The sequence below is a fragment of the Vibrio sp. Isolate23 genome, from assembly GCF_022398095.1.
In the GTDB taxonomy this organism is placed as follows: domain Bacteria; phylum Pseudomonadota; class Gammaproteobacteria; order Enterobacterales; family Vibrionaceae; genus Vibrio; species Vibrio coralliilyticus_A.
The window spans coordinates 1-214195 of sequence record NZ_JAKEUV010000008.1 but is presented as its reverse complement, the minus strand read 5'-3'; the positions used below and the strand labels follow the sequence as shown (position 1 = coordinate 214195).

The following is a 214195-nucleotide window of genomic DNA, read 5'->3' as shown; positions in this document are numbered from 1 at the left end:
TCAACAGGCTCGTTGATGTTGCGGCGAAGGTGGTTAACATCTGCGATGGTTAAGCCGCGGCAGTCGAGTAAAGTGATGGTAGGGGTATCTTTGCACAGTTCCGCTGGTGTCAGTGCTGTTTGTTTATTCATGGTTATGTCACATTAATACTGAGTTGGCCATATATGGCGTCGTTTATCTTCAAGTTGATTTTATTAACAACGCCACATCAAATTAGCGTCGCTCCGACAAGCATCGTTCTCTTATCATCTAAACAAGTAATTACCAAATACAGGGTTTTTAGATTTATCGTAGCTTCTTGATAATTTCTCCATTGGAATTGCATCAAGATATACAAAGGTGATGTTTTCATTCCCTCCTTGCTCCCTTGTTATAGTTTTATTTTTTATTGCACGAACCTTCAATCCTTGTGAAGGCTCTATCAAAACATGGTCCGCCACAATATTTGTTGATGCATTTCTTTTTGTTACAGACGGTGAATATACAAGGTGCACTGTTTCATTCCGTTCAATACCGGAATTGCCATTCGACCAAGTTAACCATGAGCGGGCAAATTCAGGAAAGGTAGAGGCAGAAGCGATTCCTAAATCCATGACGGTATCTCCTGTTTTTATTTCTCGTCCGTACACGCTGGGTGGGGTTTTAATAATGCGATAAGCATATGCGTTTTCAACCTCATTGAGCATTGTAATATCGGATAGTATTTCTTGCGTTATCTCGGATAAACCTTCATTAGGAAGGCTGCTTCTTAGCTCGGTATTAATTTGAGCATAGGCTCCATTACCACCTTCGGCATATTCCAGTATTGATTGAAAATCTTCCGCATTGCTGTGTGTGATAAGCTGCTCCAACCCACTCGAGATAAGTTCTCGTCGCTCTTCACTAGCCGATTCTGGGCTTGTGAAAAAACGATGACTATCATCTAAAGTCTTTCTAGCCATTGCCGCTTTTTTTGATTCTTTTGAAAAAGGGTTGTATAATGCAAAGTTGGGGGATTGGCCGTGAGGATCATTAAATAGAATAGGATTATTCCTCACCATCCTAAACAGGTTAAGTCCATCTACAGTTCCCGCAGGGTCGGGGTTTAGCCAACGTCCTGCCCACGACTGATAATACCGGTGCCCGTAGTAATACAATCCCGTTGCATCACGCTCTTTACCTGAGTATTTAATGGTTTTGTATTTGGCTTCGGTGGTACTTTTCGCTGACCACACAGCTGTGCCGCCAAACGGGTAGTATTCCTCGCGCGTCAATACATCTGCATCCTGATTTAACTCTAGATAGCTACTGCCTAAGTGGTTGTCCAGACTGTATCTGAGCTGGTCGTTCGGCATTTCGCCTTCATTTACGGGCTTGCCGCTTTCCCAGTGCATCACCCGAACCTGCGCTCGCCCCGCTTGGCCGACAGTGAGCACGTGCAGATCCTCCGTTAATGTGTGGGCTGACTGATTGGTGCTGTAGTTGCGCCGTATCTCCAGTCCATGGTGGTAAACCACCTGTTGGTGCTGGGTGTTAGCGCAGTCCTGCAGTGTTTTCCTTATACGCTGCCCCTGGACACTGTATTGGTAATGCTCCTGCTGCTGGTTGGTGATATCTACCCGCTTGAGCTGGTCGCTCCGGCCCCAGGTTAATGCTTTGCTGTGCTCCAGCTTCTGGAGGTTACCGTTATTATCAAAGTGTTTATCAACCTGGTCCGGGGTGATTTGCGGCTCTGAATTGCTGCGTTGTTGCACCGCCCGGTTGGTTTTGTCCGATACCACTATGATATGGGTGTACCGGCTGGCACCGTTATGTTGAATTTGGGTCAGGTTGCCGCTACGATCATAGCGGTAGCTGCGGGTATAGTTGGTGTATTGACTGCTGTCGCTGGGAATAGGGATCTTAGGTGTCGGTAAAGATGCACTTTGCTGGTTATTACTGTCATTTTCTCTGCCTTTGGCCTTAGTTAACTGGTACAGGGCATCATATTCATAGTGGTTTTCCGCTGACACCTGCTGGTTCTTATAAAACCGGGGAGCAACGGACTTATCTTGTATTTTTAGGATATTACCCACCGGGTCATAGCGGTAGCGCAGGTCTTGTAACAAGATAGTACGGCTGGCTTTGGCCGGGCGGGTCGTTTTCACTTGGCTCAGGTGTAGAGTTTTGTCATCGTAACTGTATTCGCTAACCACCCCGTTCCCGGCTACTTCCCTGAGCTTCTGACCATGGGCGCCATACTCCATACCAGAAACGATGGTCAGCTCGTCCCGACTTTCCCCTGCTTGCGTCAAATAACTAGCTTGCAGGCGGCCGGAGACATAATAAGTCATCCGTTGTCGATTACCTTTAGCATCGGTTTGCTGCAATACCTCCCCCAGGGCATTGTACAACTGACTTGTGGTGTAACGTTTGTCGGCGACATCGGGTTCGAGATGCTTTTCCCATTCGATTTCATGCCCTCCTTGCCAGTCACTTTCACCGGTGTCCGATAACAGTAAACGCCGGGTTTCGGATAACGGCTGGTTGGTTAGGCTGATACTGTTTATTTCCCGTAATCCGGCGTTGTCGTAATGACGCACCAACTGGCCGTTGAGGTTGTTGTCTGATGCATTGGGCTCACTGTCACCATAAACAAAGCGTTCGGTGACCTGCTCACCCCCGTTATTAATGGCATCATTCTGCTCAATCACTGTGGTAGGGCGATGCAGGGCATCATTGTATTCGAACCGGCGGGTGGTACCACGTTCATCCCACTCCAGCATCGGGGCCCCGCTGACGTCGGTTAGGGTAATACGCGAGCCAGCATCAATACTGTCGGTACGCAACTGCTGGCCAGGCAAGTTGGTAATATAGCTGAAATTCCGCGGTATCTGCTCTTTCTCCTCGGGTGTAGTGGCTTCTTCCAACTGTGCAAAGAAGCGCGGGTCGATACTGGTTTGCAGGTGACCAGCGGCATTGTAGCTGTGGCGGGTTATCCGGATGTCCAAGTCACCAATAACACCATTATTCCAAGTACGGTTAAACAGCATTTCCCGGGCGGTCAGGCCGCGGTTATCTAATACAGTGATGGTCGGTGTGCTCTGGCACATCTGACCGATGTCGTGTTCATTCATCAAAGCATGTCCTTTGGTTAGAGGTTGAATTGCGTGATGTTATAGCCACGCAGAGTGTAATAAGGGGACAATGAAAACCAATACTACTGGTTAAATTCAGACCCTTATTTTCTTGTTGTCACTGACATCCATTTACACAGCTCTGGTCGAGTTTAGAAAAAAAAGCATCAATGGGTTAAGCTTGATTGTTGAGCAACATATGCACCTTAACCCATTCTCTGAAGCACTGTTGTAATCGTCCGCGCGACAAGCTAAGAGCACGCTACTGGCGGTTCGCTTAGATGAACTCTCAGATATGTAGCCAAAACTAGCTGGTTCTGAATTCTGAACGCCCTCGCAATGAGCACTTCAACAAAGCCCGTTTTTATAGAACAGAGCAGGAATTACTTTTAGTTGTTTTTGGGGAGGTTAATAGCTCTTTTCTTCTTTGAATAAAAGCGCTTCTGGCTGCCACTTCTTTTTCTCTTAATGTCTTCAATGCCGCTACATTTCTTTCTCCTCTGTCGTACCAGGATGGTTTATTGATAAAAGTCAGATCATCTTGTCCAAATGGTTCAACGGAAGTGGCTGTGCTAAATCGACTTTTTGCTTGTTGGGATGAAGGAAAATCTCTATATCCAATAGCTTTAGTAGTATTTAGGTTAGAAAAGTCAACAGACCAGTCATGCTCTGTTGATACTCTAGAAGGCGAGAAAGCAGAAAATTGCGCTATCGTTGGATCAATCACTATTCTATCACCCCCTACACTTGCAATTGTTGCAAAGTGATTCATTGGCATATCATCGTTTGCTTTTGCCCACATATACATACCTCGAACTTGATGTGTTATTTTGTTATCTCTTAATATCTGTGAAACATGACTTGCTGCAGCTTCACATTTTTCAGATGGTTCGCTGATAAACGATTGGATAATGGAATCGCTTTCAATGAGGTTGCTAATCGTTAAAATATTACGTGCGGTTGTGTCAGAATTTTCGTCTGAGTTATGAACAGGTTAAGCCCGTCCACGGTTCCCGCCGGGTCTGGGTTCAGCCATCGGCACAACCATGGCGCATAATAGCGATAACCATAATAAGACAGCCCTGTTGTATCCCGCTCCTTACCCGAGTAACGTATCGTTTTGTATTTTGCTTCTGTCTGGCTTTTCGCTGACCAGACGGCAGTACCGCCAAATGGGTAGTACTCCTCGTGGCTGAGTATCTCTGCGTGCTCATTCAGCTCCAGATGGGCACTGCTAAGGTGGTTGTCAAGTTGATAACGATACAGTTTGCTGGATTTGATGGCGTCAGGAGTGCCGAGCAACCACAAGTGGTAGCGCATAGAGTCCAAAGTAGCGACATGGCGCTCCTCCTTTTTTGTGATGGTTTGCCCTAGCCGTTGGTAACCCCGACGAATTTCCACACCAGGCAGGTAAATGACTTCTTGCACACTCCACAAGGCGTCACTTTGTCTCACGTTACCCAAACGAGACTTCGCTCGAACCCTACCACTTGCAGAGGGCATGTCTTCGACATCACTCATAATGAGTCGATGGGTGCGTTTCACCAGTCGATGACCCATAGTGCTGTATTGGTAGTGTTCGGTGTCTGAGTACTGCTCACGTTTTAGTAGGGTGGCCTCGGTCAATTGCTTTTCGCTGCTCCAGCGTAGGGTTTTACCTGGGCTCAACTCGCAGAGGTTGCCGTGTTTATCAAACAGTTTGGCCTTGACCTGTTCGGCAGAGATATGGGGATAAAGAGAGGCATCGACACTGTGGTTGCTGTGTGTTGAGACGGTCAATTGGCGAGTGTAGGAATGCTCCCCCTGATGTTGCATTTTGGTGAGGTTACCCGCGGAGTCATAGTGGTATTGCCGGGTATAGTCAGAATGAGCTAGCGGGTCGCTGCTGAGTTGAGGGAGCAAGTGATTTTGCGGTAGATTGTTGGCATTTTCTCGGCCCTTGGCTTCAATCAGTTGGTATAACGAGTCATAGCGGTATTGGCTTTTCCCGGACACGCGCTGGTTTTTGTAATATTTGACCGAAACAGTTTTGTCATCAATGGTGAGGATATTGCCGACAGGGTCATACTCATAGTGCATGTCTTGCAACAAGGTCGACATTGTTTGTTGTTGGGGGCGCTCACTGTGCATCCGCATTAAGCGGCGAGTCAAGGGGTGGTACTCATAATGGCGAGTGACACCATTGCCATGCTGTTCGATGAAGGGCAGACCATCGGCGCTGTAGTCAATATAGCGTCGGACAAGCTGAGGGTGAGAGTGTCCCATTGGCGTAAAGTAAGTCGCGGCTTGTTGCCCGAGTCGATTGTAGTGGGTGTCGTGATGGTTACCCGCCGCATCGGTCAGTCGTGTCTGCTCCCTGAGGGCGTTTTGTTGCCAATAGGTGTCAAAGGGTTCGTCACAGAGCGCGCGTTGCCAGGCGGATTCATGCTCGCCAACCCAGAGGGCATCGTCGTAACTGTTTAATAAGCGTCGCTGCTCATGCAGCGGGCCTCCCTGTAAGCTAAAGGCTGGCATTTCGTTCAGACCGCCGAGGTCATAATGGCGAATGCATTGCCCGTTGAGATTGCGAGCAGAGGCTTCGGGGGCGCCTTCGCCGTAGACCCAGCGTTCTCGAACGTGGCCAGTGGTGGTATCAAGGGGGCGCTCTTCACGGTGAGTGGGGCGGCTGAGCACATCATAATGAACTTGATGGTGCGCCGAGCCATCACCGCTTAGCCAGGGGCGGCCCTTCGCATCACCGAGTTGCCAGGTGGTGCCGGCATCGACACTGTCGGTGATGAGCGGGGCGCCAGACAGACTGTTGAGGTAAGTAAAGTTGTGTAGCCCGGCATCGTTAAGCCTAGGGTCTGCGCTAAGTGTCAGGAACCCGGCGGCACTAAAGCAATGTTGGGTAGTGAGGACTTCAACAGGCTCGTTGATGTTGCGGCGAAGGTGGTTAACATCTGCGATGGTTAAGCCGCGGCAGTCGAGTAAAGTGATGGTAGGGGTATCTTTGCACAGTTCCGCTGGTGTCAGTGCTGTTTGTTTATTCATGGTTATGTCACATTAATANTCAACAGGCTCGTTGATGTTGCGGCGAAGGTGGTTAACATCTGCGATGGTTAAGCCGCGGCAGTCGAGTAAAGTGATGGTAGGGGTATCTTTGCACAGTTCCGCTGGTGTCAGTGCTGTTTGTTTATTCATGGTTATGTCACATTAATAGTTTTAAAGGTTTATAAAATTTCAGTGTAACTCGGATTGTTACACTGAATTATTTGCATTTTTACCTGCACATTGCGTCAATGATGGATTGTTACAGCGTCCATTAGTTTGCTGGCAATCTCTCGCTGAGCTCTTTTTCTATATGTGGGGTTTTGGCTTGCTTGTTGGGACATGTGTTCAATCAGCGAGAGCTCAGTACTGCCTTTAGATGAAAAAAGCCTATTTGCCACACGTTCAAACGTGACTTGGCCATCTCCTATGTATAGCATGCCATCCTGCTTCTCGTTTGAAATCATGAGCCGAATATTTCTTAATTCATCTGCATTCCCGCTCGCTTCACCTTTTGCCTCACCCCTAGCATTCCCTGCAACGCGAGCTATAGATTTTGCTAAGCCAACTGAGGCCTTTCCAACTGTGCCGGGAGTTGTACCCAGTATGGGCTCTGGGGTGGGGAGTCCTGTTCTTATTCCCAAGTTGACAGCTCCAGAGAAAAGCGCCTTGACGCTATTACCCACAGGGTTTAAGTAAGTTGCGCCGTTTTGGTATTCACTCAATTCTTCTAGGCGTGCGTAGATAGCCCTGGAAGGGGGGGCTGTGCCATTTATTGAAGTGTTAACAAAAGAGTCCACCGTATTTATAATGGTTTCATTTCTGTGTGTGTCCGTTATCTGATGGTAAATTTGGGCGATATTTCCCTCTAAACCTATTGGGTGGACACCAGATCCTTTGTCACTGAGCTCGAAAAGTCCACTGTTGTTTTTTTTCGCGAGGTATGACTGTTTTTCGAATTTGACCCCTCCCATACTCCCGAACGTAGTTTGTGTTCCAGGGTAACGCCTTAGAGGTGCTCTTCCATCACCATCGTGCAGTGTTGTCGGATTATTCCTGACCATTCTAAACAGGTTAAGTCCATCCACGGTTCCCGCCGGGTCAGGGTTTAGCCAGCGTCCTGCCCAAGGCTGATAATACCGGTACCCGTAATAATACAACCCCGTCGCGTCACGCTCTTTGCCTGAGTAACGCGCCGTCCTGTACTTCGCCTCTGTCTGGTTTTTTGCCGACCACACAGCTGTCCCACCATATGGGTAATACTCCTCCTGCGTCAAAATATCGGCCTCTTGGTTGAACTCCAGCGCGCTGCTGCCTAAGTGGCTGTCCACTCTGTAACGCAACACATCATTCTCTATGGTTGCCGGCTTACCTTGCGCCCAATGCAACATCCTCGCCGTCCCCGCACCACTCTGTCCGATGACTAGTACGTGTAAGTCTTCTGTCAGCGTCGCACTGCGAAAAAAGGACCGGCTCCCTTTCCGCTCCCAGCGTTGTCGCAACTCCAGCCCAGGCAGGTAAATTACCGTCTCTCGCTTAACCCGTTGACTGGCTACATCAATGACCGTCTCCGTGGTCTTGCTCAACCTCACCCCCTGCGTGCTGTAGCGATAGCGCTCGATATCACTACCGGTTTCACGGGTCACTAAGGTCGCGTCCCGCAACTGACTCTGCCCGTCCCAACTGAGTGGCTGACCGGTTGCAAGCGCCTTCAAATTGCCCACTTCATCGAAATACTCTTCCACATCCTCAGGGTGTAAAGGCGCGCCTGCCACTTGCGCAATGGCGCGGTTACTGCGGTTTGATATCACCATTTCTCGGGTATAGCCGTGACCTGACGCCGGATGATGGGTAATGCGCAGTAAATTACCGCCTCGGTCATAGCGGTAGGTCCGAGTATAGTTACGCAATTGCTGAGTGTCCGCCAGAGCAGGTATAAGAGTCTCAGGCAAGCAACCGCTCTGCGGGAGAATGTGGTCATTCTCGCGGCCAGTGGCTTGGGTGAGTTGGTAGAGCGAGTCGTATTGGTACTGGTTACTGGCTGATACCCGCTGATTCTTGTAAAAACGCGTCGCGGTGGAAGTATCCTTAATGCTGAGTACATTACCCACTGGGTCATGGCGATAACGTAGGTCTTGCAGCACAGAGTGGCGGCCGGTTTGGGTGGGGCGAATCACTTGCGTCCGAGACAGCTGCAAGCTGTTGGCATCATAGGTATACACTGTCGATACCCCGTTACCGGCGGTCTCTTTAAGTTTTAACCCAGCGGCGTTGTATTCTAACTCATGGGTTATTACCCGTTCAGCCTGCCCATTTGGGGTGAGGTAGTTCCCTTTGCGTTGTCCGGTTGACAGATAAGAATAGCGTTGTCTGTTTCCCATTGCGTCGGTCTGAGTGAGTGTCTCTCCAAGTGCACTATAGGTCCACTGGGTGATGTAGGCATTGTCCTCTCCAGGCAGTAGCAAGTATTGCCAGTCGCTCTCTGCGTTGCCTCGCCAGTCGTTCTCGATATTTTCCACCACCAGCAACCGGCGTGATTCCGTCAATGGAGACCCCAGCAGGCTGAACGAGGTGAGGGCACGCAAGCCCCCCAGGTCATAATGACGGAGCAATTGGCCTTTGAGGTTATGAGGCTGCGCCTCTGCATTTGGCAGGGCGTCGCCATAGACCATGCGCTCGGTCACCCGAGGCTGGTTGCTGCTGTCCAGTGTGCTCTCGTAAATGGCGACAGGTCGGTCTAAGTCGTCATAGGTAAATGTGTGCACCGTGCCCGCTTGATTTGCTTGGTACAGAGGGCGCTCAGCCATATCGCGCAGCTGCACCTGCCAACCCGCGTCGACGCTTTGCGTGAGCAACGGGTGACCACTCAGGGAGGTCAGGTACGTAAAGTTGGGATTAACTTCGGGGTTTTGCTCACGCAGTGTCGCTAGCCGCGGGTCAATGCTGGCAATGAGGTGCCCGGCCTTGTTGTAGGTATGGCAGGTAGGGCGGGCATCAATGACCTCGTCGGGCGTTGCTCGGTGAAGCTGTAGCTCCCGGATGGTCAAACTCCGGTTATCAAGCACTTGAATGTCAGGCGTATCTCGGCATACTTGAGCGATGCGCTTGTCAAGTGATTTCATAGTGGTACCTCTCCAGTTACGGGGGTGAAAATGAACTCCCTCACCTGGAGCGGCAAGGGAGATGGGTTATCAACGGGCCCAGTCTGGTAGCGCATTGTTTGAGCGGTAGCCGTGCTCATCAAAGCCGTCGGTGTTTTTGGTTAGACTGTAGCACCTAGCCTCTGAGTGGGTGTCATCGAGCCAGAAGATGCGGAAGGCATTTTTTTTGTCCCCAATAGCTTCAACGGCACTGATGCGCTTACCGCTTGGAATGCGATAGAGTTTGTTGGGGGAAAAGCCTGTATCCTGACCATAAAACTCCCAATAGTTCCCAAGAGGAATGTAGGTAGAGTGGGTGCCGTCATGCCAAAAAAACAGTAGACTTTGCCAAGTCTTGGCAACTCCTACAAGCTGCTTGTTCGACCAGTCAGGCTGAGGCTTGCCTTTCCCTAGCTCAGAGAGTGGCAGTGGGTCTTGTGTGAGGTCGAGCACAAAGTTTCCGCTCTCATCTAGAAAGTAGTGAAAGGTTTTATTGTCCCAAAACAGCATTCGCCCTTCTGCGCCGGCCAGTTGGCGGTCGGTTGGCCAACTTCCCGTAGCGTATGAGTCGCTTGGCCTAAAGCCTTGCGCATCAAAGCCATTCAGGTTTCGAAAAAACGCATTATGGTAATGTGAAAATTGGCTCTGGGTACCATCAGACCAATAGTACGAGGTGATGTCAGAGTTAAAATCCACAACCGCGATGGGGGTGGTGGGTGGTGGTGGTGGTGGGGTGGGGGTGGGCCAGTCTGGCAGCGCCTTGTTTGAGCGGTAGCCGTGCTCATCAAAGCCGTCGGTGTTTTTGGTTAGATTGCTGCCCCTGCTCTCTGAGTGGGTGCCATCGAACCAGAAGATGCGGAACTGATTTTTTTTGTCCTCTATCGCCTCAACGGCACTGATGCGCTTATCGTTTGGGATGTCATAGGTTGCGTTGGAGCGAAAGCCTGTACTCAAGCCTTCACTACCGCGAAAATCCCAATAGTCGTTTGCAATATGGTAKAGAGAGTGGGTGCCGTCATGCCAGAAAAAAGCCCTCCATTCCCAAGCCTCGGCAACCCCTACAAGCCGCTTGTTCGACCAGTCAGGTTGATTCCCGCCTTTCCCTAGCTCGGAGAGTGACAGTGGGTCTTGTGTGAGGTCGAGCACAAAGTTTCCGGCCCCATCTGTAAAGTATTGGAAGGTTTTATTGTCCCAAAACAGCATTAGACCTTCTGCGCCGGCCAGTTGGCGGTCGGTTGGCCAACTCCCCGTAGCACCGGCGTCGCTTGACCTAAAGCCCTGCTCATCGAATTCGTGAACGCCTCGAAAAAACGCATTATCGTCATGTGAAAACCCGCTCTGGGTACCATCAGACCAATAGTACATGGTGGTATCAGGGCTCCAATCCACAACCGCAACGGGGGTGCCGGCAGGGGTGGGAGGGGTGGTTTTAGTGATTTGCACCGATTTTTCGCCGATATCCACGTTGTCGGTGCATGAGTTGTGCCACCCATTTTGAGTGTCCCTTATCCAAACACATAGCGTTGCTGTTGTTGGTGCCTGTGACCTGACTCGAAGCGTGAGTGTGTTACCGGCTTGGGCCGGGAGCACCTCAAATGCCCATTTATTCGGGGCCGCCGTGTTTTGTTTTGGTAGTCGTTCGTCACTCCCTTTAAAGGTTAGATAGGTGTGCTGCTCGATGATGGCGGCAGGGATGGTCACCGGTTCAAGGGCGGTATTATCATAGCCATCGGCTGTGACGGTGATATCAACGTAGTCATGCTCTCCATGGTCGATGACGGCCTTTGCTGGGGATACGTCGATGTTGTCAACGAGGTAGCGTTCACTGATATGGAAGCCGTCCTGGTCGACAATGCGCTCGGAAGCGCCCGATACGCAGCTAGACAGCAGAAGGATGGTGCTAACCCAACCTTTTACTGTTCTGTTAAAAAAAACTGTCATGTCGTTTCTCTCAAATAGTACTACTGACGTCGATGTGAGGCGCCAAATTCAAACTCAAAGGCGGCGCTAATGCTTCGCACAAACATGCCGCCAATACCAATTAAAAAACCAGATACCTCCTTTGGAAATTGTTCATCATTAGAAAACAACACCAGTACGCACACGATGGTAATCACGCCTAAGAAGGCCAGAATAAACATCATGCTAGCGCGCCGGTTGCTTCTGCCTTGCTGTGCCAGTGATACGTCTCGCGCCCTCGCGTCTTGTTTGTCATTCAAGTAGGCTTGCGCCGTACGATACTCCAAGATGGCCAGTGCTCTTTGGATGTCTGCTCGTAATGTCGCGTTTTCTTGTAGGGCGGCCTGCAGCTCGGTCACGTCTTTTGGGACATGCAAAGGTTGGCCTGTTACATCTTCAATAGCGGACTTAATCTGTGAAACGGCTTGTTTGTTCTTCTCTTCATCATTACCAATGATGCGTGAGATGAGTGAAGGGGCTATCTCTGTGAGTAGTGGTAACAACACTGACACAAATCCAGGTGACATGGCGCTCTCTCTTTCAGTGGTTTTGTTTGATTGGTGATTATCTTTTTAAAATCAAGCGATTACAATCTGGTTGTGACGTTTTGTGGTTTCTTTTAGGTAATTTTATATTTCTGTTTGGGCATGTGAGTGATGGTGTGGCTATGTGTTGGGGAGGTGGGTATTTAAGCAATGGTTGGGTTGGTGTGTTTGTGTTTGTGTTAAAGCGTTTGGTTCTTTGTTTGGAGTAAGCCATTACAGTGGTGGGTGCCTCTAGGGTGTCCCTATGCAGGCGGACGGGGCTGACTCAAGAGCTTGAAGCGATTGAATGCGGGTTTCGTTGTGTGTCCACCATTTTTAGATTTGAGAGTTAGATATGTCTAACAAACGTATTTTAGAAACCCAAACTGAGCCCTGCGCTCGGGCTGTTGGGGTGTTTCATAGCGGTGACAAGCAGGTTGTTTCATCACCATTAGAGGATAGGCAGTATGTTCACCCAGACAGTTTATCATCAACAATGTCACCTGCTGCGTATTTAGCGGAGTTGTATGAAATGGTTGGAGGTAATAGCGGAGCGTTGGGTCAGCGTCGGCCTGACTTAGCCAGCTTGCCTCTCACCCACACCTCTTTAAACGAGGAAGTCATGACGTTGTCCATAGCTAATGAGGCATTGTCAGAGCAAATCGTGAATCATCATGACGATATTTCTGACCAAGCTGAGTTAACCACCAAGATGGATAGCGCGAATACGCCACTGCTGTCTATTTTTGAGCGCGACCATCATTTTGTTCGCCTTGGGTTAGAAGCGCTTAATGGAAGCTATCAAGAGGTTATGCAGGTTTTTCAGCCGCTGTATCCGTTAGAGAGCAATGGTAACCAGTTAATACCCCCTTCATCGCTGAGCTTGTCACCAAAACAGTGGGAGGCTCTGGCGCGGATGTTATTCGTCCCGCTCACCCCCACCCCCATCGCGGTTGTGGAAGTGAATTCTAACATCCTTTACTTTTGGTCTGATGGTACCGAGAGTGAGTTTTCACCTAGCAATAAGACGTTTTATCGAGGCGTTCACGAATTCGATGAGCAGGGCTTTAGGTCAAGCGACAAATTCGCTACGGGGAGCTGGCCAACCGACCGCCAACTGGCCGGCGCAGAAGGTCNGTCTGATGGTACCGAGAGTGAGTTTTCACCTAGCAATAAGACGTTTTATCGAGGCGTTCACGAATTCGATGAGCAGGGCTTTAGGTCAAGCGACAAATTCGCTACGGGGAGCTGGCCAACCGACCGCCAACTGGCCGGCGCAGAAGGTCTAATGCTGTTTTGGGACAATAAAACCTTCCAATACTTTACAGATGGGGCCGGAAACTTTGTGCTCGACCTCACACAAGACCCACTGTCACTCTCCGAGCTAGGGAAAGGCAAGCCTCAGCCTGACTGGTCGAACAAGCGGCTTGTAGGGGTTGCCGAGGCTTGGGAATGGAGGGCTTTTTTCTGGCATGACGGCACCCACTCTCTATACCNGCTCGACCTCACACAAGACCCACTGTCACTCTCCGAGCTAGGGAAAGGCAAGCCTCAGCCTGACTGGTCGAACAAGCGGCTTGTAGGGGTTGCCGAGGCTTGGGAATGGAGGGCTTTTTTCTGGCATGACGGCACCCACTCTCTATACCATATTGCAAACGACTATTGGGATTTTCGCGGTAGTGAAGGCTTTAGTACAGGCTTTCGCTCCAACGCAGCCTATGGCATCCCAAACGATAAGCGCATCAGTGCCGTTGAGGCGATAGAGGACAAAAAAAATCAGTTCCGCATCTTCTGGGTCGATGGTACGCACTCAGAGAGTAAGGGTGGCAATCTAACCAAAAACACCGACGGCTTTGATGAGCGAGGCTACCGCTCAAATCAAGCGCTGCCAGACTGGTTGAGTCCTAGTCAAAGCATGACCAACGTTTCTATTGCAAATTCAAGTGCAAATTCAAGGCCGATTAAAAATAACGATAAAGCACAAAGAAGCCTGCATGCATTGCCAGCCCTTCGTTACGACTGGCCCTTGAGGGATTCGTTGTATGAAGCAGGGGGAGAACTGTGTTTGCGTTCGGTGTCTAAACAGGCTCTCTTACCTGATTTTGTGCGGGTCTCGCCTCTGAAAAAAGAAAAGGCCCTACTTATCAATGAAAGTGCCTTCTTCTTTATGGATGAGTTATTCCTTAACAAACGAGGGGCTTTGGTGTTACTTGTTCGCCCGGGAAGCGACGGAGAATTTTTGACCATTCAGTCGCTCGTTGCTCCTCACTGTTATATGTCGTTGGCTTTTGACCTTAAGTTGTCGCTGATTAATGTGCTCGGTCGTCATGAGCAAGCCATGCCTTTGCCTGAAAGTGTTAAAGGGTGGTATCGCATTGTATTGAACTTGGAAGAAAATTTTGTTGAATTGAACATTAACGGCACTCGACTTCCCTTGAACGATGATGCAGCACCACTTGTTGGTCAACTTATTCTATGTTTAGGCAGCGAGCGGTGGCGTGGTGAAGTCTCAACGCTACGTATTTTTGATGCCTTACTCACTGAGGAGCAAGTGAATATTTTGCCTTTGCAGCCAACCCATCAATCTGACTCAGAGGAGTGCCAAACGCATGACAACTAATCAACCCAATGTCGATATTTTCTCGATCACAAAACGATTAGCCATCTCCCAAAATGAGCTCGATGATTTATTGCAGGAGTCTGTTTTATCGGCGACTACGATGGGGGTAGATGTTGGGTATGCGCTTAACTTTGGTTACTCAGCACCTGTCAGAAAATACAAGCCAACAGAAGACTCCTTGCAGTGGCGGCTTACTCGAAATAAAGTCGATATCGATGAAGCTACTGTGCAACGTATGGAGTGTTTGCTGTTATTGCACCGTCAAACAAAACTGAGTTACAGAGAGTTAGATGATTTATTTGCTATTGGTACTCAGTTACCCGTTGACTCTGAGGGGGAACTGGGTAGCCTCGCATACCTTTATTCGTGGCAGAAAGCCGGAGTGAGTTACACAAACTGGTTTAATTTAGTCCAGGGCGGCATGAAAGCGACTCATGCGACCCTTTTGGAGCATGCTATTGCCCCATGCTTTCAGGTGGATTTTACTCAGCTCATTGTGCTGCTCTCTGCTGCTGGCATACCTCTAACGTCTTTTAATAGGCTGAATCGTGTTGTTTTATTCTTGGAGTGGGTAAGAGAGCAAGGCATCTCTTTGTCATGGTTAATTATGGTTGTGACGCCCGGAGAGTCTCTGCCGTTAGAGTTAACCGAAGAGCTGAAATCGAAAATTCTCGATTGGCGTCGAGCGATGGATAGCGCGCTTGTTGAAGAATCCGAATTGCGTTCAGTGAGTGACCGCGAGAATGAAAGGCTCCTCCAGCAACTTGATAAGCAGTTAGCGCCACTTGATTGGTCAAGCGCCTGCAGAGAGCAAAATTGGATCGATGAGCATGGATTGGTCGCCCTGCCTATGTCTGAGATCTCTGAAGCATCTTTATCTGATTACTACCAAAACCATGCCACGGTGAAAGCACTAAAGGCGCTCAAGGCTGACAGTGAGCTGGCGCAAGAGTTGCTGGAACGGATATGGATAGAAATGCAAGCGGCGGAATCCTATGTCAAAGGGCAGGCGAGTAAGCAGCAACAAAATTTGGATCACTTTATTCTGAATGGTGAGCTGCTCGAGGATGCGTCTCCGTTATTGCTTGCCTGGATTGGTCTGGAGAGCTATGGACTGATGTGTGACTTGTTGCAACTTCCCTTGGAAAGTGATGATGCATTTGCCGGCTCAGGGAAGAGCATGAGCCCCGATATTGACGGAGCGAAAGTGCAGCAAACACTCCTAGCTCACCTTTACGATATACATAGACATATGGAGTTGCTTAAACGCTGCGCAGCACCGTTATCTTTTATGAAGCCTATCATTGCATCGCCACAAAAATTGCATCCGTCATTAACGAGTAAGCTATCTCTTGAGTGGGTTTTTTACCTGTTGTCACTTGAGGCTATTTTCATGAGTAGTAGCAATTCGCAGGTCGAACTATGGACGACGGCTATCGAGAAAAGCTTCCCCAAAGAATTACTTGCTCATCTCATGAGTTGTGAAGAGAGCACCCTCAATGTACTTATAGAGCAGTTAAGCAGTCATACTGAAAGCACGACCAGTATGGTTCAGTGTATCCAGATTAGCCAAGTGATCAATTTGGCTAAATCCTTGCAAATTCCAGTTGCACGGCTTGTTGACATATACACAGCTCGAAATGGTCAAGCTCAGGATGTGGCTAATCAATTACGCCAAGACATTATGAAAATAGGGCAGTAAATTATGACGAAAATGTTAGAGAACGTAGAAGGGAACCTCGCTGAGGTTAATAGCGCTGCTTTGAGACACTATTATCTGAACAACCATTGCCCTGAGGGCATGACGACTCCAGATGATATTTATCAACACCTTTTACTTGATGTGAACGCTTCTCCGAAAATAAAAACGACTCGATTATTGGAAGCAATAGGCTCCCTTCAACTGTACATCAATCGTATACTCACCAATCAAGAGGTCGATCCTCACATCGGTAATCTAGGGAATTTGAAAACATATTGGGAGACAGGGAAGTACTACCGGTACTGGGAAGCCAACAAAATGATTGAAGCTTACCCCTCTCGATATATTGAGCCTGGTGTTTTTTCTGGTGCATCTGATGCTTATCAACTTTTTGAAACTGCCCTAGCGAAAGGAGAGTTAACGGAAAAGACGCTGCAGAATGCTTTGAACACCTACATAACAAATTTTTATGAAGCGCTTGATATTGAAACTATCTGGGTGACAACTGAATCGGATAGCCTCGGGAGTATTGGCTCAGAATTTAAACCGAGTTACTCCTACCACCTTGGATGCAAACGAGGGCAAGCTGAAACTCTTTACCTCCGAAAAGTCAAACACAGTGATTCAGTCGGGACCCCTATAGACTATGGAGCCTGGCATAAAATAGACATAACGTTGACCACATCGCCCTCTGATTTGCTCGGTGCCTCTGTGTTTAAGGTATCAAGAAGGTTGTATTTATTTACATTTGAAAAAGAGAAAATTTACAAGAAAAAATCTGGCTCTGATGAGCTAATTGAGTCGGATGAATATAATTTGATTATTAAATATTCGAGCGAAGATGCCCAGGGGAATTGGAGCGAAATGTATCCTGTTGAACGGTTCCCTTGGCGAGGCCCAGCAATAGACTCGAGAGGTAGACCAAAAGAAGAAGCCGATCTTGACTTTCGCTTACTGGGGGCCATTGCTCAGGCAAGTAATGAGGACTTGGGAGGGATTCTTTTCAAGTTACGAGAAAGTGATGAATGTCCGCAAGTTTTAACCATTAAAAAAAATGAACCGTTTGTCAGTGTGCTCAGGCAAGGAGACTGGAACGAAGCTTATCCTGGTGTTGAGGAAGCGGTATGTGAGTTTACTCCTCGTGTAATAGGTGGTGGTACCCGAGAGCTTTTTCAGGCCATTTACAAAAAAGGGCAGTTAAATAAAAACCGTAGTGAGAACGAAATCAGTCAGTACCTTGTCTGTAGAGACCATTCGGATAGCTCAAATGATTGGGTCGCTGAAGCGGTTTATGTGCCGAGTTTGAGAGACTCTGTTCTATACGCACGCTACAAAGAAATAGCAGCCATTCAGCAATATGATTTACCCGCCTGCCATGTGGAGGGAGCTACGTTAGGTAAAACAACGTTCTCAAATGTGAAATACTCGCAAAAGACCTCTGACAAATTTAGAGGATCTTTTGGGCGATATTTTTGGGAGCTATTCTTTTATATTCCACTCACAGTGGCAACTCGTTATCAGCAAGCAGGACAGTTCGAAGAAGCCACTATTTGGTTTGGTTATTTATACGACCCTTTTTATGAAAAAGGGGATGACAAGCAATGGCCAGTATTAGCATTGAAGGGGGAGGATGATTTTTCAATGTCCACTCGGTCGATCGTTGATCCTGATGAGATGGCTAGAGAACATCCTTTTTACTACAAAAAACTCGTGTTTCGCTTATACATCCAAACATTAATCGAGCGTGGTGATGGCTTATATCGACAGTTAAGTCGAGAGAGCCTACGAGAGGCAAAAGTGTGGTACATGATGGCTAAGAATATCATGGGCACTAAGCCTGTAGTGAGCATTGCTCAGACCTCACCCCTACCAAATTTGGGTGAGGTGGGAGAGGGTGATACCGAGTTTCTCGCTCCGGTTGATAAGAGCTTTCTTGAACTGTGGGATCTGATTTCCACGCGGCTTGATTGTTTGAGAAAAAACCTGTCTTTAGAAGGGAAGCCATTAGATCTGCCGCTCTTATCAACACGTGTTGATCCAAGGAAGCTAACCGCTTCTGTCAGGGATTCTAGAGGGACAGTGCGTTCAGCCTTGACGCAGGTGAAGACATACCCGCACTATCGTTATGCCGTATTAAGGGATATTACCAATGGGTATTTAAGCCAGCTTATGAACTTAGGCCAACGATTGCAGAATGCCCTAGAGCAGTATGATAGCGCTAAACTCATTCAGCAACAGACTAACCACCACAGAGAACTTGCGAGTTTGGCAACGAGTATTCAGGTGGAGCAGTATAATCTACAAAAAAAGAATATTGAAACGTGGGATACACAACGTGAAGGTATCGAACAACGTATAAGCTACTATGGTGATTTACTTGAGGCTGGGTTATCAGATCTTGAGAAAACGTCCATCGGATTGAATATCGCATCTGGTGCGTTGGGATCTGCGTCATCCTATGTTGCTGCAGTCGGAAGTGCGCTTACCTTGGCCCCCAACGTATTTGGATTAGCGGTAGGGGGGATGAACTACGCTGCTCTGCCTTACGCTCTGAGTGGCGTTCTTGGTGCGGTTGCGAATGCAACAGGCACTGCATCATCAGTTACTGGGCTATATGCTGGTTACGAAAGGCGTGCGCAAGAATGGTTACAGCAAAAAGAGCAAGCTCAATATGAGTTGGTTTTATTAGATAAAAATGAAGCTTCAGCACAAGAACAATTGAACATTGCTGATAAAGAGCTTGAACGTCAGAAAACACAGATAGCGTTTTTAGACATGGAAATTCGGATGTTGGAGAATCGATTTACTACCCCTCAAATGTATAACTGGCTGTCAGGTAGACTAAAGCAAATGTTCTATCAGGTGTACGGCAATGTTTTAAGTCTTTGTGTACAAACGGAAGCTGCATTTCAATTGGAGACAGGGGCGTTTCAAACCCAATTTATCGGGCGCACTCACTGGAATAGCGCGTCAAGTGGATTATTGTGTGCAGAAGCTTTACAAGCCGATATGCAGAGAATGGACACTTGGTATCTCACACGGAAACAGCGTGACTTGGAAATACATAAAACGTTCTCACTTAAGCAATTGAATGCCGACATTATAAAGGAATTAAAGGACTTGGGGCGATGTACATTCAACCTTTCCGAAGATGATTTTGACTCGGATTACCCAAGTCACTATATGCGACAAATTAAAACGGTCAGTCTTTCATTTCCAGCCGTGTTACAGCCTTACCAGAACATAGGTGCGACACTGACACAGCTAAGAAACTGCTTATACACAGACAAATCCAAAGCTAAAGGTATTGAAAATATCCGCAGTAGTCAGCAGATCGCCGTTTCTCAGGGGTTAGACGATTCGGGCTTGTTCCAGCTAGATTTTAACGACCAGCGCTATCTACCCTTCGAAGGCACCGGTGTAGAGTCTAGCTGGGAGCTAGAATTCCCTGCTCTAAGTGGTGAAGGTCGCGGTAACAGTAATGTGCAACATCTACTTGAAAATTTGACTGACGTAATTGTGCATATCCGTTATACAGCGAAGCATTAACAGATAAAGCCCCCCTTTTTTGCTTTGCATTAAGGAAGTTTACATGACTCGACGCCTCAGTGTTTTTTGAGTTGAACGATTTAGCAATTTTCAAGGTTATAAAAGAGGTTGATAGCATGCCTTTAAGTATGGGATGTCTAATAAAGTTAAGGTCACTCAATCTTGTGCTTTGAGCATTCTCTATTTCGAACCGCTTTTAAAAATTAATGGACCCCTCTCTTAACAGAGAGGGGGGAGATTATTAATGAAAGAAAAACAAATATCCGAAGCCCCCCTTATTGATGTGATAAGCCCCTCTCTTCCCAAAGGGGGGGGGAGTGTTCAAGGAATGACTGGCACATTTGAACAGTTCGCGAGCACGGGGGAAGCGGCGATAACCATCCCGCTGCCTACTAACTCAATACGAAAGGGGCACCAACTAGCGGTAACGCTTAGCTCTCACCAAAAAAATGGTCTATTTGGTTTAGGCGGAGAGCTCACTCTGCCATTCATTCAGCGAAATACACAGCGCCACCGCCCTACCTATACCAAAACAGATACCTTCACGATTTCGTCAATAGGAGAAATAGTTCCTCAGGGGGCGGTCGTAGAAAAAGAAAAACATGGACAGAAATGGCAGGTGCAATGCTTCAAGCCCAGGAACGATACGAGCAATGCTCGTATTGAACAGTGGGAGCGAGAGGGACATCAATTCTGGCAGGTTATTGAGGCTGACGGCACGATATCTATTTATGGAGTGAGTGAGTCAGCGCGTATTGTCGATCCTGTTGATGAATTGAGAGAGTTTGCGTGGTACTTGGAAGAGCAAGTCTCTCTTAAAGGTGAACATGTTCAGTATTGCTATGTTCGTGATGCTGAAGCCAATAGTTCCACCTCTGTCCCTTACCTAAAGCGGGTCAGGTGGGGAAATAATATCCCGGATACTCAACCTTGGGTAGGGCGGGAAGGCCAGCCAGACAACATTGAATGGTACTTTGAGCTGGTTATGGACTACGGTGAACATGACAATCTTAGTAATGGTACGCCTGCGTATGAGGGCACTCTTATCTTGGAGGAGCGTAAAGATAAGACGTTTCAGTACCGGGCGGGATTTGAAATAGTTACTTCGCGTCTGTGTCGTCGCGCAATTCTCTTCCATCATGTCAACGCTCAGATAGTCCCGGTGAGTGCCGTGCGTTTTGAGTATGATTTATCTCCTTATGCTGCACAGGTTTCTTCGGTTACTACGGTCTATTATCGTAAAGACGGAGAACGCTATCATATTGGTTCATTGCCGCCGTTGGAGGTGTCATGGGAGGCTTTTCCACTCCACTCTGCCGTTTTTTTAGAGCTGGACTTCGGGGGGCAAGGGTTAAACAGCGACCAGTATCAGCTCGTCGATCTGTATGGTGACGGTATTTCTGGAGTGTTAACTCGGGAAGGAGGGGTTTACCACTATCGAAGGGTGGCATCAATAAGGAAAACAGACAATAGTTATAACGTGTCCTATGAAGAGCCGACTCCGGTAATGGGGGCAAATGGTGGTGTACTGAAAGACATCGACGGAGATGGTTTTCTCGAGTATGAGATACCGGATGGACCAGCCAAAGGCTTTTTTCACCAGGGAGAGCTTGGCAAGTGGTCCGGTTTTGTACCCTACAACGCATTGCCGGCTGAGTACAGCAATAAACACGCGCTTTACATTGACGCAACAGGCTCTGGGCGACCTGATCTTATGATGCTGGGACCTCGAAGTATTCGAGTTTTTCCATCACTTGGCGCTGAAGGGTATGGTGAGCCGATAATGGCGAGTGGTCTTAGCGAGCTGCCATCTTTTAGCTACTCGCCGACAGATCTCGTCGCATTTAGTGATGTAATCGGCTCTGGGGATCAACATATCGTTAGAGTGGCATATGGACGCGTTCACTGTTGGCCCAACCTTGGATATGGTCGATGGGGGAGTTGTAAAACATGGCCACTTGATATGCCATCAGAGATTTCCAGTGAAGATTTCAACTCGCAGTACCTTTACCTCGCGGACTTAGATGGCCTTGGGGCGGCTGATATTATTTACGCTGCGCCTCAAGGGCTCTATATTTGGCGCAACCGCACTGGAAATGGTTTTGATGCTCCTCAGTGCTTTAGCTGGCCAGAGGGGTTTCAATGGGATCAGCTTTGCCAACTTAGCCTGAGCGATCTATTTGGCACGGGTACTACCTGTTTGTTGTTAAGTCAACGTTCTCCGTCATTGAGGCATTGGGTGATGGACTTCTGTCAAGGCCGCAAGCCGCACTTGATGACCGGTATGAACAATAACACGGGATCTGATACCAAATTGGAATATGGTAGCTCAGTACATGAGTGGCTTAACCAGCAGCTCAACAAGGACAAACGGAATGAATTACCATTCCCTGTTATCGTTTTGAAAAAATCAACCGTAACGGATGAAGTGACCAGTAATCGGGTGGTTCAAACGTGGCGTTACTTTAATGGACGTTATGATCATCGTGAGAAACGCGTCATGGGCTTTGGCCGTGTCGAGATAACAAACAGTGAACAGGGAGCAAACGTGGTTCCCCTTAAGCAAGTTCAGTGGTTTCACACTGGCAAAGAAGAAGATGACACCTTATTGGGGACGTATGATGGAGACAATAAAGCCAGTCATTTATCTGGGACGCTGTTGACCACAAAGCGAGGTCAGTTACCAGCAGATAAGCATGAACAGTATATTTGCATAGCTGGGCGGTTGTTGAGAAGTGAGTCCTATTCTTTGGTGAATGGAGAGCAGTCATTACATCCACTGTTGGTGGTGCAGAGTCGATATCAGGTAAAACGCCTATATGCTGGCTCAAGCTACTCGATGAACCGAGTGGACATGATTGAACAGGTTACATGGAGATATGAGGAAGACCCATGCGACCCGCAATGCCAACACTTACTGCATAGTAACATTGATGACTACGGATTTGTCGGTAAGGAACTTGATATTCGTTACCCAAGAAGGCAGGGTAATTCTATGTATTATGATAGAGCCCAAGACATCTTACATGCAGTGATGCAAGATAAACATTGGCAGCACTTCGATAGTAATGGTCACTGGCGGCTAGGTGTGCCTATTAGTGAGGCCAGTTATAGCGTAACAGGAATGGCGGAAAAAGAGGATGGGCATTTATATTGCCATGAAGAATTCGAGATTGGCGCGATTGATAGGACGTTGATTGGGTGGCGTAAGTACTGTTATGCGTCATCTCAGGATGGGGAGTCACCGTTGCCTGAAGGTGCAGCAGACCCTCAGTCTCTGCTGAGACAAGTGTTAGACGCGGAGTTGACTGAGGAGATGGTCAGTCAACTGGCGAATAAAATGCCACAAACTATCAGCGAACTTAAGGCATTGCTGACTACCACTGGCGGGTTTCTGTATGCGGATAATCTTTACTGGAAACAAAGCACAGTTGCAGTTTATAGCGGAGAAAGTCATTGGTATCGGTTGTGTCGCCATATCTCTCCATTTGGAGGGGGGACTCAATATGACTACGATGCTCGCAACTTGTTTATTACAAAGGTCTCGGATGCGGTGGGAAATGTCACTAAAGTGGAATATGATGAAATAACACTGGAACCGAGGCTCATTGAGGATTGTAACAGCAATATTCATGAAGTAGCATTTGATGTTTTTGGGGCTCCAAGAGCCACGTCTTTCCGTGGCACCGAGTATGGAAAGGCAGTTGGTTTCGGAGACATCGCTGCTCACGAACCAGTATCGCTCGAAAAAGCGCTATCCGAGCCTGAGTATGCTATTGGTTCTGTCGCGCAAGTGAATGTGACTGACCATCATAGTTGGATGGGGCTCCTTCATCGCAACACACTTATAGAACAAGGGGTTACAGACCAAAGCTGGAACCAGCTTGTTTCTAAAAGAATAGTTACAACAGATGGATATGTTCGTTTGGCTGGGCGGAAGGTCACTTCTCTTGCTGATCTCCCTATTCCGAACGAGGAGGGGGCAAAGGTGCTCTCGGCTTTACAAGCCGTGAAACGTCAGCCAATCCATACTCTCAACCTTACAGCGACAGAGTACCCTAAAGCGGGTACTCAGTGTCAGATTCGGCAGACACTGGCTTACTTTGATGGTTTTGGGAGAGAGGTTCAAAAGAAACTACGGGCAGAAGAGGGAAAGAGTTGGCAATTTAGTAATGGCTGGATGGTGACAGATGAAGAGGGTAAGCCAGTAGAAGTCAATTCTGAGGTTAGGTGGCTGACTTCTGGATGGGTGGAATACAATAGTCAAGGAGACCCCTTCCGCGTTTATTCTCCATTCTATCTTGATAGTGTTGCTTTTATCAGACCAGGAGCAAGAGAGTTTCCAGGACCTTCAACACTCCACTATTACGATTCTGTCGGTCGGGAGACAAAGGTTGTGTTGCCTGCAGGGTATGAAAGAAGAACGAGCTACTACCCTTGGTATATACAAAAGGAAGATGAAAATGACACTTACCATGAAGTTTTAAATCGTCAAAGTTAATTCTGAACCACTTTCATAGACGTAAGGCCACTCGCTTAAGAACGGGTGGCCTTTTTATTGGTTCATCGCGGCTTTCCGGGGAAGGCCGCTTTGATTTTTAAAAAGAGGTAGCCCGTATCTCTGTAGCCATACCCCATTCGTTTGATAAGCTTTATTTTGTTATTGTAATTCCATGAAGATAGGGTTTCAGTTTTCTAGCAAAGTTTATGAGCGGTTTGATCCCACTTTCATGGACCTGTTGCTTAGGGTTTAAGTTCTCTTGATTTTTCAATAGCACCCAATGGGAGCGTTTGATCCAACGCCGAGCATTTTTGTCATCTTTCAATTGATTCGCTTGATCAACTCGGACTCTATCCATCACTTCTCGACGGCATGAAAGAGATCATAAACGATACGTGCATTCGGGCAATGAGCTTGGACTTCTAGGTCAAAAGCTGTGTTCATATCCATTGCCACAACTTCAATATTTTGAGCGTGTTCTCCAAGAGTTTCAAAGAAGGGACGTATGTCCTTGCGTGCTCTACCTAGACCAATCCAGAGCACTTGGTGCGTTTGTGCATCTGCGATAACCGTGGCATAACGATGCCCCTCAAATGTGGCAAATTCGTCCATGATGAGTTGACGCAACTTACTCCATGGAACGTCAGGAACCACGCGCTTTAAGCGTTGCTTATCCACCTCTTTATGGTATGCCAGTGCACTCCAGTAAGCTCAGAAATATGCTTGATGGGTAAAAGTGGTAGTAGCTTTTCAATATATTCAATCAGTCGGTTGGTAAGGCGAGAGTATGGCTTAACCCAAGAGATAGCTTCAGTTTTAATGCCACAGCTAGAGCATTTGATACGTCGAGTCTGGACGAGCAACTCTTCAGGTGTGCCCAGCATCATAGCTTCTTCACGTGTTCGCCACTGAGTATCGTGGATAGACTCAGAGGTTCTACCGCAAGAGCAGGTTCTATCCATCTTAGTGGATAATAGAACCGAACCGTGTAGCTTCTGAAAATTCTTCAGCATTGAGAGCATAGTCATCCGCATATTTACCCTGAGATTCAATGGCCTCATTGGGAGTGCTTGCGCAACCAGATATCGCTAAAGTTAGAGTTGAAATAACGACGAATTGTTTCATAAAACTATTTTTTGGCAAGTCTTATAACATTATATTTTCTTCATTTATCAATAACTAAAGTTATGCTGTTGATAAGCTTGAACACGAATAAATGAAGTCAAATCAATCTCGCAACCTTCATTTCTAAATGAACTGAATTGCAACTCCCATGACGATAAAAATTGCAGACAGTTTTATCGCAATGACTATAGGTACCCTCTTATAGGTTTGATAAATTACCTCATAAAGTTCGTCCTGATCTCTCTGCATACTCTTTTCTTGAGACAATAAGACGCCATCACGTACCTTTTGAGCAATTCCTAGTTTCCACAGTTCGTACAGTTTTAGTCTTTCTGGAGAAGGAAATTCATCAACGTAATTTCTGCCCCAGATAGAAGCGAGAATCTGCTCTACGGTTCCGATCTTTCTTTGAAACACCCTCATTTGTCCCGTAAAATGTTATCAGACAAATTTGGCGTATAACCTTAGAATCTGGGCGAGTAATTCACTCGTTACTCCTTTTCCAAATTCTGAACGTAAGTGACGTTCCGGATAGTGTTGTAATAGTTCTTCAGATCCAATTTCGCCGCAGGCGTACCATTGGGCATTCAATCCATGTGCGTGGGCTATCATCCGACGCACAGGGTCGTTGTCGTCCATTTGCATCCTGAAGGGTAATTCTGTATTAGGCGCTAATTCATCAGTGGAAAACACACCATGTTCAATAAGGTATGAACGATTATAAAAAGTCCCTAATGGGTAAAGTAGTAGCCCCGCTTCTGACGCTGCATTTTTTAGCTTTTCGATAGCTTGAAAATCCGGTTCCACCATTTCTAACAGTGTCTTTGTACGAGTATGGAACCATTCTTTATACTTGGTGTGCACACTTGCATTACGTTGAAAATACTCATTCGAATAAAGTAAACTAAGCGTATCAAAATATAAAATCTTCACTGAAACCACCTAGTCCGTATTAGGCATAGTTAAAATGGTGCTTCATGAAAAAATCCAGATGACATCCTCTTTCTAACGCTCTTTCCTCAATTTGCTTCCATAAGAGTGGTAAATGGGTTTTCAGATCTTCCGCTTCCGATTGATGATATTCATCCTCACAGTCCCCTGCAGCAGCTTTTAGCCACTCTGAAGGGGTTAAAATAGTGAGCCCAAGATGAAAATACTCTGGAATGGCTGCCCGTATTGATTCTTCGCTACCGCTAGCAACATACATTGTGAGGCCTTCACCTGTTGCGTAATAATGGCTAACACCGATGTAGAACATACCAACTCCTTAGAAGTGTATTGCTTGATGGAATATCATCGCCGTCTATAAAAATGCTGAAACTACACGTTCACGAAATCGTCCTAACCAGATTTCATCGAAAATATCGTCAGAACCCCGACCAGATGAGGAATGTTTAGATTGATTTCCCCAATCTAACTGGCTATATCCTTTGATGGCTTTTTTTGATGCAGATTCGGCTTCACCGTTTTGATTAGTTGCTTGCAGCTCTGGGACGAACTCTTCTTTACCGATTTTGGCAAAGAGACAGGTTTCAGGAATGTCATGTTCTATACGTTCCGCGTAGTCAATTAAATTTTGCTCGGCAAACGTATAAAGCCAGGCTTGTTGATTTGAACTGTCGTTGACTCGTAATATCCGACCAAGTACTTGTCTAAAGTAAAGCTCTGTTTTTACAGAGCTGATATGACAACACACCTGTAAACGGGGAATATCGGTACCTTCGCTTATCATGCCGACACTCACAATCCATTGCGTCGTTCCGGTTTGATAAGCTTTAATTTCAGATTGAGGATCGTCATGATGATAGGTCACCAATGTTGTCGACTGAGCAAATTTTTTAACCAATATTTTTTGTACTTGTTTGGCATGCATCACTGATGAGGCAACGACGAGACCGCCGGCATTAAAAGATTCTTTGCGGATTTCACTGAGTTTCTGACACCCCAAACCGAGGATATATTCCATCGCTTGAGTATTATGAATTACATCCTGATAAGATGTTTTCGATTGCCTAAGGAGCTCAAGAATAGAAGCAAATGATCTCGTCTCGGAACCTTTTGAAATCGTTAAGTGTTCATTATCAACTAAAACTATTTTAGGCTTACGACAGACATTGTCCGTTATAGCTTGGGCTAAACCATACTGATAATCACAAAATAGCTTACCTTCCGGATCACTATATTCAGCCAAGACGATCGGAAATTTATCTGAGCGCCAAGGAGTACCCGACAAAGCTAAAGTATAGGTGGCAACACCTTGTATACGGGCTAATATCTGCTGCCCCCAAATGTTGGCTCTGTCTGGCTCATCACCAGAACAGTGATGTATTTCATCAAATACGACAAGCAGCCGATATTTTTTAATAGTTAGCCAAAAGTCGTCACCTAAATACTGAATTGACTGATAAGTAAGCGACTGACCAATAGAGCCTAGACTTCCGTTAAATGGACAATTGAAGGTTGTCGAGAACGTAGCCCTCATGCCATCAGCTACAGCAACTGAAGGTGAAAAACAAAGAATGAGGTCAATCATACCTTTATTAAGCAGTGTATTAGCCAGTGTAGCTGCCATGATGCTTTTTCCGGCTCCAGGTGTCGCCTGACAGAAAAAATGATTAAAACCGGACTTGTACTTTTCCATAGCGTGAGTGACGCATTCTGCTTGCCATTTTCTTAACATACTACGCTCTCTCGTGTGGCAACGAATTCAGCATATTCGTAATAGCGTTGATATTGCCCATAAACAAAGCTGCCTTTTCGTTAGCGGCGACATGCAGACGTTCAAGGAGCTGAAATTGCTCGGGATATTGTTCTTTTAACGTTTTGTACTTGTCTATCTCACCAAAAGTAACTTCCAGCTCTCCCTTTAACCGGTTGCGCTCAATCATTAGTTCTGAGTAATCGCTATTAGTTTTATTCGTAACTGACACTTTAGGGATGATCTTTTTTACACGTGATTTAGGTTTACGAGGTTCAAAAGAGAGCGATTTAAACTCGTCCGTTTTGAAGTAACGTTTTTCTCTACCAGAACCTTCACAGCGCAACCATCCATATTCTATGCACTTTAATAGTTGTCGATAAACAATCTTGCGGAGTTCATTGATATCTTTAGGGCTTTCGGGGAACATACGGGCGATATCTCTAGCCTCAACAACTGAGAATCCATCCATCTTCTTTTCTATCAACAACTTATAAACATATACGTTTATCTTTTGAGAACGTTTCATTTACTACTCGAACAACACAAACACTAAGTATTGCTTAGTATACATAAATAAGTAAAACTAAGACAATCTTAGTCTTAATGAGTAACGCAAGTATGAAGCATAAGTGTCAACAGACAACCCCATCCCAAAGCTCCTCAAAGAAGCCCGTAAGAAAATGAAAATCTCTCAAAAATCACTGGGGATTTACATTGGCATGGATGAAGGGGTAGCAAGTGCACGCATGAATCAGTATGAGAGAGGAGTGCATACTCCCGATGTTCGGACGCTAAAGCTGTTGGCTAAAGAGCTAGGGGTACCTTTGAACTATTTCTTCTGCGAAGATGCTGAATCAGCAGAGTTAGCAACTGAGATTTCAAAACTATCTATAGAGCAAAGAAACCAAGTGCTTAATTTTATTCATAGTCTTCAAAAAGGAGATGAGTTCGAAGATTAACATTATGAAATATAAGTAAATGTGAAAATGAGTGCTCGCTAGAACAAAGTCATTTGGTCACTGTCCTTCTCTGTGTTCAGACTAACAGAGATACCGATCAACCTGATGCCTCGATTTTGTTGCCTTCCTAACCCTTCTTTCAATAATTCTAAGAAGAAATCTTTATTTAACTGCAATTTTTTGTGTTCGACAGTGGTTTGCTTGAAGTCCTGAAACTTTAGCTTTAACCCTTGCTTGATGATGTCGTTATCATGTGAGGCTTTTTGTAGCCTTTCAACGAGCTTTGGATAAAGCATATCAATCGCTTCGATGCATTCTTGTTCCGAATAAATGTCAGTTTGAAAAGTTCTTTCTACACCGACGGACTTCCGAATCCTGCTTGTTTCAACTTTACGGTTATCGATGCCATGGCACCTTTCCCACAAGACTTGGCCGAATTTACCAAAATTATTTAAAAGAACATGATGGTCACATTCTTTGATGTCTTTACCATTATAAAGATCAAGCTTATGTAATTTATCTAAAGTTACCTTGCCGACACCTGATATTTTTCCTAATTCAAGTTGTTCAATAAAGCTGTTTACTTGATGCGGCGGAATAACGCAGATACCGTTGGGTTTATTAACATCCGATGCCACTTTAGCAACAAACTTCAACGGAGCGACTCCTGCGCTTGCGGTCAGATTTAACTCACTCCAGATTGCTTTTCTGATATCTTCAGCAATCAAAGTAGCGGACCCATGAAAAAGCGGGGAGTCTGTGACATCAAGATAGGCTTCATCTAATGAAAGTGGCTCGATAAGATCAGTGTATCTCGAAAAAATCTCATGGATCTGTTTTGAAACTGCTTTGTATTTATCCATGTTGCCGGGTACAACGGTTAACTGGGGGCATAGTTTTAGAGCTTTGGCTGTAGGCATGGCAGAATGCAGACCAAATTGCCGGGCTTCATAGTTGCTTGTTGAAAGAACCCCACGTCCATACTGAGAACCACCAATTGCGATAGGGATTCCTCGTAGTTCGGGGTTGTCTCTCGCTTCAACGGCTGCGTAGTAACAGTCAAGATCTATGTGGATGATTTTCTGCACCAAAACGGTTAACCTAATAGATTAAAAATATAATCACCAAAACTGCTTTACAGACGTTGAAAAATCAATTGGGTGTTTTGGTTGAGGTATGGTTAAACCTAAATTATATGCCATACCTGTTTTAATATACAGTGTTTTGAGGTTTGCTCATTTTTCATCTGCATGGGGATGTATAATCAAAGTTATGTATTCACGCATCTATCTATATCACGCTCAAAGCTATTAAGCATTTCATCTAAACGAAAATCGTACTCAACGCGTGTTAGCTCTTTGCTTTGGTACATGCTTCTAATATCGGAAAGTTGACGTTTCATAAGCGCCACACTGTTTTTTAATGAAACGGCATTATACGTTTCTGTGTAACCGTTAATCTCTTCAAATACTAAGTCGATATAGGTATCCAATGAACTTAGCATTTTGTGACCAGTCCATTGCTTTAGCTGTTGTTTGAATGCTTTTGTGTGAAGTAAGTGCTTACGAAAATCATCCTTGTTGTTTATCTCATTATGAGTAAGGATCATGTCTTTCAACTTGTTGGTAATAAATGCATGTCTCCAAAGGTGGGCATGTAATTCACCGTCTATACCTATCACTCTTTTCCATTCATTTAAGTAAGTCCCCCAACTATCTGCAGAAAGTGATAGCCCATTGTTTAAGTTAATGAAAAGCATGTCATGCTTTACTTTTTTCTTTTTCATCACTCTTTTTCTAACTTTGACATACTGAGAAATGTAATCCAGGACGATTTTTGGCACGGGAATATAGCGAGTCGTTTTATCATCCCTTCGTTTTAATGTATGTACCTTAATGTTGCCAGTTCTCTTGGCTTCTTCATAATCAGAGAGTGTGATCATGTGAAACTCTGTAATTCTGGCACCGAGCTGTTCCATTGTTACGTACATCGCTTTATCCCGAGTACGTTTGTCCCTTCCTACTGGTTGAGACATAAGGTATTCCCATAGTTTTAACGCATCATCAGAGGACACTGGATGCCTTGACTTGATAGCATCCTTGGACGGTATGCAAGGATGAGAAGTTTTGATACCTTCTTTATATCCCTTTTGTCCTTCAATTTTTATTTTGTATGGTTTTTCTACCGTTTGTATAGCGTTGGCTTTATCACTTCCGATAAAGTTAGTCAGATCATGGAACTCCTGTACAAATTTGAGGAAGTCCAGGCATCTTTCAGCAATATCAATGACTCGATTATTAGATCTCTTTAGCTCGCCTAGTGGTTCTCTTTGGGTCTGTAAATTCTGAACAAAAAGCCTAAACAAAGCATCGGTAAGTTGGCTAAATGAGCTAATTGATGGTTGATTCTCGACAAAACGAATAAGATGGATGATTAACCCTGCTTCTTGTTTCAATGTCGAATTTGCAACGTTGTCTAATAGTCGCTTGTGAACATACATATTTGCTTCATAGCATGGAACGTGGTTACTCCATGTAAAAAATTGTATATCTTTGGGTTTATTTAAAACCAATTTATTATCGAGAGGACTAACATAGCTCCAGAATTCAAAGTCTTTTAACTTACGATAGGGCATGTTAAAGCTCCCCATCAAGCGTGTAATCTAGTTTCGTCTGTACTTCTTTGTTGAATCTACGATAAAGTTCTTTTCTGTCTTCTACAGAACCATCATCTTCTGCGAGTTGTTTAAGTTTAGATCGAAGATCGCTGATTATAGTTGTAAGTAAGAAATTACTACGGGTAGTAATATCTAATTCATCCTTTAACTCATTTACTGTGTTTTTTAGCCCCGTTTTGGTTTGTTTGTTGGACTTATTGCTTTCAATCGCTCCCTCAATCGCAGATTTTGCATTTAAACGTAATTCATTGAGTTCAAGGAAGCCTCGTTCTAAAAGTGCTTCAGATGTAGTTTTGAGGGTATTTAAAGAGCATGAGGTAATTTCTTCTTCCTCATTTTCATATTTAGCTATGCCGCCTTGAGAGTTGAGTGCTTTAATAAGCACGTTATTACCCTTGAAATTATCTGGTTCGGTAATGACTTTTTTTAAAAATTCTGCGGTGTTTAGCACTTTTAATTGATTGATTTCTTTAGCTTCCATTGTGGTCCGCCTTAATTTTTCTCATTGAATGTCAGTACTAAATTGAATGTTTTTTCTGTACTTCCCTCTGAATTTGTCACACTAAAAAATTCAGGCTCAAGGGAGATAGTTTCATCATCTAGTAATTGGAGAATTTCATTTTCTATTACTTGCTGTTTTTCAATTTGACTAATGTGAGGAACGGTCTCGTAATCATCTTCGTAAAAGTCATCAGCTGTATTGCTGAGAGAGTTGATCATCACTTCAGCGTTTTCATTACCAGTTAAACGGGTAGCGAGGAGTTTACGAAGTGTTCTGAGCTGTTCGGTATCGAGCTCATTAGCTGTTTTGTCGATAACGCTACTAGCGAGAACACTGGCTTTTGCACCATTTAGTACCGCACCGGTTTCTGACTCTGAAATATAGTGGTAGAGGTGTTCCATATCTGTGTGACCCAACATCCAACGAAGTGCATCCAGGCTTTCTTTTTTCTTTGACCAAAAGAAAACCAGTGCGAAGAAGCGCCTGAGTTGGTGTTGACGGATGTAATTCCGGCGGTATTCGCCATTGTCCATTAACACTAAATCCGTTTCTAGGTAATCACAAAGGGCATTATAGTGTCCATCGAAGCTTATTGGGATTACTTTGGAGAGAGAGCAAGATTTGGACTGGAGGTAGTTAAAAAGTGATAGCTTACCTTTGTTTAGTCCAGAATCTTCAGCCTTTCTATTAAATTCTTCCAGTTTCCAAATAAATTTTGCAATAGAGGTAGGAATAGGGCGAGTAATGGTTTGATTTTCCCCTTTATTACCTGATTTTTTTAATTTGAATTGTAAGCTGTACTTGGGGGCGATTAATCCATCTTCCCCTTTTTCAACAATGCATTCCTTTTCACCACTAGTAAAAGGATTTTTGTTGGGTACCAAGTTTCCATATGGTTTGAGATCAATCAATTCATCTTGTCGTCTAGCCATAATTGCACCAACCAAAAATTGAATAGAGCCTTGTAATACGCAGAACAAATCAAAAAGGCTCTCATTGTTTCTAATACGTTGATGGCGGTTAGGAGTATTGAGTTCAAAAGCATTAACTTGTTTGATCCCTTTTTTTAACCACTCACTGCTGACGCAATTAATTGCATCCGTATCGAACCAATGGTTACGCTCAGATGAAGACATTTCTCCATGGATCTTTTCATTGTATGATTTCTGATGACGTTGAGGCTTGAGTTTATTGCTATCTGAATCTGAAGATTTACCTTTACCTTCAATCAAGGCTGTTAAGCATTGTTCCAATATTTCATCTTGGTTTTCTTTCGTAAATGTATAGCTCTGGTCAATTAGATTAAAAACAAATGAAGGAGATAAAGTTCGAGTACGTTTTGTTTTTTTTAGTCTCACGCCTTTAATATCATTAATGGTTTCAACCGTGAGCGTGTCTGGAATAATATTCGGGGTGCAGGCATCTTGACGGTCTAGGTTGGTATGTATCAGTTTAAGAACTGAAATATACTGTCTTAAACCAGAAGAATTCATACCACGACTATTGTCTTTATTGTTAATAGGTTTATATTCGGTTGTTATACTTTGTGGTTTTAGATGGAATTCAACAAAGTTAGATATTCTGATGTCATCAGATAAACATTTTTCACCTAAAACAAGGCTACCTAATACTGCTCCATTGCCATTATATTTGGGTATGTTTTGATAAGTGCGGTAATACCCTTGCTTAAATAACCATGCACTTGCTTTTTGCCTATTATTGGGGTTGATATAAATATCTTCGGATGCCAGCGTGGAAGTTAGGTAAGGGTATTGTGCAACGAATTTTTCGCATTCTTCGTCGCTGATTGTTTTTGTGCCATTGTCGACTAGTTTTTTGATCCTTTCTTCAAATCTATAAACTCCTTCTGTTGCACCATAAGTAGCCATTTGAGTGAAAATAGTCAGCCAAAAATTTGTATCCACAAACGATAGTTGATATTTTGCTAATAGAAGTTCTTTCGCATTCAGCAAAATAGCATTGATTAATCTGATAACATAGTAAACTTTTGTTAATATTGTTTTGGAAGCCAACTCGACTTTACCGCTGTTTTCCAATGGGTTAGCTGTGGCAGTTATCCAATACTTAAAGGCGTTAAGAAGCTTGGCGTGTTTGGGAGCTGTGAGTTTTTCTCCATCATCAAGAATAACAGTATTCCATCGAATGAATTTTGGAGTGTCTAAGAGGGTTAATTTCCAAATCGGCGCTTCGAATTCTGAATCTAGCCATGAAGGTACGCGGTCATCGTAGTCATAGATGCCAGTATTGTGGTTTGTGATCATTCTAAACACTGTGAAATCATTACTAGCTAGAGATGCTTCGTAAACGCTTTCAAATTCTTTTTTTGAAAGGGAGCTTAATGAACGTTCTTCTGATTTGATATCTTCAATCAGTTTTAGATGAGACTTTAGCATGTTAACGCCCTCATGATTATACTGCTATCAATTGGATTAGCTTTAGCGTCTTCTAACATCTGTTTGTAGTCTTCTTCTTCCTTGTACATGTCGGTTTCAAGAGATAAGAGGATGAATAATGCACATTGATACCAATGCTCGACAACTTCTTTTAATTGGGTTTTTGTGTCTACAGTCTCCACTATCGCTTTTATAGTAATCAGAAGTTGCAGTAATGCTGTACTGATGGTGAAAACCATCCCATCAAATGCACTAATAACATCTTTTACTTGTGATTGATTTTTCACTTCGTGACCTAAGTGAAATGGAATGTCACTAATACCGTGATTCTCAAGGAATTCAGCTATATTTTTTTCTGAGATATCAATGGCATCCAAAAGATATTGAGAGTCCTTCATTGCCTCGGATAAAATAGCATTCTGAAATTGCCGTATAACTCGATCAACAAAAAAGTCCATAAGGGGCTTGGGAAGATAGCTGCCTTCTAACAACTTTAAATTAATTTCTTTATGCCCTAAGGCTCTGGCGACAGCACTCATGGATTTCGTTTCCAGATAGATTTGTAACCCTCTGTGCCGACGTAGTGAACGAAGTGAGAATATATCAGAGATAACATTGATATCATCCTGATTAATAAGTGCACTGTTTTTTGGTAAATAGTCGTTGTTCTTTAATTCTTGGTAAAATCCCGAGTCTATACTTAACGAGTTGTTTAAATTTGAGTACACGATTGCTTTATTATGTGTGGCAATAATGATCATCTTTCGCCAGTTTTTATCGCCAAGTGACTTCAGGCGTGCTCTGGCTATAGTTGTGTGCTCAATTAAAAAGTCTACTATAGCCTTCGTTTCTTCATTGAGAATCACCTCTTGTTGAGCAAGTGTTACACCTCTTCGCTTTTTGAGTGATACCGCTATCCACTGATTGCCAACTTGCTTAAAACCAACTTGACGGCCTTTTTTATCAAATAATTCCCACTCTTGAAGCCAACTTGGAGTAATTTTAGGGTGGGACAATATTAGTAGTGACAAGATAGCATTCATTGTCGTCCTAGTAGGAAGAGCTAATTCTTTAGCAAGTGTTGGTGCTAGACAATCGAATCCTAAAAAACCTGCATAATTAGAATGTTCCGCTCCAATACCATGATGGTAAAAAGTAGCAATGGTGTTTTCAAGGTTTTTTGGGCCAATAGGGTATTGAGAATTACGTGATGGATTTTTTAAGGGTTTAATATCACCATTTTGAACATAACTTGCATTACGAGCATGAATGGCTTTTGTTTGTTCAAAAATATGAGTGCATACGGTTTTTATGTGGTTTAAGTCTTGATTTAGCCGTAAGTGAATGGTCTTAACTGCTTCTTCATCTTTAATATGCAGGTCAATGTCTTCAAACCAACGTTGAGATTCTTTCGCTGTTGCGTTACCGCCAATACTGAATGATAAGTCGTCATTGACAGGCTCTTTCCATGTTGGAGTTAAGAACGGCTTTAATGGGGCATCAAAAATCCCTGTTTGTATAAAACATTGAGAATAAGTGTTAACAGCCTCCAGCCACTTTGAATAGAACGTTTTTTCATCGTTACCTTGAATTTTTACCTTGGCGAACTGGATATCCATTATTTCAGCGAAGTATTTTTGTGCATTCTTAGCTGATAATTTGACTTTTAGTTCTTCAAGTGTCTGGGCTCTATGCAGGGTAAATCCATTCAAGACACAGGAACAAAGGAAAGACATTTTAGTCTTTAATGTAGTTAATATTGTAGTTAACCCATAGTTCTTTAATGCAATGTGAATTTTTTTAGTAAAATCGTCACCATATCTACAATAAATGGGATCGAGATTGACCTGAAGGTCCTTTCCCTCTTTTGATTTTATTGTCCAGCCATTTAGATAATTTAATCTTTTATTATCGAGAGCAAGATGACGATATAAATCAATGCATTGTTGGACATCATCTGTGATTCTTTTCGTGTTTAAGTCGATTTTTTGGAAACTAATATCTATGGATTGAGCCATATGACTAAAGATCTTATTGGCATACATAGCTCTGCGATAAGAGGTTGCTAGAGATGCATCAGTTTCTGCGTAGATGAAACCCACGAAAGTTCGAATATGCTGACTAAACGATTGACTATTATTTAATATGTTTAAGCCGGAATATGTCTCTGGTTTAGACTCCGTTGCATAAATGTATGCCGCATAAATATTCAATATTTGGTTGCAATGAACCTCAAGTATATTAGCTTCTACAAAGGGAATCAGATACTGAACGTATTCATTAGAGCGAATAGTTTGTAATTTCGATAACGAGTTGAGAATTGAAGTCTCCATGTGTTTCCTAAAAATACTGTATATAAAAACATGGTATGGTTTTATTGATAGTTGTCAATTTATTTTTGTTATAAATATTTGCTATTATTCTTTATTAACAATTAGTTATTGGTTGTTGATAAGAAAATTGCATTGGGAATACCAACCGACCACGATTGAACATATTCATCCCGAGTTAGAGTTGAACTATTTCAAAGAGTTATTACGTGACATTCTTAAGCGCCAAAACGGTCGCGAGATTCGCTTACTGGGCTTAAACGTGATGCTTAAGCCCGAGGAACAGAGCAAACAGTTGAGTTTCTTCTGATGGTTATTTGTTATAGCTAGAGATTGCGTCCATGACCTGTTGATAAGGGTGAGAGGAAAGTTGACCAAACCCTTCCATACCGCGAGCTTTGATTTTTGTAAACCAAGGTGTGGCGATACCACATAGAAATTTCGCTTTGAGGTTATCAGATAATGTGGACGATGATTTTTGTTGTAAAGGCTTTAACCAGTTGGTGATGTCCTGACTTTTGATCTTAGGTCTAATACTGGCTGGCCATTCTTGGTGCTCTTTTCTGCATACGCTGCAATGCCCACACTTATGTGGAGCTTGATTATCAGAGAAATAACTGGCTAAAGCGTGACTTAAACAGGATTCAGATTTAAATAAACTTAACAGGTTATGGATACGTTCAACGTCACTGGTTTCTTTTGCTTTAAACAAATTGAAAAGCTGTTCACTTATTTGTTCTAACGACTGTTCGATCGAGTTGACACGATAAACTTCCGTCATCAATTTACTTTCAAGCTCAATCCATCCGTTTTGGTGGAAATAATCCAATGCGGCGACTGCACGAGCGCGTTCTCCATTGTAGCTTTGCCATAATGCTTCAAAGTCGACTTGGCACCAAGTTCTCGCTTGAATTGAGCAGTTGAACAAAGCCTCGGTAAACTGGCGTCTCTCTCCCTCAAAACGAGCAATGATGTCTTGCTTGGTCATAAGGAATTTAAAGCGATAGTCGGCAAAATAACTGTATTGTGCCGTGATGATCTTTGCCATTTCCATATACACCAGCAAGGTTTTTAGTGGTAGTTGGCGAATGTTGCTCTCTGAAGATAAGCGAGATATCACCACTTCCCAGTTCGGTGCGGACGAAATTGCTTGTTGGATGACGTTGTGGATCTCTGTGTGTTCTGGTGTGTCACCATAAACAAAGTTTTCCAGAGTCGACACGCCATCTTCATTGGCGAGGAGAATGCACTGTGAGGATTTCCCGTCTCGTCCTGCTCGCCCGATTTCTTGTGCATAGTTCTCTATTGATTTGGGTAGATCAAAGTGAATAACGCGGCGGATATCAGATTTATCTACCCCCATTCCAAATGCAATTGTGGCGGCAATACACTCTGTGTGGCCGGACATAAAGTCTTGCTGGATACGTTCTCTGCTATTACCGTCTAGCCCTGCATGGTACGCCATAGCCTTAATACCTTTCTCAGCGAGTAGGTTAGCAATACGCTCAGCACTATTTTGTTGAGTCACGTAGACGATGGTGGGTAAAGATTGTGCTTCGCAGAAAATGGATAGTAATGTTTGGTCTTTTTCTTCTTCACTACATGGGATAACAGAAATATCTAAGTTGGGGCGATAAAACCCTGTTACCGTAATATCCTCAGGTGCGATGTTGAATTTTTTACCCATGTCATCGAGTACAGCCTGCGTGGCTGTGGCGGTCAGAAGTAATACTTGAGGGATGGCTAGCTCTTTTTGAAATTGAGGTAACTTTAAGTAGTCAGGGCGAAAGTTGTGACCCCATTCTGAGATACAGTGCGCCTCATCGACCACCAATTGTGAAATGCTTAGCTGAGACAAAAAGTGACGAAATCGTTCGTTTTTTAGCCGCTCGACTGACACCATAAGGATCTTAATCTCCCCATTTCGCACTTTTGTCATGATACTCTGCGTTTCTTCTCGGCTTTGGTTTGAGTTAAGAGATGCCGCCGAGATCCCCTTGTTATGCAAAAATTCGAGTTGATCTTTCATTAGCGCTAACAGTGGAGAAATGACCAAAGTCAGGTGAGGTAAGCACAAGGCAGACAGCTGATAGCATAATGACTTTCCTGAACCTGTTGGGAAAATAGCCGCGCAGGATCGACCACTAAGGACTTTGTCTATCACGGTATATTGCCCATCTCTGAGCTGCTCAAAACCAAATGTGGAACGTAGAGTCGAATCAATGATTTCTTGGTTGCCTGATGTCTGCATTTGCCTGTTACCAGTATGACGAGAATGTCTGACGTAGTATTCTAGAGGCATTAGACTGGAAGGAACATGATTTTAGTATGAATAAATCGGAGCTACTGCAAACCATACGGCTTGCCATGCAACAATCCCTTGAAGTTGCTCAAAGCTCAACCCAGCGAGCGATAGAGTCAGCGACCGATGAAGAAACTGTGCCCGAGCATAAATACGATACGCTGGCATTAGAAGCGTCTTACCTCGCTCATGGACAGGCAATGCGTGTTCAGGAGTGTGAGCGAGAGTTGAGTGTGATGTCAGGTCTACAGTTACCAGTACAGCCGGAATATGTCGGGCTGGGGACGTTAGTCTGCCTTGTTGACCTAGATGATAACGGCCGTTGGTTCTTTGTTGTTCCATGCGCTGGGGGCTTGAAGGTAGAGCATCAACATCAGGAAGTCATGTTAGTAACTTTTGACTCTCCCCTAGGCCGAGCTCTAAAAGGAAAGTCGTTGGGCGATGATGTCGAGTATCAAGTGGGAAATACCACTTTTTGCTATGAGATAGAAACAATAATTTGACGCAACTAGGGTGAGTTTTTGTTAGGGTAACCTAGAGTCAATACGGTGAGACTAAAATGAAATACGGACTATTTACTATCTCGTTACTGGTGGCGAGTCAGGCGTATGCTGCTCAATGTAATGTCGATTTGAAGAATGATATTCGTCTTAATGACAAAACATTGGAAATCCACCAGAAAGGCGGTGATACGGCGATTGTCGATGCCGAAAACACCCTAACCATTCATGGTGAAGAGATCCCTCTTGATGCTTCTCAGCAGCAAGCTATTGCCGACTATCGCAGTAACTTGAACGATTATCTACCACGAGCAAAACAAATAGCTCAAGATGGTTTAGCGCTGGCTAATGATATTATTGATGATGTTGGTCAAAGCTTCGACGCCCCCGAGGCGTTTGATAGCGTCAAAGCTTCTATGCAGCAGTTTTACGCCGACATCGAAGCTCGTTATTACCAAAATGGCGATTTGGTTTTACCAGCGGACAGCTTTGGCTCACTGCGCGAAACGTGGGCGGAAGATTTTGAAAGCGCGAAGAAGTTGTTCAATGAAGAGTTCATCACCAGTGCATTCAATGCGATGTCGGAAAAAATGAAAGCGGAAGGTGGTCTGAATCTGACAGAGATGGCGGATACTATGAGTGAGCTGAAAGAGCGCATTGCGAAGAGACTGGAGGCGCACTCAGTGGATGTAGAGAAACAGAGCCAAGAGTTTTGTGATTCGCTTGACAGCATGGCTGAGCAAGAGCAGGAATTGCATAAGAAAATTCCACAGCTAAAAGATTATCAAGTCTTTACCATCTAACCCTCAGACAAGAGAAGAGCGCCAAATGGCGCTCTTGTCGTTACTGGCTATTATTCATCTGAGTGAGCTTATCTCCAACTGGGCCTGAGAAGATGTTACCATCGTGCTCATCCCAGTTGATAGACCAAGTCATCACGCCCGCAAAATTCGGATAATTAAAGGCAGGAATGACTGAGTCGCAGCTGGTGCCTTTAGTTAGGCAATCTAGCGCATCAAGAATATTTGGGGTTGGCGCTTGCCCAGAGTTTGCTGAGCTAGGACCTGATGGTAAACCAATCGCGACTTGATCATCTCGAAGCGGCGCAAACTGAGTGCCATCAGCTAACTCAAAGCCTTCAATTAGCATTTTGGATTGAGCCACCATCATATCAACGGAGCCTTCAGCGGCACTGCCTTGTGTGTAAGGATTGGGCAATCCGCCATTGTTATAGAGCTGAACGTGGAGCAGGTCTAGTGTACTGCGTGTGTCATTAATGACCGGAATGTACGCGCCCCAAATACCACTGTAAGCGACGAATCCGCCTTGAACATAAGGATGCTCTGGCGCCATAGTCAGGTACATATCCCCACCTATATTTTGCTCAATTTGCAGTAGTGCTCGGCCTAAACGAGCCTGAATTTGCGAGCCATGAACGAGATTTGAGCCACTCTCCAAGTCGACATCAAGACCATCGAAACCCCATTCCTTGATGATGTCAGTCAAGCTAGAGACAAAGTTGGCTTCATCCTGATCAGTATTTAGAGTAATTGTGCCCTCAGCTCCCCCAAGAGAGAGAACGAACTTTTTACCTTTGGCTTGCAGTGCTGCCATATCTTGCTTGAATTGAGTTGGATTAAGCGCGGCACAACTGCTGTGGATATCGCCTGAATATAGGTTAAAGTGCACAGTACCATCGCTGTTACGATCATTGTCAGCGAAGGCGATATCGATCACGTCCCAAGCATCTGACATATCTGCCAAACGCATAGGGCAACCTGCACCGTTGACGAAATTATGCCAGTAACCTATCAGTTTATGTGTTTTCTCTGTTTGCTCTACGACAGTAATCGTTGCTGCGTCAGATGTGACCTCGCTATTGGCCGAGTCTGTGGCTTTAGCCGCAACGGTATAGCTACCTACCGCACCTGCGGTCCAGTTATAGCTGTACGGTGCAGTGGTATCTGTACCGACAATCGCTCCGTTCACTAAGAAATCGACCTGCGATACGCTGGCAGACAGCGATGTTGCATCGGCAGCAAACTGGACCGATTTACCTAACCCGACGGTTTGACCCGGGGCTGGTGATGTCAGTGCAACTACTAAGTCTTGGTCACTGACTATTACCGAAACCGTCGCTTCGCCCGTGTTGTTTTCATTGTCTGTCGCGACGGCTTTGAGGCTATTTAGGCCAACCTGAGTCGCTGTCCAATTCACCGCGTAAGGTGGCTGTGTCACTACACCTAGGCTGTTACTGCCTACGAAGAATTCGACTTGGCTTACTGTTCCATCGGAGTCAGACGCGTCAGCAGCGAAACTGACTGTGCTGCCAGCAAGCAATATTTGATTGTCACTAGGGCTAGTGATGGTTACCACAGGTGGAGCGGCACAAGCGCCTAACCCCGTCCAGGCTTCATCCCAATAGTCTCCTTGTCCTGGCTCATAGGCCCAAGCTGAGGCTGAAGAACACCAACCAGCAATGTCACAACGGTATTTTTGATTATGGTTCTGTACCAGCTGACCTGCACTGTAGCTGGTACCTGCGGTATAAGTCGGTAGTCCTGCACAGCCACCTGATGCGTTGCTGTCTACAACCAGCGATACTTCTTGTGTTGAAGTTGTCTGGTTGTCGTTGTCTGTGGCTTTAGCCTTGAAGTTATGAGTGCCACTGACTGAGGTCCACGTGGTTTCGTAAGGTGCAGACGTATCGCTGGCAATCAATTGTCCATCGACAAAAAATTCAACCTTATCCACGCTGCCATCTGTGTCGGAGGCATTCGCGCTTAATGTGAGAAGGTCGCCTTCGGTCAATTGCTCGCTGCCTGAAGGGCTGGTTAAAGTGACAGAAGGAGGAATCGGTTCGCCAGCTAAGGTGACGCTGATTGCAATCTGCGTTTCTGATGTTGCGTTTTCATTGTCAGTGGCAATAACGAAAATGGTGGTTGCACCTGCGACCGCTGTCCAATCTGTTTGATAAGGTTCTTGTGTGACCGTCGCGATGTTCTGGCCATCAACCAGGAAGGCCACTTGAGCGATGTTGCCATCGCTATCACTGGCGGAAGCCTGTATCGTTGTGACTGTGCCTTCGGGGATCTCGGCGTTATTGACAGGAGAAGATATGGATATCTCTGGAGCTGCGTTACCGCCGCCAGTGTCACATTGCCCAAGGTCTTTCCATGCTTCCCAATCACCGGAGTTGCTGACGGGGTCATTGCCCTGTGTCCAATGACTGGCTTGATAAGCATGGTTGGATGTCTGAACTAGATCTCCGGATGTGTAGACCGCAGTGCTATCCCAAACCACCAAGCCAGCACAATCATAGGCGTGCGCATGGTAGCTTAGCCCTAGCGCCGCGATGATGGCGCCTCTGAGCAGATTTGAACCCATTTTCCTCTCCTTAATGGATTTAGTAAACCAACTCATAACCAATAGCGAAAATGCTGAGCTTTGCTCGCTAACTTAATGATTATTTGGGTTTTATTCGTCGGATATCACGGTGAAAATTAGTTGGAATCTTTCATTACATTGGTTGTTCGGCGCACTTCACGCTTCAAATTTTGCTTACTGGTTGGTTAAAAATTCTTTGTATGAATTAATTTACAGCTTAATTTCCTATTTATTTGCCTTAATCTGGTTGCTTAATAACCTCGTGGCTGGAGTGAATAAGAGCTTTGTAATATTGTACTAGTCAACTAGTTTATGGGGGCAAGTTAAGCGGTATGGCACAAGCAGACAATTTTCAAACACGTGAGCATTTTGGCTCTCGTTTAGGCTTTATTCTGGCGGCAGCTGGCGCTGCGGTTGGTTTAGGTAATATTTGGGGTTTCCCTACTCAAGCCGCCAGTAATGGTGGCGGGGCATTTTTGCTGGTTTATCTGGTGATGATTTTGGTGGTGGCGTTTCCAATGCTGGTGGTCGAAATGGCGATAGGTCGTCATGGTCAGGCTAACCCCGTGGATAGCATGCGCTCTCTAACCGTTAATCCTCTGGCGAAAAAGGTCGGTGGGCTTGTTGGATGGATAGGTTTAAGTGTGCCCAGCGCTGTGCTGGCGTTTTACAGTATTGTCGGTGGTTGGCTGATCTGCTTTTTGCTTGGTGCTGTGACTGATGTGGTGGGCATGCAAGCTGCAAGTGCTTGGTTTAAGGGATTCAGTGTTGAGCGTAACCTGTTTGGTACTGTTGTTTTCTACGTGCTGACGATTCTCATCGTGCAGGGCGGGGTTAAACAAGGCATCGAGAAGTGGTCAACGCGCCTGATGCCTGCTTTGTTCGTTCTATTTGGCTTGTTGTTCGTCTATATCATGACTCAATCCGGTGCGATGGAAGGGCTTAAGCATTATCTTGTTCCAGATTTTGACAAGGTGATGGACCGAAAATTAATTCTTGCTGCCATGGGGCAGGGGTTCTTTTCTCTGACCATAGGTGGCTGTTCTATGCTGATCTATGGCTCATACCTCAGTAAGAAAGAGAACCTGCCTAAAATGGCGATGAACGTCACTCTGGTTGATACCGCGGTTGCTTTTATTGCTGGTTTAGTGGTTATGCCTGCGATGTTTGTGGCGATGCAAAAAGGGGTGCAGATCTACGCTGAGGATGGCTCTCTGCTCAGCTCAGATACCTTGGTTTTCACCGTATTGCCTTTGATGTTTGATAGCCTTGGTTTATTAGGCCAGCTATTTGCGATTGTGTTCTTCCTACTGCTGACGATTGCGGCACTGACTTCTTCCATCTCTATGCTGGAGTGTCCGGTCGCGCTAGTTGGTGAACGATTTAACACTAAGCGCAGTACCACAAGCTGGGCTTTAGGCGGTTTGATCGCACTGTTTAGTGTTGTGATTGTGTTTAATTTTGGTGCTTTATTTGGCATGGTCGCGACAGTCGCGACTCAGTATTTACAACCTGCAGCAGCCTTGCTCTTCTGTTTGTTTGGTGGTTGGGTGTGGAGTCGTCACTCTAAAATCAAAGAACTCGAGCAAGGTTACCCAGAGTTTACTCAAGGATGGTTTGGAAAGCTTTGGCCTGTATACATAAAGTTTGTCTGTCCAGTATTGGTTGCCACAGTGATTTGGGCTTCATTCGGTTAACAGCCTGAACAAGACATTATTTGATGTAAAACCGCTGACCTCTTAAATGGGCAAGCGGTTTTTTGATTTATGCAGGAGAGTGGATTTGGCCTGTTGTGAGTGGCTCTAAATCCGAGTCGCTGATCTCTTCGATGAACTCTTCTACGACCTGTTCCACTTGCTGATCATCTTCGGCAAAATAAGCCAAATGAAACACGGCATCGCCTTCATTGACCAAGGGAAGTGTTTGCTGACCAATCACGATGCCCCCTTTATGGGCCTTGATTTCAATCTCACTGTGCCCTAGTGGTGCACTAATGAAGGCGAGAATTTGGCCCCTCACTACTTTTTCACCTAATGTCACAACGGTACGTAAAATGCCATCGCTTTCCGCTCTAATCCAACTGGTGGATTTGGCAATCACGGGCTCTGGCCGCTTTTTACGACTGGGCCTTAACATGCCAATGGCTTGCATCACACGTTTAACGCCAATGAATCCAGCATTAATACAAATGGGTTCAAATCGTAATGCCTCACCAGCCTCGTATGTCAACACTGGGATCCCGAGACGTTCGGCTTCACTGCGTAACGAACCATCCCGCAAAGGAGCGTCAACAATGACTGGCGTCGCAAAGGCTTGTGCAATACGCAACGTTTCTGGATTACTTAGGTCTGCCCGAATCTGAGGTAAGTTAGTACGATGAATCGCCCCCGTATGTAAATCAAGAATGTAGTCACAGCGTTTCGCGATCTGATTGAAGAAAGCGCTTGTCATTCGCGAAGCGAGTGAGCCTTTTTCACTGCCCGGAAAACAGCGGTTTAGGTCGCGTCTATCGGGTAAATAGCGTGATTTATGAATAAATCCGAACACGTTGACGATAGGTACAGCGATGACTGTACCTTTCAGTTTTTGTGCGTCAATGGTGTTGATGAGTTGCCGAACAATTTCTACGCCATTGAGCTCGTCGCCATGAATAGCCGCATTAACCATAAGAGTTGGCCCTGTGTACTTCCCGTTGATCACTTCAATTGGGATCGATAGGCGAGAATGGGTGTAGAGTTTGGCTGACTTGAGATCGAGCACTTTTCGTTGTCCCGGCAATACTTGCTCGCCGAGAATCTCAAACACGCGGTTGTTTTTAGCCTTTGCCACGAGTTCTGGTCCTTTTAGTCGGGGCATTCTTTTCGATAAACTCGACGATCATGCCTGCAATGTCTTTACCTGTCGCAGATTCAATGCCTTCTAGCCCTGGTGACGAGTTAACCTCCATCACTAAAGGCCCGCGTTCGGATCTTAGTAGATCGACACCCGCGACATTGAGCCCCATAATTTTGGCTGCGGCAATGGCGGTACGACGCTCTTCTGGCGTAATTTTTATCAGTGATGCACTGCCACCACGGTGCAGGTTAGAACGAAACTCACCCTCTGCCCCCTGACGTTTCATTGCGGCGATCACCTTGTCGCCAATGACAAAGCAGCGAATGTCTGCCCCACCAGCTTCTTTGATGTATTCCTGAACCATGATGTTGGCTTTCAAGCCCATGAAAGCTTCGACAACACTTTCGGCGGCTTTACGTGTTTCAGCCAGTACCACCCCAATGCCTTGAGTACCTTCCAACAATTTAATGACCACAGGAGCACCACCGACCATCTCGAGCAAGTCTTTAACATCATCGGGTTTGCTGGCAAAGCCCGTGATTGGCATACCTATCCCTTTACGTGACAACAACTGCATAGAGCGTAACTTGTCTCGTGAGCGAGTAATCGCAACAGACTCGTTGACTGGATAAACACCCATCATTTCAAATTGACGCAGTACGGCGGTGCCATAAAAGGTCACTGAAGCCCCAATACGTGGCACAATGGCATCAAATCCGGATAACTCTTCACCTTTAAAATGAATTTCAGGTTTATCGGAATTTATGTTCATATAGCAGCGTAGGGCGTCGATGACTTTGACTTGGTGCCCACGTTTCTGACACGCTTCAATCAAACGCTTAGTTGAGTACAAATTTGCGTTGCGAGACAGAATACCGATTTTCATTGTTGGTTTTCCTCGAAAGGGACTAAAAACGATTGAACAGGGTCGACAATCAAACGATGGTGCATTGCTGTTCGACCTAACAGCATGCGAAACGCCATATTTTCGCGATTGGTTAACGTTAACTCTGCTGGCCAGCTCTCCTGACCGAGTCGTATTTCCGATTCAATCACATAGCGTGTTTCTTCATGACCTCCGGAATCTCGAACAATTCGCTGGTCGATGACCTTAGCCTCGCACACTACTTCTTCAGTGGTATTACGCTGTTGTGGATGGATCCAAAACCTTACCCACAACTCTGTTCCTTTATTGAAGCTTTCAAGTTTAAAGGTATGCAGACAAGAAGTACGAGCACCGGTATCAATCTTGGCATTGATCTTCTCTATGCCTAACCCAGGAAGACTTAAGGTTTCTCGCCAGCCCACTAGCAGTTTTTCGTTCATGGCATTTCATTTATATTCAGAGAGTAATTAAGAGGCTCTGAGAACTGAGCATCTTGCGATATAACCAATAGCATGTATCGGTTACATAGGTTGAAGAGGGCAAGCTGGATTGCCTTAGGTGCTTCAACTGCGGCGACTGTATCAGCGAAGATGCGCTGGTGACTAACGAATAAATTTCACCGTAACGACAAAAATTAATTGTCGAACTAGGAAACAAAAAAGCCAGCAATGTCAGCTGGCTTTGGGGTATTTTGCGATGGGAAGAGCAGGTTAGGCTTTCTCTGGAATCGCTTCCAGTAGTGCCACCATTTGTTCCCAGAATAGTGCAACGGTATCGATTTTCACTTTCTCATCAGGCGAGTGTGGGAATTTGATCGTTGGGCCAAACGACACCATGTCCATATTCGGGTACGGCTCCTTAAACAAACCACATTCAAGGCCGGCATGGATAACCATAATGTTCGGCTTGTGGCCGTAAATGCCTTCATACATGTCACGGAAGATAGCCATGATCTCAGAGTCCGCATCCGGTTTCCAACCAGGGTATGCGCCTGAAAAAGCAATCTTCGCCCCCGCCAGTTCAGCCACCGATGTTAGGGTGCTTTCTACTTGGTGGCGACCTGAGTCAATCAATGAGCGAACTAGGCACAGAACGTTTATCTTATCGCTCTCTGTGGTAACGACACCCACATTCAGGGATGTTTCTACAACGCCTTCGATCTCATCACTCATGCGGATCACGCCGTTAGGACAAGCATTGAGTGCCGCAATAAAACGTTGCTGTTCAGCAATAGCTAGCGCTTGTTCGCTGGTTTCAATGGCTTCATTGAATGAAACGATGTCCGTTTCTACTTTGCCTAGCTCTTGCTTCAACAAGTCTGTGTAGAAGTTAAACAGTTCTGCCAGTTTAGCTTCGTTTTCGGCAGGGATAGCGACTGTCACGAAGGCTTCACGCGGAATTGCATTACGCAGGCTACCGCCACGGAATTCAATTAGGCGTAGATCCAATTCTTGTGCATGACCGGCTAGGAAGCGAGCAACGAGTTTGTTTGCGTTACCTCTGCCCGTATGGATATCACAACCAGAGTGACCACCCTTTAGGCCTTTCAAAATCAGTTGGCGAGTGACGTAACCTGCTGGGATTGCTTCACGTTTAATGTCGAACGTCATTTCTCCATCAATACCGCCCGCACAGCCCATGTAGACTTCACCTTCTTGCTCTGAGTCGGTATTGAGTAGAATTTCACCTTCAAGCCAGTCAGCTTCAAGACCAAAGGCTCCTGTCATTCCAGCTTCTTCATCAATAGTCAGAAGTACTTCAAGTGGGCCGTGTTTGATGTCTGTGGAGGCCAGTACCGCTAAGCATGATGCCATCCCCATACCGTTATCAGCGCCTAGTGTGGTGCCTTTGGCTGTGACCCATTCACCGTCTATGTATGGTTGGATAGGATCTTTAGTGAAGTCATGCTCCGTGTCTTCATTTTTTTGCGGCACCATATCAATATGAGCTTGAAGAACCACGCCTTTCTTATTTTCCATGCCAGGGGTTGCTGGCTTTTTAATGAAAACATTGCCCGTTGGGTCTCGACGCACATCGAGGCCTTGCTCCGTTGCCCAATTTACAATGTACTGAGCTAATGCTTCTTCATGTTTAGAAGGGTGTGGGATAGAGCAGATCTTATCGAAAAACTGCCATAAAGGTGCAGGTGATAAGTTGCTGATTTCAGAATGGAATTCAGACACGGATGACTCCTTGATGATAATAACGCCAGATCTTATTAGGTAATGTTGCTAAATGAGTAGCACAAAAATCTGGATCTGGCCTATTGAGTAGAGAGGCACAGAATAGCACTACGTGACACAAGGTAGTAGTCAAAGCGGAAACGAAATGTTTCGTTGTCATCACATAACGTGGATTCTGTTATTTATGTTTGTGAGACTCTATTCTTATTGAGCGTAATAAAATTAAAGATATTGCTGATATTTGTGTAATTAAATTACATAATGGGTTTGATATAAGTCATTTTTTGAATTTTATGTGACTTTAATCACTTTTGTTGTTGTAATTAATTTTCTTTGAGGTATATTAGTAACCAGCTTCGAAAGTGAAGAGAAAATGCTCAAAGGATGAGTCCGATTTGTCGCCTCCATGGAACTGAGAAATCAATATTTTTTATCTGTTTTAATTGATTTAGAAGGTGATAGTTATGAAAGGTTTACCAAGTGCAACATTCTGGCTAAACAGCTCTGTTTATACTGGCAATTTTGCATACCCAACAAGCTTCGGTTACTAATCGAGTTTGTGACTCTTGAACAAGTTTGTTCACCCCTATATTGGAATTTTATTACAGCGCCTAATTTGCTGAGATGATTCAACCGCCACTCAAATTGAGTGGCGTTTTTTTATCGTGAGAAAGCACATGGCCAATACTTCCATTTCCTCAACTTTATCCCGACGGATAAAACTCATCCTTATAATTGCCTATCCAGCATCCAATTCTTAAGCCTTAGCTCTATGTAACTTTACGACATGGTAGAAAAATCACCGTTTACAATATCTGGCATTAATTCTTATTACTTATTGAACTTAAAGTATTTTTAACCGGTGTTAATAAAATTAATTCTTCTAAAGCTAAATTTTACAGATAGAAATGTTTATTAGAGCCGTAATTCTATCTGGAATTTGATATTTGGAGACTCTATAATCCCGCCAATCGATTACGCAACCGTTTACTATTACTCCTTTGGAATTCGATTATGTTCGAAAAAATATTCAAGCTCAGTGAACACGGAACGAATGTAAAAACTGAGATCATTGCAGGTATCACGACTTTTCTGACCATGGCTTACATTATTTTTGTAAACCCAGCTATCTTGGCAGATGCAGGCATGGATCGTGGTGCTGTCTTTGTTGCTACCTGTCTGGCAGCGGCTATCGGCTGTTTTATCATGGGCTTTGTGGCGAACTACCCAATTGCTCAAGCACCAGGAATGGGGCTCAACGCCTTTTTCACCTACGCTGTTGTGTTAGGCATGGGGTATACATGGCAAGTGGCTCTAGCGGCAGTATTTGTATCTGGTGTGCTATTCATTCTATTGAGTGTGTTTAAGATCCGAGAGTGGATCATAAACTCCATCCCACTTTCTTTGCGCACGGGTATTTCGGCGGGTATTGGCTTGTTCTTAGCATTTATCGCGTTAAAGAATGCAGGTATTGTGGTTGATAACCCAGCGACACTGGTTTCTCTTGGCTCGATTACTTCATTACCTGCGGTATTAGCATCAATTGGCTTTTTCCTCACGATAGCTTTGGTGCATCGTGGTGTGAAAGGGGCGGTGATGATCGCTATTTTGGCGGTTACTGGCTTAGGTCTAGCGTTTGGTGATGTGCAATGGGGGGGCATCATGTCAACACCACCAAGCATTGCACCGACCTTCATGCAGTTGGATTTTTCAGCATTATTTGAGATCGGTATGATTTCAGTGGTTTTTGCTTTCCTTTTCGTCGACTTATTTGATACTGCTGGCACGCTAGTGGGTGTGTCTCAAAAAGCTGGTCTGATGGATAAAGATGGCAAAATTCCTCGCCTGAATAAAGCTCTTCTTGCTGACTCAACTGCTACTTCGGTAGGCGCTCTGTTGGGTACGTCAAACACGACTTCTTACATTGAGAGTGTATCCGGTGTTGCCGCTGGTGGTCGCACAGGTCTAACCGCTGTTGTGGTTGGTATTTTGTTCCTACTTGCTCTATTCTTCTCGCCATTGGCTGGTATGATCCCTGCGTATGCGACGGCTGGTGCGCTATTCTATGTGGCTATTCTGATGTTATCTGGTTTGGTGAGCATCGATTGGCGAGACTTAACCGAAGCTGCACCAGTGGTTGTGACTTGTTTGCTGATGCCGCTGACTTTCTCTATCGCAGAAGGGATCTCGTTGGGCTTCATTGCTTACGCAGCAATTAAATTATTCAGTGGTAAAGGTCGTGATGTTTCGCTCAGTGTATGGGTTATGTCAGCAATCTTTATCTTCAAGTACATTGTTGCTTAAAAAACTTCAATAAGGGCTTGTGAGATCAACCAAGAGTTGGCTCCACAGGCCCTCAACTTTTTATAATTAGGTTTATTACAATGAGTAAGAAATTCGTTATTACTTGGGATCAAATGCACGCTTATTGTCGTGAGCTGGCTGAGCAGCAAATGCCTGCTGAGCAGTGGAAAGGTATCTGGGCAGTGAGCCGTGGTGGTCTTGTTCCAGGTGCAATTCTGGCTCGTGAGTTAGGTATTCGTTACGTTGATACCATTTGTATTTCTAGCTACGATCACGATCATCAGCGTGATATGAGCGTGCTAAAAGCGCCAGAAGGTGATGGTGAAGGTTACCTGATCGTAGAGGATTTGGTAGATAGTGGTGATACTGCACGCAAACTTCGTGAACTTTACCCTAAAGCAAAATTGATTGCGGTATGTGCTAAGCCATCAGGTGCTGCGCTATTGGACGATTATGTTGTGGACATTGCTCAGGAAACTTGGATTGAGCAGCCATGGGATATGTCTATTCAGTACATTGAACCTATTAACCGCAAGCAAAAGTAATCTCTGTTTGTTGAGTTTAAAAATGGCCCTTATGGGTCATTTTTTGTTTATGCCTATTGATCCGCTTTACCTAGTTTACTTATGCTGGTTTTTTAATGACTTATTCGTCACTTTTTGCCAATTAATAGGTTGAACATTGATGAGTGCCTGCCTTTTGAGGCGACACGGGTATACAATATAGGAAATTATTTAAACTAGGCGTCATTATGTCTGAAGAAGTGAGCAAAAACCTGTCAGAAACACTGTTCACCAACCATAAGCAAGCGCGAGAAACGTCCTCATTAACTCAATACATGCCCAGTAGCCAAGAATTACTAGACAAGCGGCGTGAGGAAGAGGGCTTTAAATGGTACCGAAATCTGCGTCGTATGCAGTGGGTATGGCAGGGATTAGATCCTATTGAAATCGAAGCTGTTCTGGCAAAAATCGCCTCTTCTAAACATTCAAGGACTCACGATGAGTGGCTGGATACCGTCATGGGCTATCACAGCGGTAACTGGACTTATGAGTGGACCAAGCTGGGGATGCTGCATAACAAGCGCTCTCATGAACTCAAGGGTGAAGAAGCCGCGGATGAGCTGTTCAATGCGTCCTTGTGTTTTAGTATTGCCGGTTACCCCCATTTGAAAAACGATAACTTAGCTATACAGGCGCAAGTACTGGCTAGCAATGCTTATACAGAAGCGGCAAAGAAAACAAAATATATCGTTAAGCAAATTGAAATTCCTTATCAGAATAAGCGCATTATTGCTCATCTTCATCTAACGAAAACGGATAAGCCTCAGCCTGTCGTAATCGTCAGCGCAGGGTTAGACAGCTTGCAAACTGACTTGTGGACGTTATTTCGCGATCACTTAGCCAAGAAAGACATCGCGATGTTGACTGTTGATATGCCCTCGATTGGCCATAACAGTCACTGGACGCTCACAGAAGATACTTCGTGTCTGCATCAAGCGGTACTTAATGAGCTGTTTAATATTCCATGGGTAGATCATCACCGGGTCGGTTTGATTGGTTTCCGTTTTGGTGGCAATGCCATGGTTAGACTTTCATTCATGGAACCGGATAAGTTAAAAGCTTGTGTCAGCTTGGGTGCGCCGATTCACGATGTATTAGCGTCACCAAAGAAACTGAAAAAAATGCCGAAAATGTACCTCGATGTACTGGCTTCACGATTGGGTAAAAATGTTGTCGACGTCAACAGTTTGGCGGGTCAGTTGATGGCTTGGTCACTTAAAGTTCAAGGCATTTTATCTAACCGTAAAACTAAGGTCCCTATTCTGGCAATGAGTCTCGAAAACGATCCTGTTTCTCCTTACAGTGATAATCAGCTTGTTGCCTTGTTTAGTGACTATGGGAAAGCGAAGAAAATCAGTGCAAAAACAATTACACAAGGATATGAGCAATCCCTCGATTTGGCGATTAAGTGGTTGGAGGACGAGCTAATTAGATGACAAATCTAATAAATTAGGCAACACTCATATAAGGGCAATACCCAAACTATGCAGTCCTGTTTATTTGCTCGTCATAACTACAACGAATAATCACAACAGATTTTGAATATGGAGATTCATTATGTCTGAACAGCCAAAGAGTCCAACTCATTACCGTTTGTTGTCTACACTGAAGGCCATCGGCCCTTATCTGAGAGAGCCTCAATGTGAAGAAGGACGATACTTGTTCGATTGTCTTTCTGTGTGTGTGAATGACAAAAAGTCGCCGGAAGAAAGAGAGTTCTGGGGATGGTGGTTAGAACTTGAACAACAAGGGCAAACATTCGCAGCTCGTTACCGCACTGGCCTCTACGATGGAAAGGGTGATTGGGTAGACGAGAAATTGCCTAAAAAAGCCATTGAAGAAGTGTTTCGCACCCAAGAAGGTTTTCACCAAAAACTGCAGGAAACTCTAAAGACTCAATTCGGTATGAATGTCGATTTGCACAAGGAATCGGTTGAATTCGTCTAATTCTTTCCTCTTTATCATTTTCTCAAATAAAAAGGCGCTTAACGGCGCCTTTTCTGCTTGTGAATTTATGTTTTGATTGTTAAAACATCATGTCTAATAGCTAATTTGTCTCAGATTCTTGCGGTTATGCAGTCTGATGAGTAATTGGTGAACTCTTTATTTTCATAGCAGAAAGACAATGAATCAAAAATGCGGACAAGCAACACAGCGTCAAACTGTGGTTGTGAAACTGGGTACCAGTGTATTAACTGGTGGCACTTTGGCATTAGACAGAGCTCATATGGTTGAGCTAGCCCGCCAGTGTGCAGAGCTGAAAAAACTGGGCCATTCTGTGGTCATGGTATCGTCTGGCGCAATTGCTGCTGGGCGTGAGCACCTAGGTTACCCCGCATTGCCCAATTCCATGGCCAATAAACAATTGCTGGCGGCTGTTGGTCAAAGCCAGTTGATCCAAACTTGGGAAGCTTTGTTTGGTATTTACGGCATTAAGATTGGCCAGATGTTGTTGACGCGGGCAGATATGGAAGACCGTGAACGGTTTTTGAATGCTCGGGACACCATTAATGCCTTAGTGGATAACAATATTATCCCTATTGTTAATGAAAATGACGCAGTCGCGACCAGTGAGATCAAAGTCGGTGATAATGACAACTTATCTGCGCTGGTTGGTATCTTGTGTGGCGCTGATAAATTGCTGTTACTGACCGATCAGAAAGGACTTTTCACGGCGGATCCACGCAAGGAACCAAGTGCTGAGCTGATAAAAGAAGTGAAAACCATTGATGATACATTGCGTAAGATCGCTGGCGGGAGTGGCACGACTTTAGGTACTGGTGGTATGGCCACTAAGTTACAAGCTGCGGATATTGCTCGCAGGGCAGGCATAGAAGTCATTATTGCCGCAGGCAGTGCTCCCAATGTGGTGTTTGATTCATTGGGTGATGAGCCGCAAGGCACTCGCTTCCTGCCAATCGAAGAAGCATTGGAGAGCCGTAAGCGATGGATTTTGGCTGGACCAGCGGCATCTGGCGATATTGTGATTGATGATGGTGCGGTGAAGGCTGTGATTGATAAAGGCAGCAGCTTATTAGCGAAAGGTGTGACTCAGGTGAGTGGCACATTTGCTCGCGGTGAAGTTGTAAGAGTGACAGACCAAACAGGCAGCTTAGTTGCACGTGGGATTTCCAGTTACTCTAGCCAAGACATGGCAAAGATCATCGGTAAGCACAGTAAAGATATTTTGGGAATTTTGGGTTATGACTATGGCAGCGAAGTGCTGCATCGTGACGATATGGTTGTGATTCAGGAGTAATTGAGGAAAAAATTGTGGAACTGATTTCGATGGGGAAAGCGGCGAAAGAGGCGGCTTTTCAACTAGCGACCGCGTCAACGGCGCAAAAAAACCATGCATTGGCTATCATTGCTGATGAGCTTGAAGCCAATGCTGAGACAATTCTGGCGGCGAATACTAAAGATATTGAATTAGGCCGCAAAGCGGGGCTGACAGAGGCATTACTCGATCGCCTTTTGCTTAACGACACTCGCTTAGCGGGGATCGCCAACGATGTACGTAACGTCATTGGACTCAATGATCCTGTCGGCAGTGAAATAGACAGCAAAGTACTTGAAAATGGTATGTCTTTATCTCGTCGCCGAGTGCCTCTCGGTGTGGTCGGGGTCATTTATGAGGCGCGTCCAAATGTGACCATTGATATTGCTGCGTTGTGTCTGAAAACGGGGAACGCAAGCATTCTTCGTGGTGGTAAAGAAACCTTCTTCTCCAATATGGAACTGGTCAAGGTGATCCAATCGGCGCTTGCCAAAGCCGAATTGCCAGCGGCGGCAGTTCAATACATTGAAAAGCCAGACCGTGAACTGGTGTCTCAATTGCTAAAGCTGGATGACTACGTTGATATGATCATTCCACGAGGCGGGGCAGGGCTACACAAAATGTGTAAGGAAAACAGCACAATCCCTGTCATTATTGGTGGTTTCGGTATTAGCCATGTGTTTGTTGATGAAAGTGCTGATTTGGAAAAATCCCTTGAAGTGATAGAAAACGCGAAAGTGCAGCGTCCTTCTGCTTGTAATGCCTTAGACACCTTGCTAGTGCACCAAAATATTGCCTCAGAGTTTTTACCTATGCTCATCGCGAAAATGCAGGATAAGGTCACTTTTGTGGCAGAGCCTAAAGCAAAAGCATTGATGCAAGAAGCAAAAGACATTCGCGACAGTGCTGAGGGGGATTTCGATACCGAGTGGTTAAGTTACACATTGGGCGTCAAAGTGGTTGAAGATGTGAAACAGGCTATTGACCACATGCGGGTTCATAACGCGAGTCACTCCGATGCAATCATGACCAATAGCTTAGAAAACTCAGAGTTATTTATCAATTCTGCTGGATCGGCAGCGGTTTATGTTAATGCTTCTACTCGTTTTACTGATGGTGCTCAGTTCGGCTTAGGAGCGGAAGTGGCGGTATCGACTCAGAAGCTACATGCCCGTGGACCGATGGGATTAGAAGAGCTCACCAGCTATAAATGGGTAGGGAAAGCAAACTATCTACCGCGTAGTTAACAAAACTCAGTAATCTTGAAATGAAAAGGGGCGATTTCGCCCCTTTTGCTTTTCTTCGATTGAGCAAATCCGCTAAACTAGCAGCGATATACTCAAGTGACTTCGCTACGAGCTAACAGCTTATCCTGAAAGAGATTCTCATTCTTCTTGGTATTGAATTATGTGTTTTCATCCCTTGTAGTAATAAGATGAGGTAACGAGGTTTCTTGAGTATATGATGGAGGTGATATGCATTGTCCTTTTTGCTCTGAGAATGACACTAAAGTGATCGATTCTCGTCTGGTGGCTGACGGCCATCAGGTTCGCCGTCGCAGACAGTGTCTGGCTTGTAGCGAACGCTTTACTACATTTGAAACGGCTGAGTTAGTAATGCCTCGCGTAATTAAATCAAACGGAAACCGTGAGCCCTTCAATGAAGATAAGATGGTTGGTGGTTTGCAACGCGCCTTGGAAAAACGTCCAGTGAGTGCTGATTCTGTTGAACTGGCGATTAGTATGATTAAATCTCAGTTGCGCGCTACAGGTGAGCGTGAGGTACCAAGCGAAATGATTGGTAATTTGGTCATGGACCAGCTTAAAGAGTTAGACAAAGTAGCCTATATTCGTTTTGCATCTGTTTACCGCAGTTTCGAAGACATTCGTGAGTTTGGTGAAGAAATCGCCAAACTGGAAGATTAACGGTTAATTTGACCATGTCGGAATTCACTCCTCAAGATTACCAAATGATGTCGCGTGCTATTGAAATAGCCAAAGGCGGTATCTACACCACTGCACCTAATCCCAATGTTGGGTGTGTCATTACTCTTAATGGCCAGATTGTTGGTGAAGGCTTTCATTATCGGGCCGGAGAACCTCATGCTGAAGTGCATGCGCTGAGAATGGCGGGTGAACAGTCTGTTGGCGCGACAGCGTATGTCACGTTGGAGCCGTGTTCTCATTATGGGCGAACGCCTCCTTGTGCGGAAGGGTTGATTAAAGCCAAAGTGGTGAAAGTAATCTGTGCAATGGAAGACCCCAACCCTCAAGTTTCTGGACGTGGCATTAAAATGTTGCGAGAGGCGGGCATTGAGGTGCTGGTGGGGTTACTAGAAAGCGATGCGCACGCACTCAATCCTGCCTTCATTAAACGAATGCAAACTGGGATGCCATATGTACAGTTGAAAATGGCGGCGAGCCTAGATGGTCAAACGGCACTGAGTAATGGTCAGAGCCAGTGGATCACGTCTCCACAGGCAAGACAAGACGTGCAGAACTACCGTGCTCAAGCGGGAGCCATCTTATCGACCAGCAAAACCGTCATTGAGGATAATGCGTCATTGAATGTTCGTTGGTCTGAGTTACCTGAATCTGTGCAAGTTAAGTTGCCCGAGAGTGAAGTCCGTCAACCCGTGAAAGTGATCATGGATCGTCAAAACCAACTAACTGCGGATCTTAAGTTGTACTCGACTGATGGCAAAAGAATTGTTGTGTCTCAACAAGGTGATTTGGCACCTTTACTCAATGAGGCTAATCAGATCGATTTAACATCCACATTTGAAAAGTTAGCTGCTCACCACAATATTAATCATCTCTGGGTTGAAGCGGGGGCGACTTTAGCTAGCAGCCTAATCAATGAAGACTTAGTGGATGAACTTGTGCTCTACCTAGCACCTAAGATTATGGGTAGTGATGGCCGAGGTTTATTTGGTGAACTAGGGCTTGAGTCGATGGCGGAAGTCATCGATTTAGACATCCAAGATGTCAGGCAAGTCGGTGAGGATATCCGCATTGTCGCCCGCCCTAAAAAGAAAGAATCGTAATTATGTTTACAGGAATTATTGAAGCTGTTGGTACGCTGACAGCTATTACCCCTAAAGGTGAAGACATTAGTGTTACTGTTGATGTGGGTAAGCTGGATATGTCCGATGTTAAGTTGGGCGACAGTATCGCGACCAATGGTGTGTGTCTCACGGTCGTGGATTTTACCACGACTAGCTATAGTGCAGATTTGTCGCTCGAAACGCTGAGTAAAACCGGATTTACCGATTATCAGGTCGGAGGTAAGGTCAACCTTGAGAAAGCCATGCTGCCGACCACTCGATTTGGCGGACACATCGTTTCTGGTCATGTGGATGGCGTTGGTGAGATTATTGAACGCAATCAAGTAGGTCGAGCGATTGAGTTCTGGGTCTCCATGCCTGAAGAACTGTCAAAGTATGTGGCAGAGAAAGGTTCTGTCACCGTTGATGGTATCAGTTTGACGGTGAATGATCTGCGCAAGAATGCTTTCAAACTGACTATAGTGCCGCATACGGGTGAAGAAACGACCATCGCAGATTTTCACGTTGGACGAAAAGTGAATTTGGAAGTGGACGTATTAGCTCGTTATATGGAGCGTTTACTGACCAGCCAAAAAGAGCAGCCAGAATCGCGTTTGACTATGGAGTTTCTCCAGCAAAACGGTTTTGCATAAATTAACCGACGCCCAGCCTAAAACGCTGGGCGTTGACACAGAATAAAGTCGCCAAGAGCCCAGATAACAGGAACAGAGAAATGCCAATTAGTACGCCTCAAGAAATCATCGAAGACATTCGCTTAGGTAAAATGGTCATCCTGATGGATGATGAAGATCGTGAAAATGAAGGCGATCTGATCATGGCTGCCGAACATGTCACGCCGGAAGCGATTAACTTTATGGCGACTCATGGTCGTGGCCTGATTTGTTTGACCATGACTAAAGAGCGCTGTGAGCGACTTGGCTTACCTCCTATGGTTCAGGATAACAATGCTCAGTACACTACAAACTTCACTGTGTCTATTGAAGCGGCAGAAGGGGTTACCACGGGCATTTCTGCCGCTGATCGTGCTCGTACTGTACAAGCAGCGGTGGCCAAAGACGCTAAGGCTGCTGACTTAGTCCAGCCTGGGCATATTTTCCCGCTTGCCGCGCAGGAAGGTGGAGTGTTGACTCGCGCAGGCCATACCGAAGCGGGGTGTGATTTGGCGCGTTTAGCTGGTCTTGAACCTTCAGGTGTGATTGTTGAAATCCTCAATGATGACGGCACCATGGCTCGACGCCCAGATTTAGAAATCTTTGCTGAAAAACATGGCATTAAGTTGGGGACGATTGCTGATTTAATTGAGTACCGCAACAACACTGAAACCACTATTGAGCGTGTTGCACAGTGCAAGCTGCCAACAGAATATGGTGAATTTGAGTTGGTCACATTCCGTGACACGATTGATAATCAGATTCACTATGCCCTTTGCAAAGGAGAGGTTAACGGTCAAGTCCCATTGGTGCGAGTGCATTTGCAAGACACCTTTACGGATCTACTGCGCAGTGATCGCAATGCAGAACGAAGCTGGACGCTGGACAAAGCCATGAAACGCATTGGTGAAGAAGGTGGTGTTCTGGTGATCCTGGGGAATGAAGAGTCTACTGAATTGCTCATTCATCGCGTAAAAATGTTTGAAGCTCAGGATAAAGGCGAAGCGCCGACTTTGGCTAAGAAGCAGGGGACATCACGACGTGTAGGCGTAGGTTCTCAGATCCTAGCTGATTTGGGTGTGCATGACATGCGCCTGCTTTCGTCAACCAATAAGAAATACCACGCACTGGGTGGTTTTGGCCTCAATGTGGTCGAATACGTTTGCGAATAAGCAGGGCGAATATTTGTAGATAACTTCGGAGGCAGTAGGTTACGAACCTATTGCCTTCTGTGTTTTTTAGAGCCATTCAGCTAATTGAGTAATGCTAAATTTCCATTAGATATTGCTCACAGATTTGTGCTAGAATCCGGCGATTCTCACTTGATGAACATAGTTAAAGGAAGGCTTATGAAAGTGATCGAGGGTGGCTTCCCAGCGCCAAACGCAAAAATTGCTATCGTTATTTCTCGTTTCAACAGTTTTATTAACGAAAGTCTATTGTCTGGTGCAATCGATACTTTAAAGCGTCATGGACAAATCAGCGAAGATAACATCACTGTTGTTCGTTGTCCGGGTGCGGTTGAACTTCCATTGGTCGCTCAGCGCGTAGCAAAAACAGGCAAGTTTGATGCGATTGTATCATTGGGCACTGTTATTCGTGGCGGCACACCTCATTTTGACTATGTTTGTAGTGAATGTAACAAAGGCCTTGCGCAAGTGTCTCTGGAATACAGTCTTCCAGTGGCGTTTGGTGTATTGACCGTTGATACAATTGACCAAGCTATCGAGCGCGCAGGAACCAAGGCTGGTAATAAAGGTGCAGAGGCTGCACTAAGCGCACTTGAAATGATTAACGTTTTATCAGAAATCGATTCCTAATGGGGGCCAGTGTGAAACCAGCCGCACGTCGTAATGCACGTCGATTCGCTCTACAAGCGATCTACTCATGGCAAATTACTAAAGAGAATGTTGCCACTATTGAAGAGCAGTTTTTATCTGGTGGTAAGTATGATGAAGAAGAACATCATGCGGCAGAACCAGCGCTTGTTGCACCAGATACTGACGTTGCATACTTCCGTGACCTGCTAACAGGTGTTGTGCTAAGTCACACAGAGCTAGACAGCAAGATTCGTCCTTACACGGCACGTCCAATGCAAGATTTGGATATGATGGAGCTGGCTTTGCTTCGTCTTGCTATGTATGAAATGACACGTCGTGAAGATGTGCCATACAAAGTGGTGATCAACGAAGCTATCGAGCTAGCGAAAGTGTTCGCTGCGGAAGAGAGCCACAAGTTTGTCAATGGTGTGCTGGATAAAGCCGCACCGCACGTTCGCAAAAAATAAGCCGAATTGATAGAAAAAGGTCAGCACACGCTGACCTTTTTTATGCCTAACGTTACATTGAGTACTATGTCTGGTGAATTTAATTTAATAGAAAAGTATTTTGTCGGCCGTCAGCCTTCGCGTAAAGATGTCCTATTAGCCGCTGGGGATGATTGTGCTTTAGTCAAAGTGCCGGAAGGGCTGTCCGTTGCGATCAGTACGGACACCTTAGTTTCGGGGACGCATTTTCTCGCCGGTGCCAACCCGGCTTGGGTCGCGCACAAAGCACTGGCTTCCAATATTAGTGATTTAGCCGCAATGGGAGCCACACCAGCTTGGGTCTCGTTTGCATTGACGATGCCAGAAGCTGATGAAGCATGGTTAGCCCCTTTCTGTGAGGCGTTCTTTGAACTCGCAAACTATTATGGGATTCAACTGATAGGCGGTGATACGACTAAAGGGCCGTTGAGCTTAACACTGACGGTGCAAGGTTTGGTTGATCCTGATAAAGCTTTACGTCGTGATGGTGCTCAGGTCGGAGATTGGATTTACGTAACGGGAGATTTAGGGGATAGTAAAGCTGGGCTGGATGTGATTCTTGATGCGACACAGCGCACAAAGCCATTTGCGGAGGAGCTCGAGCGGCGCCATTACCTGTCTACACCTCGTGTTTTGGCTGGCCAGGCTTTGCTTAATTTAGCAAGTTCAGCGATTGATATTTCCGATGGCCTTATTTCTGATTTAAAACACATTCTCAAATGCTCTTCTGTTGGAGCAAGCCTTGACGTTGCTTTGTTACCTGTCTCTAATGAGTTGATTCAATTTTCTGGTTCATTAACCACAGCTCAGCAATATGCTTTGTCTAGTGGAGAAGAGTACGAATTGTGTTTTACTGTACCAGAGCAAAACAAAGGTTCAATTGACAGTGCGCTCTCGCACTGCGGAGCAAAAATCAGCTGTATCGGTCAGATTCGTCCGGAAGGGACGTTTGATCTGCATCATCAGGGACAGGTATTAGATTGGGCCCTACAAGGCTATGACCATTTCAACCACAATAAGTAATTTCATGACAAACCCACTATCATTTATTTCTCTTAAAAACCCTTGGCATCTGCTGGCAACAGGCTTTGGCAGTGGGTTATCTCCTATAATCCCTGGTACGATGGGGACTTTGGCTGCAATTCCATTTTACTTACTTTTGGTTCAGCTTCCCTTGCCTATGTATATTGTGGTGGTAATCGCCGCTTGTTTTATAGGTATCAAGGTATGCCAAGTGACATCGGATGACATGGGGGTTCATGACCATGGGGCCATTGTGTGGGATGAGTTTGCGGGCTTTTGGATCACTATGTTGGTCGTACCGTTGTTTCAACAGTCAAGCACCGATTGGAAATGGCTATTAACAGGGTTTGTTCTGTTTCGTTGCTTCGATATGATTAAGCCATGGCCTATCAGTTGGTTGGATGCTCGAGTACATGGTGGTTTCGGCATTATGCTCGATGATATTGTGGCTGGTGTGATGGCGGGGATCGCGCTTTACTTGGTCGGTAAGTACGCCGGCTGGCTAGTTTAGGAGCTATTTCTCATCCAAATCATGTTTTGACTATGAACATAAAAATTGAAAAGGGTTGGTATTTATACCAACCCTTTGAATCATTTAATCTACTTTAGCTTTTCTAGATCCGCTTCGATTTCTGTGATTTTGCTTGAGACCACTTTCTCTAAGTGGCGCAGGTCAGAAAGAATTTTCTGTTTTACATCCACTTCAGCCAGCTGCTCTGGTTTAGTCAGTTTATTCAGCTCATCAATCACCAAGGTTAGGTTACGATTGATTTCTGTCACTTCCTTGTATTTATGGCTGCCACCATCAACAAGAACGTTTTTAACCTGGCGAGGGTATTTGAACTTCACGCTCTTAGCGAACAGTTCCCCTTTCTGCTTGTGGAAATAGATCTTTAACACATCCTTGTGCGCTTCTTGGCGTAGTGAATAGCGCTCAATCTGTTTAGGATCTTGAATACCTAAACCAGTGAGGTGTGGAAACATAGGCTACCTCTTTGTGTTGATTCAAAATCACCCTGTGGACTTATGCTCAGGGTGTACAAATATTGTTAACATCAATAATGTAGCAGCCTAATCACGTTGTAGATAGCTGATTTTTAGAGCGCCTGTGCAACTTGTGGGCAAGATCGCTAAGGGGCGAGCTCTGCCACATTCGCGATTAGGCTTTCTCTCAATTGGGCTTCTTGCTCTTCAGTCAGTTTTCCGCCTTGTTCACTGGTAATAATAAATAAGTCTTCCGCTCGTTCGCCGATAGTCGTGATTTTGGCGGCGTGGAGGTGAAGGGAGAGGTCAGCAAAGGTCGCTCCTACCGTGGCGAGCAATCCGGGGGTATCTAAGGCGACAAACTCCATTAATGTGCGTTTTTTGCTTTTTGTTGGCAGAAAATCTACGCACGTTTTTACCTTAAAGTGCTGTAAGTTCCTTGGTACGCGGCGGGTTTTTATCTTGGTTGGGCGCCCGTCTTGCAGTACGTGCATTAAGTGCTTAATGACTGCTTTGTGTCGGTTCTCATCAATTACTTGTCCATGTTGGTCCAAGACCATAAAGGTGTCCAGAACATAGCCATCTTTACTGGTCATTACCTGTGCATCGTGCACATTAAAATTTCTCCTATCTAGCTCAGCGACCACGGTTGCAAACAGAGCATGTTGATCACGGCTGTAGACAAACACTTCTGTTCCCCCACGAGTGGCTTTCTTGGAAATCAGTATTAGAGGTTTGGAGTGGTCGTCATGGCGAAGTAGATGAGTACAGTGCCAAGCAATTTGCTTGTGGGTATGACGAAGGAAGTAATCCGCTTTGAAGCGTTGCCATAGCACTTCTATTTCACGTGCGTTAAAGCCTTCTTTGCGTAGCAAAGCGGAGGCCAGTTGCTGGTTATGGCGGATTCGTTCCCGAACGTCGACAGGGTTCTCTAGGCCTCTGCGAAGTGCTCTTTGCGTCGAATAAAACAGCTCAGCTAAAAGCGTTCGTTTCCAACTGTTCCACAATTCGGGGTTGGTTGCGCAAATATCGGCTACTGTTAAGCAAACCAAGTATTCAAGATACTCTTCGTCACGCACCTTTTTGGCAAAATCAGTAATGACTTCTGGATCATAAATATCACGGCGCTGTGCTGTCACTGACATCAATAGGTGATGTCTCACTAGCCAAGCAACTAACTTGGCTTCTGGTTTGGACAGGCCGTGCTCGATGCAGAAATCGTACGCTTCGCTTTCGCCTATAACTGAATGGTCACCACCACGCCCTTTACCGATATCATGAAAAATGGCGGCGATGATCAGTAGTTCTTTCTTCTGAATTCGTGGGTAGACTTCACAGCATATAGGGTGCTTATCGTAATTATCCGGGTTGGCAAAAGTGTTGATGTGTTTTAGTAGCCTCACACTGTGTTCATCAACGGTGTACACATGAAACAAATCAAACTGCATTTGACCGACGATCTGGCTCCATTGCGGGAGATAAGCGGCAAGAACCCCGAGCTTATGCATCAAGCTAAACGCTTTATGTAGCGCGTTTGGATGTCGACAAAGTTCAATAAAGGTTTCTCGTGCTTCTGGAATCGTATGGAGGAATTTATTGAGGCGTCGTCGTGCCGTACGCAATTGGCGAAGAGTCGGTGGAGCGACCCCTTCGATGCTTGAATCATTGGCAATGTGCAGGAACATATCAAGAATGGTTTCTGGGCGAGCTTGAAACAACGCGGGTTTGCGGGCTTCGATCAAGTGCCCGCGACGTTGAAAGTCATCGCTGAGAATTTCGGGTTCACTTTCGATGCCATTGTTGAGAATCGCTTGATCAAATAGCTTGAGTAGCATTTTATTCAGTTCTGCCACACGCCTCAGTGTGCGGTAGAACTCTTTCATCATCATTTCGACCCCGCGGTTTCCTTCGCCTTCAAAGCCAAGGCATTCCGCGACCTGAGCCTGATGAGCAAAAGTCAGCCGATTGTCATATCTTTTTAGCTGCAAATGGAGCGCAAAACGTACTCGCCATAAATAATCCTGACACTCGACGAGCTCTCGATATTCCGCATCGGTTAAAAAACCATATTTGCTCATTTCTAGCAAAGAGGTAGCACCGAAGTGGCGGCGTGCTACCCAGCTTAGTGTGTGAATATCTCTTAGCCCACCGGGTGTTGATTTGATATCCGGTTCAAGGTTATAAGTCGTGTCATGATATCGAGCATGGCGATCTCGCTGCTCCTGTACTTTGGCTTTATAGAATGTTTCGCTCGGCCAAAAGGAGTCAGAATGCATTTCCAGTTTTAGCTTTTGGAACGTCTCTTCACAGCCGCACAGCAGCCTTGCCTCCTGAAGGTTGGTCGCAACGGTGAGATCGTCCCGTCCAATGGCGGCACACTGCTCGACGGTTCGCACTGCGTGGCCGATTTCTAATTTTAAATCCCATAGTAGAGTAATGAACTCACTGACTTTACTGGCTAGAGCGTCAGACAGGGAGTGTCGAGACACGACTAAGATATCGATATCAGACAGAGGGTGAAGCTCTCCTCTTCCATAACCACCAACGGCAACCAAACTGATATGGGGCATTTCAGAGAAACCAAAGTGTTGCCAGAGTCGATTAAGGAGTAAGTCTATATAGTCAGAGCGACCTAAGACGAGATCCGTTACTGGATGGTGATTGAGAAACTCTTGTTTCTGGTAGAGGTAAAACTGCTCAAGTTGAGACTTGAGTTCATTAATTGAAATCTGCTCATCAGCAAATGTCAAAGGAGACTGAAAGGGCATACTGCAAATCCGTGCGAAACATCCATTAGATACCAATCTAACAAAATGAGGCAGATAAAAAAATATCCCCAATGATGTGGGGATATTTTATCGAACTCAGCGGGGTAAACTTAAACGTTGTTCATCATACGTGGAATTGTGTCATCACTGCGCAGCGTCATCACTTCACAGCCAGTTTTAGTCACTAAAATGGTGTGCTCGTACTGGGCTGATTTTTTACCGTCCCCAGTGTACACAGTCCAGTCATCCTCCGCATCAACCGTCACGCCAAACTTACCAGCGTTGATCATAGGTTCGATGGTGAAACACATCCCTTCTTTTAGTACGCGGCGATCGTTGTTTTTGTAATGAACTATCTGTGGCTCTTCATGGAACTCACTGCCAATACCGTGACCGCAGAAGTCTTTGACGATCGAGAACTTATTCCGTGGGTTCTTTTTGTTGTTTTCTTTAATGTATTTCTCTATCGCTGTACCGATATCACCAACCGTAGCCCCTGGCTTCACCTTACGCATACCGACATAGAGCGCTTCCTGAGTCACCATACACAAGCGCTTATCCGCTGGAGATACATCACCAACGAAGAACATTTTAGAAGTGTCGCCGTGATAACCTTGTGGGCGTACGCTGAGGTCGGCATTGTCATCATTAGGTATGATTACAGTGATATCGACGTTGATGATATCGCCGTTTTTAAGGACAGCAGGTTTGGGCTGGCCATTACTGCCAATTTCATCTTGCGATGCAGGGATACCATGACACACAATATGGTTGATAGATGTGCAAATTGACTTTGGGAATCCATGATAATCAAGTGGTGCGGAATAGGCGCCTTTTTCAATCCCGTAGTCGTGACAAATTTGGTTGAGCTCATCCGTTGTAACCCCTTCTTTAATATGGGGTTCGATCATTTCAAGGATCTCTGCGGCTAACGCGCCTGCGATACGCATACGTTCGATTTCTTCAGCGGTTTTAATCTTGATTGACATCGGCTTTCTCTATTTCATTCGGTAGCACTCTTTGGTGCGAATGGGCGCATTCTAGCAGGAACCGTACATAATGAGAATGATTCTTCATGTAACTCTATACGCAAGTAGGCACTGAGATAGCCAGTCTGTGTAATGAATAATCGTTTTTTACTAGCCATGAAGGGCAAAAATATGGTATAAAGCGCGCCGGAAATGTGGTCTGTTCTCTCTGCTTGGTGAAACCTCGCGGCGAAGCTGACGACTTCCAATTAACTTATATCTTTAAATCACACACATTCCGTCACATATTCCGGGGTGCTGGGCAGAAGCCTAGTCGGAGTTATGGGGGATGTGGAGGCCTAACCCCATAGAGGATTTTAAAATGGCAACTGTATCAATGCGCGATATGCTTAAAGCTGGTGTTCACTTCGGTCACCAGACTCGTTACTGGAACCCAAAAATGAAGCCATTCATCTTTGGTGCTCGTAACAAGGTTCATATCATCAACCTAGAAAAAACTGTACCAATGTTCAACGACGCTCTAGCTGAGCTAGCTAAAGTTGGCGAAAAGAAAGGTAAAGTTCTATTTGTAGGTACTAAGCGCGCTGCATCTGAAGCTGTTAAAGAAGCTGCTGTTGCAAGCAACCAGTTCTACGTTAACAACCGCTGGTTAGGCGGTATGCTAACAAACTACAAAACTGTTCGTCAGTCTATCAAGCGTCTAAAAGACCTAGAAGCACAGTCTCAAGACGGTACTTTTGACAAGCTAACTAAGAAAGAAGCTCTAATGCGTACTCGCGAAATGGAGAAGCTAGAGAAATCTCTTGGTGGTATCAAAGATATGGGCGGCCTACCAGACGCTCTATTCGTAATCGACGCTGATCACGAGCACATCGCAGTTAAAGAAGCAAACAACCTAGGTATCCCAGTTTACGCTGTAGTTGATACTAACTCTAACCCAGATGGCGTTGACTTCGTTATCCCTGGTAACGATGACGCAATCCGTGCGGTACAGCTATACCTAAACGCTGCTGCTTCTGCAGTAACTGAAGGTCGTAACAAAGATGTTACTGCAGCTGCTGAAAAAGACGGCTTCGTAGAAGCTGAATAATAGCGGCTCCGCGTCACACTTAGATTATGTGCAATCTAGTTGCAGCATAAACTGAGTTATAGTTATCAGCAGGGGCCGAAAATGTAGGCCCCTGTTTTTTACCAAATCCAGATTAAACTGAGGAATAGAGAATGGCTGTTACTGCTGCTCTAGTTAAAGAACTGCGCGATCGTACTGGCGCAGGCATGATGGAATGTAAGAAAGCGCTAGTTGAAACTAACGGCGACGTTGAACTAGCAATCGAAAACATGCGTAAATCAGGTGCTGCGAAAGCTGCTAAGAAAGCAGGTAACGTTGCGGCTGAAGGTGCAATCATCATCAAAGAAGACAACGGTGTATCAGTTCTTCTTGAAGTTAACTGCCAAACTGACTTCGTTGCTAAAGATGCTAACTTCACTGCATTCGCAGAGAAAGTTGCAGCAGATGCTCTAGCATCTAAAGCTTCTGTTGAAGAGCTAGTAGCTAAATTCGAAGAAGAGCGTGTTGCTCTTGTTGCTAAGATCGGCGAAAACATCAACATCCGTCGCGTTCAGTATGTTGAAGGTGCTGCAATCGCTTCTTACCGTCACGGTGAGAAAATCGGTGTAGTTGTTGCTGGTGAAGGCGACGCTGAAACTCTTAAGCACGTTGCAATGCACGTAGCTGCTTCTCGTCCAGAGTACGTAAACCCAGAAGACGTACCTGCTGACGTAGTAGAAAAAGAGAAAGCTGTTCAAGTAGAAATCGCTATGAACGAAGGTAAACCAGCTGAAATCGCAGAGAAAATGGTTGTTGGCCGCATGAAGAAATTCACAGGCGAAATCTCTCTGACTGGTCAAGCTTTCGTTATGGAACCTAAGAAGTCTGTAGGCGAAATCCTGAAAGAGCGTGGTGCTTCAGTAGCTACATTCGTTCGCCTAGAAGTAGGTGAAGGTATCGATAAAGGTGAAGAAATGAGCTTCGCTGACGAAGTAGCAGCAGCTCAAAAAGGTTAATCCTTAGAGAAGCGCACAAAGTTTAGACCGTAGCCAAGGCTGCGGTCTTTTTACGATTGGCGTCTAAATGATTAATCGTGATGAATGGGCAAGAGAACAGCGTTTTTCACAAAAATAGATGTTTGTCCATTCATGACTGTTAATCAACAACAACTCTCTTTTGGAAGGTAAACTCCATGACTACGAACCCTAAACCAGCGTATCAACGTATTCTGTTAAAACTGAGTGGTGAAGCACTTCAAGGCGAAGAAGGTTTTGGTATTGATCCAGCGATCTTGGATCGTATGGCTCAAGAAGTAAAAGAACTGGTTGAACTGGGCGTTCAGGTAGGTGTGGTTATCGGTGGTGGTAACCTATTCCGTGGTGCAGGACTGGCTGAAGCGGGGATGAACCGTGTTGTTGGTGACCACATGGGTATGTTAGCAACAGTAATGAATGGTTTAGCGATGCGTGATGCTTTGCACCGTGCATACGTAAATGCTCGTGTTATGTCTGCAATCCCACTGAAAGGTGTGTGTGACGATTACAACTGGGCAGATGCCATCCGCGAACTGCGCCAAGGCCGTGTTGTTATCTTCTCAGCAGGTACAGGTAACCCATTCTTCACGACAGATTCAGCTGCATGTCTACGCGGAATTGAAATTGAAGCTGACGTAGTTCTAAAAGCGACAAAAGTTGATGGTGTATTTACGGCTGACCCTGTAGCCAACCCTGACGCAGAGCTGTATGATAAGCTTTCTTACGCAGAAGTTCTTGATAAAGAACTAAAAGTGATGGATTTAGCAGCATTTACACTGGCTCGTGACCACAAAATGCCTATCCGCGTATTCAATATGAACAAACCAGGTGCACTGCGTCGCGTGGTGATGGGTGAAGCAGAAGGTACTCTGATTAGCACTGCTGAATAATTCATTCAACCGTAGTGTGACTAATTCATGCTGCGGCATTGCCTTTTGAAGAATCCTGATTAGGCTTTCTTCTGAAAGAATTGCACATTTAAGGTGATATTGTGATTAACGAAATCAAACAAGACGCTCAAGAGCGCATGGAAAAAAGCGTAGAAGCGCTTAAGAATAACCTTTCTAAAGTACGTACAGGTCGTGCTCACCCGAGTTTACTGTCTGGTATTTCGGTAGAGTACTATGGTGCACCAACGCCTCTGAATCAGGTCGCAAACGTCGTCGCTGAAGATGCTCGTACTTTGGCAATCACAGTATTTGATAAAGAGCTAACGCCTAAAGTGGAAAAAGCGATCATGATGTCTGACCTAGGATTAAACCCTATGTCTGCCGGCACTATTATTCGCGTTCCTCTACCACCGTTAACGGAAGAGCGTCGTAAAGACCTCGTTAAAATCGTTCGTGGTGAAGCTGAAGGTGGCCGTGTTGCGATTCGCAATATCCGTCGTGATGCGAATGGTGAACTTAAAGCACTACTAAAAGATAAAGAGATTTCTGAAGACGAAGATCGTAAAGGTCAGGAGGAGATTCAGAAAATCACTGACGCAGCTGTTAAGCAAGTCGATGAAGTATTAGCGGCAAAAGAAAAAGAGTTGATGGAAGTTTAATTCCATCCAGACTCTGGATACAGAGAACGCTGTGCTCGCAGCACAGCGTTTTTTTATGCTACTCTTTGTCCCCTGCTGGTAATCATAAATCCTTGTATGCAAAACTCTCAACTCTCACCAGAATCACTTCCTAAACACATTGCAATCATCATGGACGGCAACGGCCGATGGGCAAAAGCTCAGGGTAAACCGCGTGTCTTTGGTCATAAAAATGGTGTTGCTGCGGTTAGAAAAACCATTTCAACGTCTGCTAAATTGGGTATCAAGGCTGTCACTCTCTTTGCTTTTAGTAGTGAAAATTGGCGTCGACCTGAAGAGGAGGTTGGTGTTTTGATGGAGCTGTTCATTACGGTTCTATCGACAGAAGTGAAAAAGCTGCACAAAAACAATTTACGTTTACGTGTGATTGGCGACAAGAGCCGCTTTAATGAACGCCTACAGAAGAAGATAGCTCAAGCAGAAGCACTCACTGCCGGTAATAGTGGCATGGTGATCAATATTGCTGCGAACTACGGTGGCAAGTGGGACATTGTAGAGGCAACGAAAGAGATTGCTGCTAAAGTAGCCAACGGTGAGATCAGTGCAAATGAGGTGAATGAAGAGTTGGTTACTCAGCATTTAACGATGTCAGATTTGCCAGAAGTTGACTTGTTGATTAGAACCAGCGGTGAATGCCGTATTAGTAATTTTATGTTGTGGCAAATGGCTTATGCTGAAATGTACTTCACGCCAATTTACTGGCCTGAGTTCGATGAAAACAGCTTGATTGAAGCAGTGACTTGGTTTGTTAATCGAGAAAGACGATTTGGTTGCACCGGTGAACAAATCAAGGCATTGATGGAAAGCGATTAAAGGAATCAAGTTTGAAACAAAGAATTATAACCGCGCTTATCCTTGCTCCTTTAGTGATACTCGGCATTTTTGAATTATCGCTACCACTATTCATGCTCGCGATTGCTGCAGTGACAGCCATTGGTTATTGGGAATGGACTCAATTTGTCGAGTATAAAACACGTATAATGGCGTTAATTCCAAGCGTCGTAGTAAGTGTCGCCACTTTAATAGTGATTCCGTTTGATGCTCTAAGCTTAAATGCGGTAACGGAAAGCCACTTAATAGTGTTATTAATAGGCGGTTTATGGTGGGTTGCATCCAGCGGCTTAGCCATCACTTACCCCAATTCGGCCAAATTTTGGCAAAACTCGAACTTACTTCGCCATCTTTTTGGTATTTTGACACTACTGCCCTTTTTTTGGAGTGTATTGCTACTGCGTGCCGAAGGCATCCACCAAGATACATACCATGGCGCTAAGTTGGTTCTATTTGTGTGTTTTATTGTCTGGGCAGCAGATAGCGGTGCTTATTTCGCAGGAAAGAGCTTCGGCAAACGTAAAATGGCGCCTCATGTCAGCCCGAACAAGACCATTGAAGGTTTGGTTGGCGGTGTTGTGACCGCTATTATTGTTGCCTGGGCGACGGCTAACTGGTTTGAGATTGAATTTAGTAGCCCCATTGCGATGATTATGATCACCTTAGTGACGGTGGTGATCTCTGTGCTAGGTGATTTAGTGGAAAGTATGTTCAAGCGTGTTTCTGGCATTAAAGACAGCAGTAATATTATTCCAGGACACGGTGGTGTATTGGATCGCATTGACAGTTTGACCGCGGCTTTCCCGGTCTTTGCTCTTCTTTATTTTGTTTTCTAATTTTAGGCAGATTGAGATCTGCCTCCTTACTTTCACTGGTTTCTTGCTATGCGTAAGCTGACAATTTTAGGTGCAACTGGCTCTATTGGTGACAGCACTTTTAAAGTTATTGAACAGAACCCCGAACAGTTTTCGATTGTTGCGCTTGCAGCAGGGAATAATGTCGAGAAGATGCGCCAACTTTGCCAAAAGTGGCAACCTAAATATGCTGTGATGGCGAGCGATAGTGCGGCCATGAAGCTTAAAGGCCAACTGCAAGAGCTTAAACTTTCAACTGAAGTGTTAGCGGGCCAAGAAGCGATGATGCACATTTCGTCGTTTGATGAAGTCGACACGGTTATGGCCGCGATTGTCGGTGCGGCCGGGCTATTACCGACGATGGCGGCAGTGAAAGCGGGCAAACGCGTATTACTCGCTAACAAAGAAGCTTTGGTCATGTCTGGGCAGTTGTTCATCGATGCTGTAAACACTCATGGTGCTGAACTGATGCCAGTAGATAGTGAGCATAATGCGATTTTCCAGTGCCTCCCCGAGGCGATTCAAACAAATCTTGGCAGCTGTGATTTAGAAAAGCAGGGCATCCAGCATATTCTCTTGACTGGCTCTGGTGGTCCTTTTCGTTACAGTGATGTGAGTACCTTGTCATCTGTCACTCCAGAACAAGCTATCGCTCACCCTAATTGGTCAATGGGGCCAAAGATCTCCGTTGATTCTGCAACCATGATGAATAAAGGATTGGAGTATATTGAGGCGAAATGGCTGTTTAATGCCCGTCGTGAACAACTTAAAGTGTTGATTCATCCGCAATCTGTGATTCACTCTATGGTGCAATACAAAGATGGCTCTTTATTAGCTCAGATGGGTGAACCCGATATGGCCACACCTATTGCACTCACGTTGTCTTACCCTGAAAGGGTTTCCGCGGGTGTCGCGCCTTTGGACTTCACAAAAATTGCTGAGCTGACGTTTCTTGAGCCCGATTTTAGTCGTTATCCTTGCCTTAAACTTGCGATTGATGCTTGTTATGAAGGGCAGCATGCTACAACGGCTCTCAATGCTGCAAATGAAATTGCGGTAGAAGTTTTCCTTTCACACCATCTTAAATTCACCGATATTGCAGTGGTGAATGAACGAGTAGCAAATCACGTGTGCTCTAAGAATCGCCAATCTGATTGTGATAACTTGGAAAGCATCTTAGAGCTGGATAAAATGGCGCGAGATTTGGCTATTGAAACCATTAAAGAGCGTACACTATGACTGGGATTTTGTGGAACTTCGCCTCGTTTATCATTGCATTAGGCATTTTAGTTGCCGTGCATGAATTCGGCCATTTCTGGGTTGCACGTCGCTGTGGCGTTAAAGTAGAAAAGTTTTCTATTGGTTTCGGTAAGTCAATTTGGAGCAAGATTGGCAAAGACGGTACTGAGTATAGCATTTCAATTATTCCATTAGGCGGTTACGTCAAAATGCTTGATGGGCGAGTTGATGACGTGCCAGAAGGACAAAAAAAACAGGCGTTTGATACTCAGCCTTTGTGGAAGCGAACTTCTATCGTTGCTGCTGGACCAGCCTTTAACTTTTTCTTTGCCGTGTTTGCTTACTGGTTGGTCTTCATGATTGGTGTGCCGGCAGTTAAGCCTGTGGTTGGTCAGGTTGAGCCTCATTCCATCGCTGCCGAAGCGGGTTTAGAGTCTGGCATGGAACTAAAAGCAGTCTCTGGCGTCAAAACTCCGGATTGGGAATCGGTTAACATGGGATTAATTGCTCACATCGGTGATGAGCAATTAACGATGACAGTCACGCCAGCCGATGGTATTGGGGTTGAAGAAGTGCGGACCTTTGACCTATCTACTTGGAACTTTGATCCAGAAAACGAGTCTGCTATGTCAGCACTGGGTTTTAAGCCTTTTACTCCTGAAATCTCAACCACATTAGCGACGGTTTCTGAAGGGGGAGCAGGCGAAGTGGCAGGCTTACAAGCTGGAGATAAGTTGATTGCAGCTAACGGCAAACCAATCACCAGTTGGCAGCAAGTGGTTGATCTTATCCAAGGGCATCCGAATCAAGTGGTTGACTTGCAAATTGATCGAGCAGGTGTGACACAAAACCTGACTCTTATTCCTGATAGCCGTGAGCTTGCAGATAAGCGAGCGATAGGATTTGCAGGAATCGCTCCTGAAGTCGCAGAATGGCCTGAAAACTATCGCTTCGAACTTCAATTTGGTGTATTTGAGTCAATCGGCAAAGCGATTGAAAAAACCGGACAAATTATTGACCTAACAATCAGCATGTTGAAAAAACTGATTGTAGGGGATGTGGGATTAAACAACTTAAGTGGGCCGATCTCGATTGCAAAAGGCGCAGGAACTACAGCGGATTATGGTTTGGTGTATTTCCTTGGTTTCCTTGCGTTGATCAGTGTTAACTTAGGTATCATAAACCTTGTGCCATTACCTATGTTGGATGGTGGACATTTATTGTTTTTTGCTATTGAGGCAGTGATCAGACGCCCTGTACCTGAACGCATTCAGGAGATGGGGTACCGCGTAGGCGGGGCAATTATTTTCTCTCTAATGGCAGTGGCGATATTTAATGATTTTGCTCGTCTGTAGCTGGGCAAAGGTTGTAGTAAGGAATAACTAAAACAAACATGGCGATGAAAAAAATTCTATTTGCCACGCTACTGGCAACAAGCGTGAGTGCAAATGGTGCCGAAAACTTTGTTGTTGAAGACATTCAAATTGATGGGCTACAGCGTGTTGCACTGGGTGCGGCATTGCTTAAAATGCCAGTACGTATCGGTGATACGGTCGATAGTCAGGATGTATCCGAAATTATTAAGGCTTTGTACGCTTCAGGTAACTTTGAAGACATCAAGGTTTTGCGTGATGGCAATCAGCTGTTGGTTCAGGTCAAAGAGCGACCAACGATTGCAAATATCTCGTTTTCTGGCAATAAGGCGATTAAAGAAGAGCAGCTACAGCAAAACCTCGATGCGTCAGGTGTTCGAGTGGGCGAAGCTCTGGATCGCACCACGCTTTCGAATATTGAGAAAGGCCTCGAAGATTTCTATTACAGCGTTGGTAAGTACAACGCAACGGTAAAGGCGGTTGTCACTCCTCTTCCTCGTAATCGTTCAGACTTAAAGTTTGTTTTCTCTGAAGGTGTCTCGGCGAAAATTCAACAAATTAACTTTATCGGTAACGATGTGTTTACGGATGAAGAGCTACTGAGTCGCTTTAATTTGAATGTCGATGTGGCTTGGTGGAATTTCCTGTCTGATGATAAATACCAGAAGCAAGTCCTTGCTGGTGATATTGAGGCCCTCAAGTCCTATTATTTAGACCGTGGCTACCTTAAATTCAAAGTTGATTCGACACAGGTTGCGATTTCTCCAGACAAGAAAGGTGTTTATATCACCTTAGCCGTTGATGAAGGCCTTCCATACACGGTTAAGGATGTAAAATTCCGCGGTGAATTGATTGGTAAAGAGGCTGAATTTGAGGCTTTAGTACCGTTTGAAAATGGCGATGTTTATAACGGTTCTCAGGTGACGAGCTTAGAAGAGAGTGTGAAACGCGTGCTTGGTGAAGCTGGTTACGCCTATCCTCAAGTTCGTACTATCCCAGAATTCGATGATGAAACTCAGCAGGTTTCTTTAGTGGTTAATGTTGAGGCTGGCCAACGTATTTACGTCCGCGATATTCGCTTTGTCGGTAACAATGCGACTAAAGATGAAGTCTTACGTCGTGAAATGCGTCAAATGGAAGGCAGTTGGCTGAACTCAAAATCGATTGAAACGGGCAAGAATCGATTAAGTCGTCTTGGTTACTTTGAAACCGTCGATGTTCAGACTGTTCGTGTTCCAGGCAGTGAAGACCAAGTTGATCTTGTATACAACGTTAAGGAAGCTAACTCAGGAAGTGTAAACTTCGGTATTGGATACGGCACTGAGTCTGGTGTGAGTTTCCAAGTTGGTTTGCAGCAAGATAACTTCCTAGGCTCTGGCAACCGCGTTGGTATTAGCGCGATGATGAACGATTACCAAAAGAATGTCAGTTTGGATTATCGTGACCCATACTGGAACCTTGATGGTGTCAGCTTAGGTGGTAAGATTTTCTATAACACGTTTGAAGCTTCTGAAGCGGGGATCGTTGACTATACCAATGAAAGTTATGGTACTAGCCTGACGTGGGGTTTCCCGGTTGACGAGTTGAACAGCCTAGAGTTTGGTATTGGCTATACACACAATAAGATTGGTAATGTTCCAACTTATGATCAGGCCCAATTGTTTGCTCAGAGTATTGGCCAGCCAAATGGGGATATTATTACCAACGATTTTGATTTGAATGTTTCTTGGACACGCAATAATCTGAACCGTGGTTTCTTCCCAACGGCCGGTAACTATCAACGTGCATTTGCTAAAGCAACGATTCCAAGCTCTGATGCCCAGTACTTCAAAGTTCAGTATGACGTTCGTCAATATGTACCACTCACTAAAAAGCATGAGTTTACGTTATTGATGCGTGGACGTTTGGGCTACGGTAATGGCTATGGTCAAACGGATGGCAACGATAACTTATTCCCATTCTATGAAAACTACTATGCAGGGGGCTTCACCTCACTGCGTGGTTTCCGCTCTAATTCGGCGGGCCCAAAAGCGGTTTATACGAAGACTTCAGGATCTTGTGGTAACAATGGTTGTGTCGATGCAACAGATGACTCTGTTGGTGGTAATGCGGTTGCGTTAGCCAGTATGGAGCTTATCGTTCCTACGCCATTTGCCTCAGACGAAGCTCGCAGCCAGATTCGAACTAGTTTGTTTGTTGATGCTGCAAGCGTGTGGGATACCGAGTTTGTTTATCGTGAAGGGGTCAATGATCCTTATTACAATGATTACTCAGATCCAACCAACTATCGAGCGTCATACGGTGCTGCTTTGCAGTGGATGTCGCCAATGGGGCCTTTGGTCTTCTCAATAGCTAAACCAATTAAAATCTATGAAGGTGATGACGAAGAATTCTTCACTTTCACTATCGGCAGAACCTTCTAAACATATACAGAGGAATATACAGTGAACAAAATGATTAAAGCGGCTGGATTGAGCCTTGTAGTGATGTCATCTTCTTTCTTCGCGAATGCAGCAGAAGCGGCACAAAAAATTGGCTACATTAATACAGCACAAGTGTTTCAGGCGCTTCCTCAACGTGAAGTAGTACTGCAAAAAATGCAGCAAGAGTTCAAAGATAAAGCTGATGAGCTAAAATCTATCCAAGCTGAAGCGAAAACGAAAATTGAAAAGCTACAGCGTGATGGTGAACTACTTGGCCAAGATGAAGTAGAAAAACTACGTGTTGAAGTTGCTCAGCTTGATAGTAAATACAAAATCAAAGCACAGGCGCTTGAAAAGGCATCAGCACGCCGTGAGAACGAAGAAAAACAGAAGCTATTCAAAGTGATTCAGGATGCAGTAAAGAAAGTGGCTGAAAAAGAAGGCTACGATATCGTTGTTGATATTCAAACCATGCAATATGGCAAACCTGAATATAATATTTCTGAGAAAGTAATTAACGCACTTAAGTAATTGACTATGGCAGCACTCACTTTAGCCGATTTGGCAAACATTACCGGGGGTGAACTGCATGGTGACGCACAAGCTGAGGTCACTATGGTCGCTCCGATGGATAAGGCTCAGAAAGGTCATGTCACTTTTTTGTCTAATCCTAAATACGCCAAGCACCTAGCTGATTGTATGGCTACGGTGGTAATGGTGAAAGAAGCTCAACGTGAGTTATGCTCGGGTAACGTTTTGGTTGTCGATGATCCATATGTTGCTTTTGCGAAAGTGACTCAAGCATTAGATGTTACTCCTGCACCTGCAGAGGGGATATCGCCTTCTGCAGTAATTGCTGATGATGCAGTAATTGGTGTGAATGTCTCTGTTGGTGCTAATGCTGTGATTGAATCTGGTGTGCAGCTAGCCGATAACGTGGTGATTGGTGCCGGCTGTTTCATTGGTAAAAATGCCCAAATTGGCACCAATACTAAGCTTTGGTCAAATGTGAGTATTTATCATGAAGTTATTATTGGTTGTGATTGCTTAATTCAATCGAATACCGTGATTGGTTCTGATGGTTTTGGCTATGCCAACGAAAAAGGTGAATGGATCAAGATTCCACAACTTGGTACGGTTAGAATTGGTAATCGTGTTGAGATTGGCGCTTGTACCACGATCGATCGCGGAGCCTTGGATGATACCGTCATTGAAGATAATGTTATCATTGATAACCAAATACAGATCGCTCACAACGTACACATCGGATATGGTTCAGCTATGGCTGGTGGTACAGTAGTTGCAGGCAGTACTAAGATTGGGAAATATTGCATTATTGGTGGAGCGACTGTCATCAATGGCCATATCGAGATTGCCGATGGTGTGACCATTACCGGAATGGGAATGGTGATGCGAAGCATTGAAGAAAAAGGCATGTATTCTTCAGGTATTCCGCTACAACCGAATAAAGAATGGCGTAAAACTGCCGCGCGTGTTCATCGAATTGATGAGATGAACAAACGCCTCAAAGCAATTGAGAAACAGTTAGCGCAGGAAGACAACGAATAACCCAACTTTTATTAAAAAGACTCGCGATGTGCGGGTCTTTTTTTCTGACTCATTCCGTGGACTCAATAGAACAACGCCCGCTAGCGTGCTTAGCATATTGAGAGGACTTGGGTATAATGCCTGCCAGTTAATTTAGCATTCAATATAGGAATATGACTTTGACTACTGAAAACAAAACGATGAACATCACTGAAATCCAAGAGCTGTTACCGCATCGCTATCCATTTTTGTTGATTGATCGTGTGATTGATTTCCAAGAAGAAAAATACCTAACTGCGATCAAAAACGTTTCAGTGAATGAGCCTCAGTTTACAGGTCATTTCCCTCAACTTCCGGTATTCCCTGGTGTCTTGATCCTTGAGGCGATGGCACAAGCGACGGGGTTACTGGCGTTCAAATCGTTTGGTGCACCTTCTGAAAATGAACTGTATTACTTCGCGAGCGTGGATGGCGCAAAATTCCGCAAACCAGTGACACCAGGCGATCAACTCGTTATTGAAGTAGAATTCATTAAAGAGCGCCGTGGCATTGCTGCATTTAATGGTGTAGCAAAAGTAGACGGTGACGTTGTATGTTCAGCAGAACTTAAGTGTGCTCGTCGAGAGTTTTAATATGATTCATGAAACAGCTCAAGTCCATCCTTCCGCTGTCATTGAAGGTGATGTGCAAATCGCTGCCAACGTGACTGTGGGGCCGTTTACCTACATTTCTGGAAAGATTGAGATAGGTGAAGGCACAGAGGTCATGTCGCATGTGGTGATCAAAGGTCATACTACGATTGGCAAAGACAACCGTATCTTTCCACACGCCGTAATTGGTGAAGAAAACCAAGATAAGAAATATGGCGGTGAAGACACCACGGTGTTGATAGGCGATCGCAATGTGATTCGTGAAGCGGTTCAGATCCATCGTGGAACGGTGCAAGATAAAGCCACCACTGTGATTGGCGATGATAATCTTCTGTGTGTGAATGCACACATTGCTCATGATGTGATAGTCGGCAACCATACCCATGTTGGTAACAACGCCATCTTAGGTGGTCACGTGACTGTGGAAGATCACGCGGGTGTCATGGCGCTTTCGGCTATCCATCCATTCTGTAAAGTCGGTGCTTATAGCTACATTGGTGGCTGTTCTGCAGTAGTCAAAGATGTTCCGCCTTACGTATTGGCACAAGGTAACCATGCTACGCCGTTTGGCTTGAACTTAGTTGGTTTACAGCGTAATGGCTTCGAAAAAAGTGAATTGCGTGCTTTGCGTAACGCTTATAAAGAGTTTTATCGTGCGGGTAAAACTCAAGCTGAAGCGAAAGAAGTATTGTTGGAAATGGCACAGCAATGGCCATCTATCCAGCACTTTATCGACTTTGTTGAAAGTTCAGAGCGTGGTGTTATTCGCTAGGTGTCACTGAATTCAGTCAAAAGATCGCAGCCTTTGGTTGCGGTCTTTTTGTGTTTTTGAGGTTAGGGATATGGACAATAATAAGCCACTTCGAGTCGGAATCATTGCAGGGGAGCTCTCTGGAGATACGTTAGGCGAAGGCTTTATCAAAGCCGTTAAACAGCAATATCCTGATGCAGATTTTGTTGGTATTGGTGGGCCTAAGATGATCGCGCAAGGTTGTGAGTCTTTGTTCGATATGGAAGAGCTGGCGGTAATGGGGCTTGTGGAAGTCTTAGGTAGACTCCCTCGCTTATTGAAAGTCAAAGCCGAGTTGGTTCGTTATTTCACCGAAAACCCACCGGATGTGTTTATCGGTATTGATGCACCAGATTTCAATTTACGACTAGAACTTGACCTTAAAAATGCAGGCATTACAACCGTGCATTATGTCAGCCCGTCAGTATGGGCTTGGCGTCAGAAACGCATTTTTAAGATTGAAGCGGCCACCAATTTGGTGTTGGCTTTTCTGCCATTTGAAAAAGCGTTTTATGATAAATACCAAGTGCCTTGTGAATTTATCGGTCACACTTTGGCTGACGCGATTCCATTAGAGTCTCCCAAAGTACCTGCGCGGGAGTTGCTTGGACTTGAACAAGATAAAAAGTGGTTGGCGGTGTTGCCGGGTAGCCGTGGTAGTGAACTGAATATGTTGGCTGAGCCTTTCATCGAAGCTTGCAAGCGGCTACATCTGAAGCACCCTGAGTTGGGCTTTGTCGTTGCTTTGGTCAATGAAAAGCGTCGAGAACAATTTGAACAAGCATGGCAAACTTTCGCTCCTGAGCTGGATTTTAGATTGGTCAATGATACCGCTCGTAACGTGATAACGGCCTCTGACGCAGTGATGCTAGCTTCAGGGACGGTTGCGCTTGAGTGTATGTTGATCAAACGCCCCATGGTGGTTGGTTACCGTGTCAATGCATTTACCGCTTTTTTAGCACGTAGAATGCTCAAAACTCAATATGTGTCGTTACCGAATATTCTTGCTGATGAGCTGTTAGTCAAAGAGCTGCTACAAGAAGAATGTACGCCGGAAAACCTAGCATCAGAAGTTGAAAAACTGTTAGGTAATCAAGGTGAGTGTATGATCGAGAAATTTACCGAGATGCATCATTGGATTCGTAAAGGTGCCGATGCGCAAGCCGCTAGCGCCGTATTGAAACTAATAGGTAAGTAGTCCTAATGACAAAAGAAAAGAAAGAGTTACCGCCATTTGAGTGCCCTCCTGGGTATCGATTTATTGCAGGTGTAGATGAAGTTGGTCGTGGGCCTCTAGTGGGAGATGTCGTGACCGCCGCGGTTATCTTGGATCCTTTGAACCCGATTGAGGGATTGAATGATTCGAAAAAGTTGACGGAAAAAAAGCGCTTAGCTCTGTTACCCGAAATCAAAGAAAAAGCACTCGCTTGGGCGGTCGGTCGTTGCTCTCCAAGTGAAATCGATCAGCTCAACATTCTACAAGCGACGATGGTCGCAATGCAGAGAGCAATTGAAGGGCTGAATGTAACGCCTGACCTCGCTCTTATCGATGGTAACCGGGTGCCTAATTTGCCTATGGACGCGATTGCGGTGGTGAAAGGGGATATGCGTGTAGCTGAAATTAGCGCCGCTTCGATCATTGCCAAGGTGGTACGCGATCAGGAAATGGAAGACCTAGACAAATTGCATCCAGAATTTGGCTTCGCTAAGCATAAAGGTTATCCGACCAAAGCGCATTTTGAAGCGATTGAGCAATATGGTGTGATTGACCAGCATCGTAAAAGCTTTAAGCCAGTGAAAACGGCATTGGGTATAGATTAGAAACCCTTAGTGTCTGGGGTATATCTAAGTTTTTATATCACGTAAAATACCCCATTATCTCTCCAATTATCCACAATTGCGGAAGCATTCATGTCAGATCCTAAATTTATTCACTTAAAAGTTCACAGTGACTTTTCCATGGTTGACGGCCTATCTAAAGTGCCTCCTTTGGTTAAGAAAGTGGCGGAAATGGGAATGCCGGCCATGGCCCTGACCGATTTCACCAACTTATGTGGGCTAGTGAAGTTTTATGGTACTGCTCATAGTTGCGGGGTAAAGCCGATTATTGGTGCTGACTTCGCAATGCAATCTGCGGAATTTGGCGATGAGCTGACCAAGCTGACTGTCTTGGCAGCTGACAATGAAGGGTATAAAAACCTGACCTTGTTGATTTCTAAAGCTTACTTACGTGGTCATGTTCAGCATCAACCTGTGATTGATAAGCAATGGCTGGCCGAGCTATCCGCAGGGTTGATTGTTTTATCTGGGGGTAAAAATGGTGAGATAGGTAAAGCACTGCTGAAAGGTAATCAGACCATGGCTCATAGCTGTGCTAAGTTCTACCATCAGTATTTTGCTGATCGCTTTTTCCTTGAACTGACGCGAACGGGGCGCGCAGATGAAGAGACCTATCTACATTTTGCTTTAGATTTTGCAGAACAAGCGCAGCTACCTGTCGTGGCCACCAATGATGTCGTGATTCTTGATGAATCGACCTTTGATGCGCATGAAATTCGAGTGGCGATTCATGATGGTTATACATTAGAAGATCCACGCAGGCCGAAAAACTACAGTGCTCAGCAATATCTTCGCAGTGAACAAGAAATGTGTGAATTATTCGCAGATATTCCTGAAGCACTCGAGAACAGTGTTGAAATTGCTAAGCGTTGTAATGTGACCGTTCGACTCGGTGAGTATTTCTTGCCAGCGTTTCCGACAGAGGGAATGGAAGAAACCGAGTTTTTGATCAAAAAGTCACAAGAGGGCCTTGAAGAACGTCTTGAGTTTTTATTCCCAGATCCACAAGTGAGAGCCGAACGTCGCCCTGAGTACGATGAACGCCTTAAGGTTGAGCTGGAAGTCATCAATAATATGGGGTTCCCAGGTTACTTCCTGATCGTAATGGAGTTTATTCAGTGGTCTAAAGATAATGACATTCCCGTTGGTCCGGGGCGTGGTTCGGGTGCGGGTTCATTGGTTGCCTATGCTCTTAAGATCACCGATCTTGACCCTCTAGAATATGACCTTCTTTTCGAACGTTTTCTTAACCCAGAACGTGTTTCCATGCCCGATTTCGACGTCGACTTTTGTATGGATAAACGCGATCAGGTGATCGATCACGTCGCTGAAATGTATGGGCGTGATGCCGTTTCACAGATAATTACTTTTGGTACGATGGCGGCGAAAGCGGTTATTCGTGATGTTGGCCGAGTTCTCGGCCACCCGTTTGGTTTTGTTGACCGTATTTCAAAGCTGGTTCCACCTGATCCGGGAATGACATTAGAAAAGGCGTTTAAAGCAGAGCCGGCATTGGCGGAACTTTACGAAGCTGATGAAGAAGTCAAAGAGCTTATCGATATGTGTCGCATTCTTGAAGGATGTACACGTAATGCGGGTAAGCACGCAGGTGGCGTGGTTATCTCGCCAACTACTATCACTGACTTTGCGCCGATTTATGCCGATGCGGAAGGGCACTTTCCTGTCACCCAATTTGATAAAAATGACGTTGAAACTGCTGGTTTGGTTAAGTTTGACTTTCTTGGTCTTCGCACTCTTACCATCATCGACTGGGCTCTTGGCTTGATCAACCCGCGTCTTGAGAAACAAGGCCAAGCGCCTGTTCGGATTGAATCTATTCCTCTCGATGACGCTGCATCTTTCCGCCTTTTGCAAAACTCAGAGACCACTGCGGTGTTCCAGCTGGAATCTCGTGGGATGAAGGAACTGATCAAGCGCCTGCAACCAGACTGTTTTGAAGACATCATCGCACTGGTGGCATTGTTCCGACCGGGGCCGCTTCAGTCGGGCATGGTTGATAACTTCATCGACCGTAAGCACGGCCGCGAAGCGATTTCTTACCCCGATGAAACTTGGCAACATGAATCCCTCAAAGATACGTTAGATCCCACCTACGGCATCATCTTGTATCAAGAACAGGTGATGCAGATTGCTCAGATCCTCGCTGGCTATACGCTAGGTGGTGCGGACATGCTGCGCCGAGCGATGGGTAAGAAAAAACCTGAAGAAATGGCCAAGCAGCGTGCTGTATTTAAAGAAGGTGCGGTGAACAACGGCGTCGATGGCGAATTGGCGATGAAAATCTTCGATTTGGTGGAGAAGTTTGCTGGTTACGGCTTTAACAAATCTCACTCAGCCGCTTACGCTTTGGTGTCATATCAAACATTATGGCTTAAGACACATTACCCTGCGGAGTTTATGGCAGCCGTTATGACGGCTGATATGGACAACACCGAAAAAGTGGTCGGTTTGGTGGATGAATGTTTCCGCATGAAGCTGAAAGTGTTACCACCGGACATTAATGCGGGCCTTTATCGATTTAATGTCGATGAAAATGGCGCAATTGTTTACGGTATCGGGGCTATCAAAGGGGTCGGAGAAGGTCCAATTGAAGCGATTCTAGAAGCCCGTAACAAAGATGGTTACTTTAAAGACTTGTTTGATTTCTGTGCGCGAATTGATCTCAAAAAAGTCAACAAACGTGTGATCGAAAAATTGATTTACGCTGGCGCCCTTGATCGATTAGGCCCACATCGTGCAGCGATGATGGCATCTCTTGACGATGCCGTTAAAGCGGCCAGTCAATATCACCAAGCGGAGGCGTTTGGTCAAAGTGATTTGTTTGGTGTCTTGACGGAAGCGCCAGAAGAAGTTGAGCATAAATACACCAAGGTTCCCGCGTGGCCAGAAAAAGTTTGGCTGGAAGGAGAACGTGATACACTTGGCTTATATTTGACTGGACACCCAATAAATTCCTATATAAAGGAACTGGTTAAGTACACCAGTTGTCGATTAAAAGACGCGACACCGACAAGGCGCGATCAAAGTGTGACTATTGCTGGTCTGGTGATTGCTGCGCGAGTGATGACGACCAAGCGTGGAACGCGTATTGGTATCATGACACTCGACGATCGCAGCGGACGTATGGAAGTGATGTTGTTCTCTGACGCACTTGAAAGGTATGCTGAGCTGCTCGAACAAGACAAAATTTTGGTCGTTTCTGGACAGGTCAGCTTTGATGATTTCAATGGTGGTCTTAAAATGTCCGCGCGCGAGGTTATGGATCTCGGTACAGCACGTGAAAAATACGCACGTGGCTTATCAGTATCGATTGAAGAATCTCAAATCGACGAACAATTTTTTGAGCGCTTTAGTAAGATACTAGAGCCTTACAAAGCAGGAAGTGTTCCTGTCCACATATACTACCAGCGAAGTGATGCACGAGCGCGCTTAACGTTAGGTACGGAATGGCGTGTGACGCCTAGCGACGAATTAATAGACAATTTGAAACAGCTGCTTGGTAAGAGCCAAGTAGAACTCGAGTTTAACTAAGTTCGGCAGTCGAATGCCGAATCACAAAGGATCTATAGATGAGCCTGAACTTTTTAGAATTTGAAAAGCCTATTGCAGAACTTGAAGCTAAGATCGAAGCACTTCGTGGAGTTTCTCGTCACGGTGGTGATTCTGGCGTTGATCTGGAGAAAGAGATCGAACAGCTAGAAAAGAAAAGCTTGGAACTGAAAAAGAAAACCTTCAGTGACTTAGGCGCATGGGAAACAGCTCAAATGGCTCGTCACCCTTTGCGTCCTTATACACTGGATTATATAGAGCATGTTTTCACTGAGTTTGAAGAACTCGCGGGCGATCGTGCTTATGCTGATGATAAAGCGATTGTTGGGGGGATGGCTCGTCTTGATGGCCGTCCTGTGATGATCATTGGCCATCAAAAAGGCCGTGAAACCAAAGAAAAAGTAAAGCGCAATTTTGGAATGCCAAAACCTGAAGGTTACCGTAAAGCCCTGCGCTTAATGGAAACGGCTGAGCGCTTCAACATGCCAATCATCACTTTCATCGATACTGCAGGTGCATACCCAGGTGTTGGCGCTGAAGAACGTGGTCAGTCGGAAGCGATTGCGAAAAACCTTAAAGTAATGGCTGGTCTAAAAGTGCCTGTTATTTGTAACGTGGTAGGCGAAGGTGGTTCTGGTGGTGCACTAGCTATTGGCGTAGGCGACTACGTGAACATGCTGCAATACTCGACTTATTCTGTTATCTCACCTGAAGGTTGTGCTTCAATCCTTTGGCGTGATTCAGACAAAGCGCCACAAGCGGCAGAAGCAATGGGTCTGATTGCTCCGCGACTAAAAGAACTTGAGTTGATTGATGAAATCATCGAGGAACCGCTAGGTGGTGCGCACCGTGACCACATCCAAATGGCGGCGAACATGAAAGCAACGCTCATTAAGCAGTTGGATGAACTACAGCACTTTGATAATGATGCGCTACTTGAACGCCGTTATCAGCGTCTGATGAGTTACGGTTACTGCTAATTTTAGCAACCCAATAGAGAAAGGCTGAACTCAGGTTCAGCCTTTTTTATTTAGGATGATAGACTAACCTTATTCGCAGCGCTTTTCTTTGATTATGAATTTATATCAACACTTTTCTACGTTTATGGACCAATACCAGCATTCTAAAGGTAAGTTAGTGCTTGCTCTTAGTGGTGGCCTTGATTCGCGAGCCTTATTGGCACTAATGGCGAGGTATCGCCGTGAACATAATAAAACGTGTGTGGTTGTACATGTCCACCATGGTTTGAGTGCCAATGCGGATGAATGGGCGATGCGTTGTAAGCAATGGTGCTTAGAAGAAAAGATGCCTTTTTATATTGAGAAGGTAATACTGGAAAAGCAAGGGAAAAGCATAGAAGAAAGTGCGCGAGAAGCTCGATATCAGGCGTTACGCAAGTACATAGGCCAAGGGGATATATTGCTTACGGGGCAACATCAAGATGATCAGCTTGAGACTTTTTTACTTGCCTTAAAACGTGGTAGTGGGCCGAGAGGACTTTCGGCAATGGCACAAGTGATGCCTTTTGCTGAGGGAGAACTTCTTCGTCCGCTTCTCTCTGTTCGCCGGTCCGAAATCGAGGCTTTTGCTACTGAGCATAAACTGAGTTGGGTTGAGGATGAGAGCAATCAGGATACTCGATTTGACCGCAATTTCATCCGTCATCAAGTCTCTCCAGTTATGACTGAACGATGGCCTCATTTTCCCCAATCTGTGCAACGCAGTGCTGAACTTTGTTCTGAGCAGGAGCAACTACTGGATGAATTACTTGGTGAGCGGGTTGAGTATATAACCCATCAGGATGGGAGTTTATACATTCAAGCGTTATCTGAAATGAGTCCTCTAATGCGCAGTCGAATTGTTCGAATGTGGTTGTCTAAACATGAAGTGCGTATGCCGAGCCGAGAACAATTAAACAAAATCTGGTTAGAGGTAGCACTGTGCCGTCAAGATGCGAATCCAATTCTAGTGTTGAGCGATGGTCAGATTCGTCGTTTTGAACAGAGGTTATATGTTGTGAAGCAATGGCAAGAGCTATCTGGATGGCAGCAAGGCATTTCTCTCAATACATCTGTTTCTTTGCCCGATGATCTGGGAACGCTAATCTTATGTCCTAGTACGCGTGGTAAACTTTCTCTGAGTGCACTTCAAGACGAATCGTTGCAGATCACGTTTGAACCTCAAGGTTTGAATGCTCGTCCTGTTGGGCGTAACCACAGTCGAAAGTTGAAAAAGTTGTTTCAGGAGTATGGTGTGCCTAGTTGGTTGAGGCGTCGCTTACCCATTATTATGAGTGGGGAGCATGTCGTCGCCGTCGCAGATTTGTTTGTTGATCATCGCTTTGCAGGTCAAGATTGTGAACTTGTCTGGGACAAGTCAACACCAGTTGTGTCAAAATTGTATACATAAAAACGCACAACTAAAGTGGAATTATAAGGAAGAGCAATGAAAAGAATCGTGACTGGAATAGCCATTGGAATGAGTTTACTGGCAGGGCAAGTGATGGCGGCCGGTGATGTCGCTGCTGGACAAGCAAAAGCGGCCGTGTGCGCAGCTTGCCATGGTGCTGATGGCATTGCTGTGATCCCTGGTTACCCAAACCTGAAAGGACAAAATGAGCAGTATATCGTGTCCTCAATTAATGCGTATAAAAACAAAGAGAGAACTGGTGGACTGGCTGCAGTGATGCAAGCGCAAGCGTCCATGCTGAGCGATGCAGATATTGCTAACTTAGCCGCTTATTATGCAAGTTTGAAGTAATTGTAAATTCCAGATAAATAGCCCGAGCATCAAACGCTCGGGCTTTTTATTACTTGTTTATCATGGGATAATAAGAAAAATTGCTGAAGTTTAAGGGATGAACATGAAAAAAATCGAAGCCATTATTAAGCCATTTAAGCTAGATGATGTACGTGAAGCGCTGGCGGAAGTAGGCATCACGGGTATGACAGTATCGGAAGTCAAAGGTTTTGGTCGTCAAAAAGGTCACACGGAGTTGTACCGTGGTGCAGAATATATGGTGGATTTCCTGCCAAAAGTGAAACTTGAGATTGTGGTGACTGATGACGTTGCCGAGCAATGTGTTGATACTATTGTTGATACGGCTCACACCGGGAAAATAGGTGATGGTAAAATCTTCATTACAGACATTGAGCGAATTGTTCGCATTCGGACTGGTGAAGAAGACGAAGACGCGATTTAATTTGTTTTATCGAAAGAGCCGTGAGGCTCTTTTTTATTTGTGGTGATGTAAATGAAAAAAAAGCTTGTATTGCTGAGCCCGCTCATTGTGTTGGCCATGGTCGTGTTTGGGTTTCAAGTAGTGTTTTCCCTGCCGGATATACCTCAGCTTTCTACTATTTCTTCACAAGATAACGCTCTTTCATTGCAATGCTTTAATAGCACACATACCGATTACATTGATAAAGACCGTCAGTTAAAGGTGTTGGTATGGAATATATACAAACAAAACCGCAGTCATTGGCGCCAAGAACTCACTCAATACACGCAAGATAAACAGTTGGTATTGCTTCAAGAAGCCAGTATGAGCCCAGAGCTCAAAGGCTGGATACAAGAGTCAGGGTGGTATGGTAATCAGGTTGATGCATTCAAAGCGTTTAAGTACAGCGCAGGGGTACTCAATCTCTCGGCTCACCCGCCACTAAAAGCATGTGCTTATACAGAGTTGGAGCCATGGCTTCGCTTACCTAAGTCGGCGATTTACGCTACCTACCCCTTGTCAAACGGACAGCTGCTCGCAGTAGTGAACATTCATGCCGTTAACTTTACCTATGGTACAAAAGAATATCAGAATCAGCTAGGAACATTGGTCACTGAGTTAACCCAGCATACTGGTCCCATTGTGATTGGCGGTGATTTTAATAGTTGGAGTGAGCAGCGCTTGAAAGTGATGAAGCAAGTGCTGGATGCTCTCGAAATGGAAGAAGCCAGCTATGAGCCAGACAATCGCACCCAATTTATGACTGGTTTACCGCTGGACCATGTCTTTTATCGAGGTTTGACGCTAATAAAAGCAGAGGCGCCGGAATCCGACGCCTCTGACCATAATCCGATTGAAGTGACATTTCAGTTAACTGATGGCGATATATAGCGCCCAAATGAAATAGTATGCTACCCAAGGCAATGCTGAAATGACAAGTGCCTGACCGCGTTCAAATTCAGTCCAAGTCCCCACCGCAGCGTAACCTAAGGCAATGTACCATGGTAGAAGTAGTGGGAAGGAGCTAGCAAACTGAGACCATTGATTGGTTAGAGGCAGTTTTAACAAACCATTGAGGCTATTTAAATCTGCGGCGTAGACCATCACTTGACCGTGTTTGAGTAGCAAGCTCACATAACTTGCCAAATCACCAATAATAGCGGGAAAAACCACGACGGTACTCGCGGCAAACCAACGCCAGAATCCATGTTGGTGCTGGCTTGGTTTGGTTGCAAGATTGAACCAGAAGGCCAACATCACAATGGTCAGAGTTCGCCCTACAACGTCACTGATGATCTCACTGGCCATCAGGGTGTTGGCATCCAGTAACTCAAGTTGTTTTGGGTTTGTCTGAGCCAATTGAGCAGAGAGTCCCTGTTTTAGCCATTCGAAATCAACGATGTCGAAGTAAGCGCCCCAAAAAAGAAATGGGGTTAACATAAGAACAACGTATGTTTGCCAGCCCCAAGCGCCACGCTGATAAAGTGCAAGAAAACACGCGCTAGGTGAACGAAAGATATCCACCAGCATAATTAAAGGGTTCGAGGATGGCGTCATACACTCACCTTAGTGACATCGACATAGAGTTTGAGCTTTTGTCCCGGCTGCAGGTATTTCTTTTTGCTGAGCCCGTTCCATTTCACTATATCATTGGATTTAACTTTAAATTTGTTGGCAATACCGCTGATGGTGTCACCAGACTTCACACTATAAAAAACGGTGCGGATGATCGCGCCGTCTGAGCTGTTTTTCCAAATAACCAACTTTTGCCCAACGCGTAAAGTGTCTCTTGGTCCCATACCATTCCATTTAGCGAGAGACTGATGGGAAACTTTGTTCGCGCGCGCAATACTCCACAAGCTATCCCCTGATCGCACAGTATGAGTGAGCTTGTATTGACCGCGTGATTTAGCCTGAGTTTTAGCCAGCCGGTTGGTTGCACTGAGCGTATAGGCACGTTCATCTTTCGTAGAGGTCGGGATTATCAGGTGCTGTCCAACACGGATATTGTGCCCGTTAAGGTTATTCGCTTTTTGGATGACCTTAGTGGTAGTTTTGTATCGAGTGGCAAGTACACTCAAACTGTCGCCGGATTTCACTTTATAGCGAACGACCTTCATTCCTTTACCGCGGTTTTGAGCAACTTTAGTTTTAAAGGCAGCAATTTTTTCAATTGGTAGTAAGATCTGGTGTGGGCCGTCTGGTGCCGTTGCCCACTGGTTGTAGGCTGGATTGAGGCTTTGCAGTTGTTTGACAGTCATGCCTGCGTAGTTTGCTGCAATGGCCAGATCAAGTTGTTCTTTGGGGTCAACCAAGTCAACAACTGGTTTGTTGGCAATTGGCGGGATATCAATGCCGTACTTGTCCTGATTCGCGATGATATCTGCCAATGCAAGTAATTTGGGCACATAACCACTGGTTTCTTTCGGCAGATCAAGAGAGAAAAAATCCGTAGGCTTGCCTAGCCTAGTATTTTTTCTGATCGCACTGGAGACTCGTCCTCCTCCACTGTTGTAAGCCGCAATGGCATGGGTCCAGTCTCCTTTGAATCGCTTATTTAGTGCCACTAGATAAGCGAGCGCAGCGTCAGTCGATGCAGCGACATCGCGGCGGCCGTCATACCAGAAGTTTTGTTTAAGTCCGTAGTATTTACCCGTCCCCGGAACAAATTGCCATAAACCGGCTGCACTACCATGGGAGTAGGCAAAAGCATCAAAGGAACTTTCAACGATAGGTAAAAGCGCTAACTCTAAAGGCAGATCGCGTTGCTCAATTTTTTCGGTGATGAGATAGAGGAACGGCTGGGCACGCTCAGAAACGGTTTTGAGGTGGTTGGGGTGCTTTAGATACCAAGTGCGGTAATAATCGACCATTTTGTCATCAGGGATCGGAAACTCGAGCTGCATTGCGATACGCTGCCAGACGTCTTCCTGAGACTGGGGCGTCACGATGGGCTTAGAGGGGATAGCCGATTCTGAAGGTTGAGCAGCAGGTTTGCTTGACGCTACTGCTGGTGGGGTATTGGTCTCTGTAGAGGCGGATTTACCGCTCTCTGTCTGCTGGGTAAGCTGACATCCTGTTAGTAGTAGTGCTAATACCCAGCTGTGTTTTACTCGCATTGTACAGCCCTTTTTTTATTTGGCTGCTGATAATACTTGTCTAAATATGGAGGTGACAAGTTGCAAAACGTTAAAATTCGTTCTTCCACTCACGTAATGCCGTAAAAATGGAGAGTGAGTCCGTTTGTTGGGTCCGGTTGGCCACCGAGCGTATGATGCTTTGTTTCTCTGTTCTTAGGAATGGGTTGATCCATTTCTCTTTGCGAATAGTGGTGGGTAAGGTCGGTTGATTTTGCGCTCTGAGGCGGTTCACTTCATCACGGTATTGCTGAAGTAGCTCGTTATCGGGCTCAACGGCTAAAGCAAAGGCGACGTTGCTAGCGGTGTACTCATGAGCACAGTAAACCTCGGTCTCTTCGGGTAGAGCAACCAGTTTATTTAGTGAGGCATGCATTTGCTCCATGGTACCTTCGAATACCCGACCACAGCCTGCTGAGAAAAGAACATCGCCGCAGAACAGTTTTCCATCACCGACATAGCCGATGTGTCCGCAGGTATGGCCTTCTAATCCTAAAACAAAAAAGATTTCGCCAAATAGCTCAATTTGTTCACCGGCCTCGACAGCATGCGTCAAGGTTGGAACAGGTTCATTGGCTGGGCCCACTACGTCGATACCGGGAAATTGCCTGACTAACTCTGGGACACCACCGATATGATCATTATGGTGGTGAGTAATTAGGATCGCCTCTAAGCTTAACTCGTGCTGTTTAAGGTACTCAAGTACGGGAGTCGCGTCCCCAGGATCGACAACAGCACAACGCTGATCGCTATTTTGAATCAGCCAGATGTAATTATCATTAAATGCAGGTATGCTTTTGATATCTAACATAGTTGTCTCTCCGGTTACCAAGAGTGAAGCAGGTTAATTATGAAGCCAGCACGCAGTAATAAGAAGCTCGAAAAGCCTCATTCATGGTCTCAGCTTAAGAATGGCCTGTGGGTCAGTGAATCAATACAAACTCGTGTTGATGAATGGTGCCCAAAACTATTTGGCTATCATATGCTTAAGCTGGGAGGGCTGAGCTGCGAGTTAACCAGCTTTAATTGTAATATTCAACACCAAGTTAACCTTGATATCCAGAACCCTTTGCATAACGTGATTGCTGATGGCTACAACTTACCATTTCTTGAAAAAAGCTTTGACGTGATTGTGATGGCGCATCAGCTTGATTACTGCAATGACCCGCATCGAATGTTGAGAGAAGTCGATCGTGTGATGATCGATGATGGGTATTTGATCATTACTGGCTTTAATCCGATCAGCTTAACGGGCTTGTCGAGCTTGATGCCATGGCGCAAGAACAACTTGCCATGGAGTGGACGCATGTTTACTCCAAATCGTATTCGTGACTGGCTGAGTGTTTTGAATTATCAGGTGATTGAGTGTGACAGCTATGCCCTGTTTCCAATGCAGAAATACCGCACCATGTGGACTTGGCTGGAAAACAGTTTAGGCGATTGGGCATCTCCTATGGGTAGCCTATATTTTATTGTTGCTCGCAAACGCACTTACCCACTTAAACCGATCAAGCCACATTGGAAGCTAAAACGAAAATTGACGCCGATTGGCGTCAATTACAAGGTGTCGAGCAAAGTAAAGTCGCACTAGTTAGGTTGGTAACCTGTATCTTCTTCTGTTGGGTTTTCGGCAGCGGCTCTAGCTAATTCATCACACATTTCATTTTCTCTATGCCCTGCGTGACCTTTGACCCAGCGCCAGTCAATGGTGTGGCGTGCGGTTTCGGCATCAAGCGCTTTCCATAAATCGGCGTTTTTAACCGGCTTTTTATCAGCCGTCTTCCAATCACGTTTTTTCCAATTGTGAATCCACTGTGTAATACCTTGGCGAACGTACTGGCTGTCAGTGGTGAGTATGACTTCGCACGGTTCTTTCAGTGTTTGTAGTGCGACTATGGTTGCCATCATTTCCATGCGATTGTTGGTGGTTAGGGTGTAGCCTTTAGCCAGTGTTTTTTCGACCTGCTTATAGCGTAAAACGATACCGTAACCACCTGGCCCCGGATTACCTAAACAAGAACCATCTGTGAAAATTTCCACCTGTTTCGTCATGATTTGATACTATTGGGTTAAGCATATTATTGGCATAGTCTGACACACAATTTGTTATGAATACCAGCAACAATTCTAACCACAACCGCATCGTGGTACTCGATACCGAAACCACAGGTATGAACCGTGAAGGCGGTCCTCATTATCAGGGACACCGTATTATTGAAATCGGTGCTGTTGAAATTATCAACCGTAAATTAACGGGGCGTCACTTTCATGTTTACATCAAGCCTGATCGCGAAATTCAGCCAGACGCAGTGGAAGTCCATGGTATTACTGACGAGTTTCTTGTCGATAAACCTGAATATCAGGATGTACATAGCGAGTTTCTTGAGTTTATTAAAGGTGCCGAGCTTGTTGCCCACAACGCGCCCTTCGATACTGGCTTTATGGATCATGAGTTCAGTATGTTGGACCCAAGTATTGGCAAAACGGAAGACTACTGTAAGGTCACGGATACCCTTGCCATGGCGAAGAAGATCTTCCCTGGTAAACGTAACAACCTCGATGTGTTGTGTGACCGCTATGGTATAGATAACTCTCACCGTACGCTTCATGGAGCTTTGCTCGATGCGGAGATCTTGGCTGACGTCTATCTATTGATGACAGGTGGCCAGACCTCATTACAATTTAACCCTGGCAACGCAGAGGGCAATGTGGGAGGCGAGTCAATAAAACGTGTGGCTGGTGGACGAAAATCATTAAAGGTTATCCGTGCAACAGCCGATGAATTAGAAGCACATCAAAATAGATTGGACTTGGTGGAGAAAAGCGGAAGCTGTCTCTGGCGTCAGTAGGAGAAGGAATGTTGAGGATTTGGTTTGCCCTGTTGGGCTTGTTAGTCAGTACCTTTGGTTTTGCGGAAGAATCCTCAATGTCACTACTCGACAATCGTTTTCGAGTTGATCCCACCATCAAACAAATTACCTTTGTGATCTATCGCGCTGAACGCTCAAGGCCGGTAGTATTGGTCCGCCCTGACGGAAAAAAGTACTACGCTTGGCGTAGCCCAGATAACGTTCGTTGGTACCAAGAACCAACAATGGACATCATATCGATAGATAATCCCATGCCTGGCCCTTGGCAGGCTATCGGTAAAGTGACACCCAAGAACAAGATAATCCTTATTTCTCACCTTGAACTGTCCACCGAACAGATGCCAGCGCGCTTGTTCCAGAATGAACAGATAAAGTTTACAGCAAGGCTCACCTCTGATGGCAAACCTTTGGTATTGAGAGACTTCTTAGAGCGCGTCAATTTAATGGTGACCTTCACCAAATACGTTGAAAATGAAGAGGAATTGATTAAAGAGGCAAAACCGATCCCTTACACTATCGGTGAGTTTGCCGATGATGGCCGTGGTTTAGATGAAGTGGCAGGAGACGGTGTATTTACGGTATCACTGAATATTTCCCCAGAGCCGGGTAAATACCGTGTTCGTATTACGTCGGGCAATGGGGTCTTCCTCCGTGCGCAAGAGCAAGAGGTTTTGGTATACCCAATGCCTATCCAAGCGACCTTTATTCAAAGTCGAGAAGAAGGTGTGGAACACAAGGTTGTCGTCTCTGGTGAGCAAGGTATGGTTGAACCGGGGAGTTTGGCGGCGCAAATTGTGCACAAATCACCGGATAATAGTGAAGTGACGGTGGCTGAAAGTGCAGCGGAAACGTCAGAAAAAGTTGAACTAAAGATCCCATACAATGGCGAAATTGGTAACTATGCTTGGATGGGGCAAGTTTTTGCTACAGAAATGGGGTCGGGGCGCCCACTCGCTTTTCCGGTTCAAGAGCACACTTACAGTGTATTGGAAGAAGTCGACTTTTCCGAAACTCGTCGTTTACAGGAAGAGGAACGTATGCAGCAGTTGAAATTGATGGAAGAAATGCGCTTGATCCAGATGAGAGAAGAGAAACGCATGCGCACCTACATCATCATCGGAGTGGGTAATATCGTGATGATTATTCTTGGCTTAGTTGTTTGGTTTGTGATGCGTAAGCTCAGAGCTAAGAAAGAAATGATGCCAGAGATGCAGTTAGAGATGCCCAAGAAGTAGCACATTTAGGAAACTGAAAGTACAAAAAAGGGCTGCATTGCAGCCCTTTTGCGTTGATGTAGATTAAGCCACTTCATCCATCTGAGGGGTTAGCTCCAGTGGTTTGGCAGCTAAGTCCTTTGGGTCAAAATCATCCACATTAATCACGTACAGGCGATGTTCTTCTGCATTACGCAATAATTGTGCTTCGGCTGAGTCGATAATTCCCTTTTCCAAACCGATATCTGCGATTAAATCCAAACTAAGGAATGGACGGCGTTCGTTGATGGCTTTGCACACTTTAGTGAAGACAGGCTCTGCTTCAAGAATAATGTGCAGCGCTTCTTCAATCTTACCGGCAGGATTAAATTCACTGGCTTGGAAATACTGGTTGCGGCCTAAACGATCTCGGGTTGCAGACGGTGTCTGTAGGATCTGAGCTACTTGGCTGTCAATTTTGTCGTTTGGCGCTTTGCGTACACGACCAAATGGTAGGATCATGACACGTAAGGCTTTACCCAACCATTTATTAGGGAAGTTCGCTAAGAACTCGTCAATCGCTTCTTCGGTCTGTTTCAAACTGTCTTGAAGTCCCCAGTGCACCAATGGAAGATCAGCAGCAATACGACCATCATTCTCAAAGCGCTTCAAAGTTGCTGAGCTAAGGTAAAGTTGGCTTAAAATATCCCCTAAACGGGCTGATAAACGCTCTTTACGCTTCAATGAACCACCAAGAACAGCCATTGAAATATCTGATAAGAAAGCAATGTTTGCACTGTAGCGGTTGAGCTGCTGATAGTAGCGAGTGGTTGAGTCTTTTACTGGTGCTGAAGAGAATCGGCCGTCAGTTAGTCCAAGCCAGAAGCTGCGTACCAGGTTGCTCATGGTGAAGCTCACATGACCTGCAAGGGCTGAATCAAATTTCTCTAGGGCATCAGAAGAATCCGAGTAAGCGGCGTTCATCTCTTCTAGAACATAAGGATGGCAGCGAATAGCACCTTGACCGTAAATGATCATAGAACGAGTTAGGATGTTCGCACCCTCAACGGTTACCGCGATTGGTGCGCCTTGATAACCGCGAGCCAGGAAGTTAGAAGGCCCCAAGCAGATACCTTTGCCACCGACGATATCCATTGCATCAATAATGCTTTGTTGGCCACGATGAGTACAGTGGTACTTTACGATTGCTGAGATAACCGAAGGCTTCTCACCCAAATCAATACCGGCGACAGTCAGGTTACTGGCTGCGTCCATCACGTAAGCGTTACCGCCTAGACGCGCTAATGGCTCTTCGACCCCTTCCATCTGGCCGATGGGTTGTTTGAACTGGCGACGAATACGTGCATAAGCCCCTGTGGCTAGTGCTGCCGTTTTAATGCCACCAGTAGAGTTAGAAGGCAGTGTGATACCACGCCCAACGGATAGACATTCAACCAGCATACGCCAGCCTTGACCTGCCATCTTCGGACCGCCGATGATAAAATCGAGAGGTACAAATAGATCTTCACCACGAGTCGGACCATTCTGGAATGGTACGTTGAGTGGGAAATGACGGTTACCAATCTCAACACCTTTGAGGTGAGTTGGAATAAGAGCACAAGTAATACCTAAATCTTCTTGCTCTCCTAATAGACCTTCTGGGTCACGCAGTTTAAAAGCTAAGCCTAGTACAGTCGCCACTGGAGCCAAGGTAATATAGCGTTTGTTCCAAGTCAGGCGCATACCAAGTACGTCTTTGCCTTCCCACTTACCTTTACATACCACGCCAAAGTCAGGGATAGAACCCGCGTCAGAGCCAGCTTCTGGGCTAGTTAGAGCAAAACACGGAATTTCCTTACCTTCTGCAAGGCGCGGTAGGTAGTAGTCTTTTTGCTCAGTCGTACCATAATGCTGTAGAAGTTCACCTGGGCCCAGTGAGTTTGGGACGCCAACTGTAGAAGAAAGGACGCCAGAGACACCTGTCAACTTCTGAAGAACAAGAGACTGTGCATAGGCAGAAAACTCTAAGCCACCGTATTTTTTCTTGATGATCATGGCAAAGAATTTGTTGTCTTTGAGGTATTGCCAGACTTCTGGTGGTAGATCAGCCAGTTCATGCGTGACTTGGTAATCATTCACCATAGCGCACACTTCGTTCACAGGGCCATCTAAGAAAGCCTGTTCTTCAGCAGTTAATGTAGGTGATTGGATGTCATGCAGTTTTTTCCAGTCTGGCTTGCCTTTGAACAATTCAGCTTCCCACCATACGGTACCGGCATCGAGTGCTTCTTTTTCTGTTTGTGACATCGCAGGCAAGACTTTTTTGAACAAAGTCAGCGCCTTTTTACTGATCAAAGATTGACGTACTGAGGGAATAGCAACCACTGCTGTGGCGGCAATAAAAAGAATCCAGCTCAGTGATCCCGCAGCACTGAAGGCAGAGAGTATGGCCAGAGTGACTGTCAACGCGGTTACCGATTTCGCTAGGGAGGTACGATGATAGAGACAGACCGCTAGAACCGCAGCAAATCCGAGTATAGAGAGCAAAGTGTCCATAGTAATGTTCCTTGTTCGGCGTTTTTGAGCATTTTTACGCCGTTATTCATAAAGAGGTCCAACCAGTTAAAGTGTAATCAAAATATTAAAGAAATGTAAAACCTAAAATTACCCAAAAAGTGATCTGAGTAGAGTGAAAATTCCAAAAATGAAGAGGCGGACGGTTTTTGAAGAGGTCGAAACCGAATAAAGACGCAAATGTTTGCGGGCAGCTATCGACAGTGAGAATTGTTTGAGTAAACTCTGACTATAACTATGGCGACGTTAGGCGTCAGCCATTTCAAAACCAAATAATTTAGAGAAAAACCTATGTACCAGGATCTGATTAAAAAAGAACTTACCGAAGCTGCCGACGTACTTAATACATTTCTAAGCGATGAAAACAACATCGCGCAAATTGAAGCGGCTGCGAAGATGCTCGCTGACTCATTTAAACAAGGCGGTAAAGTTTTGTCTTGTGGTAACGGTGGCTCTCACTGTGATGCGATGCACTTTGCTGAAGAACTCACGGGGCGTTATCGTGAGAACCGCCCAGGTTTACCTGGTATCGCTATTTCAGACCCAAGTCATCTGTCTTGTGTGAGTAATGACTTTGGCTATGAGTACGTGTTCTCTCGCTATGTTGAAGCCGTCGGGGCTAAAGGGGATGTGCTATTCGGTCTATCCACGTCAGGGAACTCAGGCAATATTCTAAAAGCGATTGAAGCGGCTCAAGCCAAAGGAATGAAAACCATTGCTTTAACAGGTAAAGATGGCGGGAAGATGGCTGGTTTAGCGGATATTGAAATTCGAGTGCCTCACTTTGGCTACGCAGATCGTATCCAAGAAATCCATATTAAGATCATCCATATTGTGATTCAGTTGATCGAAAAAGAGATGGAAAAATAATTTCTGAGTGGTTTAAACAGTGCCAGTGTTTTGAACTGGTGCTGTTGTTTTAAGGGAGCTTCTTAAACCATGTGTGAATTGCTCGGAATGAGCGCTAATGTACCAACTGATATCTGTTTTAGCTTTACAGGGCTTATGCAGCGAGGGGGCAATACTGGTCCGCATCGTGATGGTTGGGGCATTACTTTTTATGAAGGTAAAGGCTTTCGTAACTTTAAAGATCCTACACCAAGTTGTGATTCTAAGATTGCTGAGCTGGTCCAAAATTACCCAATCAAAAGCTGCGCGGTAATTAGCCATATTCGTCAGGCGAATCGCGGAGCGGTGAATCTTGAAAACACACATCCGTTTACCCGAGAATTATGGGGGCGTTATTGGACCTTTGCTCACAATGGTCAGCTAACAGATTATCAAAGCTTAGTGACAGGAAGGCACCGCCCTGTTGGTCAAACCGATAGTGAGCTCTCTTTTTGTTGGCTATTAAAGCAAATGGAAGACACATTTCCTGAACCCCCACAGGACATGGTCGGTGTATTCCGCTTTGTCGCTAAGTGCTGTGATAAGTTACGCGAAAAAGGGGTGTTTAACATGTTGCTGTCTGACGGCGAGTACGTCATGACCTATTGCACTAACCATTTGTATTGGATTACGCGCCGCGCGCCGTTTGGAAAAGCAGCTTTACTTGATGAAGATGTGGAAATTAACTTCCAAGAAGAGACCACACCAAACGATATTGTTTCAGTGATTGCGACTCAGCCTCTCACTGGGAATGAAACTTGGCACCGTATGAAGCCGGGAGAGTTTGGTATTTTTCATTTAGGCGAGTTGGCGGATGGTAACGCTGCTGAGCTGGTGGATGTTCCTTTTGCGCCGAAAAAGGTAGAAAGTCAGGCGCCAACCGAACCTCTAGAGTGATATTTGACTGATTACTGACTGTCTGATAGATAAAAAGGCTGATGTTTTCACATCAGCCTTTTGCTCTCTAATGAGGTGATTTAAGCGATTTGCGCTTTAATATGCTCAACGATGTCTGCCATCGCGATAGCCGTTTTCTCACCAGAACGGCGGTTCTTGTACTCGAAGTTGCCTTCTTTCATTGAACGATCACCGATCACGATAGTGTGAGGAATACCGATAAGCTCCATGTCAGAGAACATGACACCCGGGCGCTCTTTACGGTCATCGAATAGCACTTCGATGCCCATAGCGGTCAGTTCAGCATACAGCTTCTCAGCCGCTTCTTTCACTTCTTCTGACTTGTGCATGTTCATTGGCACGATAGCCACTTGGAAAGGTGCAAGTGCGTCTGGCCAGATGATGCCGTATTTATCATGGTTCTGCTCAATGGCAGAAGCAACCACACGAGAAACACCGATACCGTAACAACCCATCTCTAAGATAACGTTTTTGCCATCAGGGCCAAGAACACCACAGTTCATTGCTTGCGAGTAAACATTACCCAGTTGGAAAATATGACCGACTTCAATACCACGCTTAAGCATAAGTGTCCCCTGACCACATGGGCTTGGGTCGCCTTCAACCACATTACGCAAGTCTTCAACTTGGTCTAGCTCAACATCACGACCCCAGTTGATACCGAAGTAGTGCTTGTCATCAACGTTAGCGCCTGCGCCAAAGTCACTCATAACAGCTACAGAGCGATCAACGATGAATGGCAGTTTTAGCCCTACTGGACCTAGCGAACCTGGGCCAGCCCCCACATGTGCGCGAATTTCTTCTTCTGTTGCCATCTCTAGAGGAGCTGCGACTTGAGGAAGGTTTTCCGCTTTCACTTCGTTCAGTTCGTGGTCGCCACGGATGATCAGTGCGATCAGGTCCGCTTCAACTTCATCAGACGCTTTAACGAATAGTGTTTTAACTGTTTTCTCGATTGGTAATTCGAACTGCTCAACAAGCTCAGCGATCGTTTTCGCATTTGGGGTATCTACCAGCGTCATCTCTTGAGTTGGTTGAGCGCGTTCAATAGCCGGTGCCGCAGCTTCTGCTTTTTCTATGTTTGCTGCGTAGTCAGACTCAGTCGAGAAGGCGATAAGGTCTTCGCCGCTTTCAGCTAGAACGTGGAATTCTTGAGAGCCACTGCCGCCGATTGCGCCAGAGTCAGCCAATACAGGACGGTATTCAAGGCCCATACGGTCGAAGGCTTTACAGTAAGCATCGTGCATTGCATCGTAAGACTTCTGTAGCCCATCTTTGTCGATATCAAAGCTGTATGCATCCATCATGCAGAATTCACGTGCGCGCATTACGCCGAAACGTGGGCGTCGCTCATCACGGAATTTAGTCTGAATTTGGTACAGGTTTAGTGGTAGCTGCTTGTAAGAGCTTACTTCATTGCGCACTAGGCTAGTGATCACTTCTTCAGCGGTAGGGCTGAGAACAAACGGACGAGTATGACGGTCAGTAAAGCGAAGCAGTTCAGGGCCCATCTTCTCGCTGCGGCCTGTTTCTTCCCAAAGTTCAAACGGCTGAACAACGGGCATCAAAGTTTCGACAGCACCTGCATTGTCGATTTCCTGACGAACGATGTTTTCGACTTTACGCAGTACACGTAGACCAGTAGGTAGCCAGGTGTATAAACCTGAAGCCAGCTTACGGATCATACCTGCACGTAGCATGAGCTGATGGCTCACTACTTCTGCGTCGTTTGGAGTCTCCTTCAGAGTTGAAAGAAGATAATTACTGGTACGCATTAAATTTATCCGTTTATTAAAGTTAGTGACTCAAGCCGGAATGGACATGAGTATAGAGTTTCCCAAAGGAAAAATAGTTAGCCGCTTATAATATCAGCCAATTGCCTTTGTCAAAAGTGTTCAATCGTTGTAACCGTTATTAAGTGATCACTGGCAACGAACTTAACATTCAAATCGAACAAATTTACCGCATATTCTTTGCTGTCTTGTTTGTTTTTCTTGTAAGCGGGGCGAGGATCTTGAGCCAGTACCTGCTCAATAATGGCTTTTTCATACTCAGCCTCTTTACGCTTATTAAGAAACTCTATTGCTGAAATCGAAAAGGTGACCAGTGACTTTTCCGGCTCTTGTTCTGCGTAGCTCCCTGTGGCTTCAGGAATTGAATCTGAGTAAGGGATGTAAGGTTTAATATCGACAACGGGAGTACCATCAACCAAGTCTACGTTACCAAGATCGAGATATATCTGTTCACCCTGTTTAGTCACTGCTTTGATTTCTACGGCAGACATGCCAATGCCATTGGGTCTAAAGGTCGATCGAGAAGCGAAGACGCCCACTCGTTCATTGCCACCCAATCGTGGGGGCCTTACTGTTGGTTTCCATCCGGCTGCCAAGTTTTGATCAAACAAAAATAGTAGCCAAGCGTGCGAGAATTGTTCAAGTCCTCTGACGGCTTCTGGACAGTTGGCTTCTCCGACCAATTTCACTCTGGCCCGAGCATTTGTGACTAACCTAGGCTGACGAGGGACTGCGAACTTCTCTTTATAAGGGGATTCAATGAAACCAATGGGCTCTAGGGAATACATTTGCTTTCTCTACAGATCGTAATGAAGGAAAAATATCACAAAAAGGGTAGCAAAACTTCTTGATAATAATTATCATTTATAATGTTATAACATAACAATTAAATGTTGAGGTAATTATGCAACCTAATATTCACCCTGAATACAGAACCGTTGTTTTTCATGACACTAGTATCGATGAGTACTTTTTGATTGGTTCAACGCTACAAACTGAGCGCACCATCGAGTGGAAAGATGACAAAACATATCCCTATTTCACTATTGAGGTGTCGTCGAAATCGCATCCTTTTTATACCGGTAAACAACGAGTGATCCATCAAGAAGGTCGCGTTGCGAACTTTAAGCGTCGATTTGGGCAATTCTCAAAGGGAGATAAGTAAGTGAAAGTCGTAAAGTCTCTTAAAAGTGCCAAAAGCCGTCACCCTGATTGCCAGATTGTAAAAAGAAGAGGACGCTTGTACGTCATATGTAAAACTAATCCCAGATTCAAAGCTGTTCAAAAATGATAGTGGTATAAAAAATACCAATGGATTAATGTAATTTATAATTCTAATGATTGTTATATATGTGGATGAAACTGCTGGTTTTTTGTTTTTTTAGCGTTAAATATAATGATCTGGATAACACTTTATTACATTTCCGATTTCTAATTGACCTCTTTGTCGAGTAACCTGCGCGAGTTTTGTGACACCTTGTCACAGGACGCGCAGGAATAACTACAAGGAGGGAACAGATGAGTTCATCTGCTTCGATTAAACAAAACTCGCCTAAGAAGCCGATATTTACGCGCTTCTTAGATACAGTCGAATATTTGGGGAACTTGTTACCCCACCCGATCACACTTTTTGCCATCTTCTGTGTTGCGATTTTAGTCGCATCAGGTATTGCTGGTTACTTTGAAGTGGCGGTGGCAGATCCTCGTCCGGAGGGCGCACCAGGCCGTGCCGCGGATGGCATGATTCAGGTTGTTAGCTTATTAAACGCGGACGGACTGGAATTAATTGTTACCAATCTGGTTAAGAACTTTGTCGGCTTTGCTCCACTGGGTACTGTTCTCGTTGCGCTACTAGGTGTTGCGGTTGCAGAGTACTCAGGCCTACTATCAGCAGCAATGCGTGGTTTGGTGATGGGTGCTTCAAAGCGCATGGTGACTGTGACCGTTGTGTTTGCTGGTATCATTTCTAATACAGCGTCAGAGCTAGGTTATGTGGTCCTTATCCCACTGGCTGCGATGTTGTTCCACTCTTTAGGTCGTCACCCTCTTGCTGGCTTAGCAGCGGCATTTGCTGGTGTTTCGGGCGGCTATTCAGCAAACCTACTCATCGGTACCGTTGATCCTCTGCTTTCAGGTATTACTGAAACAGCAGCGCAAATGATCGACCCAACTTATACTGTGGGCCCTGAAGTAAACTGGTACTTCATGTTCGTTTCTACTTTCTTTATCGCAGGTATGGGTGCCTTCGTTACAGAGAAAATCGTTGAACCTAAACTGGGTAAGTACAACGAGGAAGAAGCGTCAGAGGACTTGTCTAACGATTCGATGGGCAAACTAACAGACGTTGAAAAGAAAGGCTTGAAGATGGCTGGCCTTGCTGTTGTAGCCGTTTCAGCTTTGCTTGCTTGGACAATTGTTCCTGCTGATGGCATCCTTCGTTCTGATGCAGGTACGGTCGCAGGTTCTCCATTCCTGAAAAGTATCGTTGCATTCATCTTTGTCTTCTTCGCTATTCCGGGCTTAGTTTACGGTAAAGTTGTTGGCACAATGAAGAACGATCGCGACGTGATCGATGCGATGTCTAAGTCAATGTCTTCAATGGGCATGTACATTGTACTGGTATTCTTTGCCGCTCAGTTTGTGGCTTTCTTTAAGTGGACTAACTTTGGGCAAGTCTTTGCAGTTGCAGGGGCTAACTTCTTACAAGATATTGGCTTAACTGGTCCAATGCTGTTCTTTGCCTTCATTTTGATGTGTGGTTTTATCAACTTGATGATCGGTTCTGCCTCAGCACAGTGGGCCGTTACAGCGCCAATTTTCGTCCCTATGTTAATGCTTGTGGGCTACGCACCTGAGACGATTCAAGCGGCTTACCGTATCGGTGATTCAACGACTAACATCATTACCCCAATGATGAGCTACTTCGGTCTGATCCTTGCTGTAGCAACACGCTACATGAAGAACCTAGGTATCGGTACGCTGATTGCGACCATGCTGCCTTACTCAATCTGCTTTATTGTCGGTTGGAGTGTGCTGTTCTACCTATGGGTATTCGTATTTGGCTTGCCAGTAGGTCCTGGTGCTGCGACGTACTACGCACCATAACGTATTACCGAACGACAAAACCGGAGCCAAGTGCTCCGGTTTTTTTGTTTTTGGTATTGTGAGTAGAGATGAGATTGTAAAATTCACGATATCTAGTGAGTACGGTTAAGATATAACCAATGGAAGTGACAATTAGAGGAGTAAAAATCGAGGACACTGATGGCGTTCGTAGTGCATAAATCCAATCATTAAGCTTATTGATACTCGGTTTTCACTGGCCGAAGAGCAGGCTTTTATACGCCAGTTTCCTGAGCGAGGTGTCTTCAATGTTGCCGTATCCGAGAATCAACAGGTGCTAGGGTTTCAGAATGTAGAACCGTTTGCGTCCTATACTCAGGCCTCTGGCTATGTTGGAGTTATCGGACCCTATATGGATGAGCAGTTTCGAGGGACGAAGAATCAAAAAGAGTAAAGAAAAGGGCTGACGCAATAACGCCAGCCCTTGTTTAATTCAGCAAGTAAGTGATTACCAGCCTTTTACTACGCCACCTTTGAAGATATCGGAGGCTGCGTTGTACACTTCTTCAGTTTGGTAAGCTTTGACGAAGTTTGTGACGTTTTCTGCTTGTGCATTATCTTCACGCGCAACAATCAGGTTTACGTATGGAGACTCTTTGTCTTCAACAAATACGCCATCTTTTTGTGGTGTCAGGTCAATTGAGCTTGCGTAAGTGGTGTTGATGATAGACAGAGCCACATCGTCAAGAGAGCGCGGAAGCTGGGCAGCATCTAGCTCAACAATGGTGATGTTTTTTGGGTTCTCTGCGATATCACGCACAGTTGCCAGTAGGCCAACGCCATCACGTAGTTTAAGCAGGCCTTGTTGCTCAAGAAGCAGTAGAGAACGACCTAAGTTAGTTGGATCGTTTGGCACAGCGATACGTGCACCATCTTGAATTTCATCAACTGACTTCACTTGCTTAGAGTAACCCGCGATAGGGTACACAAACGTATTACCAGCAATCGTTAGCTTGTAACCACGGTCTGTCACTTGCTGATCTAGGTATGGTTTGTGCTGGAACGCGTTGATGTCGATAGAGCCATCATCCAGAGCTGCGTTTGGCGTTACGTAATCTGTGAAAGTGACCAGCTCTACATCCAGACCATATTTTTCTTTGGCAACTTTAGCTGCGACTTCTGCTACCTGAGCTTCAGCACCGGCCATAACACCAACTTTAATCTTGCTGGTATCTGCTTGCTTTTCACCACAACCTGATAGGACAAGTGCCGATGCTGCTGCTGCGATGGCGAGTAGACCTTTTAATCCAAATTTCATGACTTTCTCCTTATTCTGACTCTGTAAATTTATTATCTGTGATCGACGCGGCGCACGATGGCATCGCCGATAGACTGAATGATTTGTACCAAAACAATAAGCATTACCACGGTTACTGCCATGATAACTACATCATAGCGATGGAAGCCGTAACGAATGGCGACATCACCTAAGCCGCCACCACCAACCGTTCCGGCCATGGCTGAATAGCTGACTAAAGTGACCAACGTGATGGTGACTGAGTTGACTATGGTTGGCATTGCTTCAGGAAGCAGAACCTTGTTGATGATTTGCATCGGAGTCGCGCCCATCGATTGAGCCGCTTCCACTAAGCCTGTTGGTACTTCCAACAAAGCACCTTCAATAAGGCGAGCAACAAACGGGATGGCGCCGATCGTCAAGGGTACGATCGCTGCTGTAGTACCAATAAAAGTGCCGACCAGAATTTTAGTGACTGGAATGATGGCAACCATTAATACTAGGAATGGCACTGAGCGGCCAACGTTGACGACAGCGCCGAGAATGCTATTAAGCTTGGTGTTTTCAAGTAGGCCACCTTTCTTCGTTGTATGAAGAATAACGCCCAGTGGAATACCAACAGCAAAGCCAACAATACCTGCCACTGCGACCATGTAGATGGTTTCCCAAGTCGCACCGATTAAAAGGTTACTGTTAAGGCTCAGCCATTCAGAAATTGTGTTAAAGGACATAACCCAGTACCTCTACTTTTACATTGTGTTCACGGAGGAATTCGATTGCCGCGTTGTCATCTTGCTCGTTACCAAATAGCTCTGCGACCATCATGCCGAATTTAACGCCACCGGCGTAATCAAGATCAGAGCTTAGAATGCTGACATCAATATTAAATTTACGCGCGATCTGACTGACGAGTGGCGCGTCTACAGTTGCACCAGTAAACTCAAGTCGAACTAATGGGTAACTGCCTTCAACGCGGGTCTCTTGCAGGCGTGCTTGGTAATCATCCGGAATGGACAGATCAAGCGTAGAACGGATGAACTCATGTGCCAGTTCTGTTTTCGGGTGAGCAAAGATTTCACCTACTGTGCCTTTCTCAACCAGCTCCCCGCCACCAATAATTGCTACTTCATGACAGATACTCTTTACCACGTCCATTTCGTGGGTGATGAGCAGCATAGTGATATTCAGTTTACGGTTAATCTCTTTGAGCAGTTCGAGAATCGATTGTGTTGTCGCAGGATCCAAAGCGCTGGTTGCCTCGTCACACAGCAATACTTTTGGATCGGAAGCTAGAGCACGTGCGATAGCCACACGCTGCTTTTGACCCCCACTCAGGTTAGAAGGGTAGCTTTCGTGTTTATCAGAAAGGCCTACCAGTTTGAGCAGCTCGGTGACTTTCTCATTGATTTGAGTCTTATCTTTGCCTGCGAGCTCTAGCGGTAGAGCAACATTATCGAATACAGTACGTGACGATAGCAGGTTAAAATGCTGGAAGATCATGCCGATGTTACGGCGCGTTTCACTCAGTTCAGATTTGGACTGCTTGGTAAGATCAATGCCGTCAACAATGATCGAGCCAGATGTCGGTGCTTCCAACATATTGACACATCGAATTAGCGTACTTTTCCCTGCTCCGGATGAGCCAATTACACCGAATATCGTCCCCTGAGGGATATGAAGGTTGATGTTCTTCAGAGCATGTATTTCTTTGCTTCCTTGAAGAAATACTTTGTTTACTTGATTAATTTCTATCATCGAGAAATCCGCTATCAGACTGCTTTGGGAAAAAGTAGATAATTTTGAACTACCTCTCATTTAGTAGAGGATGCTATGGCTTTGCTTTAATTGTGTCAATAGATATTTTTACGGCTAGACGTCTAAACGTTCATTTCAATCAAACAGATTAGTAATTAGATAGTGATGAAAGAAATAAAGCGTGTAATAATTCCGGTAATATATAGTAGACAGAGAAGCAAATTTTGGCGAAACCAGCAGTCTTTTTGGATCGTGATGGCGTAATCAACGTCGATCACGGCTATGTTCATGACGAGCACGACTTTGAATTTATTGATGGCGTGTTTGAAGCGACGAAAAAGCTCCAAGAGATGGGCTATATGCTTGTATTGGTGACCAACCAGTCAGGGATTGCTCGTGGTAAATTCAGTGAAGATCGTTTCCTTTCACTAACGCAGTGGATGGATTGGAACTTTGTTGATCATGGCGTTGAATTTGATGGCTTCTACTATTGTCCACACCATGCGGAACATGGTCAGGGTAAATACAAAGAAGATTGCAATTGCCGCAAACCTAAACCTGGCATGTTCATTTCTGCTCGTGACTTTCTCAAAATCGATATGGCGAACTCTGTTATGGTCGGCGACAAGGCTGAGGATATGATGGCCGCAGAAGCCGCTGAAGTGGGTACGCGTATTTTAGTACGTACTGGCAAGCCTGTAACTGAAAAAGGTGAAGCGCTGGCAACGGCTGTGCTTGATAGTATCAAAGATGTGCCAGCCTACTTAACTAAGTAAAAAGCCGAGAAAAGAGGTCGCTTGAGGCGGCCTTTTTCTATTGGAGAGTATGGATGAAAATGAATGCCTTGTTAGCGTTTCTGGCTGGAACGACACTATTTGGTTGCAGCCATTTAGCGATTGAGCGCGAAGCAGATGACACGCATCAATTCGTGACCTACCAGTGTGAATCAAACAAGCAGTTTGAGGTCGCCTATCTGATTGAAGAGCAAGCGGCGCTTTTACGTTTGCCTAAACATGACTACCGCCTCACTCAGGTCCCATCTGGTTCTGGTGCAAAATACATCCTAGATAATGGAACAAAGCCGATTCTTAATCCGGTAACTTTACACACCAAAGGTGATGATGCGCGGTTAGAGTTAGGCAGAGTTGTTTACAAAAACTGTAAAACCCAATAGCGCTAACTCTCTATTAATCCAGCTTAAATTGACTGAAACCACTGCATTATGAATAAAAAACTGACCATTCTTGATATTGCGAAATTGTCTGGCGTTGGTAAGTCTACGGTTTCCCGTGTGTTAACCAATGACCCTAAAGTCAAACCGGAAACGCGTGCCAAAGTTGAGCGTGTAATTGAAGAGTCTGGCTATGTGCCTTCTAAGTCGGCGCAAGCGATGCGTGGAGGCAGTCAGAAAGTGGTTGGGGTTATCATTTCGCGTCTTGATTCACCATCGGAAAACAAAGCCGTCAGCAGCATGCTGCAAGTTCTCTACAGTAACGGCTATGACGCGGTGATCATGGAAAGCCAATTTGATCGCAAGATGACCAATGAGCATCTCGATGTCCTGCGCAGACGTAATGTTGATGGCGTGATTGTGTTTGGCTTTAGCGATTTCGATATTGAACGTCTGTCTAGTTGGCAACATCGCTCACTGGTAATTGCCATGGATACCGACGCCACCTCATCGATCAACTACGATAATACAGGCGTTATTCGTTGTGCATTGGAACACCTTCAGCGCCAATCAGTGAGTGAGATTGCTTTTATTGGTGTTGACCCTTCAGACCGAACTACTGGGCAGATTCGTCTCAATGCATACTTAGATTGGTGTTCAGAGCAGCGATTATCCCCTAACTACCAAACAGGTCACCTTCATCACGAAAGTGCTTATCAGCTGGTGGATAAAGTGTTGAATCAAACCACGCAGGCGATTGTGTGCGCCAGTGATACTTTGGCACTTGGTGTAATTAAGCGTCTTCAGGAGTTGGATAGGGAAGACGTGATGGTGACTGGTGTCGGTGGGAATGAGCTGTTGTCTTTTCTATTTCCGAGAGTATTCAGTATTGACCCGGGTTATGCTCAGGCTGGAGAAAGAGCTGCCAAGCTATTGATTTCTCAGTTTAATGGAGAGTCTCAACTGGTGCACCTCACTCAGGAACCAATCCTAAGTTAAGCCTTTCTTTTCTTTATGGTTTAAAATTATACTGTGATCTCATTCAATTAATGGGATTGTTCCCATTTATCTATTTCGATAGATTTGACAATATAATAAGCACAAATGGGAATGTTCCCAAATTAATTATAACTAACCTTTTGATCAGAGAGTTCTGATCTGAACGAGAAACCAATTTAGGGTGGACAAGGATATGAGTAAGATTGCGAAACACGAGGTTGAGCGTCTGATAGAACTGGTTGGCGGTCGCGATAACATCGCCAGTGTAAGCCACTGTCTGACACGTCTACGTTTTGTGTTAAATGACACCGATAAAGCCGATAGTAAAGCGCTAGAAGCTTTGCCACTAGTGAAAGGCTGTTTTACCAACGCAGGTCAGTTTCAAGTTGTTGTCGGTACTGAAGTTGATGAAGTGTATAAAGTTCTGATTGAACTGTCGGGTAAGTCTGAAGCGTCGAAAGATGAATCCAAACAGGCTGCACGTCAGAATATGAACATTTTGGAACGTGGTATCTCCCATCTTGCTGAAATCTTTGTACCACTATTGCCAGCCATCATTACAGGTGGTTTGATCTTGGGCTTCCGCAACGTGATTGGCGACATCAAGATGTTTGATGGTCAATCATTGACGGAAATCAGCCAATTCTGGGCGACTGTTCACAGCTTTCTATGGCTAATTGGTGAAGCCATTTTCTTCTTCTTGCCTGTCGGTGTGTGTTGGTCAACAGTGAAGAAACTCGGTGGTACACCGATCCTAGGTATTACGCTTGGTGTCACTTTGGTCTCTCCCCAGCTAATGAATGCGTACCTGATTGGTAAGCAAGTGCCAGAAGTGTGGGACTTTGGCTTATTTGCTATAGAGAAGGTGGGCTATCAGGCTCAGGTTATTCCAGCCATGTTAGCGGGTATCGCGTTGGCGTTCATCGAAACGAACCTTAAGCGCATTGTTCCTTCTTACCTATATCTGGTTGTTGTTCCTTTTGTTTCGATCATCGTCTCTGTTGTATTGGCGCACTCTCTGATTGGCCCGTTCGGTCGCGTATTGGGTGATGGTGTGGCGTTTGCCGCGAAAGCAGCAATGACGGGTGATTTCGCTGTGATTGGCTCAATGGTGTTTGGCTTCCTGTATGCACCTTTGGTAATCACCGGTATTCACCATACAACCAACGCTGTCGATCTACAGTTGATGCAAGACCTAGGTGGTACTCCAATCTGGCCTCTGATTGCGCTGTCTAACATTGCTCAGGCATCAGCGGTTGTTGGCATTATCATCATCAGTAAGAAACACGGTGAACGTGATATCTCAGTACCTGCGGCTATCTCTGCTTATCTAGGTGTCACCGAGCCAGCGATGTACGGTATTAACCTTAAATACAAATTCCCAATGCTGAGTGCGATGATCGGTAGTGCTATTGCAGCAGCGATCTGTGGTAGTGCCGGTGTGATGGCTAATGGTATCGGGGTGGGCGGTCTGCCGGGTATTCTGTCTATCCAACCACAATTCTGGGGCATCTACGCGATTGCAATGCTGGTGGCGATTGCACTTCCAGCAGTGTTGACCCTGTTCTTCTACAAGCGTGCACAAATGAAGGGCGAGCTAGAGCCTGCAAGCGCTTAAGCGCAAACAAAAAGGAGCGATCGCAATTCGGCGATCGCTTCTGCTATTTTTTCGATTTTTTATTTTTTGGTAAGTGAGTTTAGCAATGACAACAATCACAAATGATGCGAACTGGTGGAAAACGGCTTCGATATATCAGATTTACCCGAAGAGCTTCTGTGATAGCGGTAGTAAAGGAACAGGGGATATTAAGGGCATCATTTCTAAGCTCGATTACTTAAAATTGCTCGGTATTGATGCCATTTGGCTAACACCAGTCTATCAGTCTCCGATGATCGATAATGGTTACGACATCTCAGACTACTACGCCATTAACCCTCAATTTGGCAGCATGGACGATTTCGAATGTCTGCTTGATGAAGCACATCAGCGTGGTATTCGCATCATCATGGATATTGTCGTTAACCACACTTCTACCGAGCACGCTTGGTTCCAATCTGCGCTGGGGGATAAGAGCAGCCCATATCGTGATTACTACATTTGGAAAGATCCGGTAGAAGGTGACGTTCCAAACAACTGGCAGTCCAAGTTTGGTGGCAGTGCATGGGAAATGGATGAGCAAACAGGCCAGTATTTTCTGCACCTCTTTGCCAAAGAACAGGCGGATCTCAATTGGGAGAACCCGACAGTTCGTGAGGAAGTGAAAAAGGTCATCAGCTTCTGGGCAGAGAAAGGCGTGGATGGTTTCCGCCTTGATGTAATCAACCTGATTTCTAAGCAGCAAGACTTCCCGAATGATGATATCGGTGATGGTCGCCGCTTTTACACAGATGGCCCTCGTGTACATGAATACTTGCAGGAAATTAGCGAAGCTGTGTTCCAAAAATATGGCAGCGTTACGGTTGGCGAAATGTCGTCTACCACATTGGAACACTGCCAGCAGTATTCCTCTCTGGATAACAAAGAATTGTCGATGGTGTTTAATTTCCATCACCTCAAAGTGGATTACCCAAATGGTGAAAAGTGGACTAAAGCGCCCTTTGATTTTTTACAGCTAAAGCAAATCTTTAACCATTGGCAAACAGGATTGAACGGCAAAGGTTGGGGGGCACTGTTCTGGTGTAATCATGATCAGCCACGTGTCGTTAGCCGCTTAGGTGATGATAAAAACTATCGAGTGGAATCCGCCAAAATGTTGGGAGCCTCTGTCCATATGATGCAAGGCACACCATACATTTATCAAGGGGAAGAGATTGGGATGACCAATCCCGGCTATAGCTCGATAGAGCAATACCGTGATGTGGAAAGCACCAATATGTATGACATCATGGTCAACCAGCAAGGTGTCAGCAACGAAGAGATGATCGATATTCTGGCTCAGAAATCCCGTGACAACTCACGGACGCCAATGCAATGGAATGACGAGCAGTATGCTGGCTTCTCTCAGGTAGATCCTTGGTTGGCGGTGGCAGAAAATTATCCTCAAGTCAACGCAGCTAAAGCCGTTGATGACAGTGATTCGGTCTTTTACTTCTATCAGAAGTTAATTCAATTGCGCAAAGAGATTGAAGTGATCACGACAGGGGATTATCAAGATCTGTATCCGAATCATGAGCAGATCTTTGGCTATCAACGTAAGAGCGCCAAACAGACGCTGATTTGTCTCAACAACTATTACGGCGTGGAAGCGCAATGTGCACTGCCGGACTCTTTCAAGGTGGATTGTGCTAAGTATGTATTAGGCAACTACGTTTTACCTGAAGCTGTTTCTCGAAATCAGACCCTACGTCCTTACGAGACACGCATTATTTTAATTGAAGAGTAATCACCCCCTATAGTGTTTTCTTCATTGCCTCGCTTGTGCGGGGCATTTTTTATGCGTAATTGGAAAGCAGAAACGAAAAAAGCCAGCTCAATGAGCTGGCTTTTCGCTGATATGGTGGAGGGGGACGGATTCGAACCATCGAAGGCAGTGCCAGCAGATTTACAGTCTGATCCCTTTGGCCACTCGGGAACCCCTCCAGGGTGTTTTATCCTTAATTGATGTTTTCCCAACACAACAATCAAGCGTTTAATATGGTGGAGGGGGACGGATTCGAACCATCGAAGGCAGTGCCAGCAGATTTACAGTCTGATCCCTTTGGCCACTCGGGAACCCCTCCAGGGCTTTTTATCCTTAACTGACGTTTTCCCAACACATCAATCAAGCATTTAATATGGTGGAGGGGGACGGATTCGAACCATCGAAGGCAGTGCCAGCAGATTTACAGTCTGATCCCTTTGGCCACTCGGGAACCCCTCCAAGGTGTTTTTATACTTAAGAAATGATTTCCCAACCCATTACTCAAGTGCGGAGCGCATCATAGCAAACTCGCTAAACCTGTAAAGACTTTTCTTATGATTTTGAATTGAATGCTGGCTTTTTGGGCAAAGATGCCAGTAAGTAACCTAAAAGCTCAGGTAATCAAAGTCTAAACTTACAGTTTATTGCTCTCTCTTTACATTACTTGACGTTTCCCAAGTGGTTTAATGAGTACAATATGCCGAGTTTTTTGAGACAGAATTTCAATCATGAAAAATAAAATTATTCTGAGTATTTTTTCGTTGTCTATGATTGCGGCCACACCTACTGTTCAAGCTAAAAGGCAAGGGCCACAGACAGTAACAGTGGTGACAGAGCAGGTCCAGACACATCAAGTTTCACAGTCTTTATCTTTGGTAGGCAAAATTGAAGCAGAGCAATCGGTTGTGATCTCCTCTGAAGTGACAGGTCAAGTCGATGTCATTGCATTTAAAGCTAATCAAGAAGTAAAGAAAGGCCAGTTGCTGATTCAGCTTAATGATGACAAGGCAAAAGCCAGCGTTGCCGAAGCGAAAGCCTACCTGAGAGATGAAAAGCGCAAGCTCAAAGAATTTGAACGCTTGGTCAAGCGTAATGCGATCACTCAGACTGAAATTGATGCGCAGAAAGCCAGCGTAGAAATTGCTCAAGCACGTCTTGACGCGGCCAATGCGAATCTCAGTGATTTAAATATTACTGCGCCTTTTTCTGGTACTGTCGGCTTCGTCGATTTTAGCTTAGGTAAGTTGGTGAGTACGGGGGATGAGTTGGTTGCATTGGATGATTTATCTGTCATGCAGTTGGATTTACAAGTGCCTGAGCGTTATTTGTCTCAAATATCGAAAGGTATGAAGGTCACCGCAACGACGGCTGCATGGGATGGATGGATGTTTGAGGGGCAAGTGGTCGGTATCGACTCACGCATCAATGAAGAAACGCTCAATCTACGAGTACGAATTCATTTTGAAAACCCGGATAAAAAGTTAAAGCCAGGGATGTTAGTCGCGGCGGATATCGATTTCCCGCCAGTGGAAGCGCCGATTATTCCTGTTCAAGCACTCGAATATTCTGGCACCAAACGTTACGTCTACGTAGTTGGAGATGACAACAAAGCGGTTCGCACTGAAGTCTTCTTAGGCGCTCGTATCGGCAACCAGGTCGTGATTGAAAAAGGCTTGGATATCGGCCAGAAAATCGTTGTTCAAGGCATAGTGAATATGCGCGATGGCGTGGCCGTGAATGAACTGGGTGAAGATGGCAAACCACTGAGTAATAAGCAAGAAGGTAATAGCTAATGTGGTTATCTGATGCTTCAGTAAAACGACCTGTTGCGGCGGTTGTTCTCAGCTTGCTGCTGTGTGTATTTGGTATTGTCTCTTTCAGTAAACTGGCGGTACGCGAAATGCCGGATATTGAAAGTCCGGTTGTTTCAATCAGTACTCGTTATGAAGGCGCTTCAGCGACCATTATTGAAAGCCAAATTACGTCTGCACTGGAAGATCAGCTTTCTGGTATCAGCGGTATTGACGAAATTGAATCGACCACGCGTAATGGCAGTTCACGAATCACGATTACTTTTGAGCTCGGGTATGATCTCAATACTGGTGTCAGTGACGTTCGGGATGCGGTTGCACGTGCGCAGCGTTCCTTGCCTGATGAGGCGGATGATCCGATTGTTTATAAGAATAATGGCTCCGGTGAAGCGTCTCTCTACATCAATCTGAGTTCTTCAGAAATGGATCGGACTCAGCTGACGGATTATGTTGACCGAGTTCTGCTCGACAGGTTCAGTTTGATTTCAGGTGTAAGTTCGGTGGACGTGTCTGGTGGCTTGTACAAAGTCATGTACGTTAAGCTGAAACCTGCCCAGATGGCAGGGCGCGGAGTCACGACTTCTGACATTACAGCGGCACTCAACAATGAGAATATTGAAAGCCCGGGCGGCGAGGTACGTAACGATCAGATCGTAATGTCGGTTCGTACTGCTCGCAGCTACAACGTGGCTGAAGATTTTGAATATTTGGTGGTCAAGCGTGCCAGTGATAATACCCCCATCTATCTGAAAGATGTGGCTGATGTTTACATCGGCGCGGAGAACGAAAACTCGACCTTTAAGAGTGATGGTGTTCTTAATGTCAGCATGGGTATTGTGCCTCAATCAGACGCTAACCCGCTTGAAGTGGCGGACTTAGTGCATGATGAAGTGGAAAAAATCCAGCAGTTCCTTCCATTAGGAACTCGTCTTGCCATCGACTATGATTCAACCGTTTTTATTGAGCGTTCGATAGCAGAAGTGTATAGCACTCTGTTTATTACCGGTGGTCTGGTCATTCTCGTGCTGTACATATTCATTGGTCAGGCACGAGCCACGCTGATCCCAGCAGTAACGGTGCCTGTTTCTTTGATTTCATCCTTCATGGCCGCTTACTACTTCGGTTTTTCTATCAACCTTATCACGCTGATGGCGCTGATATTGTCGATTGGATTGGTGGTCGATGACGCCATCGTGGTGGTGGAGAACATCTTCCACCATATCGAGCGGGGTGAAAAACCACTATTGGCGGCATACAAAGGGACACGTGAAGTTGGCTTTGCCGTTGTGGCGACAACTCTGGTACTGGTCATGGTTTTCCTGCCCATCTCGTTTATGGATGGTATGGTCGGCCTGCTGTTTACCGAGTTTTCGGTACTGTTGGCGATGTCGGTGATTTTTTCATCACTGATTGCATTGACTCTGACTCCAGTATTGGGCAGCCAACTATTAAAGGCTAACGTGAAACCAAACCGCTTTAACCGTTTCATCGATCGCATGTTTGGTCGTTTGGAAAGCGGTTACCGTAAAGTATTGCGTGGAGCCTTGAAATGGAAATGGGCAGCGCCTCTGATCATTTTGACCTGTATCGGCGGAAGTTGGGGCTTGATGAAGCAAGTGCCTTCTCAGCTCACGCCATCTGAAGACCGCGGGGTGATCTTTGCCTTTGTTCGTGGCGCTGATGCTACCAGTTACAACCGCATGGCTGCGAACATGGATATCGTCGAGGAGCGCTTGTTGCCGCTACTGGGCGAAGGTTTCCTTAAGTCCTTCAGTATTCAATCGCCAGCCTTTGGCGGTAACGCCGGTGACCAGACGGGTTTTGTCATCATGATTCTGGATGACTGGAATGATCGTGATGTAACGGCTCAGCAGGCGCTAGGAGAAGTAAGAAAGGCGCTGGTTGGTATTCCTGATGTTCGTGTCTTCCCATTTATGCCAGGCTTCAGAGGCGGTTCTAGTGAGCCCGTCCAGTTCGTGTTAGGTGGTTCTGATTACCCTGAGCTGAAACAGTGGGCCGAAAAGCTTGAGCAGTTAGCGGAAGAGTCTCCGATCATGGAAGGGGCGGACATTAACTATTCTGAGCGAACCCCTGAGCTGGTGGTGACGGTTGATAAACAACGTGCGGCAGAGTTGGGTATCAGCGTATCAGAGATTTCTGAGACCTTAGAAATTATGCTTGGCGGTAAGAGTGAAACGACTTTTGTCGAGCGTGGTGAAGAATATGATGTTTATTTACGCGGTGATGAGAACAGCTTCAATAACGCGACGGATCTGAGCCAGATTTATCTGCGAACCAGCTCTGGCGAGTTGGTGACACTGGATGCGGTCACCAAGATTGAAGAAGTGGCTTCGTCGATTCGTTTGTCACACTACAACAAACAGAAATCGATTACCGTAACGGCTAACTTGTCTGACGGGTATACCTTAGGTCAGGCACTGGACTTCCTAGATCAACAAGCGGTGGATATTCTGCCGGGCGATATATCAGTCAGCTACTCTGGTGAATCGAAAGATTATAAAGAGAACCAATCCAGTATTCTGGTGGTGTTTGGCTTAGCACTGTTGGTCGCGTACCTGGTGTTGGCAGCGCAGTTTGAAAGCTTCATTAACCCACTAGTGGTGATGTTCACAGTTCCTATGGGGGTATTTGGCGGCTTCTTGGGCTTGTTCTTTATGAGTCAAGGGCTGAATATCTACAGCCAGATTGGCATGATCATGTTGATTGGTATGGTGACCAAGAACGGTATCCTGATCGTTGAGTTTGCGAACCAACTGCGTGATCGCGGCTTCGAATTTGAGAAAGCAATAGTCGATGCTGCGGCACGTCGCCTGCGCCCAATCATGATGACGGCATTCACTACGCTTGCAGGTGCAATTCCATTGATCCTATCGACAGGGGCAGGTTATGAAAGCCGAGTGGCGGTAGGTACGGTGATCTTCTTCGGTATGGGTTTCGCAACGCTGGTGACTTTGTTTGTTATCCCTGCGATGTACCGACTGATTTCAGCAGGTACGCAATCTCCAGGACATGTGGAAGCTGAACTGAACAAAGAGCTAAGTCACGATGTGAAGGCCAGAACCTCACACTAATCGCAGCAACCAATAACGCAAAAAGCCCGCAATCGCGGGCTTTTCTTCATCTAGTGGTTCTCAACCGTAGTTGACCGAATAACGGGTTGGCTTGTGGTTCATGGCTAACACGACATTGAGCAGGATAGCGCCCAGAATGGATAACCCGATCACTTCAGGAGAGACAAAAAAGAATGATGCGAACAAGATGCAACAATCAATAGCTAGTTGAGACTTGCCCACTGAAATGCCGAACTTATCCTGAATAAACAGGCAAAGTACGTTGAAACCGCCGAGACTTGAGCGATGCCGGAACAGGATAAGCATACCTAAGCCCATCAGTAATCCGCCGGCAACCGCGCAATACACAACGTTGACCGTTTCAAGGCTGACGACCAGATATAGGTGGTCTGCAAACACAGAGACTAATGCACCAGAAATAGCACTGTTAAAGGCAAATCGTGAGCCAAAACGCTTCCACGCGAGTATATAAAAAGGACTGTTGGCCAAAAAGTAAAGCGTACCGAAGGAAAGTGACACAAACTGGCTCATAAGCAGCGCTAAACCAGTGGTGCCTCCGGTTAACAGATCTGCAGATTGGAGGAAGAAAACGCCCTGAGCGACCAGAAATGTTCCGGTTAAAATAGCAATCCAATCTTCTTTGCGTGAGTGTTTTTCCATCAATTTTAAACTTTTACAGTGGATAATGGCGCGCATACTATTTAAAAAATGAGGTTTTCGGTAGCTTGAGAAGCAAATTTAAGGTAAACCTATGTAATTATCGTTTTACGGGGTGTAAAGGGAAAAATTGACACTTTTCATATTTATACGATTTAGAAAGGTGACAATATGACAATCCTTGTAGAACCACATGAAGAATCTGCATGAGAAAAAGTAAAACTTTCTCTTTATGGCCAAGATCAAATTATGTAGAATGCGCGCTATTAACGTGATGCAAACGTTTGCGTGAGTAAATTTGCGTAGATTAATAGGGTCATTAGTAGGTTTTTTGCAAATTTCAGTTTAAATCTGAGTCAGGAGATACAGATGCTAAAGCGTGATATGAATATCGCAGATTACGATGCGGAACTGTTCGCAGCAATCCAAGAAGAAACTCTTCGCCAGGAAGAACACATTGAACTAATCGCTTCTGAAAACTACACCAGTCCGCGTGTAATGGAAGCTCAAGGTTCTCAGCTAACAAACAAATACGCTGAAGGCTACCCTGGCAAGCGTTACTATGGCGGTTGTGAATACGTTGATAAAGCGGAAGCTTTGGCAATAGATCGTGCATGTCAGCTATTCGGCTGTGAGTACGCGAACGTTCAACCTCACTCGGGCTCACAAGCAAACAGTGCTGTTTACATGGCATTGCTAAATCCAGGTGATACTGTTCTAGGTATGAGCCTAGCGCATGGTGGTCACTTGACTCATGGCTCACCAGTAAACTTCTCTGGTAAACACTACAACGTGATTCCTTACGGTATCGACGAAGCGGGTCAAATTAACTACGACGAGATGGAGCAACTTGCTCTAGAGCACAAGCCTAAAATGATCATCGGCGGCTTCTCGGCTTACTCTCAAATCGTTGACTGGGCTCGCATGCGTGAAATCGCAGACAAAGCAGGCGCGTACCTGTTCGTAGATATGGCGCACGTTGCGGGTCTAATCGCAGCAGGCGAATACCCAACACCAGTTCCACATGCTCATGTTGTGACAACAACAACACACAAGACACTAGCGGGCCCACGTGGTGGTCTAATCCTGTCTAATGCTGGCGAAGAGATGTACAAGAAGTTGAACTCAGCGGTATTCCCTGGTGGTCAGGGTGGTCCTCTGATGCATGTTATCGCAGGTAAAGCGGTAGCGTTCAAAGAAGCAATGGAGCCAGAGTTCAAAGCGTACCAAGCTCGTGTAGTGAAGAACGCTAAAGCGATGGTTGCCCAGTTCCAAGAGCGTGGTTACAAGATCGTTTCTAACGGTACAGAGAACCACCTGTTCCTAGTTGACCTCATCGACAAAGACATCACAGGTAAAGATGCAGATGCAGCACTTGGTGCAGCAAACATCACGGTAAACAAGAACTCAGTGCCAAACGATCCACGTAGCCCGTTCGTGACTTCTGGTATCCGTGTAGGTTCTCCAGCCATCACTCGTCGTGGTTTCACTGAAGAAGATGCTAAAGAACTAGCGAACTGGATGTGTGACGTTCTTGATAACATCGGCAGCGAAGAGGTTATCCAAGCAACGAAAGCTAAAGTGCTGGAAATCTGTAAGCGCCTACCGGTTTACGCTTAATCTCACTGCACTAATCATTGCTATTTTTAAAACCTCCCGTAGGGAGGTTTTTTATTTTCTGATTCTTTCCCTAAGCAAACCAACTGGATAAACCAGTTACTCTTTCACTTCCCTTATCATACTGGTCACTCAATGAGTAATGATTAAAAACCGCAACATAATCACAATGTTTTATATCTGTTATTGATTGGTATTGAGTTTAAATCTATATACTTAGTTTTAATTGGCTATTCATAAGGAAGAGTTGAATGCGTCCAACGAAAGAAAACCTGACCGCTTTGGTCGGCAAAAATATTGAAATGGATATTCGTCTCACGTGTCAACCGGAAAACAGCGAGACTGGCTATTTGGAAAAGCAGTATGGTGTGACCTTAATTCAGCGTGATGGCAAAGTAGTTTTGACGCGAGATGATTCCTCCGTTGATGCTGGTGTTTGGGTACCATACGCTGAAACCAAAGCGGTGGTAGGGCGTTACACAGGCAGTGGCATAGGTTGGTTAGCGTCTGGGCCGTTTAGTGGTTGTGAAATGGCTGTTGGTGTAGATAAAGAGCAAAACCGAGTTTTTGCTGCGCATATTGCAAAGCAAAGCGGTTCAACGGCACCAGCGGACTATCGAAAATTCCGCACCGATGCGAAAGCGAGTGAGTTTTATTGGAACCGGATTCCGATGCCTTTCGAAGATAAGTTTTCCTGTGCGTATGTTTTTGTTATCTGTTCAACAGACGGCATTATTTCGATGAACTCGTTAGAAGTCGAAGTGACCAGCATGGGGGGAAGTAATGGTAAGGTGTTGTCGGTAAGAACATTCAAATAGTGGATCGCTTTCTGCTGAAATGAAAAAGGTTGATGAAAACAAATCATCAACCTTTTTTGATTCTAGCTTGAGCCTATTTTGAAATGCTCAGTAGCGTACCTGACTTACACTTGAATGAGTAGTACTTGCGGCTTTCGCTGAACTTACCGAGACCTTCACCATCACAGTAATCGATGTTGATGTCACGCATAGTCTCAAGCGTTGCTTCGCTGGTTAGAGCAAACTTAGATCCGTCAGCACATACGATACGTACACGGCCATCGTCACTGACAGAGTAAAGTTCAACCTCTGTATTACACAGCTCAAAAGAAGCTTCGCGGAAATTGTCCTGCTGTGTGTTAGACGCGCAACCTGCTGTTAGCGCGGCGAGAGCAACAGCAACAAAACCTAGTCTTTTCATAATAATTCCTTGGAGATGTACTTTTTTATGTCGTTAGGGCTAAGCCTATAGAAGAGTTGTGTCTCATTCAAGAAACGAAACAAAAAAGGGCTGACTTATTTTGCCAACCCTTACGACTAATTTAAGTGATATTTAGCTTACTTCGACACCTTGTGCTTGTAGGTCAGCATGGTATGAAGAGCGAACAAATGGGCCACATGCCGCGTGAGTGAAGCCCAGTTCCAGAGCAATTTCTTTTAGCTCATCAAATTCTGAAGGCGGCACATAACGTTCAACGGGGAGATGGTGACGACTTGGCGCTAAATACTGACCTAGAGTCAGCATAGTCACACCATGCTCGCGAAGATCTTTAAGAACTTCAACGATTTCTTCTTTAGTTTCACCTAGACCCATCATCAGGCCTGATTTAGTCGGTACATCTGGATGCTGTTCTTTGAATTTCTTAAGCAGCTGTAGCGACCATTTGTAATTGGCACCTGGACGAGCTTTGCGGTACAGACGAGGTGCCGTTTCCAAGTTATGGTTGAAGACATCTGGTGGGTTGTCTTTCATTAATTCAAGCGCGACATCCATACGGCCGCGGAAATCTGGGACTAGAGTCTCGATACGGATGTTTGGATTTTTGACACGTATCTCACGGTTACAATCAGCGAAGTGCTTTGCTCCACCGTCACGAAGATCATCACGGTCAACTGAGGTAATAACCACATATTTCAGTTTCATATCTGAAATGGTTTGCGCCAGTTTTTGCGGTTCATCGGCTTCAGGAGCAACTGGGCGTCCATGAGCGACATCACAGAAAGGGCAGCGACGAGTACAGATAGCACCAAGAATCATAAAAGTGGCGGTACCGTGGTTGAAGCACTCTGCTAAGTTAGGGCAAGACGCTTCCTCACACACCGAGTGGAGGTTATTCTTACGCATCGCTGACTTAATATCTTGGATACGTTGGCTATCAGCAGGTAGCTTGATCTTCATCCAATCAGGCTTACGCAGGATTTCTTTTTGCTCAGTTGGCATGTTCTTAACTGGGATCAGTGCCATCTTGTCGGCGTCGCGGTATTTAACGCCTTTTTCCATTTGGATTGGTTTACTCATGCTATCTTTACTTCTCTTTGCTTCTCATCGCGTAGGAGAGGCTTCTGTGCTGAATTCAACTTGCTCGTAACCAAGCAAAGCTACAAGTTCATCGACTAATGTCGCTTCAACCTGGGTAAGATCATCCGGTCCACCAAGCTGGCTCATTTGAACCATCTCCATTCCGGCATAGCCACATGGATTGATACGCAAAAACGGTGATAAATCCATATTTACGTTCAATGCTAAACCATGAAATGAGCATCCTTTACGGATTCTCAGCCCCAAAGAGCAGATCTTTTTACCATCAACATAGACGCCTGGTGCATCTGGTCGTGCCGCCGACTCTATATTGTAATTTTTAAGGGTGTTGATCACGAGGTTCTCTATATGAGTTACAAGCTCTCTGACCCCGATCTTTTTACGACGTAAATTTATCAGGAAGTAAGCCACCAATTGACCGGGACCGTGATAGGTCACCTGACCCCCTCTATCGCTTTGGACAACAGGGATATCACCGGTATTGATCAAATGCTCTTCTTTACCTGCTTGCCCTTGTGTAAAGACAGGGTTGTGCTCGACTAGCCATACTTCATCACAGGTTTCCTCAGTACGGTGATCTGTGAAGTCGTGCATGGCTTGCCAGATAGGTTCGTAATCTTGCCTACCCAGACGCTTCACAACAAGCTGGTTTTGCATTCCTGATCCTATAGTCAGTAAATAAAGTCTTGGGATTATAAACTGGTTCTGGTCATTGAACTATATACCAGTTACACATTTTTAACCCTTGGAAATATGCAGGATTATTATCTATATGATATTTAAAAAGAAAGCAGCTTTCGCTGCTTTCAAATTAATTTTATTTTATCAAATAAAATTATAGAACCATGCGTACAATGTCGATTTCACCCAGCTCTTTATACAGCGTTTCGACTTGTTCAATTGACGTCGCTGTAATGGTAATAGATACCGAATGGTAGTTGCCTTTGGCACTTGGTTTCACGCTAGGGCTATAGTCACCTGGAGCGTGGCGCTGGATCACTTCAAGAACCTTCTCTGGCAGTTCAGGCTTGGCGTAGCCCATTACCTTGTAGGTAAATGAACAAGGGAACTCAAGCAGGTCTTTCAGTTTTGCATCTGAGTTGATAGTCAACATTTTGAAACTCCAAGTTGAATGTCATGTAAGCAGCGCGGAATAGTACTGCCATTGAATCTAAATCTCAACATTCTCGCGATTTGAGCTAGCGAGAATAAAAAAAGCCGCGTGAAGCGGCTTTTGATGAATATGTGTTCTGGATTATAGGAAGCTCTTAATCAGCATCACAATATAATCCCACAGACGGCTGAATAGGCTACCTTCTTCTACGTCTTCAAGAGCAAGAAGTGGGTACTCAGCAACATCTTCGCCTTCTAGTTGATAGTATAGCTTACCAACTACGTCACCTTTTTTAATGGGGGCTTCAAGTTCTTTTTCAAGCACGAAGCTTGCTTGAAGATTCTTCGCTTCTCCGCGAGGAAGGGTAACATATGTGTCTTGGTCGAGGCCTAGCGCAACAGTGTCTTTGTCACCCATCCAGATTTTTTCTTCGACGAAGGTTTCACCGGCTTTGTGTGGGGCAACGGTTTCAAAGAATCGGAAACCGTAGCTTAGCAATTTCTTACTTTCAGATTTACGTGCATTGGCGCTTTTGGTTCCCATCACGACCGCAACAAGACGCATTTTACCTTCTGTCGCAGAGCTCACTAGGCTATATCCCGCATTACTTGTATGGCCGGTTTTTATACCATCAACGTTCATGCTCTTATCCCACAGTAAGCCATTACGATTATACTGTGTGATACCGTTGTAAGTGTATTTCTTCTCGGAGTAGATACGGTACTCATCAGGCACGTCACGGATCAAGGCTTGACCTAACAGTGCCATGTCATAAGGCGTTGAGTATAGGTTCGAGTTATCTAGGCCGTGGACGTTAGCAAAGTGCGTATCTTTCATACCTAGGGTATTAGCCCAAGCATTCATCAGATCTACGAAAGCGTCTTCTGAGCCAGCAATGTGCTCAGCCATCGCTACACAGGCGTCATTACCGGATTGAACAATGATACCTCGGTTGAGCTCTTCCACTTTGACTGTGGTGCCAACCTCAATAAACATTTTGGAAGAATCAGGGAAGTTCTTTGCCCATGCATTCTTACTGATCGTCACATCATCCTGAAGTGAAATATTACCGCGTTCCAATTCTTGACCAATGACATAACTGGTCATCATTTTGGTCAGACTGGCTGGAGACAATTTGGTGTTCATCTCTTTTTCAGCCAGGATCTTACCTGAATGATAATCCATCAAAACGTAGCCTTTTGCGGCGATTTGGGGGGCATCCGGTACAACAATCGGAGCGGCAAATGAAGTGGATGCGAAAGTTGCAGAAAGCGCAATAGAAGACGCAAAAACGGATTTAATTAGCGTTGTTTTTTTCATATTGACTACAGGTTTATATTAACTGTCCATATCTTAACAGAAACAATCGCTCAAACCAGTGTAAGGCTTGCCCCACACTGGATTGAGGACTACTGGGATTTTATAAAAGCACTTGAATAGCCCATCAGCTTGACTTGTTCTAATGCTTTTTGTGTCAGCATATAGTCATCAAATGGACCTAGAAACACTCGATGAATGTTTTTATCCGAATTGACATAACTTTTGACTGAAAGTGTTTGACTTAAATCTTGTGCTAAAGTTCGCACTCTGTCTTCGTGTTGTGATGAAGCCACCTGAACAACGAACTTAGGCAGTGCTTTTTGTTTGTGAGCTTCCGTGGGTTTACCTACTGAGATGACCTCGATGGCAACATTTGCGGTTCCCGTACGAATCACATCCAGCTTGGTCGCTGCGGCAAAACTGAGGTCTATGATTCGACCCTCATGAAAAGGTCCGCGATCATTGACGCGCACAATGGCCGTTTTACCATTGTCTTTGTTAGTGACTTTAACATAACTGGGAATAGGTAGGGTTTTGTGCGCCGCCGACATAGAATACATATCGTACACTTCGCCGTTAGACGTTAGGTGACCGTGAAATTTTTTGCCGTACCAAGATGCCATCCCTTCTTGGGTGAAGCCTTGAGGCTCTCTGATAATTTTGTATTTCTCTCCACGCAGTGTGTAGTCACTATTACCGCCCAAGCTATAAGGTTCGTACTGAGGATTAGCATCTTCTATGTGATCAACAGAAATCGGTGAATCTGGGGCGATATCGTCATCGATCGTGTATCGCTGAGAAGGCGTTGATGAGCAACCCGCTAACAGGATTACAGCGCATAGTATGCCAAGCAAAGGAGTATTTAGGGTCATTTAGGTTGCCTTCGAGAATGCATTTCTGTGAGTGTGAATCGACATAAGTATGCCAAAGCCGGCCATAAGAGTAACCATTGATGTTCCACCATAACTAATGAGGGGGAGTGGGACACCAACAACAGGCAGAATGCCACTAACCATGCCGATATTAACAAAAACGTAGACAAAGAAGCTTAGAACAATACTGCCAGCCATCATTCTGCCGAAAGCGGTTTGTGCTTTACTGGCTAACACTAACCCTCGACCAATAATAAACAGATACAGACTAAGTAAAATTAGGATACCAATTAATCCCCATTCTTCAGCGATCACAGCAAAAATAAAGTCAGTGTGGCGCTCTGGTAAAAACTCTAATTGGGATTGGGTACCTTGTAGCCAGCCTTTGCCTGATATGCCACCAGAGCCAATCGCTATTTTACTTTGAATAATGTGGTAACCAGCGCCAAGAGGATCTGACTCTGGGTTAAACAGCGTTCTTACTCTGACTTTCTGATACTCACGCATAAGGAAGAACCAGAGAATCGGTAAAAAAGCACCAAGGCCACACGCTGCGGCGAAGATGATTCTCCAGCTGATCCCTGCAAGAAAGATAACAAATATACCTGACGCTGCAATCAGAATCGAAGTGCCCAAATCTGGCTGTTTAGCAATGAGGATAGTGGGAACAAAGACCATGACTAAAGATAGAACGAGAGTCTGGAAGGTCGGTGGCAGTGAGCGTTTACCAATAAATCGGGCCACCATAAGAGGCACCGCGAGCTTAAGCAACTCGGAGGGTTGAAAGCGGACAAAGCCCAGATTGAGCCATCGCTGGGCACCTTTGGAAGCTTCACCAAAGAATAGTACGCCGAACAACAGTAAAACCCCGACTATAAACATAAGCGGTGCCAAAGTTTCGTATGTTCGAGGAGGAATTTGCGCAAGAATGACCATAACACCTAGGGATAAGCCCATTCGCATAGCTTGGCGGTCCATCATGGCCAGACTTTGACCACTCGCACTGTACATGACTACTAGGCCAAAGCCCATTAAGACAAGAATACCGAGTAACAGAGGCAAGTCGATATGAAAGCGCTCAAACAGCGCTCGGTTTTGCCCCGTAGCTGGATCAAAATCCATTATTGTTCTGCCTCTTTATCTTTTACTAATACATGGTCGAAGATACGTCTTGCGACTGGGCCGCCTTGTGATGATCCACCGCCGGCATTTTCTAATACCAGAGTCACAATTAGTTTTGGATCCTCGAGTGGCGCAAAGCCAGTAAATAGCGCATGGTCACGTAAGTGCTCTGCGATTTCATCTGCGTTGTACTCCTCGTCCTCAGCAAGACCGAATACTTGCGCTGTCCCAGATTTGCCTCCACTTACATATTTGGTGTTGTAGAATGCTCGGCGTACGGTTCCTTTCTTACCGTGGTTGACCAGTCTCATCCCCTCAATGGAGAGATCCCAGAATTTTTCTTTCACCCCAGTGATAGGAGGATATGTTTCAATCTCAGAGAGTACTTGTTTATCAAACTGCTGGCCATTTTCTATGGTTGAACGCAGTAAGTGAGGAGCGATAACTTTGCCTCGATTGACCAATACTGAAGTTGCCTTCGCTATTTGTATTGGTGTTGCGGTCCAATAGCCTTGTCCTATACCAACCGGAATCGTATCACCCTGATACCAAGGCTCACGGTGTCGAGCCATCTTCCATTCCCGAGTTGGCATGTTTGCTTTGCTTTCTTCGTATATATCGATTCCCGTCTTTTCACCAAAGCCAAACATCATCATCCAATTGGAGATGCGATCTATGCCCATATCGTAGGCTATTTGATAGAAGAAGGTGTCCACTGACTCTTCGATGGATTTAACGATGTTCACACGACCGTGTCCCCAGCGTAGCCAATCTCGGAAAGGCCTAGTTTTTGAGTTAGGAATTTTCCAATAGCCTGGATCGTTGCGTGTTGTGTACGGTGTTACAACGCCTTCTTGTAGAGCAGCAACAGCCATAAATGGTTTAATTGTCGAGGCGGGTGGATAAATACCCAGTGTTGCGCGGTTAACTAAAGGGCGGTTTTTATCATTGAGCAGAGCGCTATAGGCTTTTCCTGAAATACCATGGACGAAGGCGTTGGGATCATAGCTTGGGCTCGATACCATGGCCAAGACACCATTGTCGTTTGGATCGAGAACGACGACACTACCACGGCGCTCAGCCAGTAATTCATGAATATAAAGTTGTAGATCGATATCAAGGTTGAGAACAATATCTTTTCCCGGGACTGGAGGAATGTATTTTAGGGTACGGATTATCCGTCCGCGGCTGTTAACTTCAACTTCTTGATAGCCCGCAGTACCATGAAGAAGGTCTTCATAATAGCGTTCAATGCCGAGCTTACCGATATCGCGAGTGGCTTGGTAGTTCGCGTCTTTTTCTTCTCTTATCAGGCGCTGCATATCACGATCGTTTATGCGCGAGACGTAACCGATGACATGAGTCAGAACTTCACCATAAGGGTAGTGACGTTTTAAACTGGCGTTCACTGCTACGCCAGGAAACTTGTGCTGATTGACGGAAAACTTGGCGACTTGCTCTTGTGTGAGCTGGGTCAACAGTGGGACTGATTTAAAACGGCGAGTTTGGCGTCGCTCTCGCTCAAAACGTTCTATTTGTTCGGGTGTGATCTCAATGTATTTTTGAAGGCGAGCAATAGTCCCTTCCATGTCTTCGATTTTTTCTGGTGTGATCTCCAAGTTGAAAACCGGGCGGTTCTCGGCAAGCAGGGTACCGTTTCTGTCGTAAATCAATCCGCGGTTTGGGGCGATTGGAACCACTTTAATCCGGTTGTCATTTGAACGAGTTTTATAGTCCTGATATTGATTGATTTGGATGTTGTACAGGTTGGCGACTAATAGGCCAACCATAGCAACGATACCAATGAAAGCGACAATAGCACGACTTTTAAACAGCCGTGCCTCTTCTTGGTAATCCCTTATTCGGGTGCGCTTTCGTAACATGAATTGATTATTCTCGGTGGTATGGGTGGTTTGCAGTAATGCTCCAAGCTCGATACAGACTTTCTGCCATAACGATGCGAACCAGAGGATGTGGTAACGTTAAAGCGGATAGTGACCAACTTTGGTCAGCCACTGCTTTACAGGCTGGAGCCAGTCCTTCCGGACCACCGATTAAAACCGAAACATCACGACCATCAAGTTTCCAGTTCTCTAGCTGCTGAGCCAATTGTGGGGTATCCCACTTTTTGCCAGGAATATCTAGGGTAACAATTCGATTACCTTTTGGCACTGCAGCCAGCATAGCCTCGCCTTCTTTTTGCAAAATTCTTGCAATGTCGGCATTTTTTCCTCGTTTCCCGGCTGGAATTTCAACAAGCTCTAGTGGCATGTCATGAGGAAATCGGCGCTTGTATTCTTGGAAGCCTTCTTCCACCCACTTGGGCATTTTAGTGCCGACAGCGATCAACTGAAGCTTCATTAATTTAGCTCCAGAGTTTCTCTAGTTGATAAAGCTCACGTTGCTCTTCCTGCATAACATGAAGAATTGTTGTTCCCATGTCCAATACGACCCATTCACCTTCATCTTCGCCGTCAATGCCTAGAGGAACTATCCCAGCAAGCTTAGATTCTTTTGCCACATGTTCAGCAATTGACGCTACGTGACGTTTTGAAGTGCCTGTGCAGATTATCATGTAGTCCGTGATACTGGACTTGCCTTGAACATCAAGAGTTTTAATATCTTGTGCTTTCATATCATCGGCTTTATCTACTAGAAAATCGTTCAGTTCTTCAAGTTGCAAGGTTATCTCCTCATTATTTATTTTAGGCGCAAATCAAAGCGGCGTAGTATATCACGCTTTTTACAGCTTCACTTGCGGCAAGCACATCTCAGTACTTAACTGGTGTAATAGTGGCCAGCTGGAAGCGTCATATTGAGTTTTAGAAATTATTTCCGCTTTGGCAATTAACTGAATCAACTGGGATAGCTTGGCTTGAGTTAGCCGATTCAACGCCGCTGAGTACAGTGGTTTTTTGGATTGCCAAACTCTAAAGCGCTCAAAAACTTGCCCGATTGATTGAGACTTAAGGGCTTGTTGCATCGCCAAGAGTTGCGTGAGTTCTTTTTGGATAGTTCTGATTAAAATAACAGCTTCAGTACCCTCTGCTTCTAATTGACGAAGTACGCGCTGAGCACGGTTTGCTTTACCTGCGAGTAAAGCATCAGCCCAGTGGAAGGCAGTGAAATGATTGTGTCGGCTTAGAGATTCTTCCAACCGAATTAGGTTTAACTGACCATCTGGGTAGAGTAGAGCCAGTTTCTCTAAGCTTTGAGTTAAAGCGAATAAATTGCCTTCATGCCACTGAGCCAACATCTGAACTGCTTCAGCATCTGGGTTTAGGTTCAGTGCTCTGCAGCGTGACTGAACAAACTGGGGCAGACGGTTGAGGTCTGGGGTGAGGCAGTTTACCCAACAGCCGCGAGAGGACAGGGCTTTAAACCATTTAGCATTTTCCTGAGCTTTAGTGAGTTTAGTGCCAATCACGACTAATATGATGTCGTTGTGTAACATCTCTGAAATGCCTACTAGCTCTTTGGCAATCGCCGCGTTTACCCCCGATTCAGGAAGTTCTAGCTCAATCAATTGACGTGATGAAAACAGGCTTAATGCTTGGCAACTGGCATACACTAAGTTCCAATCAAAGCTATTGTCTACTGCGAACCGGTGTCGTTCTTCAAAGCCCTGAGTGTAAGCGGCTTTTTGAATGGACTGACGCGATTCTTGTAGTAGCAGAGGTTCATTACCAAATACAAGATAAGCTGGGTGGAGCTGCTTATTCAATTGCTCCACCAGTCGATCAGCGAAGATTCGCATTGGGTGCTCTACTGAAGGTTAGAGTTGTTGTCAGAAGGCGTTGCGAACTCATCTGAAAAGTAGGTCCTTACGCGGTATTGCTCTTCATCGGCCTTTAACTGAATGTCCTGTTCTTCCATTTCAAGCTCATTGGCTTCTATATCAGCTTTTAATCGTGCCATCTGACGAATAATTTGCGATGCGGCCAGTTTGCGCATTTCGTCTTCAATCATATCTCGTTCCACTGACTTTGCCAGAGCGGTGAGTGGGTTATCCAAGTAGCTGCGAGTAACGCTGGTAGAAAAGGTTTTTTCACCCAACTCTGGAATGGTTACACGGTAAGAAGCACGAAATGTTAGTTCTTTCTCGGCTGCACGCGTGTTTTGGTAAAGCGATAAAGTGCGCTCACCAACGCCTTCACTGATTAAATGGAGGTTGGGAATATTATCTGCTGGTGGAACGACTTCAATTTCACTCATGCGCAACTGACCTTTCATCATTCGAGTAAAGTTGCTGTATTGGTCATAACTAGTTAGCGACATGGTCTCAAGTTCATCTGGGATAGAGTAATCACCACGAAGGTGGAAACCACAGGCAGAAAGTAGGCTCGCAGTAAGAACAACACTGGCTAGCTTTAAAGTAGATATTGAAAATAGGCGCATTAGTGGATGTTTCTCGATTATTGGGATATTTATCTCAGGCTACTCATTGAATACACTGAGGTAAATAAAGCAGGGTACTATAATGAATACCCTGCTTAAGACTTACTTATTTGCGATTAGTTCGCAACACTTTCTTAGTTCGCAACAATGTTAAGAAGCTTACCTGGTACGTAGATAACTTTACGTACGGTTTTGCCTTCAGTGAACTTAGTCACGTTCTCATCGTTTAGACCAAGCGCTTCGATATCTTCTTTAGAGATGTCCGCTGGTACTGTTAGTTTCGCACGTAGCTTACCGTTAACCTGAACGATGATTAGCTTCTCGTCTTCAACCAGTGCTTTTTCATCAAAAGTTGGCCATGCTGCGTTGTCGATATCTTCTTGACCCAGAGCTGCCCACATTTCGAATGAGATGTGCGGAGTGATTGGGTAAAGCATTACAACAACAGCTTGTAGTGCTTCATCAAGGATGGCGCGATCTTGAGCTGATTCTTGAGGCGCTTTCGCTAGCTTGTTCATAAGTTCCATGATAGCTGCGATTGCTGTGTTGAACGTTTGACGACGAGCGATATCGTCAGTCACTTTGGCGATAGTTTTGTGTATGTCACGACGAAGTGCTTTCTGGTCGCTAGACAGTACAGATGTATCAACCGCTTCTGCAGCGCCTTTCGAAGCGTGCTCGTTAACGAGTTTCCAAACACGTTTCAGGAAACGGTTAGCACCTTCAACGCCAGACTCTTGCCACTCAAGTGTCATGTCTGCAGGAGACGCGAACATCATGAATAGACGTACTGTATCAGCACCGTACTTGTCTACCATCTCTTGTGGGTCGATACCGTTGTTCTTCGACTTAGACATTTTGATCATGCCCGAGTGTGTTACGTCACGACCTTCGCTGTCTTTAGCAGAAGTGATACGACCTTTACCGTCACGCTCTACAGCAACGTCAGTTGGAGCAACCCACTCTTTACCGCCTTTGTCGTTCTCGTGGTAGAACGCATCCGCTAGAACCATGCCTTGACACAGTAGTTGCTTAAACGGTTCGTCAGACGTTACGTAACCTGCATCACGTAGAAGCTTGTGGAAGAAGCGTGAGTACAGTAGGTGCATACAAGCGTGCTCGATACCACCGATGTACTGGTCTACTGGTAGCCAGTAGTTTGCTTTCTCTGGATTTAGGATGTCGTCAGCTTGTGGTGAACAGTAACGTGCGTAGTACCAGGAAGATTCCATGAAGGTATCGAACGTATCTGTTTCACGTAGAGCAGGTTCGCCGTTAAAGGTAGTCTTTGCCCACTCTTTGTCGGCTTTGATTGGGCTTGTTACGCCATCCATTACCACGTCTTCAGGAAGAATCACTGGTAGTTGGTCAGCTGGTACTGGGTGAACTTCACCATCTTCAGTGGTTACCATTGGGATTGGTGCGCCCCAGTAACGTTGACGAGATACACCCCAGTCACGTAGACGGAAGTTTACAGTCTTAGTACCTTTGCCTTCTGCTTCTAGCTTCGCCGCGATTGCATCGAATGCTGCTTGGAAATCAAGGTCATCGAACTCACCTGAATCGAATAGTACGCCTTTCTCAGTGTACGCTTCTTCAGAGATATTTAGCTCGCTGTCATCAGCAGGCTTGATCACAGGGATGATGTCTAGGCCGTATTTAGTCGCGAACTCAAAATCACGTTGGTCGTGTGCAGGTACTGCCATTACAGCACCAGTACCGTAGTCCATCAGTACGAAGTTAGCCACGTAAACTGGTACTTCACGACCGTTTAATGGGTGAATAGCAGTAAGGCCAGTTGCCATACCTTTCTTCTCCATTGTCGCAAGCTCAGCTTCCGCTACTTTGTTGTTCTTACACTCTTCGATAAATGCAGCAAGCTCAGGGTTGTTCTCAGCTGCGATTGCCGCTAGAGGGTGACCTGCTGCGATACCTACGTAAGTCACACCCATTAGTGTGTCTGGACGCGTTGTGTAAACTTCTAGATCTTGCTGACCCTTAACTTCAAACTTGAGTTCCACACCTTCAGAGCGACCGATCCAGTTACGCTGCATGGTCTTAACCATTTCAGGCCAACCTTCAAGTTTGTCTAGGTCGTCAAGCAGTTCTTGAGCGTACTCTGTGATCTTGATGAACCACTGAGGAATTTCTTTTTGCTCGACTGGAGTATCACAGCGCCAGCAGCAGCCGTCTTCAACCTGCTCGTTAGCAAGTACGGTTTGGTCGTTTGGACACCAGTTAACTGATGAAGTCTTCTTGTAAACTAGGCCTTTATTGTAGAGCTTAGTGAAGAATTCTTGTTCCCAACGGTAGTACTCAGGTGTACATGTTGCGAATTCACGGTTCCAGTCGTAACCAAAGCCAAGAAGCTTAAGCTGGTTTTTCATGTATTCGATGTTTTCGTACGTCCAAGGTGCGGGAGCTGTGTTGTTCTTAACAGCAGCGTTTTCCGCAGGTAGACCAAATGCATCCCAACCGATTGGCTGCATGACGTTTTTGCCTTGTAGGCGCTGGAAACGAGAGACTACATCACCGATAGTATAGTTACGCACGTGACCCATGTGCAGTCGACCACTTGGATAAGGGAACATAGAGAGACAGTAGAATTTTTCTTTGTTTGGGTCTTCACTTACAACAAAGGTTTTGTTGTCATCCCAGTGCTTTTGAACTTTTCGTTCAATATCTTGCGGGTTATATTGCTCTTGCATCGATGATATCCGGTTATCTTGGAAATTGTGAGTTCAGTTCGAACAGACATAAATAGATCGTCATAGAATACCTAAAGGAGAGGAGCACAACAATAGTCTACGGAGCTCAATTCTTCTGAGCGGTTAGAAGGAGGTTACTATGCCAAAACGTAAAGCAGGTTATGAGGAAATGTTTGATGATGTGGTGGAAGCACTCAAACACAGTCCCGATGAGGTCAAGCACGTTTTTGAAACCTCAGAAAAGGTGGTAGAAGCGGCCAATGATTTGACCAAGGATGAGCTGGCACTGGTGTCCGCCTACGTGAAATCAGATTTAAAGGAATTTGCGGATAGCTATGAAGAGTCTAAGAGCGGACCTTTTTATCTGATGGTCGCCGATTCTATTTGGCAAGGGTTATTGGAAATCACAGATCGTACTAAAGTTGAGTGGGTGGAGTTATTTGCTGATCTTGAGCATCAAGGACTTTATCAGGCTGGTGAAGTGATTGGTCTTGGCGTTCTAGTGTGTGACGATTGTGGGCATAAAACTCAATATAACCACCCGACGGTCATCATTCCTTGTACCAAATGTGGCAGCAAAGCATTTAGTCGCCAAGCTTTAAAACCCTAAGTCAGTGCTTAACAAAGCTATATGAGTGGAATGGCTTATCGAATGGATTAAGGGCTGGTCAATATGACCAGCCCTTAACGTTTTCTTGTTTAATCTTTCAATCGCCAACCTATTATTAAACTGAGCATTACCCAGATATACAAAGGCCAAGTACCAAATACTCGGTAGGGTGTCTGACCACTTGTCGAGATAACCTCTGTACGCAGTACCTCAGTATTGAATTGGGGGACTTGTGCTGTGATTCTACCTTTGTAGTCGGTCACTGCGGTCACTCCGTTGTTTGTTGAACGAATGACAGGTTTACCCAATTCAAGTGCTCTCATTCGAGCGATTTCCATGTGCTGCAGAGGACCGATTGATCTACCGAACCATGCATCATTAGATAAGGTTAAAATAAAGTCAGTATCCTCAGTGACATTTTCACGCACCTGTTCATTGAAAATAATCTCGTAACAGAGGGCGGGAGCCATCTGTTTGCCATTAGCATCTATATTTGGTTGGATGAAGTCTCCACGACTGAAAGAAGACATAGGTAAATTAAACAGCGGTGCTAATGGTCTGAGGATATCTTCAAAAGGTACAAACTCACCAAAAGGCAACAGGTGGTGCTTATGGTAGCGCTCAGTCATATCAAAGCTGTAGTCACCGTAAGGAGTTTGACCAACAGTGAGAATACTGTTGTAAAACTGGCGGTCTTCTCCTTGGTTCACCACTCCTGTAATAACGGCACTGTTATTCATTCTGGCTGCTGAATCTAAGTTGCTCAGGTACGAAGAAATTTCGAACTCAAAAGCCGGAATAGCCGCTTCTGGCCAGATGATGATATCTGCGTCCCAGTTTTCACGAGTGAGATCCGTATATTTCATAATGGTTGGCCAGCGTTCCTGAGGCAACCATTTTTTCGCTTGATCTACATTGCCTTGTATCAGTGCGATCTTAGTAGTGCTATCTGGATTGAGGGTGACCCAGTTTGCCGACTTTAGTCCGTAACCAGTCGCAAAAATGACTGCAGGGATAAGTAGATGTAGCCATTGTTTGTGATGAGCAGCATACACGATGCTACCAGCACTAATGACTAAGAGTATTGTTAGTAGTTCTACACCACCAATAGGAGCAAAGTTGGCTAATGGGCTGTCAATTTGACTGTAACCAAGCCAAAGCCATGGAAACCCTGTCATAACCCAGCCGCGCAGCCAGTCACAGATTAACCAAATCGCTGGGGCTGCGAGAAGAAATCGTGTTCGATTCGATTTGGGGAAAAATCGGTTCAGGCTCCAAGTAAACAGCCCTGAATAAAGTGACAGGTAGCCAATCAGGAGTGCCATTAAGAAAACGCTGGCTATCTTAGGCATGCCACCAAAGTTATCAATACTGATATGAACCCAACTGATACCGGTGGCAAATTGGCCGATTCCCCAAGCATAACCGACCCAAAGAGCACGCTTAGGTGATTGGTTATGAATTAAAGCTAATAATATTACAGGGCTTAGCAAGGCCAATGGCCACAATTGGTAAGGAGCAAAAGCCAAAGTGGTGAGAGCGCCAACAAAAACGGCCGCAAGCGGCCGTTTTAGGCGATGAAAAAGTGTTTTTATCATCGTAATACTTCTGAATACCCCAACTTGGGGAAATTAGCGTTACTCTTCAGCTGGTTCCGGAAGAGGCTCTTCATCAGGTATTGTCACTTGAAGTTGCAACACCCGGCGGTTATCCGCAGAGGTAACTTTAAAGCTATAGTTTTCGATCTCCACCACTTCACCACGTGAAGGGAGGTGGCCGAACGCTGTCATTACCATGCCGCCAACGGTATCCACTTCTTCATCACTGAAGGAGGTATGAAAGGTTTCGTTAAACTCTTCAATGGTTGTCAGGGCTTTTACTGCGTAGGTGTGTTTGCTGAGTTTACGGATATCGAGCTCTTCTTCATCATCGAACTCATCTTCGATGTCTCCAACGATTTCTTCGAGAATATCTTCGATAGTCACAAGACCAGAAACACCACCGAACTCATCTACGACAATCGACATGTGATAACGTTCCTCACGGAACTCTTTTAGTAGACGATCTACTCGTTTACTTTCAGGAACAACGACCGCAGGGCGAATCACTTGCTCAATATCAAATGGAGCGCTGTCTGAGCCTAAATATTTAAGTAAGTCCTTCGCTAACAGGATGCCTTCAACATGGTCTTTGTCTTCACTGATGACAGGGTAGCGCGAGTGTTGCGCATCAGTAATCAGGTTAACCAGAGCGTCTAAGTCGTCGCTACGATCAACGGTAACCATTTGAGAGCGTGGGATCATAATATCGCGCACGCGCATTTCTGCGATTTCCATAACGCCTTCAAGCATGTCTCGGGTGTCATGGTCTATCAGGTCATTTTCTTCTGAGTCGCGGAATACTTCCACAAGCTCCTGGCGATCTTTAGGTTCGCCTTGAAATAGTTGACCTAGGCGTCCGAAGAAGGACTTTCTACTCGGACCTTCAGATTTTTCTTTTTTACCTTCTAGAGAAGAGGGCGAATTGTCTTCGTTCATTGTTTCTCAATTAAGTAACGCTATCAGAAGTGTGATAGCTCACGTTGAGGATCTGAGAGAGGTAAATATGAACTCTCAAACCCTCACATGCGAGTGACCCTAAGGTGACTCTTTTTCAGCTATGTATGGGTCTTCAAACCCCATATCTAGCATGATTTCTGTTTCGAGGGACTCCATCTCTTCGGCTTCGTCATCCTCAATATGATCATAACCTAGCAGATGCAGGCTACCATGTACAACCATATGCGCCCAGTGTGCCATTAAGCGCTTAGATTGCTGAGCAGCTTCTTGCTCCACCACTTGTTTACAGATGATAAGATCACCCAGTAAGTCCATCTCAATACCCGGAGGGGCTTCAAATGGAAAAGACAACACATTGGTTGGCTTATCTTTACCACGATAATCATGGTTTAACTGGTGGCTTTCTTGCTCATCGACAATACGAACAGTGACTTCGGCTTGAGGCTGAAACTTTGCCACAGCAGAACTTAACCAGAGATGAACATCTTCAAAGCTTGGTAGGCCTTTTTCATCTTCGACTGCTAATTGAAGATCTAGTTCGATGCTCATGAAGGTTTCGTCTCCGGAGTGACAGTAGGCTGAGCCGTTGGCGCTTCCTGAAGTTTTGCTTCACGCTCTTCACGACGTCGCTTCTCATACTCTTTACGCTCTTTCTGATCTTGCGCTTCCCACTTCTCATAGGCATTGACGATACGTGCAACCACTGGGTGTCGAACGACATCGTCAGATTGGAAGAAATTAAAGCTTATTTCATCCACCTCGTTAAGCACTTCAATGGCGTGGCGAAGCCCGGATTTTGCTCCACGTGGCAAGTCGATTTGAGTGACGTCACCCGTAATGACTGCGCGTGAATTAAAACCGATACGAGTCAGGAACATCTTCATCTGTTCAACAGTAGTGTTCTGACTTTCATCGAGAATAATGAAAGCATCATTCAACGTACGACCGCGCATATAAGCCAGTGGCGCTACTTCAATGACATTGCGTTCAATCAACTTCTCGACTTTTTCAAAGCCGAGCATTTCGAATAGCGCATCATAGAGTGGGCGTAGATACGGATCGACTTTTTGGCTTAAGTCACCAGGGAGAAAACCCAGTTTTTCACCCGCTTCAACAGCAGGACGTGTTAGCAGAATACGACGAATCTCTTGACGCTCTAGAGCATCTACGGCTGCCGCAACCGCAAGATATGTCTTACCTGTACCGGCTGGGCCAATACCGAAAGAGATGTCATGCGTGACCATATTGACCAGATACTGAGCCTGGTTTGGTGTACGCGGTTTTATCACGCCTTTTTTGGTCTTGATAAAGACCTCTTTCCCATGCTCGATGTTAGATTCGGTATCTTGCTCGAGAACGCCAGTTTCTTTGATCGCCAGATGGATTTCTTCTGGCTCAATATCTGGAATATTACCGCGTACAGGTGCGGTGTTGACGTAAAGTGTTTTGATGATTTCAAGAGCAGCAGCAGCGGTATGAGGTTTACCTACAATGGTAAAGAAATTGCCTCGGTAGCTGATCTCAACACCTAAACGGCGTTCTAAGTGCTTGATATTGTCATCGAAAGGACCGCAAAGGCTAGCAAGGCGGCGGTTGTCTGAAGGTTCTAGATCGATCTCTAGAGTCACAATTTTATTGCTCAAAGTTGCCTCTCATTGTTTGTCACTCTAAAAAAGCCCGATTTAGACCGGGCTTTTAGTGACTTTATCTACCTTTCTCTAAGATGGTATCAGAGTCGGGTAAATTCAAGCTAATTTCAAACTTAAGGCGTAAAGGTTGCTACACCTAGCTCATCTTCGCGTTTGGTTTTCGCCATCATTTGAGTTGGAGAAATGACAGTTCGCAGATCCATGTCTTTCTCGGTGCGAACAATTTCACCACGCAGTGAGTTAGCAAAAACATCGGTAATTTTGACATCGACAAATTGCCCAATTAGGTCTGCGTTGCCTTCAAAGTTAACCACGCGGTTATTCTCTGTACGTGCTCGCAGCTCCATTAGGTTCTTTTTCGAAGGCCCTTCAACAAGAACGCGCTGCTCAGTACCTAGCATTAGACGAGAGTAACGCATTGCTTGTGCGTTGACGGTTTGTTGTAGCTCGTAAAGACGCTCTTTCTTGGCTTGCTCTGAAAGATCGCATGGGTAATCAGCTGCTGGTGTACCCGGGCGAGGAGAGAAGATAAAGCTAAAGCTCATGTCGAAATCGACGTCTTTGATGAGCTTCATCGTCGCTTGGTGATCCATGTCGGTTTCACCAGGGAAGCCAACAATAAAGTCCGAACTGATTTGGATATCTGGGCGTGCTTTACGAAGCTTGCGAATGATCGACTTGTATTCAATCGCGGTGTGTGGACGCTTCATCATGGTTAGAATGCGGTCACTACCACTTTGTACTGGTAGGTGCAGGAAGCTCACCAGCTCTGGTGTATCTTCGTAGACGGCGATGATGTCGTCAGTGAACTCTAGTGGGTGACTAGTCGTGAAGCGAATACGATCGATGCCATCAATAGAGGCAACAAGACGTAGCAACTCTGCGAAAGAGCAAATATCGCCTTCATGTGTTGGGCCACGGTATGCGTTTACGTTCTGACCTAATAGGTTTACTTCACGTACGCCTTGATCAGCAAGCTGCGCGATTTCGAAGAGTACATCATCCATTGGGCGACTGACTTCTTCACCACGCGTGTAGGGTACAACACAATAGGTACAGTACTTAGAGCAGCCTTCCATGATAGATACAAACGCTGTTGCACCTTCGGCTTTTGGCTCTGGTAAGCGGTCAAACTTTTCTATTTCAGGAAAAGAAATGTCCATGACGGGCGCTTCGTTGCTTTGCGATTGTTTGATCATTTCTGGCAAACGGTGCAAGGTCTGAGGGCCAAAGATCACGTCAACGTATGGAGCACGCTCGCGAATGTGATCGCCTTCTTGAGTGGCGACACAGCCACCCACACCGATGACTACGCCTTCTTTTTTGTCTTTCAGGGTTTTCCAACGACCTAGCTGGTGGAATACCTTCTCTTGCGCTTTTTCGCGGATAGAACAGGTATTCAGTAGTAGTACGTCTGCTTCTTCTGGTTCTTCTGTTAGCTCATAGCCGTTTGCCGCATTCAGTAGATCAGCCATCTTAGATGAATCGTATTCGTTCATCTGGCAGCCCCAGGTTTTAATTAGCAGTTTTTTACTCATGTTGTTCGCTCGATCGTTAGTTTAAATTAAGGGAGCAAATCGCCCAGTGTAACCATGCCAGCCACTCTTTAGCTTCAAGGTGGCTGACGATATTTTAGCCGCCCTCTCGGCGGTAAGCGGCGTATTGTACTGCTTTAAAAACTCACTGACTAGTGCTGTCACACATTCAGTTAAATCCTATGTTATGTAAGGGGTTTGACCTTATCTGTGCTGAGGTTTTTCGTTACATTTTGATAATGAAAAAGTACAATGAAAAACAGCCTGATAATCAACGAATAAAGTACAAGTTATGACCAGATATGATGTAGCCATCATCGGTGGAGGTATGGTTGGCGCTGCGATAGCTGTCGGTTTTGCAAAACAAGGACGACAAGTTGTTGTAGTTGAAGGCCGTGCTCCCCAGCCATTTGAACCTGAACAGCCGATGGATATCAGAGTATCTGCAATCTCGGAGCATTCTGTATCGATATTAGAAGAACTGGGTGCATGGCAGGCAATAGTACAGATGCGAGTATGTCCTTATCGTAGGCTGGAGACTTGGGAGCATCCGGAATGCAGAACCCGTTTTCATGCTGATGCGCTAAATATGGATCGACTTGGCTACATTGTCGAAAACCGCCTGATTCAGTTAGGGCTGTGGGGGGAATTTGAACGTTACTCTAATATTACGCTTTGCTGCCCAGACCGATTGGAGCATATTGAGTTTGGTCAACCTTGCTCTATTAGCTTAAATTCCGGTCTGTCTTTTCAGGCTGACTTAATTGTGGGGGCTGATGGAGCAAATTCTCAGGTCAGAACTCTGGCTGGGATTGGCGTGACGGCATGGGATTATCGTCAACATTGTATGTTGATCAATGTTGAGACAGAATTTCCACAGCAAGACATTACCTGGCAGCAATTTACACCATCAGGACCGCGTTCGTTTCTTCCGTTATGCGGTAATCAGGGTTCATTGGTCTGGTATGATTCTCCTCAGCGAATAAAACAGCTGTGCTCTATGACTAATGAGCAGCTAAGGCAAGAGGTTCTGAGTCATTTTCCTGCCGAATTAGGCGATATTAAAGTGCTCCAAGCTGGCTCATTTCCTCTAACTCGAAGACATGCTCAGTCCTATTCAGCCCTTGGTTGCGTGCTTGCTGGTGATTCCGCGCATACAATAAACCCGCTAGCAGGGCAGGGGGTGAATATTGGCTTTAAAGATGTTGAAGCGTTACTTGAAGTGACGGAAGGAAAAACACATTTTTCGCAGGAAGTGCTCAAGCTCTACGAACGTAAACGTCGCCCTGACAACCTGCTTATGCAATCGGGCATGGACTTTTTCTATAAGAGTTTTAGTAACGATCTGGCTCCACTGAAATTTGTCCGCAACGCCGCACTGAAAGTGGCTGAGAATGCTGGGCCGTTAAAAAGTCAGGTATTGAAGTATGCGTTGGGGCTAAAATAATCTAAGAGAAAGGCAATAAAAAACGCAGCTGAAGAGCTGCGTTTTTTGTGTTTGGCTAAGTGGTTATTACTTAGTTACACGTAAAACAGGTGTTTCACCAACAGATACTGAACCAGACAGTTTGTTCAACTCTTTGATTTCGTCCATGTTAGAGATAACAACAGGAGTCAGAGTTGATTTTGCTTTTTCTTCAAGAAGTGCAAGATCAAACTCAATGATAGTGTCACCAGCTTTAACAGACTGACCTTCTTCAGCAATACGCTTGAAGCCTTCGCCTTTTAGTTCAACCGTGTCGATACCGAAGTGAACGAATAGCTCTACACCGTCATCAGACTCAATTGAGAATGCATGGTTAGTTTCGAAGATCTTACCGATTGTACCGTTTACAGGAGCTACCATTTTGCTGCCAGCTGGTTTGATAGCAATACCGTCACCAACGATTTTCTCAGCAAAAACGACATCTGGCACATCTTCGATGTTTACGATTTCACCAGAAAGAGGCGCGATGATTTCAATTGCACCTGCGTCAGCGCTGTCGTCAGATACTAGCTTCTTAAGTTTGTCAAACAGACCCATTGTGTCATGCTCCTAACGTTTTATTTAATTCTGTCGAATTATAGTATACCAATCTCACAAGATAGACGACTATTTTTAGCCGCCTATCTTATTGGTATCAGTTAATTATTGAGTTTTCTCTGCGATGAATTTTTCTACAACCGCTTCAATTTCAGCCGCTGTTGGTAGAGAAAGTGCTTCTTCAGCCATTGCTTTTACTTCTGCGAAGTTAGAGTTACGGATAACTTTCTTCACTTTAGGGATAGAGATGCCGCTCATAGAGAACTCATCAAGTCCCATGCCCAGAAGTAGGAGCGTGGCACGTTCATCTCCTGCTAGCTCGCCACACATACCTGTCCACTTACCTTCAGCGTGAGAAGCGTCAATCACTTGCTTGATGACTGTCAGCACTGCTGGTGATAGAGGATTGTACAAGTGAGAAATCATCTCGTTACCACGGTCTACAGCTAGTGTGTACTGAGTAAGGTCGTTGGTACCGATAGAGAAGAATGCGACTTCTTTCGCTAGGTGGTGCGCGATTGCTGCAGCTGCTGGTGTTTCAACCATGACGCCGATTTCGATGTTCTCATCGAAGGCATGACCTTCAGCGCGGAGTTCTGCTTTGTACTCTTCGATGGCTGTCTTAAGCTCACGAATTTCTTCAACAGAGATGATCATAGGGAACATGATACGCAGTTTACCGTGTGCAGATGCACGCAGAATACCGCGTAGCTGGTCACGTAGAATTTCACGGCGATCCAAGCTGATACGTACAGCACGCCAGCCTAGAAACGGGTTCATTTCTTGTGGCAGGTCCATATATGGGAGATCTTTGTCACCGCCGATATCCATAGTACGGATTATCACCGCTTGACCATTCATAGCTTCTGCAACATCTTTGTATGCTTGGTACTGCTCTTCTTCCGTTGGTAGTGCGTCACGATCCATAAATAGGAATTCAGTGCGGTACAGGCCTACACCTTCACCACCATTGCGAATGATACCGTCACAGTCTTTAACGGTACCAATGTTACCGCATACTTCTACGCTGTGACCGTCAGTCGTTTCTGCATGGAGGTCTTTCAGTTTTGCTAGCTCTTCTTTTTCGGCAATGAATGCGGCTTTAACCGCTTTCGCTTCTGCTAGCTCAGCTTCAGATGGGTTGATAACGACTTTGTTGTTCATTGCGTCAAGAATCAACATGTCGCCGTTCTTAACTTGCTTAGTGATATCGTTAGTACCAACGATAGCAGGAAGTTCTAGTGAACGAGCCATGATTGAAGTGTGAGAAGTACGACCGCCGATGTCACAAGCAAAACCAAGTACGTAATCAAGGTTGATTTGTGCTGTTTCAGATGGTGTTAGGTCGTAAGCGACTAGGATCACTTCCTCATCAATGTCGCTGAGCGAAACAATGTTAATGCCCAGTGCATTTTTCACAAAGCGCGTGCCGATATCACGGATATCTGTTGCACGTTCTTTTAAGTATTCGTCGTCTAGAGACTCAAGAGCGGTTGCCTGTTCTTCGATAACTGTGTGGATCGCGTTATCAGCATGCATCTTGTCATTTTTGATCAGTGCTAGGATTTCTTCTTCTAGCTCTTCGTCTTCAAGAAGCATGATATGACCTTCGAAGATCGCTTCTTTCTCTTCACCGAAAGTTTCAAGCGCTTTTTGCTTGATGGTTTCAAGCTGAGCTGCTGATTTGTTACGCGCGTCAAAGAAACGTGCCACTTCAGCGTCGACTTGAGCGTCAGTAATCGAGTTAGTGTTTAGGACAATTTCATCTTCTTGAAGGAGTAGTGCTTTACCAATAGCAATACCTGGAGATGCTAGGATGCCTGAAATCATAGCCTTACCTTAAGTTGGTCAACTTTTAAAACGGGAGAAAATATGAGTGTGCTAACGATAATGTGTAGCTTATATCTTGGCCTATTTCCAACAAAGCCATTTTGCTTTCACAAAATGGCTTTAGAAATAGGAGACCGGATTAGTGTAGTTGATCCATTAGAGCAACTAGGTGGTCAACAGCTTGTTGAGCTTGAGGGCCCTCAGCTGAGATAGTAACTTGCGTACCTTTTACAAGGCCAAGAGTTTGCAGTTTGAATAGGCTCTTTGCGCTAGCGCTTTTACCGTTAGAAGTCACAGTGATGTCCGCATCAAAGCCTTTCGCTTCTTTAACGAACTGTGCAGCTGGACGAGTGTGAAGACCGTTTTCTGCAGTGATTTCTACTTGCTTCTCGTACATGTTATATACCCCAATTGATTTATATTTTGATAGTTTCTTAATCAGAATCAGCTTAACCCTTAACTCTGTAATGTGCCAAATACACACTATTCATTTCGTGTCATAACCGATACTGATTGCAAGTTTTCCGGTTATGATTCCAATCTGTGCTGGATATCATAACTGGCGTTAATTCTTACTTAGCTTTTATTTTGAAGCTAAAAATAAAACTGACCTGATTATTACCAAAGGTGAGGCAAGGATCAACAAAAAAGCCCCTGAAAGGGGCTTTTTTAGATGAAAAATTGATTTCGCTACGTATTATTGTTGGTTCTCTTTCTCGGTAAAGATACCAGCAAACAACGCAGAACTGAGGTAACGTTCACCGGAGCTTGGTAGAACGGTTACGATGGTTTTTCCTTCAAATTCAGGTAGTTCTGATAGTCTGTTCGCGGCTACAACGGCTGCGCCTGAAGAGATTCCAGCAAGAATTCCTTCCTCTTCCATTAGGCGGCGAGCCATTTCGATCGCTTCTTCAGAAGTGACGGACTCAACGCGGTCTAAAAGTTCTAAATCGAGGTTGCCTGGGATGAAGCCTGCACCAATACCTTGGATTTTGTGTGGTGCTGGTTGAATCTCTTCCCCTGCTAGCGCTTGTGCAATCACTGGAGACTCAGCTGGCTCTACTGCCACAGAAACAATGTTCTTGCCTTTCTCTTCTTTGATATATCGGCTTGTGCCTGTGATGGTACCACCCGTACCAACACCAGCAACGAAGACATCAATTTCACCATCAGTGGCTTCCCAAATTTCAGGGCCTGTGGTTTTTTCGTGGATTTGTGGGTTCGCTGGGTTGTTGAACTGTTGTAATAGTAGGTATTTGTCAGGGTTGCTTGCCACAATCTCTTCTGCTTTCGCGATTGCGCCTTTCATTCCTTTTGCTGCTTCTGTGAGCTCAAGGTTTGCACCTAATGCTTTAAGAAGCTTACGACGCTCAAGACTCATAGATTCTGGCATTGTCAGAGTAAGCTTGTAACCACGAGCGGCGGCAACGAAAGCCAGAGCAATACCTGTGTTACCACTGGTTGGCTCTACAAGCTCTACTCCCGGTTTTAGGGTACCTTCTTTTTCCGCTTCCCAGATCATGTTTGCGCCAATACGACATTTAACACTAAAGCTTGGGTTACGAGCTTCAACTTTTGCCAGTACTTTACCTTTACTGACTTTATTTAGACGTACTAGAGGAGTATTACCGATGGTAAGAGAGTTATCTTCGTAGATTTTGCTCATGTCGTGATCCTTCATCTGTTAAAAGCTTATCGACCATAGTATGAGGGCAATAGGCTGGTAATTTATTTGCTTAATATTAGAGTGCGTGGATAGAAGAGTAGGCTAGCTGAAAATAGTAGAGAAGGATTAAAAAGTTATAACTTATTAGAATGGGATGAAGTGCATGTTATTCAGCTAACATGCACTATTTACCTGTTAACGCTTGAACTCTGATACCCAAATCGCTGTCGCGCCACAAACAGCAACAGGCATAACAATCAGGTTTAAAATTGGGATTGTGGTAAAGATGGCGACTAAAGCGCCGAAGCTGTACGCCTTACCTTGTTTTTGTTTCAAACTGTTACGCATCTCATTAAACGGGACCTTATGGTTATCAAACGGATAATCACAGTATTGAATGGCAAGCATCCACGCTGTGAACCCAAACCAAAGAACTGGGCCTAGTGTTTGTCCTAAGGCGGGAATCAGCAATAAAATAAACAGACCGATAGCCTTTGGTAGAACATAAAGCAGTTTTCTCCATTCTCTGGCTAGAATTCTTGGGGTGTCTTTAACCACTGCCAATACGCCATCTTCATTGACCTTACTTCCTGTTAGGTATTCTTCCACTTTTTCTGCCAGTAACCCATTAAATGGGGCCGCGACAAAATTTGCTAATGTGCTAAAGAAATAAGAAAACGTCGCTAAAATTGTCACGACCAATAAAGGCCACAGCACATAGCTTAACCAAGAAAGAAACTCAGGTAGTTGTCCCATGAGCTGTTCAATCCAGATATCTAAATGAGAAAATAGGTAAAAAAGTGCCCCCCCAACAAGCAGAATATTGGCTAATAAAGGCAGTAGCACAAATTGACGAATACCGGGTTTGATCGCAAGCTCAAGGCCATAGAAGAAATAACCAAAACCGGAACGTTGATGTATTTTTGAATTCATAAGCACTGACTGAGTTATGGTGTAAAAACGAACGTATTTTATCTTAACAAGAAAAAAGCGTGTTCAAAATCACAACATTGCGTGAACTTCTCACATTAAGTTGTTCTAAAACAGGGGAGAGTTTTGGTAGAGTTAGTTATAGAAAGGTTTAACCAGATTCGATAAGTTGGTTTACGGGCTAGGTATATCGAATAATTTGAGAGCGAAAAATGCAGGAATTGCGATTTGTACTCATAATCGTCGGAGCTTTAGCAATAGCAGCGCTACTGTTTCACGGTTTATGGACAAGCAAAAAAGAAGGAAAAGCCAAGTTTGGCAGTAAGCCACTTCGCAAGTTAGACGTCGATAAAGAAGATGATTCTGAGCTCATGCCTGAGCGTGCGTTCGCGCCTGAGGATGATTTTGAAATTATTCGCAAAGAACGTAAAGAGCCGGATTTCACTGAAGGCAATATTACTGCAGATCCGCTGATTGATGGTTATTCCGAGGTTGAGCCTCCACAAACCGTAGCAGAGCAGAACATTGTCAACGAACCTGAACTCGATATGCCTTCTATTTCGACTCAAGTTCCGGATGAGGTTGAGCCCTCTATCGAGCCAGTGGCAGCCGTCGATGACATTAGCACTGAGGTCGTTGAAGCGAATGACGAAGAGCTGATCGCCTCAGAAACCGAAGAAGAACCCGAGATGCAGGTTATTGTTCTTAATGTCCACTGCGCGGGCTCTGAGCCATTTGTGGGTACAAAATTGTTCGATAGTATGCAGCAGAATGGTTTACTTTACGGTGAAATGGATATTTTCCATCGCCATGCAGATTTGTCGGGTACAGGTAAGGTTTTGTTTAGTGTGGCGAATATGATGCAACCAGGTACGCTTGAGCATACCGATCCGGCAGAATTTACCACTCAGGGTATTTCGTTCTTTATGACATTACCTTGTTATGGAGACCCTGAGCAGAACTTCAAACTGATGTTGAAAACCGCGCAACAGGTCGCGGATGACTTGGGAGCGAATGTTTTGGATGATGCTCGTAACCTGATGACGCCGAATCGTCTGGATGCGTATCGAGCTCAAATTCAGGATTTTAAAGCGGCGAAAAGCGCGTAATTCGCCAAGAACCTTATAAAGGCTCCGAATCCGGAGCCTTTATTTTTTGAGTATGGTTTGGTTAATAAGCCAGTAAAGCCTACTCATCCCCCTGTAAATCCTTTGCTGATATCTCGATGATATTGGTGATTAGAATGTTTAAGTACAGAGTTAGTTATGTCACAAGAGATTCAAGAAAAACTCAATCAGTTACGTGAAACCCTTCATTACCACGGTGTGAAGTACTACGTTGAAGACAACCCTGAGGTTCCTGATGCGGAATATGACCGCTTGATGCGAGAACTGTTAGCACTTGAAGCGGAACACCCTGAGCTGATCACTCTTGACTCTCCAAGCCAGCGTGTCGGAGGTCAGCCGCTTAGTGGTTTCGAATCGGTAGCGCATGAGATTCCGATGTTATCTTTGGATAATGCATTTGATGATAGTGAACTGGACAGTTTCTATAAACGCATGACAGTGCGTGCTCCCTCAGCTGATTTCAGTGCTTTTTGTTGCGAGCCGAAACTGGATGGCCTTGCGGTGAGCTTGTTGTATGAGAATGGAGTCTTAGTTCGGGCTGCCACTCGAGGTGATGGGGCTACGGGAGAAAATATTACCGAAAATGTACGCACCATCAAATCCATTCCTCTTAAACTTAGTGGTCAGGGTTGGCCGCAACGTATTGAAGTTCGCGGTGAAGTCTTTATGCCAAAGGCAGGTTTCGACAAGCTCAATCAACAGGCACTTAAAAAGGGCGAGAAAGTGTTTGTCAATCCACGTAATGCCGCTGCAGGCAGTCTGCGTCAGTTGGACTCCCGTATCACGGCGACTCGACCATTGAGCTTTTATGCGTACAGCGTTGGTGTGGTAGAAGGTGCCACATTGTCAAAGAGCCATTATGAGCGATTTTTGCAGTTAAAAGGTTGGGGAATGCCAATGTGTCCTGAGACTCGTCGAGTCTCCAATCTTGATGAAGTCAAAGCGTATTACCACGATATTTTAACGCGTCGAGATGCTCTTTCTTACGAGATTGATGGCGTGGTGATTAAAGTGGACGATATTGTACTGCAGGAACAACTGGGGTTTGTTGCGAGAGCTCCTCGATGGGCGATTGCCTACAAGTTTCCTGCACAAGAAGAGATTACCTTGCTTAATGGCGTTGAGTTTCAGGTAGGCCGAACAGGGGCGATTACTCCAGTGGCCAAGCTTGAACCGGTTTTTGTTGGTGGGGTTACTGTCAGCAACGCGACGTTGCACAATGCCGATGAGATTGAACGTTTGGGCGTCAAAGTGGGAGATAGTGTGATTGTCCGCCGTGCGGGGGACGTTATTCCACAAATCGTTTCAGTGATCAAAGAACGTAGGCCCGAATCTGCAAAAAATATTGTCTTTCCTGAGCAGTGTCCGGTGTGTAGCTCGGATATTGAACGTGTTGAAGGCGAAGCGGTGGCTAGATGCTCTGGAGGTCTGGTTTGTCAGGCGCAACGTAAAGAAGCACTCAAACATTTTGTCTCGCGTAAAGCTTTGGATGTTGATGGCTTAGGGGACAAGGTTATTGAACAATTGGTCGATCGTGAGATGGTCGAGACTCCGGCTGATTTGTTTAAACTGTCTGCTGGGGTAATAACGGTCCTAGATCGTATGGGCCCTAAATCAGCACAAAATATAGTGGATGCGCTCAATAAAGCGAAATCAACAACCTTACTGCGCTTTCTGTACTCTCTTGGTATTCGAGAGGTTGGTGAGGCGACCGCAGCGAATTTAGCTCAACATTTTAAAACCCTAGATGCGGTTAAAACGGCCACTCATGAGCAGCTAATTGAGGTGTCCGATATAGGAAATATTGTTGCTAGTCATGTGATTGCTTTCTTTGGTCAAGAGAAAAATCAACAAGTGATCGATGATCTCATCGAACAAGGCATAGTGTGGCCGGCAATCGAAGAGAAAAGCCAAGATATCCCTCAACCTTTAGCTGGGAAGACGGTGGTACTGACGGGATCGTTGTCTCAACTTTCTCGCAATGAAGCAAAAGCAGCCTTACAGGAATTAGGCGCAAAGGTGACCGGTAGTGTCAGTAAGAAAACGGATATCTTATTTGCTGGCGAAAATGCCGGTTCTAAACTGGCGAAGGCTCAAGAACTAGGGATAGAAATCAAAACAGAACAAGATCTCATCGATTTGATTTAAATTCGTTTTGCCTACAAAAAAATACCCTCAAACATACATGCTTGAGGGTATTTTCAATCCATCAAAGATGCTCTAAAGAGAACTTTCAAAGAACTTGGTTAGCCTTCTAACTCAGCTAAGCACATTTCTTCGTGAATTTGTTTACACCAGTTAGTTACGCGTTCATCAGTAAGTTCAGGCTGGCGATCTTCGTCAATGCATAGACCAACAAACTGGCTGTCATCACCTTCGACGAGTCCTTTAGAGGCTTCGAATTCGTAACCTTCCGTCGATGTGTAGCCTAGGATAGTTCCGCCTTTAGCTTCGACAATGTCACGCACAGTGCCCATCGCATCACAGAAGTACTCAGCGTAATCTTCTTGGTCACCACAGCCAAAGATAGCAACAAGCTTGGTAGAGAAGTCAATTTGCTCTAGCTCTGGGAAAAAATCATCCCAGTCACATTGCGCTTCACCATAGTACCAAGTTGGAATGCCGAGTAGCAGAAGATCGAAGTTATCGATATCCTCTTTGCTACTTTTCGCGATATCTTGAACGTGAATCAGTTGTTTACCTAGTTGCTTTTGAATCATCTTTGCAACAGCTTCAGTGTTACCTGTGTCGCTACCAAAGAAGATGCCTACACTTGCCATAGATTCGTTACCTTTACTAATTTCTGTTGTGGGTTCCGGTTGATATCAGCCGATACCGCCACCTTCCCAGCTAATCTGAATAATGCCTTTGGCGATAAATCCAGCACAACCAAGGAATAGGACTAACCATACAATGCGACGACCAAAAGGAGGAACATTCCCAGCCTTTAACACGTCTTTAATCGCCATACCAATCAGGAAAAAGATAGACGCGAAAAGAAGATCGAGACCAATGGACTCGAGCATGTTCATATAGTCGTAGAGCATGGGATCCCTTTATGCCAAATTACTTGCGCCGAACTATACCACTGTTAAAAGATAAAGTTAACGGGCTGGGCGCAACTGACCTCTCATTCTGTTTTTAAGCGATAAATTTGCGTATCGCACGCAAAACTTCTTGGGGTTTTTCTGCGTGTAACCAGTGACCAGTATTAGCAATAACATGCGCTTTTACGTTGGCGAATTGCTTTTGCACTTCACTTTGATGCTCAGTGGTGAGGTAGTCTGAGTCTCCACCTTTCACCATCAGAGTGGGAGTGGTGATTTTATCTATTGGATTCCAACCTAAAATCTGTGCGTAATTGTCCCAAAGGCTAGCAACATTGAAACGCCATTCTAAATGCTCACCTTTATTGTATAGCGACTTGCCAAGAAACTGCCTGACGCCTTCAATCTCTATGTGCTGAGCGAGAATATCGAGAGCTTGCTTACGTGAAGTTGGTTTCTGTTCCAGTACAGCTTTTAGGCCCGCAAAAACATTGTCGTGTCGACGTTGGCTGTAAGCAACCGGCGCCATATCTAAAACCAACAGCTTTTCAACTTGAGTTTGAGCAAGCTCTGCTAATTTCATTGCCACTTTACCGCCCATCGAGTGACCAATCAGTATGTAGCGTTCAAGCTCAAGGTGCTGCAGCGTATTTAATACATCTTCAGCCATCAACTCATAATTGTGTTGAGGGGATTGAAAAGACAAACCATGATTGCGCAGATCAATGCTGACCACCTGAAAATCTTGGCGTAAATCACGAGCGAGTAGACCCAGGTTATCTAGGTTGCCAAATAAGCCGTGGATCAAAACTATGGTGTGACCCTCACCTTCGATTTTATAGTTGAGCAGTTGTGACATTTTATTCTATTCGTGACTGGTTTAACGTAGCGCCTCATTCGGCCATGGATCTGCTTCAGTTAGCAAATCTGGAACTCGCATATTGAGGGGACTTGGGTATATAATCCCACAGAGTTTAAACATAGAGATTGTGAAAAGCGAATGAAAACAATTGAGGTTGATGAGGATCTATACCGTTACATCGCAGGTCAAACCCAACACATCGGTGAAAGTGCATCAGACATTTTACGTCGCCTTCTCGCGGTTGATGAGCAGAATCAAGCATCAGCACCAGTCGTGCAAGCCGCACAACCTAAAGGAATTGTGGTGAGTCGTGATGCTGCAAAAGAAGAGAAAGTAGATAGCGTAAAAGCAATGCGCTCATTGCTGATTTCTGATGAGTTTGCTGGTCTGAAAAAGGCCATTGATCGATTCATGCTGGTATTGTCGACTCTGAACCGCATTGACCCGCAGGGATTTTCAGAAGCAACTCAAGTCAAAGGTCGTAAGCGCGTGTATTTTGCTAATAATGAGCAAACGTTGCTAGAGAGCGGTAACACGACAAAACCAAAAGCGATTCCTGGCTCGCCTTTCTGGGTGATTACTAACAACAACACCAGTCGCAAGCGCCAAATGGTTGATCAGTTGATGGCGAGAATGAACTTCCCCGCTGATTTAATTGAGAAGGTCACGAACTCAATTTAAGAATTCTGATTTAAACCTCATAATGTTCAAATAGCTCTGAGTATTATGAGGTTTTTTTGTTTCTGATAATTTTTAAGAAAGGATGTCAAAATGGCTATGCACCCACGCGCGGGACAAAAAGCCCAACAGCAGGACCTGCATAATATTCCTGCACTTGTCGCGAACTATTTCCTACTTCAACCTGACTCTGCTAATCCACAACACAAGGTTGAATTCGGTACTTCTGGACACCGCGGTACTGCGGACAAATCTACCTTCAACGAAAATCATATCTTGGCGATCGCCCAAGCGATAGCCGAAGTGCGTGCTGAGAAAAAAACGACTGGGCCTCTATTTGTAGGCAAAGATACGCATGCTTTGTCAGAGCCTGCTTTTTCCAGTGTTGTTGAAGTATTGATTGCAAACGGAGTTCAAGTCGTTGTTCAGCAAGACAATGGTTACACGCCGACGCCAGGGGTGTCACACGCGATTTTGACTCATAACCTTAAACATCAAGATAGAGCTGATGGCATTGTCATCACGCCATCACACAACCCGCCGCAAGATGGTGGTATCAAGTACAACCCAACGCACGGTGGTCCGGCAGAAGGTGAGCTCACTCAGGCGATCCAAGATCGAGCTAATATGCTGATTGCTGAAGGCTTACAAGGTGTGAAGCGTATGCCGCTAGCTGAGGCAAAAGCATCAGCACTTTTCACAGAGAAAGACTTAGTTAAACCATACGTTGACGATCTGGTAAATGTGATTGATATGGAGGCCATCCAAAAAGCAAACCTCAAGATCGGGGTTGACCCGCTTGGCGGCAGTGGGATCGACTACTGGCGACAAATTGCCGCGGCGTATAACTTGGATCTTACTCTAGTCAGTGAAGCTATCGATCCTTCTTTCCAGTTTATGTCTTTGGATAAAGACGGTGTAGTTCGCATGGATTGTTCGTCACCTTACGCTATGGCTGGATTACTGGCGCTAAAAGACGAGTATGATTTAGCTTTTGGTAATGATCCCGATTACGACCGCCATGGTATCGTGACGCCTAAAGGCTTGATGAACCCGAACCACTTCTTAGCTGTGTGCATTGATTACCTGTATCGCCATCGCCAAGATTGGGGAAGTGAAGTTGCAGTGGGTAAAACGCTAGTTTCTAGTGCATTGATTGATCGTGTGGTCGCAGATTTAGGTCGTGAGCTGTGTGAAGTACCAGTTGGTTTCAAGTGGTTCGTTGATGGTTTATATCAAGGACAGTTCGGCTTTGGTGGTGAAGAAAGTGCAGGAGCTTCGTTCTTGCGTAAAGATGGTACTCCATGGTCAACAGACAAAGACGGTATTATCTTGTGTTTGCTAGCTGCTGAAATCACAGCGGTAACGGGCAAGAATCCACAAGAATATTATGAAGAGTTGGCAGCTAAGCATGGTGAGTCTCAATATAATCGCATTCAAGCAGTAGCAAGTGGGCCTCAAAAAGAGGTGTTGAAAAAGCTGTCTGCAGAAATGGTCAAAGCAGAGACGCTAGCGGGGGATAAGATTACCGCTCGTTTAACTCATGCTCCTGGTAACGGCGCTGCGATTGGTGGCCTTAAAGTAACAACTGATAATGGTTGGTTTGCGGCGCGCCCATCAGGAACAGAAGATATTTATAAGATTTACTGTGAAAGCTTTAAAGGTGCAGAGCATTTAAAGCACATTGAATCCGAAGCGCAAGAGATCGTGAACAAAGTGTTTGCCGACGCAGGCCTGTAAATTAAATACTTAAGCTAAAGAAAGGTTGACCTAGTGTCAGCCTTTTCTTTTTTAGGAGCTTTTAATGTGCAGAGAATTGCGTTTCATTGACTATCCGTGAGGCCAGTTGTCTGGGAGCACAAACCAAAATTGCCCTTGCTCAGTCTGAGCATGAACAAATCGGCCATCAGGTTTGTCAATTTGCTGCTCAAAGTCTTGTCTGCCGGTTGCCCAGAAAGGTTTGTCTAGTAGGTATAGAGGCTCGTCAATGAGCTCCCACTGACTTTCATAACACCAAAAACCCGATATTTGGGTTGTGTCGATTTCATAGCCTAAACAGTGTGTGGGAACGGTCTCGCTTGAAAATGGATTAATATAGAGCCGCCCCTGAAGCAGGAGATGCTCAGTTAAATTGTCTAATTCAGGGTACTGAGATGAAAATTGCGTTGAACTACTCATTTTTAATTGATGAGAGAGCATACGATTAAGTTTCTTATCCAGCTGGTCGTGGGCGTTAGGGCCGTACCAAACACCTTGGTGCAATAAATAGAATTTAATTGCCACTTCCCAGTGCTCTAATTGATTCGAGCTTTCATTTTTCAAAATCAGATCGATGGCCCCGAGTGTCTGGCCGTTTTCCCTATGGAGTTGAACTTCTTCTAGCTCGATAGAATATTGGCCACTGTTGACGAGAACCTGGGTACATAAATGTTGGTAGAGAAAACCGAGTCTAGGGTTGCCTTGGTAATGCAGGTCAGTTAGAGGGCTTTTTGGCAGAGTCTGCAGAGACTCGAATGGCGGAGTTAGTACGAATAGAGATGGTGAAGAGGCAATCCAGTTATAAAATCGTTGAAGTTGGTTCATCTCTGGTCCTTAAAAACAAAAGCTTAGCGCTATTGTAACCGCAACGGTTTGAAACTAGCATCCCTTATATAGTTACAATACACTTTGCACATAGTGAAGTCACTGGAAGTCAAAATGAAAAACATACAGTTGGAACAGATCCTCAATGACAAACTTTCTCCTCACTTGATTAAAGACTATGCGCCGAATGGGCTTCAAGTTGAGGGGAAATCAGAGATCAAGCGCATAATTACAGGCGTCACAGCATCCCAAGCGCTGATCAATAAAGCGATTGAGATGGAAGCCGATGCGGTGCTGGTTCATCATGGCTATTTTTGGAAAGGTGAACCTGAACCTATCCGAGGTATGAAAGGAAATCGTATTCGAAGCCTGATTAAAAATGACATTAACTTATTTGGCTATCATTTACCCTTGGACATTCACCCGGATTTAGGCAATAACGCAGAATTAGCTCGACTACTCGATATTGAAGTCGAAGGAGGATTAGAGGGGCACCCTCAGTCTGTTGCTATGTTTGGGCGGCTTAAACAGGCCATGTCGGGTACTGAGTTTGCTAATAAGATAAATCAGGTGCTTGAACGTGTACCACTTCATATTGCACCAGAAAATACCGATAAAATGATCGAAACTGTAGGCTGGTGCACGGGAGGAGGGCAGGACTTTATCGAGTTGGCCGTTCAGCATGGTTTAGATGCATTTATATCAGGTGAAGTATCTGAACGAACGACTTATACAGCAAGAGAAATGGATATCCATTACTTTGCAGCTGGACATCATGCAACAGAACGTTACGGGATAAAAGCGCTGGGTGAGTGGTTAGCCAAAGAGCATGGTATGGATGTCGAGTTTATTGATATCGACAATCCAGTGTAACGCACAGTGAATTATCAATCTAAAACAAAAAGGGCTGACAAATTGTCAGCCCTTTTGATGTTGAATCTACATTATTCACGCTCATGAAGAGGTGAGAATTCACGCTGTACTTCACCAGTGTAAAGCTGACGTGGACGACCGATACGGTTAAGTGGATCACTGTGCATTTCATTCCAGTGTGCAATCCAACCGATGGTACGTGAAAGTGCAAAGATTACCGTGAACATAGAAACCGGAATACCAATCGCTTTCAGAATGATACCTGAGTAAAAGTCTACATTCGGGTAGAGCTTCTTAGAGACGAAGTACTCATCGGACAGAGCAATACGCTCAAGTTCCATTGCAACATCTAGTAGTGGATCGTCAATGTTTAGTTCTTTCAGAACGTCATGACAGGTTTCACGCATCACGGTTGCGCGTGGGTCGTAGTTCTTATAGACGCGGTGACCAAAGCCCATTAGGCGGAATGGGTCATCCTTGTCTTTAGCACGATCAATGTACTCAGGAATGTTGTCGACACTGCCGATTTCTTCCAGCATCTTCAGACATGCTTCATTAGCACCGCCGTGTGCAGGTCCCCATAGTGATGCGATACCCGCGGCAATACATGCGAATGGGTTAGCACCCGAAGAACCAGCTAGACGCACTGTTGATGTCGAAGCGTTTTGCTCGTGATCTGCGTGAAGAGTAAAAATCTTGTCCATTGCACGTGCAACGACTGGGTTGACTTCATATTCTTCACATGGGTTAGCAAACATCATGTGCAAGAAGTTTTCAGCGTAGCTTAGGTCGTTACGTGGGTAGATAAATGGTTGACCGATAGAGTATTTATAACACATTGCCGCAAGAGTAGGCATCTTCGATAGAAGACGATAGGCCGTAATTTCACGGTGTGTGTCATTATTAATGTCTAGTGAGTCGTGGTAGAAGGCTGCGAGAGCGCCAACCACACCACACATAACTGCCATCGGGTGAGCATCTCGGCGGAAGCCGTGGAAAAAGCTCGCGATTTGCTCATGTACCATAGTATGGCGCGTGACAGTGACTTTAAATTGCTCGTATTGTTCTCGTGTAGGGGCTTCACCATAAAGAAGGATGTAACATACTTCTAAGTAATCAGCGTTATTTGCTAGCTGATCAATAGGATAACCGCGGTGTAAAAGAATGCCTTTGCCACCGTCGATGTAGGTGATTTGAGATTCACAGGATGCAGTGGCAAGAAAACCTGGGTCAAAAGTGAAATATCCATTTGCTCCAAGCTTACGAACGTCAATTACAGGAGTACCAAGGGCACCTTCCATAATTGGCAGTTCGATAGGCGCTTGACCTTCAACATGAAGGGTCGCTTTCTTATCTGCCATAACAATCTCCTTTGTTTATTATTTAATCCGTCCAGGATGTTTGTGTGACATTTTTGTACGTGTGTTCGTTATCAAAGTCAATTTTTCTCCTCCGACTTGTGCACTTGTTTTGATTTTTTATACGTATAAGGTTAAAAATCTGTTCTGTGTAGCAAAAATTGTTACATCAATTGTGCTAAAATGTTTCCAGCCGTATAGTGGCGCCGTAAATTTTGGTGGAAACCTTATAAATTCAAGGCTTGAAACAAATGTGAGGTGACGTTTCAAATCTTGTTGTTAACAAATATTTTACAAATTTACTCCGGTTTTTTGCCTGCTTGTTGTTAAATAGATGTTAACTTTTGTAGGTTTGCAATCAAATTTCGTTCATAACAATAAATGCTTCAATGGAGCTGAGTGAGCAAGCCCGTGAAAGAAAGAAAGTCAAGACCTGTTAATTTAGATTTGCAGACTATCAACTTTCCGATCACAGCAATCGCATCTATCCTGCACCGAGTTTCAGGTGTAATTACGTTTGTCGCGATCGGGATACTTCTTTGGTTACTATCCATTTCCCTGTCTTCCCCTGTAGGTTACGCACAAGCTGTCGATATTGTTGACGGTTTCTTTGTGAAATTTATTTTGTGGGGCATTTTGACGGCTTTGGCCTACCATATCGCTGGTGGTATCCGTCATTTGCTGATGGACCTAGGTCATTTTGAAGAGCTGGAATCTGGCGCTATGAGCGCTAAGGTTGCATTCGCAGCAACGGCCGTTCTGTCTGTACTTGCGGGGATTCTGGTATGGTAAAACACATCTCATCTTTTGGTCGTAATGGTGTGCATGATTTCCTACTGATCCGTGCGACAGCAATCATTATGACGCTTTATACTATCTATCTGGTGAGCTTTTGCGCGTTCTCAGATATTTCTTACGTATCCTGGACTCAGTTCTTCGGTGGCACTTTTACTAAAGTGTTCACTATGCTTGCGTTGGTATCGGTTCTTATCCACGCTTGGATTGGTCTATGGCAAGTTCTTACGGACTACATCAAATGCACGAAATTACGCGGATTCCTGCAATTAGGCATCATCGCAGTGCTATTTGGTTACTTCTTCTCTGGTCTATTTATTCTGTGGGGTGCGTAAGTGTCTATTCCAGTTCGCGAATTTGATGCCGTTGTAATCGGCGCAGGTGGTGCAGGCATGCGTGCTGCGCTACAAATTTCTGAGCAAGGCCTGACTTGTGCTTTGCTATCTAAAGTATTTCCTACTCGTTCTCATACTGTGTCTGCCCAAGGTGGTATTACTGTCGCACTAGGCAACTCACACAAAGATAACTGGCAATGGCACATGTACGACACTGTTAAAGGGTCGGACTACATTGGTGACCAAAATGCCATCGAGTATATGTGTAAGAACGGGCCTGAGTCTGTTATCGAACTGGAGAAAATGGGTTTGCCATTCTCTCGCTTTGATAATGGTACTATCTACCAGCGTCCTTTCGGTGGTCAGTCTAAAGAGTTTGGTGGTGAGCAGGCGGCTCGTACTGCTGCTGCTGCAGACCGTACCGGTCACGCACTGCTTCATACGCTTTACCAACAAAACGTTAAACACAAAACGACCATTTTCTCTGAGTGGTACGCACTAGACTTGGTGAAAAACCAAGACGGTGCGATCATGGGTTGTACAGCAATCTGTATGGAAACCGGTGAGATTTGTTACTTCAAGTCTAAAGCAACCATTCTTGCTACTGGTGGAGCAGGTCGTATTTATGCTTCTACGACGAATGCTCACATTAACACTGGTGATGGCGTTGGTATGGCGCTTCGTGCTGGTGTTCCGATGCAAGATATGGAAATGTGGCAGTTCCACCCAACCGGTATCGCTGGTGCGGGTGTGCTTGTGACCGAAGGTTGTCGTGGTGAAGGTGGTTATCTACTCAATAAAGACGGCGAGCGTTTCATGGAACGTTATGCACCTAACGCGAAAGACCTTGCTGGCCGTGACGTAGTTGCTCGTTCAATGATGATTGAGATCCGGGAAGGTCGCGGATGCGATGGTCCATGGGGTCCTCATATTAAGCTTAAATTGGACCACCTAGGTAAAGACGTTCTTGAGTCCCGTTTACCAGGTATCTGTGAGCTTTCGCGTACCTTTGCGCATGTTGACCCTGTGAAAGAACCAATCCCTGTTATTCCAACCTGTCACTACATGATGGGTGGCGTACCGACTCAAGTTTCTGGCCAAGCAATTAAGCAGTTGGCTGATGGCAGTGAAGCGGAAGTTCAAGGTCTATTTGCTTGTGGTGAGATTGCCTCAGTTTCTGTACACGGTGCGAACCGTTTAGGTGGTAACTCTCTACTTGATCTAGTGGTATTTGGCCGCGCGACAGGTCTACACCTTGGTGAAACTCTTGCTGCACAAGTAGAAGCTCGCCCTGCAACAGAGTCTGATATTGAAGAGTCACTGGCGCGCACTATGCGCTGGGAAAACAGCACTGGCGGTGAAGACCCAGTTCAAATCCGTAAGGACCTACAATCCTGCATGCAAAACAGCTTCTCGGTATTCCGTGAAGGTGACGCAATGGCAACGGGCCTTGAGGAACTGAAAGTCATTCGCGAGCGTCTGAAAGATGCGCACCTTGCAGATAAGTCATCTGAATTCAACACTCAGCGCATTGAATGTCTGGAGCTGGATAACCTGATGGAAACTGCTTTCTCAACGGCAGTAGCTGCAAACTACCGTACTGAAAGCCGTGGCGCTCATGCTCGCTTCGATTACCCCGAGCGTGATGACGAGAACTGGTTGTGCCACTCAATCTATAATCCGGAAACGGAAGCAATGACCAAGCGTGATGTCAACATGACGCCAGTTCATCGTGAAGCGTTCCCGCCAAAAGTACGTACATACTAAGGGAGGAATAAATTATGAAACTGAACTTCTCTTTGTATCGTTATAATCCTGATGTCGATAATAAGCCTTACATGAAGGACTACGTTCTTGAGGTTGATGAAGGCTCTGACATGATGGTATTGGATGCCTTGATTCTTTTGAAAGAGCAAGATCCAACAATTGCATTTCGTCGTTCTTGTCGTGAAGGTGTATGTGGTTCTGACGGCCTTAATATGAATGGTAAAAACGGTCTTGCATGTATTACCCCACTTTCTGCGTTAGCGGGTGATAAAATCGTTATTCGCCCGTTGCCTGGCTTGCCCGTGGTTCGTGACTTAATTGTTGATATGACCCAGTTTTATGACAATTACGCGAAAGTGAAGCCATTCTTGATTGATGATGATGCTTTACCGCCATCGCGTGAAAACTTGCAGTCTCCAGATGAGCGAGCTCACCTTGATGGACTTTACGAATGTATCATGTGTGCATGCTGTACGACGTCATGCCCATCATTCTGGTGGAACCCTGATAAGTTCATTGGTCCTGCTGGCTTGCTAGCTGCATATCGCTGGCTAATCGATAGTCGTGATACAGCGACAGATGAACGTCTGTCAAATCTTGATGATGCATTTAGCGTTTTCCGTTGCCATGGCATCATGAATTGTGTAAGTGTTTGTCCTAAGGGACTAAACCCAACGAAAGCCATCGGTCATATCAAAACTATGCTGGTTAACCGTTCGGTTTAAATTTATAAAAAATTGCCGGCCACCTTGGTGGCCGGCTCTTAATAGCTCGGCGTAGACCGAAGCAAACGTGAAAACTACTGGTTAAGGGAAAATATGCACAACGGCGTGATGAAGGCATGGCTCGAGTCTTCACACTTGGCTGGCGCCAATGCAACTTATGTAGAAGACCTCTACGAACTGTATCTAAGTGATCCCGATCTGGTAAGTGAGGAGTGGAAACGTGTGTTTGATGGCTTGCCTAAGCCTTCAGAAGAGGTTGCTGAACAGCCTCATTCACGTGTCCGTGACTACTTCCGACGACTCGCTCAAGAAACAAAGCATTACAATGTCCAAGTTAGTGATCCAGATGTCGACGCTAAGCAAGTAAAAGTTCTTCAACTTATTAACGCATACCGCTTCCGCGGTCATGAAGCTGCAGAACTAGACCCACTTGGTTTATGGCAACGCCCAACCGTGGCGGAGCTAGACCCAGCATTCCACAATCTCACCGAAGACGACTTTGAAGAATCATTCAATGTAGGTTCTTTTGCAATTGGTCAAGACACCATGTTGCTGAAAGATATCTACGCCTCTCTGAATAAAATCTATTGTGGTTCCATCGGTGCAGAATACATGCACATGACAAACACTGAACAAAAACGTTGGATCCAGCAACGTTTAGAGTCAGTTGTAGGTCAGCCTTCTTTTACTAAAGAAGAAAAACAAGAGTTCTTAGAAGAGCTCACTGCTGCTGAAGGATTGGAACGTTACCTCGGGGCTAAATTCCCTGGTGCGAAACGTTTCTCGCTTGAAGGTGGTGATGCGCTTATTCCAATGACAAAAGAACTGATTCGCCATGCTGGTAAAAACGGTATGCGTGAAGTGGTCATTGGTATGGCACACCGTGGGCGCTTAAATATGCTGGTCAATGTTCTAGGTAAAAAACCTCAGGACTTGTTTGACGAGTTTGCGGGTAAACATGATGAAACATGGGGTACGGGAGACGTTAAGTACCACCAAGGTTTCTCTGCTGATTTTGCAACGCCAGGTGGCGATGTTCACCTTGCGCTAGCGTTTAACCCTTCTCACCTTGAAATTGTCAATCCTGTTGTTATTGGCTCTGTCCGTGCTCGACAAGATCGCCTCGGTGATAATGAAGGCAATACGGTGTTACCTATCACGATTCATGGTGACTCAGCGGTAGCTGGTCAGGGTGTTGTTGCTGAAACCTTCAATATGTCCCAATCTCGAGGGTTCCGTGTTGGTGGTACAGTGCGCATTGTTGTCAACAACCAAGTAGGCTTCACGACTTCCAATCCGAATGATACTCGCTCGACCATGTACTGTACTGATATTGCAAAAATGGTACAGGCACCGATTTTCCACGTGAATGCAGACGATCCTGAAGCGGTGGCTTTCGTTACGCGTATTGCACTGGATTACCGAAATGAGTTCAAGAGCGATGTGGTCATTGACTTGGTTTGTTACCGTCGCCACGGTCATAACGAGGCGGATGAGCCAAATGCCACTCAGCCTTTGATGTATCAGAAGATCAAAAAGCATCCAACGCCTCGTAAGCTTTATGCTGACGTATTGATTGAGCGTGGTGATTTTGGCATTGATACTGCTACACAGTTAGTCAACGAATACCGTGATGCATTAGATCGTGGTGAAGTGGTCGTTAAAGAATGGCGTCCAATGGCATTGCATTCTGTAGACTGGTCTCCGTATTTAGGTCATGACTGGGATGTTAATTGGGATAGTATCTTCGATAAAGGCCGCTTGGTGGAGCTAGGGCAGCGAGTTTGTCAATATCCTGAAAGCCACAAACTACAAAGTCGTGTTAATAAGCTTTATAACGATCGTATGGCGATGGTTGCGGGTGAAAAAGCGATTGACTGGGGGATGGCTGAAACGTTGGCATATGCGACCTTGGTCGATGATGGTAAACGTATTCGTATTTCTGGTCAGGACTCCGGACGTGGTACTTTCTTCCATCGTCACTCCGTGCTTCATAACCAGACTGATGCCAGCACTTACGTTCCCTTAGCGAACATCCATGACAAACAAGGTCCTTTTGAAGTATACGACTCCGTATTGTCTGAAGAGGCTGTTCTGGCATTCGAATATGGTTATGCCACAGCAGAACCAAGTGGTTTGACTATTTGGGAAGCTCAGTTTGGTGATTTTGCTAACGGGGCTCAGGTGGTGATTGACCAGTTCATTTCCTCAGGTGAGCAAAAGTGGGCTCGTTTGTGTGGTTTGACTATGCTTCTTCCACATGGCTATGAAGGACAGGGCCCAGAGCACTCTTCTGCGCGTCTAGAACGTTACCTTCAGTTATGTGCTGAACAAAACATGCAGGTTGTTGTGCCATCGACTCCGGCTCAGGTGTACCACATGATTCGTCGTCAGGTTGTGCGACCTATGCGTCGACCTCTTATCGTTATGTCTCCTAAGTCATTACTTCGCCACCCTCTTTGCACTTCAACGCTTGAAGAGTTATCGGAAGGTACATTCCAGCCAGCGATTGCTGAGATTGACAAACTGGATCCTAAGAAGGTGAAACGAGTTGTTTTCTGTTCAGGTAAGGTTTACTTCGACCTACTGGAACAGCGTCGCAATAATGAGCAGGAAGACGTTGCGATTGTTCGTATTGAACAGCTTTACCCATTCCCATTGGATGAAGTCAAAGCGGCCATCGAACAATACACCAATGTAGAAGATTATGTCTGGTGTCAGGAAGAGCCTCAAAACCAAGGCGCTTGGTACTGTAGCCAACACAACTTCCGTGCTGCTATTCCGGCAGGTGCCGATCTTAAGTACGCTGGGCGCCCAGCATCGGCCTCACCTGCAGTCGGTTACATGTCAGTACATTTGAAACAACAGAAAGCGTTGGTCGAAGACGCCTTAACTGTTAATGAAAAGAACGTGAATACAAAAACTTCAGATTAAGAACTAGAAGTTAAAGGAAGAAACAGATATGACAATTGAAATTCTGGTTCCAGATTTACCTGAATCTGTTGCGGACGCGACAGTCGCAACATGGCACAAACAACCAGGTGACGCGGTCGAGCGTGATGAAGTTCTGGTTGACATTGAAACTGATAAGGTGGTTCTTGAAGTACCAGCTCCAGAGGCAGGCGTCTTAGAAGCCATCGTCGAAGAAGAAGGTGCAACAGTACTTTCAAAGCAACTCATCGCTAAGCTTAAGCCAGGTGCGGTTGCTGGTGAGCCAACGAAAGACACAACAGCAGAGTCTGAAGCCTCTCCTGATAAACGTCATAAGGCATCGCTGACAGAAGAAAGCAATGATGCACTTAGCCCGGCAGTTCGCCGTTTACTCGCTGAGCATGGTCTAGAAGCGAGCCAAGTGAAAGGCACTGGTGTTGGCGGTCGTATCACTCGTGAAGATATTGAAGCGCACCTTGCGAATGCCAAAGCTGCACCGAAAGCAGACGCTCCTGTAGCCGAAGCACCAGCGGCTGCTCGCAGCCAGAAACGCGTTCCTATGACGCGTCTGCGCAAAACTGTTGCAAATCGCCTGCTTGAAGCGAAAAACAACACGGCAATGCTGACTACGTTTAACGAAGTAAACATGAAGCCAATCATGGATCTTCGTAAGCAGTACAAAGATCAATTCGAAGAGCGCCACGGCATCCGTCTTGGTTTCATGTCTTTCTACGTAAAAGCGGTAACTGAAGCGCTAAAGCGTTACCCAGAAGTCAACGCTTCTATCGATGGTGATGACATTGTTTACCACAACTACTTCGACATCAGCATGGCGGTTTCTACGCCTCGTGGTTTAGTTACCCCAGTCCTCAAAGATTGCGATACGCTAGGTTTTGCTGATATCGAAAAAGGCATCAAAGAGTTGGCGATCAAAGGTCGTGATGGCAAGTTGACAGTAGATGAGCTAATGGGCGGTAACTTTACTATCACTAACGGTGGTGTGTTTGGTTCACTGATGTCTACGCCAATCATCAACCCGCCGCAATCAGCGATTCTTGGCATGCACAAGATCCAAGAACGCCCTATGGCGGTGGATGGCAAAGTAGAAATTCTACCTATGATGTATCTTGCTCTTTCTTACGATCACCGTTTGATTGATGGTCGTGAGTCAGTTGGCTTCTTGGTGACCATCAAAGAGCTACTGGAAGATCCAGCACGTCTACTTCTTGACGTGTAATTAACTCAAGCACCGGATTGATTTTGGTAATCTGGTGCCTAAAGTTTCTAAGGCTGAGCACGCTCAACGCTCAGCCTTCATTTGAAGCACTCGTTATTGAATTGGATAGCTAGTGGTTTATTTGAGAAGACCCTACAGACGTTAGGTCGTTTCGACCAAAGCGTCATGGACATAATAATCCCTCAAGGGAAAACAAACGGAATATCAAAATGAATTTGCATGAATACCAAGCCAAACAGCTGTTTGCAGAATTCGGTTTGCCTGTACCGGAAGGCTATGCGTGTGATACCCCTCAAGAAGCTTTCGAAGCTGCGGGACGCATTAGCACAGAGAAAAAAGTTGTTAAATGTCAGGTTCACGCTGGTGGTCGCGGTAAAGCGGGCGGCGTTGAACTCCATGACACGAAAGATGGCGTAAAAGAGTTTGCGCAAAAATGGCTAGGTAAGAACCTGGTAACTTACCAAACAGATGCAAATGGTCAGCCTGTTACAAAAATCCTTGTAGAAGAAGCGTCTAACATCGCTAACGAACTTTACCTAGGTGCGGTTGTTGACCGTGCAAGCCGTAAGATCGTTTTCATGGCTTCAACGGAAGGCGGTGTTGAGATTGAGAAAGTTGCGGAAGAAACGCCGGAGCTAATCCACAAAGCTGCGATTGACCCATTGGTTGGTCCTCAAGCTTATCAAGGTCGTGAACTTGCGTTCAAACTGGGCCTAGCGGGTGATCAAATCAAACAGTTCGTTAAGATCTTCATGGGTCTTGGCACTATGTTCGCTCAGTACGATCTAGCACTACTAGAAATTAACCCACTAGTCGTTACTGGTGAAGGTAACCTGCTTTGTCTAGATGGCAAGATTAACATCGATTCAAACGCAATGTACCGTCAGCCTAAGCTGCGTGAAATGCACGATCCTTCACAAGAAGATGAGCGTGAAGCACATGCTGCTCAGTGGGAGCTGAACTATGTCGCTCTAGATGGTAACGTTGGCTGTATGGTTAACGGTGCGGGTCTAGCAATGGGCACAATGGATATCGTAAACCTACACGGTGGCAAGCCAGCTAACTTCCTAGATGTAGGTGGCGGCGCGACTAAAGAACGTGTAGCAGAAGCATTTAAGATCATCTTATCTGATGACAATGTAAAAGCAGTACTAGTTAACATCTTCGGTGGTATCGTTCGCTGTGACATGATCGCTGAAGGTATTATCGGTGCCGTTAAAGAGGTAGGCGTAAGCGTACCAGTAGTTGTTCGTCTAGAAGGGACTAACGCAGACCTAGGTCGCGAAGTTCTTGCTAATTCTGATGTTGATATCATCGCTGCTGAGTCACTAACTGACGCAGCTCAGAAAGTTGTTGCTGCTGCGGAGGGCAAATAATGTCTGTACTAATTAATAAAGACACCAAAGTAATCTGTCAGGGTTTCACTGGTGGTCAAGGTACTTTCCACTCTGAGCAAGCTATCGCATACGGCACACAGATGGTTGGTGGTGTATCTCCAGGTAAAGGTGGTCAAACTCACCTAGGTCTTCCTGTATTCAACACTGTACGTGAAGCAGTAGAAGCAACTGGCGCAACTGCAACCGTTATCTACGTTCCAGCACCTTTCTGTAAAGATGCAATCCTAGAAGCGATTGATGCAGGTATCGAGCTTATCGTAACCATCACTGAAGGTATCCCAACGACAGATATGATCGACGTGAAAGTGAAGCTAGAAGAAACTGGCGTTCGCATGATCGGTCCTAACTGTCCAGGTCTAATCACTCCTGATGAGTGTAAGATTGGTATCATGCCTGGTCATATCCACAAGAAAGGTAAAGTAGGTATTGTTTCTCGCTCTGGTACTCTAACGTATGAAGCGGTTAAGCAGACTACAGATGAAGGCTTCGGTCAGTCTACTTGTGTTGGTATCGGTGGTGACCCAATCCCAGGTTCAAACTTCATTGATATCTTAAAGCTATTCCAAGAAGATCCAGAAACTGAAGCCATCGTAATGATCGGTGAGATCGGTGGTACAGCAGAAGAAGAAGCAGCAGCGTTTATCAAAGAGAACGTAACTAAACCTGTTGTTTCTTACATCGCTGGCGTTACAGCGCCTCCAGGCAAACGTATGGGCCACGCTGGTGCTATCATTTCTGGTGGTAAAGGTACAGCGGAAGACAAGTTTGCAGCTCTAGAAGCGGCAGGCGTTAAGACAGTGAAGTCTCTAGCTGATATCGGTAAAGGTCTACGCGAAGTGACTGGTTGGTAATACGGCACGTATAGACTAAAAAGGCTTGGCGCAATGCCAAGCCTTTTGTTTTATTCTGCTGTTCTTTACTTTAACTATTTCTGAGACTCAATTTTTGCTTCCAGTTTGATTAGCCTTTTGGTTAAATCTGCGACTTGTTTTTCCAGCTGCGCAATTCGATTACTTTCACCGTTTGCTTTGGAGGCAATTTCAACCTTCGGGACACGGTTAGCGCTTTTCCAGCTCTTAATTGTCGTTATCAGTGCTGGCATGGGAACGACAGTACTTAGGCGCGCTTTTACGAGAGCAACGGTAGGCTCTTTTCCCTCTTTTTGGAGCTGTTCTAAAACTTCCCTAAGCTCTTGGCTAACATCTTGAGTAAGCATACAAAACCTCCGTGAACTCACTTTATACAATCATACTCAACAGATGTATTGAATGCGAATGGAAAATACAGAGTACTAACGTGCGAGATCGCTTACATTACATGTAGGAAAAAACATCTAAACTTACTCTAAATAGGTGTTTTTTTTATTTTATATATATGATTCTTATACAAAAATATTAAACAACTTAATTAAAAACAGATAGATTGCTGTGTAGTAGATTGTATTCACGTTGGAATCCGATAATTTATTTACTGTCGGATGGAACTGATACGGAACATGAATATTCATGGGTCTGAGAGCACGAGAAGCATATCGTGGTTGAGTTGAATATAAAGTTCAAGGATTGATACAAATAAGACAGTAGCCTTGATTTCTGTAACGTCGAGGCATTTCTTTAACCTTAGACACCGCTCACACTAACAACGTCAAAAATAGCAACTTAGATCAATAACTAAGCTTATCTGTTGGTATAACTTTCGGCTTGTTTCCAACCAAGAAACAAAAGAATTTCCCCGTCATGAAAGGGGACGCTGTCTATAAGGATATGTTGTGACTATCGTAACTCGCCGAACATTACTGGTGCCATATAATGATACCCTGCAGTCTGACTTTCTGATGCTGAACTGCTGCGCTAAAAATAGAGCAGAAATGAACGGCCCTCATACTGTTTCGTCAGCTAAGCAACTTTTCCAGAAGGTGCTTCATGATCATACTATCCACGCTTTGGCTGTGTTAGATAGCCGCTCACGTGAATACATGGGTCATGTGTTTATCTATCATCTAGATACTTTGCCTGAACTTGGTTACCTATTTGATAAAGCATATTGGGGGCAGGGCTTTGCTAGTGAGGCTTTGAAGGCTTTTTTCCCCAAAGTAGTGCGTGATCTTAACTTAGAGAGAGTGGCGGCAACTGCGAATACTGACCATATACCGTCGATCCGAATTCTAGAAAAGCTAGGTTTTGAGCTATGTGCGCAAAAAACAGATATGTTTGGGCCATATAATGAGTATGTGTTCACATCCGATGGGGTGGTAGATCGACCTTCATCAATTGAAAGCCTTGCATAATTAGCCTTCCCTGATAGCAGTCGTCACCGAGTGACGAAAATTCAAACTGATATACAGAATGCCAACGCCAACGTCCATCTGGCGTTTTGAGCTTGTGACCTTTGAGCGCTACACTGACTAGCTGCAGATCCAACTGTTTACATTTGTTAATAGCAATAGTCTTGGCGAGCTCTGCTTGCCTGCGTTGCTGCCAAAACAAAAAACAGCCGAAAGCAAGGGCCAGAATCGCGAAAAGGTCACCTAACATTTCTTAACCTTTCGTTGCTTGTTGAAGACGAACTAGCGCTTGGGCAAGCTCTGGCGATGGTGCTGAGTGAAGCAACGGCAGTAAGACCATTCGTAGTTCAGGTAACATGACGAGATCAGCAAACAGCTGATTGAACAGTGCTTGATTACCTGTCTGAGCAAGACGAAGGAGAAATTGCTCTGCGTGTTTAGGTGTTGAAAGGAGATGCCAGCTCCGCCCAGCGACACCAATTAAAACTTCTTGATGGCTCAAGCGTGGTGAGGCTAGGATTTTCTCAAGTAAAGCAGTGGAATATTGGGGGCGAGCACCTGATAAGGCTCGAGCCAGCGCACCGATGAGGAAAATGTCAGGATCGTTGCTTTCGATTTGTTCCATGGCCAATTCTTGTAAACGCTCAGCCAGCTTATCCGGTAGAGAAATATGTTCCAATGCGCCCAGTAAAGCGTAAAGAGGCTCACTTGGAAGGTGTTTCAGTGCTTTGCGCAGGTTCACGCCATTTTGAGCTTGCCCTAGACGTGCACACATATCGGTCACGCCCTGTAAGCCCACTGTTTGCCATTTATCCCAGCCTAACCCTCCCGAGAAGTAGTGCTGAGCATGTTCATAGTATTGGCTACATGGTAAATCGAGTTGTGCTCTAATTTGGCTATGGAAAACGGCCATTTTATCTTCGGCAGGTTTGAAGGTGTATGGGTTGTTGGACAGCTTTTGTTGCTGCTCTTCACTCATCTCTTGGCTAAGGTGAGTGCCCATAGCTTCAACCACATACTTGATGAAATTGCCGACATCTGCCTGCTTAAGAAGCCCTCGTTCATCGAGTTCGAAATTTAGAAACCATATCCACGGTTGGTTGTGCTCGTTCCAGTAAGCAATCGCGAGATGTGCTTTACGCTGCAGAGGATAAGGGTAGGGTTGCAGGCCTTTTTCGACATCCGCGAAAACTTGGCTGTCAATAAGCTTGATACGACGTCCGAGATCGTAAACCTGATATTGACATTGGCTATTAACGAGTAACTGGGTGAGAGTATGAATAGTGTCCATGACAGAATAGTCCTAACTTTCTTTCCTCTATAAATGGTACCCTTAAGCCCAATTTCAAGGTTTTCCTCTAGTTTTATGACCAAAGAACAGCAATTAGTGCCACTTTTGGAGCAGTTACCTACTCTGATGCAAGAACTCACATTGTGGCAAACCCAAATGCCGGATACTAAGGCATTACAAAGCACGCAGCCCTTTGCGGTAGATACATTAAAACCCGAGCAATGGTTACAGTGGATATTTTTACCCAAAATGACGGTTTTGATTAAAGAGGGGGTGCCGTTACCTCAGGGATTTGCTATCGCTCCTTATTTTGAAGAGTCTTGGAAAGGAAGAAGAGAATATACCCCTTTGCTTGCTTTACTCAGAACGATCGATGAGGTTTGTGCTTGATGTTGGACATTGTTTTTAGAGATGAGTACTTTGTTGCTGTCAACAAACCCGCCGGGATGTTGGTTCACCGTAGTTGGTTAGATAAACACGAAACTCAGTTTGTGATGCAGACACTGCGTGACCAAATTGGTCAGCATGTTTTTCCACTGCATCGACTTGATAGGCCCACTTCTGGTGTGTTGATGTTTGCTCTGTCGAGTGAAGTGGCATCGCAAGTGATGCCTATGTTTGCCAACCACGAAATGGTCAAGACCTATCACGCCGTTGTGCGCGGTTGGATTGAAGAGGCGGGACGATTAGATTATGCATTAAAAGTTGAGTTGGATAAGATAGCCGATAAGCATGCCAGCCAAGATAAGGAAGCCCAGGAGGCGATCACCGATTATCACCCATTGGCTAAAACAGAGATCCCTTACTCTACAGGAAAGTTTCCCACGACTCGCTACTGTTTGATGGAATTAAAGCCACTAACAGGGCGTAAGCATCAGCTCAGACGCCATATGGCCCATCTTCGCCATCCTATCGTTGGTGATACGACTCATGGTGATGGTAAACACAATAAGCTGTTTAGAGAAGTGTATAAGTCCCATCGTTTGCTTCTGCATGCATCAAACCTTGAGTTTGTACATCCGTTTACTCATCAGACAGTCCTTATCAACGCCAAGGTTGATGACACATGGCAGAATATTTGTGATGAATTTTCTTGGCAGGTGCCGGATTAGAATTGAAAAAAAGCCCTCAATTTGATTGAGGGCCTTTTGTGAGTAGTAAAATTAAAATTCACATTAATGAATGTAAAGGAACGCTATTTACTCATATAGCTGCGAATGGATTGCTCGATACCTTGCGCATCCAACCCTAATTCTTCATGCAGCTCGTCTTGCGTACCCTGAGCAATGAATCTATCTGGCAAGCCTAGATTCAACACTGGTTTGAGCAATTTCTCTTGCATCATAAATTCAATGACACCTGCGCCAGCACCACCTGCAATGGCATTCTCTTCTAGTGTGACAATGACATCATGCTCTTTGACGAGTTGTTTGATGAGTTCTTCATCTAGCGGTTTGACAAAGCGCATGTCCGCGACAGTAGCATTAAGTTTTTCTGCCGCTTCGAGAGCATTACCTAAGAAAGTACCGAAGTTAAGAATCGCCACCTTTTCACCTTTACGGACGACTCGGCCTTTACCTATTACTAATGCAGTAAAATCTTGCTCAATTTCTGTTCCCATACCGCTTCCACGAGGGTAACGTACAGCACTTGGCCCAGTGTGCTTGTGGCCGGTGTAGAGCATTTGGCGGCATTCATTTTCGTCGCTAGGTGCCATAATAACCATGTTTGGTATACAGCGCATAAAGCTCAGGTCGAACGCCCCTTGATGGGTTTGACCATCGGCTCCCACTAATCCTGCACGATCTATAGCAAACATCACAGGTAGGTTCATTATCGCGACGTCATGAATAAGCTGATCATAGCCACGCTGTAGGAAAGTGGAATAAATTGCGACAATCGGGTGGTTACCAGCAATTGCCATTCCAGTCGCCAGTGTTACGGCATGTTGCTCAGCGATTGCCACATCGAAGTACTGCTGCGGATACTCCTTAGAAAAGCGAACCATACCCGAGCCTTCACGCATGGCTGGTGTAATGGCCATTAACTTAGGATCCTGAGCCGCCATATCACACAAGAAATCACCAAAAACTTTGGAGAATGTTGGCTTGTTTCCGTTACTTTTCGGGAGAGAGGTATGAGCGGGATCGAATTTCGGCACACCGTGATAACCAATAGGATCTTTCTCTGCAGGCTCGTAGCCTTTGCCCTTTTTGGTCATAATATGAAGGAATTGTGGACCTTTTAGCTCACGCATATTTTTCAGCGTTTTAACAAGCTCATTGACATCGTGACCGTCGACTGGGCCAATGTAGTTAAAACCAAGCTCCTCAAACAAAGTGCCAGGCACTACCATGCCTTTAAGGTGCTCTTCTGTACGACGAACCAGCTCTTTAATCGGAGGAACGCCAGATAAAACTTTCTTGCCCCCCTCACGAATTGAGGTGTATAGGCTGCCGGAAAGGACTTGAGCTAAATGATTGTTCAGGGCGCCGACGTTCTCTGAGATGGACATCTCGTTATCGTTCAGCACTACTAGCATATCTGAGTGTACATCGCCAGCATGGTTCATCGCCTCAAACGCCATGCCAGCAGTGATTGCGCCGTCACCAATGACGCTGACAATCTTGCGGTTCTCACCTTCTTTCTCTGCGCTTATTGCCATGCCGAGCGCAGCACTGATCGATGTTGAAGAATGCCCGACAGACAGCGTGTCGTACTCGCTCTCTTCTCGCCAAGGGAAAGGGTGAAGTCCGTCTTTCTGACGAATAGTAGGCAGTTGGTCGCGGCGGCCAGTCAAAATTTTATGTGGGTACGCTTGGTGGCCGACATCCCAGACTAGTTGGTCAAAAGGAGTGTTGTAGACATAGTGAAGCGCCACAGTGAGTTCCACTGTGCCTAAACCTGATGCTAGGTGGCCACTAGACTGGCTAACCGAGTTCAACAGATAAGTACGTAATTCGTCACATAGCTTAGGTAGTGCTTCTTTAGGAAGACTACGCAATTCGTCTGGGGTATTTGCCAGAGCCAGTGTTGGATATTTTGAAATATCAAGAGTCATATAAATGCGCGCTTTTAGTTTAGTTCTTGCGCTCGATGACGTATCGGGCGAACTCTTCGAGTAATTCTGTATTGTATGGGATAGCTTCTAAAGCTTGAAGAGCTTCCGTTAACAGAGTGTGAGCTTTGTTAATAGCACCTTCTAATCCTAGCAGAGCTGGGTAGGTGCTTTTATCTAATTCCTGATCAGAGCCCTGAGGTTTACCTAAGGTTTCTGTATCACTGATAATATCTAAAATGTCGTCTTGAACCTGAAACGCTAGGCCAATGGCATCAGCATAAATATCAAGCTGGGGTAATATATCGCTCCCTTTTGGGCCAGCGGCTAGTGCCCCGAGCCTGATAGCACACTTCATTAGTGCCCCTGTTTTGTTGCGATGAATTGTTTCCAGATCCGACAATGATACTTTTTGCCCCTCAGCAGCTAAATCCAACGCTTGGCCAAGGCACATACCGTTTGCACCGGAAGCTTCCGCCAGTGCTTTTATCATTTTGATACGGTTAGTTTCAGCTTCAGGGTTCAATTTTCCATCTGCGAGAATGGTAAATGCCATCGTTTGTAGCGCATCCCCTGTCAGGATGGCCGTTGCTTCGTCAAATTTAATGTGACAGGTGGGTTGGCCGCGACGTAATTCATCATCATCCATCGCTGGCAGATCATCATGAATGAGTGAATAAGCATGAATGCACTCAATCGCGGAAGCTGGTGTATCGAGCTCTTCCAGTTCACAACCCAGCATTTGACCTGTGATGTAAACAAGGAAAGGGCGTGCGCGTTTACCGCCTAGTAACAGGCCATAACGCATAGCTTCAATCAGAGGCTGTTCCTGATGAGGAAGGTGGTTAAGCCAGCGCTCTAATTGCTGATTATTTCTTTGTTGTAGAGAGGTTAACGCCTCAAGCATAGGAGCGATTCTTCTGTGATAATTATTCTGGCTGAGACGTGAACTCGGACAGTGGAGTTTCGTCATCATTTTGAAGCAAAATGCTGACACGCTGCTCAGCGTCGTGCAGCTTACTCTGGCCTTCTCGGGCGAGTGCGATGCCGCGTTCAAACTTTTTTAGTGCGTCATCAAGAGCCAGATCACCGTTTTCAAGGTGTTCAACAATGGAATCGAGTTCTTCAATTGCTGCCTCAAAGGACATGTTTTCAGGTTTCTTGCTCGCCATAATATTTCTACATTTGAAAAGATGCACGAAAGTTACCTTAGCAGGTAATGATGGTCAAATTTAACCGAGGAAAATTGACAGAAAAATCGAGCTCGCGCGGTCAATATTCTCTTTCGAGGTCACGTCATGGCTTTAGTCTAGTTTACTCTGTCGTCATAACATCTATATTTGTGTGAGTGCGATACCAATAAAACACTAAAGATCTGAAGGTGTTGCCGATATAATTTACCAGAAGCTTAAAAGATAGCATGAGGAGTGCTTTGTGGATTTAGCAACGCTAATAGGGCTCATTGGCGGCTTTGCTTTTGTCATCATGGCGATGATTTTGGGCGGAAGCATAATGATGTTCATCGATGTGACCTCCATTCTTATCGTCGTTGGCGGCTCAACCTTTGTTGTCCTAATGAAATTTACTATGGGGCAGTTTTTCGGTGCGGCTAAGATTGCGGGCAAAGCTTTCATGTTTAAAGTCGATGAACCGGAAGATCTGATTGCTAAAGTGGTCGAAATGGCAGATGCGGCACGTAAAGGTGGGTTTCTGGCACTTGAAGAAATGGAAATTACCAATAACTTCATGCAGAAAGGCATTGATTTGTTGGTCGACGGTCACGATGCCGATGTTGTACGTGCAGCACTACAGAAAGATATTGTCCTGACGGATGAGCGCCATGACTTTGGTGCGAGTGTTTTCCGCGCGTTTGGTGACGTTGCTCCTGCTATGGGCATGATAGGGACATTGGTTGGCCTAGTTGCCATGTTGTCGAATATGGATGACCCGAAAGCCATTGGCCCAGCAATGGCCGTCGCACTTTTGACGACGCTCTATGGTGCGATCTTATCTAACATGGTATTTTTCCCGATCGCAGATAAATTGTCACTGCGCCGTGATCAAGAAAAACTCAATCGTCGCTTAATCATGGATGGTGTACTGGCTATTCAGGATGGGCAAAACCCACGCGTTATCGACAGCTATCTGAAGAACTACCTCAATGAAGGTAAGCGCGCTCTTGACGTAGATAACGAGTAAGGTCGCAGGTATGGATGAAGAAGAACCAAAATGCCCGCCCCCCGGCTTACCGTTATGGATGGGAACATTTGCTGACTTAATGTCACTGTTGATGTGCTTCTTCGTACTTCTGTTGTCGTTTTCTGAGATGGACGTACTGAAGTTCAAGCAGATTGCGGGTTCAATGAAGTTCGCCTTTGGTGTCCAGAACCGATTGGAAGTCAAGGACATTCCTAAAGGGACCAGTATCATTGCTCAGGAATTTAGACCCGGGCGCCCTGAGCCTACGCCGATAGATGTCATCATGCAGCAAACCATAGATATCACACAGCAGACGTTAGAGTTTCACGAAGGGGAATCAGACCGTGCTGGTGGTACGCAGCGAGACAAAGGCAAGCAAACGGGTGGTAAATCGCCGGATACGTCTACCCAGGATAATCAGAACTCAGAGTCCGATCGTGAGCAGCAGCAATCTGCTGAGATGTCTGAAGAGCTCGAAACCTTAATGGAGAGCATTAAGAAAGCCTTGGAGCGAGAGATCGAACAAGGTGCGATTGAAGTTGAGAACTTGGGTCAGCAGATCGATATTCGTATTCGCGAGAAAGGAGCATTTCCAGAAGGCTCAGCCTTTTTACAGCCTAAGTTCCGTCCTCTGGTTCGTCAGATCGCTGATCTAGTGAAGGATATTCCGGGCATCGTGAGAGTCTCAGGCCACACAGATAACCAGAGAATTGATTCTGAACTTTACCGCTCCAATTGGGACTTATCGGCTCAGCGTGCGGTGTCCGTAGCACAAGAGATGGAAAAGGTGCGTGGGTTCTCTCATCAACGCCTACAAGTACGTGGAATGGCGGATACCCAGCCGTTAGGACCGAACATTACTGAAGCTCAGCGTTCGCGCAATAGACGCGTTGAAATCAGTATTATGCAGGGTGAACCTCTCTATAGTGATGAAGTACCGTCTCTACCCAATGCTAACTAATGAAAGAGGCGAGCAAAATGCTCGCCTTTTTTATGGTCTTTCATTCATGTATAATCTTGCGCCCTTAGACTGCAGAGCTCGTCAAAAAGTACGAAGCCATCTGGAATAGCTCCAATCTGCGAAACTGTTAACTTGTGAAGTGACTTATGAAATTTATCGTCAAGCCCCATCCAGAAATTTTTGTGAAAAGTGAATCGGTACGTAAACGCTTCACCAAGATTCTTGAGTGTAACATTCGCAATATTATCCAGAGTCGTACCGAATCGGTTGCTGTGTTTAACCGTCGTGACCATATTGAAGTTACTTCTGAATCAGATGCTTACTACAAAGAAACCGTCGAAGTGCTGACGCAAACGCCGGGCATTCATCATGTGCTGGAAGTGCAGCAATCAGAGTTTAAAGATTTACACGATATCTTCGAGCAAGTGCTTGAATTGAATCGCCCTAACCTAGAAGGCAAGACCTTTGTGGTGCGAGCAAAGCGTCGTGGTAAGCATGATTTCACGTCGATCGAGTTAGAACGTTACGTGGGTGGTGGCCTAAATCAAGCGATTGAAACAGCAAGTGTCAAACTACGCAACCCAGATGTAACGGTGAAAGTGGAAGTGGCAAATGACAAGCTAAACCAAGTGATCAAACGTCACAAAGGGCTTGGCGGCTTCCCTCTTGGTACGCAAGAGGATGTATTGAGCCTGATTTCTGGTGGCTTCGACTCTGGTGTATCCAGTTATCTGCACATCAAACGTGGTTCAAAAGTTCATTACTGTTTCTTCAACTTGGGCGGTCCTGCGCATGAGATTGGTGTTAAGCAGGTTTCTCATTATTTGTGGAATAAGTACGGATCGTCAGCAAAAGTACGCTTCATTTCTGTAGATTTTGAGCCGGTTGTGGCTGAAATTCTTGAGAAAGTAGATGATGGTCAGATGGGGGTGATCCTCAAGCGTATGTTTATGCGTGCCGCTGGGATGATAGCTGAGAAGTTTGGCATTCAGGCATTGGTGACGGGTGAAGCTTTAGGTCAGGTTTCAAGCCAGACTCTAACTAACCTGCGTCATATTGATAATGTGACGGATACTTTGATTCTGCGTCCACTGATTAACTGGGATAAAGAAGATATCATCAACCTTGCGCGAGATATTGGTACTGAAGACTTTGCGAAAACAATGCCGGAATATTGTGGTGTTATTTCTAAGAAGCCGACAGTGAAAGCGGTAAAAGCGAAGTTGGACGCTGAAGAAGAGAAGTTTGATTTTGATATTTTAGAGCAAGTGGTGCGTGATGCTCGTCAGATGGACATTCGTGATATTGCCAAAGAGTCTGAACAAGCCGCGCCAGAAGTTGAACAGGTTCAAGCTGTTGAACAGCACGCGATCGTATTGGATATCCGCAGCCCGGAAGAAGAGGAAGACAATCCACTTGAAATTGAAGGTGTGGATGTCAAACATATTCCTTTCTACAAACTAGGTACTCAGTTTGGCGATTTAGATCAGTCTAAAACGTATCTGCTCTATTGTGATCGTGGTGTGATGAGCCGATTACAGGCGTTGTACCTGCAAGAGCAAGGCTTTAATAACGTTAAAGTATATCGCCCTTAGAATAGGCAGAGAACATCATAAAAGCGCAAACCGTTAATTCGGCTTGCGCTTTTTTGTATGGCTCGATGATGATCTGACATGTTCTCTGAATTCAGCAGATAAAAAAACACCGCCAAAAGGCGGTGCTAAACAATTTGACAGACAGGTCAAAATAAATACAGGAAGTATGTGTTCCGCTCTAGCTAGAGAGGCGAAACGTGGTAGAAACCTACCTAACTCGAAATACGAGTTTGCAAACACAACATCGCAACAATATGCCAATTGATTCTGATAAAGAATCAAGCCGTTCTGGCTCTTGCTGCGTGGTGAAATATAGAATTTCTCTGGTCGTCAGGCAATGGACATTTTATAATGTTTCAGATTAAAAAAACTAATCCAATTTATGGAAGGACACTATGTCTAGAAGATTGCCACCTTTGAACTCTCTGAAAGTGTTTGAAGCCGCAGCGCGTCATTTGAGTTTTACTAGAGCAGCTGAGGAGTTATTTGTGACTCAGGCTGCAGTTAGCCATCAAATCAAGGCGTTAGAGGAGTTTCTTGGCTTGAAACTCTTCAGGCGACGTAACCGTTCTCTGCTGCTGACTGAGGAAGGCCAGAGCTACTTTTTGGACATTAAAGATATTTTCACCTCTCTTGCTGAAGCGACAGACAAAGTATTGGAGCGCAGCGAGAAAGGGGCGCTGACCATCAGTCTGCCGCCGAGCTTTGCGATTCAATGGCTAGTTCCACGCTTGGCGGACTTCAATCAGCAGGAACCTGACATTGATGTGCGTATCAAAGCGGTGGATATGGATGAAGGCTCATTGACTGACGATGTGGATGTGGCGATTTACTATGGGCGTGGTAATTGGCCGGGTTTACGTGCGGACAAATTGTATCAGGAATTTCTTATTCCACTCTGCTCGCCATCTTTATTACTGAGCAATAAACCATTAGAAACTCTAAGTGATCTTAAGCAACATACGTTACTTCACGATACTTCGCGAAAAGACTGGAAGCAGTTTTCGAAAGAACACGGTATTGAGGGGATTAACGTCAATCATGGGCCCATATTCAGCCACTCGACGATGGTGTTACAAGCTGCGGCACACGGACAGGGAGTCGCGTTAGGTAACAATGTGCTTGCTCAGCCAGAAATGGAAGCCGGTCGATTGATTGCGCCATTTGATGAAGTTCTTATCACTAAGAATGCTTTTTACGTGGTGTGCCATGATAAGCAGGCGGATATGGGGCGTATTGCCACATTCCGTGACTGGATGCTTGCCAAGGCACAAAGTGAGCAAGAGGAATTGTTGGATGACTGATTTCCTAATTGATGGTGAGCAAGGCAACCCTGTTTTTATTTTTGCTCACGGTGCGGGAGCCGGTATGGATCATGATTTTATGACGGCGGTAGCGAAAGGGTTAGCGAAGAAAGGGATTCAAGTTGTTCGTTTTAACTTCCCATATATGGTTAAACGTGCTGAAGATGGTAAACGCCGCCCGCCAGATCGAGCGCCTAAGCTTTTGGAAGCGTATCAGGCTGTGATTGCCAAGTTTTCTGATGTACCAGTTGTTATTGGTGGGAAATCCATGGGCGGGCGCATGGCCAGCTTGCTTGCTGAAGACGGTAATGTGGCAGCGATTGCCTGTTTAGGCTTTCCTTTTCATCCACCGGGTAAACCCGAAAAATACAAAGGTGAGCATCTGGCGGCGCTCAATAAGCCATGTTTAATCCTTCAAGGGGAGAGGGATACTTTTGGTAAGCAAGATGAGTTTAAAGGTTTCGCTCTCTCAGATGACATCAAGGTGAAATTTATCCCTGATGGCGATCATAGTTTCAAACCAAGAAAGAGCTCAGGTCATACTGAAGCGGGCAATATCGCTCTGGCGGTTGAGTATTTAGCTGATTTTATATTGGAGAGCTATGGTGAAAAGTAAGCAGTTACTTACCGTTGGTGGATTATTTGCCGGAGTAGGCGTTGCACTCGGCGCTTTTGCCGCTCACGGGTTAAAGCAATCACTATCACCTTATTTACTGGATGTCTTTAATACAGGCGTTCAGTATCAATTTATTCATGCTCTAGCGATTTTACTTTGTGGAGTCTTACTCAGGATAGGCATGGCTGAGAAAGCGCAAAAATATTTCGCCCTTGCCGCAAATTGCTTTATCATCGGCATCTTTTGTTTTAGTGGCAGCCTCTACGCCCTTGCATTAACCGGAATCAAATGGTTTGGACCTATTACTCCATTTGGTGGTTTAACCTTTATGCTTGGCTGGGGACTGTTTGTTTTCGCAGCGTTACAGATTAAAGAGGTGAATCAGTGAAACACTTAATGCTCTACTGCCGAGCTGGTTTTGAAAAAGAGTGTGCTGGAGAGATTCAGGATCGCGCTACCCAACTTGAAGTGTTTGGCTTCCCTCGTTTAAAGAACAATACTGGTTACGTATTATTTGAATGTTATCAGCTGGGTGATGCGGAGCGTCTGGTTAAAGAGCTCGACTTCAAGTCACTGATCTTTGCTCGTCAGATGTTTGCCGTTGCAGTGGAGATTAAAGACCTTCCTCGTGAAGATCGTATTTCTCCTATTTTAGAGGAGCTCAGTGAGGTTGAATCTTTCCCGCGCTGTGGCGATATCCGCATCGAAACACCAGATACCAACGAAGCGAAAGAGCTGCTTAAGTTTTGTCGTAAATTCACGGTTCCTATGCGCCAGGCCATGCGTGGCAAAGGCATTTTGCTGCCAAAAGATAGCCCGAAGAAGCCAGTGTTACACCTCTGTTTTGTTGCACCGGGGCATTGTTTTGTAGGCTACTCGTTGCCAAGCAATAACTCTCAGTTTTTTATGGGAATTCCTCGTCTAAAGTTCCCTGCGGATGCACCAAGCCGTTCGACACTTAAATTGGAAGAAGCTTTCCATGTTTTTATTCCGCGCGAGGAGTGGGATGAGCGCCTGGCTCCTGGTATGTGGGGAGTGGATCTGGGGGCGTGTCCTGGTGGATGGACATACCAATTAGTCAAACGTTCGATGTTCGTTCATGCAGTTGATAACGGCATGATGGCCGATACCCTGATGGAAACGGGGCAGGTTAAACATCATCAGGAAGACGGCTTTAAATTCGAGCCAGCACGTAAAAATGTCACTTGGCTTATCTGTGATATGGTCGAAAAACCATCACGCGTTGCGCAGTTGATGGGAGAGTGGATTATTAGTGGTTGGGCCAAAGAAGCCTTGTTCAATCTCAAACTGCCGATGAAGGGGCGTTATGACGAAGTATTAGAAGATATTGAAAATCTTAAGCTATTTCTGATTGAAAACAAAGTGAAGTTCAAACTGCAAGCTAAGCACCTTTATCACGATCGTGAAGAAATTACTGTCCACGTGCAGTGCCTATCAAACATTTCACCACGATAGAATACCCCGTAGTATCACGCCACTCGTTTAAAGAGTGGCGTTTCCAATCCCAAAGCGAATGAGATGTTCGATCGTATCCTTCGCTGCTCAATTCATCCCGTATAATTGAAAGGCACCGGATGATACTCCCAAAAACATGCTATTACTGATTTCCGGGGTAAGAGCGGTACTCAAACACCCGCCCACTGCCGTTAAAGGCATATACCGAATAGGCATCTTTTTCATTGCCGTATTCCATACCTGGAGAGCCCATCGGCATCCCCGGGACGGCCAAGCCTTTTGCATCTTTAGGTGGGTTTTCTAAAAAGGCTTTGATGTCTTGTGCTGGAACGTGACCTTCAAACACATAGCCGTTAATTTCCGCGGTATGGCAGGAGGTCAGTTGTGAGGTCACGCCCAGTTTCTGTTTTATGGGGTTCATATCATCGTGTAACTTTTCTTCAACGGTAAACCCTGCTTCCTGCATGTGTTTTGTCCATTCTGTGCAACAACCACAATATGGTGACTTATGGTTTAGCACGTCAGCGGCTAGCGCGTGACTAGATAAAAGAACAAGGGATGCAAAGGAGATAACTTTTGTTTTCATAAACACCTCTATGAGTGAAGAGAAGATTTAAAGAGTCTTAATCGGTTAGCATTGCTGACAACCGTGATTGATGACAGTGCCATAGCGGCGCCAGCCACGACTGGACTCAATAAGAACCCGAATGCGGGGTACAGTACCCCAGCCGCAACTGGAATACCTAAAGAGTTATAAATGAAGGCACCAAATAAATTCTGTTTCATATTTTTAATGGTTGCTTTGGAGAGTTCAATCGCTTTTACAACCGCCAAAGGAGATGAATTGAGCAATGTCATTTGCGCACTCTCAATGGCCACGTCACTTCCACTGCCCATCGCAATGCCAATGTCTGCAAGAGCAAGTGCAGGAGCGTCATTGACGCCGTCACCTATCATCGCAACCCGTTTTCTATTCGCTTGAAGCTGCGTTATGTGCCCAGCTTTTTCATCAGGCAATACTTGCGCGATAACCTTCTGAATACCTAACTGATTCGCAATTGCTTGAGCGACATGTTGGTTATCGCCCGTTAACATTACCGGTGTAATCTGCATCTTGATTAAGGCTTCAATGGCTTGCTTCGCGTCTTCTTTGATAGGGTCGGCGATGGCGATTAAACCTGTAGCTTTGCCTTGTTGAGTAACAATAACCGGTGTCCAAGCTTTGTTTACACACAGCTCAAGAGTTGCTTGTAGTTTATCGAGATTTATCTGCTGCTCCTGAGCGTAAGGAAGTGAAATCACAGCGACATCTTCATCTCGTATTTTTCCAGTGACGCCTTTCCCGCGCATGTTGTGAAAACCTTCAACTTCAGTCAGCTTAAGCTGAAGATCTTGAGCTTGTTTTACAATGGCTTTTGCCAATGGGTGCTCTGAGTATTGCTCTATGCTAGCGGCGTTCATCAGCAAGCGATTCTCGTCTTGGTTGAGTGAGTAGACATGGTGTACTTCGGGCTTACCTTGTGTCAGGGTTCCCGTTTTATCAAACACAACGGTATCGATCTGGCTTGCCGATTGCAGCACATCGGCATCTTTGATCAATATGCCCATTTCAGCGGCTTTACCAATACCAACGGTCACTGAAAGCGGCGTTGCTAATCCGAGCGCGCAAGGGCATGCGATAATGAGAACTGTGGTTGTGACAACCAACATATAGCTGGCTTTCGGCTCAGGTCCGATCATTAACCATATCAGTGCGGAGAAAAGAGCAATTGCAACAACGACGGGAACAAACACCGCTGAGATTTGATCCGCGAGCTTGGCGAGGGCAGGCTTACTGCTTTGTGCCTCTCGGACCATGGTAATGATGCGCGAAAGCATAGTATTGCTGCCGACACCGGTCGCTTCGATGACTAAACTACCATCTTGGTTTAATGTACCGGCAGAAATGGTATCGCCATTTTGTTTGTAAACGGGTATGGGCTCACCGGTCAGCATGGATTCATCTATGTACGATGTGCCGGACACGACTTGACCATCAATGGGGGCTTTTTCACCGGGTTTAATTCGGAGTTGCATACCTTCGGTGATCTGCTCGATGGCAATGATTTGATCCCCTGATTCTGTTATTAATGTGGCTTTATTTGGTTGAAGGTTGATCAAAGCTTGCAATGAGCGAGTTGTCTTGGCTTTCGCTTTTGCTTCAATGTAATGACCTAGGGATATAAGGCCTACAATCATCGCACTGGCTTCAAAATAGACGTGCCTCGAGGCAGCGGGAAACCACTGTGGAAGTAGCACGACAAGCATTGAAAATAACCAAGCGGCTCCTGTGCCAAGCGCGACTAAGGTATCCATGGTCGCTCGTTTGTGCACTAATGCTTGCCAGGCATTAGTGAAAAAGCTCCGCCCAGCCGTCGCAAGTAGCCAGAAACAGAGCGCTCCGATCCCGCCCCAAGCCAGTTGATCCTGATCGGTTCTAATCATCATGTTACCACCGAGTACCCCCCATAACATGAGTGGTACACCGAGCATAATGCCAGCCAAAGCACTTCTTTTATGGTGGGCCTGTAGCGCATTTTGCTGAGCTGCTTGCTTTTCTTGTTGAGTGCTTGGATCGTCGATGAGTTCCGCCTGATAACCCGCTTGTTGAACTGACTCGGCTAGTGCGCTGACCAGGATACGACTTTTGTCCTCTGTAAAGACCAGAGCACTTTGCTCAGCAAGATTAACTTGAGCCTTTATGACCCCAGGAACTTGGGCGAGTGCTTTTTCTACGGAAGACACACAGCTGGCGCAGGTCATCCCTGCAATTAACAGATGAATTGTTTGTGTACCTTCTGGCGTGTTAGAGGGAGTAGAGCGAGTTTGGCTTGGAACGTGTTCAATCTCACTTTCTTCCTCTACACCAGTGTATTCACTGGCTTGGTAGCCGAGAGATTCAACCAATGCCTGTACCTGTTGTCGGGTTAAAAGCGTCGATATCGAAAGTTGAGTTTTTGCAACATCAAACTGACCGACTAATTCATGCGCTTCAAGAGCCGCTTTAACCTTTGCCACACATCGACCACAGTTCAGTCCGGATAAATGAAACGTATATTGGAACCCAGCTTGGTAACCAAGTGAGCGAATAGAGCTCTCTAATTCGGCAAAAGGACAATTGCTCTCCAGGGTGATGTGCTTTGGTGTTAAATCATGAATCGTAACTTGATACTGGGAGGTAAGTTCATGTTCAACTTTTCGGGCGCACCCCATACAGCTTAACCCTGATAGTGGAATATCGAACTGACGCATAACATTACCCTCAACAAAGAACTGTTGCTGAGCATAAACCTTCCCTCAAGGGGAAGGTCAAGTGTCATTGATCGAGAAAGACTAAAACCTTAAATAGACGCTTTATTCAGGTTATGTAATTTAGTCTGTGAGACATTCCAAATGTTTAGCTGGAAATTGGTCATGCAAATAGACTTACTTTAAGTAAAACACCTCAGTGAATAATGAATTCTGTATAAGACGGATTGTAGATTTGCACATCAGTGCTAAAATACGCGCAATTTTGGCGCCATTCATCATCTCTATAGAGTGGTGCGGTCATTTCGACAATCAAGGTATTTTACATGACGGTTAAAACTCGTTTTGCTCCTAGCCCAACAGGCTACCTTCACGTGGGTGGTGCACGTACTGCACTTTACTCTTGGCTATACGCTAAAAACCAAGGCGGTGAATTTGTTCTGCGTATCGAAGATACTGACTTAGAACGTAACTCTCAAGAAGCAGTCGATGCCATCCTAGAAGGCATGCAGTGGATGGGGCTTGAGTGGAATGAAGGGCCTTACTTCCAGTCAAAGCGCTTCGATCGTTATAACGAGATGGTTGATAAACTCCTTACAGAAGACAAAGCGTACAAATGTTATGCTTCTAAAGAGCTTCTCGATGAAATCCGTGCGGAGCAAGAAGCCGCTAAAGAGATGCCGCGTTATGATGCGAACCACCCAAAAATCGTTGCGGCTAATGAAGCAGCTAAAGAAGGTGACCCGTGCGTTGTCCGTTTTCGTAATCCGAAGCAGGGCAGTGTCGTCTTTGAAGACCAAATTCGTGGCCGTATCGAGATTGCTAACGATCAACTCGATGACCTTATTATCCGTCGAACAGATGGGTCTCCTACGTACAACTTCGTTGTGGTCGTCGATGACTGGGATATGGGTATCACGCATGTCGTACGTGGTGAAGATCATATCAATAATACGCCTCGTCAAATCAACATTTACGAAGCATTAGGTGCCCCAGTTCCGACGTTTGCACACTGTGCAATGATCCTAGGTGATGATGGTGCGAAACTGTCTAAGCGTCACGGCGCTGTTTCAGTCATGCAATACCGTGATGAAGGTTACCTTCCAAATGCTCTAAACAACTACCTAGTGCGTCTTGGTTGGTCTCACGGTGACCAAGAAATTTTCTCTACTGAAGAGATGATCAATCTGTTCTCTCTAAATGCGGTTTCTAAGTCAGCGTCAGCATTCAATACTGAAAAGCTACTTTGGTTGAACAACCATTACATCAAGACATCGGCTCCTGAGTACGTTGCTGAGTACCTACAATGGCACTTAGACAACCAGAACCTAAACATTGAAAACGGCCCAGCAATCACTGAAGTGATCACACTTGTTGGCGAGCGTTGTAACACTCTAGTAGAACTCGCTGAGCAGATCCGCTACTTCTACGAAGACTTTTCCGAATTTGAAGCCGGCGCAGCTAAGAAACACTTACGTGGCGTCGCTAAAGGCCCACTAGAGTTGGCTCTTACAAAAGCAAAAGCGCTAGAAGAATGGACAACGGCCAATATTAAAGAGAGCGTCATTGCTGCCGTATGTGAAGAGTTAGAGATTGGCATGGGTAAAATCGGCATGCCACTTCGCGTTGCGGTTACCGGTGGCGGTCAGTCTCCATCCGTTGATGCGGTTATGGAGCTGGTGGGTAAAGAACGTGTGCTTGCTCGCATCAAGATGGCGATAGCGTTTATCGAAGAGCGTGAAGCTAACGCATAAAAAATGTACTTATTGCATATTAGCCGCAGCTTAATGCTGCGGTTTTTTTATATTTCTATTTTCTTAAGGATAAATAAATAGCTGTCAGTACTTTAATTGGTCTGTGATTATGGTTCCAGTTTCTTATCTTAGTTGAACCGCAATAACGCAAAGTTATCTAATTAGATGAAATTAAATAAAAATTCACAAAGTTAATTGTCATTTATCTCGTTAAGGTGTAGTGTCCGCACAATTGTACGGTAACACTCTATGTGTTTGTTTTTATGTGGCTTGTCTATAGCGTCGCAAATCTAACGCGTATTAATAAGGTATGAAAAATGAAAAAATTAGCAGCGGTAGTTTCTGGCACACTTCTTCTTGCTTCAGCATCAGTGAATGCGCAATTTTATCTTGGCGCAAAAGCGGGAGCGAGTTGGGTAGATGATTTGTGCACAACAGGTGAATGTGATGATAACTCTTGGGCGCTTGGTTCATTTGTTGGCTATGAGTTCAATGACTATTTAGCCCTAGAAGCGGGCCTAGATACATTAGGTGAAACAACGGGCTCTGGTTATAAAGATGCTGGTTTGGTTTCTTATTCATTGGCGCCGCGCTTCAGCTTGCCATTAACAGAGAATGTGGATGCCTTTGCCAAAGCGGGTGGGGCTTATGTGGAGTATGGTAACAAGAGCGATAGATCTTTCGTTGGTGGCGTTGGGCTAAGCTACAGTGTCCTGCCAAACATTGATATTCAAGTTGAGTATCAGCGCTTAACGGATATCGATATTGATACGCATGGTATTGCGGGTAATGCGGTGACACTAGGATTCACAACTAAATTTGGTGGTAGCGAACAACACACCGAGACACCCATACAAGAAGAAATGCAGGTGGAAGAAGTTGTCGAAGAAACGGTAGTGGTTCGGCCTATACTGCAAACGTTTGAATCGAAAGTGGTCTACTCGGTAAGCTTTAAATTTGATAGTGCAGAGCTGACTTCTGACAGTGAAATGGCGCTTAAAGAAGTGGCTGCTTTCATGAGCGAATATCCGCAAGCAACCGTGGATGTGGTGGGTTATGCTGACTCAGTTGGCCCAGCAGCATACAACCAAACTCTGTCTGAGCGGCGTGCTCAATCTGTAGCGGATATTATTGCAGATTATGGGGTAAACCAGTCACGTATTCACGTAGAAGGAGCGGGGGAATCCAAGCCTATCGCACCGAATGATACCCAAGAAGGGCGTATGCAGAACCGTCGTGCAGAAGTCACAATGAATGAGTTTGAATATCAAGTTCAGCCTTAAGCGCTCTGTTGATTGTAAAATTAAATCAAAGCCCTGTTTCGACAGGGCTTTGTCATATTTACGAGAAAGTAAGTCATTAGCATGCAAAAGGTGAAATTGGTCCATAAACCCATTTGTACATTTTATGAACTAAGGTGTACTGTTATTGCGACCATACTGTAACTTGATGATTGTTATTGTGTGGCGTGTTTGTTGTGGCACACAGTGCTGACAGTCATAAGGAAAAAACAATGAAAAAATTAGCAGCGGTAGTTTCCACCACACTTCTTCTCGCATCTACATCAGTAAGCGCTCAGTTTTATTTGGGTGCCAAAGCAGGAGCCTCTTGGCTCAATGAGTCATGTTCTACGGGGCCTTGTGATGATAATTCTTGGGCGTTGGGCTCCTTTGCCGGTTATGAGTTTAATGACATGATAAGCCTTGAGCTAGCACTGGATACATTAGGGGAGACCACTGGTTATGGCTATACAGATGCAGGTTTAAGTTCCTATTCTTTTGCGCCCCGATTCACTATGCCTTTGTCAGAAAAATTTGATGCATTTGCCAAGTTAGGTGGTGCGTATGTTGAGTATGGCAATAAAGACGATAGTTCTTTACTTGGTGCTTTGGGTGTGACGTATGCCTTCATGCCGACTATCGATTTTCAGTTGGAGTACCAACGTTTAACCGACATTAACATTGATACTCATCGTTTTAAAGGCAATGCCCTAACACTTGGTTTCATTGCGAAGTTTGGAGGTAGTGATGAACCAAACTCGTATCCAGCTGAAGAAGAAATGGTGGTTGAAGAAGTTATCGAAGAAGAGGTTGTGATTGAACCTATCGTCAAGACCTTTGAGACGAAAGTGGTTGATTCCAGTAGCTTTGCACTGAACAGTGCAGAATTGAAACCAGAGAGCAAAGCGATGCTGGCGGAATTAGTGACTTTTATGATGGAGTTTCCGCAGTCAACGGTCGAAGTTGTAGGTTACACGGACTCCAGCGGTGCAGCCTCGTACAACCAAGAATTATCTGAGAAGCGGGCTCAGTCCGTTGCTGAAGAGCTTGAAGAACAAGGTATCGATGCATCAAGAATCACAGCTCGTGGAGAGGGGGAGAGTAACCCGATCGCTTCTAATGAAACCAAAGAAGGACGAGCACAGAACCGACGGGTAGAAATTATGGTACCAGCTTTTGAGTATCAGGCTCAGTAAAAAACACTTTCCTAACGTCTAAGCACCTCGAATCAATGTTCGGGGTGCTTCTATTTGAGGTCGATACTATTGAGTCGCCCCATAAATTCGAGGATTTCTAGGTTATCTTTATTCGCTTCCAGCAAGGCTTTCTTTGTTTTTGTATAGGCAGCGAGCCGACCGTGCTTTTTGATTGAGCACACCACACTCTTATAAATCAATTTGCCGTTTTCATCATAATTCCGCCAAGCCGCAATATAGCACTCATCTTTGGCATCGGGTGCTGCTTTGGTTGGACGAGGTTTGAAAATAATTTTGGGTTCTAAGGAGTGAGGGAGTCGAGTCATAAGGTAGGGATCTTTGAGCAACTTGCGCCAGAATTTTCCCCACATTGCACTACCCAATTCATTACGAAGTTTGATGGCTTTTTTTAGCCCTTTCTTTTCACCAATTCTCACGTAGCCGACAGAGCGGTGAAGTACCGTATCATCGGGTGTATGAATGTGAATTTTAAATGCAGTTTTAGCTTTAGATATAAAGCGATGACCAGTGTTAGTGGTCAAGTTACTTTTCTTCATTAATTGCTTATGAATAGTTCTGTTAATAATTATTTTAGTTGAATGTCTTCAATTGTTGAAGCCTTGATTTACCGCTTGCGAATTGGTTTGGTGAGGTGCCGTGATTAGGTGTGACTCTTCATTGGCAGTGCAGCAGATGATCAGTTAAAGGAGAGGGGGGCTTACGAGTGAAGAGTTTGATGTCAACCATAGTATTAGCGGGATAACTCTGACGGTTTTAAGTATATGCATCTGTTATATGGTAAGTTTCTCCTTCTGTTGTCCTCAAAAGAGATCTCTATGCTATGAATTACAATAAAGAATACCATAGCAACGGCATAGTGCAGTTTGATGCTGCGAAAGAACTCATTCAGCTTTTACCAGACAAAGTGGATCGACTTCTTGATGTTGGCTGTGGTTCAGGAAAAGTCTCGCATTTAATACAGGAACACTCAGAACCGAAGACGATGGTGGCTATAGATGCATCTGCGGAAATGCTTGAGCAAGCGCATAGGCTTTACCCTGATAGCCGGATTCAATTCGAACACGCTGATATACGTCATTACACTACTGCTACAGGCTTTGATGTCATTACTTCAAACTCATCGTTTCAATGGTATCAAGATTATGATGCCGCACTTCTGGCAATCAGAAATGCGCTAAATGTGTACGGTACCTTTGCTATGCAAACGCCTTACAAACAGGAATGGTGTCCACTGGTTTCTGAGTTAATGACGGAGTTTTTTCGTGACTACTATCCACAACTTGGCCAGTGTTTTCGTATGCCGTGTATGCATTTAGAGAGTGCAGAACAATACAGAGAAATGTTTGAATCAAGAGGGTTCCATGTACTTTCGATAAAACCTAGGGAGTTTGTGTACTCCTTTGCAGGTGAAGAGTTCAAAAAGTTCTTCATGTCAGGGGCGTATAAAGTTTATACCTTAGATCAAAGCTACACGTTGCCGATTCCTTCAGCCTTTGCACGGGATTTGGAAAGTTTCATTGAAGAAGTGGCAAACAGCCGCTCGTGTTTCGATGTTAGTATCTTCAGGTTGTTAGCGTGCTTCGGACGGGCATAGTGAGTAGAGGTACTAACTATCCAGCATGAAGCTCGGCCATTTGTGGCCGAGCTTCTTTCTTTTGGTGGGATTATCTATGCGTAGTTGGAACTTTCATCTAGTTCAGAAGATTCATTTTGTTTCTTTGCTTTTAAAAAGTTATAGGCAAACACCAGGGCATAAAGAACAGGTATAAGAGCCACCGCGTAGCCAACCTTAAATAGATAATTGTCAGCAATTTTTTGTAGTAAGGCTAGGGATGTTGATGAATTAAAGAATAAGCCTATCCAAATTACAGTATATAGCGCTTGACCAATTGTGCTTGAAATAATAGAACGTGCCCAAATTGGAGCTTTATGTAGTTTCATACTGAGCTTTCTGAAAATAAAGTTATTGGCTTGGTCTGCTGATAATATACATAAACTATTTATTAGATATAAATATATAAGAGGCTCAAAAACTTCTTTATATGGAGGTTGAATATCAAAAGTGAAAAAAGTGATTGCTATTAATCCAGAAGCTAATGCACACATTCCAGCACCAAAATACGTTGTCGATTTGGCATACTCATACCTTAGAGTTGCGTTGATAGTATCAAGAACTAAGAATGTTAATGGAAAAATTAAAATACCTGCGGGTTGCCAAGTTCCAAATATCTCGACACTATGTGGTGACATAGGTATTGCGACTAACAACGAAGCGAGATAAAGCGCAGTCAGGAACCCATACCATTTAATATCAAATTTAGTAATAGGGTCCATTGCATGGATTAAATCGCGATGCTCCTTTTTGAAAAAGATAACAATCCCTTTGTTGATCAGCACTCTAGCTGATGAGCTCAACACGTAATCGTTGTCTTCGTTTGTGTAATATATTAAGCCATTTTCAACCTTCAACAAGTTTAAGCTTCTTGTCATTGATATGTTCCTTACATATTTTTGTTATTACCTTGCCTATTGGAATACAGTCTTTTTCAGGTTCATGAGGATACCATGATAAATTGATAAAGTTATCAACTCTAAATAGTTCGATAATATCCTCACCTTTTTGAAATAAATAAACTCCAGCACCTAATTTCTTGGTGCTGACTATATTTATCGACTCATCATTATAAATGATCTTGTGGAATTTAGATATTGGCATACCAGTTTCAAAAAAACCAATCTTTTGAAGCTTAGAGTCAACAATGCCTTCTACATCATAATCACGCTCGTAAGTTCCATTGCGATCGACACCGGTCATCAGCCATTCATAGGATACATTAAGTACTTTTGCTATTTGAGTCATATTCTTGTGAGGGGTCTTAATCTTGTTATTAAGAAGCTTGCTCATATAGCCTCTCTCTACGCCCACTTTCCTAGATAGCTCAGCTGCAGAAACACCTTTAACGAAAAGAATTTCTCTTAATCGCCCGCCGATGGTGCTGACATCTTTCAATATACTTCTCCGAATTGTGTTTTTATGAACTGTTACACAGTATAAGATTATTTTTTGTTGAAAAAAGTTTCCGGTTTGACAACAAATTGATGCATATAATACACTTTTTTCTATCAAGAAGTTCAAGTGTCAGTGAGCTCCTCTTGTAGGACAATATTTAGATTGCGATCTACACACGTGTAGCATGTTGCTTAGTTGTTGCCAGTGATGTTGATGCGCTCTGACAATTGTTCGCTTGCCACTTTAGCCTAGTGGTAGATTGGAAACCGCCTAATGAACATTCTGGTATGGAGCCAAGTTAATTATCCTTGTTTCAACACTCTTCTCGTTGCGACCTCTTCCTTAGATAGGAAGAGGTTTTTTTATTCATTTTGCAGAAAAGTAATCGAGATATAAGTAGAGCAGCGTGAAAGATATGAAAAGACCAGATCTATTGGGTTTAGATCTGGCCTTAATATGATATGGCGCTCCCGACAGGATTCGAACCTGTGACCTATCCCTTAGGAGGGGATCGCGCTATCCAGCTGTGCCACGGGAGCTTATTGCCATCATACTTAATTAAATCAAGTTGTTAAACCTTAGCTCACGGATTTATAGCATCTTGTGCATAACATCGCCAATTTGAATACTGCCTGCGAGTTCGGGCTGGTCTACCGTTAATTCCGCTTCGTTTTCATACACTCTGGATACTGTCAAAGTAATGTTTGACTCAGTGACTTTGTTTCTTGGTAAGCCGCGTTGATCAATGAAAGAGCCTGTGTGCCAAAGTTTGAGCTTATCGCCTAGCTGGACACCATGAATGCGTCCGAGATCCATGGTGAGAATGTTGTCCCATTTTGAAATGATCTCCGGGAGCGTGATTTTGCATGACACTTCGGATTCTAGATCCAACATGATATTACGACTGACGCGCAGCATCATATCACCGTAGGTTGATGCCCAGAAGCGAGCACTCTTAGTATCGACTTGGCTGGTTTTTGGAAATGGCCAGCGAGCGACTTCACGGTAGTTTCGGTTATAAACCTCATTTCCCGTCTTGCCATCAAACACTGTCATTTCAAGAGCAAACTGACGATTGATGATGTCATCTTTCAATAATTTCTGTTCTATAGTGGCGGTTAAATCGGTAATAACACCACCGATGATGTATTGTGCACCAGTATCTTGTGCAATCATTTTAAGTCGTTCTGGATAACGTTTACTGATTTGATAATCAGTTGTCCCCACAGAAACAAAGTTGGCTGATTGCTGATCAAGCTGGCGATTGATCACTGTAGCGAAGTCATCACCGACGCTATAAATCTGCCCCATCACCGCTTGTTGAGGTGAAGCAACATCTATGTTTCCGACTAGGAAGGTCTTTTTATACTGGCTGACATGGCAAGCTGTTGCCGATGGGTAAATATCAATGCGTGCTTTGACAAACATGACGCCATTACGCACCTTCTGCTCATCGACCACGATGTAGCGGACTTCCGTATTGCTGAACTGATACTCCTTGCGTTCGCTTTCTAGGAGTGGCCTCAAATTGGAGATGCTGCCGATATCTGCGCCAGAGAAGCTGATGGCCTTAAAAATGGCATCTTCCAAGGCATGAATACGTGCGACTTCTTCGGAGGAGACCACTGTAGCGGTACCCGTTACTTCATACCATCCGGCTGACACTATACTCGTGTACAGTGAGGCATAAATGGTTGAAATCATGATAAGAAGCATTTTTTTCATATTCATCTTCCAAGTTGGTTCATTTTTTGCTTTCTCTATCTTAGCTGGTTTAGGCATTGCCGTTCTGAATGGTTGCAGATTTAGAAAAGCAAAGAATGTTCCACTTTTTATGAGTGATAGAGAATGGGACAAATCAGTGCCTAATATATATCGGAGATTAGAGAATGAAAAAATGGCTAATGCTAGTGCCAGTGGTGTTTCTCACTGCTTGTGCCTATGCCCCAATATACAACGGTAAAGAACCGTATCCAGGTTCGCAGTTTATGCTGATGGAGAGTCCGCGTCATACTCTTGACTTCTTTATTGAAAGTATGACTGAAGAACTGGTGGTTTCGAACACCAGTGTGTCAGCGCGGACACCTATTGCCGTTACTTCTTTTGTTGATTTACAAAATATGGACGCAACGAATTGGTTAGGTAACTCTGTATCTGAAGGATTTATCCACCAATTCCAACGTCGCGGCTTTAAAGTCGTCGACTACAAAACGACGGGCTCTATTCAAGTCACTCAGCAAGGTGACTTTGCCTTCAGTCGCGATTGGAAAGATTTGTCGCAGGAGCAGGATATTCAATACGTCCTGACAGGAACCATGTTACGTCAGGAAGGCGGCGTCCTAGTCAATGCGCGAGTGGTTGGTATGCAGTCTCGTGTGGTTGTCGCCACAGCTCAAGGCTTCCTACCTGCTGATCGTATTGGTCGTGACTTAGACACACTTAACAGTATCCGAACTGAGGATGGTGTTTTGATTCGCTCTGACCCTACAATAAGACAACCGTATACGGTTATTCTGCGTCCATAGGGAGTTGAGATGAAGAAGTTACTTTTACTGGCTGTTGCACTAATCATGGTTGGCTGTCAGCCTTTGCAGACTATGCGCCCAGATGATTGGTTAACCGCGGTAGGCTATGCCAATATCAGTGAGCAAAAAGGTCGTACTGATGAAGAGCGTCAGGTTCGTGCGATGCGTGCTTCAAAAATAGATGCCTACCGTGAGCTTGCAGAGCAAGTGTATGGTATGCGAGTCAGTGGCCGTGCTGACCTTCAGGATCAACGTTTGGGGACAGAGTTGACATCAGGTGCTGTGGATGGGGTCATCCGAGGTGCTGAAGTGGTGCGTAGTTATAAAGTGGGTGACAGCTATGTGACTGAACTGCGATTGGACATCAAGAAGATGAACAAGCTGCGCGACTATGGTGAAGTTCAGGTCGTACCGGAAAAACGTCAGCAAACCCTTTTCTAATTCTTTCTAATCTTCGAGCAAAATAAAAGCGGCAATGTTTGCCGCTTTTTTAGATTCTGATACTAGGCTTTAATGTTTGTGCCGAGTGTTGTGACATTTTTGGTCTGTCCCTCAGCTGTGTAGGTCATGCCGAGTTTGCCTTGGCTTTGCTGCATTAGGTTATTAAGTTTATTAAAACTCAGCTGTGCTCTTTGCAGTGCTTCACCATTCACGGCATTAGCTTGTTGACAGTTATGAACGATAGTACGAATTTTATCAACCAGAGGGCTCAACTCTGGGTCGGTAGATAAAGTCGCAACATCTGGATGCTGGCTAATGCGCTGGTCGGTTTGCTGAAGTTGGTTAATCAGAGTCAGTTTTTCTTTAGCAACTTGCTCAATGTCTTTGGCGACTCGGCTGGTGATTGCCGCTTTTTCTTTCTCGAGCAACAGAGATAAGTCAGTGGCACTTTTAAGCTGAAATTCAATTAAGCTGCTTAGGGCTGCCATAATAGAAACTCGTTACTCGAAACCGCCAAGTTCTTTTTCGAACTTGATCATATTATCGGCTAGCTTTTGCGGATCTACGCTGTAGGAACCATTAGCAATAGCTTCTTTGATTGCAGCCACTTTTGCTTGATCAAAACTTGGCTGGCTAGCAAGTTGAGTGTGCATTTCACCGACTGCCTTACCTTGTTGGCTTAAGGATACTGAGTCTTTTGCCACATCTGACTTTTTTGCCGAGTCAGTGCTTGCCGAAGTGTTATTTTCATTACGCGCAGTGCTTCTTGTCGACGTGGTGAGCGACTGCCCAGAGCGTATGTTATCAATACCTGCCATGTGTGTGAGCCTTTCGTGTTTAGAATCTTATGTTGTCAATATCGACTAGAGTAGGGATTACTTTAGGCTTTTTTTGGATTGATCAGAAAATAACCGTTACTTCCGAGATCCCAGTGACTCTTCCTTCAATTATACGGTTGGATTTTGTATTTTTCACTCTTATCTGCTCACCATGTGATCCATCGGTCAGGGCTGTGCCTTTGGTTGTGATGGTCATGCCAGATTTTACCGCTTTGATTGTGACTGTTTCATTGCGGCAAACAACACATACATCATTGCTTTCAATGATTTCGCCAGCACGTAAGTTTTTCTTTGTTTTTGCTCCAATTATGTCATCAATGTTGGAAAAGCCTTGCCGCCTGAAGCGTTGCAAGTCTACCATATTAATAGTGACATCATTACGTGAGATGATTTGTCCCCGGCTTAGAGGACCTGTTAAGGTCACTTGAGGGCCAGTTCGGGTTAGTCTGACAGGAACATATAACTTCCAGTTATCTTCGCTACACTCTACTAACACGGTGATATTGCTGGCGTTAGGGTTGGTTGAAGATGAGGAGGTTTCAAGGTTACTTGGGCAGTCTGTGGCAAAGACACGGTTGTCAATATTTGCCGCTGTGGCATCTAAAGTGCCGTCTTCTGGCCATTCAATCGTCGAGAGAATGTACTCTTCTGCGGCTTGCTGGATAGCGATAATTTGCTCAGACGTGGCTGATGTTGCTGAAAAACTAAAGAAAAAGCATAAAAAGACGATAGACTTATAAAAGTTTTTATAGAAAGCTCTACAATTAGTTATGGAAAATGAGCATAAGTGTGATTTAAGGTATGTCATTCTTTTTCTCTAATAGTTTTACATGGCCGTTAGTAGACTACCATTTTTTTAGCATGAAAGTTTGAGATGGAGATGAGCTTATGACGGGTATTCTTGATTCGGTGAATCAGCGTACACAACTCGTCGGTCAAAACCGACTAGAACTCCTAACATTTCGCCTAATGGGGCGACAGCGTTACGGTATTAACGTATTTAAGGTAAAAGAAGTTCTTCAGTGCCCTAAGCTTACTTCAATGCCAAACTTACACCATCTCGTTAAAGGTGTGGCTCATATCCGTGGCCATACTGTTTCCGTTATTGATTTAAGTCTGGCTGTTGGTGGCAGGCCGACTACTGATGTGGACAAAGCCTTTGTTGTTATTGCTGAGTTTAACAGAACCATTCAGGCCTTTTTGGTTACTTCCGTTGAACGCATTATTAACATGCACTGGGAAGCGATTCTGCCACCGCCTGAAGGGGCTGGTAAATCCAACTATTTGACTGCCGTGACCAACATTGATAATGAACTGGTTGAAATTCTCGATGTAGAAAAAATCCTAGCAGAAATCGCGCCAGTCGATGAAACTATGGACTCAACCATTGGGGAAGAGATTGCCCAGGTTCAATCAGAGAAAGAGATTGTTCGTCGTATTTTGATTGCTGATGACTCAACGGTTGCCCGTAAGCAGGTTGAGCGTGCAATTACATCACTAGGTTTTGAAGCGGTGGCCGTAATTGATGGTAAACAAGCGTATGAAAAACTTGTTGAAATGGCGGCAGAAGGGAGTATTTACGATCAGATTTCTTTGGTTATCTCTGATATCGAGATGCCTGAAATGGATGGCTATACATTAACTGCCGAAATTAGGCGCAATCCTGATCTTAAAGATCTTTATGTAATTCTCCATTCATCACTCAGTGGTGTATTTAACCAAGCAATGGTTGAACGCGTGGGAGCCAACTCCTTTATTGCTAAATTCAATCCAGATGAGCTTGGTAATGCAGTGAAGACTGCGCTTACTGAATAAAGAGAAGTAAATGACAGCGATAACTATAAGCGATCAAGAATATCGTGATTTCAGCCGTTTCTTAGAATCTCAATGTGGCATCGTACTAGGTGACAGCAAGCAGTATTTGGTGAGGAGTCGCTTAAGTCCTCTGGTGACAAAGTTTAAGCTCAGCTCTTTGTCTGATCTATTACGAGATGTTGTCACTGGCCGTAACCGTGAACTACGAGTTGCCGCTGTTGATGCCATGACCACCAATGAAACCTTGTGGTTTCGTGATACTTATCCGTTTGAAGTCCTTGCTAACAAACTGTTGCCGGAAGCAGCGGCAAATAAACGGCCAATAAAAATTTGGTCAGCGGCAAGTTCTTCAGGTCAAGAGCCGTATTCGATGGCAATGACTATCTTGGAAACTCAGCAACGCAAACCAGGAATGTTGCCGAGCGTATCGGTAACGGCAACGGATATTTCAGCTAGTATGTTAGACATGTGTCGTGCTGGTGTTTATGACAATTTGGCTTTAGGACGTGGCCTATCGCCTGAGCGTCGTCGCAATTTCTTTGAAGATGCTGGTGATGGTCGAATGAAAGTCAAAGACAACGTAAAGCGATTAGTTAATTTTCGTCCACAAAACTTGATGGATAGTTATGCTTTACTGGGTAAGTTTGACATCATTTTCTGTCGTAATGTGTTGATTTATTTCTCTCCAGATATGAAGTCACAGGTTTTAAATCAGATGGCCAACAGTTTAAATCCAGGTGGATACCTACTACTTGGTGCGTCTGAATCTTTAACTGGGTTAACTGATCGTTTCGAGATGGTCCGCTGTAACCCTGGTATTATCTATAAACTTAAATAAGCCGAATACATTCCACTCAAGCCCAGCTACACGCTGGGCTTTTTCGTATTGGGATTATTTCTCTATACTTACAGTGACATTCCATTGCTCCACAATTCCACTCTTTGGCGTGGTAATTGCTGAGAAGCAAAGAGCAAAGAAATTACGAGTTAACTAAAGTTGGTACGCTAATTGCTTTGCTATCTAGTAGTAACGGTCAGTTCTTGAGTAGAGGTTAACATGGCTATTTCTTTCGACAACGCATTAGGTATCCACCAATACACGGTGGGCGTTCGTGAACGCAATGCTGAGGTGATTTCCACCAACATTGCCCAAGCGAACACTCCTGGCTACAAATCGAAAGGCATGGACTTCCAAAAGGCATTGCAGGCGGCAACATCGGGGGCAAGCATTGGACTTAGCCGTACCGATAGTCGGCATATTCCTGCCTCTACTAGGGTGACTGGGGAAGTTATGTATCGTCTTCCAACACAACCCGACACGGGTGATGGCAATACGGTTGATGTCGATTTGGAGCGTAACTTATTTATGCAGAACCAAATCAGACATCAGGCATCACTTGACTTCTTAGGAAGTAAATTCAAGAACTTAACGAAAGCATTAAAGGGGAGTAACTAGATGAGCTTATTTAACGTTTTTAATGTAACTGGCTCTGCCATGAGCGCTGAATCTGTTCGTCTAAATACGACCTCAAGCAATCTGGCAAATGCTGATAGTGTCTCAAGCTCTGCAAAAGACACTTATAAAGCTCGTCACGCTGTGTTTGGTGCTGAGTTAAGTAAGGCTAAGTATGGTCGTGACCATTCGGTGCCGGTACAAGTGTTAGGGATTGTTGAAAGTGATAAGCCGCTGGATGCGGAATACAACCCAGATCATCCACTTGCAAATGATGATGGCTATATCTACAAGCCAAACGTCAATGTGATGGAAGAAATGGCCAATATGATATCTGCTTCTCGTTCGTATCAAACCAACGTACAAGTTGCAGATTCAAGCAAACAAATGCTGCTGCGTACGCTGCAGATGGGTCAATAAGGATAGGAGGTAACCTATGGCCGGAGGCATTAATAATAATGTTGGTCAAAGTGGCTTGTCCTATGTTGACCAGCTTAAACAGCTTCAGGACAAGAATAAGCCTGATGAAACAACAGGTAAGCAGGATCTTAAACAAGAAGACTTCTTATCTTTGCTCACCAAGCAGCTTGCTCAGCAAGATCCGTTTAAGCCGGTTAGCAATGACCAGATGATTGCTCAAATGGCGTCGTTCGCGACGGTGGATGGTATCGGCAAAATGAACAATCAGTTTGAAACACTGAATGCGTCGATGACTTCTAACCAAGCGCTTCAGGCTTCATCACTTGTTGGTCGAGACGTTTTAGTCCCGGGTGCTGCAGGGGTGAAAGCGGATGATGGCGCCATGGCTGCCATGGTCAAACTACCTCAATCTGTTGATAACCTGATGGTGCGAGTAGAAGACCAAATGGGGCAGCTTATCCGTACCTTCGATGTCGGTTCAAAACCTGCAGGTGATAGCCGTGTCGTGTGGGATGGTAAGGATCAAAACGGTAATCCATTGCCGGCTGGCAAATACAATGTGAAAGCATCGGGTTTGCTGGACGGGCAGTCGAAAGAGTTTGAAGTTTCGACTTACGCTAACGTTAATAGTGTTTTGCTTGGTAAAGGTGATGGTAACGTACTACTCAATCTGGCTGGCTTTGAGTCGCCAGTTCGACTTGCTGAAGTACTAGAAGTTGGCAAAGCGTAATCACGCTGGCTAGATAGGAGATTTGGAATGTCTTATGTTGCATTAAGCGGCTTGTCCGCAGCTCAGTTAGATCTGAACACAACCAGTAACAACATTGCGAACGCAAACACGTATGGCTTTAAAGAGTCTCGTGCCGAGTTTGGTGATGTTTATTCAAATTCATTGTTTACTCACGCTAAGACCACACCAGGTCAAGGTGTGCAGGCCGCTAAAGTGGCTCAGCAGTTCCATGAGGGGTCGAGTATTTATACCAATAACCCTATGGATTTACGCGTCTCGGGTACCGGTTTTTTTGCTGTAGCTAAAGATCGATTAACGCCTACCTCGAATGAGTTGACGCGAAATGGTGCTTTCCACTTGAATAAAGATAACTACATGACAACTGCAAATGATGAGTTTCTATTAGGTTATCAAGTGAATAAAGATACAGGTGATGTACTGTCTTATGAGCCTTCACCGATTAATATTCCTAAAGAGTTTGGTAAACCTAAGCAGACTTCAAATATTGATGTTGGTGTTAACTTGCCTGCTGGTGGAGAGTTGAAGGACCCGGCGTTATTTGACTTCACCGATCCAGAAACGTACAACCGCTCAACCTCTTCGACGATCTATGACTCTATGGGTCAATCGTATAAGTTGACCACGTACTACTTGAAGGATCAGAACCAAGCCAATACTTGGCAGACGTATTATACAGTCACTGACAGTGCCGGCGAGAAACCGATTAATATTGTAGGTGGTGATGCGACGGCACCGACTGGCCATGTTGGTCACACGATGCGATTCAATAATGATGGTACATTAGCGAGCTTAAATAACGGTCAGAATATTGTGTCTGAAGCGCTAGGTGCCGGAGCTAACCCTGTTGAGCTCAATGGTGCAGATGCTACCCAAGTTTTATCATTCGGTCTGCGAGATGCGACTCAGTTTGCGGCTCCATTCGAATTGACTAAGTTTGACGAAGACGGCGCAACGACGGGCTTCCTGACTAAAGTTGATTTCGATGAGAACGGCAGTGTGCTGGGTACTTACTCAAATGGTGAGAACATTATCTTAGGTCGTGTGGCACTGGTCCGAGTTGCGAATGAGCAAGGTCTAGATAAGAAAGGGGGAACCCAGTGGGATTCAACTCAATTCTCTGGTGATAAGATTTGGGGTGAATCAAACAAAGGTTCCTTTGGTACGATTTCGAGTGGTACGCTGGAACAGTCAAATATTGATATGACCCAAGAGCTGGTGGATCTTATTTCGGCTCAACGTAATTTCCAAGCGAACTCTCGTTCTCTTGAAGTTCACAATCAAACTCAGCAGAACATCCTGCAGATTCGTTAATTAATGTTCTGAGAGTGAAGACATTCCGCAATCATCTGAATAGCAGGCTGGTGGCAACAACCAGCTTGCTATTGTTGCCACCTATGGCAATTCCCTTCGTATATCTCTTCCCTTTATCGTTTGTTTTTTAATAAATATTTGATTTTTATTGCCATTTCATTTTGGCACGTCATTTGCTTTAATTGAACTGAATTGTGATTATTGGAGCAAATTATGGATCGTGCACTGTTTCTCGCTATGAGTGGCGCAAAGCAGAATATGCAGGCTATGCAGCTTAGAGCGAACAACTTGGCAAACGTCAGTACCACGGGTTTCCGTGCTGATTTGGCGCAAGCCCGCTCAATGCAAGCCTATGGTGATGGTATGCCAAGCCGCGTATTCAGTATGACAGAACGCCCAGGCCATAATTTTCAACAGGGGAGTGTCATTACGACTGGGCGTGACTTAGACGTGACCATTCAAGATCAAGGTTGGATCTCTGTTCTCGATAAAACCGGTAAAGAAGGCCTGACACGCAACGGTAATATGAAGGTAGATGTTAATGGCCTGCTTACCACAGGTAACGGCAACTTGGTGTTAGGAGAAACTGGAGCGCCAATTACTATCCCTATCCCAGTCAGTAAAATTGAAGTTGGTACGGATGGTACCATTTCTGTTGTCCCTCAAGGGGCACCAGCTGATGCTATCGAAATTGTTGACCGTATCAAGCTGACCAGTACCAATAATCAATCACTATACAAAGATGTTAACGGGCTTTTCCGTTCCAAAGATCCTAATGCGGCATACGAAATGGATGCCGGTGTCAAACTGCTGACCGGTGCGCTGGAAGGCAGTAACGTCAATGCCATTGGCGAAATGACCAATCTGATTGACCTTCAGCGTCAGTTTGAGATGCAGGTCAAGATGATGAGTACAGCGGAAGAAATGGACAAAGCGTCTGATTCACTGCTTCGTATGAGCTAACCAGAATATTAGGAGAGATATATGCATCCGGCATTATGGGTAAGTAAAACGGGTTTAGATGCCCAACAAACCAATATTTCTACGATTTCAAATAACCTGGCGAACGCTTCGACAGTGGGTTACAAAAAAAGCCGTGCTGTCTTCGAAGATTTGTTTTATCAAAATATTAATCAGCCAGGCGGTCAATCTTCACAAAATACCGAACTGCCTAGCGGATTGATGCTGGGAGCGGGTTCAAAAGTGGTGGCGACACAAAAAGTGCATACTCAAGGTAACACGCAGACCACCAACAATAGCCTCGACATGATGATCGAAGGTGATGGCTTCTTCCAGATTCTCATGCCTGACGGCAATATCGGCTATAGCCGTAACGGCCAATTTACGGTTAACGATGAAGGTGTCGTGGTGACTTCTGGTGCCGGTTATCCATTGGAGCCAGAAATCGCCATTCCTGAAGATGCAGTCAGTATTACGATCGGTACGGACGGCGAAGTGTCAGTAAGAGTGCGTGGTCAACAAGAGAACCAAGTGGTTGGTCAGATTGCGACGGTAGATTTTGTCAACCCTGGTGGCCTTGAGCCAGTCGGGCAGAACTTGTACTTACCGACAGGAGCAAGTGGAGACCCTCAGGAGGGCGTACCTGGTTTTGATGGCTTTGGTGATATTCGCCAGTCGATGTTGGAAACTTCGAACGTTAACGTTACAGAAGAGCTAGTGAATATGATTGAAGCTCAGCGCGTTTATGAGATGAACTCAAAAGTGATCTCGGCCGTTGATAAAATGATGAGCTTCGTTAACCAGCAGCTATAAGCTTGAGAAATTAAGGAACCATTATGAATCGCTTACTGACCATAATTGCTATCGCCTTATTATCGGGTTGTTCAATGTTGGAAGCCCCTATTGAAACGTCAGATGTTGTTCAGGGGACGACGACCGTTGATGCAGTTGAAGGTGATAAATCTCAAGATGAGAGTGCTGGTATCGTTGATACGCTTCGAGGCAGAAGCGATCCGGTTGCTGGTGATCCTGCTTGGGCGCCCATTCACCCCAAACATCAACCTGAGCATTATGCTGCTGAAACCGGCTCTTTGTTTAATACGGCGCAAGCAGCCAGCCTCTACGATGACTCCAAGCCACGTGGCGTTGGGGACATTATAACTGTGACCTTGGATGAAAACACCAAAGCCGCAAAAAGTTCAGATGCTGATCTATCGAAAAATAACGATGCCTCCATGGATCCTCTTGAAGTGGGGGGACAGCAACTTAATATTGGCGACTATAACTTCTCGTATAATTTAAGTAATGATAACAACTTCAGTGGCAGTGCAGCTGCGAATCAGAGTAATAGTATTTCTGGATCAATCACTGTCGAAGTGATTGAAGTACTGGCAAATGGCAATTTGGTCATCCGAGGTGAAAAATGGCTAACGCTAAACACGGGTGATGAATATATTCGCCTAAGCGGCACTATTCGTCCCGAGGATATCTCCTATGAGAACACGATAGCGTCTAATCGTATTTCTAATGCCAGAATCCGCTATTCAGGCACGGGCACTCAACAAGATATGCAAGAACCTGGATTCTTGGCACGATTCTTTAATGTGGCTTTATAGGACTATTTTAAGTCGAAGTTTTGGCACTGAGTATTGAGTAAAGGTATCCCGATGAAGAAGCTAATTTTGTTACTGACCAGCCTAATTATCGTATCGACACACGCGTACGCGGCACGTATTAAAGACGTGTCACAAGTTGCTGGAGTTCGTAGCAACCAATTAGTTGGCTATGGTTTGGTTACTGGTTTACCGGGTACCGGGGAATCGACCCCTTTTACCGATCAAAGCTTTAATGCCATGCTCGAAAATTTTGGTATTCAGCTTCCACCAGGTACAAAGCCAAAGTCTAAGAATGTCGCTGCTGTTATCGTTACGGCAGACTTAGCGGCGTTTTCAAAGCAGGGTCAAACCATTGATGTCACAGTGTCGTCTATCGGAGCTGCGAAAAGTTTACGTGGTGGCACACTCATGCAGACGATGCTGAAAGGTCTTGATGGGCAAATCTATGCCGTTGCTCAAGGAAATTTAGTGGTCAGTGGCTTTAGTGCGACTGGTGCAGACGGATCTAAAATTGTTGGTAACAACCCAACGGCAGGGATGATTTCAAATGGGGCTATCGTTGAACGCGAAATTCCATCACCGTTTAGTCGTGGGGATTACATCACTTTTAACCTTCTAGAATCTGACTTTACCACTGCGCAGCGCATGGCGGATGCGGTAAATAACTTCCTTGGCCCACAAATGGCTCAAGCTATCGATGCAACTTCAGTAAAAGTCCGTGCCCCGCGAGATATATCTCAACGAGTTTCATTCCTGTCTGCAATTGAAAACCTTGAATTTGATCCGGCAGAAGGCTCAGCGAAAATCATCGTCAATTCACGCACAGGGACGATTGTGGTAGGTAAGCATGTACGACTCAAACCTGCAGCTGTGACCCATGGTGGTATGACAGTCGCGATCAAAGAAGACTTTAATGTCAGCCAGCCAAACGCATTTGGTGGAGGTGAAACAGTCGTCACTCCTGAGAGTGATATCGAAGTGACAGAAGAGCAAGGGAAAATGTTTAAGTTCGAACCGGGGTTGACGCTGGATGACCTTGTTCGTGCGGTAAACGAAGTCGGTGCAGCACCGTCAGATTTAATGGCAATTCTTCAGGCTCTTAAGCAAGCCGGTGCGATTGAAGGTCAGTTGATCGTAATCTAGGGAGGCGGCATGATTAATAACGGTAAAGACATCGGTTTCATTCATGATATCGCTAACTTGGACAAACTACGTCAGAAAGCGGTGGATGGTGATGAGAACAGTGAAAAAGAAGCGCTGACCGCCGCAGCGAAACAGTTCGAAGCTATTTTTACTTCCATGCTGTTTAAGTCTATGCGTGATGCTAACTCGACGTTTGAATCTGGTTTGATGGATAGTCAGAACCAACAGTTTTACCGTCAGATGATGGATGAGCAAATGTCTAGCGAGCTGAGTGCATCAGGCTCTTTAGGATTGGCAGATATGATTGTCGCTCAACTGACCTCCGGTTCTGTCGAGAATCCGAACGCTGCTAGCCGTGAGGCGGACTTTGAAGCTCTAATGAAAAAAATTGATCATGTGCGTCAAACTCGCCAGCCAGATGTAGAGTCGGCTCCGGCTGTTGAGCCATCCTCAACGAAACAGTCATTTGATTCCCCAGAAGCTTTTGTCGCTTCAATGAAACCCTACGCGGAAAAAGCAGCACGCGCTTTAGGTGTCGATTCTTCATTGCTCCTCGCTCAAGCGGCTCTTGAGACAGGGTGGGGACAAAAGGTGGTGAGCAATAGTCGTGGCAGTAGTAACAACCTGTTTAACATCAAAGCAGACAAGAGTTGGGCTGGCGATAAAGTAGCCACTCAGACATTGGAGTATCATCAAGGTGTACCTGTAAAAGAAAATGCTGCTTTCCGTTCATACACTAGCTTTGAAGATAGCTTCAATGATTATGTCCGATTCTTAAATGATAATCCTCGTTATACAATGGCACTTCGTCATGAAGGTAGTAACGAACAGTTTATTCGAGGTATCCATCAGGCCGGCTACGCGACAGATCCACAGTACGCTAATAAAGTTCTGAGGGTAAAAGCACAAATAGATGAAATGTAAAATGACTCACCTTCGGGTGAGTTTTTTTATCAGCGAATGCACGTTATCTTCATAAACGGTGACCTTTGTGTTTTGCAAGATTCTAATCTGTTGACATTTGCTCCGCCTCAGAGAAAACATAATCCCGCACCCGCACCCGCACCCGCACCCGCACCCGCACCCGCACCCGCACCCGCACCCCGACAACTTGGTATACATATTGCATTTTGATTAAGTAAGTTATTCAGTTCTACTGATTTTATTAGGTTTCTTGGGGGCGATATGGCGTCTGATCTTCTGAATCTTGGTTCGCAAAGCGTACTGACGGCTCAGAGACAACTAAACACCACGGGTCATAACATCTCTAATGTCAATACAGAGGGTTATAGCCGTCAGTCGGTGATACAAGGTGCAAACATGCCGCGCCAGTATGGCGGGGAGACTTATGGCATGGGCGTACATGTGGAAAAAGTTCGCCGCTCTTGGGATCAGTTTGCCGTTAACGAGATGAATATTTCTACGACCAACTACGCACATAAGGTCGATGATGAAGCCAATTTGGAAATGTTATCCAACATGCTGTCATCCGTTGCATCGAAGAAGATTCCAGAAAACCTTAACGAATGGTTTGACGCCGTCAAATCACTTGCGGACAGTCCGAATGATGTCGGCGCACGCAAAGTCGTACTTGAAAAAGCCGATCTTATCACCCAAAACCTCAATGACTTTCACGAAACGGTTCGTCGTCAATCAGATGTTACGAATAAAAAGCTCGACTTAGGTATTGAACGAGTAAACCAATTAGCACTTGAAATTAGAGACTTACATCGCCTGATGATGCGTACACCAGGGCCTCATAACGATTTGATGGACCAACATGAAAAGCTCATCGCAGAGTTATCAGAATACACCAAGGTAACGGTCACGCCTCGTAAAAATGCTGAAGGTTTCAATGTTCACATCGGTAATGGCCATACCTTAGTGTCAGGAACAGAGGCCAGTCAGCTCAAAATGATTGATGGCTATCCTGATGTGCATCAACGACGCTTGGCAATGATTGAAGGCAAAGGGATTAAGGCCATTACTACGAAAGATATTGATGGCAAGATTGGCGCGATGCTGACCATGCGTGATGAGAAAATTCCTTACCTTATGGATGAACTCGGTAAAATGGCCACTGCGTTTTCTTATGATGTGAACAAGTTGCAATCACAAGGCCTAGATTTGCGAGGTGATATTGGTGGGCTAATGTTTACCGATGTTAACTCGGAGTTGATAGCCAAGTCTCGAGTAGTGACATCATCGAATTCGACGGCTGAATTGGAAGTGTATATCGAAGATACCAGTCAGTTAGTGGGAGGGGAGTACTCGCTGCAATTTGCGGGTGGAGACTACTACATAACCCGACCTAGCGGTGAACAGTCTATTGTACCTGTTGTGGGGGGGGCTATTTCTCTCGATGGTATCCGTATCGATATAAAAAATGGCCTTGAAGCCGGTGAACGAGTTTTAATTCGCCCGACACGAAGTGGGGCTGCGCAAATGAGGATGGCTACTAATGACCCTTCCGATATTGCAGCACAAAGTTACGAAGCATCCACCACATTTGCTCAAGGAAGCGCAACATTTTCAATTGATACCGCGGGTGATTTACGCGAGTTCGAAGTCATTATATCACCGGATGGTAAGCAATTTGCTGTCACCGATACTAAAGGCAAGATTCTTCTTCAGCCTCAAGACTATCCACCCTCCGGACCTGTGACCGTTCAAGGTACAACATTTGAGTTATCTGCAGGGGCACTGGCAAACGATAAGTTCACGGCAAACCTTGTGCCATCGGAAGGTGATAATGGTAACTTACTGAAAATGCAGAATATTCAAACTAATAAACACCTCAATGACGGTGAATCTACGGTTTTGGATATTTACCACAACTTGAACACTGATGTCGGGCTGCAAATGTCGACTGCCTCTCGCTTGACCGATGTGTCGCGCTTAGAAAAAGAGGCGGCACAAGAACGCGTTGCGTCTATCTCTGGGGTTAACCTCGATGAAGAAGCCGCCAACATGATGAAGTTCCAGCAAGCTTATATGGCGTCATCACGCATTATGCAGGCGGCAAACGATACCTTTAACACTATATTGGCGTTGAGATAGGGAGGGGGATAAATGATGAATCGTATTTCCAGCTTCCATAACTATCAGTCAGTGCAGAATGATCTGCGTCGTCAGGAAGCGAAAGTTCACCACAATCAGGCGCAGCTGGCATCGGGTAAAAAGCTCATGCGTGCCAGTGATGACCCACTGGCTACTCACTACATTCAGAATATTGGACAACAGAAAGAGCAGCTACGTCAGTTTACGGACGCTATTGTTCTCAGTCGTAATCGCCTAGAGCACCACGAGGTGATTATTTCCAATGCAGAGCAGTATGCTGATGAAGCAAAGCGTACGGTAATGGAAATGATCAATGGTTCCTTATCACCGGAAGACCGAATAGCGAAACGTCGAGAGCTACAGGAAATTGCGAATAATTTTCTCAACTTGTCGAATGTTCAGGATGAATCAGGGAACTATATTTTTGCCGGAACCAAACCTAAGAATCAGCCTTTCTTCCGAGACAAAGATGGGGATGTGGTATACGCCGGAGACGATTATCAGCGCAAGATGAAGATCTCCAACAGCTTAGAAATGCCGATCAACGATCCTGGTAGTAAGTTGTTTATGGAAATTGACAACCCTTATGGTGATTTTGAGCCTCAATATGATCTTAAAGGCGTATCAGAGCTGTTGTTAGAACGTGCGGTGAACACGAATCCAGATGACCAGTCAACTTACAAAGTCACGTTTGTTGATATGCCCGATGGTAACTACGGTTACCAGCTTGAACGTGATGGTTCGGTTGTCAAAGCGGACAACTTTGACCCAGCAGTTGGGATAAAGTTTGAAGATGTCACTATTCAGGTTAAAGGCCAAATCACTAAAGGTGATGCAATTACTCTGGAACCACGAAAAACGTACAGTATCTTCGATACCTTTAAACAGGCCATGAAGCTGGCTGAAGGATCTGTCTCGGACACTTCAAATACTGCCGAGTTGCATCAGATCACTCAAGAACTTCATGCGGCATTCATTCACCTTAATAAGGCGAGAACGGATGTTGGTGCTCGCTTGAATACTTTGGATATTCAGGAAGAGCAACATGATGATTTCAATATGACCTTAGCAAAATCTAAGAGTAATTTTGAGGATCTGGATTACGCAGAAGCGATTATTGAGTTCAATGAGAACTCCCGAGCCTTACAGGCTTCACAACAAGCATTTGGCAAGGCCAAAGATTTAACCTTATTTAATTACATCTAACTTCAATGCCATATGTGCTAAGCCGTATGTGCGAAGTGAGATATTGCCCAGTGGTTAAGAACATAGCCAATCTCGCTATGGCAACTAGGTGGCAAATGAGCGGCAAGGGTATTGCCGCCATAGTGTGGCGATAAAATGAACATTTGTGTGAAATGGCATCAATAATTTTAAGTTATTGAAATTAAATTAGAAAATTATTTAATTATTCGAATCTTAAAGTTGGCACACTACTTGTATTGATAACACTAAGAGTTTAACGAACTGGTTGAAGCAGGCACTTCCTGCTTAGCAAGTTATTACGGTCAGTGCTTCCAACTGAGATTAAGCTGGCCGCTTCGCAAGAACTTGCGAACTCATTAGGAGAGCAAACTATGACCATTACTGTAAATACTAACGTGTCGGCAATGACTGCCCAACGTTACCTGAATAAGGCCACGGGGGAACTCAATACCTCGATGGAACGATTGTCTTCAGGTCAGAAAATTAATAGTGCAAAAGACGATGCTGCGGGACTTCAGATCTCTAACCGACTGACCGCTCAGTCTCGTGGTTTGGATGTGGCTATGCGCAATGCCAATGACGGTATTTCTATTGCGCAGACTGCGGAAGGGGCAATGAACGAGTCTACGTCAATTTTGCAACGTATTCGTGACTTGTCGCTACAATCGGCAAACGGCACAAACTCAGCATCAGAGCGTCAGGCACTGCATGAAGAAGTTGCAGCGTTGCAAGATGAGCTGAACCGTATTGCTGAAACCACATCGTTTGGTGGTCGTAAGCTACTTAACGGTTCATTTGGTGAAGCCTCTTTCCAAATCGGTGCGAGCTCAGGTGAGGCCATTATTATGGGGCTTACCAGTATCCGAGCGGATGAACCACGCATGGGTGGGCAAAGTTTTGTTTCTTCTCTTGAAAAAGCAAAAGATAAAGATTGGGGTGTTCCCCCAACAGCGAAAGATATTAAATTTGAGTTTACGACCAAGGATGGCGAAGCCATCACCTTAGATATCATTGCTAAAGAAGGTGATGATATTGAGGAAGTGGCAACCTATATCAATGGTCAAACCCAAAAATTGAAAGCATCGGTAGACGAAGAAGGTCGATTGCAGATCTTTGCTGCTGAACCAAACCTTGAGGGTAACCTGAATATCTCTGGTGGCTTAGCGAGTGAACTTGGTCTCGAAGGTGGTCCGGGCGTGCAAACAACAGTACAAAACATTGATGTTCGCTCAGTGGGTGGCGCTCAAAATGCGGTAGGTATTATTGATGCCGCTCTAAGATATGTTGATTCACAGCGCGCAGATTTAGGTGCTAAGCAAAACCGACTCAGCCACAGTATTAATAACTTGGCAAATATCCAAGAAAACGTAGAGGCATCAAATAGTCGAATTCGCGATACCGATTTTGCGAAAGAGACCACTGCGATGACCAAAGCTCAAATTCTGCAACAGGCAGGTACTTCGATCCTTGCCCAAGCAAAACAGTTGCCAAACTCTGCAATGTCATTATTGCAGTAGTCATGAATATCTTCACTAACGTATACCCAGACGTGGGGTTAGTGAAGGTGTTTAGGCAAGCATAAGTGATAAGTTAACGAAGCTCTCTCACATTAGCTCTTGTTTGCTGACACTTATGTACACGGCAGCCAGGCTGTGATCATTTCTCTCGATCTCCACAATGGCTACCACACTAGCCCCGGTTCTCTCAAAGGAAAAGGGGCTTTTTCTTTGCTCCTTTTCTACTTAATTCCACTTAATTCTCCTCTTGAGCCCCCGACCGTTTCGACTAAATCTTTAACCATTGATTTCATATCTGTCGTAACGATCAATATATTTATGGTTAACCCTTTTTTTCTTAGGAATTTTTAAAATTGCTCTAAAGTTAATCATCTCTTCGTCGCTAATAAGGTTACTTTGAGAGAACTTGGTTTACCGAGACGTCGGAAACCTTTCGAAACTTCCGAACTACGGAAAATCAATAGGAGTAACCACTATGGCGGTTAATGTAAACACGAATGTTGCGGCAATGACTGCACAGCGCTACTTAAACAGCGCAACTAGTGCACAACAATCCTCAATGGAACGTTTATCTTCTGGTTTTAAGATCAATAGCGCGAAAGATGATGCTGCAGGTATGCAGATCTCTAACCGCTTGAATGTGCAAAGCCGAGGTTTAGATGTCGCTGTGCGTAATGCAAATGATGGTATTTCGATGGCGCAGACAGCTGAAGGCGCGATGAATGAAACAACCAACATTCTGCAACGTATGCGTGATCTATCGCTACAATCGGCGAACGGCTCAAACTCTAAGTCTGAGCGTGTGGCGATTCAAGAAGAGATTACGGCACTGAATGATGAGCTAAACCGTATTGCTGAGACGACTTCATTTGGTGGTAACAAACTACTTAATGGCACGTTCGCGACCAAATCATTCCAGATTGGTGCAGATAACGGTGAAGCCGTCATGTTAACGATGAACAATATGCGTAGTGACAACTCTATGATGGGTGGTAATAGCTATGTTGCAGCCAATGCGAAAGATAAAGATTGGGGTGTTCAAGCGGGTTCCAATGATCTGACTATTTCACTGACTGATGTATTTGGTGAGCAGCAAAATATCACTATCAACGCTAAAGAAGGTGATGATATTGAGGAGCTGGCAACTTACATTAATGGTCAGACTGACATGGTTAAAGCATCAGTTGGTGACGATGGCAACCTTCAAATTTTTACTGACAACAATCGAGTTTCTGGTGAAGCGACATTTGGTGGCGCCTTGGCAGGTGAGTTGAGCATGGGGCCTGCGCAAGCGGTAACCGTTGACACTATCGATGTGACTTCTGTTGCGGGCGCTCAGGAAGCGGTTGCGATTGTTGACTCTGCATTGAAGTTCGTTGATAGTCATCGTGCAGAATTAGGTGCATTCCAAAACCGATTCGGCCATGCAATCAGTAACTTAGATAACATTAATGAAAATGTGAATGCTTCTAAGAGCCGCATCAAAGATACCGATTTCGCTAAAGAAACCACTGCATTAACAAAAGCTCAGATTCTTTCCCAAGCATCGAGTTCTGTTCTTGCTCAAGCAAAGCAGGCGCCCAACTCAGCGTTGGGGCTTCTAGGCTAAGAAAGTGATTTCGAAGCAAAATAGACAGTCATGACTTAAGTAAAAATCCAGCCTAGGCTGGATTTTTTATATCTGAGAAATGCCTATGACTGATAATGGTGCGGAAGGAGAGACTTGAACTCTCACACCTTGCGGCGCCAGAACCTAAATCTGGTGCGTCTACCAATTCCGCCACTTCCGCATCTTATTCTGTTGTTATCTCGATCATTAGTAAATCGAAGTAACCTTGTATTGATGGTGGCTACGACGGGATTCGAACCTGTGACCCCATCATTATGAGTGATGTGCTCTAACCAGCTGAGCTACGTAGCCATGTGATTAAGATGGTGCGGAAGGAGAGACTTGAACTCTCACACCTTGCGGCGCCAGAACCTAAATCTGGTGCGTCTACCAATTCCGCCACTTCCGCATCTTAATCTGTAGTTATCAAGACAATTGGTAAAGTCTCAATAACGTTGTSTATGGCAGGTCTACCTGGATTCGAACCAGGGAATGGCGGCATCAAAAGCCGCTGCCTTACCACTTGGCGATAGACCTGCAGTGTGATAACTCAWCGAGTYATCTAGATAATGGTGCGGAAGGAGAGACTTGAACTCTCACACCTTGCGGCGCCAGAACCTAAATCTGGTGCGTCTACCAATTCCGCCACTTCCGCATCTTATTCTGTTGTTATCTCGATCATTAGTAAATCGAAGTAACCTTGTATTGATGGTGG

186 protein-coding genes, 9 tRNA genes and 2 pseudogenes are annotated in these 214195 nt (G+C 45.1%); 108 read left to right on the top strand and 89 right to left on the bottom strand.

Going from position 1 to position 214195, the window contains the following annotated elements; translation table 11 throughout:
- Positions 1 to 245: 245 nt before the first annotated feature.
- The 5 genes from L1D31_RS18090 to L1D31_RS18070 all read right to left on the bottom strand — a co-directional run bounded on the left by L1D31_RS18090 (position 246) and on the right by L1D31_RS18070 (position 10966).
- On the bottom strand, positions 246 to 3095 hold the full coding sequence (locus L1D31_RS18090; RefSeq protein ID WP_239838452.1) for an RHS repeat-associated core domain-containing protein: 2850 nt from the start codon (positions 3093 to 3095) through the stop codon (positions 246 to 248).
- A gap of 364 nt (positions 3096 to 3459) precedes the next feature.
- On the bottom strand, positions 3460 to 3993 hold the full coding sequence (locus L1D31_RS18085) for a hypothetical protein (RefSeq protein ID WP_345772842.1): 534 nt from the start codon (positions 3991 to 3993) through the stop codon (positions 3460 to 3462).
- A gap of 44 nt (positions 3994 to 4037) precedes the next feature.
- Positions 4038 to 5768: an RHS repeat-associated core domain-containing protein gene (locus L1D31_RS22685; protein WP_239838451.1), complete on the bottom strand. Its 1731-nt coding sequence runs from the start codon at positions 5766 to 5768 to the stop codon at positions 4038 to 4040.
- Positions 5769 to 6373: 605 nt separating this feature from the next.
- Positions 6374 to 8980: an RHS repeat-associated core domain-containing protein gene (locus L1D31_RS18075; protein WP_239838450.1), complete on the bottom strand. Its 2607-nt coding sequence runs from the start codon at positions 8978 to 8980 to the stop codon at positions 6374 to 6376.
- A 336-nt stretch (positions 8981 to 9316) separates the two neighbouring features.
- Positions 9317 to 10966, bottom strand: a complete 1650-nt coding sequence (locus L1D31_RS18070) for a hypothetical protein (RefSeq protein WP_239838449.1) — start codon at positions 10964 to 10966, stop codon at positions 9317 to 9319.
- On the opposite strand from L1D31_RS18070, the gene L1D31_RS18065 reads away from it, so the two are divergent.
- Positions 10934 to 11224 (top strand): hypothetical protein, encoded by a 291-nt coding sequence (locus tag L1D31_RS18065; protein WP_239838448.1) that lies wholly within the window; start codon positions 10934 to 10936, stop codon positions 11222 to 11224. The genes L1D31_RS18070 and L1D31_RS18065 overlap by 33 nt on opposite strands.
- 2 nt (positions 11225 to 11226) lie before the next feature.
- On the opposite strand, the gene L1D31_RS18060 is transcribed toward L1D31_RS18065, so the two are convergent.
- Positions 11227 to 11751, bottom strand: coding sequence for a hypothetical protein (locus tag L1D31_RS18060; protein WP_239838447.1), 525 nt, complete (start codon positions 11749 to 11751; stop codon positions 11227 to 11229).
- Positions 11752 to 12103: 352 nt separating this feature from the next.
- Between L1D31_RS18060 and L1D31_RS18055 the strand changes: the two genes are divergently transcribed.
- The 4 genes from L1D31_RS18055 to L1D31_RS18040 all read left to right on the top strand — a co-directional run bounded on the left by L1D31_RS18055 (position 12104) and on the right by L1D31_RS18040 (position 24120).
- The gene (locus tag L1D31_RS18055) at positions 12104 to 14368 is read left to right on the top strand and encodes a Tc toxin subunit A (RefSeq protein ID WP_239838446.1); all 2265 of its coding nucleotides are present in this window, start codon (positions 12104 to 12106) and stop codon (positions 14366 to 14368) included.
- On the top strand, positions 14358 to 16070 hold the full coding sequence (locus tag L1D31_RS18050) for a hypothetical protein (protein WP_239838445.1): 1713 nt from the start codon (positions 14358 to 14360) through the stop codon (positions 16068 to 16070). Before L1D31_RS18055 ends, L1D31_RS18050 begins: the two co-directional genes overlap by 11 nt.
- A gap of 3 nt (positions 16071 to 16073) precedes the next feature.
- Positions 16074 to 19619 carry a neuraminidase-like domain-containing protein gene (locus tag L1D31_RS18045; protein ID WP_239838444.1) on the top strand — a complete coding sequence of 1182 codons (3546 nt, stop codon included), beginning with the start codon at positions 16074 to 16076 and terminating at the stop codon, positions 19617 to 19619.
- A gap of 244 nt (positions 19620 to 19863) precedes the next feature.
- Positions 19864 to 24120: a SpvB/TcaC N-terminal domain-containing protein gene (locus L1D31_RS18040; protein WP_239838443.1), complete on the top strand. Its 4257-nt coding sequence runs from the start codon at positions 19864 to 19866 to the stop codon at positions 24118 to 24120.
- Positions 24121 to 24182: 62 nt separating this feature from the next.
- Here the strand turns inward: L1D31_RS18040 and L1D31_RS18035 are convergent.
- From L1D31_RS18035 to L1D31_RS18010, 6 genes and pseudogenes are all read right to left on the bottom strand, one after another.
- Positions 24183 to 24968 (bottom strand): annotated as a pseudogene (locus L1D31_RS18035) (transposase); the annotation flags it as partial.
- Positions 24969 to 25368: 400 nt separating this feature from the next.
- Entirely contained in the window at positions 25369 to 25668 is a 300-nt protein-coding gene (locus tag L1D31_RS18030) for a hypothetical protein (RefSeq protein WP_239838442.1), read from the bottom strand.
- Positions 25669 to 25686: 18 nt separating this feature from the next.
- Entirely contained in the window at positions 25687 to 26178 is a 492-nt protein-coding gene (locus L1D31_RS18025; RefSeq protein WP_239838441.1) for a hypothetical protein, read from the bottom strand.
- Positions 26179 to 26197: 19 nt separating this feature from the next.
- A complete protein-coding gene (locus L1D31_RS18020; RefSeq protein ID WP_239838440.1) occupies positions 26198 to 26503 on the bottom strand; it encodes a hypothetical protein in 306 nt (101 codons plus the stop codon).
- Between the two features lie 45 nt (positions 26504 to 26548).
- Positions 26549 to 27925 carry a DEAD/DEAH box helicase family protein gene (locus L1D31_RS18015; RefSeq protein ID WP_239838439.1) on the bottom strand — a complete coding sequence of 459 codons (1377 nt, stop codon included), beginning with the start codon at positions 27923 to 27925 and terminating at the stop codon, positions 26549 to 26551.
- 1 nt (position 27926) lies between these two features.
- A complete protein-coding gene (locus tag L1D31_RS18010; protein WP_239838438.1) occupies positions 27927 to 28472 on the bottom strand; it encodes a hypothetical protein in 546 nt (181 codons plus the stop codon).
- Between the two features lie 103 nt (positions 28473 to 28575).
- On the opposite strand from L1D31_RS18010, the gene L1D31_RS18005 reads away from it, so the two are divergent.
- The gene (locus L1D31_RS18005; RefSeq protein WP_239838437.1) at positions 28576 to 28905 is read left to right on the top strand and encodes a helix-turn-helix transcriptional regulator; all 330 of its coding nucleotides are present in this window, start codon (positions 28576 to 28578) and stop codon (positions 28903 to 28905) included.
- A gap of 38 nt (positions 28906 to 28943) precedes the next feature.
- Here L1D31_RS18005 and dinB read toward each other — a convergent pair whose 3' ends face one another.
- The 5 genes from dinB to L1D31_RS17980 form a co-directional block, all read right to left on the bottom strand.
- Positions 28944 to 29996 carry a DNA polymerase IV gene (gene dinB, locus L1D31_RS18000; protein ID WP_239838436.1) on the bottom strand — a complete coding sequence of 351 codons (1053 nt, stop codon included), beginning with the start codon at positions 29994 to 29996 and terminating at the stop codon, positions 28944 to 28946.
- Positions 29997 to 30175: 179 nt separating this feature from the next.
- On the bottom strand, positions 30176 to 31540 hold the full coding sequence (locus L1D31_RS17995; protein WP_239838435.1) for a tyrosine-type recombinase/integrase: 1365 nt from the start codon (positions 31538 to 31540) through the stop codon (positions 30176 to 30178).
- Between the two features lies 1 nt (position 31541).
- On the bottom strand, positions 31542 to 32063 hold the full coding sequence (locus L1D31_RS17990; protein WP_239838434.1) for a hypothetical protein: 522 nt from the start codon (positions 32061 to 32063) through the stop codon (positions 31542 to 31544).
- Positions 32064 to 32074: 11 nt separating this feature from the next.
- Positions 32075 to 34498, bottom strand: a complete 2424-nt coding sequence (locus L1D31_RS17985; protein WP_239838433.1) for an integrase — start codon at positions 34496 to 34498, stop codon at positions 32075 to 32077.
- Complete coding sequence (locus L1D31_RS17980) at positions 34492 to 36831, bottom strand: hypothetical protein (RefSeq protein ID WP_239838432.1); 2340 nt, start codon at positions 36829 to 36831, stop codon at positions 34492 to 34494. Before L1D31_RS17980 ends, L1D31_RS17985 begins: the two co-directional genes overlap by 7 nt.
- A gap of 136 nt (positions 36832 to 36967) precedes the next feature.
- Between L1D31_RS17980 and L1D31_RS17975 the strand changes: the two are divergent.
- Positions 36968 to 37138 (top strand): annotated as a pseudogene (locus L1D31_RS17975) (DNA polymerase IV); the annotation flags it as partial.
- 3 nt (positions 37139 to 37141) lie between these two features.
- Here the strand turns inward: L1D31_RS17975 and L1D31_RS17970 are convergent.
- Entirely contained in the window at positions 37142 to 39079 is a 1938-nt protein-coding gene (locus L1D31_RS17970; protein WP_239838431.1) for a RecQ family ATP-dependent DNA helicase, read from the bottom strand.
- Between the two features lie 77 nt (positions 39080 to 39156).
- Between L1D31_RS17970 and L1D31_RS17965 the strand changes: the two genes are divergently transcribed.
- Both L1D31_RS17965 and L1D31_RS17960 read left to right on the top strand, forming a co-directional pair.
- Complete coding sequence (locus L1D31_RS17965; protein ID WP_239838430.1) at positions 39157 to 39633, top strand: GreA/GreB family elongation factor; 477 nt, start codon at positions 39157 to 39159, stop codon at positions 39631 to 39633.
- A 56-nt stretch (positions 39634 to 39689) separates the two neighbouring features.
- Positions 39690 to 40433 carry a YggN family protein gene (locus L1D31_RS17960; RefSeq protein ID WP_239838429.1) on the top strand — a complete coding sequence of 248 codons (744 nt, stop codon included), beginning with the start codon at positions 39690 to 39692 and terminating at the stop codon, positions 40431 to 40433.
- Between the two features lie 40 nt (positions 40434 to 40473).
- Here L1D31_RS17960 and L1D31_RS17955 read toward each other — a convergent pair whose 3' ends face one another.
- The gene (locus L1D31_RS17955) at positions 40474 to 43017 is read right to left on the bottom strand and encodes an Ig-like domain-containing protein (RefSeq protein WP_239838428.1); all 2544 of its coding nucleotides are present in this window, start codon (positions 43015 to 43017) and stop codon (positions 40474 to 40476) included.
- 332 nt (positions 43018 to 43349) lie between these two features.
- Between L1D31_RS17955 and L1D31_RS17950 the strand changes: the two genes are divergently transcribed.
- Positions 43350 to 44714 carry a sodium-dependent transporter gene (locus L1D31_RS17950; protein ID WP_239838427.1) on the top strand — a complete coding sequence of 455 codons (1365 nt, stop codon included), beginning with the start codon at positions 43350 to 43352 and terminating at the stop codon, positions 44712 to 44714.
- Between the two features lie 67 nt (positions 44715 to 44781).
- On the opposite strand, the gene L1D31_RS17945 is transcribed toward L1D31_RS17950, so the two are convergent.
- The 4 genes from L1D31_RS17945 to L1D31_RS17930 form a co-directional block, all read right to left on the bottom strand.
- The gene (locus L1D31_RS17945) at positions 44782 to 45873 is read right to left on the bottom strand and encodes a succinylglutamate desuccinylase/aspartoacylase family protein (protein ID WP_239838426.1); all 1092 of its coding nucleotides are present in this window, start codon (positions 45871 to 45873) and stop codon (positions 44782 to 44784) included.
- On the bottom strand, positions 45833 to 46738 hold the full coding sequence (gene rimK, locus L1D31_RS17940; protein WP_239838425.1) for a 30S ribosomal protein S6--L-glutamate ligase: 906 nt from the start codon (positions 46736 to 46738) through the stop codon (positions 45833 to 45835). Before rimK ends, L1D31_RS17945 begins: the two co-directional genes overlap by 41 nt.
- Positions 46735 to 47178, bottom strand: a complete 444-nt coding sequence (locus L1D31_RS17935) for an ATP-dependent zinc protease (RefSeq protein ID WP_239838424.1) — start codon at positions 47176 to 47178, stop codon at positions 46735 to 46737. The genes rimK and L1D31_RS17935 overlap by 4 nt, the downstream gene beginning before the upstream one ends.
- A 270-nt stretch (positions 47179 to 47448) precedes the next feature.
- Positions 47449 to 48921 (bottom strand): aminoacyl-histidine dipeptidase, encoded by a 1473-nt coding sequence (locus L1D31_RS17930; protein WP_239838423.1) that lies wholly within the window; start codon positions 48919 to 48921, stop codon positions 47449 to 47451.
- Between the two features lie 1014 nt (positions 48922 to 49935).
- Between L1D31_RS17930 and L1D31_RS17925 the strand changes: the two genes are divergently transcribed.
- The 14 genes from L1D31_RS17925 to pgpA all read left to right on the top strand — a co-directional run bounded on the left by L1D31_RS17925 (position 49936) and on the right by pgpA (position 62621).
- On the top strand, positions 49936 to 51225 hold the full coding sequence (locus tag L1D31_RS17925) for an NCS2 family permease (protein ID WP_239838422.1): 1290 nt from the start codon (positions 49936 to 49938) through the stop codon (positions 51223 to 51225).
- An 80-nt stretch (positions 51226 to 51305) separates the two neighbouring features.
- Complete coding sequence (tet(34), locus tag L1D31_RS17920; protein ID WP_239838421.1) at positions 51306 to 51770, top strand: oxytetracycline resistance phosphoribosyltransferase domain-containing protein Tet(34); 465 nt, start codon at positions 51306 to 51308, stop codon at positions 51768 to 51770.
- 206 nt (positions 51771 to 51976) lie between these two features.
- Positions 51977 to 53224, top strand: a complete 1248-nt coding sequence (gene frsA / locus L1D31_RS17915; protein WP_239838420.1) for an esterase FrsA — start codon at positions 51977 to 51979, stop codon at positions 53222 to 53224.
- Positions 53225 to 53345: 121 nt separating this feature from the next.
- Positions 53346 to 53735, top strand: a complete 390-nt coding sequence (gene crl / locus L1D31_RS17910) for a sigma factor-binding protein Crl (protein WP_239838419.1) — start codon at positions 53346 to 53348, stop codon at positions 53733 to 53735.
- Positions 53736 to 53913: 178 nt separating this feature from the next.
- Positions 53914 to 55047: a glutamate 5-kinase gene (gene proB, locus L1D31_RS17905; RefSeq protein WP_239838418.1), complete on the top strand. Its 1134-nt coding sequence runs from the start codon at positions 53914 to 53916 to the stop codon at positions 55045 to 55047.
- Between the two features lie 14 nt (positions 55048 to 55061).
- Positions 55062 to 56312 (top strand): glutamate-5-semialdehyde dehydrogenase, encoded by a 1251-nt coding sequence (locus tag L1D31_RS17900; RefSeq protein ID WP_239838417.1) that lies wholly within the window; start codon positions 55062 to 55064, stop codon positions 56310 to 56312.
- A 228-nt stretch (positions 56313 to 56540) separates the two neighbouring features.
- On the top strand, positions 56541 to 56990 hold the full coding sequence (nrdR, locus tag L1D31_RS17895) for a transcriptional regulator NrdR (protein ID WP_239838416.1): 450 nt from the start codon (positions 56541 to 56543) through the stop codon (positions 56988 to 56990).
- 14 nt (positions 56991 to 57004) lie between these two features.
- Positions 57005 to 58111 (top strand): bifunctional diaminohydroxyphosphoribosylaminopyrimidine deaminase/5-amino-6-(5-phosphoribosylamino)uracil reductase RibD, encoded by a 1107-nt coding sequence (gene ribD, locus L1D31_RS17890; protein WP_239838415.1) that lies wholly within the window; start codon positions 57005 to 57007, stop codon positions 58109 to 58111.
- A 2-nt stretch (positions 58112 to 58113) separates the two neighbouring features.
- On the top strand, positions 58114 to 58764 hold the full coding sequence (locus L1D31_RS17885) for a riboflavin synthase (RefSeq protein WP_239838414.1): 651 nt from the start codon (positions 58114 to 58116) through the stop codon (positions 58762 to 58764).
- A gap of 80 nt (positions 58765 to 58844) precedes the next feature.
- Positions 58845 to 59954 (top strand): bifunctional 3,4-dihydroxy-2-butanone-4-phosphate synthase/GTP cyclohydrolase II, encoded by a 1110-nt coding sequence (gene ribBA, locus L1D31_RS17880; protein WP_239838413.1) that lies wholly within the window; start codon positions 58845 to 58847, stop codon positions 59952 to 59954.
- 177 nt (positions 59955 to 60131) lie between these two features.
- On the top strand, positions 60132 to 60602 hold the full coding sequence (gene ribE, locus L1D31_RS17875) for a 6,7-dimethyl-8-ribityllumazine synthase (protein WP_006957919.1): 471 nt from the start codon (positions 60132 to 60134) through the stop codon (positions 60600 to 60602).
- The gene (nusB, locus tag L1D31_RS17870; protein ID WP_006957918.1) at positions 60602 to 61069 is read left to right on the top strand and encodes a transcription antitermination factor NusB; all 468 of its coding nucleotides are present in this window, start codon (positions 60602 to 60604) and stop codon (positions 61067 to 61069) included. The genes ribE and nusB overlap by 1 nt, the downstream gene beginning before the upstream one ends.
- A 66-nt stretch (positions 61070 to 61135) precedes the next feature.
- Positions 61136 to 62110 carry a thiamine-phosphate kinase gene (thiL, locus tag L1D31_RS17865; protein ID WP_239838412.1) on the top strand — a complete coding sequence of 325 codons (975 nt, stop codon included), beginning with the start codon at positions 61136 to 61138 and terminating at the stop codon, positions 62108 to 62110.
- Positions 62111 to 62114: 4 nt separating this feature from the next.
- Entirely contained in the window at positions 62115 to 62621 is a 507-nt protein-coding gene (gene pgpA / locus L1D31_RS17860) for a phosphatidylglycerophosphatase A (RefSeq protein ID WP_239838411.1), read from the top strand.
- 89 nt (positions 62622 to 62710) lie between these two features.
- Here the strand turns inward: pgpA and L1D31_RS17855 are convergent, their stop codons facing one another.
- From L1D31_RS17855 to map, 3 genes are all read right to left on the bottom strand, one after another.
- On the bottom strand, positions 62711 to 63094 hold the full coding sequence (locus L1D31_RS17855) for a DUF3461 family protein (protein WP_239838410.1): 384 nt from the start codon (positions 63092 to 63094) through the stop codon (positions 62711 to 62713).
- Between the two features lie 146 nt (positions 63095 to 63240).
- The gene (gene glnD / locus L1D31_RS17850) at positions 63241 to 65862 is read right to left on the bottom strand and encodes a bifunctional uridylyltransferase/uridylyl-removing protein GlnD (RefSeq protein WP_239838409.1); all 2622 of its coding nucleotides are present in this window, start codon (positions 65860 to 65862) and stop codon (positions 63241 to 63243) included.
- Positions 65863 to 65972: 110 nt separating this feature from the next.
- Positions 65973 to 66851 carry a type I methionyl aminopeptidase gene (gene map / locus L1D31_RS17845; protein WP_239838408.1) on the bottom strand — a complete coding sequence of 293 codons (879 nt, stop codon included), beginning with the start codon at positions 66849 to 66851 and terminating at the stop codon, positions 65973 to 65975.
- Positions 66852 to 67212: 361 nt separating this feature from the next.
- Between map and rpsB the strand changes: the two genes are divergently transcribed.
- The 21 genes from rpsB (at position 67213) to L1D31_RS17740 (ending at position 89749) form a co-directional block, all read left to right on the top strand.
- Positions 67213 to 67941 carry a 30S ribosomal protein S2 gene (gene rpsB, locus L1D31_RS17840; protein WP_239838407.1) on the top strand — a complete coding sequence of 243 codons (729 nt, stop codon included), beginning with the start codon at positions 67213 to 67215 and terminating at the stop codon, positions 67939 to 67941.
- Between the two features lie 131 nt (positions 67942 to 68072).
- Entirely contained in the window at positions 68073 to 68915 is an 843-nt protein-coding gene (gene tsf / locus L1D31_RS17835; protein WP_006957911.1) for a translation elongation factor Ts, read from the top strand.
- A 176-nt stretch (positions 68916 to 69091) separates the two neighbouring features.
- Positions 69092 to 69823 (top strand): UMP kinase, encoded by a 732-nt coding sequence (gene pyrH / locus L1D31_RS17830; protein ID WP_239838406.1) that lies wholly within the window; start codon positions 69092 to 69094, stop codon positions 69821 to 69823.
- Positions 69824 to 69924: 101 nt separating this feature from the next.
- Entirely contained in the window at positions 69925 to 70482 is a 558-nt protein-coding gene (gene frr / locus L1D31_RS17825) for a ribosome recycling factor (protein ID WP_239838405.1), read from the top strand.
- Between the two features lie 96 nt (positions 70483 to 70578).
- On the top strand, positions 70579 to 71334 hold the full coding sequence (locus tag L1D31_RS17820) for an isoprenyl transferase (protein ID WP_239838404.1): 756 nt from the start codon (positions 70579 to 70581) through the stop codon (positions 71332 to 71334).
- 11 nt (positions 71335 to 71345) lie between these two features.
- Complete coding sequence (locus L1D31_RS17815) at positions 71346 to 72188, top strand: phosphatidate cytidylyltransferase (protein ID WP_239838403.1); 843 nt, start codon at positions 71346 to 71348, stop codon at positions 72186 to 72188.
- A gap of 48 nt (positions 72189 to 72236) precedes the next feature.
- Positions 72237 to 73445 (top strand): 1-deoxy-D-xylulose-5-phosphate reductoisomerase, encoded by a 1209-nt coding sequence (ispC, locus tag L1D31_RS17810; RefSeq protein ID WP_239838402.1) that lies wholly within the window; start codon positions 72237 to 72239, stop codon positions 73443 to 73445.
- Entirely contained in the window at positions 73442 to 74800 is a 1359-nt protein-coding gene (gene rseP, locus L1D31_RS17805) for a sigma E protease regulator RseP (RefSeq protein WP_239838401.1), read from the top strand. The genes ispC and rseP overlap by 4 nt, the downstream gene beginning before the upstream one ends.
- A 38-nt stretch (positions 74801 to 74838) precedes the next feature.
- Entirely contained in the window at positions 74839 to 77241 is a 2403-nt protein-coding gene (gene bamA / locus L1D31_RS17800; protein WP_239838400.1) for an outer membrane protein assembly factor BamA, read from the top strand.
- A 30-nt stretch (positions 77242 to 77271) separates the two neighbouring features.
- Complete coding sequence (locus L1D31_RS17795; protein ID WP_239838454.1) at positions 77272 to 77772, top strand: OmpH family outer membrane protein; 501 nt, start codon at positions 77272 to 77274, stop codon at positions 77770 to 77772.
- A gap of 6 nt (positions 77773 to 77778) precedes the next feature.
- Positions 77779 to 78810 (top strand): UDP-3-O-(3-hydroxymyristoyl)glucosamine N-acyltransferase, encoded by a 1032-nt coding sequence (lpxD, locus tag L1D31_RS17790; protein WP_239838399.1) that lies wholly within the window; start codon positions 77779 to 77781, stop codon positions 78808 to 78810.
- 158 nt (positions 78811 to 78968) lie between these two features.
- A complete protein-coding gene (gene fabZ, locus L1D31_RS17785) occupies positions 78969 to 79421 on the top strand; it encodes a 3-hydroxyacyl-ACP dehydratase FabZ (protein ID WP_239838398.1) in 453 nt (150 codons plus the stop codon).
- Between the two features lies 1 nt (position 79422).
- Positions 79423 to 80211 carry an acyl-ACP--UDP-N-acetylglucosamine O-acyltransferase gene (lpxA, locus tag L1D31_RS17780; RefSeq protein ID WP_239838397.1) on the top strand — a complete coding sequence of 263 codons (789 nt, stop codon included), beginning with the start codon at positions 79423 to 79425 and terminating at the stop codon, positions 80209 to 80211.
- Between the two features lie 70 nt (positions 80212 to 80281).
- On the top strand, positions 80282 to 81427 hold the full coding sequence (lpxB, locus tag L1D31_RS17775) for a lipid-A-disaccharide synthase (protein ID WP_239838396.1): 1146 nt from the start codon (positions 80282 to 80284) through the stop codon (positions 81425 to 81427).
- A 5-nt stretch (positions 81428 to 81432) separates the two neighbouring features.
- Complete coding sequence (gene rnhB / locus L1D31_RS17770) at positions 81433 to 82050, top strand: ribonuclease HII (protein ID WP_239838395.1); 618 nt, start codon at positions 81433 to 81435, stop codon at positions 82048 to 82050.
- A 90-nt stretch (positions 82051 to 82140) separates the two neighbouring features.
- Positions 82141 to 85620, top strand: coding sequence for a DNA polymerase III subunit alpha (gene dnaE / locus L1D31_RS17765; protein ID WP_239838394.1), 3480 nt, complete (start codon positions 82141 to 82143; stop codon positions 85618 to 85620).
- A gap of 38 nt (positions 85621 to 85658) precedes the next feature.
- A complete protein-coding gene (accA, locus tag L1D31_RS17760; protein WP_239838393.1) occupies positions 85659 to 86618 on the top strand; it encodes an acetyl-CoA carboxylase carboxyl transferase subunit alpha in 960 nt (319 codons plus the stop codon).
- 94 nt (positions 86619 to 86712) lie between these two features.
- Positions 86713 to 88047 carry a tRNA lysidine(34) synthetase TilS gene (gene tilS / locus L1D31_RS17755; protein WP_239838392.1) on the top strand — a complete coding sequence of 445 codons (1335 nt, stop codon included), beginning with the start codon at positions 86713 to 86715 and terminating at the stop codon, positions 88045 to 88047.
- A gap of 36 nt (positions 88048 to 88083) precedes the next feature.
- A complete protein-coding gene (locus L1D31_RS17750) occupies positions 88084 to 88398 on the top strand; it encodes a cytochrome c (protein ID WP_239838391.1) in 315 nt (104 codons plus the stop codon).
- Between the two features lie 103 nt (positions 88399 to 88501).
- On the top strand, positions 88502 to 88840 hold the full coding sequence (gene glnB / locus L1D31_RS17745; protein WP_239838390.1) for a nitrogen regulatory protein P-II: 339 nt from the start codon (positions 88502 to 88504) through the stop codon (positions 88838 to 88840).
- A gap of 51 nt (positions 88841 to 88891) precedes the next feature.
- Positions 88892 to 89749 carry an endonuclease/exonuclease/phosphatase family protein gene (locus tag L1D31_RS17740; protein ID WP_239838389.1) on the top strand — a complete coding sequence of 286 codons (858 nt, stop codon included), beginning with the start codon at positions 88892 to 88894 and terminating at the stop codon, positions 89747 to 89749.
- Here L1D31_RS17740 and L1D31_RS17735 read toward each other — a convergent pair.
- From L1D31_RS17735 to gloB, 3 genes are all read right to left on the bottom strand, one after another.
- A complete protein-coding gene (locus tag L1D31_RS17735; RefSeq protein WP_239838388.1) occupies positions 89729 to 90415 on the bottom strand; it encodes a YIP1 family protein in 687 nt (228 codons plus the stop codon). The genes L1D31_RS17740 and L1D31_RS17735 overlap by 21 nt on opposite strands.
- On the bottom strand, positions 90412 to 91977 hold the full coding sequence (locus L1D31_RS17730; RefSeq protein WP_239838387.1) for a LysM peptidoglycan-binding domain-containing protein: 1566 nt from the start codon (positions 91975 to 91977) through the stop codon (positions 90412 to 90414). The genes L1D31_RS17735 and L1D31_RS17730 overlap by 4 nt, the downstream gene beginning before the upstream one ends.
- Before the next feature lie 70 nt (positions 91978 to 92047).
- A complete protein-coding gene (gene gloB / locus L1D31_RS17725) occupies positions 92048 to 92806 on the bottom strand; it encodes a hydroxyacylglutathione hydrolase (RefSeq protein WP_239838386.1) in 759 nt (252 codons plus the stop codon).
- Positions 92807 to 92845: 39 nt separating this feature from the next.
- Between gloB and L1D31_RS17720 the strand changes: the two genes are divergently transcribed.
- On the top strand, positions 92846 to 93586 hold the full coding sequence (locus tag L1D31_RS17720) for a methyltransferase domain-containing protein (protein ID WP_239838385.1): 741 nt from the start codon (positions 92846 to 92848) through the stop codon (positions 93584 to 93586).
- Here the strand turns inward: L1D31_RS17720 and rnhA are convergent.
- Positions 93583 to 94047, bottom strand: a complete 465-nt coding sequence (rnhA, locus tag L1D31_RS17715; RefSeq protein ID WP_239838384.1) for a ribonuclease HI — start codon at positions 94045 to 94047, stop codon at positions 93583 to 93585. The two genes, L1D31_RS17720 and rnhA, sit on opposite strands and share 4 nt — an antisense overlap.
- A 56-nt stretch (positions 94048 to 94103) precedes the next feature.
- On the opposite strand from rnhA, the gene dnaQ reads away from it, so the two are divergent.
- Positions 94104 to 94844, top strand: coding sequence for a DNA polymerase III subunit epsilon (gene dnaQ / locus L1D31_RS17710; RefSeq protein ID WP_239838383.1), 741 nt, complete (start codon positions 94104 to 94106; stop codon positions 94842 to 94844).
- Positions 94845 to 94852: 8 nt separating this feature from the next.
- On the top strand, positions 94853 to 96100 hold the full coding sequence (locus tag L1D31_RS17705) for a TIGR03503 family protein (RefSeq protein WP_239838382.1): 1248 nt from the start codon (positions 94853 to 94855) through the stop codon (positions 96098 to 96100).
- 63 nt (positions 96101 to 96163) lie between these two features.
- On the opposite strand, the gene fadE is transcribed toward L1D31_RS17705, so the two are convergent.
- Positions 96164 to 98614, bottom strand: coding sequence for an acyl-CoA dehydrogenase FadE (fadE, locus tag L1D31_RS17700; RefSeq protein WP_239838381.1), 2451 nt, complete (start codon positions 98612 to 98614; stop codon positions 96164 to 96166).
- 309 nt (positions 98615 to 98923) lie between these two features.
- On the opposite strand from fadE, the gene lpcA reads away from it, so the two are divergent.
- Together lpcA and L1D31_RS17690 are read left to right on the top strand one after the other, a co-directional pair.
- On the top strand, positions 98924 to 99502 hold the full coding sequence (lpcA, locus tag L1D31_RS17695; RefSeq protein WP_239838380.1) for a D-sedoheptulose 7-phosphate isomerase: 579 nt from the start codon (positions 98924 to 98926) through the stop codon (positions 99500 to 99502).
- A gap of 69 nt (positions 99503 to 99571) precedes the next feature.
- A complete protein-coding gene (locus tag L1D31_RS17690) occupies positions 99572 to 100417 on the top strand; it encodes a class II glutamine amidotransferase (RefSeq protein WP_239838379.1) in 846 nt (281 codons plus the stop codon).
- An 80-nt stretch (positions 100418 to 100497) separates the two neighbouring features.
- Here L1D31_RS17690 and L1D31_RS17685 read toward each other — a convergent pair whose 3' ends face one another.
- On the bottom strand, positions 100498 to 102213 hold the full coding sequence (locus L1D31_RS17685) for a proline--tRNA ligase (RefSeq protein WP_239838378.1): 1716 nt from the start codon (positions 102211 to 102213) through the stop codon (positions 100498 to 100500).
- Positions 102214 to 102323: 110 nt separating this feature from the next.
- Complete coding sequence (tsaA, locus tag L1D31_RS17680) at positions 102324 to 103019, bottom strand: tRNA (N6-threonylcarbamoyladenosine(37)-N6)-methyltransferase TrmO (RefSeq protein WP_239838377.1); 696 nt, start codon at positions 103017 to 103019, stop codon at positions 102324 to 102326.
- Positions 103020 to 103135: 116 nt separating this feature from the next.
- On the opposite strand from tsaA, the gene L1D31_RS17675 reads away from it, so the two are divergent.
- From L1D31_RS17675 to L1D31_RS17665, 3 genes are all read left to right on the top strand, one after another.
- Entirely contained in the window at positions 103136 to 103396 is a 261-nt protein-coding gene (locus L1D31_RS17675; RefSeq protein ID WP_239838375.1) for a type B 50S ribosomal protein L31, read from the top strand.
- Positions 103397 to 103522 (top strand): type B 50S ribosomal protein L36, encoded by a 126-nt coding sequence (ykgO, locus tag L1D31_RS17670; protein WP_005380299.1) that lies wholly within the window; start codon positions 103397 to 103399, stop codon positions 103520 to 103522.
- Between the two features lie 227 nt (positions 103523 to 103749).
- Positions 103750 to 105336: an AbgT family transporter gene (locus tag L1D31_RS17665; protein WP_239838374.1), complete on the top strand. Its 1587-nt coding sequence runs from the start codon at positions 103750 to 103752 to the stop codon at positions 105334 to 105336.
- Between the two features lie 466 nt (positions 105337 to 105802).
- On the opposite strand, the gene metQ is transcribed toward L1D31_RS17665, so the two are convergent.
- The 3 genes from metQ to metN are packed head-to-tail and all read right to left on the bottom strand — an operon-like array spanning position 105803 to position 108346.
- Entirely contained in the window at positions 105803 to 106612 is an 810-nt protein-coding gene (gene metQ / locus L1D31_RS17660; protein ID WP_239838372.1) for a methionine ABC transporter substrate-binding lipoprotein MetQ, read from the bottom strand.
- A gap of 32 nt (positions 106613 to 106644) precedes the next feature.
- Complete coding sequence (locus L1D31_RS17655; protein ID WP_006957863.1) at positions 106645 to 107322, bottom strand: methionine ABC transporter permease; 678 nt, start codon at positions 107320 to 107322, stop codon at positions 106645 to 106647.
- Complete coding sequence (gene metN, locus L1D31_RS17650) at positions 107312 to 108346, bottom strand: methionine ABC transporter ATP-binding protein MetN (protein WP_239838371.1); 1035 nt, start codon at positions 108344 to 108346, stop codon at positions 107312 to 107314. The genes L1D31_RS17655 and metN overlap by 11 nt, the downstream gene beginning before the upstream one ends.
- Positions 108347 to 108570: 224 nt before the next feature.
- Here metN and gmhB point away from each other — a divergent pair, with 224 nt between their 5' ends.
- From gmhB to treC, 5 genes are all read left to right on the top strand, one after another.
- Positions 108571 to 109122, top strand: a complete 552-nt coding sequence (gene gmhB, locus L1D31_RS17645) for a D-glycero-beta-D-manno-heptose 1,7-bisphosphate 7-phosphatase (protein WP_239838369.1) — start codon at positions 108571 to 108573, stop codon at positions 109120 to 109122.
- A 53-nt stretch (positions 109123 to 109175) separates the two neighbouring features.
- A complete protein-coding gene (locus L1D31_RS17640; protein WP_239838368.1) occupies positions 109176 to 109520 on the top strand; it encodes an MliC family protein in 345 nt (114 codons plus the stop codon).
- 48 nt (positions 109521 to 109568) lie between these two features.
- Positions 109569 to 110516: a trehalose operon repressor TreR gene (gene treR / locus L1D31_RS17635; protein WP_239838367.1), complete on the top strand. Its 948-nt coding sequence runs from the start codon at positions 109569 to 109571 to the stop codon at positions 110514 to 110516.
- Between the two features lie 193 nt (positions 110517 to 110709).
- Complete coding sequence (gene treB, locus L1D31_RS17630; RefSeq protein WP_239838366.1) at positions 110710 to 112134, top strand: PTS trehalose transporter subunit IIBC; 1425 nt, start codon at positions 110710 to 110712, stop codon at positions 112132 to 112134.
- An 85-nt stretch (positions 112135 to 112219) separates the two neighbouring features.
- The gene (gene treC, locus L1D31_RS17625; protein ID WP_239838365.1) at positions 112220 to 113899 is read left to right on the top strand and encodes an alpha,alpha-phosphotrehalase; all 1680 of its coding nucleotides are present in this window, start codon (positions 112220 to 112222) and stop codon (positions 113897 to 113899) included.
- Between the two features lie 112 nt (positions 113900 to 114011).
- Here the strand turns inward: treC and L1D31_RS17620 are convergent.
- From L1D31_RS17620 to L1D31_RS17610, 3 genes are all read right to left on the bottom strand, one after another.
- Positions 114012 to 114096: transfer RNA gene (locus tag L1D31_RS17620), tRNA-Tyr, on the bottom strand.
- A gap of 55 nt (positions 114097 to 114151) precedes the next feature.
- Positions 114152 to 114236: transfer RNA gene (locus L1D31_RS17615), tRNA-Tyr, on the bottom strand.
- A 55-nt stretch (positions 114237 to 114291) separates the two neighbouring features.
- Positions 114292 to 114376, bottom strand: a tRNA-Tyr gene (locus L1D31_RS17610).
- Between the two features lie 269 nt (positions 114377 to 114645).
- Here L1D31_RS17610 and L1D31_RS17605 point away from each other — a divergent pair.
- Together L1D31_RS17605 and vexH are read left to right on the top strand one after the other, a co-directional pair.
- Complete coding sequence (locus L1D31_RS17605) at positions 114646 to 115710, top strand: efflux RND transporter periplasmic adaptor subunit (protein ID WP_239838364.1); 1065 nt, start codon at positions 114646 to 114648, stop codon at positions 115708 to 115710.
- Positions 115710 to 118820, top strand: a complete 3111-nt coding sequence (gene vexH, locus L1D31_RS17600; protein ID WP_239838363.1) for a vibriobactin export RND transporter permease subunit VexH — start codon at positions 115710 to 115712, stop codon at positions 118818 to 118820. Before L1D31_RS17605 ends, vexH begins: the two co-directional genes overlap by 1 nt.
- A gap of 60 nt (positions 118821 to 118880) precedes the next feature.
- Here the strand turns inward: vexH and L1D31_RS17595 are convergent, their stop codons facing one another.
- Positions 118881 to 119480 (bottom strand): YitT family protein, encoded by a 600-nt coding sequence (locus L1D31_RS17595; RefSeq protein ID WP_239838362.1) that lies wholly within the window; start codon positions 119478 to 119480, stop codon positions 118881 to 118883.
- Positions 119481 to 119846: 366 nt separating this feature from the next.
- Between L1D31_RS17595 and glyA the strand changes: the two genes are divergently transcribed.
- Together glyA and L1D31_RS17585 are read left to right on the top strand one after the other, a co-directional pair.
- The gene (glyA, locus tag L1D31_RS17590) at positions 119847 to 121097 is read left to right on the top strand and encodes a serine hydroxymethyltransferase (protein ID WP_239838361.1); all 1251 of its coding nucleotides are present in this window, start codon (positions 119847 to 119849) and stop codon (positions 121095 to 121097) included.
- Between the two features lie 248 nt (positions 121098 to 121345).
- Positions 121346 to 121912 carry a hypothetical protein gene (locus tag L1D31_RS17585; protein WP_239838360.1) on the top strand — a complete coding sequence of 189 codons (567 nt, stop codon included), beginning with the start codon at positions 121346 to 121348 and terminating at the stop codon, positions 121910 to 121912.
- 73 nt (positions 121913 to 121985) lie between these two features.
- Here the strand turns inward: L1D31_RS17585 and L1D31_RS17580 are convergent, their stop codons facing one another.
- The 13 genes from L1D31_RS17580 to leuS form a co-directional block, all read right to left on the bottom strand.
- Complete coding sequence (locus L1D31_RS17580; protein WP_239838359.1) at positions 121986 to 122312, bottom strand: hypothetical protein; 327 nt, start codon at positions 122310 to 122312, stop codon at positions 121986 to 121988.
- A gap of 132 nt (positions 122313 to 122444) precedes the next feature.
- Positions 122445 to 123410 (bottom strand): lipoyl synthase, encoded by a 966-nt coding sequence (gene lipA / locus L1D31_RS17575; protein ID WP_239838358.1) that lies wholly within the window; start codon positions 123408 to 123410, stop codon positions 122445 to 122447.
- A 24-nt stretch (positions 123411 to 123434) separates the two neighbouring features.
- The gene (lipB, locus tag L1D31_RS17570) at positions 123435 to 124088 is read right to left on the bottom strand and encodes a lipoyl(octanoyl) transferase LipB (protein ID WP_239838357.1); all 654 of its coding nucleotides are present in this window, start codon (positions 124086 to 124088) and stop codon (positions 123435 to 123437) included.
- 178 nt (positions 124089 to 124266) lie between these two features.
- The gene (gene ybeD / locus L1D31_RS17565; RefSeq protein ID WP_114786547.1) at positions 124267 to 124545 is read right to left on the bottom strand and encodes a DUF493 family protein YbeD; all 279 of its coding nucleotides are present in this window, start codon (positions 124543 to 124545) and stop codon (positions 124267 to 124269) included.
- Between the two features lie 141 nt (positions 124546 to 124686).
- Positions 124687 to 125865 carry a serine hydrolase gene (locus tag L1D31_RS17560; protein ID WP_239838356.1) on the bottom strand — a complete coding sequence of 393 codons (1179 nt, stop codon included), beginning with the start codon at positions 125863 to 125865 and terminating at the stop codon, positions 124687 to 124689.
- A gap of 89 nt (positions 125866 to 125954) precedes the next feature.
- Positions 125955 to 126737: a septal ring lytic transglycosylase RlpA family protein gene (locus L1D31_RS17555; RefSeq protein WP_239838355.1), complete on the bottom strand. Its 783-nt coding sequence runs from the start codon at positions 126735 to 126737 to the stop codon at positions 125955 to 125957.
- Positions 126738 to 127859: a rod shape-determining protein RodA gene (gene rodA / locus L1D31_RS17550; protein WP_239838354.1), complete on the bottom strand. Its 1122-nt coding sequence runs from the start codon at positions 127857 to 127859 to the stop codon at positions 126738 to 126740.
- Positions 127859 to 129742, bottom strand: a complete 1884-nt coding sequence (gene mrdA, locus L1D31_RS17545; protein ID WP_239838353.1) for a penicillin-binding protein 2 — start codon at positions 129740 to 129742, stop codon at positions 127859 to 127861. The genes rodA and mrdA overlap by 1 nt, the downstream gene beginning before the upstream one ends.
- Before the next feature lie 7 nt (positions 129743 to 129749).
- Positions 129750 to 130220 carry a 23S rRNA (pseudouridine(1915)-N(3))-methyltransferase RlmH gene (gene rlmH, locus L1D31_RS17540; protein ID WP_239838352.1) on the bottom strand — a complete coding sequence of 157 codons (471 nt, stop codon included), beginning with the start codon at positions 130218 to 130220 and terminating at the stop codon, positions 129750 to 129752.
- Positions 130221 to 130224: 4 nt separating this feature from the next.
- On the bottom strand, positions 130225 to 130542 hold the full coding sequence (gene rsfS / locus L1D31_RS17535) for a ribosome silencing factor (RefSeq protein ID WP_239838351.1): 318 nt from the start codon (positions 130540 to 130542) through the stop codon (positions 130225 to 130227).
- A gap of 60 nt (positions 130543 to 130602) precedes the next feature.
- Positions 130603 to 131616, bottom strand: coding sequence for a DNA polymerase III subunit delta (holA, locus tag L1D31_RS17530; RefSeq protein WP_239838350.1), 1014 nt, complete (start codon positions 131614 to 131616; stop codon positions 130603 to 130605).
- Between the two features lie 8 nt (positions 131617 to 131624).
- Positions 131625 to 132257 (bottom strand): LPS assembly lipoprotein LptE, encoded by a 633-nt coding sequence (gene lptE, locus L1D31_RS17525; RefSeq protein WP_239838349.1) that lies wholly within the window; start codon positions 132255 to 132257, stop codon positions 131625 to 131627.
- 134 nt (positions 132258 to 132391) lie between these two features.
- A complete protein-coding gene (gene leuS, locus L1D31_RS17520) occupies positions 132392 to 134965 on the bottom strand; it encodes a leucine--tRNA ligase (RefSeq protein ID WP_239838348.1) in 2574 nt (857 codons plus the stop codon).
- 139 nt (positions 134966 to 135104) lie between these two features.
- Here leuS and L1D31_RS17515 point away from each other — a divergent pair, with 139 nt between their 5' ends.
- On the top strand, positions 135105 to 135575 hold the full coding sequence (locus tag L1D31_RS17515) for a zinc ribbon-containing protein (protein WP_239838347.1): 471 nt from the start codon (positions 135105 to 135107) through the stop codon (positions 135573 to 135575).
- An 89-nt stretch (positions 135576 to 135664) separates the two neighbouring features.
- On the opposite strand, the gene lnt is transcribed toward L1D31_RS17515, so the two are convergent.
- The 5 genes from lnt to miaB all read right to left on the bottom strand — a co-directional run bounded on the left by lnt (position 135665) and on the right by miaB (position 141320).
- The gene (gene lnt, locus L1D31_RS17510; protein WP_239838346.1) at positions 135665 to 137173 is read right to left on the bottom strand and encodes an apolipoprotein N-acyltransferase; all 1509 of its coding nucleotides are present in this window, start codon (positions 137171 to 137173) and stop codon (positions 135665 to 135667) included.
- 39 nt (positions 137174 to 137212) lie between these two features.
- A complete protein-coding gene (gene corC / locus L1D31_RS17505; protein WP_239838345.1) occupies positions 137213 to 138112 on the bottom strand; it encodes a CNNM family magnesium/cobalt transport protein CorC in 900 nt (299 codons plus the stop codon).
- 99 nt (positions 138113 to 138211) lie between these two features.
- Complete coding sequence (ybeY, locus tag L1D31_RS17500; protein WP_239838344.1) at positions 138212 to 138682, bottom strand: rRNA maturation RNase YbeY; 471 nt, start codon at positions 138680 to 138682, stop codon at positions 138212 to 138214.
- Positions 138679 to 139776 (bottom strand): PhoH family protein, encoded by a 1098-nt coding sequence (locus L1D31_RS17495; RefSeq protein WP_239838343.1) that lies wholly within the window; start codon positions 139774 to 139776, stop codon positions 138679 to 138681. The genes ybeY and L1D31_RS17495 overlap by 4 nt, the downstream gene beginning before the upstream one ends.
- A 119-nt stretch (positions 139777 to 139895) precedes the next feature.
- Positions 139896 to 141320 carry a tRNA (N6-isopentenyl adenosine(37)-C2)-methylthiotransferase MiaB gene (miaB, locus tag L1D31_RS17490; protein WP_239838342.1) on the bottom strand — a complete coding sequence of 475 codons (1425 nt, stop codon included), beginning with the start codon at positions 141318 to 141320 and terminating at the stop codon, positions 139896 to 139898.
- A 289-nt stretch (positions 141321 to 141609) separates the two neighbouring features.
- Between miaB and L1D31_RS17485 the strand changes: the two genes are divergently transcribed.
- Positions 141610 to 142764 (top strand): 2-octaprenyl-3-methyl-6-methoxy-1,4-benzoquinol hydroxylase, encoded by a 1155-nt coding sequence (locus L1D31_RS17485; RefSeq protein WP_239838341.1) that lies wholly within the window; start codon positions 141610 to 141612, stop codon positions 142762 to 142764.
- 66 nt (positions 142765 to 142830) lie between these two features.
- Here the strand turns inward: L1D31_RS17485 and crr are convergent, their stop codons facing one another.
- The 5 genes from crr to cysZ form a co-directional block, all read right to left on the bottom strand.
- On the bottom strand, positions 142831 to 143340 hold the full coding sequence (gene crr / locus L1D31_RS17480; RefSeq protein WP_239838340.1) for a PTS glucose transporter subunit IIA: 510 nt from the start codon (positions 143338 to 143340) through the stop codon (positions 142831 to 142833).
- Between the two features lie 105 nt (positions 143341 to 143445).
- Positions 143446 to 145170, bottom strand: coding sequence for a phosphoenolpyruvate-protein phosphotransferase PtsI (ptsI, locus tag L1D31_RS17475; protein ID WP_239838339.1), 1725 nt, complete (start codon positions 145168 to 145170; stop codon positions 143446 to 143448).
- Between the two features lie 139 nt (positions 145171 to 145309).
- Positions 145310 to 145567 (bottom strand): HPr family phosphocarrier protein, encoded by a 258-nt coding sequence (locus tag L1D31_RS17470; protein WP_006957371.1) that lies wholly within the window; start codon positions 145565 to 145567, stop codon positions 145310 to 145312.
- Positions 145568 to 145867: 300 nt separating this feature from the next.
- The gene (gene cysK, locus L1D31_RS17465) at positions 145868 to 146836 is read right to left on the bottom strand and encodes a cysteine synthase A (protein ID WP_239838338.1); all 969 of its coding nucleotides are present in this window, start codon (positions 146834 to 146836) and stop codon (positions 145868 to 145870) included.
- A 195-nt stretch (positions 146837 to 147031) separates the two neighbouring features.
- Positions 147032 to 147769, bottom strand: coding sequence for a sulfate transporter CysZ (gene cysZ / locus L1D31_RS17460; RefSeq protein ID WP_239838337.1), 738 nt, complete (start codon positions 147767 to 147769; stop codon positions 147032 to 147034).
- A 209-nt stretch (positions 147770 to 147978) separates the two neighbouring features.
- Between cysZ and zipA the strand changes: the two genes are divergently transcribed.
- Positions 147979 to 148875, top strand: coding sequence for a cell division protein ZipA (gene zipA / locus L1D31_RS17455; protein WP_239838336.1), 897 nt, complete (start codon positions 147979 to 147981; stop codon positions 148873 to 148875).
- A 156-nt stretch (positions 148876 to 149031) separates the two neighbouring features.
- On the top strand, positions 149032 to 151041 hold the full coding sequence (gene ligA / locus L1D31_RS17450; RefSeq protein ID WP_239838335.1) for an NAD-dependent DNA ligase LigA: 2010 nt from the start codon (positions 149032 to 149034) through the stop codon (positions 151039 to 151041).
- A gap of 98 nt (positions 151042 to 151139) precedes the next feature.
- Here the strand turns inward: ligA and fldA are convergent, their stop codons facing one another.
- The 3 genes from fldA to L1D31_RS17435 all read right to left on the bottom strand — a co-directional run bounded on the left by fldA (position 151140) and on the right by L1D31_RS17435 (position 152799).
- A complete protein-coding gene (fldA, locus tag L1D31_RS17445) occupies positions 151140 to 151673 on the bottom strand; it encodes a flavodoxin FldA (RefSeq protein ID WP_239838334.1) in 534 nt (177 codons plus the stop codon).
- 45 nt (positions 151674 to 151718) lie between these two features.
- Positions 151719 to 151940 (bottom strand): DUF2788 domain-containing protein, encoded by a 222-nt coding sequence (locus L1D31_RS17440; RefSeq protein WP_239838333.1) that lies wholly within the window; start codon positions 151938 to 151940, stop codon positions 151719 to 151721.
- A gap of 94 nt (positions 151941 to 152034) precedes the next feature.
- Complete coding sequence (locus L1D31_RS17435; protein ID WP_239838332.1) at positions 152035 to 152799, bottom strand: alpha/beta fold hydrolase; 765 nt, start codon at positions 152797 to 152799, stop codon at positions 152035 to 152037.
- 141 nt (positions 152800 to 152940) lie between these two features.
- On the opposite strand from L1D31_RS17435, the gene seqA reads away from it, so the two are divergent.
- On the top strand, positions 152941 to 153483 hold the full coding sequence (gene seqA / locus L1D31_RS17430; protein WP_239838331.1) for a replication initiation negative regulator SeqA: 543 nt from the start codon (positions 152941 to 152943) through the stop codon (positions 153481 to 153483).
- A 90-nt stretch (positions 153484 to 153573) separates the two neighbouring features.
- Positions 153574 to 155220 (top strand): phosphoglucomutase (alpha-D-glucose-1,6-bisphosphate-dependent), encoded by a 1647-nt coding sequence (gene pgm / locus L1D31_RS17425; protein ID WP_239838330.1) that lies wholly within the window; start codon positions 153574 to 153576, stop codon positions 155218 to 155220.
- Positions 155221 to 155310: 90 nt separating this feature from the next.
- On the opposite strand, the gene L1D31_RS17420 is transcribed toward pgm, so the two are convergent.
- The gene (locus tag L1D31_RS17420) at positions 155311 to 156063 is read right to left on the bottom strand and encodes a DUF1853 family protein (protein WP_239838329.1); all 753 of its coding nucleotides are present in this window, start codon (positions 156061 to 156063) and stop codon (positions 155311 to 155313) included.
- 114 nt (positions 156064 to 156177) lie between these two features.
- Here L1D31_RS17420 and L1D31_RS17415 point away from each other — a divergent pair, with 114 nt between their 5' ends.
- Positions 156178 to 156936 carry a Nif3-like dinuclear metal center hexameric protein gene (locus L1D31_RS17415; RefSeq protein ID WP_239838328.1) on the top strand — a complete coding sequence of 253 codons (759 nt, stop codon included), beginning with the start codon at positions 156178 to 156180 and terminating at the stop codon, positions 156934 to 156936.
- A 71-nt stretch (positions 156937 to 157007) separates the two neighbouring features.
- Here L1D31_RS17415 and L1D31_RS17410 read toward each other — a convergent pair whose 3' ends face one another.
- The gene (locus tag L1D31_RS17410; protein WP_239838327.1) at positions 157008 to 158297 is read right to left on the bottom strand and encodes a citrate synthase; all 1290 of its coding nucleotides are present in this window, start codon (positions 158295 to 158297) and stop codon (positions 157008 to 157010) included.
- Positions 158298 to 158693: 396 nt separating this feature from the next.
- On the opposite strand from L1D31_RS17410, the gene sdhC reads away from it, so the two are divergent.
- The 8 genes from sdhC to sucD all read left to right on the top strand — a co-directional run bounded on the left by sdhC (position 158694) and on the right by sucD (position 168332).
- Positions 158694 to 159086: a succinate dehydrogenase cytochrome b556 subunit gene (gene sdhC / locus L1D31_RS17405; protein WP_006959581.1), complete on the top strand. Its 393-nt coding sequence runs from the start codon at positions 158694 to 158696 to the stop codon at positions 159084 to 159086.
- Complete coding sequence (gene sdhD, locus L1D31_RS17400; RefSeq protein ID WP_239838326.1) at positions 159080 to 159424, top strand: succinate dehydrogenase, hydrophobic membrane anchor protein; 345 nt, start codon at positions 159080 to 159082, stop codon at positions 159422 to 159424. The genes sdhC and sdhD overlap by 7 nt, the downstream gene beginning before the upstream one ends.
- Positions 159425 to 161191, top strand: coding sequence for a succinate dehydrogenase flavoprotein subunit (sdhA, locus tag L1D31_RS17395; RefSeq protein WP_239838325.1), 1767 nt, complete (start codon positions 159425 to 159427; stop codon positions 161189 to 161191).
- 14 nt (positions 161192 to 161205) lie between these two features.
- Positions 161206 to 161916, top strand: coding sequence for a succinate dehydrogenase iron-sulfur subunit (locus L1D31_RS17390; protein WP_239838324.1), 711 nt, complete (start codon positions 161206 to 161208; stop codon positions 161914 to 161916).
- 93 nt (positions 161917 to 162009) lie between these two features.
- The gene (gene sucA / locus L1D31_RS17385; protein WP_239838323.1) at positions 162010 to 164850 is read left to right on the top strand and encodes a 2-oxoglutarate dehydrogenase E1 component; all 2841 of its coding nucleotides are present in this window, start codon (positions 162010 to 162012) and stop codon (positions 164848 to 164850) included.
- A 28-nt stretch (positions 164851 to 164878) separates the two neighbouring features.
- Positions 164879 to 166084 (top strand): 2-oxoglutarate dehydrogenase complex dihydrolipoyllysine-residue succinyltransferase, encoded by a 1206-nt coding sequence (gene odhB, locus L1D31_RS17380; protein ID WP_239838322.1) that lies wholly within the window; start codon positions 164879 to 164881, stop codon positions 166082 to 166084.
- A gap of 209 nt (positions 166085 to 166293) precedes the next feature.
- The gene (gene sucC, locus L1D31_RS17375) at positions 166294 to 167460 is read left to right on the top strand and encodes an ADP-forming succinate--CoA ligase subunit beta (protein ID WP_006959569.1); all 1167 of its coding nucleotides are present in this window, start codon (positions 166294 to 166296) and stop codon (positions 167458 to 167460) included.
- Positions 167460 to 168332, top strand: a complete 873-nt coding sequence (sucD, locus tag L1D31_RS17370; RefSeq protein ID WP_006881309.1) for a succinate--CoA ligase subunit alpha — start codon at positions 167460 to 167462, stop codon at positions 168330 to 168332. Before sucC ends, sucD begins: the two co-directional genes overlap by 1 nt.
- A 74-nt stretch (positions 168333 to 168406) precedes the next feature.
- On the opposite strand, the gene L1D31_RS17365 is transcribed toward sucD, so the two are convergent.
- Positions 168407 to 168697, bottom strand: coding sequence for a hypothetical protein (locus L1D31_RS17365; protein WP_239838321.1), 291 nt, complete (start codon positions 168695 to 168697; stop codon positions 168407 to 168409).
- Positions 168698 to 169249: 552 nt separating this feature from the next.
- Between L1D31_RS17365 and L1D31_RS17360 the strand changes: the two genes are divergently transcribed.
- Positions 169250 to 169768: a GNAT family N-acetyltransferase gene (locus L1D31_RS17360; protein WP_239838320.1), complete on the top strand. Its 519-nt coding sequence runs from the start codon at positions 169250 to 169252 to the stop codon at positions 169766 to 169768.
- Here L1D31_RS17360 and L1D31_RS17355 read toward each other — a convergent pair.
- Entirely contained in the window at positions 169716 to 170015 is a 300-nt protein-coding gene (locus L1D31_RS17355) for a DUF3301 domain-containing protein (RefSeq protein ID WP_239838319.1), read from the bottom strand. The genes L1D31_RS17360 and L1D31_RS17355 overlap by 53 nt on opposite strands.
- Before the next feature lie 3 nt (positions 170016 to 170018).
- On the bottom strand, positions 170019 to 171056 hold the full coding sequence (locus L1D31_RS17350) for a DUF3549 family protein (protein ID WP_239838318.1): 1038 nt from the start codon (positions 171054 to 171056) through the stop codon (positions 170019 to 170021).
- Positions 171057 to 171131: 75 nt separating this feature from the next.
- Between L1D31_RS17350 and L1D31_RS17345 the strand changes: the two genes are divergently transcribed.
- On the top strand, positions 171132 to 171446 hold the full coding sequence (locus tag L1D31_RS17345; protein ID WP_239838317.1) for a YqcC family protein: 315 nt from the start codon (positions 171132 to 171134) through the stop codon (positions 171444 to 171446).
- Positions 171446 to 172168 (top strand): tRNA pseudouridine(65) synthase TruC, encoded by a 723-nt coding sequence (truC, locus tag L1D31_RS17340; protein WP_239838316.1) that lies wholly within the window; start codon positions 171446 to 171448, stop codon positions 172166 to 172168. The genes L1D31_RS17345 and truC overlap by 1 nt, the downstream gene beginning before the upstream one ends.
- Positions 172169 to 172251: 83 nt before the next feature.
- Here the strand turns inward: truC and dxs are convergent, their stop codons facing one another.
- Genes dxs through xseB form a run of 3 tightly spaced genes read right to left on the bottom strand, consistent with a single transcriptional unit; the run spans position 172252 to position 175286 of the window.
- Positions 172252 to 174117 carry a 1-deoxy-D-xylulose-5-phosphate synthase gene (dxs, locus tag L1D31_RS17335; RefSeq protein ID WP_239838315.1) on the bottom strand — a complete coding sequence of 622 codons (1866 nt, stop codon included), beginning with the start codon at positions 174115 to 174117 and terminating at the stop codon, positions 172252 to 172254.
- A 19-nt stretch (positions 174118 to 174136) separates the two neighbouring features.
- Entirely contained in the window at positions 174137 to 175021 is an 885-nt protein-coding gene (ispA, locus tag L1D31_RS17330; RefSeq protein WP_239838314.1) for a (2E,6E)-farnesyl diphosphate synthase, read from the bottom strand.
- Positions 175022 to 175043: 22 nt separating this feature from the next.
- A complete protein-coding gene (gene xseB / locus L1D31_RS17325) occupies positions 175044 to 175286 on the bottom strand; it encodes an exodeoxyribonuclease VII small subunit (RefSeq protein WP_239838313.1) in 243 nt (80 codons plus the stop codon).
- Between the two features lie 262 nt (positions 175287 to 175548).
- Between xseB and pomA the strand changes: the two genes are divergently transcribed.
- The 7 genes from pomA to rlmM all read left to right on the top strand — a co-directional run bounded on the left by pomA (position 175549) and on the right by rlmM (position 182265).
- Positions 175549 to 176313 (top strand): flagellar motor protein PomA, encoded by a 765-nt coding sequence (gene pomA, locus L1D31_RS17320; protein ID WP_045974729.1) that lies wholly within the window; start codon positions 175549 to 175551, stop codon positions 176311 to 176313.
- A 10-nt stretch (positions 176314 to 176323) separates the two neighbouring features.
- The gene (locus L1D31_RS17315) at positions 176324 to 177274 is read left to right on the top strand and encodes a flagellar motor protein MotB (RefSeq protein WP_239838312.1); all 951 of its coding nucleotides are present in this window, start codon (positions 176324 to 176326) and stop codon (positions 177272 to 177274) included.
- A gap of 146 nt (positions 177275 to 177420) precedes the next feature.
- A complete protein-coding gene (gene thiI, locus L1D31_RS17310; protein ID WP_239838311.1) occupies positions 177421 to 178869 on the top strand; it encodes a tRNA uracil 4-sulfurtransferase ThiI in 1449 nt (482 codons plus the stop codon).
- 395 nt (positions 178870 to 179264) lie between these two features.
- Positions 179265 to 180173, top strand: coding sequence for a transcriptional regulator GcvA (locus L1D31_RS17305; RefSeq protein WP_239838310.1), 909 nt, complete (start codon positions 179265 to 179267; stop codon positions 180171 to 180173).
- Positions 180166 to 180789, top strand: a complete 624-nt coding sequence (locus tag L1D31_RS17300) for an alpha/beta fold hydrolase (RefSeq protein ID WP_239838309.1) — start codon at positions 180166 to 180168, stop codon at positions 180787 to 180789. Before L1D31_RS17305 ends, L1D31_RS17300 begins: the two co-directional genes overlap by 8 nt.
- The gene (locus L1D31_RS17295; RefSeq protein ID WP_239838453.1) at positions 180779 to 181177 is read left to right on the top strand and encodes a DUF423 domain-containing protein; all 399 of its coding nucleotides are present in this window, start codon (positions 180779 to 180781) and stop codon (positions 181175 to 181177) included. The genes L1D31_RS17300 and L1D31_RS17295 overlap by 11 nt, the downstream gene beginning before the upstream one ends.
- A complete protein-coding gene (gene rlmM, locus L1D31_RS17290; RefSeq protein ID WP_239838308.1) occupies positions 181174 to 182265 on the top strand; it encodes a 23S rRNA (cytidine(2498)-2'-O)-methyltransferase RlmM in 1092 nt (363 codons plus the stop codon). Before L1D31_RS17295 ends, rlmM begins: the two co-directional genes overlap by 4 nt.
- Positions 182266 to 182407: 142 nt before the next feature.
- Here the strand turns inward: rlmM and L1D31_RS17285 are convergent, their stop codons facing one another.
- Positions 182408 to 182851 carry a DUF411 domain-containing protein gene (locus L1D31_RS17285; RefSeq protein WP_239838307.1) on the bottom strand — a complete coding sequence of 148 codons (444 nt, stop codon included), beginning with the start codon at positions 182849 to 182851 and terminating at the stop codon, positions 182408 to 182410.
- A gap of 8 nt (positions 182852 to 182859) precedes the next feature.
- Positions 182860 to 185556 (bottom strand): copper-translocating P-type ATPase, encoded by a 2697-nt coding sequence (locus tag L1D31_RS17280; protein ID WP_239838306.1) that lies wholly within the window; start codon positions 185554 to 185556, stop codon positions 182860 to 182862.
- Between the two features lie 323 nt (positions 185557 to 185879).
- On the opposite strand from L1D31_RS17280, the gene gltX reads away from it, so the two are divergent.
- The 3 genes from gltX to L1D31_RS17265 all read left to right on the top strand — a co-directional run bounded on the left by gltX (position 185880) and on the right by L1D31_RS17265 (position 189783).
- Entirely contained in the window at positions 185880 to 187307 is a 1428-nt protein-coding gene (gltX, locus tag L1D31_RS17275; RefSeq protein ID WP_239838305.1) for a glutamate--tRNA ligase, read from the top strand.
- A gap of 317 nt (positions 187308 to 187624) precedes the next feature.
- Complete coding sequence (locus L1D31_RS17270; protein WP_239838304.1) at positions 187625 to 188590, top strand: OmpA family protein; 966 nt, start codon at positions 187625 to 187627, stop codon at positions 188588 to 188590.
- A 230-nt stretch (positions 188591 to 188820) separates the two neighbouring features.
- Positions 188821 to 189783 carry an OmpA family protein gene (locus L1D31_RS17265; protein ID WP_239838303.1) on the top strand — a complete coding sequence of 321 codons (963 nt, stop codon included), beginning with the start codon at positions 188821 to 188823 and terminating at the stop codon, positions 189781 to 189783.
- 50 nt (positions 189784 to 189833) lie between these two features.
- Here the strand turns inward: L1D31_RS17265 and L1D31_RS17260 are convergent, their stop codons facing one another.
- Positions 189834 to 190340 carry a Fe3+-citrate ABC transporter substrate-binding protein gene (locus tag L1D31_RS17260; RefSeq protein WP_239838302.1) on the bottom strand — a complete coding sequence of 169 codons (507 nt, stop codon included), beginning with the start codon at positions 190338 to 190340 and terminating at the stop codon, positions 189834 to 189836.
- A gap of 284 nt (positions 190341 to 190624) precedes the next feature.
- Between L1D31_RS17260 and L1D31_RS17255 the strand changes: the two genes are divergently transcribed.
- Positions 190625 to 191398, top strand: a complete 774-nt coding sequence (locus tag L1D31_RS17255; protein WP_239838301.1) for a class I SAM-dependent methyltransferase — start codon at positions 190625 to 190627, stop codon at positions 191396 to 191398.
- Between the two features lie 74 nt (positions 191399 to 191472).
- On the opposite strand, the gene L1D31_RS17250 is transcribed toward L1D31_RS17255, so the two are convergent.
- The 4 genes from L1D31_RS17250 to L1D31_RS17235 all read right to left on the bottom strand — a co-directional run bounded on the left by L1D31_RS17250 (position 191473) and on the right by L1D31_RS17235 (position 194539).
- Positions 191473 to 192294 (bottom strand): VUT family protein, encoded by an 822-nt coding sequence (locus tag L1D31_RS17250; protein WP_239838300.1) that lies wholly within the window; start codon positions 192292 to 192294, stop codon positions 191473 to 191475.
- Positions 192263 to 192814, bottom strand: coding sequence for a helix-turn-helix transcriptional regulator (locus tag L1D31_RS17245; protein ID WP_239838299.1), 552 nt, complete (start codon positions 192812 to 192814; stop codon positions 192263 to 192265). The genes L1D31_RS17250 and L1D31_RS17245 overlap by 32 nt, the downstream gene beginning before the upstream one ends.
- Before the next feature lie 462 nt (positions 192815 to 193276).
- Positions 193277 to 193353: transfer RNA gene (locus L1D31_RS17240), tRNA-Arg, on the bottom strand.
- Positions 193354 to 193405: 52 nt separating this feature from the next.
- Positions 193406 to 194539, bottom strand: coding sequence for a flagellar assembly protein FlgT (locus tag L1D31_RS17235; protein WP_239838298.1), 1134 nt, complete (start codon positions 194537 to 194539; stop codon positions 193406 to 193408).
- Positions 194540 to 194703: 164 nt separating this feature from the next.
- Between L1D31_RS17235 and L1D31_RS17230 the strand changes: the two genes are divergently transcribed.
- Both L1D31_RS17230 and flgP read left to right on the top strand, forming a co-directional pair.
- Positions 194704 to 195339 (top strand): FlgO family outer membrane protein, encoded by a 636-nt coding sequence (locus tag L1D31_RS17230; protein WP_239838297.1) that lies wholly within the window; start codon positions 194704 to 194706, stop codon positions 195337 to 195339.
- A 9-nt stretch (positions 195340 to 195348) separates the two neighbouring features.
- Positions 195349 to 195780 (top strand): flagellar assembly lipoprotein FlgP, encoded by a 432-nt coding sequence (gene flgP / locus L1D31_RS17225; RefSeq protein WP_239838296.1) that lies wholly within the window; start codon positions 195349 to 195351, stop codon positions 195778 to 195780.
- Positions 195781 to 195842: 62 nt separating this feature from the next.
- On the opposite strand, the gene flgN is transcribed toward flgP, so the two are convergent.
- The 3 genes from flgN to flgA form a co-directional block, all read right to left on the bottom strand.
- Entirely contained in the window at positions 195843 to 196268 is a 426-nt protein-coding gene (gene flgN / locus L1D31_RS17220) for a flagellar export chaperone FlgN (protein WP_239838295.1), read from the bottom strand.
- 12 nt (positions 196269 to 196280) lie between these two features.
- A complete protein-coding gene (gene flgM, locus L1D31_RS17215; RefSeq protein ID WP_239838294.1) occupies positions 196281 to 196598 on the bottom strand; it encodes a flagellar biosynthesis anti-sigma factor FlgM in 318 nt (105 codons plus the stop codon).
- Between the two features lie 82 nt (positions 196599 to 196680).
- Entirely contained in the window at positions 196681 to 197427 is a 747-nt protein-coding gene (flgA, locus tag L1D31_RS17210; protein WP_239838293.1) for a flagellar basal body P-ring formation chaperone FlgA, read from the bottom strand.
- 80 nt (positions 197428 to 197507) lie between these two features.
- Between flgA and L1D31_RS17205 the strand changes: the two genes are divergently transcribed.
- From L1D31_RS17205 to L1D31_RS17135, 15 genes are all read left to right on the top strand, one after another.
- Positions 197508 to 198434 carry a chemotaxis protein CheV gene (locus tag L1D31_RS17205; protein ID WP_239838292.1) on the top strand — a complete coding sequence of 309 codons (927 nt, stop codon included), beginning with the start codon at positions 197508 to 197510 and terminating at the stop codon, positions 198432 to 198434.
- A gap of 10 nt (positions 198435 to 198444) precedes the next feature.
- Positions 198445 to 199272 carry a protein-glutamate O-methyltransferase gene (locus L1D31_RS17200; protein ID WP_006957416.1) on the top strand — a complete coding sequence of 276 codons (828 nt, stop codon included), beginning with the start codon at positions 198445 to 198447 and terminating at the stop codon, positions 199270 to 199272.
- Positions 199273 to 199491: 219 nt separating this feature from the next.
- On the top strand, positions 199492 to 199890 hold the full coding sequence (gene flgB / locus L1D31_RS17195) for a flagellar basal body rod protein FlgB (protein ID WP_239838291.1): 399 nt from the start codon (positions 199492 to 199494) through the stop codon (positions 199888 to 199890).
- A complete protein-coding gene (gene flgC, locus L1D31_RS17190; RefSeq protein ID WP_239838290.1) occupies positions 199891 to 200307 on the top strand; it encodes a flagellar basal body rod protein FlgC in 417 nt (138 codons plus the stop codon).
- A gap of 16 nt (positions 200308 to 200323) precedes the next feature.
- Positions 200324 to 201037 carry a flagellar hook assembly protein FlgD gene (flgD, locus tag L1D31_RS17185; protein ID WP_239838289.1) on the top strand — a complete coding sequence of 238 codons (714 nt, stop codon included), beginning with the start codon at positions 200324 to 200326 and terminating at the stop codon, positions 201035 to 201037.
- A gap of 27 nt (positions 201038 to 201064) precedes the next feature.
- Positions 201065 to 202369 (top strand): flagellar hook protein FlgE, encoded by a 1305-nt coding sequence (gene flgE, locus L1D31_RS17180; protein ID WP_239838288.1) that lies wholly within the window; start codon positions 201065 to 201067, stop codon positions 202367 to 202369.
- 213 nt (positions 202370 to 202582) lie between these two features.
- A complete protein-coding gene (locus L1D31_RS17175; protein ID WP_239838287.1) occupies positions 202583 to 203332 on the top strand; it encodes a flagellar basal body rod protein FlgF in 750 nt (249 codons plus the stop codon).
- Positions 203333 to 203353: 21 nt separating this feature from the next.
- On the top strand, positions 203354 to 204142 hold the full coding sequence (gene flgG / locus L1D31_RS17170) for a flagellar basal-body rod protein FlgG (RefSeq protein WP_239838286.1): 789 nt from the start codon (positions 203354 to 203356) through the stop codon (positions 204140 to 204142).
- Between the two features lie 23 nt (positions 204143 to 204165).
- Positions 204166 to 204945 (top strand): flagellar basal body L-ring protein FlgH, encoded by a 780-nt coding sequence (gene flgH / locus L1D31_RS17165; protein ID WP_239838285.1) that lies wholly within the window; start codon positions 204166 to 204168, stop codon positions 204943 to 204945.
- Positions 204946 to 204996: 51 nt separating this feature from the next.
- Positions 204997 to 206088, top strand: a complete 1092-nt coding sequence (locus L1D31_RS17160) for a flagellar basal body P-ring protein FlgI (protein WP_239838284.1) — start codon at positions 204997 to 204999, stop codon at positions 206086 to 206088.
- A gap of 9 nt (positions 206089 to 206097) precedes the next feature.
- Positions 206098 to 207012: a flagellar assembly peptidoglycan hydrolase FlgJ gene (gene flgJ, locus L1D31_RS17155; protein ID WP_239838283.1), complete on the top strand. Its 915-nt coding sequence runs from the start codon at positions 206098 to 206100 to the stop codon at positions 207010 to 207012.
- 261 nt (positions 207013 to 207273) lie between these two features.
- Positions 207274 to 209148, top strand: a complete 1875-nt coding sequence (gene flgK, locus L1D31_RS17150; protein ID WP_239838282.1) for a flagellar hook-associated protein FlgK — start codon at positions 207274 to 207276, stop codon at positions 209146 to 209148.
- Positions 209149 to 209160: 12 nt separating this feature from the next.
- Complete coding sequence (gene flgL / locus L1D31_RS17145) at positions 209161 to 210354, top strand: flagellar hook-associated protein FlgL (protein WP_239838281.1); 1194 nt, start codon at positions 209161 to 209163, stop codon at positions 210352 to 210354.
- A gap of 371 nt (positions 210355 to 210725) precedes the next feature.
- Complete coding sequence (locus L1D31_RS17140; RefSeq protein WP_239838280.1) at positions 210726 to 211871, top strand: flagellin; 1146 nt, start codon at positions 210726 to 210728, stop codon at positions 211869 to 211871.
- A gap of 475 nt (positions 211872 to 212346) precedes the next feature.
- On the top strand, positions 212347 to 213480 hold the full coding sequence (locus L1D31_RS17135) for a flagellin (RefSeq protein WP_239838279.1): 1134 nt from the start codon (positions 212347 to 212349) through the stop codon (positions 213478 to 213480).
- Positions 213481 to 213576: 96 nt separating this feature from the next.
- On the opposite strand, the gene L1D31_RS17130 is transcribed toward L1D31_RS17135, so the two are convergent.
- From L1D31_RS17130 to L1D31_RS17110, 5 genes are all read right to left on the bottom strand, one after another.
- Positions 213577 to 213661: transfer RNA gene (locus L1D31_RS17130), tRNA-Leu, on the bottom strand.
- 54 nt (positions 213662 to 213715) lie between these two features.
- A tRNA-Met gene (locus L1D31_RS17125) sits at positions 213716 to 213792 on the bottom strand.
- 12 nt (positions 213793 to 213804) lie between these two features.
- Positions 213805 to 213889: transfer RNA gene (locus L1D31_RS17120), tRNA-Leu, on the bottom strand.
- A gap of 53 nt (positions 213890 to 213942) precedes the next feature.
- Positions 213943 to 214017 (bottom strand) — tRNA-Gln (locus L1D31_RS17115).
- 33 nt (positions 214018 to 214050) lie between these two features.
- Positions 214051 to 214135: transfer RNA gene (locus L1D31_RS17110), tRNA-Leu, on the bottom strand.
- Positions 214136 to 214195: the final 60 nt, after the last annotated feature.

Bases quoted from the DNA above. Each gene is read 5' to 3' on its own strand.
- L1D31_RS18090 (WP_239838452.1), bottom strand. From the start codon at position 3,095: ATGAATGAACACGACATCGGTCAGATGTGCCAGAGCACACCGACCATC.
- L1D31_RS18060 (WP_239838447.1), bottom strand. From the start codon at position 11,751: ATGTCACCTGGATTTGTGTCAGTGTTGTTACCACTACTCACAGAGATA.
- L1D31_RS18050 (WP_239838445.1), top strand. From the start codon at position 14,358: ATGACAACTAATCAACCCAATGTCGATATTTTCTCGATCACAAAACGA.
- L1D31_RS18045 (WP_239838444.1), top strand. From the start codon at position 16,074: ATGACGAAAATGTTAGAGAACGTAGAAGGGAACCTCGCTGAGGTTAAT.
- L1D31_RS18040 (WP_239838443.1), top strand. From the start codon at position 19,864: ATGAAAGAAAAACAAATATCCGAAGCCCCCCTTATTGATGTGATAAGC.
- L1D31_RS18030 (WP_239838442.1), bottom strand. From the start codon at position 25,668: ATGAGGGTGTTTCAAAGAAAGATCGGAACCGTAGAGCAGATTCTCGCT.
- L1D31_RS18020 (WP_239838440.1), bottom strand. From the start codon at position 26,503: ATGTTCTACATCGGTGTTAGCCATTATTACGCAACAGGTGAAGGCCTC.
- L1D31_RS18015 (WP_239838439.1), bottom strand. From the start codon at position 27,925: ATGTTAAGAAAATGGCAAGCAGAATGCGTCACTCACGCTATGGAAAAG.
- L1D31_RS18010 (WP_239838438.1), bottom strand. From the start codon at position 28,472: ATGAAACGTTCTCAAAAGATAAACGTATATGTTTATAAGTTGTTGATA.
- L1D31_RS17995 (WP_239838435.1), bottom strand. From the start codon at position 31,540: ATGCCCTATCGTAAGTTAAAAGACTTTGAATTCTGGAGCTATGTTAGT.
- L1D31_RS17990 (WP_239838434.1), bottom strand. From the start codon at position 32,063: ATGGAAGCTAAAGAAATCAATCAATTAAAAGTGCTAAACACCGCAGAA.
- L1D31_RS17985 (WP_239838433.1), bottom strand. From the start codon at position 34,498: ATGCTAAAGTCTCATCTAAAACTGATTGAAGATATCAAATCAGAAGAA.
- L1D31_RS17980 (WP_239838432.1), bottom strand. From the start codon at position 36,831: ATGGAGACTTCAATTCTCAACTCGTTATCGAAATTACAAACTATTCGC.
- L1D31_RS17970 (WP_239838431.1), bottom strand. From the start codon at position 39,079: ATGCAGACATCAGGCAACCAAGAAATCATTGATTCGACTCTACGTTCC.
- L1D31_RS17965 (WP_239838430.1), top strand. From the start codon at position 39,157: ATGAATAAATCGGAGCTACTGCAAACCATACGGCTTGCCATGCAACAA.
- L1D31_RS17960 (WP_239838429.1), top strand. From the start codon at position 39,690: ATGAAATACGGACTATTTACTATCTCGTTACTGGTGGCGAGTCAGGCG.
- L1D31_RS17955 (WP_239838428.1), bottom strand. From the start codon at position 43,017: ATGGGTTCAAATCTGCTCAGAGGCGCCATCATCGCGGCGCTAGGGCTA.
- L1D31_RS17950 (WP_239838427.1), top strand. From the start codon at position 43,350: ATGGCACAAGCAGACAATTTTCAAACACGTGAGCATTTTGGCTCTCGT.
- L1D31_RS17945 (WP_239838426.1), bottom strand. From the start codon at position 45,873: ATGCCCCGACTAAAAGGACCAGAACTCGTGGCAAAGGCTAAAAACAAC.
- rimK (WP_239838425.1), bottom strand. From the start codon at position 46,738: ATGAAAATCGGTATTCTGTCTCGCAACGCAAATTTGTACTCAACTAAG.
- L1D31_RS17935 (WP_239838424.1), bottom strand. From the start codon at position 47,178: ATGAACGAAAAACTGCTAGTGGGCTGGCGAGAAACCTTAAGTCTTCCT.
- L1D31_RS17925 (WP_239838422.1), top strand. From the start codon at position 49,936: ATGTTCGAAAAAATATTCAAGCTCAGTGAACACGGAACGAATGTAAAA.
- frsA (WP_239838420.1), top strand. From the start codon at position 51,977: ATGTCTGAAGAAGTGAGCAAAAACCTGTCAGAAACACTGTTCACCAAC.
- crl (WP_239838419.1), top strand. From the start codon at position 53,346: ATGTCTGAACAGCCAAAGAGTCCAACTCATTACCGTTTGTTGTCTACA.
- proB (WP_239838418.1), top strand. From the start codon at position 53,914: ATGAATCAAAAATGCGGACAAGCAACACAGCGTCAAACTGTGGTTGTG.
- nrdR (WP_239838416.1), top strand. From the start codon at position 56,541: ATGCATTGTCCTTTTTGCTCTGAGAATGACACTAAAGTGATCGATTCT.
- ribD (WP_239838415.1), top strand. From the start codon at position 57,005: ATGTCGGAATTCACTCCTCAAGATTACCAAATGATGTCGCGTGCTATT.
- L1D31_RS17885 (WP_239838414.1), top strand. From the start codon at position 58,114: ATGTTTACAGGAATTATTGAAGCTGTTGGTACGCTGACAGCTATTACC.
- ribBA (WP_239838413.1), top strand. From the start codon at position 58,845: ATGCCAATTAGTACGCCTCAAGAAATCATCGAAGACATTCGCTTAGGT.
- ribE (WP_006957919.1), top strand. From the start codon at position 60,132: ATGAAAGTGATCGAGGGTGGCTTCCCAGCGCCAAACGCAAAAATTGCT.
- nusB (WP_006957918.1), top strand. From the start codon at position 60,602: ATGGGGGCCAGTGTGAAACCAGCCGCACGTCGTAATGCACGTCGATTC.
- thiL (WP_239838412.1), top strand. From the start codon at position 61,136: ATGTCTGGTGAATTTAATTTAATAGAAAAGTATTTTGTCGGCCGTCAG.
- pgpA (WP_239838411.1), top strand. From the start codon at position 62,115: ATGACAAACCCACTATCATTTATTTCTCTTAAAAACCCTTGGCATCTG.
- L1D31_RS17855 (WP_239838410.1), bottom strand. From the start codon at position 63,094: ATGTTTCCACACCTCACTGGTTTAGGTATTCAAGATCCTAAACAGATT.
- glnD (WP_239838409.1), bottom strand. From the start codon at position 65,862: ATGCCCTTTCAGTCTCCTTTGACATTTGCTGATGAGCAGATTTCAATT.
- map (WP_239838408.1), bottom strand. From the start codon at position 66,851: ATGTCAATCAAGATTAAAACCGCTGAAGAAATCGAACGTATGCGTATC.
- rpsB (WP_239838407.1), top strand. From the start codon at position 67,213: ATGGCAACTGTATCAATGCGCGATATGCTTAAAGCTGGTGTTCACTTC.
- tsf (WP_006957911.1), top strand. From the start codon at position 68,073: ATGGCTGTTACTGCTGCTCTAGTTAAAGAACTGCGCGATCGTACTGGC.
- pyrH (WP_239838406.1), top strand. From the start codon at position 69,092: ATGACTACGAACCCTAAACCAGCGTATCAACGTATTCTGTTAAAACTG.
- L1D31_RS17820 (WP_239838404.1), top strand. From the start codon at position 70,579: ATGCAAAACTCTCAACTCTCACCAGAATCACTTCCTAAACACATTGCA.
- ispC (WP_239838402.1), top strand. From the start codon at position 72,237: ATGCGTAAGCTGACAATTTTAGGTGCAACTGGCTCTATTGGTGACAGC.
- rseP (WP_239838401.1), top strand. From the start codon at position 73,442: ATGACTGGGATTTTGTGGAACTTCGCCTCGTTTATCATTGCATTAGGC.
- bamA (WP_239838400.1), top strand. From the start codon at position 74,839: ATGGCGATGAAAAAAATTCTATTTGCCACGCTACTGGCAACAAGCGTG.
- L1D31_RS17795 (WP_239838454.1), top strand. From the start codon at position 77,272: ATGATTAAAGCGGCTGGATTGAGCCTTGTAGTGATGTCATCTTCTTTC.
- lpxD (WP_239838399.1), top strand. From the start codon at position 77,779: ATGGCAGCACTCACTTTAGCCGATTTGGCAAACATTACCGGGGGTGAA.
- lpxA (WP_239838397.1), top strand. From the start codon at position 79,423: ATGATTCATGAAACAGCTCAAGTCCATCCTTCCGCTGTCATTGAAGGT.
- lpxB (WP_239838396.1), top strand. From the start codon at position 80,282: ATGGACAATAATAAGCCACTTCGAGTCGGAATCATTGCAGGGGAGCTC.
- rnhB (WP_239838395.1), top strand. From the start codon at position 81,433: ATGACAAAAGAAAAGAAAGAGTTACCGCCATTTGAGTGCCCTCCTGGG.
- dnaE (WP_239838394.1), top strand. From the start codon at position 82,141: ATGTCAGATCCTAAATTTATTCACTTAAAAGTTCACAGTGACTTTTCC.
- accA (WP_239838393.1), top strand. From the start codon at position 85,659: ATGAGCCTGAACTTTTTAGAATTTGAAAAGCCTATTGCAGAACTTGAA.
- tilS (WP_239838392.1), top strand. From the start codon at position 86,713: ATGAATTTATATCAACACTTTTCTACGTTTATGGACCAATACCAGCAT.
- L1D31_RS17750 (WP_239838391.1), top strand. From the start codon at position 88,084: ATGAAAAGAATCGTGACTGGAATAGCCATTGGAATGAGTTTACTGGCA.
- glnB (WP_239838390.1), top strand. From the start codon at position 88,502: ATGAAAAAAATCGAAGCCATTATTAAGCCATTTAAGCTAGATGATGTA.
- L1D31_RS17740 (WP_239838389.1), top strand. From the start codon at position 88,892: ATGAAAAAAAAGCTTGTATTGCTGAGCCCGCTCATTGTGTTGGCCATG.
- L1D31_RS17735 (WP_239838388.1), bottom strand. From the start codon at position 90,415: ATGACGCCATCCTCGAACCCTTTAATTATGCTGGTGGATATCTTTCGT.
- L1D31_RS17730 (WP_239838387.1), bottom strand. From the start codon at position 91,977: ATGCGAGTAAAACACAGCTGGGTATTAGCACTACTACTAACAGGATGT.
- gloB (WP_239838386.1), bottom strand. From the start codon at position 92,806: ATGTTAGATATCAAAAGCATACCTGCATTTAATGATAATTACATCTGG.
- L1D31_RS17720 (WP_239838385.1), top strand. From the start codon at position 92,846: ATGAAGCCAGCACGCAGTAATAAGAAGCTCGAAAAGCCTCATTCATGG.
- rnhA (WP_239838384.1), bottom strand. From the start codon at position 94,047: ATGACGAAACAGGTGGAAATTTTCACAGATGGTTCTTGTTTAGGTAAT.
- dnaQ (WP_239838383.1), top strand. From the start codon at position 94,104: ATGAATACCAGCAACAATTCTAACCACAACCGCATCGTGGTACTCGAT.
- L1D31_RS17705 (WP_239838382.1), top strand. From the start codon at position 94,853: ATGTTGAGGATTTGGTTTGCCCTGTTGGGCTTGTTAGTCAGTACCTTT.
- fadE (WP_239838381.1), bottom strand. From the start codon at position 98,614: ATGGACACTTTGCTCTCTATACTCGGATTTGCTGCGGTTCTAGCGGTC.
- lpcA (WP_239838380.1), top strand. From the start codon at position 98,924: ATGTACCAGGATCTGATTAAAAAAGAACTTACCGAAGCTGCCGACGTA.
- L1D31_RS17690 (WP_239838379.1), top strand. From the start codon at position 99,572: ATGTGTGAATTGCTCGGAATGAGCGCTAATGTACCAACTGATATCTGT.
- L1D31_RS17685 (WP_239838378.1), bottom strand. From the start codon at position 102,213: ATGCGTACCAGTAATTATCTTCTTTCAACTCTGAAGGAGACTCCAAAC.
- tsaA (WP_239838377.1), bottom strand. From the start codon at position 103,019: ATGTATTCCCTAGAGCCCATTGGTTTCATTGAATCCCCTTATAAAGAG.
- L1D31_RS17675 (WP_239838375.1), top strand. From the start codon at position 103,136: ATGCAACCTAATATTCACCCTGAATACAGAACCGTTGTTTTTCATGAC.
- L1D31_RS17665 (WP_239838374.1), top strand. From the start codon at position 103,750: ATGAGTTCATCTGCTTCGATTAAACAAAACTCGCCTAAGAAGCCGATA.
- metQ (WP_239838372.1), bottom strand. From the start codon at position 106,612: ATGAAATTTGGATTAAAAGGTCTACTCGCCATCGCAGCAGCAGCATCG.
- L1D31_RS17655 (WP_006957863.1), bottom strand. From the start codon at position 107,322: ATGTCCTTTAACACAATTTCTGAATGGCTGAGCCTTAACAGTAACCTT.
- metN (WP_239838371.1), bottom strand. From the start codon at position 108,346: ATGATAGAAATTAATCAAGTAAACAAAGTATTTCTTCAAGGAAGCAAA.
- L1D31_RS17640 (WP_239838368.1), top strand. From the start codon at position 109,176: ATGAAAATGAATGCCTTGTTAGCGTTTCTGGCTGGAACGACACTATTT.
- treR (WP_239838367.1), top strand. From the start codon at position 109,569: ATGAATAAAAAACTGACCATTCTTGATATTGCGAAATTGTCTGGCGTT.
- treB (WP_239838366.1), top strand. From the start codon at position 110,710: ATGAGTAAGATTGCGAAACACGAGGTTGAGCGTCTGATAGAACTGGTT.
- treC (WP_239838365.1), top strand. From the start codon at position 112,220: ATGACAACAATCACAAATGATGCGAACTGGTGGAAAACGGCTTCGATA.
- L1D31_RS17605 (WP_239838364.1), top strand. From the start codon at position 114,646: ATGAAAAATAAAATTATTCTGAGTATTTTTTCGTTGTCTATGATTGCG.
- vexH (WP_239838363.1), top strand. From the start codon at position 115,710: ATGTGGTTATCTGATGCTTCAGTAAAACGACCTGTTGCGGCGGTTGTT.
- L1D31_RS17595 (WP_239838362.1), bottom strand. From the start codon at position 119,480: ATGGAAAAACACTCACGCAAAGAAGATTGGATTGCTATTTTAACCGGA.
- glyA (WP_239838361.1), top strand. From the start codon at position 119,847: ATGCTAAAGCGTGATATGAATATCGCAGATTACGATGCGGAACTGTTC.
- L1D31_RS17585 (WP_239838360.1), top strand. From the start codon at position 121,346: ATGCGTCCAACGAAAGAAAACCTGACCGCTTTGGTCGGCAAAAATATT.
- L1D31_RS17580 (WP_239838359.1), bottom strand. From the start codon at position 122,312: ATGAAAAGACTAGGTTTTGTTGCTGTTGCTCTCGCCGCGCTAACAGCA.
- lipA (WP_239838358.1), bottom strand. From the start codon at position 123,410: ATGAGTAAACCAATCCAAATGGAAAAAGGCGTTAAATACCGCGACGCC.
- lipB (WP_239838357.1), bottom strand. From the start codon at position 124,088: ATGCAAAACCAGCTTGTTGTGAAGCGTCTGGGTAGGCAAGATTACGAA.
- ybeD (WP_114786547.1), bottom strand. From the start codon at position 124,545: ATGTTGACTATCAACTCAGATGCAAAACTGAAAGACCTGCTTGAGTTC.
- L1D31_RS17560 (WP_239838356.1), bottom strand. From the start codon at position 125,865: ATGAAAAAAACAACGCTAATTAAATCCGTTTTTGCGTCTTCTATTGCG.
- L1D31_RS17555 (WP_239838355.1), bottom strand. From the start codon at position 126,737: ATGACCCTAAATACTCCTTTGCTTGGCATACTATGCGCTGTAATCCTG.
- rodA (WP_239838354.1), bottom strand. From the start codon at position 127,859: ATGGATTTTGATCCAGCTACGGGGCAAAACCGAGCGCTGTTTGAGCGC.
- mrdA (WP_239838353.1), bottom strand. From the start codon at position 129,742: ATGTTACGAAAGCGCACCCGAATAAGGGATTACCAAGAAGAGGCACGG.
- rlmH (WP_239838352.1), bottom strand. From the start codon at position 130,220: ATGAAGCTTCAGTTGATCGCTGTCGGCACTAAAATGCCCAAGTGGGTG.
- holA (WP_239838350.1), bottom strand. From the start codon at position 131,616: ATGCGAATCTTCGCTGATCGACTGGTGGAGCAATTGAATAAGCAGCTC.
- lptE (WP_239838349.1), bottom strand. From the start codon at position 132,257: ATGCGCCTATTTTCAATATCTACTTTAAAGCTAGCCAGTGTTGTTCTT.
- leuS (WP_239838348.1), bottom strand. From the start codon at position 134,965: ATGCAAGAGCAATATAACCCGCAAGATATTGAACGAAAAGTTCAAAAG.
- L1D31_RS17515 (WP_239838347.1), top strand. From the start codon at position 135,105: ATGCCAAAACGTAAAGCAGGTTATGAGGAAATGTTTGATGATGTGGTG.
- lnt (WP_239838346.1), bottom strand. From the start codon at position 137,173: ATGATAAAAACACTTTTTCATCGCCTAAAACGGCCGCTTGCGGCCGTT.
- corC (WP_239838345.1), bottom strand. From the start codon at position 138,112: ATGAACGAAGACAATTCGCCCTCTTCTCTAGAAGGTAAAAAAGAAAAA.
- ybeY (WP_239838344.1), bottom strand. From the start codon at position 138,682: ATGAGCATCGAACTAGATCTTCAATTAGCAGTCGAAGATGAAAAAGGC.
- miaB (WP_239838342.1), bottom strand. From the start codon at position 141,320: ATGAGTAAAAAACTGCTAATTAAAACCTGGGGCTGCCAGATGAACGAA.
- L1D31_RS17485 (WP_239838341.1), top strand. From the start codon at position 141,610: ATGACCAGATATGATGTAGCCATCATCGGTGGAGGTATGGTTGGCGCT.
- crr (WP_239838340.1), bottom strand. From the start codon at position 143,340: ATGGGTCTGTTTGACAAACTTAAGAAGCTAGTATCTGACGACAGCGCT.
- ptsI (WP_239838339.1), bottom strand. From the start codon at position 145,170: ATGATTTCAGGCATCCTAGCATCTCCAGGTATTGCTATTGGTAAAGCA.
- L1D31_RS17470 (WP_006957371.1), bottom strand. From the start codon at position 145,567: ATGTACGAGAAGCAAGTAGAAATCACTGCAGAAAACGGTCTTCACACT.
- cysK (WP_239838338.1), bottom strand. From the start codon at position 146,836: ATGAGCAAAATCTACGAAGATAACTCTCTTACCATCGGTAATACTCCT.
- cysZ (WP_239838337.1), bottom strand. From the start codon at position 147,769: ATGAATTCAAAAATACATCAACGTTCCGGTTTTGGTTATTTCTTCTAT.
- zipA (WP_239838336.1), top strand. From the start codon at position 147,979: ATGCAGGAATTGCGATTTGTACTCATAATCGTCGGAGCTTTAGCAATA.
- ligA (WP_239838335.1), top strand. From the start codon at position 149,032: ATGTCACAAGAGATTCAAGAAAAACTCAATCAGTTACGTGAAACCCTT.
- fldA (WP_239838334.1), bottom strand. From the start codon at position 151,673: ATGGCAAGTGTAGGCATCTTCTTTGGTAGCGACACAGGTAACACTGAA.
- L1D31_RS17440 (WP_239838333.1), bottom strand. From the start codon at position 151,940: ATGCTCTACGACTATATGAACATGCTCGAGTCCATTGGTCTCGATCTT.
- L1D31_RS17435 (WP_239838332.1), bottom strand. From the start codon at position 152,799: ATGTCACAACTGCTCAACTATAAAATCGAAGGTGAGGGTCACACCATA.
- seqA (WP_239838331.1), top strand. From the start codon at position 152,941: ATGAAAACAATTGAGGTTGATGAGGATCTATACCGTTACATCGCAGGT.
- pgm (WP_239838330.1), top strand. From the start codon at position 153,574: ATGGCTATGCACCCACGCGCGGGACAAAAAGCCCAACAGCAGGACCTG.
- L1D31_RS17420 (WP_239838329.1), bottom strand. From the start codon at position 156,063: ATGAACCAACTTCAACGATTTTATAACTGGATTGCCTCTTCACCATCT.
- L1D31_RS17415 (WP_239838328.1), top strand. From the start codon at position 156,178: ATGAAAAACATACAGTTGGAACAGATCCTCAATGACAAACTTTCTCCT.
- L1D31_RS17410 (WP_239838327.1), bottom strand. From the start codon at position 158,297: ATGGCAGATAAGAAAGCGACCCTTCATGTTGAAGGTCAAGCGCCTATC.
- sdhD (WP_239838326.1), top strand. From the start codon at position 159,080: ATGGTAAAACACATCTCATCTTTTGGTCGTAATGGTGTGCATGATTTC.
- L1D31_RS17390 (WP_239838324.1), top strand. From the start codon at position 161,206: ATGAAACTGAACTTCTCTTTGTATCGTTATAATCCTGATGTCGATAAT.
- sucA (WP_239838323.1), top strand. From the start codon at position 162,010: ATGCACAACGGCGTGATGAAGGCATGGCTCGAGTCTTCACACTTGGCT.
- odhB (WP_239838322.1), top strand. From the start codon at position 164,879: ATGACAATTGAAATTCTGGTTCCAGATTTACCTGAATCTGTTGCGGAC.
- sucC (WP_006959569.1), top strand. From the start codon at position 166,294: ATGAATTTGCATGAATACCAAGCCAAACAGCTGTTTGCAGAATTCGGT.
- sucD (WP_006881309.1), top strand. From the start codon at position 167,460: ATGTCTGTACTAATTAATAAAGACACCAAAGTAATCTGTCAGGGTTTC.
- L1D31_RS17365 (WP_239838321.1), bottom strand. From the start codon at position 168,697: ATGCTTACTCAAGATGTTAGCCAAGAGCTTAGGGAAGTTTTAGAACAG.
- L1D31_RS17355 (WP_239838319.1), bottom strand. From the start codon at position 170,015: ATGTTAGGTGACCTTTTCGCGATTCTGGCCCTTGCTTTCGGCTGTTTT.
- L1D31_RS17350 (WP_239838318.1), bottom strand. From the start codon at position 171,056: ATGGACACTATTCATACTCTCACCCAGTTACTCGTTAATAGCCAATGT.
- L1D31_RS17345 (WP_239838317.1), top strand. From the start codon at position 171,132: ATGACCAAAGAACAGCAATTAGTGCCACTTTTGGAGCAGTTACCTACT.
- truC (WP_239838316.1), top strand. From the start codon at position 171,446: ATGTTGGACATTGTTTTTAGAGATGAGTACTTTGTTGCTGTCAACAAA.
- dxs (WP_239838315.1), bottom strand. From the start codon at position 174,117: ATGACTCTTGATATTTCAAAATATCCAACACTGGCTCTGGCAAATACC.
- ispA (WP_239838314.1), bottom strand. From the start codon at position 175,021: ATGCTTGAGGCGTTAACCTCTCTACAACAAAGAAATAATCAGCAATTA.
- xseB (WP_239838313.1), bottom strand. From the start codon at position 175,286: ATGGCGAGCAAGAAACCTGAAAACATGTCCTTTGAGGCAGCAATTGAA.
- L1D31_RS17315 (WP_239838312.1), top strand. From the start codon at position 176,324: ATGGATGAAGAAGAACCAAAATGCCCGCCCCCCGGCTTACCGTTATGG.
- thiI (WP_239838311.1), top strand. From the start codon at position 177,421: ATGAAATTTATCGTCAAGCCCCATCCAGAAATTTTTGTGAAAAGTGAA.
- L1D31_RS17305 (WP_239838310.1), top strand. From the start codon at position 179,265: ATGTCTAGAAGATTGCCACCTTTGAACTCTCTGAAAGTGTTTGAAGCC.
- L1D31_RS17300 (WP_239838309.1), top strand. From the start codon at position 180,166: ATGACTGATTTCCTAATTGATGGTGAGCAAGGCAACCCTGTTTTTATT.
- L1D31_RS17285 (WP_239838307.1), bottom strand. From the start codon at position 182,851: ATGAAAACAAAAGTTATCTCCTTTGCATCCCTTGTTCTTTTATCTAGT.
- L1D31_RS17280 (WP_239838306.1), bottom strand. From the start codon at position 185,556: ATGCGTCAGTTCGATATTCCACTATCAGGGTTAAGCTGTATGGGGTGC.
- gltX (WP_239838305.1), top strand. From the start codon at position 185,880: ATGACGGTTAAAACTCGTTTTGCTCCTAGCCCAACAGGCTACCTTCAC.
- L1D31_RS17270 (WP_239838304.1), top strand. From the start codon at position 187,625: ATGAAAAAATTAGCAGCGGTAGTTTCTGGCACACTTCTTCTTGCTTCA.
- L1D31_RS17265 (WP_239838303.1), top strand. From the start codon at position 188,821: ATGAAAAAATTAGCAGCGGTAGTTTCCACCACACTTCTTCTCGCATCT.
- L1D31_RS17260 (WP_239838302.1), bottom strand. From the start codon at position 190,340: ATGAAGAAAAGTAACTTGACCACTAACACTGGTCATCGCTTTATATCT.
- L1D31_RS17255 (WP_239838301.1), top strand. From the start codon at position 190,625: ATGAATTACAATAAAGAATACCATAGCAACGGCATAGTGCAGTTTGAT.
- L1D31_RS17250 (WP_239838300.1), bottom strand. From the start codon at position 192,294: ATGACAAGAAGCTTAAACTTGTTGAAGGTTGAAAATGGCTTAATATAT.
- L1D31_RS17235 (WP_239838298.1), bottom strand. From the start codon at position 194,539: ATGAAAAAAATGCTTCTTATCATGATTTCAACCATTTATGCCTCACTG.
- L1D31_RS17230 (WP_239838297.1), top strand. From the start codon at position 194,704: ATGAAAAAATGGCTAATGCTAGTGCCAGTGGTGTTTCTCACTGCTTGT.
- flgP (WP_239838296.1), top strand. From the start codon at position 195,349: ATGAAGAAGTTACTTTTACTGGCTGTTGCACTAATCATGGTTGGCTGT.
- flgN (WP_239838295.1), bottom strand. From the start codon at position 196,268: ATGGCAGCCCTAAGCAGCTTAATTGAATTTCAGCTTAAAAGTGCCACT.
- flgM (WP_239838294.1), bottom strand. From the start codon at position 196,598: ATGGCAGGTATTGATAACATACGCTCTGGGCAGTCGCTCACCACGTCG.
- flgA (WP_239838293.1), bottom strand. From the start codon at position 197,427: ATGACATACCTTAAATCACACTTATGCTCATTTTCCATAACTAATTGT.
- L1D31_RS17205 (WP_239838292.1), top strand. From the start codon at position 197,508: ATGACGGGTATTCTTGATTCGGTGAATCAGCGTACACAACTCGTCGGT.
- L1D31_RS17200 (WP_006957416.1), top strand. From the start codon at position 198,445: ATGACAGCGATAACTATAAGCGATCAAGAATATCGTGATTTCAGCCGT.
- flgB (WP_239838291.1), top strand. From the start codon at position 199,492: ATGGCTATTTCTTTCGACAACGCATTAGGTATCCACCAATACACGGTG.
- flgC (WP_239838290.1), top strand. From the start codon at position 199,891: ATGAGCTTATTTAACGTTTTTAATGTAACTGGCTCTGCCATGAGCGCT.
- flgD (WP_239838289.1), top strand. From the start codon at position 200,324: ATGGCCGGAGGCATTAATAATAATGTTGGTCAAAGTGGCTTGTCCTAT.
- flgE (WP_239838288.1), top strand. From the start codon at position 201,065: ATGTCTTATGTTGCATTAAGCGGCTTGTCCGCAGCTCAGTTAGATCTG.
- L1D31_RS17175 (WP_239838287.1), top strand. From the start codon at position 202,583: ATGGATCGTGCACTGTTTCTCGCTATGAGTGGCGCAAAGCAGAATATG.
- flgG (WP_239838286.1), top strand. From the start codon at position 203,354: ATGCATCCGGCATTATGGGTAAGTAAAACGGGTTTAGATGCCCAACAA.
- flgH (WP_239838285.1), top strand. From the start codon at position 204,166: ATGAATCGCTTACTGACCATAATTGCTATCGCCTTATTATCGGGTTGT.
- L1D31_RS17160 (WP_239838284.1), top strand. From the start codon at position 204,997: ATGAAGAAGCTAATTTTGTTACTGACCAGCCTAATTATCGTATCGACA.
- flgJ (WP_239838283.1), top strand. From the start codon at position 206,098: ATGATTAATAACGGTAAAGACATCGGTTTCATTCATGATATCGCTAAC.
- flgK (WP_239838282.1), top strand. From the start codon at position 207,274: ATGGCGTCTGATCTTCTGAATCTTGGTTCGCAAAGCGTACTGACGGCT.
- flgL (WP_239838281.1), top strand. From the start codon at position 209,161: ATGATGAATCGTATTTCCAGCTTCCATAACTATCAGTCAGTGCAGAAT.
- L1D31_RS17140 (WP_239838280.1), top strand. From the start codon at position 210,726: ATGACCATTACTGTAAATACTAACGTGTCGGCAATGACTGCCCAACGT.
- L1D31_RS17135 (WP_239838279.1), top strand. From the start codon at position 212,347: ATGGCGGTTAATGTAAACACGAATGTTGCGGCAATGACTGCACAGCGC.